Annotated in this window: 193 protein-coding genes, 9 tRNA genes, 4 pseudogenes and 1 riboswitch (2 of these 207 only partly in view); of the genes and pseudogenes, 75 read left to right on the forward strand and 131 right to left on the reverse strand. The window is 59.6% G+C overall.

Annotated elements, in window-relative coordinates; all coding sequences use genetic code 11:
- From C4J88_RS17620 to C4J88_RS17655, 8 genes are all read right to left on the reverse strand, one after another.
- On the reverse strand, positions 1-160 hold the 5' portion of the coding sequence (locus C4J88_RS17620) for an NTP transferase domain-containing protein (protein ID WP_164487725.1). Its footprint begins 608 nt before the window's first position; the window shows 160 of its 768 coding nt (coding positions 1-160); it begins with the start codon at positions 158-160; its stop codon lies beyond the left edge, outside the window.
- Between the two features lie 17 nt (positions 161-177).
- Positions 178-864: an aspartyl/asparaginyl beta-hydroxylase domain-containing protein gene (locus C4J88_RS17625; protein WP_124407691.1), complete on the reverse strand. Its 687-nt coding sequence runs from the start codon at positions 862-864 to the stop codon at positions 178-180.
- A gap of 164 nt (positions 865-1,028) precedes the next feature.
- Entirely contained in the window at positions 1,029-2,126 is a 1,098-nt protein-coding gene (locus tag C4J88_RS17630; RefSeq protein ID WP_124407692.1) for an alanine--glyoxylate aminotransferase family protein, read from the reverse strand.
- Between the two features lie 2 nt (positions 2,127-2,128).
- Positions 2,129-3,217 (reverse strand): 2-aminoethylphosphonate--pyruvate transaminase, encoded by a 1,089-nt coding sequence (locus tag C4J88_RS17635; RefSeq protein WP_124407693.1) that lies wholly within the window; start codon positions 3,215-3,217, stop codon positions 2,129-2,131.
- A gap of 5 nt (positions 3,218-3,222) precedes the next feature.
- On the reverse strand, positions 3,223-4,074 hold the full coding sequence (locus C4J88_RS17640; RefSeq protein WP_124407694.1) for a phytanoyl-CoA dioxygenase family protein: 852 nt from the start codon (positions 4,072-4,074) through the stop codon (positions 3,223-3,225).
- Positions 4,068-5,264 (reverse strand): pyridoxal phosphate-dependent aminotransferase, encoded by a 1,197-nt coding sequence (locus tag C4J88_RS17645; protein WP_124407695.1) that lies wholly within the window; start codon positions 5,262-5,264, stop codon positions 4,068-4,070. The genes C4J88_RS17640 and C4J88_RS17645 overlap by 7 nt, the downstream gene beginning before the upstream one ends.
- Before the next feature lie 13 nt (positions 5,265-5,277).
- Positions 5,278-6,207: a phosphoenolpyruvate mutase gene (gene aepX / locus C4J88_RS17650; protein ID WP_124407696.1), complete on the reverse strand. Its 930-nt coding sequence runs from the start codon at positions 6,205-6,207 to the stop codon at positions 5,278-5,280.
- Between the two features lie 154 nt (positions 6,208-6,361).
- The gene (locus C4J88_RS17655) at positions 6,362-6,847 is read right to left on the reverse strand and encodes a hypothetical protein (RefSeq protein ID WP_124407697.1); all 486 of its coding nucleotides are present in this window, start codon (positions 6,845-6,847) and stop codon (positions 6,362-6,364) included.
- 416 nt (positions 6,848-7,263) lie between these two features.
- Here C4J88_RS17655 and C4J88_RS17660 point away from each other — a divergent pair, with 416 nt between their 5' ends.
- Complete coding sequence (locus C4J88_RS17660) at positions 7,264-8,430, forward strand: histidinol-phosphate transaminase (protein WP_124407698.1); 1,167 nt, start codon at positions 7,264-7,266, stop codon at positions 8,428-8,430.
- A gap of 478 nt (positions 8,431-8,908) precedes the next feature.
- Here C4J88_RS17660 and C4J88_RS27515 read toward each other — a convergent pair whose 3' ends face one another.
- From C4J88_RS27515 to C4J88_RS17675, 3 genes and pseudogenes are all read right to left on the reverse strand, one after another.
- Positions 8,909-9,046 carry a hypothetical protein gene (locus tag C4J88_RS27515; protein WP_177412918.1) on the reverse strand — a complete coding sequence of 46 codons (138 nt, stop codon included), beginning with the start codon at positions 9,044-9,046 and terminating at the stop codon, positions 8,909-8,911.
- Positions 9,015-9,176 (reverse strand): annotated as a pseudogene (locus tag C4J88_RS27815) (group II intron reverse transcriptase/maturase); the annotation flags it as partial. The pseudogene C4J88_RS27815 and the gene C4J88_RS27515, both read right to left, overlap by 32 nt.
- Before the next feature lie 531 nt (positions 9,177-9,707).
- Positions 9,708-9,784, reverse strand: a tRNA-Val gene (locus C4J88_RS17675).
- Between the two features lie 184 nt (positions 9,785-9,968).
- Here C4J88_RS17675 and C4J88_RS17680 point away from each other — a divergent pair.
- Positions 9,969-11,252 (forward strand): FAD-binding oxidoreductase, encoded by a 1,284-nt coding sequence (locus C4J88_RS17680; RefSeq protein WP_124407699.1) that lies wholly within the window; start codon positions 9,969-9,971, stop codon positions 11,250-11,252.
- A 157-nt stretch (positions 11,253-11,409) separates the two neighbouring features.
- Here the strand turns inward: C4J88_RS17680 and C4J88_RS17685 are convergent.
- From C4J88_RS17685 to leuC, 19 genes are all read right to left on the reverse strand, one after another.
- Positions 11,410-11,486 (reverse strand) — tRNA-Asp (locus C4J88_RS17685).
- Positions 11,487-11,592: 106 nt separating this feature from the next.
- Positions 11,593-11,669, reverse strand: a tRNA-Asp gene (locus C4J88_RS17690).
- Between the two features lie 56 nt (positions 11,670-11,725).
- Positions 11,726-11,801: transfer RNA gene (locus tag C4J88_RS17695), tRNA-Val, on the reverse strand.
- 100 nt (positions 11,802-11,901) lie between these two features.
- Entirely contained in the window at positions 11,902-12,666 is a 765-nt protein-coding gene (locus C4J88_RS17700; RefSeq protein WP_124367667.1) for an SDR family oxidoreductase, read from the reverse strand.
- Positions 12,667-12,677: 11 nt separating this feature from the next.
- The gene (locus tag C4J88_RS17705) at positions 12,678-13,889 is read right to left on the reverse strand and encodes an O-succinylhomoserine sulfhydrylase (RefSeq protein WP_124363593.1); all 1,212 of its coding nucleotides are present in this window, start codon (positions 13,887-13,889) and stop codon (positions 12,678-12,680) included.
- A 66-nt stretch (positions 13,890-13,955) separates the two neighbouring features.
- Positions 13,956-15,461 (reverse strand): amidophosphoribosyltransferase, encoded by a 1,506-nt coding sequence (gene purF / locus C4J88_RS17710; protein WP_124363594.1) that lies wholly within the window; start codon positions 15,459-15,461, stop codon positions 13,956-13,958.
- Between the two features lie 40 nt (positions 15,462-15,501).
- Complete coding sequence (locus C4J88_RS17715; RefSeq protein ID WP_003192538.1) at positions 15,502-16,059, reverse strand: CvpA family protein; 558 nt, start codon at positions 16,057-16,059, stop codon at positions 15,502-15,504.
- Between the two features lie 247 nt (positions 16,060-16,306).
- Positions 16,307-16,966, reverse strand: a complete 660-nt coding sequence (locus C4J88_RS17720) for an SPOR domain-containing protein (protein ID WP_124407700.1) — start codon at positions 16,964-16,966, stop codon at positions 16,307-16,309.
- Complete coding sequence (gene folC, locus C4J88_RS17725; protein ID WP_124407701.1) at positions 16,950-18,257, reverse strand: bifunctional tetrahydrofolate synthase/dihydrofolate synthase; 1,308 nt, start codon at positions 18,255-18,257, stop codon at positions 16,950-16,952. The genes C4J88_RS17720 and folC overlap by 17 nt, the downstream gene beginning before the upstream one ends.
- Positions 18,254-19,174 carry an acetyl-CoA carboxylase, carboxyltransferase subunit beta gene (gene accD, locus C4J88_RS17730; protein ID WP_124367671.1) on the reverse strand — a complete coding sequence of 307 codons (921 nt, stop codon included), beginning with the start codon at positions 19,172-19,174 and terminating at the stop codon, positions 18,254-18,256. Before accD ends, folC begins: the two co-directional genes overlap by 4 nt.
- Positions 19,175-19,419: 245 nt before the next feature.
- Positions 19,420-20,052, reverse strand: coding sequence for a phosphoribosylanthranilate isomerase (locus C4J88_RS17735; RefSeq protein WP_124407702.1), 633 nt, complete (start codon positions 20,050-20,052; stop codon positions 19,420-19,422).
- 64 nt (positions 20,053-20,116) lie between these two features.
- On the reverse strand, positions 20,117-20,941 hold the full coding sequence (gene truA / locus C4J88_RS17740; protein ID WP_124368998.1) for a tRNA pseudouridine(38-40) synthase TruA: 825 nt from the start codon (positions 20,939-20,941) through the stop codon (positions 20,117-20,119).
- Between the two features lie 166 nt (positions 20,942-21,107).
- The gene (locus C4J88_RS17745; RefSeq protein WP_124407703.1) at positions 21,108-23,633 is read right to left on the reverse strand and encodes a FimV/HubP family polar landmark protein; all 2,526 of its coding nucleotides are present in this window, start codon (positions 23,631-23,633) and stop codon (positions 21,108-21,110) included.
- Between the two features lie 161 nt (positions 23,634-23,794).
- On the reverse strand, positions 23,795-24,805 hold the full coding sequence (locus C4J88_RS17750; protein WP_124407704.1) for an aspartate-semialdehyde dehydrogenase: 1,011 nt from the start codon (positions 24,803-24,805) through the stop codon (positions 23,795-23,797).
- A gap of 340 nt (positions 24,806-25,145) precedes the next feature.
- On the reverse strand, positions 25,146-26,258 hold the full coding sequence (gene asd, locus C4J88_RS17755) for an aspartate-semialdehyde dehydrogenase (protein WP_124363600.1): 1,113 nt from the start codon (positions 26,256-26,258) through the stop codon (positions 25,146-25,148).
- A 64-nt stretch (positions 26,259-26,322) separates the two neighbouring features.
- Positions 26,323-27,405, reverse strand: coding sequence for a 3-isopropylmalate dehydrogenase (gene leuB, locus C4J88_RS17760; RefSeq protein ID WP_124371256.1), 1,083 nt, complete (start codon positions 27,403-27,405; stop codon positions 26,323-26,325).
- Positions 27,406-27,458: 53 nt separating this feature from the next.
- Positions 27,459-28,223, reverse strand: a complete 765-nt coding sequence (locus tag C4J88_RS17765) for a class I SAM-dependent methyltransferase (RefSeq protein ID WP_124407705.1) — start codon at positions 28,221-28,223, stop codon at positions 27,459-27,461.
- Positions 28,224-28,354: 131 nt separating this feature from the next.
- Positions 28,355-28,996 carry a 3-isopropylmalate dehydratase small subunit gene (gene leuD, locus C4J88_RS17770; RefSeq protein ID WP_124363603.1) on the reverse strand — a complete coding sequence of 214 codons (642 nt, stop codon included), beginning with the start codon at positions 28,994-28,996 and terminating at the stop codon, positions 28,355-28,357.
- Between the two features lie 10 nt (positions 28,997-29,006).
- Positions 29,007-30,425, reverse strand: coding sequence for a 3-isopropylmalate dehydratase large subunit (gene leuC, locus C4J88_RS17775; protein WP_124407706.1), 1,419 nt, complete (start codon positions 30,423-30,425; stop codon positions 29,007-29,009).
- 140 nt (positions 30,426-30,565) lie between these two features.
- Here leuC and C4J88_RS17780 point away from each other — a divergent pair, with 140 nt between their 5' ends.
- A complete protein-coding gene (locus C4J88_RS17780; protein WP_124407707.1) occupies positions 30,566-31,456 on the forward strand; it encodes a LysR family transcriptional regulator in 891 nt (296 codons plus the stop codon).
- Positions 31,457-31,521: 65 nt separating this feature from the next.
- Positions 31,522-34,800: a PAS domain S-box protein gene (locus C4J88_RS17785; RefSeq protein ID WP_124407708.1), complete on the forward strand. Its 3,279-nt coding sequence runs from the start codon at positions 31,522-31,524 to the stop codon at positions 34,798-34,800.
- A 66-nt stretch (positions 34,801-34,866) separates the two neighbouring features.
- Here C4J88_RS17785 and C4J88_RS27820 read toward each other — a convergent pair whose 3' ends face one another.
- The 12 genes from C4J88_RS27820 to uvrB form a co-directional block, all read right to left on the reverse strand.
- Positions 34,867-35,823: a hypothetical protein gene (locus C4J88_RS27820; protein ID WP_256659043.1), complete on the reverse strand. Its 957-nt coding sequence runs from the start codon at positions 35,821-35,823 to the stop codon at positions 34,867-34,869.
- Between the two features lie 84 nt (positions 35,824-35,907).
- Positions 35,908-37,020 carry a hypothetical protein gene (locus C4J88_RS17795; protein WP_124407709.1) on the reverse strand — a complete coding sequence of 371 codons (1,113 nt, stop codon included), beginning with the start codon at positions 37,018-37,020 and terminating at the stop codon, positions 35,908-35,910.
- A gap of 383 nt (positions 37,021-37,403) precedes the next feature.
- The gene (locus C4J88_RS17800) at positions 37,404-38,363 is read right to left on the reverse strand and encodes a tRNA-dihydrouridine synthase (protein WP_124407710.1); all 960 of its coding nucleotides are present in this window, start codon (positions 38,361-38,363) and stop codon (positions 37,404-37,406) included.
- A 55-nt stretch (positions 38,364-38,418) separates the two neighbouring features.
- Complete coding sequence (locus tag C4J88_RS17805) at positions 38,419-38,853, reverse strand: thioesterase family protein (protein ID WP_124367683.1); 435 nt, start codon at positions 38,851-38,853, stop codon at positions 38,419-38,421.
- Between the two features lie 39 nt (positions 38,854-38,892).
- Positions 38,893-39,726: an alpha/beta hydrolase gene (locus tag C4J88_RS17810; protein ID WP_124407711.1), complete on the reverse strand. Its 834-nt coding sequence runs from the start codon at positions 39,724-39,726 to the stop codon at positions 38,893-38,895.
- A gap of 14 nt (positions 39,727-39,740) precedes the next feature.
- Positions 39,741-40,280: a TetR/AcrR family transcriptional regulator gene (locus tag C4J88_RS17815; protein WP_124367685.1), complete on the reverse strand. Its 540-nt coding sequence runs from the start codon at positions 40,278-40,280 to the stop codon at positions 39,741-39,743.
- 181 nt (positions 40,281-40,461) lie between these two features.
- Positions 40,462-40,537: transfer RNA gene (locus C4J88_RS17820), tRNA-Glu, on the reverse strand.
- A 78-nt stretch (positions 40,538-40,615) separates the two neighbouring features.
- A tRNA-Ala gene (locus C4J88_RS17825) sits at positions 40,616-40,691 on the reverse strand.
- 49 nt (positions 40,692-40,740) lie between these two features.
- Positions 40,741-40,816: transfer RNA gene (locus C4J88_RS17830), tRNA-Glu, on the reverse strand.
- Positions 40,817-40,894: 78 nt separating this feature from the next.
- Positions 40,895-40,970, reverse strand: a tRNA-Ala gene (locus C4J88_RS17835).
- A 147-nt stretch (positions 40,971-41,117) separates the two neighbouring features.
- Positions 41,118-42,599, reverse strand: coding sequence for a glutamate--tRNA ligase (gltX, locus tag C4J88_RS17840; protein WP_124367686.1), 1,482 nt, complete (start codon positions 42,597-42,599; stop codon positions 41,118-41,120).
- 184 nt (positions 42,600-42,783) lie between these two features.
- Positions 42,784-44,799 carry an excinuclease ABC subunit UvrB gene (uvrB, locus tag C4J88_RS17845; RefSeq protein ID WP_124363613.1) on the reverse strand — a complete coding sequence of 672 codons (2,016 nt, stop codon included), beginning with the start codon at positions 44,797-44,799 and terminating at the stop codon, positions 42,784-42,786.
- 342 nt (positions 44,800-45,141) lie between these two features.
- On the opposite strand from uvrB, the gene C4J88_RS17850 reads away from it, so the two are divergent.
- Both C4J88_RS17850 and C4J88_RS17855 read left to right on the forward strand, forming a co-directional pair.
- The gene (locus C4J88_RS17850) at positions 45,142-46,338 is read left to right on the forward strand and encodes an amino acid aminotransferase (RefSeq protein WP_124407712.1); all 1,197 of its coding nucleotides are present in this window, start codon (positions 45,142-45,144) and stop codon (positions 46,336-46,338) included.
- Positions 46,339-46,439: 101 nt separating this feature from the next.
- Positions 46,440-46,649: a hypothetical protein gene (locus C4J88_RS17855; protein WP_124363615.1), complete on the forward strand. Its 210-nt coding sequence runs from the start codon at positions 46,440-46,442 to the stop codon at positions 46,647-46,649.
- 185 nt (positions 46,650-46,834) lie between these two features.
- Here C4J88_RS17855 and C4J88_RS17860 read toward each other — a convergent pair whose 3' ends face one another.
- Positions 46,835-47,707 carry a LysR family transcriptional regulator gene (locus tag C4J88_RS17860; RefSeq protein WP_124369000.1) on the reverse strand — a complete coding sequence of 291 codons (873 nt, stop codon included), beginning with the start codon at positions 47,705-47,707 and terminating at the stop codon, positions 46,835-46,837.
- A 105-nt stretch (positions 47,708-47,812) separates the two neighbouring features.
- Between C4J88_RS17860 and C4J88_RS17865 the strand changes: the two genes are divergently transcribed.
- A complete protein-coding gene (locus tag C4J88_RS17865) occupies positions 47,813-49,204 on the forward strand; it encodes an aldehyde dehydrogenase family protein (protein ID WP_124407713.1) in 1,392 nt (463 codons plus the stop codon).
- A gap of 276 nt (positions 49,205-49,480) precedes the next feature.
- Here C4J88_RS17865 and C4J88_RS17870 read toward each other — a convergent pair whose 3' ends face one another.
- A complete protein-coding gene (locus tag C4J88_RS17870; protein ID WP_124371273.1) occupies positions 49,481-49,783 on the reverse strand; it encodes a protealysin inhibitor emfourin in 303 nt (100 codons plus the stop codon).
- Positions 49,784-49,811: 28 nt separating this feature from the next.
- Positions 49,812-50,873, reverse strand: a complete 1,062-nt coding sequence (locus C4J88_RS17875; RefSeq protein WP_124407714.1) for a M4 family metallopeptidase — start codon at positions 50,871-50,873, stop codon at positions 49,812-49,814.
- Between the two features lie 134 nt (positions 50,874-51,007).
- Between C4J88_RS17875 and C4J88_RS17880 the strand changes: the two genes are divergently transcribed.
- From C4J88_RS17880 to C4J88_RS17895, 4 genes are all read left to right on the forward strand, one after another.
- Positions 51,008-51,937, forward strand: coding sequence for a DNA/RNA non-specific endonuclease (locus C4J88_RS17880; protein ID WP_124407715.1), 930 nt, complete (start codon positions 51,008-51,010; stop codon positions 51,935-51,937).
- A 37-nt stretch (positions 51,938-51,974) separates the two neighbouring features.
- Positions 51,975-52,169: riboswitch (cobalamin riboswitch) on the forward strand.
- A 114-nt stretch (positions 52,170-52,283) separates the two neighbouring features.
- Positions 52,284-53,294 (forward strand): ABC transporter substrate-binding protein, encoded by a 1,011-nt coding sequence (locus C4J88_RS17885; RefSeq protein WP_124407716.1) that lies wholly within the window; start codon positions 52,284-52,286, stop codon positions 53,292-53,294.
- Positions 53,291-54,295 (forward strand): iron ABC transporter permease, encoded by a 1,005-nt coding sequence (locus C4J88_RS17890; protein WP_124363622.1) that lies wholly within the window; start codon positions 53,291-53,293, stop codon positions 54,293-54,295. The genes C4J88_RS17885 and C4J88_RS17890 overlap by 4 nt, the downstream gene beginning before the upstream one ends.
- On the forward strand, positions 54,292-55,056 hold the full coding sequence (locus tag C4J88_RS17895; protein WP_124407717.1) for an ABC transporter ATP-binding protein: 765 nt from the start codon (positions 54,292-54,294) through the stop codon (positions 55,054-55,056). The genes C4J88_RS17890 and C4J88_RS17895 overlap by 4 nt, the downstream gene beginning before the upstream one ends.
- On the opposite strand, the gene C4J88_RS17900 is transcribed toward C4J88_RS17895, so the two are convergent.
- The 3 genes from C4J88_RS17900 to C4J88_RS17910 form a co-directional block, all read right to left on the reverse strand.
- On the reverse strand, positions 55,048-58,887 hold the full coding sequence (locus tag C4J88_RS17900; protein WP_256659139.1) for an ATP-binding protein: 3,840 nt from the start codon (positions 58,885-58,887) through the stop codon (positions 55,048-55,050). The genes C4J88_RS17895 and C4J88_RS17900 overlap by 9 nt on opposite strands.
- 93 nt (positions 58,888-58,980) lie before the next feature.
- Positions 58,981-59,946 (reverse strand): alpha/beta hydrolase fold domain-containing protein, encoded by a 966-nt coding sequence (locus C4J88_RS17905; RefSeq protein ID WP_124407719.1) that lies wholly within the window; start codon positions 59,944-59,946, stop codon positions 58,981-58,983.
- The gene (locus C4J88_RS17910) at positions 59,946-60,386 is read right to left on the reverse strand and encodes a TspO/MBR family protein (RefSeq protein WP_124407720.1); all 441 of its coding nucleotides are present in this window, start codon (positions 60,384-60,386) and stop codon (positions 59,946-59,948) included. The genes C4J88_RS17905 and C4J88_RS17910 overlap by 1 nt, the downstream gene beginning before the upstream one ends.
- 190 nt (positions 60,387-60,576) lie before the next feature.
- Here C4J88_RS17910 and chrA point away from each other — a divergent pair, with 190 nt between their 5' ends.
- A complete protein-coding gene (gene chrA, locus C4J88_RS17915; RefSeq protein ID WP_124407721.1) occupies positions 60,577-61,797 on the forward strand; it encodes a chromate efflux transporter in 1,221 nt (406 codons plus the stop codon).
- On the opposite strand, the gene C4J88_RS17920 is transcribed toward chrA, so the two are convergent.
- On the reverse strand, positions 61,786-62,358 hold the full coding sequence (locus C4J88_RS17920; protein WP_124407722.1) for a nucleotidyltransferase family protein: 573 nt from the start codon (positions 62,356-62,358) through the stop codon (positions 61,786-61,788). The genes chrA and C4J88_RS17920 overlap by 12 nt on opposite strands.
- A gap of 418 nt (positions 62,359-62,776) precedes the next feature.
- Between C4J88_RS17920 and C4J88_RS17925 the strand changes: the two genes are divergently transcribed.
- From C4J88_RS17925 to C4J88_RS17940, 4 genes are all read left to right on the forward strand, one after another.
- Complete coding sequence (locus tag C4J88_RS17925; RefSeq protein ID WP_124407723.1) at positions 62,777-63,007, forward strand: DUF6124 family protein; 231 nt, start codon at positions 62,777-62,779, stop codon at positions 63,005-63,007.
- Positions 63,008-63,359: 352 nt separating this feature from the next.
- Positions 63,360-63,602 carry a hypothetical protein gene (locus C4J88_RS17930; RefSeq protein ID WP_124407724.1) on the forward strand — a complete coding sequence of 81 codons (243 nt, stop codon included), beginning with the start codon at positions 63,360-63,362 and terminating at the stop codon, positions 63,600-63,602.
- A gap of 418 nt (positions 63,603-64,020) precedes the next feature.
- The gene (locus C4J88_RS17935; RefSeq protein ID WP_164487726.1) at positions 64,021-64,536 is read left to right on the forward strand and encodes a hypothetical protein; all 516 of its coding nucleotides are present in this window, start codon (positions 64,021-64,023) and stop codon (positions 64,534-64,536) included.
- Positions 64,537-64,846: 310 nt separating this feature from the next.
- The gene (locus tag C4J88_RS17940; protein ID WP_218567104.1) at positions 64,847-65,920 is read left to right on the forward strand and encodes a toll/interleukin-1 receptor domain-containing protein; all 1,074 of its coding nucleotides are present in this window, start codon (positions 64,847-64,849) and stop codon (positions 65,918-65,920) included.
- Between the two features lie 70 nt (positions 65,921-65,990).
- Here C4J88_RS17940 and C4J88_RS27450 read toward each other — a convergent pair whose 3' ends face one another.
- Complete coding sequence (locus C4J88_RS27450; RefSeq protein WP_164487727.1) at positions 65,991-66,149, reverse strand: hypothetical protein; 159 nt, start codon at positions 66,147-66,149, stop codon at positions 65,991-65,993.
- A 243-nt stretch (positions 66,150-66,392) separates the two neighbouring features.
- Between C4J88_RS27450 and C4J88_RS17945 the strand changes: the two genes are divergently transcribed.
- Both C4J88_RS17945 and C4J88_RS17950 read left to right on the forward strand, forming a co-directional pair.
- Positions 66,393-67,163, forward strand: a complete 771-nt coding sequence (locus C4J88_RS17945; protein ID WP_124407725.1) for a hypothetical protein — start codon at positions 66,393-66,395, stop codon at positions 67,161-67,163.
- A gap of 138 nt (positions 67,164-67,301) precedes the next feature.
- Positions 67,302-67,781, forward strand: coding sequence for a hypothetical protein (locus C4J88_RS17950; RefSeq protein ID WP_124407726.1), 480 nt, complete (start codon positions 67,302-67,304; stop codon positions 67,779-67,781).
- Between the two features lie 188 nt (positions 67,782-67,969).
- Here the strand turns inward: C4J88_RS17950 and C4J88_RS17955 are convergent, their stop codons facing one another.
- Positions 67,970-68,482 carry a signal peptidase II gene (locus C4J88_RS17955; RefSeq protein WP_256659045.1) on the reverse strand — a complete coding sequence of 171 codons (513 nt, stop codon included), beginning with the start codon at positions 68,480-68,482 and terminating at the stop codon, positions 67,970-67,972.
- A gap of 330 nt (positions 68,483-68,812) precedes the next feature.
- Between C4J88_RS17955 and C4J88_RS17960 the strand changes: the two genes are divergently transcribed.
- Positions 68,813-69,250, forward strand: coding sequence for a VOC family protein (locus C4J88_RS17960; RefSeq protein ID WP_124407727.1), 438 nt, complete (start codon positions 68,813-68,815; stop codon positions 69,248-69,250).
- 81 nt (positions 69,251-69,331) lie between these two features.
- On the opposite strand, the gene C4J88_RS17965 is transcribed toward C4J88_RS17960, so the two are convergent.
- Positions 69,332-70,246 carry a LysR family transcriptional regulator gene (locus C4J88_RS17965; RefSeq protein WP_124407728.1) on the reverse strand — a complete coding sequence of 305 codons (915 nt, stop codon included), beginning with the start codon at positions 70,244-70,246 and terminating at the stop codon, positions 69,332-69,334.
- Between the two features lie 141 nt (positions 70,247-70,387).
- Between C4J88_RS17965 and C4J88_RS17970 the strand changes: the two genes are divergently transcribed.
- From C4J88_RS17970 to C4J88_RS17990, 5 genes are all read left to right on the forward strand, one after another.
- Positions 70,388-70,783 carry a RidA family protein gene (locus C4J88_RS17970; RefSeq protein ID WP_124407729.1) on the forward strand — a complete coding sequence of 132 codons (396 nt, stop codon included), beginning with the start codon at positions 70,388-70,390 and terminating at the stop codon, positions 70,781-70,783.
- Positions 70,784-71,012: 229 nt separating this feature from the next.
- Positions 71,013-71,936 carry an alpha/beta fold hydrolase gene (locus tag C4J88_RS17975; protein WP_124407730.1) on the forward strand — a complete coding sequence of 308 codons (924 nt, stop codon included), beginning with the start codon at positions 71,013-71,015 and terminating at the stop codon, positions 71,934-71,936.
- A 187-nt stretch (positions 71,937-72,123) separates the two neighbouring features.
- Positions 72,124-72,618 (forward strand): hypothetical protein, encoded by a 495-nt coding sequence (locus C4J88_RS17980; protein WP_256659046.1) that lies wholly within the window; start codon positions 72,124-72,126, stop codon positions 72,616-72,618.
- Positions 72,619-73,083: 465 nt separating this feature from the next.
- Positions 73,084-73,464, forward strand: coding sequence for a hypothetical protein (locus C4J88_RS17985; RefSeq protein ID WP_256659047.1), 381 nt, complete (start codon positions 73,084-73,086; stop codon positions 73,462-73,464).
- 192 nt (positions 73,465-73,656) lie between these two features.
- Positions 73,657-73,917 (forward strand): hypothetical protein, encoded by a 261-nt coding sequence (locus C4J88_RS17990; RefSeq protein ID WP_124407732.1) that lies wholly within the window; start codon positions 73,657-73,659, stop codon positions 73,915-73,917.
- Between the two features lie 387 nt (positions 73,918-74,304).
- Here C4J88_RS17990 and C4J88_RS18000 read toward each other — a convergent pair whose 3' ends face one another.
- From C4J88_RS18000 to C4J88_RS18025, 6 genes are all read right to left on the reverse strand, one after another.
- Complete coding sequence (locus C4J88_RS18000; protein WP_124407733.1) at positions 74,305-75,519, reverse strand: MFS transporter; 1,215 nt, start codon at positions 75,517-75,519, stop codon at positions 74,305-74,307.
- Positions 75,520-75,534: 15 nt separating this feature from the next.
- Positions 75,535-75,759 carry a tautomerase family protein gene (locus tag C4J88_RS28135; RefSeq protein WP_124407734.1) on the reverse strand — a complete coding sequence of 75 codons (225 nt, stop codon included), beginning with the start codon at positions 75,757-75,759 and terminating at the stop codon, positions 75,535-75,537.
- An 11-nt stretch (positions 75,760-75,770) separates the two neighbouring features.
- On the reverse strand, positions 75,771-79,694 hold the full coding sequence (locus C4J88_RS18010; protein ID WP_124407735.1) for an amino acid adenylation domain-containing protein: 3,924 nt from the start codon (positions 79,692-79,694) through the stop codon (positions 75,771-75,773).
- Between the two features lie 180 nt (positions 79,695-79,874).
- Positions 79,875-80,624 carry an arylmalonate decarboxylase gene (locus C4J88_RS18015; protein ID WP_124407736.1) on the reverse strand — a complete coding sequence of 250 codons (750 nt, stop codon included), beginning with the start codon at positions 80,622-80,624 and terminating at the stop codon, positions 79,875-79,877.
- Between the two features lie 71 nt (positions 80,625-80,695).
- On the reverse strand, positions 80,696-81,577 hold the full coding sequence (locus tag C4J88_RS18020) for an NAD(P)-dependent oxidoreductase (RefSeq protein ID WP_124407737.1): 882 nt from the start codon (positions 81,575-81,577) through the stop codon (positions 80,696-80,698).
- 190 nt (positions 81,578-81,767) lie between these two features.
- Entirely contained in the window at positions 81,768-82,349 is a 582-nt protein-coding gene (locus C4J88_RS18025; protein ID WP_124407738.1) for a TetR/AcrR family transcriptional regulator, read from the reverse strand.
- 377 nt (positions 82,350-82,726) lie between these two features.
- On the opposite strand from C4J88_RS18025, the gene C4J88_RS18030 reads away from it, so the two are divergent.
- On the forward strand, positions 82,727-83,158 hold the full coding sequence (locus tag C4J88_RS18030) for a RidA family protein (protein WP_124407739.1): 432 nt from the start codon (positions 82,727-82,729) through the stop codon (positions 83,156-83,158).
- A gap of 473 nt (positions 83,159-83,631) precedes the next feature.
- On the opposite strand, the pseudogene C4J88_RS18035 reads toward C4J88_RS18030, so the two are convergent.
- Positions 83,632-84,815, reverse strand: a pseudogene (locus tag C4J88_RS18035) (transposase).
- A 632-nt stretch (positions 84,816-85,447) separates the two neighbouring features.
- On the opposite strand from C4J88_RS18035, the gene C4J88_RS18045 reads away from it, so the two are divergent.
- On the forward strand, positions 85,448-85,747 hold the full coding sequence (locus C4J88_RS18045; RefSeq protein ID WP_124407741.1) for a hypothetical protein: 300 nt from the start codon (positions 85,448-85,450) through the stop codon (positions 85,745-85,747).
- Here the strand turns inward: C4J88_RS18045 and C4J88_RS18050 are convergent.
- The 3 genes from C4J88_RS18050 to C4J88_RS18060 all read right to left on the reverse strand — a co-directional run bounded on the left by C4J88_RS18050 (position 85,741) and on the right by C4J88_RS18060 (position 87,787).
- Entirely contained in the window at positions 85,741-86,106 is a 366-nt protein-coding gene (locus C4J88_RS18050) for a hypothetical protein (RefSeq protein WP_124407742.1), read from the reverse strand. The genes C4J88_RS18045 and C4J88_RS18050 overlap by 7 nt on opposite strands.
- A gap of 529 nt (positions 86,107-86,635) precedes the next feature.
- On the reverse strand, positions 86,636-87,091 hold the full coding sequence (locus C4J88_RS18055) for a thiol-disulfide oxidoreductase DCC family protein (protein WP_124407743.1): 456 nt from the start codon (positions 87,089-87,091) through the stop codon (positions 86,636-86,638).
- Positions 87,092-87,115: 24 nt separating this feature from the next.
- Positions 87,116-87,787: an aspartate/glutamate racemase family protein gene (locus C4J88_RS18060; protein ID WP_124407744.1), complete on the reverse strand. Its 672-nt coding sequence runs from the start codon at positions 87,785-87,787 to the stop codon at positions 87,116-87,118.
- Between the two features lie 403 nt (positions 87,788-88,190).
- Here C4J88_RS18060 and C4J88_RS18065 point away from each other — a divergent pair, with 403 nt between their 5' ends.
- On the forward strand, positions 88,191-89,000 hold the full coding sequence (locus tag C4J88_RS18065; protein WP_256659048.1) for a hypothetical protein: 810 nt from the start codon (positions 88,191-88,193) through the stop codon (positions 88,998-89,000).
- Between the two features lie 61 nt (positions 89,001-89,061).
- Here the strand turns inward: C4J88_RS18065 and C4J88_RS18070 are convergent, their stop codons facing one another.
- The 6 genes from C4J88_RS18070 to C4J88_RS18095 form a co-directional block, all read right to left on the reverse strand.
- The gene (locus C4J88_RS18070; protein ID WP_124367724.1) at positions 89,062-89,295 is read right to left on the reverse strand and encodes a hypothetical protein; all 234 of its coding nucleotides are present in this window, start codon (positions 89,293-89,295) and stop codon (positions 89,062-89,064) included.
- Positions 89,296-89,411: 116 nt separating this feature from the next.
- Complete coding sequence (locus C4J88_RS18075) at positions 89,412-89,996, reverse strand: hypothetical protein (RefSeq protein ID WP_124407745.1); 585 nt, start codon at positions 89,994-89,996, stop codon at positions 89,412-89,414.
- A 204-nt stretch (positions 89,997-90,200) separates the two neighbouring features.
- The gene (locus tag C4J88_RS18080) at positions 90,201-90,662 is read right to left on the reverse strand and encodes a hypothetical protein (protein ID WP_124407746.1); all 462 of its coding nucleotides are present in this window, start codon (positions 90,660-90,662) and stop codon (positions 90,201-90,203) included.
- 121 nt (positions 90,663-90,783) lie between these two features.
- On the reverse strand, positions 90,784-91,692 hold the full coding sequence (locus C4J88_RS18085) for a hypothetical protein (RefSeq protein ID WP_124407747.1): 909 nt from the start codon (positions 91,690-91,692) through the stop codon (positions 90,784-90,786).
- A gap of 131 nt (positions 91,693-91,823) precedes the next feature.
- Complete coding sequence (locus tag C4J88_RS18090) at positions 91,824-92,552, reverse strand: hypothetical protein (protein ID WP_124407748.1); 729 nt, start codon at positions 92,550-92,552, stop codon at positions 91,824-91,826.
- A gap of 135 nt (positions 92,553-92,687) precedes the next feature.
- Positions 92,688-94,142: an MFS transporter gene (locus C4J88_RS18095; RefSeq protein WP_124407749.1), complete on the reverse strand. Its 1,455-nt coding sequence runs from the start codon at positions 94,140-94,142 to the stop codon at positions 92,688-92,690.
- 133 nt (positions 94,143-94,275) lie between these two features.
- On the opposite strand from C4J88_RS18095, the gene C4J88_RS18100 reads away from it, so the two are divergent.
- Positions 94,276-96,042, forward strand: a complete 1,767-nt coding sequence (locus C4J88_RS18100; RefSeq protein ID WP_124407750.1) for a S8/S53 family peptidase — start codon at positions 94,276-94,278, stop codon at positions 96,040-96,042.
- 79 nt (positions 96,043-96,121) lie between these two features.
- On the opposite strand, the gene C4J88_RS18105 is transcribed toward C4J88_RS18100, so the two are convergent.
- The 8 genes and pseudogenes from C4J88_RS18105 to C4J88_RS18140 all read right to left on the reverse strand — a co-directional run bounded on the left by C4J88_RS18105 (position 96,122) and on the right by C4J88_RS18140 (position 107,142).
- Complete coding sequence (locus C4J88_RS18105; protein WP_124407751.1) at positions 96,122-97,528, reverse strand: amino acid permease; 1,407 nt, start codon at positions 97,526-97,528, stop codon at positions 96,122-96,124.
- Between the two features lie 180 nt (positions 97,529-97,708).
- On the reverse strand, positions 97,709-100,306 hold the full coding sequence (locus tag C4J88_RS18110) for a hypothetical protein (protein WP_124407752.1): 2,598 nt from the start codon (positions 100,304-100,306) through the stop codon (positions 97,709-97,711).
- 44 nt (positions 100,307-100,350) lie between these two features.
- Positions 100,351-100,752 carry a hypothetical protein gene (locus tag C4J88_RS18115; protein WP_124407753.1) on the reverse strand — a complete coding sequence of 134 codons (402 nt, stop codon included), beginning with the start codon at positions 100,750-100,752 and terminating at the stop codon, positions 100,351-100,353.
- A gap of 160 nt (positions 100,753-100,912) precedes the next feature.
- Positions 100,913-102,645 (reverse strand): annotated as a pseudogene (locus tag C4J88_RS18120) (OPT family oligopeptide transporter).
- A gap of 84 nt (positions 102,646-102,729) precedes the next feature.
- A complete protein-coding gene (locus tag C4J88_RS18125) occupies positions 102,730-103,356 on the reverse strand; it encodes a glutathione S-transferase family protein (RefSeq protein WP_124367732.1) in 627 nt (208 codons plus the stop codon).
- A 68-nt stretch (positions 103,357-103,424) separates the two neighbouring features.
- Complete coding sequence (locus C4J88_RS18130; protein ID WP_124407754.1) at positions 103,425-105,482, reverse strand: methyl-accepting chemotaxis protein; 2,058 nt, start codon at positions 105,480-105,482, stop codon at positions 103,425-103,427.
- 240 nt (positions 105,483-105,722) lie between these two features.
- Entirely contained in the window at positions 105,723-106,418 is a 696-nt protein-coding gene (locus C4J88_RS18135; protein WP_124407755.1) for a tRNA (adenine(22)-N(1))-methyltransferase TrmK, read from the reverse strand.
- A 13-nt stretch (positions 106,419-106,431) separates the two neighbouring features.
- The gene (locus C4J88_RS18140; RefSeq protein WP_124407756.1) at positions 106,432-107,142 is read right to left on the reverse strand and encodes a FadR/GntR family transcriptional regulator; all 711 of its coding nucleotides are present in this window, start codon (positions 107,140-107,142) and stop codon (positions 106,432-106,434) included.
- 337 nt (positions 107,143-107,479) lie between these two features.
- Between C4J88_RS18140 and C4J88_RS18145 the strand changes: the two genes are divergently transcribed.
- Together C4J88_RS18145 and gudD are read left to right on the forward strand one after the other, a co-directional pair.
- Entirely contained in the window at positions 107,480-108,841 is a 1,362-nt protein-coding gene (locus tag C4J88_RS18145; protein WP_124407757.1) for an MFS transporter, read from the forward strand.
- Positions 108,842-108,859: 18 nt separating this feature from the next.
- Positions 108,860-110,185: a glucarate dehydratase gene (gudD, locus tag C4J88_RS18150; RefSeq protein WP_124367737.1), complete on the forward strand. Its 1,326-nt coding sequence runs from the start codon at positions 108,860-108,862 to the stop codon at positions 110,183-110,185.
- Positions 110,186-110,475: 290 nt separating this feature from the next.
- Here the strand turns inward: gudD and C4J88_RS18155 are convergent, their stop codons facing one another.
- Positions 110,476-111,609: an IS4 family transposase gene (locus C4J88_RS18155; RefSeq protein ID WP_124370322.1), complete on the reverse strand. Its 1,134-nt coding sequence runs from the start codon at positions 111,607-111,609 to the stop codon at positions 110,476-110,478.
- Positions 111,610-111,838: 229 nt separating this feature from the next.
- On the opposite strand from C4J88_RS18155, the gene C4J88_RS18160 reads away from it, so the two are divergent.
- Positions 111,839-112,867 (forward strand): alpha/beta fold hydrolase, encoded by a 1,029-nt coding sequence (locus C4J88_RS18160; RefSeq protein WP_124407758.1) that lies wholly within the window; start codon positions 111,839-111,841, stop codon positions 112,865-112,867.
- Between the two features lie 130 nt (positions 112,868-112,997).
- The gene (locus tag C4J88_RS18165) at positions 112,998-113,168 is read left to right on the forward strand and encodes a DUF2986 domain-containing protein (protein ID WP_124363663.1); all 171 of its coding nucleotides are present in this window, start codon (positions 112,998-113,000) and stop codon (positions 113,166-113,168) included.
- Here C4J88_RS18165 and C4J88_RS18170 read toward each other — a convergent pair.
- The 3 genes from C4J88_RS18170 to C4J88_RS18180 form a co-directional block, all read right to left on the reverse strand.
- Positions 113,140-114,135 (reverse strand): GlxA family transcriptional regulator, encoded by a 996-nt coding sequence (locus tag C4J88_RS18170; RefSeq protein ID WP_124407759.1) that lies wholly within the window; start codon positions 114,133-114,135, stop codon positions 113,140-113,142. The genes C4J88_RS18165 and C4J88_RS18170 overlap by 29 nt on opposite strands.
- A 4-nt stretch (positions 114,136-114,139) precedes the next feature.
- Positions 114,140-114,682, reverse strand: a complete 543-nt coding sequence (locus C4J88_RS18175; protein ID WP_124367740.1) for a cysteine hydrolase family protein — start codon at positions 114,680-114,682, stop codon at positions 114,140-114,142.
- A gap of 129 nt (positions 114,683-114,811) precedes the next feature.
- Positions 114,812-116,023, reverse strand: coding sequence for a YeeE/YedE family protein (locus C4J88_RS18180; protein ID WP_124367741.1), 1,212 nt, complete (start codon positions 116,021-116,023; stop codon positions 114,812-114,814).
- Positions 116,024-116,200: 177 nt separating this feature from the next.
- Here C4J88_RS18180 and C4J88_RS18185 point away from each other — a divergent pair, with 177 nt between their 5' ends.
- Both C4J88_RS18185 and dmeF read left to right on the forward strand, forming a co-directional pair.
- Positions 116,201-116,476: a metal/formaldehyde-sensitive transcriptional repressor gene (locus C4J88_RS18185; RefSeq protein ID WP_124407760.1), complete on the forward strand. Its 276-nt coding sequence runs from the start codon at positions 116,201-116,203 to the stop codon at positions 116,474-116,476.
- A 20-nt stretch (positions 116,477-116,496) separates the two neighbouring features.
- On the forward strand, positions 116,497-117,423 hold the full coding sequence (dmeF, locus tag C4J88_RS18190) for a CDF family Co(II)/Ni(II) efflux transporter DmeF (RefSeq protein ID WP_164487667.1): 927 nt from the start codon (positions 116,497-116,499) through the stop codon (positions 117,421-117,423).
- 78 nt (positions 117,424-117,501) lie between these two features.
- Here dmeF and C4J88_RS18195 read toward each other — a convergent pair.
- Together C4J88_RS18195 and C4J88_RS18200 are read right to left on the reverse strand one after the other, a co-directional pair.
- Positions 117,502-117,577, reverse strand: a tRNA-Asn gene (locus C4J88_RS18195).
- Positions 117,578-117,631: 54 nt separating this feature from the next.
- The gene (locus tag C4J88_RS18200; RefSeq protein WP_124367755.1) at positions 117,632-118,534 is read right to left on the reverse strand and encodes a LysR family transcriptional regulator; all 903 of its coding nucleotides are present in this window, start codon (positions 118,532-118,534) and stop codon (positions 117,632-117,634) included.
- Between the two features lie 98 nt (positions 118,535-118,632).
- Between C4J88_RS18200 and lldD the strand changes: the two genes are divergently transcribed.
- The gene (lldD, locus tag C4J88_RS18205; RefSeq protein ID WP_124363668.1) at positions 118,633-119,787 is read left to right on the forward strand and encodes an FMN-dependent L-lactate dehydrogenase LldD; all 1,155 of its coding nucleotides are present in this window, start codon (positions 118,633-118,635) and stop codon (positions 119,785-119,787) included.
- A 286-nt stretch (positions 119,788-120,073) separates the two neighbouring features.
- A complete protein-coding gene (locus tag C4J88_RS18210) occupies positions 120,074-121,000 on the forward strand; it encodes a GGDEF domain-containing protein (protein ID WP_124363669.1) in 927 nt (308 codons plus the stop codon).
- Between the two features lie 207 nt (positions 121,001-121,207).
- Here the strand turns inward: C4J88_RS18210 and C4J88_RS18215 are convergent, their stop codons facing one another.
- The 6 genes from C4J88_RS18215 to C4J88_RS18240 all read right to left on the reverse strand — a co-directional run bounded on the left by C4J88_RS18215 (position 121,208) and on the right by C4J88_RS18240 (position 131,044).
- Entirely contained in the window at positions 121,208-121,981 is a 774-nt protein-coding gene (locus C4J88_RS18215; RefSeq protein WP_372238021.1) for a TenA family transcriptional regulator, read from the reverse strand.
- Between the two features lie 76 nt (positions 121,982-122,057).
- Positions 122,058-124,520, reverse strand: coding sequence for an EAL domain-containing protein (locus C4J88_RS18220; protein WP_124367758.1), 2,463 nt, complete (start codon positions 124,518-124,520; stop codon positions 122,058-122,060).
- Positions 124,521-124,591: 71 nt separating this feature from the next.
- Positions 124,592-126,409 carry an ABC transporter ATP-binding protein gene (locus C4J88_RS18225; protein WP_124367759.1) on the reverse strand — a complete coding sequence of 606 codons (1,818 nt, stop codon included), beginning with the start codon at positions 126,407-126,409 and terminating at the stop codon, positions 124,592-124,594.
- Complete coding sequence (locus C4J88_RS18230) at positions 126,402-127,037, reverse strand: DsbA family protein (protein ID WP_124407761.1); 636 nt, start codon at positions 127,035-127,037, stop codon at positions 126,402-126,404. Before C4J88_RS18230 ends, C4J88_RS18225 begins: the two co-directional genes overlap by 8 nt.
- A 3-nt stretch (positions 127,038-127,040) precedes the next feature.
- Positions 127,041-127,982: a rhodanese-related sulfurtransferase gene (locus C4J88_RS18235; RefSeq protein WP_124407762.1), complete on the reverse strand. Its 942-nt coding sequence runs from the start codon at positions 127,980-127,982 to the stop codon at positions 127,041-127,043.
- 155 nt (positions 127,983-128,137) lie between these two features.
- Positions 128,138-131,044: an RHS repeat-associated core domain-containing protein gene (locus C4J88_RS18240; RefSeq protein WP_124407763.1), complete on the reverse strand. Its 2,907-nt coding sequence runs from the start codon at positions 131,042-131,044 to the stop codon at positions 128,138-128,140.
- 193 nt (positions 131,045-131,237) lie between these two features.
- On the opposite strand from C4J88_RS18240, the gene C4J88_RS18245 reads away from it, so the two are divergent.
- From C4J88_RS18245 to C4J88_RS18255, 3 genes are read left to right on the forward strand one after another with little or no spacing between them, the layout of a single operon-like run.
- On the forward strand, positions 131,238-134,060 hold the full coding sequence (locus tag C4J88_RS18245; RefSeq protein ID WP_124407764.1) for a Tc toxin subunit A: 2,823 nt from the start codon (positions 131,238-131,240) through the stop codon (positions 134,058-134,060).
- A gap of 2 nt (positions 134,061-134,062) precedes the next feature.
- A complete protein-coding gene (locus C4J88_RS18250) occupies positions 134,063-138,877 on the forward strand; it encodes a neuraminidase-like domain-containing protein (RefSeq protein WP_124407765.1) in 4,815 nt (1,604 codons plus the stop codon).
- Positions 138,874-143,457: a SpvB/TcaC N-terminal domain-containing protein gene (locus C4J88_RS18255; protein ID WP_124407766.1), complete on the forward strand. Its 4,584-nt coding sequence runs from the start codon at positions 138,874-138,876 to the stop codon at positions 143,455-143,457. Before C4J88_RS18250 ends, C4J88_RS18255 begins: the two co-directional genes overlap by 4 nt.
- 73 nt (positions 143,458-143,530) lie before the next feature.
- On the opposite strand, the gene C4J88_RS18260 is transcribed toward C4J88_RS18255, so the two are convergent.
- The 3 genes from C4J88_RS18260 to C4J88_RS18270 all read right to left on the reverse strand — a co-directional run bounded on the left by C4J88_RS18260 (position 143,531) and on the right by C4J88_RS18270 (position 147,475).
- Entirely contained in the window at positions 143,531-146,518 is a 2,988-nt protein-coding gene (locus C4J88_RS18260; protein ID WP_124407767.1) for an RHS repeat-associated core domain-containing protein, read from the reverse strand.
- 138 nt (positions 146,519-146,656) lie between these two features.
- Positions 146,657-146,950: a BolA family transcriptional regulator gene (locus C4J88_RS18265; RefSeq protein ID WP_124407768.1), complete on the reverse strand. Its 294-nt coding sequence runs from the start codon at positions 146,948-146,950 to the stop codon at positions 146,657-146,659.
- A gap of 6 nt (positions 146,951-146,956) precedes the next feature.
- Complete coding sequence (locus tag C4J88_RS18270; protein WP_003236690.1) at positions 146,957-147,475, reverse strand: DUF2059 domain-containing protein; 519 nt, start codon at positions 147,473-147,475, stop codon at positions 146,957-146,959.
- Positions 147,476-147,667: 192 nt separating this feature from the next.
- Here C4J88_RS18270 and C4J88_RS18275 point away from each other — a divergent pair, with 192 nt between their 5' ends.
- Complete coding sequence (locus C4J88_RS18275; protein WP_124371345.1) at positions 147,668-149,056, forward strand: class II fumarate hydratase; 1,389 nt, start codon at positions 147,668-147,670, stop codon at positions 149,054-149,056.
- A 651-nt stretch (positions 149,057-149,707) separates the two neighbouring features.
- On the opposite strand, the gene C4J88_RS18285 is transcribed toward C4J88_RS18275, so the two are convergent.
- From C4J88_RS18285 to C4J88_RS18340, 12 genes are all read right to left on the reverse strand, one after another.
- Entirely contained in the window at positions 149,708-150,664 is a 957-nt protein-coding gene (locus C4J88_RS18285; protein WP_124407770.1) for a DMT family transporter, read from the reverse strand.
- Between the two features lie 75 nt (positions 150,665-150,739).
- Entirely contained in the window at positions 150,740-151,696 is a 957-nt protein-coding gene (locus C4J88_RS18290) for a fimbrial protein (protein ID WP_124407771.1), read from the reverse strand.
- Positions 151,697-151,840: 144 nt separating this feature from the next.
- The gene (locus C4J88_RS18295; protein ID WP_124407772.1) at positions 151,841-152,809 is read right to left on the reverse strand and encodes a fimbrial protein; all 969 of its coding nucleotides are present in this window, start codon (positions 152,807-152,809) and stop codon (positions 151,841-151,843) included.
- 38 nt (positions 152,810-152,847) lie between these two features.
- Positions 152,848-153,384, reverse strand: a complete 537-nt coding sequence (locus tag C4J88_RS18300) for a fimbrial protein (protein WP_124407773.1) — start codon at positions 153,382-153,384, stop codon at positions 152,848-152,850.
- Between the two features lie 11 nt (positions 153,385-153,395).
- Positions 153,396-153,875, reverse strand: a complete 480-nt coding sequence (locus C4J88_RS18305) for a fimbrial protein (RefSeq protein WP_124367773.1) — start codon at positions 153,873-153,875, stop codon at positions 153,396-153,398.
- 43 nt (positions 153,876-153,918) lie between these two features.
- Positions 153,919-154,401 (reverse strand): fimbrial protein, encoded by a 483-nt coding sequence (locus C4J88_RS18310; protein WP_124367774.1) that lies wholly within the window; start codon positions 154,399-154,401, stop codon positions 153,919-153,921.
- Positions 154,402-154,411: 10 nt separating this feature from the next.
- Positions 154,412-154,993 (reverse strand): fimbrial protein, encoded by a 582-nt coding sequence (locus C4J88_RS18315; protein WP_124407774.1) that lies wholly within the window; start codon positions 154,991-154,993, stop codon positions 154,412-154,414.
- A 17-nt stretch (positions 154,994-155,010) separates the two neighbouring features.
- Positions 155,011-155,772 carry a fimbria/pilus periplasmic chaperone gene (locus tag C4J88_RS18320; RefSeq protein WP_124367776.1) on the reverse strand — a complete coding sequence of 254 codons (762 nt, stop codon included), beginning with the start codon at positions 155,770-155,772 and terminating at the stop codon, positions 155,011-155,013.
- A complete protein-coding gene (locus C4J88_RS18325) occupies positions 155,769-158,372 on the reverse strand; it encodes an outer membrane usher protein (protein WP_164487728.1) in 2,604 nt (867 codons plus the stop codon). Before C4J88_RS18325 ends, C4J88_RS18320 begins: the two co-directional genes overlap by 4 nt.
- Positions 158,373-158,392: 20 nt before the next feature.
- On the reverse strand, positions 158,393-158,953 hold the full coding sequence (locus C4J88_RS18330; RefSeq protein ID WP_124407775.1) for a fimbrial protein: 561 nt from the start codon (positions 158,951-158,953) through the stop codon (positions 158,393-158,395).
- A gap of 51 nt (positions 158,954-159,004) precedes the next feature.
- On the reverse strand, positions 159,005-159,526 hold the full coding sequence (locus C4J88_RS18335; protein ID WP_124367778.1) for a fimbrial protein: 522 nt from the start codon (positions 159,524-159,526) through the stop codon (positions 159,005-159,007).
- A gap of 443 nt (positions 159,527-159,969) precedes the next feature.
- Positions 159,970-160,737: a TSUP family transporter gene (locus C4J88_RS18340; RefSeq protein ID WP_124407776.1), complete on the reverse strand. Its 768-nt coding sequence runs from the start codon at positions 160,735-160,737 to the stop codon at positions 159,970-159,972.
- Positions 160,738-160,848: 111 nt separating this feature from the next.
- Here C4J88_RS18340 and C4J88_RS18345 point away from each other — a divergent pair, with 111 nt between their 5' ends.
- A complete protein-coding gene (locus C4J88_RS18345; RefSeq protein ID WP_124407777.1) occupies positions 160,849-161,718 on the forward strand; it encodes a LysR substrate-binding domain-containing protein in 870 nt (289 codons plus the stop codon).
- A 188-nt stretch (positions 161,719-161,906) separates the two neighbouring features.
- On the opposite strand, the gene C4J88_RS18350 is transcribed toward C4J88_RS18345, so the two are convergent.
- Entirely contained in the window at positions 161,907-163,091 is a 1,185-nt protein-coding gene (locus tag C4J88_RS18350; protein ID WP_124407778.1) for a thiolase family protein, read from the reverse strand.
- A gap of 239 nt (positions 163,092-163,330) precedes the next feature.
- The gene (gene pap, locus C4J88_RS18355) at positions 163,331-164,845 is read right to left on the reverse strand and encodes a polyphosphate:AMP phosphotransferase (RefSeq protein ID WP_124407779.1); all 1,515 of its coding nucleotides are present in this window, start codon (positions 164,843-164,845) and stop codon (positions 163,331-163,333) included.
- A gap of 154 nt (positions 164,846-164,999) precedes the next feature.
- On the opposite strand from pap, the gene mnmC reads away from it, so the two are divergent.
- From mnmC to C4J88_RS18380, 5 genes are all read left to right on the forward strand, one after another.
- Positions 165,000-167,027 (forward strand): bifunctional tRNA (5-methylaminomethyl-2-thiouridine)(34)-methyltransferase MnmD/FAD-dependent 5-carboxymethylaminomethyl-2-thiouridine(34) oxidoreductase MnmC, encoded by a 2,028-nt coding sequence (mnmC, locus tag C4J88_RS18360; RefSeq protein WP_124407780.1) that lies wholly within the window; start codon positions 165,000-165,002, stop codon positions 167,025-167,027.
- Positions 167,028-167,152: 125 nt separating this feature from the next.
- Positions 167,153-168,925, forward strand: coding sequence for an N-acetylglutaminylglutamine amidotransferase (locus C4J88_RS18365; protein WP_124407781.1), 1,773 nt, complete (start codon positions 167,153-167,155; stop codon positions 168,923-168,925).
- Between the two features lie 3 nt (positions 168,926-168,928).
- On the forward strand, positions 168,929-170,674 hold the full coding sequence (ngg, locus tag C4J88_RS18370; protein WP_124407782.1) for an N-acetylglutaminylglutamine synthetase: 1,746 nt from the start codon (positions 168,929-168,931) through the stop codon (positions 170,672-170,674).
- A gap of 136 nt (positions 170,675-170,810) precedes the next feature.
- Entirely contained in the window at positions 170,811-172,010 is a 1,200-nt protein-coding gene (locus C4J88_RS18375; protein WP_124371361.1) for an osmoprotectant NAGGN system M42 family peptidase, read from the forward strand.
- Positions 172,011-172,069: 59 nt separating this feature from the next.
- Positions 172,070-172,297, forward strand: a complete 228-nt coding sequence (locus C4J88_RS18380; protein ID WP_003236706.1) for a YheU family protein — start codon at positions 172,070-172,072, stop codon at positions 172,295-172,297.
- An 8-nt stretch (positions 172,298-172,305) separates the two neighbouring features.
- On the opposite strand, the gene csrA is transcribed toward C4J88_RS18380, so the two are convergent.
- Both csrA and C4J88_RS18390 read right to left on the reverse strand, forming a co-directional pair.
- Positions 172,306-172,509, reverse strand: coding sequence for a carbon storage regulator CsrA (gene csrA, locus C4J88_RS18385; RefSeq protein WP_124367788.1), 204 nt, complete (start codon positions 172,507-172,509; stop codon positions 172,306-172,308).
- Between the two features lie 127 nt (positions 172,510-172,636).
- On the reverse strand, positions 172,637-173,452 hold the full coding sequence (locus C4J88_RS18390; protein ID WP_124407783.1) for an SDR family oxidoreductase: 816 nt from the start codon (positions 173,450-173,452) through the stop codon (positions 172,637-172,639).
- Between the two features lie 329 nt (positions 173,453-173,781).
- Here C4J88_RS18390 and C4J88_RS18395 point away from each other — a divergent pair, with 329 nt between their 5' ends.
- Positions 173,782-173,934 carry a DUF3309 family protein gene (locus C4J88_RS18395; protein WP_003192767.1) on the forward strand — a complete coding sequence of 51 codons (153 nt, stop codon included), beginning with the start codon at positions 173,782-173,784 and terminating at the stop codon, positions 173,932-173,934.
- A gap of 61 nt (positions 173,935-173,995) precedes the next feature.
- On the opposite strand, the gene C4J88_RS18400 is transcribed toward C4J88_RS18395, so the two are convergent.
- The 4 genes from C4J88_RS18400 to C4J88_RS18415 form a co-directional block, all read right to left on the reverse strand.
- Positions 173,996-176,083, reverse strand: a complete 2,088-nt coding sequence (locus tag C4J88_RS18400; protein WP_124367790.1) for an LTA synthase family protein — start codon at positions 176,081-176,083, stop codon at positions 173,996-173,998.
- Positions 176,084-176,549: 466 nt separating this feature from the next.
- Entirely contained in the window at positions 176,550-176,741 is a 192-nt protein-coding gene (locus C4J88_RS18405; protein WP_003172956.1) for a PLDc N-terminal domain-containing protein, read from the reverse strand.
- 67 nt (positions 176,742-176,808) lie between these two features.
- On the reverse strand, positions 176,809-177,339 hold the full coding sequence (locus C4J88_RS18410) for a hypothetical protein (RefSeq protein WP_124407784.1): 531 nt from the start codon (positions 177,337-177,339) through the stop codon (positions 176,809-176,811).
- A gap of 41 nt (positions 177,340-177,380) precedes the next feature.
- Positions 177,381-177,896, reverse strand: a complete 516-nt coding sequence (locus tag C4J88_RS18415; protein ID WP_124407785.1) for an ankyrin repeat domain-containing protein — start codon at positions 177,894-177,896, stop codon at positions 177,381-177,383.
- Positions 177,897-178,326: 430 nt separating this feature from the next.
- Between C4J88_RS18415 and C4J88_RS18420 the strand changes: the two genes are divergently transcribed.
- Positions 178,327-178,605, forward strand: coding sequence for a DUF3509 domain-containing protein (locus tag C4J88_RS18420; RefSeq protein WP_003172952.1), 279 nt, complete (start codon positions 178,327-178,329; stop codon positions 178,603-178,605).
- Between the two features lie 60 nt (positions 178,606-178,665).
- Here C4J88_RS18420 and C4J88_RS18425 read toward each other — a convergent pair whose 3' ends face one another.
- From C4J88_RS18425 to aroC, 4 genes are all read right to left on the reverse strand, one after another.
- Positions 178,666-178,935 (reverse strand): response regulator transcription factor, encoded by a 270-nt coding sequence (locus C4J88_RS18425; RefSeq protein ID WP_124367793.1) that lies wholly within the window; start codon positions 178,933-178,935, stop codon positions 178,666-178,668.
- A gap of 208 nt (positions 178,936-179,143) precedes the next feature.
- A complete protein-coding gene (locus C4J88_RS18430; RefSeq protein WP_124407786.1) occupies positions 179,144-179,674 on the reverse strand; it encodes an acireductone dioxygenase in 531 nt (176 codons plus the stop codon).
- Positions 179,671-180,831, reverse strand: a complete 1,161-nt coding sequence (locus C4J88_RS18435; protein ID WP_124407787.1) for an MFS transporter — start codon at positions 180,829-180,831, stop codon at positions 179,671-179,673. Before C4J88_RS18435 ends, C4J88_RS18430 begins: the two co-directional genes overlap by 4 nt.
- A 10-nt stretch (positions 180,832-180,841) precedes the next feature.
- Entirely contained in the window at positions 180,842-181,933 is a 1,092-nt protein-coding gene (gene aroC / locus C4J88_RS18440; protein WP_124367795.1) for a chorismate synthase, read from the reverse strand.
- Between the two features lie 143 nt (positions 181,934-182,076).
- Here aroC and C4J88_RS18445 point away from each other — a divergent pair, with 143 nt between their 5' ends.
- Positions 182,077-183,039 carry an alpha/beta hydrolase gene (locus C4J88_RS18445; protein ID WP_124407788.1) on the forward strand — a complete coding sequence of 321 codons (963 nt, stop codon included), beginning with the start codon at positions 182,077-182,079 and terminating at the stop codon, positions 183,037-183,039.
- A 99-nt stretch (positions 183,040-183,138) separates the two neighbouring features.
- Entirely contained in the window at positions 183,139-183,942 is an 804-nt protein-coding gene (locus C4J88_RS18450; RefSeq protein WP_124407789.1) for a hypothetical protein, read from the forward strand.
- Positions 183,943-184,069: 127 nt separating this feature from the next.
- Here C4J88_RS18450 and prmB read toward each other — a convergent pair whose 3' ends face one another.
- Positions 184,070-184,978: a 50S ribosomal protein L3 N(5)-glutamine methyltransferase gene (prmB, locus tag C4J88_RS18455; protein ID WP_124407790.1), complete on the reverse strand. Its 909-nt coding sequence runs from the start codon at positions 184,976-184,978 to the stop codon at positions 184,070-184,072.
- 239 nt (positions 184,979-185,217) lie between these two features.
- On the opposite strand from prmB, the gene C4J88_RS18460 reads away from it, so the two are divergent.
- From C4J88_RS18460 to C4J88_RS18480, 5 genes are all read left to right on the forward strand, one after another.
- Positions 185,218-185,808 (forward strand): cysteine hydrolase family protein, encoded by a 591-nt coding sequence (locus tag C4J88_RS18460; RefSeq protein ID WP_124363712.1) that lies wholly within the window; start codon positions 185,218-185,220, stop codon positions 185,806-185,808.
- A 141-nt stretch (positions 185,809-185,949) separates the two neighbouring features.
- Positions 185,950-186,270, forward strand: coding sequence for a hypothetical protein (locus C4J88_RS18465; protein WP_124363713.1), 321 nt, complete (start codon positions 185,950-185,952; stop codon positions 186,268-186,270).
- Between the two features lie 75 nt (positions 186,271-186,345).
- Positions 186,346-186,903: a Smr/MutS family protein gene (locus tag C4J88_RS18470; RefSeq protein WP_003175227.1), complete on the forward strand. Its 558-nt coding sequence runs from the start codon at positions 186,346-186,348 to the stop codon at positions 186,901-186,903.
- Between the two features lie 78 nt (positions 186,904-186,981).
- Complete coding sequence (gene folE / locus C4J88_RS18475) at positions 186,982-187,527, forward strand: GTP cyclohydrolase I FolE (RefSeq protein ID WP_124363714.1); 546 nt, start codon at positions 186,982-186,984, stop codon at positions 187,525-187,527.
- A gap of 101 nt (positions 187,528-187,628) precedes the next feature.
- Positions 187,629-188,000 carry a glutathione S-transferase N-terminal domain-containing protein gene (locus C4J88_RS18480; protein WP_124363715.1) on the forward strand — a complete coding sequence of 124 codons (372 nt, stop codon included), beginning with the start codon at positions 187,629-187,631 and terminating at the stop codon, positions 187,998-188,000.
- 214 nt (positions 188,001-188,214) lie between these two features.
- On the opposite strand, the gene C4J88_RS18485 is transcribed toward C4J88_RS18480, so the two are convergent.
- From C4J88_RS18485 to C4J88_RS18495, 3 genes are read right to left on the reverse strand one after another with little or no spacing between them, the layout of a single operon-like run.
- Positions 188,215-188,535, reverse strand: a complete 321-nt coding sequence (locus C4J88_RS18485; protein WP_124363716.1) for a hypothetical protein — start codon at positions 188,533-188,535, stop codon at positions 188,215-188,217.
- The gene (locus C4J88_RS18490) at positions 188,532-189,857 is read right to left on the reverse strand and encodes an acyclic terpene utilization AtuA family protein (RefSeq protein WP_124407791.1); all 1,326 of its coding nucleotides are present in this window, start codon (positions 189,855-189,857) and stop codon (positions 188,532-188,534) included. The genes C4J88_RS18485 and C4J88_RS18490 overlap by 4 nt, the downstream gene beginning before the upstream one ends.
- Position 189,858: 1 nt before the next feature.
- A complete protein-coding gene (locus tag C4J88_RS18495; RefSeq protein ID WP_124363718.1) occupies positions 189,859-191,151 on the reverse strand; it encodes a CitMHS family transporter in 1,293 nt (430 codons plus the stop codon).
- A gap of 126 nt (positions 191,152-191,277) precedes the next feature.
- Between C4J88_RS18495 and C4J88_RS18500 the strand changes: the two genes are divergently transcribed.
- Entirely contained in the window at positions 191,278-192,174 is an 897-nt protein-coding gene (locus C4J88_RS18500; RefSeq protein ID WP_124407792.1) for a LysR family transcriptional regulator, read from the forward strand.
- A gap of 43 nt (positions 192,175-192,217) precedes the next feature.
- Here C4J88_RS18500 and C4J88_RS18505 read toward each other — a convergent pair whose 3' ends face one another.
- A complete protein-coding gene (locus C4J88_RS18505) occupies positions 192,218-192,820 on the reverse strand; it encodes a glutathione S-transferase family protein (protein ID WP_124363720.1) in 603 nt (200 codons plus the stop codon).
- A 335-nt stretch (positions 192,821-193,155) separates the two neighbouring features.
- Here C4J88_RS18505 and C4J88_RS18510 point away from each other — a divergent pair, with 335 nt between their 5' ends.
- Positions 193,156-194,475 (forward strand): NCS2 family permease, encoded by a 1,320-nt coding sequence (locus C4J88_RS18510; RefSeq protein WP_256659141.1) that lies wholly within the window; start codon positions 193,156-193,158, stop codon positions 194,473-194,475.
- A 64-nt stretch (positions 194,476-194,539) separates the two neighbouring features.
- Complete coding sequence (locus C4J88_RS18515) at positions 194,540-195,181, forward strand: LysE family translocator (RefSeq protein ID WP_124367804.1); 642 nt, start codon at positions 194,540-194,542, stop codon at positions 195,179-195,181.
- Between the two features lie 80 nt (positions 195,182-195,261).
- Here C4J88_RS18515 and uraH read toward each other — a convergent pair whose 3' ends face one another.
- Positions 195,262-195,615 carry a hydroxyisourate hydrolase gene (uraH, locus tag C4J88_RS18520; protein WP_124367805.1) on the reverse strand — a complete coding sequence of 118 codons (354 nt, stop codon included), beginning with the start codon at positions 195,613-195,615 and terminating at the stop codon, positions 195,262-195,264.
- A 47-nt stretch (positions 195,616-195,662) separates the two neighbouring features.
- Complete coding sequence (locus C4J88_RS27455) at positions 195,663-195,977, reverse strand: hypothetical protein (RefSeq protein WP_164485267.1); 315 nt, start codon at positions 195,975-195,977, stop codon at positions 195,663-195,665.
- Between the two features lie 77 nt (positions 195,978-196,054).
- On the opposite strand from C4J88_RS27455, the gene puuE reads away from it, so the two are divergent.
- The 7 genes from puuE (at position 196,055) to C4J88_RS18560 (ending at position 202,988) form a co-directional block, all read left to right on the forward strand.
- A complete protein-coding gene (gene puuE, locus C4J88_RS18530; RefSeq protein WP_124404827.1) occupies positions 196,055-196,981 on the forward strand; it encodes an allantoinase PuuE in 927 nt (308 codons plus the stop codon).
- On the forward strand, positions 196,978-197,493 hold the full coding sequence (gene uraD / locus C4J88_RS18535) for a 2-oxo-4-hydroxy-4-carboxy-5-ureidoimidazoline decarboxylase (RefSeq protein WP_124407794.1): 516 nt from the start codon (positions 196,978-196,980) through the stop codon (positions 197,491-197,493). The genes puuE and uraD overlap by 4 nt, the downstream gene beginning before the upstream one ends.
- Before the next feature lie 41 nt (positions 197,494-197,534).
- On the forward strand, positions 197,535-198,530 hold the full coding sequence (alc, locus tag C4J88_RS18540; RefSeq protein ID WP_124407795.1) for an allantoicase: 996 nt from the start codon (positions 197,535-197,537) through the stop codon (positions 198,528-198,530).
- 83 nt (positions 198,531-198,613) lie between these two features.
- Positions 198,614-199,117, forward strand: a complete 504-nt coding sequence (locus C4J88_RS18545) for an ureidoglycolate lyase (RefSeq protein ID WP_124363727.1) — start codon at positions 198,614-198,616, stop codon at positions 199,115-199,117.
- A gap of 51 nt (positions 199,118-199,168) precedes the next feature.
- On the forward strand, positions 199,169-200,452 hold the full coding sequence (locus tag C4J88_RS18550) for a urate hydroxylase PuuD (protein ID WP_124407796.1): 1,284 nt from the start codon (positions 199,169-199,171) through the stop codon (positions 200,450-200,452).
- 175 nt (positions 200,453-200,627) lie between these two features.
- Positions 200,628-201,974: a nucleobase:cation symporter-2 family protein gene (locus C4J88_RS18555; protein WP_124407797.1), complete on the forward strand. Its 1,347-nt coding sequence runs from the start codon at positions 200,628-200,630 to the stop codon at positions 201,972-201,974.
- 228 nt (positions 201,975-202,202) lie between these two features.
- Positions 202,203-202,988: an outer membrane protein OmpK gene (locus C4J88_RS18560; RefSeq protein ID WP_124363730.1), complete on the forward strand. Its 786-nt coding sequence runs from the start codon at positions 202,203-202,205 to the stop codon at positions 202,986-202,988.
- Between the two features lie 109 nt (positions 202,989-203,097).
- On the opposite strand, the gene C4J88_RS18565 is transcribed toward C4J88_RS18560, so the two are convergent.
- Positions 203,098-204,228, reverse strand: a complete 1,131-nt coding sequence (locus C4J88_RS18565; protein ID WP_124407798.1) for a patatin-like phospholipase family protein — start codon at positions 204,226-204,228, stop codon at positions 203,098-203,100.
- A 29-nt stretch (positions 204,229-204,257) separates the two neighbouring features.
- Complete coding sequence (locus C4J88_RS18570; RefSeq protein WP_124371386.1) at positions 204,258-205,193, reverse strand: lipid A biosynthesis lauroyl acyltransferase; 936 nt, start codon at positions 205,191-205,193, stop codon at positions 204,258-204,260.
- A gap of 119 nt (positions 205,194-205,312) precedes the next feature.
- On the opposite strand from C4J88_RS18570, the gene minC reads away from it, so the two are divergent.
- The 7 genes from minC (at position 205,313) to C4J88_RS18600 (ending at position 212,140) form a co-directional block, all read left to right on the forward strand.
- A complete protein-coding gene (gene minC / locus C4J88_RS18575) occupies positions 205,313-206,050 on the forward strand; it encodes a septum site-determining protein MinC (protein ID WP_124363733.1) in 738 nt (245 codons plus the stop codon).
- Between the two features lie 199 nt (positions 206,051-206,249).
- The gene (gene minD, locus C4J88_RS18580) at positions 206,250-207,062 is read left to right on the forward strand and encodes a septum site-determining protein MinD (RefSeq protein ID WP_124363734.1); all 813 of its coding nucleotides are present in this window, start codon (positions 206,250-206,252) and stop codon (positions 207,060-207,062) included.
- A 3-nt stretch (positions 207,063-207,065) separates the two neighbouring features.
- On the forward strand, positions 207,066-207,320 hold the full coding sequence (gene minE / locus C4J88_RS18585; RefSeq protein ID WP_003175252.1) for a cell division topological specificity factor MinE: 255 nt from the start codon (positions 207,066-207,068) through the stop codon (positions 207,318-207,320).
- 96 nt (positions 207,321-207,416) lie between these two features.
- Entirely contained in the window at positions 207,417-208,052 is a 636-nt protein-coding gene (locus C4J88_RS18590; RefSeq protein ID WP_124367815.1) for an RluA family pseudouridine synthase, read from the forward strand.
- A gap of 171 nt (positions 208,053-208,223) precedes the next feature.
- The gene (locus C4J88_RS18595; RefSeq protein WP_124371387.1) at positions 208,224-209,513 is read left to right on the forward strand and encodes a M18 family aminopeptidase; all 1,290 of its coding nucleotides are present in this window, start codon (positions 208,224-208,226) and stop codon (positions 209,511-209,513) included.
- 218 nt (positions 209,514-209,731) lie between these two features.
- Positions 209,732-209,899, forward strand: coding sequence for a hypothetical protein (locus C4J88_RS27460; RefSeq protein WP_164487701.1), 168 nt, complete (start codon positions 209,732-209,734; stop codon positions 209,897-209,899).
- Positions 209,900-209,971: 72 nt separating this feature from the next.
- Complete coding sequence (locus C4J88_RS18600) at positions 209,972-212,140, forward strand: mechanosensitive ion channel family protein (protein ID WP_124407799.1); 2,169 nt, start codon at positions 209,972-209,974, stop codon at positions 212,138-212,140.
- 125 nt (positions 212,141-212,265) lie between these two features.
- Here C4J88_RS18600 and C4J88_RS18605 read toward each other — a convergent pair whose 3' ends face one another.
- The 5 genes and pseudogenes from C4J88_RS18605 to C4J88_RS18625 all read right to left on the reverse strand — a co-directional run bounded on the left by C4J88_RS18605 (position 212,266) and on the right by C4J88_RS18625 (position 217,104).
- Positions 212,266-212,487, reverse strand: coding sequence for an MbtH family protein (locus C4J88_RS18605; RefSeq protein ID WP_124407800.1), 222 nt, complete (start codon positions 212,485-212,487; stop codon positions 212,266-212,268).
- An 82-nt stretch (positions 212,488-212,569) separates the two neighbouring features.
- Positions 212,570-213,969, reverse strand: a pseudogene (locus tag C4J88_RS18610) (aspartate aminotransferase family protein).
- A gap of 247 nt (positions 213,970-214,216) precedes the next feature.
- On the reverse strand, positions 214,217-214,984 hold the full coding sequence (locus C4J88_RS18615; RefSeq protein ID WP_124407801.1) for an N-acetylmuramoyl-L-alanine amidase: 768 nt from the start codon (positions 214,982-214,984) through the stop codon (positions 214,217-214,219).
- A gap of 120 nt (positions 214,985-215,104) precedes the next feature.
- Positions 215,105-216,424, reverse strand: coding sequence for an ATP-binding protein (locus tag C4J88_RS18620; protein WP_124407802.1), 1,320 nt, complete (start codon positions 216,422-216,424; stop codon positions 215,105-215,107).
- Positions 216,424-217,104: a response regulator gene (locus tag C4J88_RS18625; protein WP_124367822.1), complete on the reverse strand. Its 681-nt coding sequence runs from the start codon at positions 217,102-217,104 to the stop codon at positions 216,424-216,426. The genes C4J88_RS18620 and C4J88_RS18625 overlap by 1 nt, the downstream gene beginning before the upstream one ends.
- 176 nt (positions 217,105-217,280) lie before the next feature.
- Here C4J88_RS18625 and dsbD point away from each other — a divergent pair, with 176 nt between their 5' ends.
- The 3 genes from dsbD to dsbG are packed head-to-tail and all read left to right on the forward strand — an operon-like array spanning position 217,281 to position 220,590.
- Positions 217,281-219,008: a protein-disulfide reductase DsbD gene (gene dsbD, locus C4J88_RS18630; protein ID WP_124407803.1), complete on the forward strand. Its 1,728-nt coding sequence runs from the start codon at positions 217,281-217,283 to the stop codon at positions 219,006-219,008.
- On the forward strand, positions 219,008-219,853 hold the full coding sequence (locus C4J88_RS18635) for a TlpA disulfide reductase family protein (protein WP_124371394.1): 846 nt from the start codon (positions 219,008-219,010) through the stop codon (positions 219,851-219,853). The genes dsbD and C4J88_RS18635 overlap by 1 nt, the downstream gene beginning before the upstream one ends.
- Positions 219,829-220,590: a thiol:disulfide interchange protein DsbG gene (gene dsbG / locus C4J88_RS18640; RefSeq protein WP_124367825.1), complete on the forward strand. Its 762-nt coding sequence runs from the start codon at positions 219,829-219,831 to the stop codon at positions 220,588-220,590. The genes C4J88_RS18635 and dsbG overlap by 25 nt, the downstream gene beginning before the upstream one ends.
- A gap of 69 nt (positions 220,591-220,659) precedes the next feature.
- On the opposite strand, the gene C4J88_RS18645 is transcribed toward dsbG, so the two are convergent.
- Together C4J88_RS18645 and C4J88_RS18650 are read right to left on the reverse strand one after the other, a co-directional pair.
- Complete coding sequence (locus C4J88_RS18645) at positions 220,660-223,377, reverse strand: hypothetical protein (protein WP_124407804.1); 2,718 nt, start codon at positions 223,375-223,377, stop codon at positions 220,660-220,662.
- A gap of 151 nt (positions 223,378-223,528) precedes the next feature.
- A protein-coding gene (locus C4J88_RS18650) for a non-ribosomal peptide synthetase (RefSeq protein WP_124407805.1) crosses the window boundary here: on the reverse strand, positions 223,529-230,686 show its 3' portion. It continues 5,739 nt past the right edge of the window; 7,158 of the gene's 12,897 nt are visible here — the last part of the coding sequence; its start codon lies off the right edge, out of view; it ends in the stop codon at positions 223,529-223,531.

Below are 230,686 nucleotides of genomic sequence, written 5' to 3' on the forward strand. Positions count from 1 at the left end.
CCACAATATGGATGTCATTCAACTCTGCAGACGCCAAGGCGCGAAGTTGGTAATCCAATAGCGTTTGATCGCCATTGATTTCCAATAGAGACTTGTGCACATTATCAGTCAGCCCCCCTAACCGACTGCCAACGCCCGCAGCGAGCAATAGAGTTTTCAAAGCCACCTCCTCATTTTCTAATTTGACTTCTTGATCAAGCGCTTGGCGCGAATCTGCATATATTTCAGGTACATTTTGTTAAGAGCGTCATAAAGCGTGGGCATCGGCCGACTAAAATCAACAATTAATATAACTCTGCGTTCAGACGCGTCATTATAGACTTCATGATCGAACACATCGTCGAGTACGACGCTCTTGCCCACCTGCCAAGTATAATATTGGTCTTTTACGCGAATGTAAGGAGGATTAACGGCGGGAACCTCGATACCCAAATGGTACCTCAATATACCTGCATAGGGACCACTGTGAGCTGCCAGGCGCACACCGGGTTCTAATACAGCAATAGCAATCGAAAGAATATTCGCCTGATCCTTGGTCAGCCTGTAGATAGTTGGGCACAAACGTTTACCTAAATCGTTGTATTCATTCAGCAGCTTTATATAAAATAATTTCCAGTCTTTTGACACCTCGTCTGCCCGCTTCTTATCGATCTCCTCATAACGCGTAAGTTTCTTTCGTAACAAAAGCTCGCTAATTTCAGATCGAATCAACCCAAAATTTTCATCCAGCGTTGCACCGAACGGAAGAACGTTAACAGGATCCATAAATGGTGCGCGTTCCTCCCCGCCGGCAAACGCGACGAACTTTTCGTTTAATGCGTCTCGGATAAAGTGCTTCTCAAGAATACCTTGCTTCTGCGTCATTAATAAAATGCCTCCGATATAAAGATAAACGAAAATTTTATTAGTTCAACGTCATGATGACGAAAAACCAACCTAGTGTACGCTCTCTAGTACGCCTTGCTAACAGAACAAATAATGACCACCGGCAATCATAAAGGCTTAAATATTACGCACGTCAACTTCGATTAACTCTCAGCAGTCACACGTTTTAAAGCAGCATAAACATCTGCAATCTCAAGCTCGTTGACATAACCCATGTGCGCAACGCGTATAATGGATTCTGTACGCGCTCCGTTACCGACACCGACCGTGATTGAGAAATCAGCTAACAGCCGCCGCGCGATATCTGTTGCCCCAATGGAGCCACTGAGGTCCAGTGCCGTGATGGTGTTAGACCTATAGCCCTCTTTCGCAAATAGCGTGAAGCCAATGCTCTCGGCGAGTCGACGTGACTGATCGGCAATCGCACGGTGATGGTCGAAGACTGCCTGAATGCCTTGCTGCGTGATCATATCTAAAGCATTTTCCAACCCCCAAAATGCATGCAGAGAGGGCGTGGTTAGCGTTTGAAGATCCCCCGCCAGAGAGTGCGCTCTTGCGTAATTAAACGCGACGCTCCCATAGTTACTCATTACGTTGGATTCGTTAATAGCTCTGTCACTGGCAAGAATGATCGACATCCCTGGTGGCGACATCAGCCCTTTTTGCGTCACGCCGATCAATACGTCTATCCCAAGCTCATCAAAGGGCAGGTTCACGCAACCCATACTACTAATGGCATCAACAACAATGAACGCGTCACTGTATTGTCTGATGGCCGAAATAACTTCAGGTAACGCATTGACGACGCCGGTTGAACTTTCGTTATGTGTCATAAAAATCGCCTTGAACGTCGACCGTTTCAAATTATCGACCAGGCGTTGAATGTCGATTCCTCCACCATCAGGCAACCTGAGCAACAGGGCATTTTGATGAAGTCGCCTTTCTGCTATTTGATGAAACAGGTCGCCATAAAAACCACAGGATAACGTCAGCGCCCTGTCACCAGGGCCGAGCAGATTATTGACTGCTGACTCCATCGCAGCAGTTCCTGAACTGGTAAACAGCAAAGGAACGGCCGTCGTATCCATAAGCGCTTGTAGCCCGGATTGAACATTGGCAACCGTTTTTTTGAAGCCTTCGCTTCTGTGGCTCGTCATCTGCCGATTGATGCACATCAATGATGAAGGTGGCAACGGCGTGGGGCCCGTAATTCGGCTGTTGATCGCGTCAAAATTAAACATTACTAACCCTTCATAGTAGTGTCGATTTCATTCACTAACGTATCGATATCGGAGGGCCTGATATCACCTGCGGTCCCCACACGAAAACAGCCTTTAAGCTTAGAGGCGTACACCACAATATTGCGCTTGATTAACGAAGCTGAAAGACACGCATAATCCATAGTCGTCGGCAGTGAGTATGTGTTGATGATCGGCGCGCGGACGCCTGCATTGATAATCGGAAATATACCCAACGTGCTAAGTCGGCTCTCCAGGTACTTATGTAAGGCGAAATATTTTTTATATCGCTGAGCACGCCCGCCCTCCTGAACATACTCACGCAGCGCTTGCCTCAGCCCCAAAAGAATTTGTACCGGTGGTGAAAATCTCCACTCTCCGCTTGCAAAAAATGTGGTTGACTGAGCCTTGAGGTCAAACGCCAGCGTCCTTTTTTTACGCTCAAGCATAAGTTCTTTATGTTGAACAAATACGAAAGAAGCCCCTGTCAGTCCTTGAATACATTTATTGGCCGATGAGGCCATAGCCACTAGGTTGGGCCGTTCTGAGTTGATCGGCAATAATCCAAAAGAGCTGACACAATCTACCAGTACCTTTAAACCGTGTTGCCAAGCAATATCGATAATCGGTTGGTACGGATTCACCACGCCCAGCGCGGTCTCATAATGAACAAACAGCAAATGAGAAAACTGTTTGGGGCCAGAGTCTAGAAACGCTTTTAATTTTTGTGGACACACACCCTCACTTTCTTCGAAATTTAGCAACTGGTGTTGAATACCATAAATATTACAAATGTCAGCCATGCGCGAAGAATAGTCCCCGGAGACAAGCACCAGCGCATGGTCATCGTTATCAATCAAAGATGATAACATGGCCTCCACCGCAAACGTGCCACTTCCCTGCAATAACACCGTCGTATAGTCCGCAGACAACTCGGAGACCTTGTGCAATGTATCAACAATCTCAGTCGTGACTTCACGCATCGCTTGGGTCCTTGAACCCATATCCCTCATGGCTGCCGACTTTACTGTGGCACTAGTATTCAACGGGCCAGGGGTAAACAGCAATTGATTATCAACAGTTGAGAATAACATATAGCTTATAGACCTCGATCCGTTGGGGTTGACAGATGAAATGTTGGATTATCGTAGGCCTGTCGCTTGGCTCTGTAATAGTGTCCGTAGTGATCACCAAAACTTTCGGGGGTGAACGTAAAAAAGAAGGCCCTGCGTGATCCATTGCTGGCATTGGTACTTGAACGGTGCGGCACAAATGAATTAAATAACACGATGTCATTGCAGGTAGTGAGTATTTGCTCCCATTCGAACTGTTCCGTGATTTCAGGCAATACATCACCCGAATGGCGGTCCCGCTTAAAAATCAATTTCCCCGGATAGTTGCGATCCAGTGTGGTTACGTCATCGCTGATTGCCTTCCAGTTTTTCGCCATTTCCAGGCAACCATTAGTCAGCGATGGCGAGTCCAAAAAAATTGCCATTGTTAAATGGTAAGGCGCTGGAAAGTCAGCATAGGCCGGATAATCTTGATGGCACCCGAACGCGCCTCCACCGGGATTCTTGACATTACACTTATCTTTAAATAGTTTAAAACCATTGCCGATCATGTTGAATAACAGACTTTGAAAATAGGGGATCAACTCTGCCCTTATCCGTTCCGAGCGGCTCGAAATATACTCAAATCGGCAAATATGGTGACTGGCATTACTTTCAGGCACGACGATTAAATTTTCGTCACTTTCTTTGTAAAATTCAGCTAACGATTTACCTGCCTCAGCGGCTCGGGAAAGAATTTCAAGCGACTCTTGCATAAGCAACGCGTAGCTGTCAGACAACAGTTGCCCGTGTTTTGGCGTTATCGCCTCAGCGAGGGTGCAGTACCCCTGCTCTTGGACGCTCGCCTGTAATAGCGCTAGCGATTCAGGGCTTAGCATGTAGACAACCTTTTCATCGCCAGATCAAACTCATCCCTTGGCGTACACAGCACCAGCCTGATGTAGTTGGCCGAGTTTTCCCCATAGACATTCCCTGGAACGGTGGCGACCCTTTTTTCCATCAGTAAGTAATTTGCAACGGCTTCGCCTTTCGAGTCACCATGCTGCTTGTATTTTCCCGGAAGCCGTTCGTACAGCCCGGATATTTCAGGAAAGAGGAACATTGCACCTAAGGGGGAGCGACACCAATTGAAGCCCAACGCCTCAGTTAACGTCGTCAGCGCAATATTAGCGCGGTCGCGTATTTCCTGGCAGTTATCCAGTAACCATTGACGATTATTGGACTTAAGTACGGCGATGGCAGACTGTTCGTTCAGAATACCAACGCCGAGATACATATAATCGTGGAGCTTGGCCGCTTGATCGATTAATGCCGTAGGTCCTACCATCCAGCCAATTCGCAGTCCCGGTAAGCCAAATTTTTTCGAGAAGCTATTGATCAGGATCGTCTTGGGTCTCAGCTTACCGTTTGTAATCGCTGGGAGGTGGGTACGCTCGAAAGCCATTGAATCATAAACCTCGTCGTGTAGCACCCAAAGTCCATTCGTTTCAGCAAAGTCAGCGACTGCCGACCAGTCTTCCTCGCTGAGGACATAGCCACTGGGGTTTTCCGGAGAGTTAATGATCATCAGATGGGTATCCGTGTACTCACCCGTCATACTGTGTAGCGCATCCTGATATTCATGCACACTGGGTACCCGGCTCAACGACTGAACCGCACGCTCCAATACTGTAATATTTCGCGAATACAACATATAAGACGGGTCACTCACAAGTACCTTGTCGTTGACCGATGTGGTACATAAAACACTCAGCGTAATTGCCTCAACACCGCCGTGGGTTACTAACACTTCGGTTTCAGCACACACTGAAATGCCGTAGTTATCCAAGTACCAGCGGCTGATTTCCTGACGAAGTTCCAGTGAGCCGCGAGGATCCTCATAGCGCTTCAGGGTTTCAATGTAGGCGTCATAGGTCAGGTTTTTGCTGATTTCCGACTTGGCAGATTCCGGCGGTCCAAAATAAGGTTCGCCAAAACTCAGCGCACAAACGTCTCCCATTTCCTTCGCTTTTTTTGAAATGGTTTTTGATGCGTACTCTGCGAGGTCTGTAATTTTCTTATTCAACATGACTCATACACTCTCAAATGGTTCCAGGGATAAACGCAAGCGCCTGTTTGACCGATATACAGTCTCGTTCAATATGTTCTGAGCAACCTTCGCTCAAGATGCTTTTGGCCACAGACTCCATTGAGCTAATCGCTGAGCGCATCATGTGATTAGCATAAATAATAATATTGAAGCCCATATCCTTCAGCTCTTGATAGTGAAGATGGGAATAGCTTGTCGGCACGCACATCAGGGGCACTGTTGGGTGTATGGCTCTAAACCTGGACGCAAACTCCATGATTTCGTCACCACTCCGCTTGCGGCTATGTATCAATACGGCGTCAGCCCCCGCATTAACATAAGCGTCGGCACGAATCAGTGCATCCTCTAAGCCTTTGTCCAATATCAGGCTTTCAATTCTCGCCGCGACCATGAACTCTTGGGTGTTTTGGCTCTTTTTAGCCATTGAAATTTTTTCACAGAAGGACTCAATATCATCCTGTTTTTGCTCAACGTCATTTCCCAACAATGAGTTTTTCTTCAGCCCAGTTTTATCTTCAATCACAATCATTGAAACCCCGGCACGCTCCAGCGCCCTCACATCATGAATCAAATGCTCAATTTTTCCACCGGTGTCAGCGTCATAAATCATCGGCTTGGTGGTGACATCAAAAATATTATGTATATTCTTTAATCTGAAGTTTACGTCCAATATCTCAATATCGGGCTTTGCTTGAAGTAGAGAGTCTGTCAGTGAGCTGCACCAAAAACCGTCGTATGCCAGGCAGTCATCATTAACCATCACGCGCGTCTTTTCAGCGATCATTGCAGAGATAGGACTGTGCGCCTCAATGATCCGCAGACATTGCTTCGACTGTAAAACCTGTCTTAAGGTTTTTCGCCTTTCACAGTTAGTGATCGAAGTCAGTTCTTCCAGATCATCTATACCTTTTAATCTTTGCATAGTACGCTTTCCTTGAATGCTCTAATTTTTGACAGGCGGCAAGAAGCTAACTCTATAAATAGAGAGGTAACGAGAGATCAATTCAATGTGCTACAAGGTGCGGTATATCAAAACTCTCTGGGGTAAAAGGCAACGCTTGAAGGGTGTTTACTCATTACACCCCAACGAATGCTCTTACTGGATTTAAGGCGCAAGTCACGCAACGTTGCTCAGCCTCAACAACGCCCGACAACGCACCCGGTAGGATAGCTGAGTAAACGCAGTACTCAATTGAGTGATGCTTTTTCATCAGTTTGCGCAGGTACGCGTTCATGCAATCACATTGCAGTGCGGCCAAGCAAAACGGTTGCGTGATTTTGGATTCATACTTCTCCAGCGGAGCCTGGAAGTCCAAATCCATATTAATTTTTTGAATGGTTGAGCTTAGCGTCAAGCAACCTGGGAACACACTCAGCAGGAGTTTCACGCACTGTAAAGTGTGGAGCGGATGACGCTTTCGTCCGTCCAGACCCCTAGAACGGAACGTTTTAATACGCCACGATATTCCGCTCAAGATCACAGCCCGATGCATCTGGGCGGGATAGCGCTGATGGCGGATATGCTGGGATTTGCCGATGTATTCGGAGCCGGAAACTCTCATCTGTCTCATCCTTAAGACCGCTTTCGTATTCTTATTCAAATCTGCCAGAATATAAAACATAAAAAAAACTGAACACAACCCTTTTTTTATCTTGGATTGAAACGGTGTCAATTTCTGGATGTCGTGATGTTGTTATTAGTCCGGCAATGCTGCGCCCCGCTACCCACTTGACGACTGTTTGAGATTATTATAGTTTGAAAAATGATAAAGGTCATAAGGCGCCTTAATTAATAAGCACCTAGGGATACACTGTGAACAAATACTCAAACGGTCGTTTTAATAAATAACAACTCGCCCGGCTCCGTACTGAACCGGTTGCTTAGCCCTGACACTTCATCTTTGAACTTACGCGCATATCGCATGAATGAATTGCTGTTAAATCTCTCACTGAAAAAAGCAGTTTGGAGCATTGAGCCATGTCCAGGTTTACATTAAAACAATTAAAGTGCATCCAGCCCTACCTGCCGGCCAGCCAGGAAATATGGTCGACTCCGCACGCGACGACAACCTTGAAATTAGACTGGAATGAATCTTCGCAAGAACCCTCGCCGATGGTCGGGATAGCGCTCATGGAGTTTATTCAATCAGGTCGCTTACGGTATTATCCAAATGTGCGGAACCAAGAACTCATACACACATTAGCCGAATACTCAAAATGCCCACCTGACTCGCTTAATTATTTTTCCGGTTCGGACGCGCTGCACGAGTGCATTATTCGAGCTTTCATAGAGAACGGAGACACGGTTGCCATCTTTGGTCCAACCTATGACAACTTCAGGCTCATCTGCGAAGTGTCGGGGGCGACGGTCATCAACATTGATTTCAACGACATGTTTAAATCAAATGGACAACCTCTATCGCTTGGAAGCGCCAAACTAGCTTACATCTGTAACCCTAACAACCCAACCGGCGAATTTATTCCGCCACAACAACTCGTACACCTAATTACTGCGAACCCTGCTACGTTGTTTGTCGTGGACGAGGCTTATATCGAATTCTGTAAAGAATTGACAATCGCAGAGCACATTAATTATCAAGAAAATCTGATTGTTTGCCGCACGCTCTCCAAAGCGTTTGGATTAGCATCCATCCGATTCGGCTATAGTCTTTGCCACCCTAACCTGAACGAATCATTATCGCTCGTTCGAAACACGAAAAGCGTTTCAATGTTTGCGCAAGTATCAGCTATTGCGGCGTTGAAAGATATGGCTCATATGCAAAACTATGTCAATGAAGTCAATGATATACGTGAAAAAACCATCAACCTTTTATCAACCACCTTCAACATTCAACCTAAATTTTATAATGGTAAGGGTAATTTTTTACTGATTGAATTCCCATCAATTCGAGAAAGGGATCAACTGGTAAAGATGCTAAAAAGCCACAACATTTATATTCGCACATTCGATCAAAACTCCCCCTTCAAACGCTGTGTAAGATTGTCACTGATGAGTGCAGAATCATTCAATTACTTTAGGGATGTGGTTTATTCTAATCTTCAGCTGAGCCAACTGAGCCAACTGAGCGAAGACATTTGTCACCCCATCGAAAATGAGCCGCGTGGGCAATGGAGTGACCGATAAGATAGGAGACCCTTACTGTGTGAAAGCCTGGCAACATGAAAGCCAGTAAGCGCGCTGGACGTTAGCGGCTGAATGAGGGGTCAGAAGAGTGGGACCGTGCAGGAGGCGGATTTGCATCCGCCAAGCTTTTCACTCATAAAAAAGGACTCACCTTCGGTGAGCCCGCCAGCATTCAAAGCGTTGCACTTGCAAGACGTGCAACATTCACTTCAGTTCGGCTATATCCTGTACGTTAAAGGGCTTCAGGTCAGCCAAGCTGCCTGATTTGATCTTCTGCACTCACTGCGCGTCACTCAGCAGTACTCGCCCGACAGTGATAAAGTCGAACTCCTCTTTCTCCAATCGCCGCGCCAAGTTGTCGATAGCCGTCGGTTGGGCGCTTTCGCCGCTGAAAGCCTCGAGGAAGTCACCGGACACCCCACAGAGCCGACACTGATAGTCGCAACGCCCGTCAGCTTTTTGGCCTAGCCGGCAAAATTCAGCCCTGCTCGCCGTCCAGTTTCGGGAACATGGCTTCCCAAAAGCGCCGTTGATAGCAATGCAAACCTTCCAAGCCGGCCTCCACCAGTGACACCAGCCAATCATTGATACGCACGCCGCAGGTTGGCCGGTGCAAGCACCCGCCCCATCAGCGTGTCCTGCTCCGCGCTCGTCCACGTCGCAGACGCCGTCGATGTTTGTGCCCTGCCAGCCGTCATCCCCGGATACCGTCCGGAACTTGGGGTAACAGTCTTCTCTTGGCGAATATTCTGCGTTTCAAGATTCGACGAGACTCTGACGCCTACTGCGGCACAACTTGGTCAAGCCTTCATTCACCCGGTTTCGGTGATTACTACGACTTCAACTGACTTCTACACGTTCACCCCGCCGCCTCTTGACGCTCGGTAACACATTGGTAAACATACAAATCTCCCAGGGTATTCGCGCGACCTTCCTGCTTATGCCTGTCGAATCTACGTCGTAGCGTTCCGTGCAAGTATTGGGCTTTGACGATTTGCGCCGCCTTACCCCACTACGCCGCCTAATCCGCTTCCTGTTCGTCAGGCCAGCATTTGCCTCGGGCCTCCTTCAGATTCGCAGTCACCCACGACACCCTTGCCTCTGGCTAAAACTTCGCCTTGCCGGGTATGTGAGGACTTTCACCTCCAAGCCACCAACAAGGCCACCACAGCGAAGCTGGTTGCGCTTGCGCTAACGCGCCATGCCTGGCACACCAACAAAAAAGGGCCCACCTTTCGGTGAGCCCTTCTAGACCGCCCAGCAGAGCGGATTTTGTTTGGTAGGCGCGATTGGACTCGAACCAACGACCCCCACCATGTCAAGGTGGTGCTCTAACCAACTGAGCTACGTGCCTGCTGTGAGGCGGCATTCTACGGAATTCCGTAGGTGTGTCAACATCTTTTTTGCAGCTAAGCCTATGAATATGCGAATTTTTTATTCGCGGGCGACACGCCCGCGATTTACGGGTGGCTGGCAGGCAATTTTCAACTCAGGTAGGATCGCCGCACTCGTAAAAAATATAAAACAGAGGTTTCAGGATGGCGAACACCCCCTACCCCCAGTCCTATTACGCCGCCTCCGCGAACGCGGTTGCGCCGCGCCCGGTGCTGCAAGGTGAGATCGAAACCGATGTCTGTGTGATCGGCGCCGGTTATACCGGCCTGTCCAGCGCGCTGTTTCTGCTCGAGAACGGCTTTCGCGTGACGGTGCTGGAAGCCGCCAAGGTAGGTTTTGGTGCGTCCGGCCGCAATGGCGGGCAGATCGTCAATAGCTACAGCCGCGACATCGATGTCATCGAACGCAGCGTCGGGCCCAAGCAAGCGCAGTTGCTGGGTGAGATGGCATTCGAGGGCGGCAGGATCATTCGTGAGCGCGTGGCCAAGTATCAAATCCAGTGCGACTTGAAGGACGGCGGTGTGTTCGCCGCCCTCAACAGCAAGCACATGGACCACCTGGAATCGCAGAAGCGCCTGTGGGAGCGCTACGGCCATACGCAACTGGAACTGCTGGACGAGCGCCGTATCCGCGAAGTAGTGGCTTGTGACAACTATGTAGGCGGCCTGCTGGACATGAGCGGCGGGCATATCCACCCGCTCAACCTGGCCTTGGGTGAGGCGGCAGCCGTTGAGTCCCTCGGTGGCACAATCTATGAGCAATCGGCAGCGGTGCGCATTGAGCGTGGCGCCAATCCGGTGGTGCATACCGCCGAAGGTAAAGTCAGGGCCAAGTTCATCATCGTCGCGGGGAATGCCTACCTGGGCAACCTGGTGCCGGAGCTGGCGGCGAAATCAATGCCGTGCGGCACCCAAGTGATCACTACCGCCCCCTTGGGCGATGAATTGGCCAGGACGTTGCTGCCGCAGGACTACTGTGTCGAAGACTGTAACTACCTGCTCGATTATTACCGCCTCACCAGCGACAAGCGCCTGATCTTCGGCGGTGGCGTGGTGTATGGCGCGCGCGACCCGGCGAATATCGAAGCGATCATCCGGCCGAAAATGCTCAAGGCTTTCCCGCAGCTCAAGGACGTAAAGATCGACTACGCCTGGACCGGCAATTTCCTGCTGACCCTGTCGCGCTTGCCTCAGGTTGGCCGCCTCGGCGACAACATCTATTACTCACAGGGCTGCAGCGGCCATGGCGTGACCTACACACACCTGGCGGGCAAGGTATTGGCCGAAGCCCTGAGAGGCCAGGCTGAACGCTTTGATGCGTTTGCCGACCTGCCCCACTATCCGTTCCCGGGTGGCCAGCTCCTGCGCACGCCTTTTGCCGCAATGGGTGCGTGGTATTACGGGCTGCGGGATAAGCTGGGCTTTTGACGTATAACGGGAGCCGGCTCGCCGGCTCCTTGCCTAGAAAGCCAAATCTCAGACACAAAAAACCCCGGTCTTTCGACCAGGGTCTTTGCTATCGGATCAAAGTCAGCCAATGGCTTTCTTTGTGCTTCAAGGCGTTCAGTGGGCCTTGAGGCAGATATGGCGCAGCGGACGGGACTCGAACCCGCGACCCCCGGCGTGACAGGCCGGTATTCTAACCGACTGAACTACCGCTGCGTATCGCTTGGCTGACTGAGACTAAAACCCTCAATCACCTTTAAACATCTGACTGATCAGCTTTTGCTGTTCAATCTCAAGCCCGACACATCGGACCTGGAAAATATGGCGCAGCGGACGGGACTCGAACCCGCGACCCCCGGCGTGACAGGCCGGTATTCTAACCGACTGAACTACCGCTGCGCGTCGGTGCAACCTTTAACGTTGCGTCTTGCCACAAGGGCAAAACTCTCAAGAAGTGGTGGGTGATGACGGGATCGAACCGCCGACCCTCTGCTTGTAAGGCAGATGCTCTCCCAGCTGAGCTAATCACCCTTTGCTTCGTTGAGGCCGCGAAATTTACGCAGGTAGCGGACCTAAGTCAATAGCCCGCTTGAAGTTTTTCTGAAAAAGACAAAAAAGCTTCAAGACCGCCCTACTCGCTGTAAATCATCTTCTTGCTCATGCCACCGTCCACCACGAACTCCTGCCCGGTGACAAACCCGGCCTGGCGCGACAGTAACCACGCCACCATGGCTGCTACGTCCTCCACCGTGCCTACCCGGCCCGCCGGATGCTGAGCGTGATCGGCATCGGTGAGCGGCTCGGCACGCCGCGCAGCAGGATCACGCGCATCGATCCAGCCAGGGCTGACCGCATTGACCCGCACTTCCGGGCCCAAGCTCATCGCCAGCGCGTGTGTCAGCGCCAGCAGGCCACCCTTGCTTGCCGCGTACGCTTCGGTGTCCGGCTCCGATTGGCGGGCCCGTGTCGAGGCCAGGTTGACGATAGCGCCACCGTGAGCGCGCAGGTACGGCGCACAGTGCTTGGCCAGCAGCATCGGCCCACTGAGGTTCACCGCCAGTACGCGGTTCCAGTACGCCAGGTCGAGGCTTTCCAGGGTGATATTGCGCGGATCGGCCACCGCCGCATTGCACACCAACGCATCCAGGCGCCCAAATTGCCCCAATACCTCAGCGACACCTTGGGCCACTTGCTTCTCGTCGGCCACGTCCATGCTGATAAACCAGGCATTCTCGCCCAGCACCTTGGACACCTTGGAACCGCGCTCGCGGTCCAGGTCGGTCAACACCACCTGCCAGCCTTCGCTGATCAGCCACGCCGCGATCCCCAGGCCAATGCCCCGCGCTGCGCCGGTCACCAGCGCCACGCGCCCGTTACTGGCCGTCGCGGCCTCCATGGACCACTCGATCACAAGGCCGCCAGCCCGCGGGCCAGGTCGGCCTGCAAGTCAGCCACATCCTCCAGCCCGACCGCGATGCGAATCAGGCTGTCACGGATGCCTGCCGCTTCACGCTCCTGCGGCGCCAGGCGCCCATGGGAGGTGGTGCTCGGGTGCGTGATGGTGGTTTTGCTGTCACCCAGGTTAGCGGTGATCGAGATCAGGCGCGTGGCATCGATAAAGCGCCAGGCGCCCTCTTTGCCACCCTTCACTTCGAAACTCACTACCGCGCCGAACCCGCGCTGCTGGCGTTGCGCCAATGCGTGCTGCGGGTGGCTCTTGAGGCCGGCGTAATGCACTTTCTCGATTCCGTCCTGCTGCTCCAGCCACTCGGCCAGCGCCTGGGCGTTGGCGCAATGGGCTTTCATGCGCAGGCTGAGGGTTTCCAGGCCCTTGAGGAAAATCCACGCGTTGAACGGGCTCAGGGTCGGCCCGGCGGTGCGCAGGAAGCCCACCACTTCCTTCATCTGCTCGCTGCGACCGGCTACCACACCGCCCATGCAACGGCCCTGGCCGTCGATGAACTTGGTGGCCGAATGCACCACGATGTCCGCGCCCAACTTCAACGGCTGTTGCAGAGCCGGGGTGCAGAAGCAGTTGTCGACAACCAGCATCGCGCCCTTGGCGTGCGCCACTTCGGCCAGCGCGGCGATATCCACCAGTTCAGCCAGCGGGTTGGACGGCGACTCAACGAACAGCAGCTTGGTATTGGCCTTGATCGCCGCCTCCCAACCGGACAGATCCGCCAGGGGCACGTAGTCCACTTCGATACCGAAGCGCTTGAAATACTTCTCGAACAGGCTGATGGTCGAACCGAACACGCTGCGCGATACCAGCACATGGTCGCCAGCACTGCACAGGCTCATCACCACCGCCAGGATCGCGGCCATGCCAGTCGCCGTGGCCACCGCCTGCTCAGCACCTTCCAGGGCGGCGATACGCTCTTCGAACGCACGCACGGTCGGGTTGGTATAGCGCGAGTAGACGTTGCCCGGCACTTCACCGGCAAAACGCGCAGCAGCGTCGGCCGCCGTGCGGAATACATAACTGGAGGTGAAGAACATCGGATCACCGTGCTCCCCTTCCGGGGTACGGTGCTGGCCGGCGCGCACAGCCAGGGTATCGAAAGCTACGCCATCGAGGTCGCTGTCCAAACGACCGGCATCCCATTCCTGACTCATGCTGCGACTCCTTACTCGAATTCTTTATTTAAGATACAAAACCGGCCCCTCAGGGCCGGTGTTCACTCAGTTGTTGTACAGATCGATGATCGCGCTGACCGCCTGGGTCTTGATCTTCGACGAGTCGTTGCGCGCCTGCTCGATCTTGTTCAGGTAGGCCTCATCGACGTCGCCGGTCACGTACTTGCCGTCGAACACGGCGCAGTCGAACTGGTCGATCTTGATCTTGCCGCCGCCGACCGCTTCGATCAGGTCAGGCAGGTCCTGGTAGATCAACCAGTCAGCGCCGATCAGGTCGGCCACGTCCTGGGTCGAACGATTGTGGGCGATCAGTTCGTGGGCGCTCGGCATGTCGATACCGTACACGTTCGGGTAACGCACGGCAGGCGCGGCAGAACAGAAATACACGTTCTTCGCACCGGCTTCACGGGCCATCTGGATGATCTGCTTGCACGTGGTGCCGCGCACGATCGAGTCATCCACCAGCATCACGTTCTTGCCACGAAATTCCAGCTCGATGGCGTTGAGCTTCTGGCGCACCGACTTCTTGCGCGCCGCCTGGCCGGGCATGATGAAGGTACGGCCGATGTAGCGGTTCTTGACGAAGCCTTCGCGGAACTTGACGCCCAGGTGGTTGGCCAGCTCCAGCGCGGCGGTACGGCTGGTGTCCGGGATCGGGATGACCACGTCGATGTCGTGCTCGGGACGCTCGCGCAGGATCTTCTCGGCCAGCTTCTCGCCCATGCGCAGGCGCGCCTTGTACACCGAAACGCCGTCGATGATCGAATCCGGACGCGCCAGGTAGACATGTTCGAATATGCACGGGGTGAGTTTCGGCGCAACGGCGCACTGACGGGTGTGCAGCTTGCCGTCTTCGGTGATGTACACCGCTTCGCCCGGTGCCAGGTCGCGAATCAACGTGAAGCCCAGTACATCCAGGGACACGCTCTCGGAGGCGATCATGTACTCGACGCCTTCGTCGGTATGACGCTGGCCGAACACGATCGGGCGGATGCCGTGCGGATCGCGGAAACCGACGATGCCATAACCGGTGATCATCGCCACCACGGCATAGCCGCCCACGCAACGGTTATGCACGTCGATCACGGCAGCAAACACGTCTTCTTCGGTCGGCTGCAGCTTGCCGCGCTGGGCCAGCTCGTGAGCGAACACGTTGAGCAGCACTTCCGAGTCGGAGCTGGTGTTGACGTGGCGCAGGTCAGATTCGTAAATCTCCTTGGCCAGCTGTTCAACGTTGGTCAGGTTACCGTTGTGCGCCAGGGTAATGCCGTAAGGCGAGTTGACGTAGAACGGCTGAGCTTCGGCCGAGGTCGAGCTACCAGCGGTCGGGTAACGCACATGGCCAATGCCCATGTGACCGACCAGGCGCTGCATGTGACGCTGATGGAACACGTCGCGCACCAGGCCATTGTCCTTGCGCAGGAATAACCGGCCGTCGTGGCTGGTCACAATACCGGCAGCGTCCTGGCCGCGGTGCTGGAGGACGGTTAGCGCGTCATACAGCGCCTGATTGACGTTCGACTTACCGACGATACCGACGATGCCACACATGCGACGCAACCCCTACTTAATGGATCTTGACTGAACACTCTTACTGAGGCGTTTTGGCCGGCAAGAGGTGTTCCTTGAACGGAAGATCAGCGGGTACGCTGATTCCGCTGGCCAGCCACTGACTGCTCCACCCCAATATGAGGTTCTTGGACCAATCTGCAACCAATAGAAATTTTGGCACGAGCACCGACTCCTGCCACCACGAATCCTGCTGTACCGGCCCCAGGCTCAACAGCCCGACCGCCACGACCACCAGCAACGCGCCACGCGCGGCGCCGAAGGCCATGCCGAGAAATCGATCGGTCCCGGAAAGGCCGGTGACACGTATCAACTCGCCAATAAGATAATTGACCATTGCCCCCACCAGCAGCGTGGCGATGAACATGATGGCGCAGCCCGCGATGACGCGAGCCGAGGGTGTCTCTATGTACCCGGCCAGGTAGACCGACAGTGAACCACCGAACATCCAGGCTACGACTCCTGCGATGATCCAGGTCAGCAACGACAGTGCTTCTTTTACGAAGCCGCGGCTCAGACTGATCAAAGCGGAGATGGCGACGATTGCAACGATCGCCCAATCAACCCAGGTAAATGGCACAGTGCAGCCTACGTACGGATAAGGCGGCGCATTTTAGCAGAGCGCCGGGCTATCGGTAAGCGGTGATTGCGGGTGCCTTGCAAATCAATAGATTGGGCAGTGCGAACAGTATTTCAAGACCGCTGAAAACAATGTGGGAGGGGGCTTGCTCCCGATGGCGGTGGTTCAGTGTCAGATGTACTGACTGACCCACCGCTATCGGGGGCAAGCCCCCTCCCACACTCGACTGCATTTTCAAGTTTCGGAATCAGCCGCGCTCAGGCTGGAAGCGGGTTACGAAACCTTTCAGGTTCTGCTGACGGTCCAGTAAATCCCGCAGGCGGTCGGCTTCGGCGCGCTCGATCAGCGGCCCGATAAACACGCGGTTCTTGCCATCGGCGCTACGGATGTAGGCGTTGTAACCCTGAGCGCGCAGCTTTTTCTGCAAAGCGTCGGCACCTTCGCGGTTGCCCAGGCTGGCCACTTGGATCGACCAACTGATCGGCAAGCCATTCGGGTCGATACGGCTCTGGCCTACGTCCGGCTTGCCCGGCGCGGCAGGCTGTGGCGCTACAGGTTTGGGCGCAGGCGCTGGCGTCGCCGGCTTGGCGGCAACAGCCGCAGCGGGTGCCGGCTTGACCACCGGCACGCTTGGCTGCACCGGCATGGACGGCGCCTGTTGAGCGGCGACCTCTTCGTCGCTCGGCACCGGCTCCTCTTCAGGCAACGCCTGCGGCTCAGGCACCACCACCGGCTCGACCTGGACCTGAGGAACCACCGGCGCCTGGGGCGCAGCCGGAGCCTCGACGACCACCTGGCGCTGTTCGTCCTGACGGGAAAACAGCATCGGCAAGAAAATCACCGCCAACGCCACCAACACCAGGGCTCCGACCATTCGCTGCTTGTATGCGCTATCCAGTAATGCCATGTGCAGCTTCCTCCGTGGAGCGCCGGGCCAGCCATTCGAGCGCCTCGGCAACACAATAAAATGATCCGAACAACAGAATCTCGTCCTCGGCCGTCGCTACCGCACACTGCGCCTCGAGGGCCGCGGTGATGCTTGCATACGACGTCACCGACGCACCAAGGTTCTGCAAGGCAGTTTCCAGCTCAACTGCCGGACGGCTACGTGGCGTATCCAGCGGCGCAACGGCCCAGGACTGAACCCCGCTCAGCAACGGCGCAAGCACGCCGTCGAGATCCTTGTCGGCCAGCAGGCCAAACACCGCCAGGCGGCGGCCGGACGGCGGCGTTTGCGCCAAGCGCTGCGCCAGATACTCAGCAGCGTGAGGGTTATGGCCCACATCCAGCAGCAGGTTCAGGCGCTTGCCCTGCCACTCCACGGCACGTCGATCCAGACGCCCTACTATGCGTGTTGCCAGCAGGGTTGCGGCTATTTGCCCGGCATTCCACGGCAGATCCAGTAGCAGATAGGCTTGCAGCGCCAGCGCGGCATTCTCCATCGGCAGGTTCAGCAGCGGCAAATCGCGCAACGCTACCGGCTGGCCCCGCGCATCGCGCCCGGACCATTGCCAATGCTGATCGCCGATCTCCAGATTGAAGTCGCGCCCGCGCAGGAAGAACGGGCAGTCGAGCTCAAGCACCTTGTCCAGCAAGGGTTGCGGAGGGTCAAGATCGCCGCACAATGCAGGCTTGCCCTGGCGAAAGATCCCGGCCTTTTCGTATGCTACGGATTCACGGGTGTCACCCAGGTAATCGACATGGTCGACGCCGATGCTGGTGACCAGCGCCATGTCCGCATCCACCACGTTGACCGTATCCAGACGCCCGCCAAGGCCCACTTCCAAGACGACGACATCGAGTTGCGCACGCTCGAACAGCCACAACGCCGCCAGGGTGCCCATTTCGAAATAGGTCAGGGAAATCTCGCCACGCCCTGCATCGAGGGCGGCGAAGGCTTCGCAGAGCTGCTCGTCGCTCGCTTCGCGGCCATTGAGCTGCACCCGCTCGTTGTAGCGCAGCAGGTGCGGCGAACTGTACACGCCGAGGTTCAGCCCTTGGGCCTGCAGCAGCGCCGCAACAAAGGCACAGGTGGAGCCTTTGCCGTTGGTGCCGGTGACCGTGATCACACGCGGTGCCGGCCGCCCCAACCCAAGGCGGGCCGCTACCTGTTGCGAGCGCTCCAGGCCCATGTCGATGGCGGACGGATGCAACTGCTCAAGGTAGGCGAGCCATTCGCCGAGGGTACGTTGGGTCATAGGTTTGCTGGCACCGGTGGCACGACGATCGGCTCGACCTTGGGCGCGACGTAGACAGGCGTCGGCAGGCCCATCATTTGCGCCAGCAGGTTACCCAGGCGTGGGCGCAGCTCACCGCGCGGGATGATCAGGTCGATGGCACCGTGTTCCAGCAGGAACTCGCTGCGCTGGAAACCTTCCGGCAGTTTTTCACGCACGGTCTGCTCGATGACGCGTGGGCCGGCAAAGCCGATCAGGGCTTTTGGCTCACCGACGATCACATCGCCAAGCATCGCCAGGCTGGCGGAAACACCGCCGTAGACCGGGTCGGTCAGTACCGAGATGAACGGAATGCCTTCTTCGCGCAGACGCGCCAATACCGCCGAGGTCTTGGCCATTTGCATCAGGGAAATCAGCGCTTCCTGCATACGCGCGCCACCGGAGGCGGCGAAGCAGATCATCGGGCAGCGGTTTTCCAGGGCATAGTTGGCGGCGCGCACGAAACGCTCGCCGACGATGGCACCCATGGAGCCGCCCATGAAGGAGAACTCGAACGCCGAAACCACCACCGGCATCCCCAGCAGCTTGCCGCTGATGGAGATCAGCGCGTCTTTCTCGCCGGTCTGCTTCTGCGCACCGACCAGACGGTCCTTGTACTTCTTGCTGTCGCGGAACTTGAGGCGGTCGACCGGCTCCAGGTCAGCGCCCAGCTCGTTGCGGCCGTCGGCGTCGAGGAAGATGTCGATACGGGCGCGTGCGCCAATACGCATGTGGTGGTTGCACTTGGGGCAAACGTCCAAGGTCTTTTCCAGCTCCGGGCGGTACAGCACCGCGTCGCAGGATGGGCACTTGTGCCACAGACCTTCAGGAACCGAGCTTTTCTTCACCTCGGAACGCATGATCGAAGGGATCAGTTTGTCTACTAACCAGTTGCTCATGCTTTCTTTCTCCAGTACCGATGGCTTGAACACAGCCCCGCGTATGCCCTTGAGCTAAATTCATATGTGGCGATGAGGCCGGCGGGACGGGGTCAGAGGTTCGACCAGCCATTTCCCGCCTGCATCCTCAGCCTTCCAGACAACCTGCCAGCGCAGGGTTGCCACTTCGTTTCCGGGCCTCCCGCAGGCGGCGCCGGTGCTGTTTTACACAGTGGTAGTTATGGACGGCGGCAGACTGCCAGCCGTCACATCGCACCGCTGCTGTTGCGCACGGCCTGCAGGAATGCGCGAATCTTGTGGTGATCCTTGATGCCCTTGCCCTGCTCCACCCCGCCACTGACATCCACCGCATACGGCCGGACCTGCTCGATGGCCGCGCCGACATTCATCGGGTTGAGCCCACCGGCGAGGATGACCGGCTTGCTCAAGCCCTCCGGGATCAGCGACCAGTCGAAGGCTTCTCCCGTACCGCCGGGAACACCTTCGACGTAGGTATCCAGCAGAATCCCGCGCGCGCCCGCATAGGCGGCACAGACGGCGGCGATGTCATCGCCGGCCTTGACGCGCAACGCCTTGATATAGGGGCGCTGATAACTTTCGCACTCGTCCGGGTTTTCATCGCCATGAAACTGCAGCATGTCCAGCGGCACGGCATCCACGGTTTCATTGAGTTCACAACGGCTGGCGTTAACGAACAAACCCACGGTGGTCACGAACGGTGGCAGTGCGGCGATGATGGCCCGCGCCTGCAACACATTCACCGCCCGCGGACTCTTGGCATAAAACACCAGGCCAATGGCATCCGCCCCCGCCTCGACCGCCGCCAACGCGTCTTCGATGCGGGTAATCCCGCAAATCTTGCTGCGAACGGCTGACATATCGTAGAAACCTCAGGGATTGAACCGAGAAAGTCCCGGATGGTAACAAAAGCTTTTCCAGGCGTCAGCCGCCAAGTTCACTGAAACCTGTGAGGAAGTGTGGCCCGATAAAACGCTCCGGCAGCTCGAACTCGTCGCGGTACTCCACATCCACCAGATACAAGCCGAACGGATGCGCCGTCACCCCACCGGTACGGCGAATGCGGCTTTGCAGCACTTCCCTGGCCCATTCCACCGGACGCTCGCCGGTGCCAATGGTCATCAGTACGCCCGCAATATTGCGCACCATATGGTGCAGGAACGCCCCGGCACGTATATCCAGCACAATCATCTTGCCATGCCGGGTCACGCGCAGATGGTGGACTTCCTTGATCGGCGACTTGGCCTGGCATTGGCCGGCACGGAACGCGCTGAAATCATGCACACCCACCAGATGCTGCGCAGCCTCGGCCATGCGTTCGGCATCCAGCGGGCGGTGGTTCCAGGTGATTTCCTGATTCAGGTGCGCCGGGCGGATCTGATCGTTGTAGATCACGTAGCGGTAGCGTCGGGCGATGGCCTTGAAGCGCGCGTGAAAATGCGCGGGCATCACCTTGGCCCAGGTGACGCTGACGTCATGGGGCAGATTGATATTGGCGCCCATCACCCACGCTTTCATCGAGCGTTCGGCCTGGGTGTCGAAATGCACCACCTGGCCGCAGGCGTGCACGCCGGCGTCGGTGCGCCCGGCACACATCAGCGAGACCGGCGAGTCAGCGACTTTCGACAGAGCGTTTTCCAGGGTTTCCTGCACCGTCAGCACACCGGAGGCCTGGCGCTGCCAGCCGCGATAGCGCGAGCCTTTGTATTCCACGCCGAGGGCGATGCGGTGAAAGCCTGCGGCCGCCATTTCGGCGGCCGCGTTATCTATATTTGCCAAGAACTGAGAGCCTGATGAGTTGCGCGAAGACGGGGATTATAAAGGCGCCGGCTGCGCGACGGGCGCTTTTGTTGGGGGGCGCCGCGCCAACGGTGGCAGGGAGCAAGCCCTCTGCCCGTTGGGCGCGTATCAGCCTTCAGATTCGGCCGAGCATTTCCTTGGCCTCGCCACGCTGGGTCTCGTTGCCCTCGGTCAGCACTTCGGAAAGGATGTCCTTGGCGCCATCGGCGTCGCCCATGTCGATATACGCCTGGGCCAGGTCCAGCTTGGTGGCGACTTCATCGGAGCCCGACAGGAAATCGAACTCGGGCTCGTCGTCACCGAGCGCTGCATCTTCAGCGGTGAAGGTCGGCTCGATGGAGGGATGCTCCAGGCTCTGGGACAGGCGGTCCAACTCGGCGTTGACGTCGTCCAGTTCCGAAGCGAAGGCATCCGGCTTGGCCGTCGATTCGGGCTCGTCCGCCAGGGAGAGGTCGAAATCTTCCGGCAAATCAAAGTCATCCAGCGCTGCCGGGGTCAAGGTCGGCGGCTCGGCGGCGGGTACGTCCTTCATCTGTTCTTCGAGCCCGGACAGGAAGTCGTCATCGGACTGCGCGGACGCCGGTGCATCCAATTGCAGATCCAGGTCGAAGTCCGACAGGTCATCTGCGCTGGCGTTGGCTGCGGTCTGCTGCTCAAGAAGCGCCTCGAATGACTGATCGCCCTTGACCTCTGCCGGCGATGCCGCCTCCAGGTCGTCCAGGCTCAGGTCAAAATCGGTATCCAGAGACTCTGGCTGCGGCGCAGCCGGCTTGTCTTCCAGCAGGTCCTTGACGTACTGGGCGTCCAGGGCGGCGGCGGCCACTGCGGCGCTCACACCTGCTGCCACCACCGCCATGGCCGGGAAGCGACCTTTGAGCTGCTCGACCTGGGCGTGGTTTTCACCCGTGGCCACCAACTGACGCTCCTGGCTGACAAAACCGTTCTTGTCATTCTGCAGGCCGTAGACTTCCATCAGCTTCAAACGCAGGTCACTGCGCTTGGGCTCCTGCTTGATCGCTTGCTCAAGCACATCAGCCGCCTGGTTCAGGTGGCCCCGGTCGATATGGGACTGGGCTTGGGACAACGCGTCACTGGAGGTCGGGGCGACGGCGGCCGCCAGCGGTGCCAGCACGGAGGCGACGGTAGGCACAACTGGCTCAACCACCGGAACGGGTGCAGGCGCGGGTGCCCGCGTGACGCTCGGCGGCGGTACTTCCAGGCCTTCGAAACTGTCGGGTGGCAGGTCGCGATCGATATTCGACGTGAACTCCGGCTCTTCAGCCAGCGCGCGCGCCATGCGCAGGTGCTTTTCTTCTTCAAGACGGGCGTTGCGATGGCGCACCCACAGCAGCAGGAGCAACAGCGCCAGAATCACGGCCGCGCCACCGAGCACACCGAGCACCACAGGGTTAGTCAGAAGCTCATTGAATTTGCCTTCGGTGGTTGCAGGCGCGGCAACCGGTTTGGTCGGCTCGGGAGCAGGGGTCGCTACCGGGGCTGCCGGGGCTGGCGCCGGTTCACCGGCCAACTGCGCAGGCGCTGCCGCCGCTGCCGCCGCTGCGGGCACAGCCGCATCACCCTTCTCGGCCTGCAGACGGGCCAACTGATCATTCTTCAGTTGAATCAGCTTTTGCAGCTTGTCCAACTGGCTTTGCAGATCTGCCGCGCGGCTTTTGAGCTCTTCATTGTCGCGACGGGTGGTGTCTAGTTGCTCTTGGGTCATCGCCAGCTTGTCGCTCAACGCACGGCTATCACCGGCCTTGCCTGCTGCACCTTTTTTGGCGGACTCGGCCGACACCAGGCTCAAGTTGTCCTTGGCGCTGGTGCTCGACGGTGCATTGCCAGTCTCGGTGCGCTTGGTAGCATCCAGCTGGGCCTTACCCGCCACTTGCTGGGCGGCGGTGCGGCGGCCCTGACGCCAGGCAGCGTTCTGCGCCGTCACTTCGGCGATCGCTTGCGGTTGCCCCAGCGCGGTGCTTTGCACGGTGTCCGGCAGGCGCAGGACCTGGCCGGTTTTCAGGCGGTTGATGTTGCCGTCGATAAACGCATTCGGGTTGAGCGCCTGAATGGCCAGCATCGTCTGCTGCACAGAGCCACCATTGCGGTTTTTCTCGGCAATTTCCCACAAAGTATCGCGAGCAGTGGTGGTATGTTGCGCTGGCTTGCTGACGGCGGTCGCGGTACTGGCCGGCGCACTCAAGCGCGGCGCTGGCGCACTGGCAGCCGGTGTGGATTGGTCGAATTTGGCGGGATCGAGCAGCACGCTGTAGTCACGCATGAGTCGGCCGTTCGGCCACTGCACCTGCAACAGGAAGCGCACATAGGAATCAGGCAACGGTTTGCTGGAGGTGACACGCACCACGCTGCGGCCGTTGGGATTGACCACCGGTGTGAAGGTGAGGTCGTCGAGAAAGGCCTGGCGATCGACACCGGCATCGACGAACGCCTGGGACGAGGCCAGGCTCGGGGTGATCTCGGACGCCGTAAGCCCGCCGACGTCGAGCAACTCGATTTCCACCGACAGCGGCTGGTTCAACTTCGACTTGAGGGTCATCTCCCCGAGTTGCAGCGCCTGCGCCATACCGGAGGACAGCGCCGAGGCGGCCGCTATTGCTAACACCAGTTTGCGAACTTGAACCATAGCCTCATCCTTTGTCTGAACACTCCCCGGCTTTCGAGAAGGTTGGTAACCGCTGCCATAAGGCATGGCGAGCCGATAGGTCACCGACGCGCTTGTGTTCCGCTTTTGGCCAAGCATAGCGCTTGGTGAGAATCAATCTACAAATTGGCGCCAAGTATCTTTTACGCAAGGTCTTTTATCAACAACCGCGCCAGCTGCACGGCATTGAGCGCAGCGCCTTTGCGTACGTTATCTGACGTCAGCCACACATTTAGTTCCGCCGGGTCGTCCACACCTGCGCGCACTCGCCCTACATAAACAACGTCCTGACCCACCGCATCGCCTACTGCCGTTGGGTAGTCGCCCGCCTCGACCAGCTCGATACCCGGCGCCGCATCCAGTACACGGTTCACCTCAGCCAGATCGGCCGGCGCCCCCAACTGCAGCGACACAGTCAGGCTATCGCCAAAAAACACCGGGGCTTGAACGCAGGTTGCGGAAATCTTCAGCAACGGAGTTTCCAGCACGGCCCGCAGTTCATGTACGAGACGTTTCTCCAGGGCTGTATGACCTTGGGCGTCTGGCGTGCCGACTTGTGCCAGCAGGTTGAAGGCTACTTGCCGATCAAAGAAGGTCGGCTCCAATGGGCGTACATTCAACAGCTCGGCTGTCTGGCGGGCCAACTCGCTGACGGCTTCGCGGCCCAGGGCCGACACGGCCAGGTTGGCGGTGACACTCACGCGTTGGATATCCAGCAGACCGCGCAACGGCGCCAGCAGCACCGCCAGGTTGGTTGCGGACGGGCTCGGGCTGGCGATTTGAAAGGGTTTTTTCAAGCCCTTGAGCACATGGGCGTTGGCTTCCGGCACCACGGGCGGCGCCTGTTCGGCAGGCAATGCGCCAGACAAGTCGATCACCGAGCAACCGGCAGCGATGGCACGTGGGGCGAAGCTCAGGGTTACCGCCGGGCCGGCCGCGAAAAAGGCCAACTGCGCCTTGCTGAAGTCGAATTCATCGACTTCCTTGACCCGCACGTTCTTGCCCCGGAACGGTACCGATGCACCGGCGGAGTTGTTGCCGGCCAGCAAATACAGGGTGCCTACCGGGAAGTCCAGCTCTTCGAGAATCTGCACCAGGGTTTCGCCAACGGTACCGGTGGCGCCGATCACGGCGATTTCAAAGGTCTGGGTCATGGGGCTGCCTCGGGCATTGCGGGGGGAGCGGCACTTTACCGGGTGGTTGGGGGTGAGGCAATTAGCCTGGGGGCTTGTGGTGTGGCTGAGGGCCCTATCGGGGGCAAGCCCTAATGCAAGTCAGTTAAGGCTTTTGTAGGAGCGAGCTTGCTCGCGAAAAACGTCAACGATAACGCGTGCTTCCTGAATAAACGCGGTGCCTGTGAGTTTTTCGCGAGCAAGCTCGCTCCTACAGACGGTGGTGTACGCTTAACTGACTGGCATTAGGGCAAGTCCGAAAGCCCAACAAAAAACCCGCGCCTGTCACCAGGCTGCGGGTTTCTCTTATTGCATCAAGCGATCAACGCTCCAGCAGAATCCGCAGCATGCGACGCAACGGCTCAGCCGCGCCCCACAACAGCTGGTCGCCCACGGTGAACGCGCCGAGGAACTGGCTGCCCATGTTCAGCTTGCGCAGGCGGCCCACCGGTACATTCAGGGTGCCGGTGACCTTGGTTGGGCTCAGCTCCTGCATGCTGATCTCACGGTTGTTCGGCACCAGCTTGACCCAGGGATTGTGCTGGCTGATCAGCCCTTCGATATCGGCAATCGGCACATCTTTGTTCAGCTTGATGGTCAACGCCTGGCTATGGCAGCGCATGGCGCCAATGCGTACGCAGATGCCGTCCACCGGGATCGGGTTCTTGAAGCGCCCGAGGATCTTGTTGGTCTCGGCCTGGGCCTTCCACTCTTCGCGGCTCTGGCCGTTCGGCAGTTCCTTGTCGATCCACGGGATCAGGCTACCGGCCAACGGCACGCCGAAGTTCTCGGTCGGATAGGCGTCGCTGCGCATGGCTTCGGCCACGCGGCGGTCGATATCGAGGATCGCACTGGCCGGGTCGGCCAATTGATCAGCCACCGCTGCGTGGGTTGCGCCCATCTGCTTGATCAGCTCACGCATGTTCTGTGCACCGGCGCCGGAGGCCGCCTGGTAGGTCATGGCGCTCATCCACTCGACCAGGCCGGCTTCGAACAAGCCACCCAGGCCCATCAGCATCAGGCTGACGGTGCAATTGCCGCCGACGTAGTTCCGAGTGCCGGCATCCAGTTGCTGGTCGATGACCTTGCGGTTGACCGGGTCGAGGATGATCACTGCATCGTCCTGCATGCGCAGGCTCGACGCGGCGTCGATCCAGTAGCCCTGCCAGCCGGCTTCGCGCAGCTTGGGGAAGACTTCGCTGGTGTAGTCGCCGCCCTGGCACGTCAGGATCACATCGAGGGTCTTCAGCTCTTCAATGCTATAGGCGTCTTTGAGCGGGGCAATATCCTTGCCCACGGACGGCCCTTGGCCACCTACGTTCGAAGTGGTGAAAAACACCGGCTCGATAAGATCGAAATCCTGCTCTTCCAGCATCCGCTGCATGAGCACGGAACCGACCATACCGCGCCAACCGATCAGACCTACACGTTTCATCGCAACTACACCTTGTTAAAAAGTGGGCCGCCTTGCAGCGATAACTGCAAGCGGGCCCGAGAGATTACAGATTCCGCAGCGCGGCGACTACAGCGTCGCCCATTTCTTGCGTGCCTACCCGGGTGCAACCCTGCGACCAGATGTCGCCGGTGCGCAAACCCTGGTCCAGCACCAGGCTCACGGCCTTCTCGATCGCGTCGGCCGCGTCAACCAGGTTGAAGCTGTAACGCAGCATCATCGACACCGACAAAATGGTCGCCAGCGGGTTGGCAATACCTTGGCCGGCAATGTCCGGCGCCGAGCCGTGGCAAGGCTCGTACATGCCCTTGTTGTTGGTATCCAGGGACGCCGACGGCAGCATGCCGATGGAACCGGTGAGCATCGAGGCCTGGTCGGAGAGGATGTCGCCGAACAGGTTGTCGGTGACGATCACGTCGAACTGCTTCGGCGCACGCACCAGTTGCATGGCGGCGTTGTCGACGTACATGTGGCTCAGTTCGACGTCCGGGTAGTCCTTGGCGACTTCTTCAACGATTTCGCGCCACAGTTGGCTGGAAGCCAATACGTTGGCCTTGTCCACCGAGCAGACCTTCTTGCCGCGCACGCGGGCCATGTCGAAACCGACGCGGGCGATACGGCGAATTTCGCTCTCGCTGTACGGCAGGGTGTCATAGGCCTGGCGCTCGCCGTTCGCAAGTTCGCGCACACCGCGTGGCGAGCCGAAATAGATACCGCCGGTCAGCTCACGGACGATCAGGATGTCCAGGCCGGCGACCACTTCCGGCTTGAGGCTCGACGCCTCGGCCAACTGCGGGTAAAGAATCGCCGGACGCAGGTTGCCGAACAGGCCCAGTTGCGCGCGGATTTTCAACAGGCCGCGCTCAGGGCGGATATCACGCTCGATCTTGTCCCACTTCGGCCCACCCACGGCGCCCAGCAGCACGGCGTCGGCGGCGCGGGCGCGCTCCAGGGTCTCGTCGGCCAGGGGCACGCCGTGCTTGTCGATGGCCGCGCCGCCGATCACGTCGTGGCTCAGCTCGAAGCCCAGGCTGTACTTGCTGTTGGCGAGCTCCAGGACCTTGACCGCTTCGGCCATGATTTCCGGACCGATACCGTCGCCAGGGAGAATCAGAATCTGCTTGCTCATGGGTTCCTCATTTCATCGAGCGACCTGCCCATGGGCAGGTCGGGAAAAATCAATCAGCGTTCGGCCCACACCACCAGCACGTCGGTGCTGAAGGTGCCGTCGGCTTGAATTTCGTAATAATCGCGAACTTCCTGGCCCATCGCCTGTTGCAGCTCCAGGATCGCCGCGCGCAAGGCCGGCGGGGTGCGCATGCGCTCGACCCACGAAGTGTATTCCAGGCGCAGGCGTTGGCGGCTGCTGTTGCGTACATGCAAACCGGCTTCGCTGAGCTGGCGCATCCACTCGGCGGCAGAATAATCGCGCACATGGCTGGTGTCGCGCAGCACTTCGACGGTTTGCAGGTAAGTGTCCAGCAACGGGCTGCCCGGTGACAACACATCCACGAACGCTGCTACGCCACCGGGTTTGAGCACCCGACGCACTTCGCGCAGGGCCAGGCCGAGGTCGCTCCAGTGGTGGGCGGAGTAGCGGCTGAACACGAAGTCGAATTCGCCATCGGCAAACGGCAGGCATTCAGCCGCGCCGTTAACCGTGCTGATATTGGTCAAACCGCGATCTTGCGCAGCGGCGGCGACCACATCGAGCATCTGCTGGGACAGGTCGTAGGCCACCACTTCCTTGACCAGCGGGGCAACCTGGAAACTCACATGCCCGGCACCGCAGCCCAAGTCCAGCAGTCGCGCCGCGCCCTGCCCGGCCAGTTCGGCCTGGAGCAGCGCGAATTCGGTGCCCTGGGCGTGCACGGCACTGCTCAGGTAGGCCGAGGCTTGCTCGCCGAATTGTTTTTGCACGACTTGGGTGTGGGCGGTGCTGGTCATGGGGGCTTTCCTTGGGTTTTGTGGTGTTGACACTGGCCTCATCGGGGGCAAGCCCCCTCCCACATTTGAAGGTATTCACAATTCAAAGTGTGGGAGGGGGCTTGCTCCCGATGGCGGCGGTCCTGCCTGCATCAATCGCGAAACAACCAGGGCTGGCTCGCCCGGTGCCTGGTTTCAAACGCTGCAATCGCGTCGCCGTCCTGCAAAGTCAGGCCGATATCGTCCAGGCCATTGATCAGGCAGTGCTTGCGAAAGGCATCCACCTCGAAGTGATACACCTTGCCGTCCGGACGGGTCACGGTCTGCGCGGCCAGGTCGACAGTCAGTTGGTAGCCCACATTGGCTTCCACTTGCTGGAACAGCTCATCCACTTCGGCGTCGCTCAAGATGATCGGCAGCAAGCCGTTCTTGAAGCTGTTATTGAAGAAGATGTCGGCGTAGCTCGGCGCGATGATGCTGCGAAAACCATATTCTTCCAGGGCCCACGGCGCGTGTTCACGGCTGGAGCCGCAACCGAAGTTTTCCCGGGCCAGCAACACGCTGGCGCCCTGGTAACGCTCGGCGTTGAGCACGAAATCTTTGTTCAGCGGGCGCTTGGAGTTGTCCTGGTAGGCGTAACCCACATCCAGGTAGCGCCATTCGTCGAACAGGTTGGGGCCAAACCCGGTGCGCTTGATCGACTTCAAAAACTGCTTGGGGATGATCTGGTCGGTGTCCACGTTGGCACGGTCCAACGGCGCTACCAGACCGGTATGCTGGGTAAAAGCTCTCATCGGGATTTCCTCAGATCAATTCGCGAACGTCGATGAAACGACCGTTGACGGCAGCGGCGGCAGCCATGGCCGGGCTGACCAGGTGAGTACGGCCACCGGCGCCCTGACGCCCTTCGAAGTTACGGTTGGAGGTCGATGCGCAATGCTCGCCGGATTCCAACCGGTCCGGGTTCATCGCCAGGCACATGGAGCAGCCCGGCTCACGCCATTCGAAGCCGGCTTCGAGGAAGATCTTGTCCAGGCCCTCGGCTTCGGCCTGGGCTTTGACCAGCCCCGAGCCGGGAACCACGATGGCTTGCTTGATGGTCGAGGCCACTTTGCGGCCCTTGGCGATCACGGCGGCGGCGCGCAGGTCTTCGATCCGCGAGTTGGTGCAGGAGCCGATGAACACGCGATCCAGCTGGATATCGGTAATCGCCTGGTTGGCCTTCAGGCCCATGTACTTGAGGGCGCGCTCAATGGAGCCGCGCTTGACCAGGTCGGGTTCCTGGGCCGGGTCCGGCACGTTCTGGTCGACGGCCAGCACCATTTCCGGTGATGTGCCCCAGCTGACTTGCGGTTTGATCTGGGTTGCGTCGAGCTCGACCACGGTGTCGAACACCGCATCGGCGTCGGATACCAGGTCTTTCCAGGCGTGCACCGCTGCGTCCCAATCGGCGCCTTTTGGTGCGAATGGGCGACCCTTGACGTATTCGATGGTTTTTTCGTCCGCCGCCACCATGCCCACGCGGGCACCGGCTTCGATGGACATGTTGCAGATGGTCATGCGGCCTTCGATAGACAGGTCGCGAATGGCGCTGCCGGCGAACTCGATGGCATGCCCGTTACCGCCGGCGGTGCCGATCTTGCCGATCACGGCGAGGACGATGTCCTTGGCGGTCACGCCGAATGGCAAGGTGCCTTCGACGCGTACCAGCATGTTCTTCATCTTTTTGGCGACCAGGCACTGGGTGGCGAACACATGTTCCACCTCGGATGTGCCGATACCATGGGCCAATGCGCCGAACGCACCGTGGGTCGACGTGTGCGAGTCACCGCACACCACCGTCATGCCCGGCAAGGTCGCGCCCTGCTCCGGGCCGATCACGTGGACGATGCCTTGACGCACGTCATTCATCTTGAATTCGGTGATGCCATATTCGTCGCAATAGTCGTCGAGGGTCTGCACCTGCAAGCGCGACACAGTATCGACAATGGCGTCGATCCCGCCCTTGCGCTCCGGGGTGGTCGGCACGTTGTGGTCCGGCGTGGCGATGATGGAGTCGACGCGCCATGGCTTGCGCCCGGCCAGCCGCAGGCCTTCGAACGCTTGAGGCGAGGTCACTTCATGGATGATGTGACGGTCGATGTAGATCAGCGACGACCCATCATCGCGCCGTTTCACTTCATGGGAATCCCAAAGCTTGTCGTAAAGCGTTTTGCCGGCCATCAGTCGGTCCTCATCAGCGGTGTTTCTATGCGCCGGGCTTTTCTATAACCCTTTGGCTTGTGAGGCTGATGGTATGGCGCTAGATTAAATAACTCAAATTCATATTTTTCATGCTTTGGATTACCAACTGGAATACCACCATGGACCTGGCCAACCTCAACGCCTTTATCGCTATTGCCGAGACCGGCAGCTTCTCCGGCGCCGGTGAGCGCCTGCACCTGACCCAGCCGGCCATCAGCAAACGCATCGCCGGCCTGGAGCAACAATTGAAGGTGCGCCTGTTCGATCGCCTGGGCCGTGAAGTGGGCTTGACCGAAGCTGGGCGAGCTTTGCTGCCGCGTGCTTATCAGATCCTCAACGTGCTGGACGACACCCGCCGCGCCCTGACCAACCTCACTGGAGAAGTCAGCGGGCGCCTCACGCTGGCGACCAGCCACCATATCGGCCTGCATCGCCTACCGCCGGTCCTGCGTACCTTCACTCGGCAGTACCCGAACGTGGCGCTGGATATTCAATTCCTCGATTCAGAAGTGGCCTACGAAGAAATCCTCCACGGTCGCGCCGAAGTGGCAGTGATCACCCTGGCGCCCGAGCCGCACAACCTGGTGCGCGCGACGCCGGTATGGGACGACCCGCTGGATTTCGTGGTGGCCCCCGAACACAGCCTGATCAGCAACGGCTCCGTCAGCCTGGCCGATATCGCCGGGCACCCTGCGGTGTTTCCCGGAGGGAACACCTTTACCCACCATATTGTCAGCCGTCTATTCGAGGCCCAGGGGCTGACGCCGAACATCGCCATGAGCACCAACTATCTGGAGACGATCAAAATGATGGTGTCCATCGGCCTGGCCTGGAGCGTGTTGCCACGCACCATGCTCGATGCCCAGGTGGCAAGTATCGCTTTGCCGGGCATACAGCTCAGTCGCCAGCTAGGCTATATCGTGCACACCGAAAGGACGCTGTCGAACGCTGCGCGGGCTTTCATGAGCCTATTGGATGCACAGGTCGATCTGCCAGGGCTACCGGCATGACATTGTGCGGCCTCGGGTTTCAGGTAAACCGCGCTGTCTTCCATCGAGCCAAGGCCCTTTGAATAATGCCCAACCCCGTTGATTCCGTGCCACCGCTGCCCCGCATCTACGCCCTGGACCCTCAAGAGGCGGAACAACGCTGGGACAGCGCCCCGCAACTGCTGTCGGCACTCAATGCCGCGCGGCTGGGCGCATGGTGCTGGGAAATCGACACGGGCAAAATCAGCTGGTCGCGAGGCACTCAGGCATTGTTTGGCTACGATCCGCGCCAGCCGCTGCCCAACGACCTCAATTACCTCGACCTGCTGGCACCGGAAGACCGTGCCCGCGTGGTACGGGCGTTTCACGCGGTGCTGGCCGGCGAACCGGTCGAACAGGCCATGCATCACCGCATCCAGTGGCCCGATGGCAGCCTGCACTGGCTGGAAATCAATGGCAGCCTGGTGCCGGACAAAAACGGCAAGCGCCGGATGATCGGGGTGATCCGCGAGATCACTCACCAGCGCGAGCGGGAACAGGCGCTCAGCCACTCTGAAAAGCGCTTCGCCACGCTCTTCCACCTGTGCCCGAACATGGTGCTGCTGACGCGTCAGGCCGACGGCCTGATCAGCGAAGCCAACCAGCATTTCGAAATGCTGTTCGGCTGGCCGGTGGCTCACGCCATCGGCCGCACCACCCTGGAGTTGGGCCTGTGGCGTCATCCGGAGCAGCGCGCGCACCTGGTCAAGGCCACCCAGCGCAAAGGTGAATCCATCACCATGGAAGTGCAGTTCTGCGCCAGCAACGGGCAGATCCACGATGGCACGCTCAGCGCGCAAAAGGTCGAACTGGAGGGCGAGGCCTATCTGATCAGCACCTTCCTCGACACCACCGAGCGCAAAAACGCCGAGCAAGCGCTGAAAGACAGCCAGGAACGCCTGGATCTGGCGCTGGACTCGGCACAACTGGGCACCTGGGACTGGCACATTCCCACCGGCATGCTCTACGGCTCGGCCCGCGCCGCCCAACTCCACGGCCTGCCGTGCGAACCCTTCCACGAATCCTTCGATGCATTTTTTGAAGGCATGTCCGATGAGGACCGCGAGGGCATGCGCCATGCGTACCGCAACCTGCGTGAAGGCCCGGGCGACAATTACCAGCTGACCTATCGCGTGCCGGTCGAGGACGGCAGCTCGCGCTATCTGGAAAGCCGCGCACGCCTGTATCGCGATGAATCCGGCAAGCCCCTGCGCATGGCCGGGACCTTGCTCGACATCACCGACCAAGTGGAGCGCGAGCAACGCCTGAGCGCTTCCGAGGAGAAATTCGCCAGCCTGTTCCAGGCCAGCCCCGATCCAATCTGCGTCACCTGCCTGGACAGCGGCGCGTTTATCGAGATCAACCCGGCGTTCACCCAGACCTTTGGCTGGACCGCCGCCGAAGTGTTCGACAAAAGCGCCGAGCAGATCGGCTTGTGGGATGAGTCGAGCAAGCGCCTGCAACGCATCGAGCGGGTGATTCGCGAGCAGTCATTGAGCAATGTGGCCATCGTGGTGCATGCCAAGAACGGCCAGAGCCTGACCTGCGTGATTTCCAGCCGCTTGGTCAAGGTCAATGAGCAGCCGTGTATCGTCACCACCCTGCGCGACATCACCCAGCAGCAACGCTCGGAGGCGGCGCTCAAGGCCAGTGAGGAGAAGTTCGCCAAGGCCTTCCATTCCAGCCCCGACGCCATATCGATCACCGAGCGCGACACCGGTCGATATGTGGAGGTCAATGACGGGTTTTGCCGCCTGACCGGCTATCGCGCCGAAGAAGCCATCGGCCTCACCCTGTACCAGATTGGCATCTGGGCCGATGAAAACCAGCGTACCGCGCTGCTGGCCGAGCTGCAGATCAAGGGACGCATCCATCATCTGGAAATGCTATGGCACAACAAACTGGGCGACGTGCTGGCGGTGGAGGTGTCGGTCGAACCGATTACCTTGAATGAAACGCCGTGCCTGCTACTGACCGCGCGTGACGTGAGCCTGCTGAAAAACGCCCAGGCCCAGATCCGCCACCTGGCCTATCACGACCCGCTGACCAACCTGCCCAACCGTGCGCTGCTGATGGACCGCCTGAGCCAGCAGATCGCCCTGCTCAAGCGCCACAACCTGCGCGGCGCCTTGCTGTTTCTCGACCTCGACCACTTCAAGCATATCAATGACTCCCTCGGTCACCCGGTGGGCGACACCGTATTGAAAATCGTCACCGCACGCCTGGAAGCCAGTGTGCGCATGGAGGATACGGTGGCGCGCCTGGGCGGTGATGAGTTCGTGGTGCTGCTCAGCGGCTTGGAGGGTTCACGCACGCAAGTCAGCGGCCAGGTGCAGGAACTGGCCGATACCCTGCGCGAATTGCTCTCCGAGCCGATGTTCCTCGACGGCCACCGCCTGCAAGTAACGCCGAGCATCGGCGTGGCGTTGATCCCCGACCATGGCACCACGCCCGCCGATTTGCTCAAGCGCGCCGACATCGCCCTGTACCGCGCCAAAGATTCCGGGCGCAACACCATTCAGATGTTCCACAACAGCATGCAGAAAACCGCCAGCGAGCGCCTGCGCATGGAAACCGACCTGCGCCTGGCCTTGTCCCGCGGCGAATTCAGCGTGCACTACCAGCCCCAGGTGGATGCGCGTGGCAACAAGATTGTCGGCGCCGAGGCCCTGGTGCGCTGGCAGCATCCCCAACTGGGTGCGCAGTCGCCGGCCGAATTTATCAAGGTGCTGGAGGACAGCGGCTTGATCCTGGAAGTGGGCACCTGGATCCTCGACGAAGCGTGCAGCGCATTTGCGCAGTTGATTGCCGACGGCCTGGTGGACCCGCTGAATTTCAGCCTGTGCGTGAATATCAGCCCCCGGCAGTTTCGCCAGAACGACTTTGTGGAACGGGTCGAACGCAGCCTCACGCAGCACCACCTGCCCTACAGCTTGCTGAAGCTTGAAATCACTGAAGGCATCGTGATCCAGAACCTGGACGATACGGTGTTGAAAATGCGCCGCCTGAAAAAACTCGGCATCAGCTTTGCGATGGATGACTTTGGTACGGGCTACTCATCCCTGACCTACCTCAAGCGCCTGCCGGTGGACGCGTTGAAAATCGACCAGTCGTTCGTGCGCGACGCGACGCACGATCCCAATGACGCTGAAATCATCCGCGCCATTGTCGCCATGGCCCGCAGCTTGAATCTTGAGGTGATTGCCGAAGGGGTGGAAACCGCAGAGCAATTGGCATTTTTGCAGAAGCTCGGCTGCCATTTGTATCAGGGGTACCTGCATAGCCGGCCACTGCCGATAGAGGGATTCAGGCAGTTACTGGAATAGATGTGTTTGAAACGCAGCATTGAAACAATATGCAGCCTGGGTTATCCCTGCCCAGGTGCATCAGGGTCAAACCAGTGCTACGGCCTGACCACGTGTGGGGACTCGCCCCTGTTTACCCCACATCTCCTCGCGGCCATTGATGACCGCCACCGAATGCCCGGTCCGGTTGCACATGCCTATCTGCCCGCGTGCAAGCTCACTGACCGACACTGTTTTCATGTGGCTTTTTAACCCAAGGCGCAGAAACCCTTCTCCCGGACCGTTCTCATCCTCTCCATCGTTCAGACTGCGGATCGCGGCCTGAAAACTGCGACCGGCCGTACGATCGTTGTTTTCCATCTGCGCACGCTTGGCGCTGACGGCGAACAGGAACTGCGCATCCTTCAGCATGCCGGTGTCGGGCCCGCTGAACTTGGCGCCCCGGGCGCCCTCCGCCAGCTCGCGGTCGGTCAACGTGAGCCGAAAGCCATCACGCATGAACACCTGATAACCGTCGCTCGTCTTGGCCACCTCCTTGAAAATATCCGTGGGGCTTTGACCGAATCGATACATTGCAGCCTTGATCGCCGACACCGTCACGCAATTGCCATCCGGGCCCTGGCGAAAGCCACTCCAGATATTGTCCGGCTTCGCACCGCCGCGCTTGGTCGACAAACCCGGAATGTTCGCTGCGGCATCAGGCCTGGGTAATACCGGTTGGGGCGTTACTTGCGGAACAATAGGCGGGGGTAAAGGATTAGTGTCAGGAACATGCTTGTCTTTTTTATCAACTACGAGAGCGAGCAGCTGAGAAAAGAGTGAAGCAAATATAGCCACGATTGCACTGATCGATGGCGAGTCGTTCCCGGCACCTGGCAAACTTTGCGATTTATCACCATATGCCATGACAGGCATTGTCCTGACCGACTCGCGACCGACATTGGGTCTGATCGCAGTTTCATTACTGGCAGTGAGTGCATCGATTGACAGGGACGGCCTTACATCAATGACCCGCGCAATATTATTAATTGGAAAAATTGACATAGAGTTCTCCACACAGGCATCTCCTCGAAACGAACTTTCGAAAAGATGCCTGCACTTATAAAAGATTAAACGCGACAGCTATCGTTAGAACCTGGAACTTAGCCGATGATTAAAGCGTCCATGCCTGCCAGCGTCGACAGGACCTGGACTGGTCAGATCCGGGGCGGGAGTGTCGGGCAAAGGCGTCGGTTTTGTATCCGGCAACACCTGGGGTTGAGGCTTGATATCCATCGGCACGTTCGGCCTCGGGATATTGCCCGGAAGCACCGCTGGCTGGGGCTGGGCGTCTGGCAGTATGGGTGGCTGAGGCCGCGTATCCGTGGAAACCCTCGGTGTCGGCAGTCGGTCCGGCGACACCTTTCCATCCGGGCAGTGGCAATGATTTAGGACCACATTCACCTGAACGTTTGTCTTGGGGTCATTGTTCACGCTTATCTCGGGCTTGGGCACCGTTGGCGGAAATGGCGAGGGGCGCGGCTTATTTCCGTCGGGCACGATGACCGAAACATCAGCAGGTTGCGGCAGCACTCGCACCGTGGCGGCGTCCGGTTTTACCAGCTCCTTGCGGCCATCCGGCACCACCGGCAGCGTGCCTGCGTCCGGCTTGACCAGCTCCTTGCGGGCATCCGGCAGCACCGGCAACTTGCCTGCGTCCGGCTTGACCAACTCCTTGCGGGCATCCGGCAGCACCGGCAACTTGCCTGCGTCCGGCTTGACCAACTCCTTGGGGGCATCCGGCAGCACCGGCAACTTGCCTGCGTCCGGCTTGACCAACTCCTTGGAGGCATCCGGCAGCACCGGCAACTTGCCTGCATCCGGCTTGACCAGCTCCTTGGAGGCATCCGGCAGCACCGGCAACTTGCCTGCGTCTGGCTTGACGAGTTCCTTGCGGGTGTCCGGCGCAACCGGTTGTTTGTCCGGATCGGGCTTAATCGTGGTCTTGCCTGAAAATATGTCGCGCATGGTCCTGAAGATGCCTTCCAGCATATCGAACAGTTGCCGCAAAGCAGTCTCGGGGGTCAGCGCCGTATTGCGCAAACCTTGAGTATCGTCAAGACGCAATGACGTCTGAAGCACCGTTGCCCCAGGGGTCTGAGCGCTCGGCTTTACAATAAGCTTATTGTTCGAAACTGCTGGCTGATCAAGGCCAGATGTATCGCCCCTTACCAAAGGCGGAGTGTGAATCGACATAGACATTCGCGAGTTCCTTTATTCCATACAACCTGACCGGTTAATGGCCAGAGGGAGTGATAGTTTTAAGACTGAATAACCACAGCGCTGTTTCGCAGTCCCACCATTCGTGGGGAGTTAGGCTATCGAGTTCCGAAATTCGCAGTTCATATAAGGAAACCAAAGCGCATTATCAGACTTTGCCTCATGGACAATTTACGCCAAGCCTTGATTCATGGCTTATTTGAGGTTCAAGTGTGGTCACACGCGCTAATACTCGGTAGGCAAGTCACTCATCGATAACATTTCTCGCATCTACTCGTCGGTGGTTTGTGTTAACTCGCCGACAAAAAAGGCGCCTGCAGTGGCGCCTTCTTTAGATGGATATAAGCAGTGGTCGTTGATTGGCGTCAGGCAGCCAGTGGATGAGGCATCCCCAACAGGCGACTGACCTGCTCCAGGTCGGTCTCGCGGCGCATCGCCGTAAACAGCTGCACCGCCTCAGGGTAGTTGCGCGTCAGCATCGCCAGCCATTGCTTCAAGCGGCCGGGCGCCTGGCGCTCAGTCAATTGCGCCACCGATTGGGCCCAGAACTCCTGGAGCATCGGCCGCATTTCGGCCCAGGACATTTCCACCACCTCCTGCCCTGCGCGTGCCGCCGCGATCTGCCGCGCCAGGTCAGGGCGCGCCACCAGGCCACGGCCCAGCATGATGTCTTCGGCGCCGCTGACTTCGCGGCAACGCTGCCAATCTTCGACGCTCCAGATGTCACCATTGGCAAACACCGGCACCTTGACCACTTCCTGCACCCGCGGGATCCACTCCCAATGGGCCGGCGGCTTGTAGCCATCGGTTTTAGTACGTGCATGCACCACGATATGCGCGGCGCCGCCTTCGGCCAGCGCCGTGGCGCAGACCAGCGCGCCATCCGGGCTGTCGAAGCCCAGGCGCATTTTAGCAGTGACTGGGATATGGGCCGGCACCGCACGGCGCACATGCTCGACGATCCGGTTGAGCAGCTCCGGCTCCTTGAGCAGCACTGCACCGCCTCGGGACTTGTTGACGGTCTTGGCCGGGCAGCCGAAATTGAGGTCGATCACCTGCGACCCCAACTCGCAGGCCAGGGCGGCGTTTTCCGCCAGGCATACCGGGTCAGACCCGAGCAATTGCACGCGCAGCGGCACGCCCGCCGCAGTCTGGGCGCCGTGCAGCAGTTCCGGGGCGAGCTTGTGGAAATAGGCAGGGGTGAGCAAGCGGTCGTTGACGCGGATGAATTCGGTCACGCACCAGTCGATACCGCCCACGCGGGTCAGCACGTCCCGCAGGATGTTGTCGACCAACCCCTCCATGGGCGCCAAAGCAATTTGCATGGAAAACACTCAACAAAAATCGTGGCGCAGTTTACTGGGTTTCCCGCAACAACCGTTAACCCCCTGTCAGCGCAGGCCCATAGCCCTCGATAAACTCGACGGGCATGCGCTTGGGCCTGCCGCTGGACAGCTCGATGCATACAAAGGTGGTTTGCGCGCGCAGCAAGGTGGCGCCGTCACGCGGGCGTATCAGCTGGAAACGCCGCGTCATCTTCAGACGCTGGTCCCAATCGACGATCCACGTGGCCAGTTGCAGTTCATCGCCTTCGTAGCCGGCCGCCAGGTAGTCGATCTCATGACGCACCACGGCCATGGCACGGTCAAGGCGCCGATACTCGGTAAGGTCCAGCCCCAGGCGCTGGGAATGGCGCCAGGCGCAACGCTCCAGCCAGGACACGTACACCGCGTTATTGGCGTGCCCCAGGCCGTCGATGTCCTCAGGGGCGACCTGCAGATCGATGATAAACGGCGTTGCCAAATCCCAGCCCATGCCTTGCTCCAGTCGATTGATGTCGGCGGGCGCAGTGTATCAGGCGGTTTGGCGCGCCTGTAAATGGCAGCTTGCCAACAGGGCAAGTACGCCTTCGATCACGCGCGGGTCGGCCAGGACCTTCTGATGCCCGCCCTGCTCCAGGCGCAGCAGGCGGCTGTCGAACCAGGCCTCGTGAATGGCTTGAGAGGCCTTGACCGGGACGAATGTATCGTCTTCGGCATGCACGATCAGGCCGGGAAGGTTCATGTGGTAATGGGCGACATCCAAGTGCTTGAGCGGCATGCCGAAAGACAGCTCCACCGCGTGGATAAACGCCGAACACGCGCGCGGCGGCAAACCCACCATTCGCGTGAAGCCGCGCAGCGCATCGAGGAACCGCGATGGTGCAGCGATGCTCACCAACGCCTGCGTGCGCAGCCCCAGTTGCACCGCCAGCATCGCGCTGGCGCCGCCCATCGAGTGGCCGACCACCGCATGCAGCGCAGGCAGCTCAGCCGCCGCCTCGAGCATGGCCCGGGCGAACAACAGCACGTTTGCTTCGCGCCCCGGCGAATGTCCATGGGCCGGGCCGTCCAGCGCAATCACCGAATAGCCGTTCTCTACCAATGCCGTAATCAGGCTGGCGAACTGGGTAGGCCGCCCTTCCCAACCGTGCATCAGCAACACCGCCGGCCCCTGCCCCCAACGTAGCGCCGACAGGCCGAAACGCAAGGTGATGCGCTCAGATTGCGCCAGCAGCGGCAGCTCCCACGCGCGCGGCGGCAGCTCACGGGGCGTCATGAAGGTGCGACGCATCCTGTTGGCCGCCATTTGCGGAGCAAGTCGGCCGACAGTGCCGTTGAAGCCACGAACCCAGGTCAAGTCGCCCATGCGGTGAACCCTCTTCAGCGTACCGCCGACTTGGCGGCCCGCAATACACGATCGGACAGCTCGCCGGGGCCGAGGGCCCGCGCCAGTGTCAGGCCGCCGATCATCAACGCCATGTCGGCCAGCGCCTTGTCGGTGTCTTCCGGGCTGGCCGCCAGTTGAGCTGCCATCAGCTCGCAGTGTTCGCTCAAGGCCTGGCGGAATTCGTCCGGCAAACGGCCCATCTCGCCGACTGTCGCCGGCAGCGGGCACGCCTGGGCGGTGGAGTCGCGGTGTTTGCGCGACAAGTAAAACGCCGCCACCAGGCTTCGGCGCTCTTCGCCGGTGAGTGTTGAGTCGATGTCTTCGATCGCCGCGCGACGCTTGGCCAATAGCTGAGTGAACGCCTCCAGCATCAGCGCGTCCTTGCTTTCAAAGTGCGCATAAAAACCACCGACCGTCAGCCCCGCCGCCCCCATGACTTCGCCGACGCTCGGCTCAGCCGGGCCACGCTGGACCAATGCCGCGCTGGCAGCCTGCAATATGCGTTCGCGAGTTTGCGCTTTCTTGTCGCTCATCAAAGCCTCCGTCTGTCATGGGTTGAATATTATTACCATAATAATATTGCGCAAGCGAGAAGCGTGACCACTGGTCAGAACGCAAAAAGGAAGTAAGGAGAGAGTTGGCCAAACGCCAGACAAACAAAAGGGCCATTCAATAATTGAATGACCCTTAAAAATCCCGCAAAGCGGGTAATCGTGGCGTCCCCTAGGGGACTCGAACCCCTGTTACCGCCGTGAAAGGGCGGTGTCCTAGGCCACTAGACGAAGGGGACACAAACCTTCTGTACAGTGATCGGTGCTTGGACCGATCGATTCAAGGACGGTGTGGCCGCAACCTTGAACCTGTAAATTGGTGGAGCTAAACGGGATCGAACCGTTGACCTCTTGCATGCCATGCAAGCGCTCTCCCAGCTGAGCTATAGCCCCGATTTTTCGCCTGGCGGCGCAGCAGACCTTTCGAACTGCTTGTTGAAACTGGCGTCCCCTAGGGGACTCGAACCCCTGTTACCGCCGTGAAAGGGCGGTGTCCTAGGCCACTAGACGAAGGGGACAAAACCTTCTGTACAACTGATCGGCGCTGAGTGCCGATCGATTCAAGGACGGTGTGGCCAGACCTTGAACCTGTAAATTGGTGGAGCTAAACGGGATCGAACCGTTGACCTCTTGCATGCCATGCAAGCGCTCTCCCAGCTGAGCTATAGCCCCTCATCGGTGAGGACGGGGCGAATCTTAATGGCGGTTTCGAAACGTGTCAAATTTATTTTCAACAATTTTCAAAATTTTTTGCCGGGATAACAATCACTTACCGACGAAACCCCGGAAAACCGGGGTTTCGTGCTTACAGCCACCTGCTTAAGCGATAGCGCCCAGCAGTTTTTCCCACTCTTTGTTTTCTTTCTTTGAAACACCACCAAGCAAATCAAGGGCTTGGCGCAGACGGAAACGCGTGAGGTCCGGACCGAGGATTTCCATCGCGTCGAGCACCGACACCGAACTGGCCTGCCCGGTAATCGCGGCAAACATCAGCGGCATGGCATCGCGCAATTTCAGTTCCAGGGACTCGACCACCGCCTGGATCGTCGCCGTGATCGCATCCTTCTCCCATTGGCGCAGGCTTTCGAGCTTCCACAGGATCAACTGCATCAGCTGGCGTACCTGGTCACCCGAAAGCTTTTTCGATTCGAACAGCTTGACGTCCGGGTTCACGCCACCGGCGAAGAAGAAGCTGGCCAACGGCGCAACCTGGCTGAACGTCTCCACCCTGCCCTGCACCAGCGGCGCGATCTTCATCATGTACTCGGGGTTGAGCGCCCATTGCTGCACGCGGCTGGCAAACTCTTCCACCGGCAGGTCACGCAGCCACTGGCCGTTGAGCCACGACAGCTTCTCGATATCGAAAATCGGCCCGCCCAGGGAGACGCGGGACAGGTCGAAGTTATCGACCATTTCCTGCAGCGAGAACTTCTCGCGCTCATCCGGCATGGACCAGCCCATGCGCCCCAGGTAGTTGAGCATCGCCTCGGGCATGAAGCCCATGCGCTCGTAGAAGGTCACCGACGTCGGGTTCTTGCGCTTGGACAGCTTGCTCTTGTCGGGGTTACGCAGCAGCGGCATGTAGCACAACTGCGGCTGTTCCCAGCCGAAGTATTCGTAAAGCAGGATCAGCTTCGGCGCCGACGGCAGCCATTCTTCGCCGCGCAGCACGTGGGTGATGCCCATCAGGTGATCATCGACCACGTTGGCGAGGAAGTACGTCGGCAGGCCGTCGGTCTTCATCAGCACCTGCATGTCCATGCGATCCCACGGGATCTCGACGTCACCGCGCAGCATGTCCGGCACCACGCATACGCCTTCGCTCGGCACTTTCATGCGGATCACATGGGGCTCGCCGGCGGCCAGGCGCGCGGCCACTTCTTCTTTCGATAGCAGCAATGCACGGCCGTCGTAGCGCGGCGTCTCGCCACGGGCCTGTTGCTCGGCGCGCATCTGGTCGAGTTCTTCGGCGGTGCAGAAGCAGGGGAACGCATGGCCCATGTCCACCAGCTGCTGGGTGTACTTTTTATAGATGTCGCTGCGCTCGCTCTGGCGATACGGGCCGTGAGGGCCGCCGACGTCCGGGCCTTCGGCCCAGGTGATACCCAGCCAGCGCAGCGCATCGAAAATCTGCTGCTCCGACTCGCGGGTGGAGCGCAGTTGATCGGTGTCTTCGATCCGCAGGATGAATTCACCGCCGTGCTGCTTGGCAAAGCAGTAGTTGAACAAGGCGATGTAAGCAGTGCCGACGTGGGGATCCCCAGTAGGCGATGGCGCAATGCGCGTGCGGACGGTGGTCATGGCAGGTCTCGAATGGGCGATATAACTGAAAATTGAAACAAGGGGCGAATGGTAACAGCCCAAAGCGCCTTATTGTAGGAGCGAGCTTGCTCGCGAAGAACGCAAGGACACCACGTTTAGCCAGAAGACCCCGCGTTATCGTTGACGATTTTCGCGAGCAAGCTCGCTCCTACAGTGGGTGGTTTTATACGGTGAGCAAGCGCTCGCGCAACTTGCCAATCTCATCCCGCGTCTGCGCCGCGGCCTCGAACTCAAGATCGCGCGCCAACTGGTACATCTTCTCTTCCAACTGGCGAATCCGCTTGGTGATCTCACTCGGCGAGCGCAGTTCGTTCTCGTACTTGGCGCTTTCTTCGGCGGCCTTGGCCATGCCCTTGCGCTTCTTGCTGCGCGAGCCGGGCACGGTGGCGCCTTCCATGATGTCGGCGACATCCTTGAACACGCCTTTGGGCGTGATGCCATGCTCCAGGTTGAACGCGATCTGCTTCTCGCGACGGCGATCGGTCTCGCCAATCGCCCGCTCCATGGACCCGGTGATGCGGTCCGCATACAGGATCGCCCGGCCATTGAGGTTACGCGCCGCACGGCCGATGGTCTGGATCAGCGAGCGCTCGGAGCGCAGGAAACCTTCCTTGTCCGCATCCAGGATCGCCACCAGCGACACCTCCGGCATGTCCAGGCCTTCGCGCAGCAGGTTGATGCCCACCAGCACATCAAAGGTACCCAGGCGCAGGTCGCGAATGATTTCCACACGCTCCACGGTGTCGATGTCCGAGTGCAGGTAGCGCACGCGCACGCCGTGGTCGGCCAGGTAATCGGTCAAGTCTTCGGACATGCGCTTGGTCAACGTGGTGACCAGCACGCGCTCTTCCAGGGCCACGCGTTTGTTGATTTCCGACAGTAGGTCGTCAACCTGGGTCAGCGCCGGGCGGATTTCGATTTGCGGGTCCACCAGGCCAGTCGGGCGCACCAGCTGCTCGATCACCCGGCCGGCATGTTCGGCCTCATAGTTGCCGGGCGTGGCGGAGACAAAGATGGTCTGCGGGCTGATGGCTTCCCATTCGTCAAAGCGCATCGGCCGGTTATCCAGCGCCGACGGCAGACGGAAGCCGTATTCCACCAGGGTTTCCTTGCGGGAGCGGTCGCCCTTATACATCGCGCCCACTTGCGGCACGCTGACGTGGGACTCGTCGATCACCAGCAAGGCGTCCGGCGGCAGGTAATCATAGAGGGTCGGCGGCGGCGCACCGGACTCGCGGCCCGACAGGTAGCGCGAGTAGTTTTCGATGCCGTTGCAGTAACCCAGCTCCAGGATCATCTCCAGGTCGAAGCGGGTGCGCTGCTCCAGGCGCTGGGCCTCCACCAGCTTGTTGTTGGCGCGCAGGTATTCCAGGCGCTCGGCCAACTCGACCTTGATGCCCTCGATGGCGCCCATCAGGGTTTCACGCGGGGTCACGTAGTGGCTTTTCGGGTAGAAGGTGAAGCGCGGCAGTTTGCGGATCACCTCGCCGGTCAACGGGTCGAAGGCCGACAGGCTTTCGACTTCATCGTCGAACAGCTCGATGCGGATCGCTTCCAGGTCGGATTCTGCCGGGTAGATATCGATCACATCGCCGCGCACGCGGAATGTGGCGCGGGCAAAGTCCATGTCGTTGCGGGTGTACTGCAGGCTCGTCAGGCGCCGTAGCAGTTCGCGCTGGTCGAGTTTGTCGCCGCGGTCGACGTGCAGCACCATTTTCAAATAGGTTTCCGGGCTGCCCAGGCCGTAAATGCACGACACCGTGGTGACGATGATCGCGTCCTTGCGTTCCAGCAGGGCCTTGGTCGCCGACAGCCGCATCTGCTCGATATGGTCGTTGATCGACGCGTCCTTCTCGATAAATGTATCGGAGGACGGCACATACGCTTCCGGCTGATAGTAGTCGTAGTAGGAAACGAAATATTCGACCGCGTTGTTCGGGAAGAACGCCTTGAACTCACCGTACAACTGTGCGGCGAGGGTCTTGTTCGGTGCCAGCACCAGGGTCGGGCGCTGCACCTGCGCGATCACATTGGCGATGCTGAAGGTCTTGCCTGAACCGGTCACCCCGAGCAACGTCTGATGCGCCAGGCCGGCCTCGATACCTTCGACCATCTGGCGAATGGCTTCCGGCTGATCGCCGGCGGGTTCAAAACGGGTGACGAGCTGGAAATCCGACATAACGTACCTCGTGTGGTCACCCCAGACTCAACACCGCCAGGGACGAAATAGCTCAGCAACCCGCGAATAGTCATCGCAGGCTGCAGGAAAAAACCATGATAGCCGTAGTAGTGGTGACGAATGTGACGGGTTTCAAGGTAATCGCCCTACCTTCGTCCGGGATCCATATTGCAATAAGACTAACGGTCGGCAAATAAACCGAAAAACTTGGCCGAAAAGCCATTTCGGCTGTCGCCCTCAGCAGTGATGGCCTCTATACTAGCTCCCCGTTTGTGCACCGCTCTAGTGCATCCGGCTGGAGCGCGACACGTCCCTCCCTTCCCCCATAGAGCTGCCGCAAAAATGAGCCTGTTCTCCGCTGTCGAAATGGCACCACGCGATCCAATCCTGGGCCTCAACGAAGCATTCAACGCTGATACACGAACCGCCAAGGTCAACCTTGGCGTGGGCGTTTACTGCGACGAGGAGGGGAAGATTCCACTCTTGCGTGCCGTTGCCGAAGCGGAAGCCATTCGTGTGGCGCAACACGCTGCCCGTGGCTACTTGCCGATCGACGGGATCGCCGCCTACGACAAGGCCGTGCAAACCCTGCTGTTCGGTGCTGAGTCGCCGCTGCTCGAAGCCAGCCGCGTGGTTACTGTGCAGGCCGTCGGCGGGACCGGCGCGCTGAAAATCGGCGCTGACTTCCTCAAGCAGCTGCTGCCCGACGCCGTCGTCGCCATCAGCGACCCGAGCTGGGAAAACCACCGCGCGCTGTTCGAAACCGCCGGTTTCCCGGTGCAGAACTACCGCTATTACGACGCCGCCACCCACGACGTCAACCGTGCCGGCCTGCTCGACGACCTCAACGCTCTGCCGCCGCAGTCCATCGTGGTGCTGCATGCCTGCTGCCACAACCCCACCGGCGTCGACCTGAGCCCGGCCGACTGGCAGAACGTGCTGGACGTGATCAAGGCCCGCAACCTGGTGCCGTTCCTCGACATGGCCTACCAGGGCTTTGGCGACGGCATCCACGAAGACGCCGCCGCCGTGCGCCTGTTCGCCGAATCGGGCCTGACCTTCTTTGTGTCCAGCTCGTTTTCCAAGTCGTTCTCCCTGTACGGCGAACGCGTGGGCGCCTTGTCCATCGTCAGCGAATCCAAGGAAGAAAGCGCGCGCATCCTGTCCCAGGTCAAGCGTGTGATCCGTACCAACTATTCCAACCCGCCGACCCACGGCGCGGCGATCGTTGCAGCGGTACTGAACAACCCTGAGCTGCGCGCCCAGTGGGAAGCCGAACTTGCCGAAATGCGCCTGCGCATCCGCGGCATGCGCGAGCAGATGGTGGCCGAACTGGCCAAGGCGGCTCCCGGCCACGACTTCAGCTTCGTTGGCCGCCAACGCGGGATGTTTTCCTACTCCGGCCTGAGCGTCGAGCAAGTCACCCGCTTGCGCAGCGAGTTCGGCATCTATGCCCTGGATACCGGGCGTATCTGTGTGGCGGCGTTGAACCAGTCCAACATTGGTGCTGTGACCAACGCGATCGTTCAGGTGCTGTAAACCTGCCAGCGTTATACGAAGGGGGAAGCCAATGGCTTCCCCCTTTTTGCTGGCGAACCCACTAGACTGGACACCAACTGCCCTTCTGCTGCGAGAACCCTATGAGAAACGACGACCTGGACCTGCGCGCCGACCGCGACGAACTGGACCACTTCACCCCACGCGCGCCCCAAGCCAAGCGCCAGAAAAGCCTGGTGCTGCAAGTGGCGCTGGGCGTATTCCTCGGTGGCCTGGCGTTGTGGCTGGTGCAACTGGGCGCCACGGCGATCATGGCCAAGCTGGCCATGGGCACCTTCCAGTTCGGCGGCTGATGAAGGTCAAACTGTGGGAGGGGCGGTGCGACGACTCGACTTGCTCCCGATGTTGTAGGAGCGAGCTTGCTCGCGAAAAACTCACAGCCACCGCGTTTATCCAGGAATTACGCGTTATCGTTGACGTTTTTCGCGAGCAAGCTCGCTCCTACAAGATTAGGGCCTGCCCCCCTCCCACATTGGATTCATGCTGCTACTAACCCGCGTTCCTCCAGCAGTTTTACGAAGCTGTTCAAACTCTGCGACACCGTACCCCTGCGCCAGATCAGCCAGGTGTTCAGCACGCGGTAGCTGTCGGCCAGTGGCCACACGCTCACCGCCGCAAACCCCGGCATGCTTTCCAGCATGCTGCGCGGCATCAACGCCAGCCCTGCCCCGGCACTGACGCACGCCAGCATGCCGTGGTAAGACTCGATCTCGAAGATCTTGCCCGGCATCGCGCCATCCTGTGAGAACCAACGCTCGAAGTGATGCCGGTAGGAGCAGTTCGAGCGGAAGGTGTAGATATTCTCGCCATTCACCTCCCGCCCCCGCGTAATGGGCGCATGGTGCAGCGGTGCGATCACCACCATTTCTTCCTCGAACACCGCGACGCCCTCCAGGGTGGAGTGCAGCACCGGGCCATCGACAAAAGCCGCCGTCAGCCGTCCGGACAGCACGCCTTCGATCATCGTGCCCGAAGGTCCTGTGCTCAGGTCCAGCTCGACCTTGGTGTGTTTCTGGTTATACGCCGCCAGCAACGCGGGAATACGCACCGCCGCCGTACTTTCCAGCGAGCCAAGGGCAAACGCGCCTTGGGGTTCCTCACCCGCCACCGTTGCGCGGGCCTCTTGTACCAGATCGAGAATACGCCGCGCATAGCCGAGGAAATTCCACCCGGCCGGTGACAGGCGCAGGCGGCTTTTCTCGCGGATGAACAACTCCACGCCCAGATCCTGCTCCAGTTGCTTGATGCGGGTGGTCAGGTTTGACGGTACCCGATGGATCAACTGCGCGGCGGCGCTGATGCTGCCTTGCTCGGCAACGGCCTTGAAGATTTCCAACTGCACCAGATCCAAATCATTCTCCAATCGTGAACGTATTGCTTAATATTATTCAGTTTCCAGAAAAGATACAGCCCCGTACGCTGGGCTCCATTCCAATCATCCCAGCAGGACGGTGCCATGAACGCTATTTCTCACCAGACCCACGCCTTGTCGATCAACCCGGCCAACGGCGAAACCGTTGCCAGCTACGCGTACGAAAGCCAATTGCAGTTGGACGCCGCGCTTAACCGTTCCACCGCTGCGTTCCGCACCTGGCGCCGTCAATCCGTCGGCCAGCGCGCTGAATTGCTGCTGGCCCTGGCCAGCGCCCTGCGTGACCAGGCCGAAGCCATGGCACAGATGATCACCCTGGAAATGGGCAAACCGATTGCCCAGGCCCGCGCCGAGATCGAGAAGTGCGCCCAGCTCAGCGAGTGGTATGCGCAGCACGGCCCCGCCATGCTCGCACCGGAGCCAACCCTGGTCGACAACGGTACCGCCCACATCGAATACCGCCCGCTGGGCCCGATCCTTGCCGTGATGCCGTGGAACTTCCCGGTGTGGCAAGTGCTGCGCGGCGCCATCCCGACCATGCTGGCCGGAAACACCTACGTGCTCAAGCATGCGCCGAACGTGATGGGCAGCGCCTACCTGATCCAGCAGGCGTTCCAAAAGGCCGGCTTCGCTGAAGGCCTGTTCGAGGTCATCAACGTCACGACCGAGGGTGTGTCCAGCGCCATCGCCGACCCACGCATTGCCGCCGTGACCCTCACCGGCAGCGTACGCGCCGGTATCGCCATCGGCTCCCAGGCCGGTGCGGCATTGAAGAAATGCGTGCTGGAACTGGGCGGCTCCGACCCGTTCATCGTGCTCAACGACGCCGACCTCGACGCTGCCGTACAGGCCGCGCTGATCGGCCGTTTCCAGAACAGCGGCCAAGTCTGCGCCGCCGCCAAGCGCCTGATCATCGAAGACGGCGTAGTCGACGCCTTTACCGCCAAGTTCCTCGAAGCCAGCCGCAACCTGGTGATGGGCGACCCGACCTCGCCGGCCACCTACATCGGCCCCATGGCGCGCTTCGATTTGCGCGATGAACTGCACGGCCAGGTCCAGGCCACCGTGAAAGAAGGCGCGACCCTGTTGCTCGGCGGCAACAAAGTGGCCGGCGCCGGCAACTATTACGAGCCCACCGTACTGGCTGACGTCACCGACCAGATGACCTCGTTCAAACAGGAACTGTTCGGCCCCGTCGCGTCGATCATCACCGCACGCGACGCCGACCATGCAGTGGCACTGGCCAACGACAGCGAATTCGGCCTGACCGCGAGTATCTTCACCCGCGACTCGGCGAAGGCACGGGACATCGCCAACCAACTGGAAACCGGTGGGATCTTCGTCAACGCGTTCAGCGTCTCCGACCCTCGGGTGGCCTTTGGTGGCGTGAAGAAAAGCGGGTTCGGGCGCGAACTGTCGCACTTTGGCGTGCGCGAATTCTGTAATGCGCAGACGGTGTGGTTCGACCGTAAATAAACAGCCCTGGCTTCAACACACATCAAATGTGGGAGGGGGCTTGCCCTAATGCCAGTCAGTTAAGGCGACACCGAACCTGTGGCGAGGGAGCTTGCTCCCGCTGGACTGCGCAGCGGTCCCATTGTTTGGGGCCGCTTCGCGCCCCAGCGGGAGCAAGCTCCCTCGCCACAAGTTAGTTCTCGCTCCTGCTACGTCTTAACTGACTGGCATTAGGGCAAGCCCCCTCCCACATTTGGATCCAGGCAGCCCTGAAGGGCCGTATCAGACTTTAAGCAATCAGCGAATATGCCGTCGCACGCACTGCACCAACCCGTCCAGCGCCTGCGACTTCACCGGCGCCAATACGCACACCGTGTGTTCACGCTCACCTTCACTTACGGTGAGCGTGTAATGCACCTGCCCCGGGTTGTCGGAGGAGGGTTGGGTGCTTTGCGGCAACTGGAAAAACTCCGATTTCTCGATCAGTTGCCGCAACTCCCGCTGGTCCTGCTCGGGTAACTTGTCCAGCTCGACACTGCGCGGCTGGGCCAGGCCCGGAAAAAACGCCGGGCCGCCGTTTTCCTTGATCGAGATGCGCATAGCTGTTCCTCACCGCCCTGGCGGATTGTCAGACGTTAATGCCCACTGCTTTCCAACCTTCCTTGACGGCCTTCTGCTCATCCTTGCTCGCGCCGTAGAGACGCCCGGCCACATCGTAAGTGATACGTGCAAAACGCAGAAACCCCGAGTTGGGCCGCAACCGCGCGTCGCGCAACGCGTCGTACCAGATGCGCCCGGCACGCTCCCAGGCAAAGCCGCCGATGCGGGTGGCAACCTGATAAAACGCGTGGTTGGGGATGCCGGAGTTGATATGCACGCCGCCGTTGTCGTCGTAGGTGTGCACAAAATCATCCATGTGCCCCGGCTGCGGGTCCTTGCCCAGCAATTTGTCGTCAAACGCGGTGCCGGGGGCCTTCATCGAGCGCAGGGCGGTGCCTTTGATTTTTTTGGTGAACAGGCCCTTGCCGATCAGCCAATCGGCGTCTTCGGCCGTCTGTTGCAGCGCGTATTGCTTGATCAATGAACCGAACACGTCCGACAGCGACTCGTTCAACGCACCGGACTGGTTGAAGTACATCAGTTTGGCTTCATCTTCGGTGACCCCGTGGGCCAATTCATGGCCGATCACGTCGAGTGCCACGGTGAAGCGGTTGAACAGCTGCTGGTCGCCATCGCCAAAGACCATCTGGGTCGAATTCCAGAACGCATTGTTGTAGTCCTGGCCGAAGTGCACGGTGGCATCCAGCGCCATGCCGGCATCGTCGATGGAATTGCGGTCGAAGACCTGCTCGAAAAAGTCGAAGGTCGCGCCCAGGCCATCGTAGGCCTCGTCCACCGCCGCATCACCGCTGGCGGGTTGCCCTTCGCTGCGGATCAACTTGCCCGGCAGGCTGTCGGTGTTGTCGGCGCTGTAGATCGAGCGCTGTTTCTCGGCACCCGCCACCAGCGCCATGCGGGCGGGGCCTCTGGCGGGTACGGCGACCATGCGCAACGAGCGGAACGTGCTGTCCTTGGCGCGCGTGCGCAGCGCCACCTCGCGTTGGGCTTTATCGCCGTGGCGTGCAATCTGGTCGAGCATGTACGGCGGGATCAGGCAGAAAATCGGGTTACGCGATTGGCGAACACACATAAGCTGGCTCCTTTTTGGCGTGTGGTGAACGGCCGGTTAACGACTTCAGGATAGACCGGAGTCTGCCGCCTGGGCCAAATTGTCATGAAATCATGTTGCAGTCGTGTTTATCCGATCCGCATAAGGAATACCCCATGCCCGCACGTAACGTCAAAATCGACCTGGCCTACCGCCCAAGGCTCGCCGACCTTCGCCCCTTGATCACGCCTACGCCCTCCCTGCTGGAAGCCAGGGCCGCAGCGCCACGCGTCACCGCGGCCAAGGACCTGCAAGACCGGCGCGGCTACGCCGAGGATTTTCTCGGCAGCTTCGCGGTGTCCTGGCCCACGCTGGACCCGGCCCAGGCCAGCGACGCCCAGCCCGGGCGCCTGGACTACATGCACTTTTCCATCAGCATGTCGCGTTCCCGACGGTTGGCGCTGTATGTCGGTGTCAACATCGACGGCGCCAAGCACGTGGATATCGTGCGCAGCAACGACACCTGGGCCTACGATGGCCGCCTGCCCCTCGAGGCCCAGGTGGGCGAAGACCTCTACGCCGGCAACGGCCTTGACCGTGGCCACCTGGTGCGGCGCCAGGACCCCAACTGGGGCGACGACGCAAACACCGCCAACGGCGACACCTTCCATTTCAGCAACTGCTCGCCGCAGATGAGCGGCTTCAACCAGAAGACCTGGCTGGAACTGGAGGACTACATTCTCGACAACACCCAGCGCTGGAAAGCCCGCGCCAGCGTATTTACCGGCCCGGTATTCGCCGACGACGACCGCCTGTACCGGGGCGTGAAAATCCCCAAGGCGTTCTGGAAAGTCGTGGCCTACCTTGGCGACGACGGCAAGCCTTCCGCCAGCGCCTATATGATCGACCAGAGCCGCGAGCTGGGCCAACTGGACCTGGTCTTCGGCCCGCTCAGAACCTACCAGCGCAGTGTGATCCAGATCGAGCAGTTGACCGGCATCCGCTTCGGCAACCTGGCCGACTACGACGGTTTCAGCAATGAAGAGCGCGCCACGGGGACGCGGATCGAAGCGCTGATCCGAGGGCCTGGGGACATTCGCCTGTAACCGGCGTCACTTCAACCTCCCTCTCGTGGGCCGAATCAACTACCATAGCGCCGCCGGTTCCCCCACGGGACTAATAGGGAATTCGAAACGCCGCCCGCGACGTCAATCGAAACTGCCCCCGCAACTGTAGGTGCCGAGCCTGCTCCCCACTGCCACTGGACGTTGTCCGGGAAGGCCGGAGCCGGGCGATGACGCATCAGTCAGGAGACCTGCCGGCCCAGTGACTCACTAACCGGCGGGGTGTCCGGGAAGGCCATCCTTGCCCTGCCCGGCCGGCAGCGCTCGTGGGTGTATTTCCGTACCGTACCTGCCCTGCTTCACCGACGGTTCAAACGGAGATTGCCCCATGCTGCCACGCGTTACGGCCCTGATCATCGGCCTGGGTTGCTGTGCCCTGGCCCACGCCGCGCCTACCCACTACCCGCTGACCCTGGAAAACTGCGGCAGCCCCGTCACGTTCCAGCAGGCGCCAGCGCGCAGCGTGACCATCGGCCAGGCCGCCACCGAGATGCTGTATGCGTTGGGCGTGGCCGATAAAGTGGTCGGCACCTCGCTGTGGTTCAACACCGTATTGGCGCAGTACCAGGCGCAGGACGCGCGCATCGAGCGCCTGGCCAATAACGAACCGAGCTTCGAAGCAGTGATCGCCAAGCGCCCGCAACTGGTGGCCGCCGAGCTGGAATGGGTGGTCGGGCCCCAAGGCGTGGTGGGCACCCGCGAGCAGTTTCAGGAACTGAACATCCCGACCTACTTGCTGCCCTCCGACTGCGAAGACAAAGACAACCGGGTGGGCGCCGACGGCACGCGACTGCAGCCGTTTCGCATCGAGACGATCTACAAGAGCCTCAGCCAATTGGCCGAGATCTTCGACGTACAGGCGCGCGGCCAGCAACTGACCGATGAACTCAAGGCGCGCCTGGCCACGTCCATTGCCACCGTGCAGCGCAAAGGCTTGAAGCAAGCCAGCGCGCTGGTGTGGTTCTCCAGCGCCGAAATGGCCAGCGACCCCTACGTGGCCGGCCATAAAGGTGTACCCGAATTCATGCTGCACACCCTCGGCCTGCGCAACGTGGTGCAGTCCGATGAAGAATGGCCCGCCGTCGGCTGGGAAACCCTCGCCAAGGCCAACCCCACCTTCCTGGTGATCGCACGCATGGACCGGCGCCGCTATCCCGCAGACGACCATGAAAAGAAGCTGGCCTTCCTGCGCAGCGACCCCGTGACCCGCAACATGGACGCAGTCAAACACAACCGCATCATCATCCTCGACGCCCTGGCGCTGCAGGCCAGCCTGCGCACATTCGACGGCCTTGACCAACTGGCTGCGGCCATCGACGGCTACGACCTGGCGCAATGATACGGACCCTGCTCGCCCTCACACTGCTGCTGATCGCCCTGCTTGCCGGCGTGGCCATCGGCGAAACGGCCATCTCGCCGCAGGTTGTGCTCCAGGTGCTCGCCAACAAACTCTGGGCAGCCGGCTACGCACTCGACCCCATCGATGAAGGCGTGGTGTGGAACTACCGCCTGACCCGCGCCCTGGTGGCCGGCGCCTGCGGTGCGGGCCTGGCGACGTGCGGGGTGATCCTGCAATCGTTGCTGCGCAACCCGTTGGCCGATCCGTACCTGTTGGGCATCAGCGCCGGGGCTTCGACCGGCGCGGTGCTGATCGCGTTGATCGGGGTGGGCGGCGGATTGGTTTCGTTGTCGGCGGGGGCATTTGTCGGCGCCATGGCCGCGTTCGCGCTGGTGATTCTGCTGGCGCGGGCCAGCGGCTCGTCCAGCGGCACCGGGCAGATCATCCTCGCCGGCATCGCCGGCTCGCAGCTGTTCAATGCGCTCACCGCGTTCCTGATCACCAAATCCGCCAGCTCCGAACAGGCGCGGGGCATCATGTTCTGGCTGCTCGGCAACCTCAGCGGCGTGCGTTGGCCGTCGGTGTGGCTGGCGGTGCCGGTGGCGGTCGTGGGGCTGGTGGTGTGCCTGTGGCACCGTCGCGCACTGGATGCGTTTACCTTCGGCACGGATTCGGCGGCCGCCCTCGGCATCCCGGTGCGGCGCGTGCAGTTCGTGCTGGTGGGCTGCGCGGCGGTGGTGACGGCGGTGATGGTGTCGATTGTCGGCTCCATCGGATTTGTCGGGCTGGTGATCCCCCATGCCATGCGCTTGATGCTGGGTACCGGACACTCCCGTCTGCTGCCCGCCAGCGCCCTGGGCGGCGCGCTGTTCCTGATCGCCGCCGATGTGCTGTCGCGCACCCTGATCAAAGGCCAGGTGATTCCGGTGGGGGTGGTCACCGCGCTGGTCGGCGCGCCGGTGTTTGCGCTGATCCTGATCGGTCGGAGGAATGCGCGATGAGTGTGTTGAGCTGCAGCGGGCTGGGCTTCAAGGTGCGCGAGGCCGAGTTGCTGTGCGACGTCCACCTTGAGGTTGCGGCGGGTGAAACCCTGGGTATCGTCGGGCCGAACGGGTCGGGCAAATCGACCTTGCTCAAGTTGCTCGCGGGGTTGCGTACGCCGGCCAGCGGTGAGGTGCGCCTGGGCGACAAGCGTTTAGGCGACTTGTCGCGCCGCGCCATCGCGCAGCACGTGGCCGTGGTGGAACAACAGGCCGATACCGACGACGCCATCCGCGTGTTCGATGCGGTCGCCCTGGGCCGCACGCCATGGCTGTCGGCGCTGAGCCCGTGGTCGGGCGAGGATGACGCCATCGTGCGCCAGGCCTTGCACGACGTGGACGTCACACACCTGAGCCATCGCGCCTGGCGCAGCCTCTCCGGCGGCGAACGCCAACGCGTGCATATCGCCCGCGCACTGGCGCAGCGCCCGCAGATCCTGCTGCTGGACGAGCCGACCAACCACTTGGACATCCAGCACCAACTGACGATTCTCAAAGGCGTGCAGGCGCTTCCGGTCACCACCTTGATTGCCCTGCACGACCTCAACCAGGCGCTGACCTGTGATCGCTTGGCCGTGCTCGATCGGGGCCGGCTGGTGGCGCTGGGTAAACCGCTGGAGGTACTGACTCCCCAACGGCTGCGGGCCACCTTCGGTGTGCAGGCGCATTACCTGACCGACCCGTTCGACGGCGCGCAGATTCTACGCCTGCGCTCAGCCTGAGCCCGCAGGTGTCGAACAGGCCCTGCGCAGGATCAGCAACAGTTGATGAATGGAATACGGCTTGTGCAGCAGGTCGAAACCGTGGGTGCCTTGTTGCGCCAGCACATGGCTGTAGCCACTGGTGAGCACGATGGGCAAGGCGGGCCACAGCCGTTGGATTTCCTTGGCCAGCTCAAGCCCGTTCATGCCGGGCATCATCACATCGGAAAACACCACGTCGAACGCGTCGGCCTCATCGGACAACAATTTGAGGGCCTGCTCGGCATTCATCGCCCAGGTCGCCTGAAAGCCCAGTTCCTCCAGGGCCTGGGTGGCAAAGGTACCCACTTCGACGTTGTCTTCCACCACCAGGACATGGGTGCCACGGCCCTCGGTCATCGGCGCCGCCTCGAGCTCCACCTCCGGTTCCCGCGGCCGCGCAATGACTTTGGGCAGGTACAACGTAAACGTCGAACCTCGACCGAATTCGGTGCTGACCCGCACTTCGCCGCCCGACTGTTTGGCAAAGCCGAACACCTGGCTAAGGCCAAGCCCGGTGCCCTGCCCGACGTTCTTGGTGGTGAAAAACGGCTCGAATATGCGCTCCAGATGCTCAGGGCGTATGCCGCTGCCGGTGTCGCTCACCGCGATCGCCACAAACGCCCCCGGCACCGCAGGCTGGCCGCGCAGGGCCGGGAGAGTGTCGACGGAGGCTACCGCGACGGTCAGGGTACCCACGCCCTTCATCGCATCACGGGCATTGACCACCACGTTGACCAGCGCCGAATCGAACTGGCTGGAGTCGGCATAGACGAAACAATCGTAGGGCGCAAGCTCAGTGATGACGCGGATATGGGCACCACACAGCGATTCGATCATTTCCACCAGCGAGGTCACGCTGTGGCTGACGTCGAACGCCTGCGGCTTCAATGCCTGGCGACGGGCGAACGCGAGTAACTGCCCGGTGAGACGCGCCGCTCGGTTGACCGTGTCGGAAATCGCCGCCAGGTAACGGCTGCGCCGCGCTTCGGGCAGTTCCGGACGCTCCAGCAGGTCGAGCGAAGAGCGAATCACCGTCAGCAGGTTATTGAAGTCATGGGCCACGCCGCCGGTGAGTTGGCCCAGGGCTTCGAGTTTTTGCGCCTGGCGCAGTTGCTCTTCGGCCTTGCTGCGCTCTTCCATGGCCTCGGTGATGCGTTGTTCGAGGGTTTCATTGAGCGCCTGCATGCCCAGCTCGACCCGTTTCTGGTCGGTGATGTCCTGCACCAAACCGAACATTTTCAGGGTGCGCCCGTGGGCATCGAGTTGCGGCATGCTGCGCACCATGATCCAGCGCACCTGCTGGTCATCTACGCGGCGGATGCGGCACTGGAAATCCCAGCTGCTGCCCTGGGCCACCGCGCGCGTGAACGTCGCCTCGACCGCGTCGCGGTCTGCGGGCAGCACATGTTCCAGGAAGGTCTGCATGCCCCAGTGCGGCACCCGCTCGTGGTAACCGAAAATCTGGTCATGCCGCTCGGCGCGCACCGTGCTGTCGGTGACGATATCCAGTTCCCACTCACCGATCTGCCCGGCGTCGATCGCCAGGCGCAGCCGCGCTTCGCTTTCGCGTAATGTCGCCACGCGGCGGTTGCGGGCGCGCTCCAGATGGGAGGTGACGCGGGAGACCAGCTCACGCGCCGAAAACGGTTTGATCAGGTAATCATCGGCACCGGCGGCCAGGCCCTCGGCGCGGGCTTCTTCACCCGCACGGGCCGACAGCAGAATCACCGGCGTCGCCTGCAAGCGCGGGTCTTCACGCACGGCGCGCAACAGGCCAAAGCCATCGAGCACCGGCATCATCACGTCGGTCAAGATCAGTTGCGGCGGGTTTTCGCGGGCCGCCTGCAACGCGGCCTGCCCATCTGTCACGGTCTCTACGTCCAGGCCGGCGGCGTACAGCAGGCGCGCAACGTAAGCGCGCATATCGGCGTTATCGTCCGCCAGCAGCACGTGGCCCTGGAAGGACTCGGCCTCGGGCTCAGGGTGTGTCTGGGCCACGTCAACCAGCGCTGATGCATCCGGCAACCAGCCAAGCGCCTCCTCCACGTAGGCACTCACATTGGTGGTAGAACCGTACTGCAACGCCTCGGTGTGCAGCGGCTTGGGGACATGCCGATTGCCCAGGGGCAGCCTGATGCTGAACGTCGTGCCTACCCCTACCTCACTGGTCACGTCCAGCGTGCCGCCTTGCAGCCTGACCAGTTCATCCACCAGCGCAAGGCCGATACCCGAGCCTTCAAACGAGCGCCCCGCAGGGTTTTCGATCTGGTGGAAGCGCTCGAACAAACGCGGCAGTTCATGGGCCGCGATGCCGGTGCCGGTGTCACTCACGCGCACCTGGGCAGCGCTGCCATCGGCGCTGGGCGCAACGCTGACGCGGATGTGCCCGGCCAGGGTGAATTTGAAGGCGTTGGAGATCAGGTTCAGCACCACCTTTTCCCACATGTCGCGGTCGACGTAAGCCGCCTCGGGCAAGGGTGTGGTGTCGATGATCAACGCCAGGCCGGCGCGCTCGCAGGCCGATCGGAAGTTGGAGGCCAGGTCAGACGTGAGTGCAGGCAAGTCCACGGGCGCATAGGTCGCCTGGGCGCGGCCGGCCTCAATGCGGGAAAACTCCAGCAGCGAGTTGACCAGTTTGAGCAGGCGCTGGCCGTTGCGGTAAGCCAGCCTGACCCGCTCACGCTCATCCTCGGGCAGCGTATCGCCCAGGGCCAACGACTCTTCCAGCGGCCCGAGCATCAAGGTCAGGGGCGTGCGAAATTCATGGCTGATGTTGGTGAAAAAGGTGGTCTTGGCCTGGTCGATAGCCGCCAGGGCGTCCGCACGCTGGCGCTCATACTCGCGCGCACGTACGGTGGCCAGTGCCGCCGAGAGCGCTGCCCCCAGCAATTCGTAGAGCCCTCGGTAAATGTCGTTCATCGGCAAGCGGGGTGAAGCGCCGGCCACCAGAATCAACGGGGCCTGTGCGTCGTCCGGCACCACCAGCGGCAGCACAAAGGCGGTCTGGGACGGCTCCGGGTAGGGCCCGCAGGCCACGCCGGCAAACAGCGCCTCGATGTTGTCCACCTGCAGCGTGCGCTTTTGCTCGCACGCGGCGCCCAACGGCCAGGGCGTGGTGTCGGCCGCGTCGATCCAGGCCGGTGATGCGGCGGTGTTGGCGGCGATACCGCTGTGTTGTGCCAGGCGGAAACCCTTGCCTTGGGCGTCCCACTCATAAAACAGCAGGAACGGAATATCGAAGTTGAACCCTGCCAGCGTCTGCACCGTCAACGCGATCAGTTTGGGCAAGTCATCGGCAACCGCCAACTGCCCGGTCAGATCGCGCAACGCACGGGTGCGCCGCTCGGCGAGGATGGTCACCGTGGTTTCCGTCACCGGGTGAAACAGCCCGCCGATGCCGCCGGTTTCATCACGAATAGGCGAGATGGAAAAGGTGAAGAAAGTCTCTTCCAGGTAACCATTGCGCGTGAGGAACATGCGCTGGTTTTCCAGAAAACTGGTTTGCCCCTCCAGCGCCTCGGTGAAGGGCCCGCCGATGGCCGGCCACGCACTGGCCCAGGTCACGTGGTACCCCTCGCCCAAGGCGCGTGGATGCGACTCGCCGCACAGCACCTTGTAGCCGTCGTTATAGATCTGGGTGTTCTCGGGGCCCCAGATGATATTGATCGGGAAATTGGACGCCAGGCACAGGCTGACGGTGGTGCGCAGGCTCTGTGGCCAGGCTTCGATCGGCCCCAGCGGGGTTGCCGACCAATCTTTGGACTGGATCAGGGAGGCCAGTTCGCCACCGCCCGACAAGAAGGAATGCATAATCACGGGTTTGGACCACCAACAGATTTAGGCGATTGCAAAGGCATGTATCTGTCACTGTGACCACCGTCGAATAAAAACCTCCCATTGGACTCATTCAGTACCAGGGTCGACGGCGTCGCATGGCGTCGTGAGTTGCGCGGTGTGCAGACGCGCCTTTATCCAGCCACGGCTGTACACCAACACCCTGTCCGCCATCGCCACGGGAAAATGAATGAACCCATGGGCCGACTCCGGCAACAGATACGCCTCCACCTGACTCCAGCGCTCGGCGATCAGCAGCGTGTCGTCCCTGAGCGGGTCCAGTTCGCCCACGAACATCAACGCTGGCGGCATGCCGGCGAAGTCGCCATACAAGGGTGACAAGGGCGGCTGTCGACGCTCGTCATCGGTGATCCCCGGCGTGAGCAAGCGCAGCGCCGTGACCATTCCCGGCCCATCGAGCAACAGCGTTTGCGGCCCGGCGTTGCGCACACTCGGCGTGCCGGTCAAGTCATACACCCCGTAGTACAACACCGCGCCATGGACACGCTGGAGCAACAGCGGCCATTGCTTCAACGCCAGCAACGTCGCCGCCGCCAGGTGCCCGCCGGCCGATTCGCCGACAAAAAACACCGGCAGGCCGGCAAACTCCGCGCAGTCCGCCAACAGCCAGCGCGCAGCGGCCAGGCAGTCTTCCAGCAACCCTTCCACCGGCGTGTTAACCGCCAGCCGATAGTCCACCGATACCACCGCCACGTCGCACGCGCGCACCATGCCGAGGTTGAGGTCGTCATTCATTTGCGCATTGCCAATCACCCAGCCGCCGCCGTGGATATCCAGCACCACGCCCTTGGGCGCACCGGCGGGCCGCAGGATACGCACCGGCACGGCGCCGATGAGCCGGATTTCCACCACAGGCGGTTTCTGGAACCTTTGCCGGGTGCGCAACAGCGCCTGGATCACACGCGGCGTGACGCGGTTGCGGATCTTGAAGCGCGGCAACCACGCAAGCGTGCGATTGAAGCGGCGCATCTGGGCCAGTTCGGGCTCGCTGGCGGGCCAGTGTTGGTAAGCCATCAACGGTTATTTCGCAGGATCGAGAAGTTCAACGCCGCCGCTACGCACAGCCAGGCCAGGTACGGAAACAGGATCAGGCCGGTAATCAGGTCCAGACGCACTGCCAGCACCACCATCGCCGCCACGGTCAGCCACAGCAGCACAATGATCACCATTCCGGCGAGCAAGCGATGCGCGCCGAAGAACACCGGCGTCCACAGCGTATTCAACGCAATCTGCGTGGCCCACAGCGCCAACACCATCTCGCTGCCTGGGATCAGGCTCAAGCGGTAACCGGCCCAGGCCAGCAGCAGGTAGATAATCGTCCACGCCACCGGGAACAACCAGTTGGGCGGAGTGAAGCTGGGCTTGACCAGGGATTCGTACCAGGCGCCGGGTTTGAAAATCACACCGGTACTGGCGGCGGCGGCGCAGGCGAGCAGGAAGATGAAGAAGGTCATGGTCGGTCCTTGAGGTTAAAGGGTTGGAAGGCAAGGCTATGCTTTAAGTGACTCAGCTTTAAATGACTCAAATCGGCGCCGATAAATTCAATGTGCACGGCAAAAATGACAGGCAGGCCGTCTCTTCTGCGCGTCATGAAAAATCGGTAAGGTGCCTAACCAACCCACATCGATTTGCCGGGTTCTGCACATGCCACCAGGGAGCCTCACCTTGCCCGCCACCCATGCCGATCACCGCAGCAGCCTGGGGTCAGTGTTCCTGATCTTCCTGCGCCTGGGCCTGACCTCCTTCGGCGGGCCGATTGCGCACCTGGGTTATTTTCGCGAGGAATTCGTCACCCGCAGACGCTGGCTCAGTGAACACAGCTATGCCGAACTGGTCGCCCTGTGCCAGTTCCTGCCCGGCCCGGCCAGCAGTCAGGTCGGCATCGCGTTGGGCCTGTCACGTGCCGGTTACGCGGGTGCCGCGGCGGCCTGGGCCGGGTTCACCTTGCCGTCGGCCATCGCGCTGATTCTGTTTGCCCTGGGCCTGTCTCACTATGGCGGTGCCCTGCCCGCCGGCGCGTTGCATGGCCTCAAGATTGTCGCCGTGGCGGTGGTGGCCCAAGCCGTGTGGGGCATGGCGCGCACCCTGTGTCGGGGCTGGGCGCGGATAATATTGATGCTGGGCGCCGCCGGTTGGGTACTGCTGCAACCGTCTGCCTGGAGCCCGGTGGCAGTGATCATCGTGGCTGGGGTGGTCGGCCTGCTGCTGTTCAAGCCCGCGCCCCGTGCCGAGCCCGACGCACTGCCCATCGCCATCAGCCGCCGTGCCGCAACGCTGTGGCTGGCGCTGTTCCTGCTGTTGCTGGTGAGCTTGCCGCTGCTTGCCGACTGGACGAGCGACCCCACGCTGGCGCTGGTGGACGCCTTCTACCGCACCGGCTCACTGGTGTTTGGCGGCGGCCACGTAGTGCTGCCGTTATTGCAAGCCCAGGTAGTGCCCAGCCAATGGGTGAGCAACGACGTTTTCCTCGCCGGCTACGGCGCCGCCCAAGCCGTGCCCGGCCCGCTGTTCACCTTCGCGGCCTTTCTCGGCGCCTCGATGACCCACGCCCCTACCGACTGGCTGGGCGGCCTGATCGGCCTGCTGGCGATCTTTGCGCCGTCATTTTTGCTGATCTTCGGCGCGCTGCCCTTCTGGGCCTGCCTGCGCCACAGCCCGCGCACCCAGGCCGCGCTGGCCGGTGTGAACGCAGCGGTGGTGGGTTTGTTACTGGCGGCGTTGTACCGGCCCGTATGGACCAGCGCGATTTTCAGCGTTTACGACCTGGCCCTGGCAATGCTCGCATTGGCGGCATTGATGCTGATGAAATTGCCGCCGTGGCTGGTGGTGATCGGGTGCAGCGTGCTCGGCGGTTTATTCGGCTGACCCCGGCGGCACAATCCTGAGCCAAGGCCAGCGTTCCTGATAACTCCTGGCCTTGTGCAAAAACAGCTCGGGCTCGGCATGCACCGGGTTGATGCGCAGCACGCCCTGTTCCACATCCGCCAAGCCATACGGCGCATACACCTCGCCCGTGGCAATATCCAAGGCAATGCACGTACCCGCCACCAGGTAACGGTCCACCCCTTGCCTGGCCGAGTGCAACTGAGGGTAAGGCCGGCCAAACCGCTGCCCATACCAAAGATGAACCCGCGCCTGGTTCTTCACCTCCACGTTAACCCCCAGGTCCCGGAACAACGACTCGGCCCTGCGGATCACCGCATCCTCAGCCTCGTAGGACACGTCCGGGTCGAAGTAGAAAACGTCATAGTCCTTCACCTCCGCATCAACCGGCCGACTCGCCTGATGATTCCACACCGCCTGGAACAGACAGCCCGCCGTAAGCATGCACTGCTCCAGCCCCAGCGACGGCAAGCGTGCGGTAATCTCAGCGTTGATAGGGTTGGCCATGGCGAGTTTGAGCAAGGTGTCGACGGTCAATGTCATGGGGTCCCTGGGTGGTCAATTCGGTGTGCAGTGACTCTACAACAGCGTGGTGAAGGATTTGGTGGTGGTCTGCTTTTTCTGTGGGTTCGAAGGGGTAAAGCGTTCGCCACCCTGCGGCACCTTGCTCCATTGCCTACGCTTGCGTCAGAATCCGCCGGCTTGTGCGCTGGGGTGGCCGTATTTAAGGTGGCTCGGTCGCTGAATCTCTCGGCGATCGGGTTTAGTAGCCCACGGTTTAACCTAACAAGTGCACACGCTCCCTCCATCAGACTTCCCGTCTGTGCTTGATGGTGGCTGTGCGTAGGGCGCCCTCGGGCGCGCCGGTTTTGTTAGGTTTCACCGGTCTACTAACCTGCGTACAGCTACCGCCTTATTGTTTAGTAGCGATGAGGTCGTGGCCCAAGCAAGGAACTTAACAATGGCTGCTGATTCAACCGCGCTCTTTAGCGTCACCCCCGACGCCAGTAGTGAAACCCTTATCACCAACAGTTTCGAAACCTTCACCAGCGTCAGCACCCTGCTGCTCGACCTGTCCGAAGACCTCCACGGCAAGCACCGCGATGTCGCGCTGGCGATTCATCAATTGAGTGAACTGGGCGTACTGCTCACCGGCAAATTGCTTGACCGTGAGGCGCCGTGTACGGGTTGATTGACAGCATTTAAATCAAAAAGCCTGATTAATCGCTGAGTCGTTGCAGGCCGTATGCAACGGTTTGGCGATTTGCTTTTTGATGAGCCTGGTGGGGGCGTATGCAATACAAAATGAGGTGACACGCTGCAAGGGCAGGCGTTTAGTAAGCATGCCGTTGGTAGCCTAAAGACAGAGGGGCCTAATCAAACAGCTACTATTGGATCGAATGAGTGGGTGGCGGCTTTCGGCCAGAAGCGGACGTCCAGCCCACCACTTTCTTCAGGCAGAAGCTGCCAACAGGAAGGCAATCTTGAAAAGGATATAAACTCGCCTGGCGGTGTCCCAGACGTCAACATACGGAAATAGATTCGTGCAGATTCATATTATCTACACCCGAACAGTCATGTTGCTCTCCAAGCATCCTTACCAATCATGGAGAGAAATTCAAAATCAGTACCCTGACTACATGACTTCGCTAGGCCCTTGGGAAGAAGATACGGTCATCGAATACCTTGCAGATGAATACCCAGAACTTTCCCCGCATCTGCAAGAGCAAGTCAATGCGTTCATAGCGGATACTCAAGAGGCAAGAGTGCTTACTTTTGCCGCATAAATCGTCTTAGCGAGCATTCTCAGAAGCTCGCCCTGGACGTCCGCTTTGGGTCGTTTCCTGCCCCTCGCGACAGGCAACATTCGGCCGATTGTGTTGAAAAAGTCGACCCGGCCTGAGTACCCATGCATTGAGCGGTGAAACGCCTTTTTTGCACGCTGCTACGTCAAATCTGAGCCCTGAACCTTCTGCGCAAAACACAGATTTCAATCTCAGACGCGTACTTTTCTGCCATGGAAACCGAAGCCGACTTTTTCAACAGAATCGGCCAAATGCGGCCATTGCGCCTATCTAGTAAACCAGGGACGATTCACCTTTATTTCAAGCCTGGTCAGACGCTCGTTCTTCTCACTTATTGCTTGACTCATTCTGATTGATCAGGCCTGTTAACGCCGCCTCTTCCGCCATTAATAAGGAAATTATGAAGCCTCTTTACCTGTGTTCAGTTCTGCTGCTTGCAGGCTGCGCCCCAGCGCCGAAATACCTTGTGCCTGCGGGGGCGCCCCAGGCGATGATCCGCAGCGAACTGGTCTCTATGGAAAATTATCGAAACGGCGTGACTCTGGTCCAGGCGCCTGCCATCGGCTGCAAATACGGCAGAACCGTGGCGACTGAGTCGGGGATGGGGAAGCAGTTGGTTTCCGTTTATAAGAATGTCTCGACGCCGGAGGGTTTTTTTCCGATTGAAGCCGGCAAACCGCTGCACTTGGAAATGCGCGGCGTGGCCAATGCCAATCGCTCGTGCAGCGTAGCGTTTGTCAGCGAATTTGCGCCGGGCGCACGCTATGTAATCAAGGGAGGGATTGTCGACGTCCCGGGCTCGCTGAGCCGGTGTTACATCGACATATTCAATGTCGATTCGGGCGTACGCTTGCCCACCGCCGGTGAGCCTAAAATAGAACGTACTTGTGCGTTGGACCGGTTACCGACGCTGTAGCGTAAAAACGGGGTCAGGCTACCATCGTAAAGGCGGGGGTTATATTTGACCTGTGGTCTGATCCCGGTTTTACGTTGTATGCCAATCATTGTATGTCGCGAGAGGCTGCTTTCGGCCAAATGCTGACACCTGCCAAGTGTAGATTCCACTCTAAAGCTGACACTTCAAATTGTCTTCGACAGTAGGGGCGACTCACACTGACAGCCTGCGAAGGCCTCACCTAGGATTTGCTCCGGGCCGGGCGCGAAGGCTGGACATCGTGCGGCTGGGCAACTTAGCTGAGGAGCGTAAGCGCTAGGAGCTGGACCGGTTGGCGGTACTCAAGACCGGCAGACGTACACTGCTGGAAAGCGCTTCGAAGCTATCGCTACACCAGATTGATAGTGGTGGCTATTTTTTAGCGGCGATGCTCATAATCTGGCACAACCAGAACGCGAGAATTGACATGTCGCCCAAAGTATTTGTAAGTCATGCAAGTGAAGACAAAGAACGCTTTGTATTGGATTTCGCGACGCAGTTAAGGGCTAATGGAGTTGATGCGTGGCTTGATAAATGGGAAATGCTACCTGGCGACAGCCTCATAACGAAGATTTTTGAAGAAGGGATTAAGGATGCCCAGGCAGTAATAGTTGTGTTGTCGAAAAATAGCGTTGAAAAACCCTGGGTCAAACATGAGCTTGATGCTGCATGTGTGAAGCGAATCAATACTGGGAGTAAGTTAATTCCTGTTGTTATCGACGATTGCAAAGTTCCTGAAGTTTTGAAAGCGACTCTTTGGGAGAGCATTCACGATACAGCCTCATATCAGCCCAGCCTTGAACGTATCATTGCTTCGATTTTTGGTGCTTCGGACAAGCCGGCTCTGGGCAAACCACCGGCATATGTAGGTGGCTTTGGCTCAAGTGTCGCCGGCCACAATAATGTAGACAGCCTAGTATACAAACTGGCATGCGAGTTCGCGCTGGAAACAGGCTCAAGACATGTAAGCATTTCGGCTTTTTGCAATGATGGTGAATTGATCATCCCAGAACATCAACTAAGAGAATCAGTTGAGGTGCTCGGTGAGCACGGGACATTAGATCTTCAGCATAGTTTGGGAGGAGAACTTCCTTCTATCTCAGTAACTGACGCTGGATTTGAATTGTATGCTCGTGACCATGTGGAGAATTACGACGTGGTGTTTCGCTCAGTAGTCTCCGCCATTGTAAACAATGGTTTTACGAGTCTTTCACAAATAAAAAATGAACTTAATTTCAAGTCATTTTTGATTGAACATGTTTTGAGAGTTCTTGCGAGCGGACAGAAAATTTCTGTTTCTTGGTTTCTCGGTGGGGACTGCTCAATTAACAGCGTCTCCCCATCTTTGCGTCGATCACTATCCTGATCACCTATATTTGCAGTTCTCGTTTTAAATCCAGCAAATACCAATGCTCCGAATAAAAGCACTGGCACCTTCACCATGATGACGATAGCCGTGCAGAAGAGGCGATTCCGGCCCGACTGACCAGTAGCCAGCCGGGCACTGCCTGCCATTGCTTGGGCATCTGGGTCATCATCAGGCCGCAGAGGAAGAGAAGGCCGGTTACCTTGATCCCGAAGTCGATCAACGTCATTCAGTAGCTGCCGTGGTGCTACCGTGAATACCCCCGCTCGGTAGATGAGGCCACCCGGCCTAGAGTGCTTCAGTCCGCTTGTAGCCGGCTTCAGTCGGCCGTCCTAGATAGGCTGATAGATTGTATCCGCTTTCTGCCCCCTCCCATGCTGATCCAAACCTTTCCGGCGGATTGGTGAGTTGACACTTCGAGTTTCCCTGCATACCAGATAGTCTTCAGCGAATACCTTTGCTGAGCGTAGCCATGGTCGACACATATACAGATGATCGCGCCCTTGAGCTATATGCAGCGTTCAGGGGCAATCGGCGAAGTACGCCGCTACTGGAGCTGGCACCCTACCCGAAACTGTTTGGGGGGGAGAGCTTCAACATGGTGGCGATGCCTTTTCATACGGTTGCGCAGGATGCATTGCGTGAGATTGCCAACTCAATTAACGGCTTCGTGAGATACATTCATTTCTTGCACGCTTGGCGTCCGATCTACGAGAAGGCTTCAGAGGAGGATCAATACAATCTGTTGTTGGACCATGTCAAACCGCTGACCACTCTGTGCCTCTCGGCGCCGCAAGCCCTGCGTGGCCGACTAATACATGCAGCAACTGCGACCTCTTATCATGCAATTGCATTCCTGAAATGGCCTGAAAACCCGCCGCACTGGAATGGTGGTCATACAAGTATGAAGCAGGCCAAGACCGTGAGCGAAGCGTGGTCCCGCTGGCCAGTGCTTGCTACCTCATTGAATCGAATGGCAGAACAAACCTTTAATGAGGCGACAAGCGACTTTCGGAATCAGCATGAGCATGGCCATCCTCGCTCAATCGCGTTAGGACACATCAATGTGGTCAGGCGAATCGAAATCAACGGGCGGGTCGGCTGGTCGTTCGGGCAACAGGAGCCAATGCGACTGAGTGAGCTACTACCTATTTTTGAAAAGGAACATGGCTACGCCATGGACGCGTTCATAGCGTATCTGGAGATGGTCAAGGAGCAACATACTGCCTATGGCTTGCTTTAATGCAGATCATGACTGACCGGATCTGGCCGATAGCAGCCTCTCACCGACACTCCGTTTTAGGCGGTTCGACGCCCTTTCCAGTAATCGCTTACCATGGCTCACGGATTTTAATTTTCAATCATTAAATGGTACTGAGTAATGAAAAGGTTTATATCCAACGCCCTCGCATTGACGTTGCTCTGTGCACTTTCAAATGGAGTGTCCGCGGAAACGCCTTCTCATCGGGACGCCAAAATTTTCGTCAATCAGGCACAGATCGGCCGAAACCTTCCCGGTATTGCACTATCGGTGGCAAAGCGGACGGTGACCTATACAATTCTCGCCAGCAGGCTGGGACATGCGGATGCGGCTTCAGCGGTATCGAAAGAGATCGACGCACTACTGCCCAAGTATCAATCCAGGTGGGATGAAAAAATCGCGCAAGCATATGAAAAATCATTCTCTGATGAGGAGTTGTCTTCGCTCGCATCGGAAGGCCGATCATCAAAATACGCGGCGAAAGTCAGAGAGCAACAAGACAAGATCGGTATGGCGATGGAGTCAAGCTCCAAACCGATCCTGAGCGAAATGGTCTCAGAAGCCCTCAATGCTACGTTTTCCAAGCAATCCTTTGAATAAGTGTTCTGTCATTGAAACTATCGACGTGTCTTCCGCTTTCAATTTCAAACGACCGACAACTTCGCCCCCCTTCACGACGGGCAGCAATCGGCCAAAAGCGGACGTTTGACTGACGCCTACTTTGCGTAAATTGCGTCCCTTGAAGCCAACTGCTATCGATGGTGACTCAACAGCAGCATTCCTGTTTTTTACGCTTCACGGTCTTTGCGTAATTCAATACAGAGCAACATGCCAGCCCCTACCATTATGGCAACATCAGCAATATTGAAAACCCCAGTGTGCACAGCCCCCAGGTTGAGCACCATATAGTCGACCACGTGTCCCTCACGAAACACTCGATCAATCAAGTTGGAGGCGCCACCCAATGCGAGAAGGTAGACAGCCGCTGATCTCCGTGGAGAGCTTGTCCAGCGTGCCAAGGACCACCAAGTGGCCCAACACACCACAGCTGCCACGCCGACTATGAAAATCACTTGTTTTACACCTGGCGCCAACCCCGCACCCAAACTAAGGAATGCGCCAGGGTTCAGGCTCAATGCGATATCCAGCCACGCGAAACTACCACCGAGTTTGAAGCTGTCCGATTGCAGTGCCCCTAACGCCTGTACCTTGACCCACTGATCCAGAGCGATAAATCCTAGGCCAATCAACACCGCAAAAAGCCGACTTCTCATCATGAGTTCCATGATCAATCCTTTCATTCATTAATACCGGGTTGGCAGGCATGGCTTGCCATTGGCAGCGGCGGCAAGATAGCGCGGCCTCGATGCTGGGTCTAGTGATGGGGGAGTTAGAACGCGGACGCAGCATTACGACCCAAAGCGGCCTTTCGTGGCGGTTAGCTTCCCGCCGCGAAGGGCAGCTATGGGTCGAAATCCGCCGGTCATGAAGGGCAGCAGTCGGCCAGAAGCAGCCACTCAACGCATCTCGATAATTCCCAGCCGACCGTGCATCATCACGCTCACTTTGATTCCTTCGCGGTGCAGAACATGCCGCCCGCATATATAAGTCTTTGAAATGGAAGTCATCTCATGTTCGAACGCAACCCACTGGTTCCGGAGATTATGGTCACCAACCTGGAAAGCAGCCTCGCTTTCTGGGTTTCTTGCTTGAGCTTCACGGTAGCTTATCAGCGCCCGGAGGACGGATTCGCCTACCTTGATTTGAATGGTGCTCAAGTAATGCTTGAGCAGGTTGATTCGCAGGCAGGCCAATGGCTGACTGCGCCGTTGACCAAGCCGTTTGGAAGAGGAATCAACCTACAGATTGATGTTGATGCCGTCGCCCCCATCTTGCGGAAACTTGATCAGGCTGGATTTCCACTCTTTCGAGAATGCAAGGACACCTGGTATCGGGCTGATGATGTAGAAGTAGGCCAGCGCGAATTCATCGTCCAGGATCCCGACGGTTATCTCATCAGGTTGGTCGAGCGGCTGGGTGAGAGACCGGCTTGCTCAATCTGCGTTTGAATCTGAGCCAAGCCGACCATCAGCGATCAGCTAAATGCGGACGTTTAGAGTGTCTAGCCCTGAAATGGCTTTACACCTGTTTCACCTAACCACCGGCGCATGCTCGGCCATCAACGCTATCACCCAGTCGATAAACACCCGCACCTTGGCGCTGACATGGCGATTCGGCGGGAAGGCCAGGTACATCGGCATGGGCGCCATGTGCCAGTCCTCGAACAGCGGCAGCAGCTCGCCGCTGGCCAGGTGCGGTTTGGCCATGTACTGCGGTAGCCAAAGCATGCCCAGACCCGCCAGGCCGGCGGCCAGGTATGCATTGCCGTCGTCGACCGTCAGTTGCGGGCGCCCCTGGATCTCGATGCGTTCCTCGCTACGCTGCATCGCGTAGGGCAAGGATTTGCCTGTGCGAAACCAGAGGAAGCCAACGGTACTGTGCCTGCCCTCCTCCAGCTCCTGGGGGTGCGCTGGCGTACCGAAGCGCTGCAGATAGCCGGGCGCGGCATAGATACCGATGTGCAGATCGCCCACATGCCTTGCCATCAGCGACTGATCAATGATTTCGCCGCCGCGCACCACACAGTCGACGTTTTCGCCAATGATGTCGACAATCCGGTCGCTCACGCCCAGGGTCAGCTGGATTTCCGGGTAGCGTGCAAAGAACCCCGGCAAGGCGGGTATCAGCAGCATCCGCGCAAACGGGCTGGGCACATCCACCCGCAGCCGCCCGCGCGGTGTCATCGATGCGCTGGACAGGCTGGTCTCGGCGTCGTCCATATCGACCAGTAGCCGGATGACGCGCTCGTAGTAGACCGCGCCATCGGCGGTGACGTTGACCTTGCGTGTGGTGCGGTTGAGCAAGCGCACACGCAGCCTCGCTTCCAGTTGCTGAACGAGCTGCGTCACGGTGGTCTTGCTCATGTGCAGGGTGGCGGCCGCCTTGGTGAAGCTGCCGGTTTCCACCACGCGGGCAAAGGCCTGCATTGCATCGAAACGGTCCATTTCACGCCTCACTGGGGTTCTGGATAGTTTGGATTCTACAAACAGTCATGACCAGCGTTGCGCGTTTATTCGGGTCGCCCGTGTTTTTACACTGGTTCCTTCGTAATCAGCGGGCCACGTCGGCCCCGAAGGAGAGATGCAATGACCAGCAAACGTGATGTGGTTTTCCCGCCTGACCGCCATGCACTGTACGAGCTCCACCGTTACTCACCAGCGATTCGCTCCAACGGTTTTCTGTTCGTATCCGGTCAGGTCGGCAGCCGCAAGGATGGCTCGGCCGAACCGGACCTCGCGACACAGGTTCGCCTGGCCTTCGCCAATCTCAACGCGATCCTGACCGAGGCCGGCAGTAGTTTCGAGGATGTGGTCGACACGACCATCTTCATGGTCGACCCCGCCTCGACATTCGAAACGATCTGGGAAGTAGTGGCCGAGTACTGGGGCGAAGCGCCCTATCCGACGGCGACCGCTATTGGCGTGACCTGGTTGTCCGGTTTTGATTTCGAGATCAAGGTGATTGCCAAACTGTCCCAATGAACTCGGCTCAGTCCTTCTCCGACTGTCGAAGGGGGCCATCTTTTTTTCTGGGGGGATGCTAAGGATTGCAGGCGGCGCTAGTTTTCTAGTGCCTGTGTGCGCCGTATAGTGGAAATATTGCCTCGGTCAAAGGAATGGCTATGATCCCGTTAACCTGCCTGTTTGTCGGTTTAATTGGCACCCATGAAATCGTAAAAATCAGCTCGCATTGCGCGAAAAGGAGAACGCTATGCGTGCAGAAATGATTCTTGCCGGGATCGGCACCACATTGGCGCTGTTGTCTGCATCGCCAGCCCAGCCTGCGCCCCTGCCGCTGGAAACTGTCAACCAGGGTGTTATCTCGGTGCGGGTACAAGGCTCGGGAACAGATATCATCCTGATTCCAGGATTTGCCTCGTCCTGCGACGTATGGGCTGATTTGGCCTCCAGATTACGACAGAGCCATCGGCTCCATCTTGTACAGGTAGCTGGCTTTGCCGGCTCGCCTGCTGTGTCCGACCCAGAAGGGAAAGTAGTTGCGCCGACGGTGGAGGCGATCGCTGAATACATCCGCAGCCAGCGCCTCGAGGCGCCGGTCATCATCGGTCATTCGTTGGGTGGTGAGGCGGCACTGATGCTGGGTGCTCGTCATCCCGATCAAGTGGGACGCCTGATGATTGTCGATGCGATGCCCTTTTATACCTTGCTGTTTGATCCCTTCGCGACCCGTGAAACGGCGACCCCGCAGGCGGCTGCGATGCGCGATGCAATGTTCGCGGCAACGCCTGAGCAGGCGCAAACCATGCAGCATGCCGCTATCGCCCGCCTCGCCAAAACTGAAGCGGTCAGGCCAGCCTTGGTCGCAGCGGGGATAAACTCGGACCGAGAGACTATGGCCAATGCCATGTATGAGCTGATGGTCACTGACCTGCGACCTGAGCTTGGACGCATCAAGGTGCCTGTCGAGGTCGTCTATGCCTATGACCCGCTTTACGGCATAGAGGCGTCCCACGTTGATGCAATGTTCCGTAACGCCTATGTCTCGACCCCAACTATCAGCTTCAGGCGTATTGACGGCAGTTTTCACTTCATCATGCTGGATCAGCCAGAACTTTTCGCCGCTGCTGTCATCGAGTTCCTGAGTCCAGGAACGGCCGCGGGATTGCTAGATTGATGAATTGCCACTAAAGGGTGCAGGGCTCGTTGCCGTACTTGCAGGAAAGCACGCCGAAAAAACGGGTGACCATTTGTTATCACCCTGACTATTATTGAAGTTCATTATTTGCCTACCAAGTAAATCAGCCGAGTCTCCCAGTTGAGAGGGATCGACAGGCTGCGGGCTAATTCGCCAAGGAATTTACGTGTTCAAGATTTTCGCTTTAGCGCTTACCCTTACGTGCCTGTCCGGCTGTGGTCAACAACCCCTTGTCCATGCCGTAAAACCCCTCTCTACCCTTCAGGTACAGGAACACGCCCTGATGATCGGTAAGTGGTACGGCGAAGCGACCACCCTCGACGGTAAACGTACGCAGCAACTGAGTGAACATCGCGCCGATGGCACCTTCAACGTGAAGTTCCGCGTGACCGACAACTCCGGCGAATGGTTTGAGCAAAAGGAATTTGGCCTATGGGGAGTGTCTGGCAAGATCTACTTCACCATCACTACCGGGAGACAAGAGGGGGATCAGATCATTTTTGCCAAACCAGGAAACCCTCACCTTAATGACGCCTATGAAATCATCGAACTAACCGCCACTACTTACCGCAGCAAGGCGCGAGACGGCGGCGACGACTTCACCCAAAAAAGAGTGGACGACGGGTTTCAGTTTCCGGCGATTCCGGTGGTCAAGCCTTGATGATTGCTCCCGCGCTCTGGTTGGATAGGCCGCTCTGGACGCGCCTTGTCGGGCTGTCGCAGAGGCTTTGTCCCATGCAATGGTGACGATCCCGCTGTGTCCGCTTCGGGTTAGATGTATTCATTCATGAGGGGCTGCTGGTGGCCGGAAGCAGCCTTTCGTGGCTGGCAGCTACCGGCCAAATGCGGCCATTGCGCCTATCTAGTAAACCAGGGGCGATTCACCTTTATTTCAAGCCTGGTCAGACGCTCGTTCTTCTCACTTATTGCTTGACTCATTCTGATTGATCAGGCCTGTTAACGCCGCCTCTTCCGCCATTAATAAGGAAATTATGAAGCCTCTTTACCTGTGTTCAGTTCTGCTGCTTGCAGGCTGCGCCCCAGCGCCGAAATATTTTGTGCCTGCGGGGGCGCCCCAGGCGATGATCCGCAGCGAACTGGTCTCTATGGAAAATTATCGAACGGCGTGACTCTGGTCCAGGCGCCTGCCATCGGCTGCAAATACGGAAGAACCGTGGCGACTGAGTCGGGGATGGGGAAGCAGTTGGTTTCCGTTTATAAGAATGTCTCGACGCCGGAGGGTTTTTTTCCGATTGAAGCCGGCAAACCGCTGCACTTGGAAATGCGCGGCGTGGCCAATGCCAATCGCTCGTGCAGCGTAGCGTTTGTCAGCGAATTTGCGCCGGGCGCACGCTATGTGATCAAGGGAGGGATTGTCGACGTCCCGGGCTCGCTGAGCCGGTGTTACATCGACATATTCAATGTCGATTCGGGCGTACGCTTGCCCACCGCCGGTGAGCCGAAAATAGAACGTACTTGTGCGTTGGACCGGTTACCGACGCTGTAGCGTAAAAAAAACGGGGTCAGGCTACCATCGTAAAAGCGGGGGTTATATTTGACTTGTGGTCTGATCCCGGTTTTACGTTGTATGCCAATCATTGTATGTCGCGAGAGACTGCTTTCGGCCAGAAGCAGTCCTTTCGCAAATCTCCAAGCGCGTTTACAAACCAGATACCGGCACAAGTTTAGGCGAGACTTCATGACACTTCCCAAAGGCGACATCATAAAGCTGATCGATGTTGGCCAAGCAAAGGTAGTGCTCTCTGATTGGTTGAACTCCCGGGAGGTGGCTCCTGGAGATATCGCTGAAGTGGAAGATATTTCAATGGGTGAAGCTGGATGTATCGCTCGCTTGCTGTGCGAGTCACATCCAGGATCTCTCGAATGGAGAGCCTCATATATTTTGAGTGGATTGACCTATGAGGCGCTTCGTAGCTATCCCAATGATGTCCCCTCTTGAATGTCTGTTCGGGGCCGACCTCCATCTGTCGCCACAGTCAGCTTAGGGTCGATTTCGGTCGGTCGTGACAGGCAGAAAGCGGCCATGGCGCTGGCTATCTCAGCCGCGTTGGAGCGATATCGCAAACCGGCCGTTCTCCAGTCCTGCACGGCCAGGTTGATTACTAACCAGAATTAGGGGGGTATGAACCCTGTGGGCCTGACCAGAGTCGATGTCCAGCAATTGCTCGAGGTTGCCGTGATCGGCAGTAATCAGACATTTACCCGCTGTCTAAATACGACCGCAAGGTCAAGCAGCACGGTTGGGGCTGCAGCACTCCCGTAACAGGAGTACCACATTAGCTGAACAAAGCCGCCAAACAATACGCAGTCGACCGTTCAAAAAGACTTATGAACGACGACCAGGTTGGAATCCATGACTACTCGCATTCCATACGGCCAGTAGACTCAGAACTGCAAGAACGAATAGAGCCCAAGGGAAAGAGCCAGGACCTGCATACTGAAGTAACACGCCCCCTAGAAGCCCGCCGCCGGCGACCGCGAGATTAAACACGGTGACCAACATTGATTGCGCGACATCTGTCCCTTCACCCGCATTATCCGCGATAGCCGTCTGCAACAGCGTCGGCGCCCCACCAAAGGTCAGCCCCCACAAGGCGATCCCCACAAGAGTGATAATTGAGCTGCCATTGGCGATGCCAATGATTAATGCAGCCACGGCAAACAGTGTAAGACTAAGAATCGTCAGAGTCCTGAGTGAACGATCTACAAACACCCCGGTTATCCAGATTCCCAGAACGGAAGACGCACCAAACAGAAACAACACCACATCAACGTAGTCGGCGAGGCCGACAGACGCCAGATAAGGCGCGATATAGGTGTAGAGAATGTTGTGGGCCAAGATCCAGGCGAAGATCACGAAGAGCACTGACCGGATGCCCGGAGTAAGAAAAATGTCTCGAATGGATTGACGCTTTGAAGACGACTGGCCTGGGAAATCCGGAATACAGGATCTGACCCAAACCAACAGGGCAAATGAGAGCCCTGACATTATCCAAAATACACCCCTCCAATCCGAAAGGCCGCCCAACCAGGTCCCCAATGGAACGCCAATCGACAGAGCAATGGGTTGGCCCACACCGACAATGGCCAACGCTCGCCCCTGAAGATGGTTAGGTACCATACGTCTGGCGTAGCCAGCCAGCAGTCCCCAAATAAGACCCGCGGCCATCCCCGCGATAAAACGCGAGACAAGTATCACGACGAAATTGGAAGAAAGCGCCGTGATCGAGTTGAAAACCAGCAAGCCAAAAATAGCCAGAAGAAACAGTGGTCTCCTCCGCCAGCTGCGAGTGGCCGCAACGATAGGGATCGCCGCTAAAACCGAACCCAAGGCATAAAGGGTTACCAACTGACCGGCAAACGCTTCTGAAACTCCGAGGCTCAACCCAATCTGTGGTAATAGGCCCGCCGGCATGGTTTCAGTCATGATGGCAATGAAACCCGCTAACGTAAACGCCAGTAGTTTCCAAACGGGAATACGCTCGCTATAGTCGATATCGGAAATCGGTCGACTGGAAAAGCTATTGTCCTGAGCTGTCATAATACATTCACCGCTTTAATAATTTGGGGCTTTGCAAAGTAGATGCGCACGCTGGAGGACCTCGGGTTCATAAACCTCCGCGTGCCATCCAAGGGGGTCAATAGGCTCGAGCGCTATTGATATTACATTTGCACTACACGAAAAAATCGACTCCAGTAACTGCGAAACACCTTCGCTGATCTGTCGCTTCTGCTCTTCAGAAATGTCGTTACGAAAATACTTTATATTTACATGAGGCATGACGGCACCCTCTACAAAAAAAACGTAGCTTTAGGTGCCATAGCTTCAAGCTGCAACATCCTTGACACAATCGCATCAACCAGGTTATTTACCCCTGCCTCCTTTAGAATTTCATAGTGATCAAAACCAAGTTCAAACACTTGATGAGTTGCTGTCAGACCGCCTAAAGACGCCTCAAGGAACGAGTAATCATCACCAACCGCCTTGAAAATTGAAATCGGGGCAATGATCGCGTGTTCAGTCAGCTCCTTGAATGTGTATTTAAACTCATAGGTCAACTCAACAATTTTTACGATTCTTTCAATAACACTCGAATCTAAGCTTGGGTATCGAGCGGCCACAAACTCGATGAAGTCTTCATTCGTAGTCACCGACGACAAGCACTGAGCGAGTTCAGGGCCTGAGATAGAACTGGCAAAAACAGAATAGAGAATTGTCAAATAATCCCGATTAAGCCTGTTTGTCGAGTGCACAGATACAGAATTCTCTGATTTCCGTGCTTCAGGTGAACCTGGAGCAATCAAAAACAAATTATCAACAATGTCCCCTGCCTGCTCGAGTTGATACGCAACCTCAAAGGAGACTCGCGCACCAAAAGAGTACCCCCACAGCGTATACGGACCTTGTTTTTGATGTTCCTTGATCAGTTTAATATCTTGCGCCGCCATCGCCTTGATCGTTGAATAGGGAACCTCCCCTTCATTGATACCCAGTGCCTGCACAGCAAAAAATGGCCTGTTCAAACCGTTACTTGTTGCAAGCAAGCGCAAATTCATTGGGTATCCGCCAAGCCCTGGCCAGCAATAAATTGGCACACCGGTTGATTCAATATTCAATTTAATCAAACGAGAAATCTGCTGGGTTTTCCTTTCCTCGAGAAGCATGGCGAGTGCTTCAACCGTTGCAGCTGAGAAAATGGTCTGCAGAGGCAGCGAAGCTTTCAAAGCCTTATTGATCTTGTTGATTAACACAACAGCCAGTAGCGAGTTCCCGCCCATTTCAAAAAAATCATCGGTTATTGACAATGACTCGCAACTCATAACGTCTTGCCATATCCGCGCAACTTCTTTCTCCATGACAGAGCGAGGCAAGATATATGCTCTTTTTACGCGCTGCCCCTCAACGAGAGATTTAAGCAGCTGAACATTAACTTTCCCATTGGAGGACAGAGGTAATTTATCAAGTACAATGATTTTATTGGGAATCATGTACTCAGGCAAAAAACTGATCAAATCCTGCTTTATTATTTCCGCTGGCCCTTTTGAATGCACAGCGTCTTCTTTCATCCCTTCACTACGAATCTGCTCTTCACTGACTCGACCAGCCAGGGCAAAATACGAAGGGCCAGAGCCGAAATCAGCATCTTTCAAGATTGCGTTCAATCTCTTGGCGGTCAGTAAATCATTTCCGGTTTTGCTGCTGTATCCAGAGGACATCAATCCGATATTAATTCCATTTTGTTGTAGTTGTTGAAGTCTTCTGCCGAGGTCAACATAGTTACTCCAACCGTCAAAATCTTTACTGACAATCGAGATACCGAAACTTGCGTTTTCATATGTCTGCTGATTAATTGCAATCACATGCTTTTTCAATATCAAATCAGGGGAAATCTTCAAAAACTCACCCTTTGAATATCGATACTGACCTTCGTTAAGATCCATTACTTTACCAGCATGGGTCTGGACCAGTAACTCTACAGGCCCACCCAAACGTCTATCTACCGAGGGCACAACATCGTAGCTACCGATATAAAAATTATCATTTTCACATTCCAGAAACACCCTGACATTAGGCGTAAATTGTCCAATTCCAATGCCTAATCCATAAGCGGGCAAAACATAGTCGAGCAATCCGAGTATGTGCCCTGCTTCCATATCCAGAACTTCAATTATATTATTTTTGTAGACCGCTTCGATGGCTGATTTTTTACCCATAAAGTGGATGGTTAATCTGTGAGTACGCCCTCCCTCAATTGATTGAATTAAAACGAGTTCATGGTCAATCGGTGAAAAATAGTAGTAACCTGAAACAAGGCCTGCGACATTGTGTATTTCGAGATAAAGCTGCGTCGCATAAAGAGCACCTGGCGACGCATAAGCATATTTCGGCAACAAACGCTCTTGGCTTGTAAAGGGGCCGAGCGTTCGAAGTATTTCTCCGAGCGTGTTAATGGAAACTTCGCTTATACTTGTCGACTCTGTTGCGATGACGCGGTGCTCCAGCAATTCTACAATATCTTTTTTACAGATCGCTTCGCCTTCGAAAAAACGGTATGTTTTCCGAGCAAACGCTTGCTTCCTTTGTTGCTTTGAAGCCATTTTATGAGGAAGAACGATGACCGGTTTCCCTGCATTTTCCGCATCGCTTCGCAACCCAAGGTTGCTCAGTTGTGCCTTGACTTGGACTCGACCTTCCTTCGATTGATGATGAGCACCATGGTTTCCTTGATCCATAAGCGTTGCCTCACGTGGATTCAACTCTAAACACGCGACTAAAGTCTGAACACCCGTGTGTGAATCACTATCAATAATAGCGGCAGCGCTTTTTACCCAATCATGATTCTCAATGGCTACACGAATTTCGTCCAACTCAACACGATAACCCCGTAGTTTTACTTGGTTATCGACGCGGCCAACGAATTGAACACTGCAATCCCTATTCCAGCTTGCGAGGTCGCCAGTTCGATAAAGTCGAATCTTTTGTTTGGCATCGCTCACCGATAACTTTATAAATTTTTCGGCCGTTTGTTCCGGCTTATTCAAATAGCCACGTGCGACCTGCAAACCGCCAATATACAACTCACCGACCCTGCCAACTTCTGTACTCGGAACAACTTCATGACCATCGATAATATAATAACTAGTGTTACTAACTGGAAAACCGATGGAGATTACCTTAGGGCCATCTAAAACCATCTGATTATCGACGGTGACAGCCGAAGCATTGATCGTGCACTCAGTAGGGCCGTAAAGATTTATCAGGCTGCACCCCGGCATAACCTCGAGGCAGCTTTTCGCAAGCTTTCGCGTGAGTGCTTCACCTCCACTGAAAATCTGCGAAAGAGTTGTACACGCTACGAATTCTGGCTCATCAATCAGTGCCTGTAATAATGTAGGAACGCACTGAATAGTACTGACGTTAAATTGCTGTATAGTTTCTATCATCGCGCAGGGATCGCGATAAATACCTGACTTGCCCATCACTATTTTGGAGCCCAGTGCGACAGAGAGAATTTCCCATTGCGCAGCGTCAAAGCTCATAGGTGTTTTACGCAAGATCGTTTTTTTATTATCAATTTTGTATTCTTTATTCAACCACAGCAGCTGGTTAAGAATGCTACGATGCTCAATCTCAACGCCTTTCGGTTTTCCGGTTGTACCCGACGTGTAAATTACATAGGCAAGGCAGCTACCTACCAGTCTTTTAGTCCGCGCATTTGAGGAGTCAACCTCAAAATTTGATTTCAGCTTGACGTCGTTCAGCGTGACAATGATCACGTCAGAAAGAGCCAGTTCCTTCAACTTTTTGACTAAATGAATCTGGGTAAAAATCACTTTGATCTTCGAGTCCTGAATCATATAACGGACTCGTTCATCGGGATATTCTGGAGCCAACGGCAGATAGGCACACCCGGCGCGGAGAATTCCCCATGTACCAATCATCATATCCATTGATGGCTCAGCATAAATGCCGATACATTCATTTACTCGAACACCGAAACTTACAAACTCATCAGAAAGCAACTTGCTCTTTACATCCAGCTCTGAATAGGTCAACGCTCCTTCCTCTCCAATCACGGCTACAACTTCTGGAGACTCCGAGCATTGATGCAGAAACAAATCCACCAGTGTCAAGTCACTGCCATCTGAAAAATTTTTGTACTTTTCTTTATCGCTTTTCTGTTTCCCTACAATGATTGAATCTCCAACCTTCATTTGATTCCTTTCCTTTATTTTAGTATTTGAAAAATCGGCACAGCAAAGCTAGACGTATCATTAACATGATCGCCAAGTCAGATATTTCATTCGAACATTAATCGGCGACTAGCAGTCGTCGCGCCGATTTTCATGACGCAGAGTTCCGAAACGAAAGCTTCAGAGCTGTTTATATATTTATTAGTGATTTTCTAGAAGAGATCCGAATCCGCTGAAAGAGTCTATGAGGCCACTCTGTCTCAGCGCATGCCAATAGAGCACGACATTGTTGGAGATGACTGGTTTGTTTAACCAAGCCTCAGCAATCGCAGCCGCACGAGCCATTGCGACATTTGTACCCACCTGAACGATGGCTTCCACATCAGCGCTATCAACTTCCTTGATAGTCTGAAATATTTTCTCTTGGGAGATGTGCGATATCTGGGCTGGGCTGTAGGCTCCAAGCCCCTGAATTGCAACGACCTCATAACCATTATCCGTAAAGAACTTGCTGACGGTGTTATCGCCCACTGGCAGGTACGGGGTAATTACCGCGATACGCTTGATATTGCCAAAGGCTCTAAATGCCGCTTGATAGGCGTCTGGACTGGTCGTTACGGGTACTCCTCCGGTCATGGTCAAAAATGAATCCATTACACGCTCATGGCTCCCCGGGCCGTCCCAGTAACTCTCGGGTGAAACACCAATAATCACCCTATCTGGCTTGCACGTGAGCAAGCTATGAATAGCATCCCCTGTGGACGTTCGGATATTGTTCAAGACACTATTGAAACCAGCTTGCTTGTCCATCAACTGGTCTTGAATCAGCATCCTGCTTGCATGATTTGTAACTCCCTGCACCCTGAGAGAGTCTGTTTCTGGCTGCATGGAAGTGTTAGTTGAAGGGAGTACAATCCCTACTTTCAGGCGATATCCAAGTGCATCAAACATAATTTATCTCAGAACCGATGGTATTAGCACCGGCCTATATAGTTCGTGGGATCTACACAGTACTGCTGCTATTATTTAGCAAGGTACGAAGCGGCCATGTCCTTGTCGCCATGACCGGCTTGCAGAGCGCGGTTGAAACGATTTAGCCCGGCCGCTACAGCATCTACCTTTACGCCAGCCTCCTTGGCTGCCTCAACGACCAGCTCAGCGTCTTTGACAGCGTTCGCCACTGAGAAGCTAACGGTGTAATCGCCAGACAGAATCGACGCCGCCTTCAGCTGAAAATACATGCTGTCCATAGGACCACCTTTCACGACATCAACCACTAGAGCAGGGTCAACGCCTAGTGCCTCCGCGATAGACAAACTTTCTGCAATGCCGTGAGTGAGGGCGAAAGCCCAGCTATTAAGAGCCAATTTCAACTTGCTGCTAACACCGCTTTGCTCAGAAACCCACAAGGTACGTTTGCCGATCGCATCGAAGATGGGTTGAATCGCTTCACGTTGCGACAGGCTGCCGGATGCAATGATGATCAGTTGCCCTTGTTCGGCAGGTCCACGAGTGCCTTGAACCGGTGCGTCATAGAACTCCAGACCATGTTGCTCGGCAAATGCAGTCAGTTCTTCATTCGCTTTGACACCTACGGTGCTCAACTGAAGCCAAACTGTACCTTTTACAAGGCCTGGCAGCGCGGCTTTCATCGCCTCAAGTACTGCAGGACCGTCTTTCAACACAGTCAGGATAATACTTGCACCACGTACCGCATCTTCTGCTTTTTCAAACACTTCGACGCCCGAAACCGAAAGAGCTGTTGCTTTCTCATAAGTACGATTCCACGCATTTACGTTGAATGCATTTTTCTGGAGGTTACGCGCTACCGCAGCCCCGATAATGCCAGTCCCAAGTACCGCAACCGTTTTGGATTGAGCGGATGCTTGCGAAAAGTTAGTCATTTTATATCCCTATCGATCGTTAGTTTAAGTTTATCAATCAGTACAGCAAAGACGCTTTAGCAATAGATGTGCTCAGCGCCCGTTTACATCCAATTAACACATTTGTCTAAAACAGACAGCATTATGGAACGATCAGTACAATACTAGGCAAAAAAAATCTACTCACCTAGTCACTGCCAAATCGTTGCTCTCAAAGAGCGCTTATTGCGACATTAACAATATCTTCCAGTCTTTCCGCGCGTTCTTCTTGTTCACTTCCTTTGCCGAGCACCCTAATACCCTGAATGGTATTGACAAAAAATCTGGCGAGGGCGCCCGGTTTTTTTTCTGCTGATATTTCACCGCTCTCCTGGCCTCGTTTTATCAACTCCTTGAGGGCACGCTCCATACGGGTAAAGTTTTGGGCGACCAAATTTGCTATGTCTTGGTCATGCCTTGCCAACTCCAACGAGGCATTGGCGACCATGCATCCCAGACTCTCTTTATCATTGAGTTCTTCCGAAACAATCTTCATCAGCAGTTTGCGTACGATATCTCGTACCAACCCTTCCTCGGATAAAATCGAGATGTTTGGCGCAGTGAGTTGGTAATAACGACGTAGCGCAAACTCATAGAGACCTAGTTTGCTACCAAACGCATTGTAGAGACTTCCTCGTCCAAGCCCTGTTCCTTCTACAAGATGCTGAATGCTTGCCCCGCTATACCCTCGCAACCAAAAAACACGCATAGCCGCTTCGGCTATGGCATCTGAATCAAACTCCTTTGGTCTCATAGGGTTGCGCGCTCTGGAATGATCGTTCCAAATAATCTAAAGCTTCTATCTCAGATAGTCAACACCCATTCCTGCCTTGAAATCCGGGCTCCTGGCGTCACCCCAGACAACGCAATCGTTCAAGGAACAATCTTCACAGCAAAAAAACTCAGTGAATCCGCAAATTTTTTTCATCTCTGGGGGATTGTTTCGAAATATCTTGCAACAAGGTTTGAAATCGTGCAGCGTAAAAAAGCTCACACCTTGGGTGAATTCTGTTCACTTGATTTTAACTAAAGCTCATTCAACTCTCACACTTACCCCGTACAGTCGCGTCCTCGATACTGTAAATCGAGCGGCTAGCTGACGTTAAAAACCTATCAGCAAAGGATTTATATATGAATATGGACATCGTGCGCACCGGCCTTGAAACTGCGGCGTATTCAGAGACTGTGACTATCCCGGCCACATCCTCTCTTACATACGTCAGCGGTATTCTGGCGGATTTGTTTGATATTGAAGCACCTCCAGGCACAATATCATCCTACGGCGACACAAAAACACAGACCCTTTCGGTGTTCAATAAAATCAATAAAATCCTGCAAGGGTGCAATTTATCCATGGCTGATATTATTCAAATTCGAGTCTTTCTTGTGGGAACCGTAGAGTTGGACGGGAAACTCGATTTCTCAGGCTTCCAGCAGAGTTACAATATGTTTTTCGGGTCTTCAGATCAGCCAAACAAGCCAACTCGAACCGCTGTTCAGGTTGTCGCCCTGCCGCTACCAGGTACATTGGTAGAGGTTGATGTTATTGCGGTTGGCCGTTGAGGACCAAGAGAGCATCTTGAAACTTTTTGGTGTTGTTATACGTTGCCGATTCACCCCTTTGTATATCGACGCTCCGGCCACACCCAAGACGACATGCAGTTGTATCTAGGGTGCAGTTTTAGAAAAATTTTACTCGCCAGCTTGTGAGGCCATCGCGTCACCGGCTCGCTGAATATTGCTCTAGATATTATTTGCCCCGACCTGGATATCGACCGGATCGTCGGCGCCTCCGTTGGCTGGCTGGCGCTCGCGACGCTGCTCTTTATGGCCCACGCGTTCTGTCAATTGCTGCCTTTTGTAATAGGCGGCTATCGACCCAGAGTGTGTAAAAACGCGCTTTTGCACTGTCGGCGCTTAGCGCCGACGGCTGTTAGCTGAGTAATTGCTCACAATAAGCCCTGCGGATCATCACTTGGGCCTAGGAGCCCTCAGCGTCGCTTCTATCTTGCTGGGTGGCCAAAATAAAGACCTCTTCAGGCCGACAGCGCCTTCATTAAAACGCTAGTACCAAGAATTTTCATGACCCGCTTAAGGTTGTAGACGAGCACGTTCAAGCTCATCTCGGCGCTCACCCCGTTGAGCTTTTCGGGGTCAGGAAGTGCGTCGCGCCCATCCATTGCTTGAGCGCGCCGAAGGGATGCTAACTGTCCGTTTTCGGATCCGCATCATCTCTGGGGCGTTACTCAGCCTGTTCTGCATTTCCTCCAATACGGCCTCATGCTCCCATCGCCGAACTCGCCGTTGCTTGCTCGGTGTGCACTTCGGTTTCAATGCGCATCCCTGGCAGTTGGAACTCCATTAACGGTGTAACTTCAGGCCTTTTTCAACGCTGGAAAAGCGCCAGTTCAACGCCTCTCCAGCCGGACAAATGTATTCGTTTTTCGCTGTGTCATAGATGAAAACATCGTTATTGATACGCCCGTCAGCCTTGACTCCCGAAGTCATCGGCGTGGGCACATAGGCGGTGGTGCCTGCATCGTGACAAGCCAGGATTTGTTCGCTTTTGAAGTAACCTCTGTCAGCCACTACTGAAAACGTATCTGACGCCATCGCCTCGCGGGCCAGGTTGGCCATCGAGCTGAGTTGATCGCAGTCGGAACCGACGTAGGTCACCTCGTGCGCAATGATCAAATGGTGCTGCGTATCGACCGCTGTTTGCGCGTTGTAGCCCACGATTCCCGTGCCGCGCGTCATCATGGAACGGCTGTCTGGGTCGGTCAGTAAGACTTGTTTATCCGGCGATTCATTGAGCTGTATTTCGATTGCCTGAAGCCCTTTCATTTGAGAGTTGAGCTTGGCGATTTTCTATTCCAGCCGCGCGGTACTGGGCTCGGAAGCTGTTGGTTCTTGCCGATCGGCAGCATCCAGTGCCGTCAGGTAACGGTTGATGCACGATTCAATTTCTTCCATTCGCCGCTTTAGTTTGGCGCTGGTGAAATTGCGGTCGCGGTTGTTGACGGCTTTGAATTTACTGCAGGATCGCAGGGTGATAACCAAGTCGGCCTGTCTCGGCAGGAATAGCGCTATCAAACCCCAAATTGACCAAGTCGAGTTCGTCGACTACCCGAACCGGATTGGTATCACCGACGTAGTCGTCAAGGCTTTCGGGAAGCAGAGTGCTTTGTCCGCGATGGTCACCTTGGATGAAACGTTTCATAGGCAATCCTGCGTTATCACTTTGGGCAATCGTGACAACGTTGGACGACCCTTGATGTACTCTGATGCAAGAAAGAAATGCTAGTAAATCCTGGAGTTTAAGGACTTGCCCATGGATGTGATTTCAGCGCACCTATTTTTCACAAATCATCGTACGCAAATTAATGCAAGCGATCACTGTGGCTGTTTTCACTGCGTGGGTGTGTTTTCGCCCTCAGAAATCACTGAGTGGATTGATCTAGGTAGCACCGCTCTGTGTCCGAAGTGCGGGATCGACTCGGTCATCGGTTCAGCATCCAGTCTGCCGATTACGCCTGAATTTCTTTCGAAAATGCACGAACACTGGTTCTAGAAGATCCCGCCATTCGACGGCATCCCTTCGGTTTGAGATCTACAGACTAGCTTTACCTCAGTGCCGCACGTTCCTGCTAAGTATTTACACACTCTGGGCCGTTAGCTGTCAGGCGCTCCTAGTCCCCACACCACCGCGAACCATACCGCAACCGCTGATCGCCCCACCCTTGCTCCGGCGCATGGCTCACCACCACTGATGCAGTTGCACTCCCAAAACTGGGAACAACCCACTGCGCCGATAAGTCTACCCGTCTCTACCCATCGTTAAGGTACAGCGCAATGGACAAGACAATCACCCTGGATCAACTGGCTACCACTGACCTTCGATCGATCAACGAGATATGGCTCGGCGGGGCTCATACCCCGCTATGTCTATGGCGGGGTGAGCAAGTCTTCACCCATGAAATGCTCAGCGAGGGCACCCACGATCAGAATGTCCGGCGTCTGTGCTTGCAGTTGGTCAACGCTGACGATCAAGGTGAAGTCGCCAGCGTTGAGTCGATCGCGCGCCAACGGCTGGAAAAAATGGGGAAGAACGGCGAGTTCTATCCGGCTGAGGATGTGGACACTCATCAATAGTTGCCCCGCTTGGCCAGCCTCAGACGCCAATTCCCACCATGTTCGAGACGGCATTCCTCCTCGCAATCGAATCCTACGCAGCGGTGCAGTAACGGCAGATCCACACCGGCATCGCTCAGCGCGGTGCCTGTCAGTTCACGCATTCGCTGGTCTTCTCCCTTGGCCAGGGCTTGCTCCTTGCTTGTTCGGGTATCGAATACCCAGATCACTCGCAGGCTTTGGGGGAAAGCGGCGTAGTTCACTTCGTGGGTCAGCCATTCAAAGCCAGAGATTTCAGCCTTGGCGGTTTCACAGGCTTCGGTCAGGGCGGCAACCAGACGACGTTCGATACCTGCGCTGTCGCGTTTGGTGGAGGGCATTGCGGGCTCCGGTGGGAAAGCGAAAGATGAACCAATAATAAATATCACAGAGTGGCTTTATGCGATCTAGTCTCTATCAGGCAAAACAGCAGCTCATAGGGACAGTAAACAGTACCCATCGCTTAACTAATCGAGGGATCGAACATGTTGAAGTCACTCAATATCATGGCAACTGCATTGGTGTTGGCCGGAATAATCTCCACCAGTACTTACGCAGCCGACACACCAAAAGCTGAAGCGGCGGCGCGCGGTCAGAGTATCGGCACCGCAACAGTTGCAGCGAATGCTCCAATGCCATGCCCACCTGCAAACCGAGGGGCCAGCGCGACGGGAACCGCGCCTGGCACCGATCATGCCGCCTGCACAACTGCCAAGAATAATGCGAGGGAGGCATTGCGCGCCCAAGTGCCTCAAACCTGCGCGGCTTACATTTCGTCAACCAAACCCTGCAAGGTCGTTAACTAGCGCACCCTGGGTTCAACTTGAAAAGTCCGCCGCAGAAACTGCGGCGGCCACCAAAACTGTAGGTTTAGCAGGCGCTCCCCTTCAAAAAACGTTGTTCATGATCGGGGTCGGGCAACAGGCAGGTGTCATATTTTCCGAAGAGTCGATAGCGGTTTAAAGCAATGCGATCGTAGGCCCAATCCCGAATTGGACGTGGGATGCCACGCAACAGCCCCAGTGGGCGCCAGCCGGCAGGCAGTTGGGCAATGATTTCGAAAACCGCATCTGAGCGCACCCAGTAATGCCGGTCACGAATTACCGCCATGGTATCGAACTGATCCAACGGCAGCCCCGCCCAGGCGAGCAGCGCCTGGCCCTCTGGCGACTGTACAGCCGCCAATCGCACGCGCCGTTGACGATCATGACGAATCAGGAACCGAGCCCAGCCATTGCACAGCTTGCACACGCCATCGAAGAGCACCACGGTCTCGCCTGGTTTGAGGAAAGGCGCGGTTGAGGGGCGAGTTCGGGAGGCGGGCATAAGCATGGGTCCAATCGGGCCGGGTTATCCCGGATCATACCCGCGTCTGGCACTATTCAGTACCGCGTCCAGTGCAGCTTGTAGCCCCTTTACTGCAGGGGTCAGTGGCGCTGGGCCCGCTGTCACCAACGAAGCTGCGCCGCTCATGGATGCTTGCCCCAACGCCACAATCGATGCGCCTGCCGCATAGGCGCGGTCAGCAGCCTGCGCGATGGTGGCTAGGTAACCGTCGATGTCGCCAGCCTTGAACATCGCCCAGGCACCAGGCACCCACTGCACCTCGACCGATGCCGTGGTGTGCTGCGCAGCTTGGGAAAACAGACGGGAGGTGGGGTCGAGGGTGGTGTTGACTGCGCACAACACCACAACCTTCCCGCCGCCATGAACGGCCGCCAATGCCAGGGCTTCGTCCGCTCTCAAAATCGGCACCTGGGCGTGTGCACTGAAAGTTTCAATCGCTGGGCCGAGCGTCGAACACGTGAGCACAACGGCGTCGCAGTGCTGGGCAAGTGAAGCAAGCGCCAGGCTCGTTTCATGGGCTATGTCAGCGGTCAGTTTGCCAGCGTGTTCGGCCGCCGCCAGCAGGTCGGCCCGGACTTCGTGGTGCAGAACATCCGGGCCGATACCCAGTGTTTTCGCGGCAGCGTCAAACACCGCAATATTGCTCTGGGCGGTATGAAGGCAGGTAATCCGCATGGCTCAGGCTCTCGGTAACACAAAAGGTCAGTGGTTCTCACGGGTATTGTCCAAGAAATCCTACAATTTCTTGGGCCGCGATAGCGTGAGTGAGCGACATCACTTGAATTCCGTAAAACGAAGGTTGAGGGCATCACGAGTGTACGCCCGCGTCACAATCGCACAACTGGAGCACGTCTCACCTGAGTTCAAGCATTGGTGGGGCAGCAGGATATCCATGCGCCGCTGTCAGGCCGCCATCGGGGGCAAGTCGAATCGTCGCACCGCCCCTCCCACACTTAGGTCGCGGGGTATCAGTTAGAGAGGCTTCGGCTCCTGGGCCGTAACAGGTTCAGGGCCACGCCGAAGTTGTGTAGATACCTATGCTAGCTTGGGCGCAGCATACGGCTGGATCGGAATCCCCATGGACCGCCACCCAATCAACACCGCCTCGCCCAGACTGGGAAATGGGCGTTTTATTATGATTTTTACTGAGATCTTAGAGCAGCCAATGACCGCCGAAATCGAAAAGTACCTGCAGATCAACGCCGAGATCGAGCGAACCTATAAACAAACAGTGCGCAGCAACCGCAAGCAAAGTCAGGCTGGCAAGGACGCTCGGCTCGACAGAGGTTACTTCTGGTTCGCCCTGGTCGGTCCGTCGATTCTGTCGATACCGCTGACCATCATTGGCAAGTGGACTCAAGCCTACTGGCTGTACAACGTAAGTTGGGGGTTGATCGCGATATCTTACCTGGCGATGTTTTTCTACCCACTGCTGGGGGTTTTGCTCTACCGCCACTCGCTGATAAAGATCTTCACCGCGCCGTTCGCCAATCTGCTGGAGTGGAACGTCAAAACCCTTATGCAAGTGGAGGCACGTTACTTACCGGAACTGGCAGCCCTCTCGCGCGAGACGCTGAAGCTCGGTGCGCTGGAACTTAAAAGCGAACGCGACAGCCTGGAAAGACGCACGCACATGGTGACGGGCGCGCTGGAGAAGGTCGGTATTCTCCCGGGTTTGCTGGCGCTCGCCGTAGCCCTTTCAAGCCTAGACACTATGCTGGCCAGCGTCGGCATTACTGCGCATACGGAATGGTTATTGGCGATAGCAGCGACAAATACTTTTTTCTTCGTATTGTGCTGCTATGTGCAATTCATGATCGTGCGCTACGAGCGCATGATCGCCCTCACCGAGCTGGCCGTGGACTGTAAGGATTGGCAAGCAAAGTGAGCGTTGCCTTGAACCGGGCCCTGCTGGCGAAAACACAACTGGCATCAGGACCGACTTACCCTCAGCCCTTCAACTCACTGGCCCGATTGCTCGCCGCATCATCGTAAGCCACATACAGCGACTCGGCGATTTGGCTCTTGATAGCCTTGCTAGACTCCAGGCCCAACACAAAACCCTCGGCTTTGCCGCCGGCGCGGTTGAGTTCTTCGTGGGTGGCAGCGCCAGTGATGGCGTCGAGGAGTTTGGCAGCAACGGGGCCGACGCCTTTGGGCAGGGAGATTTGGTCGATGGACATGGCGGTACCTTAAAGGATGAGGTCGGTAGCGCGTGTAACCACTGCCGGAGGGGAGCATGGTAAACCGGTTGGCGAAGAAAGGCGCTGCCTTTGGCCCTTAATGCGCTAACGAAGCGTCACGGCTGGCACTCACTTCGAAAATTCTCAAGCATCATCTCGGCCGCAGGATTTCCATTTGAATCATGAATTTCTTTTTCAAGCAGGTACATTTTGATACCTTCCCCAATCAACTTATCGACAACGCTGGCGTATTGCATCGCATTGGCCATGGAGCTGTTCAAGTAGAGCGCATGATACTTAAACTGATCACGAATAGTTTCACACCAGCCACGCTGCTCCTTTAATTCATCAACCTCTAGAACCTCCTCCGCCGAGAAAATCAAATAAGCCACATAGTTTTCGTACTGTTCAAGATCTCCGCCGGCCTTGAAACTATTAAATTTAGGGGCATTAAACGGATAAGAGGCAGCCGAAAAGTCTGGATGGGACAACGCAGTACTCAAATACTCCCTGTATATTGACTTCGCAGCTGCAACCCTTGATTCGTTCAGCTGATTATAGGCGACACCTGCCGCCGCCACGGCAACCAAAAAAGTCAATAACGTTGAAATCGTTGACACATGATCATATTTCTCAGCGCATAGCTTACGCACTACAAAAACACCAAAAACAACGACTACGATGCAAATTACACTTACCATGAACATACCTTAAGTCAACTTTAGAAAATCGCAACCATTCATAGTCGTCCCGCTTAAATCAGTACATCGCCTCTGCCCCACAGACTATTCAAACGAGTCTCACACAGCGCTCAGCGGTCATTGCAATTTAAATTCAGCTAAACCCCTTGACGCGCCGCTCTTTTCTACTTATTAAAACAACAACAATCAGCGTTATTATCGAAATCATACGACATTGGTGCCGCTTCTGAAAATAGCAGCTGCCACGGTCGCTCCCGCTATGATGATTGCAACGACGATTGGCACAACAGCAAGCCATCTTTCCGACCGTATCTTTTGTCGGTCATGAATTTCTATTGCAACCTCAATCAGTTTATTGACTATAGACACATCCAAAGGAGCCCGGATTTTTTTACCGTTCTCAGTAATATGAGGCGAAACGTAGCGGGACACCAAAGAAACGCGGCTTGTTTTACCAAGCTCCTCACGCACGCGAAAAAGTTCTGGATGACTTTTACCCAGTTCGATCCAAGACGCAGATGACTCGGGCTTCGCTTTGAGCTCAACTCTGAGTCCCTCTTCGCTTCGACTCGTATTTCGATCATAGGCAAGGACCTGGATCAATGCGATAACCTCACCCAACCGTGCATCAGCAAGATAAGATGAGCTTTCACGAGTGTCAGTCATGCTTACTTCATTCCTAAACTGATTAGGTAAATATTCCAGCTTCACGTAGCGATAGTTTTAACGTCAATCTGGCTTCCTACCGACCCTACACCAAGGCGACTAGTAACGCGCGAACCATCCATTAACTGATATGATAAGCATTGAGATGCCCTTTACTGTATTCATATAAACTCACCTCGGTTTTAAATGGAAGCTTCAGTCGCCCCTTAACCAGCTCGAGAACAGACTGGTTTTTTATTGGACTGTCATTGGGACCGCACATCATCGCCAAATGATAAACAAATCTCGCCTTGTCGATTTCGCCTAACGTGTTCCAAAAGATATTCGCCTGGGTCAGGCTAAGCTCTATTTCATTAATAAAATCAGACCGATTTTCTTTAAACTCAACAAATCCGACTACAGAAATTCTTGAGGGCGTCTCAATAACCGCATCAAACGTTATATTAGGAAGCTGCTTAGAAACAACCTTCTCCTTGAACTCCCCATTCAGTGAATGGGCTAACTGCCGCACGACTCGTTGTTTAGCAAGAATACGAACCATCTTACTGTCGAGCGTCTCATCCATTTTTGGGTAAATCGCTATCTCGTCAGGGTGTGGCTCGACGGGCGTCATCTCTTCTGATGCTATGACGTCCGCTTCGACTTTTTCATCGCCAACTTTAACGTCACATCGCAACTCATTAGTCATTTCGCTTTTTCTACACATCGCTGAACAAAGATCAGCCGTGGCCGTAGAGTCCACTGGAAGTTCTATATAAGAGAGTTGCTTCCCGCCTCTAAAATGAGCGGTCATAAAGCTCTCATCCTCCTTAAAGTCGGATGGTGCATATAGCACATGATGACGCCACCATAGCGTCATGAAAAACAAAAAAACCAAGAAGCATGGAAACCCCATCAAAAACCAAACATAGGTTTCCTGCACGGATTCTTTAACCATTGGCAAAACGACGGCACCACTTACCTCTGCAATTGCCGCGAACACCGCAATTACCGTAAGAGGGTTTTTAATGTGTCCTACTTTTTCAATCATTTACTGTCCGAGACGTTGCATCGTGAGAGGTATACCACATCGACACTATCGTAAAATCACATCATAAAATCTATTACCTTTGAAACCGCAGTGTTCTGCTAACGCTTTCAATATCTAGAATAGAAACGAGCTTAGGCGTCAATATTCAACCCTTGCCCCGCACGCCGCGCATACATCGCCCGCTCCGTCTCTGCCGTGGCCCGCTCACCTTTGTAGGTCAGTTGAATGATAAAAAACCGTTCCCTGCCACCCTTCACATCCGAGGGGTCATAGGTTCTGAACAACGGCGCCAGATCAATGGTCTTGGCGAAATTTTCGTTGGTCAGGCTGTAGTAGCCCATGCCGCTGCCGGACCAGGGCGAGCCGGCGTCTGTCATGTCGATGGCGGCGTTGCGGAAGGTCACGGCGGCCGCTTTCAAATCAACGGAGCCATTGAGCAGTTCGGTGAGCCGCTTGATATTCGCGTCGCTCAGTTGACCGGCCTTGTCGATGACTTTCAGGCGGCCATCGGCTTCGACGGTAAAACCATAATCGGTTCTGGCCAGGTCGGGGGCGGTGCTCTTTAGGGTGGATGCGAACGCGGTGAAGGCGCCTTTGAGCACCGCCTGGGCACTATGGAAGCGGTCGACGAAGCGAGGAAACTCCGGCGATTCGGAGCGCCCGACCCACACGTCGGTCACCTGCGGTGGCTCGCTCGCGGTTTGGGCGGCTTCGCTGGGATGATAGACCGCAGCCGGCCCGGCATCTGCCAAAGGTTGCTTGGCCGCCTCCGGCAGTGCCTGGGGCGTCAGTTTCTGCTCGGAAGGCGCAAGTCGGATATTGGCAGGGGCTATAGGGGCAGCGCTGACGGAGAGTGTCATTTCAATCGGTCCATGATCGGCGGGTTCATGGAGGTTATCGACGTGAAAGGCTTGATCTTTAGGCCCGCTGGGGACGTAAACAACCGTCGTTGAACCTCGAGCACCAACGGCCTGGGCGCGCCCACCTGCCTGCCTTCAATCAGCCGCCTGCGACAACGGTCGCGCCACCTGCTCCAACGCCTTGCGCTCCGCCGCCACACCCCAAACTGCCTGCACCAGGGCAGCCGCACACATCAACGCTGCCCCGATCAAATACCCCACAAACAAACTCCCGCGCTGTTGCGTCTGTATCAATTGCCCAAACAAGGTCGGCCCGATGATCCCGCCCAGCCCGGTGCCGAACGCATAGAACACCGCAATCGCCAGCGCGCGTATTTCCAGCGGAAAGGTCTCGGCCACGGTCAGGTACGCCGAACTCGCCGCTGCCGAGGCGAAGAAGAAGATCACCATCCACGCAACGGCTTGCTGGGTCACGTCGAACCAGCCTTGCTGGAACGCGTAGCCACTGAGCGCCAGCAACACGCCGGAGGTGGCGTAGGTGAAGCTGATCATCACGCGCCGGCCGACCACGTCAAACAACCGCCCCAGCAGCAGCGGCCCGCAGAAGTTGCCGAGGGCGAGCGGCAAGACGTACCAGCCGACGCGCTCGGCGGGCACGTCGTAGAAGTCGGTGAGCACCAGCGCGTAGGTGAAGAAGATCGCGTTGTAGAAGAAGGCCTGGGCGGTGAGCAGTGTCATGCCGACCAGGGCGCGACGGCGAAAGCTGACGAACAGGGTGTGGAAAATCTCCGCCAGCGGTGTGTGGTCGCGCGCGTGCAGCCGCAACGCTGGGCCGCTCACCGGCGCCAGTGCGTGGCCTTGTTCGCGCAGGCGCGCTTCGATGCCTTCGACGATGCGCCGCGCTTCGTCGTGCTGGCCGTGAATCAGCAACCAGCGCGGGCTTTCCGGCAGCCACAGGCGCATCACCAGGATGATCAGGCCCAGCGCGGCACCGATGCCGAAGCACAGGCGCCAGCCGAGGTCGCCACCCACAACCTGCGGGTCGAGCAACACGATGGCGCCACCGGCCCCCAGGGCTGCGCCCAGCCAGAAGGTGCCGTTGATGGTCAGGTCGACCCAGCCGCGATAGCGCGCCGGGGTGAATTCCTGGATGGTCGAGTTGATTGCGGTGTATTCACCGCCGATGCCCATGCCGGTCAGGAAGCGGAACAGCAGGAAGGTTTCCAGGTTGAAGGAGAACGCCGTGGCTGCGGTGGCGCCCACGTAGAGCCACAGGGTGATGAAGAACAGTTTGCGTCGCCCCAGACGGTCGGTGAGCCAGCCGAACAGCAGCGCACCCAGCACGGCACCGGCGATGTAGACGCCACCGGCAAGGCCAATGTCGAGGTTGCTGAAGTTCAGGCCGGTGCTGCTTTTCAGCGCGCCGGACACCGAGCCGGCCAAGGTCACTTCCAGGCCGTCGAGCAACCAGGTGATCCCGAGGGCGAACACCAGCAAGGTGTGGAAACGGCCCCAGGGCAAGCGGTCCAGGCGCGCGGGCAGGTCGGTCTCGAACAGCGTGCCAGGGGTGTTTGAGTGTGGCTGGGTCATTGTCACATCCGTCCATGTGCACTGCCTCGTCCAGTTAGGAGTGAGGCTGTGGCGAGGGAGTTCAACGTGGTCGCGCTGAACGAACGGCGGGTGGGTGGAGTCGCAGTATCAGGCCCCGGCAAGGAACCCACTGATGCCTCTGAATAATGCTGCCCTCGCGATGCTGCTCACCCTGGCCGCCAGCACGGCGGCCATGGCCCAGGAGCCGCTGCGACTGGAAAACCTGAAACGCTGCGGCGACCTGCTGCAAAGCCGGGAGCAGGATTGGTGCCTGAGTGCGCACGGGCTGGGTGAAGCAACGCCGCAGGTGAAACTGGCGGGCAAGGCGCTGCCGGCGCAAGCCCTCCAACGTGACGGCGACCAGTTGCGCCTGCGCCTGGACAGCACGCACTACCAGAGCGGCCCGCTGTGGCTCGAAGACGGCCCGCGCGCCAGCAACGCGGCCTGGCTGACCCTGCGCAATAGCCATGTCGCCGCCGCCGGGCCCAGCGAAGTGGCGAAGAACATGGACGGCCTGACCACCTATGTCGACCTGGTCAGCGTGCTGATCGAGGAAGACCATGATGGCCGCCAGGAAGCCGAGCGCCTCGCCCGCAAATACGGCGCGAGCGTGGTCGGCAGCATCGCGCCACTGAACCTCTTTCAACTGCGCCTGCCGGCCACCGACCTGCTGCAGCGCGACGCCTTGGTACTGCGCCTGGGCAGCGAGACCAGCGTGGATGCGGTGGTGATCGAAGAATCCGCCGCCGAAGAAACCGAGCACGCCGCCACGCGCCACGAAAAACCGAAGAAGCCGTCGCCCGACTCCGATGAATGGGCCGCCAACCGCTTTCTCGATGCGGTGGCCTATTATCAGCGGCGCATCCCGGGCCAACACACACCTATCACGCCGCAACTGGTGCGCATCGGCCTGATCGAGCGCGGCGTGGATTTCGACACCGCAGATTTCGCTGACTACCTCGGCGCCTGCGCCCCCAGGCGCACCTGCGTCTACGCCCGCGATACGGGTGCGGCGAGCGGCCATGGCACCACCGTCGCCGGTATTCTCGCGGCAGGCTGGGACAACGGCGGCAACACCGGTTTTTTACGTGGGCTGGACAAGGCCAGCGGTGGCTTTGACGTGATTGTCGAACGCAACTCCGATGCCGGCATCACGGCCAACATCGCCGCCTCGGTCAACCTCGTGGAGGACGGGGTGCGCGTGCTCAACTGGAGCTGGGGCATTCATCGGGTCGGAACCAAGGACGTCAATGGCAATGACGTCGACTCGCTGGTGCGCTCGGGAATTGCCATGAGTGGCTACGAAGAGCTGCTCGAAGAGTTCTTCCTGTGGCTGCGCAAGGAACACCCCGATGTAATCGTGGTGAACTCCGCCGGTAACGGTTCGGCATTCTCTGGCAGCGACGAGTACCGCCTGCCCTCCTCCTTCATCACCGAGCAGTTGCTGGTGGTGGGCGGACACCAGCGTAACGTGCGTGGCGGCGTCGCCGTCGATGACCCAGCCTATGCCCTTACACGCAGCTCCTCGAACGTGGACATGCGCGTCGACATCACTGCTGCCGCCTGCGCCCACGCGTCCACGCCCGACGCCGGCCAGGAAGGCGCCGTGCATTGCGGCACCTCCTACGCCACGCCGATGGTCGCGGGCTTGCTGGCGGCGATGCTGTCGATCAACCCGCAGCTGCAACCCGAACAGCTGCGCATGCTGTTGCGCCGCAGCGCCATGGCGATCGGCGAGAACCACGACTTCGAACGCAGCGACGCCCAGGACCTCACCGCGCCGATCCTTCCGTCGGAGCGCAACTACCAGCTCAACGACAAGGACGTCGGGCGCTCGGCTCGGTTGGATATGCAGAAGGCGCTGGACCTGGCGGTGCAAAGTCGGACGCGGGTGCGCTGAACCGCACCTGATCGTTCCCACGCTCTGCGTGGGAATGCCTCCTGGGACGCTCCGCGTCCCACCTACTGCGCACAGATGATCAGGAATGCTCCAGCGCCACCGGTTTGACCGCCTGTCCCTGCTGACGCGAAGTGACCAGGCCGATAAAGGAGATCACCAGGGCCAGGCCAATCGTCGAGGACACTTCGGTGCGGTGTTCCGGCGTCACCATCATCACGGCCAGCGCCGCGCAGATGAACACGATGACCAGATAAGTCAGCCAGGGAAACAGCCACATGCGAAAGGTCAGCTCGACGTTCTGCTTGAGCAGCAGCCGACGCATGCGCAGTTGCGAGATGGCGATGACCAGATACACCAGCAACGCGATGGCACCGGAACTGGCCAGCAGAAACTGGAACAGGCCAGCGGGCATGAAGTAACTCAGCAGCGTCACCCCCGCACCCAGGATGGTGCTGGCAATCACCGCCGCCCTGGGCACGCCCGCCGCTGAAGTGCGTTTGAGGGCGCGTGGCGCATCGCCGCGTTTACCCAGGGAGAACAGCATGCGCGAGGAGATGTAGATCGAGGAGTTCATGCAACTGGCCACGGCGATCAATACCACCAGGTCGACCATGAACTTGGCGTTGGGGATGTTCATCAGTTCCAGCGCGCGCTGGTAAGAGCCCACGGATGCCAGCAGGGGATCGTTCCAGGGCACCACGGAAATAACGATCGAGATCGACAACAGGTAAAACACGCCGATGCGCCAGATCACCGAGCGGGTCGCCTTGGCGATGTTTTGCGCCGGGTTGTTCGATTCGGCAGCGGCGATGGTCACCGCCTCGGTACCGATGAAACTGAACATGATGGTGATGAACGCCCCTACCACGGCCGACAGGCCATTGGGTGCAAAGCCGCCGTGCTCTTGCATCAAGCGGCTCAAGCCGCTGGCTTCACGATCCGGAATCCAGCCCATCAGCACGCTGAACCCCAGGCCGATGAAACCGACGATGGCGATGATCTTGGCCATCGCGAACCAGAACTCGAACTCGCCATATTTGGCAACGCTGAACAGGTTGGTGATCACCAGCAAAATGATCGACAACAACGCAAACAACCATGCATCGACCTGAGGAAACCACTGATTGAGCACATGCCCGGCAGCCAGCGCCTCGATCGGAATCACCAACACCCAGAACCACCAATACAACCAGCCAATGGTGAAGCCTGCCCAACGGCCAATGGCCTGGTCGGCATAGGTGGAAAACGAGCCGGTGTCGGGGCGCGCCACCGCCATCTCCCCGAGCATGCGCATCACCAGCACCACCAGCAGGCCGGAGCACAGATAAGCCAGCAACACCGCTGGCCCCGCCGCCGCGATGGCATGCCCGGAACCGACAAACAACCCCGCGCCGATGATGCCTGCGATGGACAACATGGTGACGTGGCGCGGCTTGAAACCCTGCGCCAGCTGAGCGTTGGAATCGTTGGAGTTGAGACTATTCATTGTTTTTGTGGTTCTCGGGCGACCAATACCCCTCACCTTAAGTGCGCAGGACAACGCCAAAGTAGCCTGAGCGCGGCATCATCGTGTCTGATCTCGACATCGGCCAATCGACTGCAACGTTTGAGGGCATAGCATGCGCACCGGGCAATCAATGGGGACGCATGATTGCCCGACAGCCCATCACGCTGCTGTACCGGACTTGAATAGCTCGCTCATGAGGTCAGTTGCCGCCCCATGCCCGAAGACATCAGCGGAATCACGCTGGGAAGGATCCAGTGTGCCTTCGGCTCTGATGCTTTGCCCGGTATAAACCAATGTTCCTTCCAGCACTTCGACCGCGCTGTGATAACCCAAGCCGACCAAAAATGCACCCGCCCCTGCCGCACGCGCATAGCGCTGGTCCTGCTCGGCCGGCGCCAAGACCGACATAGGCATGATGGTTCCACCGTCTTGAGCGCGCGGACCATCGGGCAGCGCACCCACGTATTGATCGTGTGCGCTTACGCCGCGCAGCATGTCCCAAGCCTGTAAAATCTCGGCCGGCGACGCTGACATATGCCCGACAAGCGGCTCGGTCGTTTCTTTGACGCGGGCCGTCCCAATGTCAAAAACCGCCCAGCGATTGTCAGGAATACGTTCAGATGCGGGGACATTGAGTGCCTTATCCGCGTCCAGCCCGCTGTTATGTACGCCTGCTCGAAAAGGCATGTCGGCCGGCGAATTGAACGAACGGACCTTTCGTTCAGCGCGTTTATCCGGGCCGACAACCGCAGAGCCGCCTTGCTCACGCATGCGCTGGATGGCGACAGTATCCGGCACCTCCAGCCCCTGGGCTTTGAGCAGATGGTTGAGGGCTGTCATCAGCCCCTCGTCTGCATTGCCGGGCGTGGTGTAAAACCCGCCGATATCGCCCATCAGTGCGATAACCACCGCTCTATCGGTGGCGCTCGCAGCCACGCTGCCCGTCGCCGCCTGCGCGCCTGCGGCTCGCGCCAATGCTGCAAGCAAGTCATCCGTCGTTTTTCCAGCCAGCAGCCGTCCTTCCCCCAACAAATGAGCACCCATCATTTTCTGATGTTCTGCGCTCAGGTTCGAGACCACGCGATGCAACACCTTGGCTGCCGCCGCAAGCTCTCCGGTCAAAATGTCACTGGGCTTGTAAAGCACGTTTCTCGCCGCGACGGTCTGTGCGAAGGCCAACTCTTTGGTGGTCGCCCGGGAAGCCTGCCGCGCAGGGTCGCCATGGGTGATTTGCAGGTGAGCGGCGTCCTTGGCCTTAAGCACATCATTAAAGGCAGCGGCGTCTTTCGCGGCATTTTCCAGGGCGTGATAATTCATGAAAAGCTTATCGCCAATATGCTCGAACCCGGGTCTACCCGAAAAATCCTCAAGCAATTTATTCTGGACCTTCGGATGCGTCAGCGCGTATGAAATTTCATCCATCGAGTGCCCGCCATCCACGTAAATGAACAGCAAGGCCTGGATGGCCAAATAGGTTTCAAGGTCGTCAGGGTGTGTATCGGCATGCACCGCTTTGCAAGCACGTACCGCCCCCTGTTCAATCACGATTGAACCCGACGGCCCGTTGACGTAAGTCCCTGTGCCTTTTTCAAAAAGCGTCTTCATATAAGAACCGGGTTGAGATGCATCAGGATGTTCAGGATCCTGCATCTCAAGCCTGTCGGGGCAACGGGTGCTGGCGCTGGCTAACAACTGGTTCTTGTAGTCATTTTCATACGTAATATTAAAAGGTTCGTTCAGGCGCAAATCCCTGGGCGCCGCGTCGATGTTTCGCAAAATACCGACGTTGTAACTGTCTGCCTGCCTGAACAGGTTGCCTTCTCGGGCATTGAGTTCTATACGGCCTTTGCCCGGTGCCCTGATGGGATCAAACACACCGTCCCAATGACCTGCCGGGAGTTTTGCCTCGGCATCCGGTTCATTTTTCAGCGCGTAGCTCAAATATCGGTGTTTGTAGATATCAAACAAGGCCGCTCTGGCCTCGGGTGAAATACTCAAGGTTTCCAAGGTTTTCTCGGCACGCGTGTAGAAACCCTGAAGCTGATCCAAACCGACGATGCGGGTGTCGAAACTTTGATTTTTCCAAGCGGCCTCATATTTCTCGAACAACGGTGCGCTGACATAGTTGTCCTTGATGTAATTCACTTGGTTGTTTGAGATAGCGCAGAAGGCTTTATAAATGTCCGGCGAGCGGAAGTAATCCTGCAACGCATGTTTGGCATAGTAGCTTTCGAATGCACGCCGTACCGGGTCGTTGACCATTTTCAGCTTCATCGCACCGTCAGCAGCTTGCGCTGAGCCGTTGGCGACCAGCTTGACCAGCTCTGCTTTACGCTGATCAGGATCGTGGATACCGCGCAGTCGAGTGAGAATTTTCTGAGTTTGGGTTTCAGTCGGCCCCGCCATCCTGAACCTGTTCAACCCCAGGCTCAGCGCACCATCCTTGATTAACGCCTTGCCCGGCAAGATACGGTCCTGAGAGTATTTTTCAACGATATCACTGGTGATAACGGCGTTATAAATGGCGCCATTTCTGATTTGCGCGGGCTGCGCGTCGCCGTAGAGAAAACTGACCGGGCGCGCCTGCCCCTCAGCGTTGAGCGTGACTGTGGGCACTGCGTTCGACTGCAATTCAATTGGCTTGTTTTTCAGGTAATCAAAGTTCTTCACAAACTCGACATTCTTCAAGTTCCTGCTGTCAGGGTCAGACGCTAGCTCGGCCGACGCTCTTAAAACGGTAGTATTGTTAATCGGCACAGTGTTCACTCCCATTGGATAAGATGACTAACGTCGGACGATGCTTACTTGAACATGCCGTGCAGCGATATCATCAGCCTGAAAAACCCATCCAACGCCCCCTGCAGATGTGTGGCTGAACTACTACACATATCATCCAGCAAAGCCTTGACTTCGTAACCACGTAGACCTTTCCCCAACACGGCCTGGCCCGTAACTACCGATGGCAATGGGTATTGCAGTGCAAGCAGCAGTTTTTCCGCATGAGTATTCAGCGTGGCGCCGTTCAAGGTATTTAACTCACTCCACATCCACACCCTGTGATGATCAGCAGTCAGCATGATCGGGCTGATAGTTTTAAAGTTAAGTACGATCGACGAGTGACGATCAAAGTGCCCTATTTGTTCTTGGGGCACGCCAAAACCCAATAAAGTCTTGCGTAGTGTTTTCGATATATCAGAATTCACAGCCTATGCCCTCAAGCGTCAGCCACTGTGCCTCAAGCGGTTACAACCGACCTTCCTGAATTATCCAGATGCCCCCTTTCAATGCATGTAAGAGGGGCGGACTATGAGTGGCGAACTTCCACAAACAGTTCCACCTGGCAACTCACGCACCGTTCGTGCGTTAACCCGCCTGCATCATCATCTGCCACAAGGAAGCCCCCACGCCGGTGATGCTCTCGCCGGCGATAAGCCCGGCCGCTGCGGTAATCGCAAAACGCTCGGTAAGGCTTGGCCAACGGCAGCTGATCACCCAGGTCACCACCGCCCCCAACGCCATCATCAGCGACACGGAGGCCGGCAATACAAACGCCAGTCCCAATGCCGCCGCGCTGGGCAGATAGCGGGCACGATCGACAGGCAACATGCTGTCGAGCACACCCAGCACTGCACCGATCAAGGCCGCGATGGCAATCGCCCAGCGAATGCTCGGCGACAGTGAGTCCAGCCCGTGGGTCAGGGTTTGCGCCACGGCTTTCCAGGTGGCCACGGCCGGGGCCGGCCATTGCTCGGTGAGCAGCATGCTCTGGGGGTCGGGGATCAGTGCCAGGTAGGCGAATACGCCGACGATGCTGCCGACGAAAATCCCCAGGATTTGCGCGATAACCTGCTTGTGTGGCGTGGCGCCAATCGCCTTGCCCACCTTGAAGTCGTTCATCAAGTCCGTGCATTGCCCGGCAGAACCGCCGGCCGTGTTGGCGCTCATCAGGTTGATCGGCACCTGCCCCGGCGCGGCGATGCCGAAGCTCAGTTGGGACAGCTGCCCGATTGCGCCAATCGGCGGTATACCAGTGGCCCCCACCACCCGCGCCGCCACGGCAGCCAGGCAGATTGCCAGGGGAATGGTCAACAGCGCCATCCACAGGTTGATACCGAACAACAGCGCCTGCAGGCTCACCACCAAGCCGATCGCCAGGATGAAGCCGGCGGCGGGGCCCGGCTTGGGCAGCGTCCACGGCGTGCCGCCGCCCGCCCGGGTGGAGCGATGCAGCGCCCACAACCGAATCGCCAACGACGCCAGGGTGGAACACACCATCAGGCTCACCCCTGGCCACAGCAGCCATTCCACCAGCGCGGCAAATTGTGGGCCGCTGCTACCCGCCGCAATGTTCACCAGTCCTTGCGCCAACAGCCATGGCCCCAGCCCGCCCCAGGCCAGCACGGCGCCGAGCAGCAAGGTCAGGCCGACGCGAATGCCGATGATGCCGCCGAACCCCAGTAACAGCAGCGAAGGGTCTGCGCTAAACGTCAGGCGCTCAAGCTGTGCGGTCGGCGACCAGCGCGGCAGCGCCCACAGGAAGGTATCCACCCCTTGACCAGCCCCGACAACACGGCGGCGCTGAGCAGCACTTTCAAGCGTGTCGCGGCTTCGCGCCCGTGGTTGTAGATGTGCAGCAAGGTCTCCAGGGTGGCCATGCCTTCGGGAAACTTCAGCGCCTTGTCATTGAGCAATGAGGGCCGCAGGTACCACGCGATCCAGATCCCCAGGAAGCTCACCGAAAACACCCAGGCGATCATCGGGATTGCCTCCAGCTGGTTGCCCGTGAGCAAGGTGTAAGCCGGGATGGGCGCCACCAGCCCGCCGGAAATGATCGACGCGGCGGCCGAAGCGACGGTCTGGTTGATATTGCTTTCGTGCAGCGTCCACGGCACCGTCGCAGCAGAGCGTTTGGCCAGGCCCTGCCAGACCGCATAGCCAATCAGCAACGCGATGATCGACATGTTGAACGACCAGCCAATCTTCAGTCCCGCGTACACATTGGACGGGGTCAGCAGGATACCGAGCAGGATCCCGGTGATGACTGCCCGCAGGCTGAGTTCGCGTTCTACGGGGTGGGTTGACGAGATGGGATGCATGCAGATTCCTTTCGACCAGAAGACAGCGCCACTGGTTAAGTGAGCGCTGCCTGGCGCAAAGGTTCAGCGGTCCTTCATGCGCCTCTATTTGGCGAACGCATACTCACCGCCCTGCTCCACCGCCTTGCGATAAGCCGGTCGTTGCTGGAGCTTGTCTACCCATGCCGCCAGGTTCGGGTACGCCTGCAACTTGCCCTGCGCCTTGGCAATCTCGCCGATAAAGCTCATCTGGATGTCCGCACCGGTCAGCTCGTCACCCACCAGATACGGGGTTTGCCCGAGCACGTCATTCAGGTAGCCGAGGTAGTTGGCCAGCTCTGATTCAATGCGCGGATGCAGCGGTGCGCCGGCTTCACCCAGGCGCCCGACGTAGAGGTTGAGCATCAACGGCAGCATGGCCGAGCCCTCGGCGAAATGCAGCCACTGCACGTATTGGTCGTAGCTGGCGCTGGCCGGATCGGGTTGAAATTGACCGTTGCCGTGGCGGCGGATCAGGTAGTCGATGATCGCGGCCGATTCAATCAGTACCCGGGAACCGTCCTCGATCACCGGGGATTTGCCCAGCGGGTGAATGGCCTTGAGCTCGGGAGGCGCGAGGTTGGTTTTCGGGTCGCGCTGGTAGCGCTTGATCTCGTAGGGCAGGCCCAGCTCTTCGAGCAACCAGAGGATGCGCTGGGAGCGCGAATTGTTGAGGTGGTGAACAGTAATCATAGGGGGGCAGCTCCGTTAGGGTTAAGGAGAAGACTACACGACGGCGGCAGAGTGCCCTGAATGGGCGCTCAGTCCAATCGAAACCGCGCCGTGTTAGCACTCAACGCCCGGCTGCCCTTGCTCAGGCTGTCGGCGGCCTGATTGACTGCCCGTGCGCCGTCGAGCAAGCGCCCGGCCGCCTGGTCCACCTGCTGGATATTGCCGCTCACCTCGTCGGCCGTCGTTGCCTGTTCTTCCACGGCGGCGGCGATTTGCGCCAGGGTATCGGTGACGTTCTGTACGGCACCGGCGATTTCGCCGAGGCGCGTGCCCAGGCCGGTGACGGATTCGGCGTCACTGAGCGCCTGGTTGCAGGCGGCGCCCATCAGGCTGACGGCCTGGCTGACCGTGGCGCGCAAGCTGTCCACGGTGCTGGCGATCTGCGCGGTGGACGCCTGGGTGCGTTGCGACAGGCTGCGCACCTCATCGGCGACCACGGCGAATCCGCGGCCTTGCTCGCCGGCGCGGGCGGCTTCGATGGCGGCATTGAGGGCCAGCAGGTTGGTCTGCTCGGCGATCCCGCGAATGGTGTCGACCACCGATTGAATCTGCTGGCCCTGCTGGCTGACTTGTTCCAAGGCATTGGCGGTGTCGGTCAGACGCTGATTGAGTTGCTGGATGCTGGCCGTGGTGCGCTGGCTGTCGCGGCTGCTGTCCTCGGCAATACGCCGAGTCTGCTGGGCGCTGTCGGCAGCCTGCTCGCAGCTTTTGGCGACCCCCAGGGAGGTGGCGGCCAACTGGGTGGCGGCCGCAGCGATCTGGCTGATCTGGTGTTGCTGGTCTTCGACTTCGGTGAGGGTGCTGCCCGATTGCGCGTTGAGAGTGAGCACGGTGGCGCCCAGCTGCTGGGTTTCATGATTGACCCCGAGCAGGCTGGCGCGCAGTTGCACCACGGCGACGTTGAGCGCCGTGCTGATGGCGGCCAGTTCGTCGCGCCCCTCCACCGCCACTTCGACGCGCAGGTTGCCGTCACGCAAGGACTCGGCCAGCGTCGTGATGCCGCTGGCGCTGCGGCGGATCGACGCTTGCAGGCAGACGAACAGGTACAACGCCGCCAGCGCCAGCAGGCTGAACGTGGCCGCCACGGGGATGAAGTGCTGCAGCGAGCGCTCACGGTAGTAACTCAAGCGCGCGTCGAGCGAATGCAGCGACTGGCTGCGCAACGCGCCCAAGGCCGCGAGCATGGCGTCAACGCTTTGGTCGAACGCGGCGGTGTCGAGCTTGATGGTGCCGCCGAAGACGCCGTCGTCCAGGGTCTTCAGCTCGCTGTCCAGGCGTTGCAGGCTGGTTTCGTATTGCACCGTCCAAGGCTCCAGGCCTGGGTATTGCCGGGCTTTGAGCGCGCCGGCCGCCTTGACCAACTGGTCGCGCGCATCACCGATGCGGCCGCGCAGGTCGCGCATCTGCAAGCGGCTTTGCAGGGTGAACTGGCCCGAGGCAATCGAGGATTGGCCGACGCTGGCCGTGCGCCCGATGCGCTCGATCAGGTCCGGGGTGTGCTGGCTGGAAATCTGCATCAGCAGGTAGGTTTCCAGCCACGGATCGAGAATCAGGCCGGCGTCCAGGGTGATCTGTTCGCGCAGCGATTGCATCGCAGTCAGGGCGGCGGTGAAGCGGTCATAGCCATCCGGCCACCAGCCGACGGTGCGCAGGGCCTGGGTGTCCATGCCCTTGACCGCGGCCTGCAAGGTGTCGAAGCGCGCCAGGGTATCGGCGCTGGCGTTATGGGTTCTGAGCGCGTCGCCCAGGGTTTGCAGGCCTTTTTGGATCACTGGGCTGCCAGCGTCGACCTTGTCCATCGCGGCCTGGGCGGCAGGGGTTGGCGTATGCAGAATATCCAGGGCTTTCCAGCGGGCGGCCAGGTTGCGTTGGGCGGTCAGTTGCACATCGAGCGAGTCCAGCGCCAACAGTTGGCGCACACCGGACTGTTCGCTGGAGATCACCGCGAGTTTGTCGCGGTAATCCTGGCCGATCATCCACAGGCTCCCGGCCAGCGGCAGCATGAACAGGAAGAACAGCACCTGGAACTTGCGCGCGAAACCGAACCGCCCAAGCAGGCGGATACCCGGTGATAAAAGTCTTTGCATGCCCTGCAACTCCCCTGAACAAACTCAAGCTTCACAGCGTGTGAAATAACTAACGGCAAAATGCCATGTCATTGATTAGCAAGATATGGGCCGCAGGTTGAAACCTTGGCGATAGGCGTGATGGCACCGCGAAACCGGCCGGCGGTGCGCGAAAATGGGGCAAAAGCACTCAGTGGCGGGCACGCTCTGTAACCGCCGGGGACAAAAGTTTCGGGGGCGCTACGCTGTACGCGGCGGCATTCAGCCCAGCACATGGGTAATCCATTGGATTTGCTGGGCAATTTCTTGCCGTTTTGCTTGCGGCACCGACTGCCTGGCCTTCTCGAAACCGCCAAGCGTCTTGTGCTTCTCGCGCAGCAGGCGCTGCCATTTCGCCACGAACATCGGGGTGCGCGCCTGCAGGTGCAGCGGTCCGAAGTACAGCTGCTCATCGGTGTAGCTCACCGGCCCGCTACGTTCGGCGATGATGATTTCGTAGTAGAAGCGGTTCTCCTGCAGCAGCTCCTCGTGCAGGATTCGGTAGCCGTTGTCCATCAACCAGTGGCGCAACGGTTGCTCGCCGCCGTTGGGTTGCAGGATCAGACGTTCCTGGCCGCTCAACCGCGCTTTACCGCTGTCGAGGATGTCGCGGATCGTCTCGCCGCCCATGCCGCACAGGCTGACGGCGGTGATGGCGTCGTCCGGCTCGATGGCTGCCAGACCATCGGCCCGGCGTACGCGGATGCATTGCTCCAGGTCGTTGGCGCGCACGGTGCGCTGGGCCGCGTGAAAGGGCGTGGCCGCGACCTCTCCCGCCACGGCCCCGGCAATCACACCACGACGCATCAGCGCCACCGGCAGGTAAGCATGGTCCGAGCCGATATCAGCCAGGCGCGCGCCAACCGGCACCCATGCCGCCACGCGCTCCAGGCGCATGGACAATGTGTGTTCGTTCAACAGGGATTCCTTGTTATTCGCCGGAAAATCGATCCCGGCTATTGGTCAAATGCAGCACCATCGCCGCCCGCGCGGCATCCGGATCCTGGCGCTTGAGCGCATTGAAGATCGCCTCATGCTCCAGGTTCGCTAGTTGCCCCAGCTTGGCAAAATCCGCGCCGCCGCGCTCGGCGCCCAGCACCAGGGTGCGGGGGATCATCGCAGTGCCCAGGTGCTGCATGATTTCGCTGAAAAACGTGTTGCCGGTGGCCTCGGCGATCAGTTGGTGAAAGCGCTTGTCTTCTTCCACGCAGCTGTCGTTGTTGGCGAGCGAAGCCTGGTAGTCGTCCAGCGCCTGACGCATGTGCGCCAGTTGCTCGTCGGTACGGCGCAGCGCGGCCAGCGCCACGGCTTGCACTTCCAGGCCCAGGCGCAGCTCCAGCATGTTGCGCACGCTGGCGACCGTGTCCACATGCAGGCGCAAGCCTTGCTGGGGCTGTTGCGCCAGTACGAAGGTGCCGATGCCATGGCGCGTCTCCACCAGGCCAGAGGCTTGCAGCTTGGAGATGGCTTCGCGCACCACCGTACGGCTGACCCCGTGCTCAAGCACGATGGTGGATTCGGACGGCAGTTTTTCACCGGGTTTGAGCTGCCCGAGCAGGATGCGCTGGGTCAGTGCGTCGACCACGCCCTGGGCCAGGTTGGTGGAGCGTTTGCGCACAGCGGGGGCGTTTTCAATGGGCATTGCGAGGGTCCACAGGGTTGGGCTGGTGGGAGCTTAACACTGGGTTCAGGCGCGGCGTTGGGTTGATTCGTGAAATGATTAACTTGTATGACAACCAACCTGAAACACTTCAGTACCATTTCTGTATCGGGGATTTTTTGCCGGGGGTACCGGCGGCTACAAGGCTTCTAAAACCCATTAAAAACCTGATAAATAACCAAAAGAAAGCTCGCTCTCCGCTCTTATAAGAATAAATACAGATCCCGATGCATTGCGATTTTCAAAAAACAACTTGTATGATGTCTGGTAACAAGACACGCAAACCCGCATAAAAACAAATCAGGGGGAGTTTTGAATTGTGAACAATTCAAGCCATGCATCTGCCACACCAGAAACTGATTCGGTGCTCGCTCGCGCCGTGAGCAAAGTGAAGGGCCATGTGCTCCCACTGTTCGTGATCATGTTCATTCTCAACTACATCGACCGGGTCAATATCGGCTTCGTGCGCACGCACATGGAGCACGACCTGGGCATCGGCGCGGCGGCCTATGGCTTCGGTGCCGGGCTGTTCTTCATCGGCTACGCGATCTTCGAAGTGCCGTCGAACATGCTGCTGCAAAAAGTCGGCGCGCGCATCTGGCTGACCCGCATCATGTTCACCTGGGGCATCGTCGCCACGATGATGGCGTTCATCCAGAACGAAACCCACTTCTACATCCTGCGCTTTTTGCTGGGCGTGGCTGAAGCGGGCTTCTTCCCCGGCGTGATCTACTACTTCACCCGCTGGTTGCCAGGCGTGGAGCGCGGTAAAGCCATTGCGATTTTCCTCAGTGGTTCGGCGGTTGCTTCACTGATCTCCGGTCCGCTGTCGGGTGCGCTGTTGCAGATCGAAGGCTTGGGCTTTCACGGCTGGCAATGGATGTTCGCCATCGAAGGCCTGGCCTCGGTGGCACTGGGCTTCTTCGTCTGGTTCTGGCTGGACTCCAAGCCCCATGACGCCAAGTGGCTGAGCCGCGAAGAACAGGACGCACTGGTGGGCGCCATCGATCAGGAACAGCGCGATCGCGAAGCCCTGACCACGGTCAAACCGACCATCGGCAAACTGCTCAAGGACCGCCAGATCATGCTGTTCTGCGCCTTGTATTTCTGCATCCAACTGACGATCTATGCGGCGACGTTCTGGCTGCCGAGCATCATCAAGAAAATGGGTGACCTGAGCGATGTGCAGGTCGGGTTCTTCAACTCGATTCCCTGGCTGATCTCGATCATCGCCATGTACGCCTTCGCATCGCTGTCGGGCAAATTCAAATTCCAGCAGGCCTGGGTCGCGGCAGCCTTGTTGATCGCGGCAGCCGGGATGTTCATGTCCACCACGGGCGGGCCGATCTTCGCCTTCGTGGCCATCTGCTTTGCGGCCATCGGTTTCAAATCCGCTTCTTCGCTGTTCTGGCCGATCCCACAGGGCTACCTCGACGTGCGCATCGCCGCCGCGGTGATCGCGCTGATCAACTCCATCGGCAACCTGGGTGGCTTTGTCGCACCGACCACCTTCGGCTTCCTGGAACAAACCACCGGCTCGATCCAGGGCGGGCTTTACGGCCTGGCTGGCACCTCTGTGCTCGCGGCCATCCTGGTGTTTTTCGCCAAGACGTCACCGTCTGCCGGCTTGATGTCGCCCAGCGTTGCGCCCACCGGTGCCGCCGTCAGCAAATCTATTTGAGCGTATAAGGACTTTGCCATGAACACGCCTGTTGTCACCCATTTCCAAGTCATCCCGGTCGCCGGCCACGACAGCATGCTGCTGAACCTCAGCGGCGCCCACGGCCCTTATTTCACCCGCAATATCGTCATTCTCAAGGACAGTGGCGGCAACACCGGCGTAGGCGAAGTGCCCGGTGGCGAGCGCATCCGCGAAACCCTGGAAGACGCGCGCGGCCTGGTGATCGGCCAGCCCATCGGGCAGTACCAGCGCATCCTCAATCAAATGCGCACCACCTTTGCCTCACGGGACGCGGCCGGTCGTGGGCTGCAAACCTTTGATCTGCGTATCACCATTCACGCCGTTACCGCGATGGAGGCCGCCCTGCTCGACTTGCTCGGGCAATTCCTCGAAGTACCGGTAGCGGCCCTGCTCGGAGAGGGCCAGCAACGCGATGCGGTGAAAATGCTCGGTTATCTGTTCTACGTCGGTGACCGCAGCGCAACGGACCTGGCCTATCGCAACGAGGCCGACGCCGACGACGACTGGTTCCGCCTGCGCCACGAGAAAGCCCTGACCGCCGATGCCGTGGTACGCCTGGCCGAAGCCGCCAAAGCCAAATACGGCTTCAACGACTTCAAGCTCAAGGGCGGCGTGCTGAGTGGCGATGCGGAAATCGAAGCCGTTACGGCCCTGGCCGAACGCTTCCCCGATGCGCGCATCACCCTCGACCCGAACGGCGCCTGGTCACTCAAGGAAGCGATCCGCCTGTGCCGTGACCAGCATCACGTACTCGCCTATGCCGAAGACCCCTGCGGTGCGGAAAACGGTTACTCGGGCCGCGAAGTCATGGCCGAATTCCGCCGCGCCACGGGCCTGAAAACCGCCACCAACATGATCGCCACCGACTGGCGTGAAATGGGCCATGCGATCCAGCTGCAATCGGTGGACATTCCCCTCGCCGACCCGCACTTCTGGACGATGCAGGGCTCGGTGCGGGTAGCACAACTGTGCAACGAGTGGGGCCTGACCTGGGGCTCGCACTCCAACAACCATTTCGATATTTCCCTGGCCATGTTCACCCAGGTGGCCGCCGCCGCACCCGGCGAGATCACTGCCATCGACACCCACTGGATCTGGCAGGACGGCCAGCGCCTGACCAAGGCGCCCCTGCAGATTGAAGGCGGCTACGTAAAAGTGCCGGCCAAGGCAGGCCTCGGGGTGGATATCGACATGGATGCCGTGGCCAAGGCCCATGAGTTATACAAAGGCATGGGGCTGGGCGCGCGGGACGACAGCGTGGCGATGCAGTACCTGATTCCAGGTTGGAGCTTCAACAACAAGCGACCTTGCCTGATGCGGTGAGGCGTGGAGCCCTGATCTTTAGCTGATACAGCACAAATCCAATGTGGGAGGGGGCTTGCCCCCGATAGCGGTCTATCAGTTAAAAAATGGCTGACTGGCACATCGCAATCGGGGGCAAGCCCCATATGCGCTAACCAAACCTCCCTCCCCACAACTCGTCCTGCTGGCGTCCTCGTTTTCGCGGGGATTCACGCAGTGCCTGGCTGATATCTCCCCACTTCTCGATACACGTAAACAACGACAAGTGGGGATTGATCGCGCTGCAAAGTAGCCAGTAAATAAAGGCCATCTCACGCCAGTGACAACGGAGTGGCGGCACTTCCTTTTTCTGTCTCGTCTCCCTCGATAGGGGAAAAATGCTCGCCCGCTGCGATTAACCGCTCAATCAGGCAAGCCACTAATAATTTCCCTTGCAACCATGCTTTTGCGCCTTCCGGATTTTTCTTTCTGAGGTGGGATAACCCCAGCAATGACTTCATCCGCTTGAACGCCAACTCCACCTGCCAACGGTGCCGATAGAGAGCCAAAACCTCCTGCGTATCCAGGCAGTCCAAGGTTGTTACCAGCACCACGTAACCGGCCGCTTCCATCGTTTCAGGTTTCAATTGCTTCTGCTTTTTTTGCCCGACTCTCTTGAGCTTGCACTCGCTTTGCGATCGCTGCTCGTCGGTTTTTCGATAGGCGCACACACGTACTGCAATATCCCCCTTTGAACCTTTCATCACAGCTGCCCACTCGCCCGTTTGCCCTGGCTGCAAGGTCCGTAGTCGCGCCAGTTGCTCAAAAGGCGACCCTTGCTCATCGCTAAGCGGCAGGCTGCTCAGGTTCATTCGTACCAGGATGTCACCGCCTGCATTGAGTACATGATTGACTCCACGCCGGTTGGCAAACCCTCGATCCGCGATGAAAACATCGCCCTGCTGCACCGAAAACCGAGTCAACGATTCGCCTGTTTTGGACGGTGTCACTTGCACTTCACAGCAACGCAACGTGCTGATATCCATCGTGTAATGCAGCCGCCATGTTGAGGTGACCGCGCCAGGCTCCATTACGACACTGCCATCAGCAGCCAGTATCCGTCTCCCCAGCAGCGCCGGGCATTGCATGGCCGCGACCGGCGATTGTTGGATCAACTGCTCTGTGATCCAACCTAGCCAGGCCCCCGATTTGTTGACCCTCTTGAGAAGGCCCACGTCTGATAACTCCAGCAATTTCCCTGTACGCGCTCGCTCTACCGTTTCGACCATCGAGCAATCGGCGCTCATGTACATCAATAACGTGCGCAATAGACTCTCTGGCCCGCTGAATCGGCGACCGAACTTCAGGGCCCCCAGCTCTTTTGCCTTGGCTTCCCATCCAGGCGGTAGTAGTGCCAGGAGCTTGGGCCAGTCTTCATTCAGTTTTTGTGTTGGGTCTATTGTCACTGCTCTCGCATCCTAAAGAGTCAGACTTGATTATATCTTTTGGGGTTTGGTTAGCGCATATGGGGGCAAGCCCCCTCCCACATTTGGATCAGCGCAGCGTCGCTCCCGGCGCGCTATTGCTACCCAACAGGATGATCCGTAAAGCGTTCGGCGGTAAAAGGTCTGCGCGCCTACCAAAACTGCCTGTTCCAGTTCATGCTGCGCCCTCACTTCAAGGACGATAAAAACAGTGAAAACCGCCCTCGCCGCCCTGTTCCTGATTTGCCTGACCGGCCACGCATTCGCCAACGACTACCCTGTCGGCTTCAAAACCGCCACGCTGTCCGATGCACACAACCTGCGCCCGCTGGAATTAGTGGTCTGGTATCCCGCGATAACCGAAGCCACGCCACGGCTGATCCGAGACGACATGGTTTTCTACGGCACCCTTGCCGTACCCGACGCACCGCCGGCCAACGGCGAACATCCGCTGGTGGTGCTTTCTCACGGCTATCGTGGCAATTGGGGCAATCAGGCGTGGTTGGGCAGTGCGTTGGCCCGTCAGGGTTATATCGTGGCGGCGGTCAACCATCCGGGCAGCACTACCAAAGATCGCAGCCCCGCCGCCGCCGCACGATTGTGGCAGCGGCCCGAAGACCTGAGTCGTGCCATTGACTCGGTGCTTGCACAGCCCAAGCAGTTCGGCGCCGTGGCGCAAAGCCGCATTGCACTGGTAGGTCACTCCCTCGGCGCCTGGACCGTGCTGGAAAGCGCCGGTGCGCGTTTTGATCACGCGCGCTTTGCCAAGGATTGCGGCGTCCATCCACAACTGAGCAGTTGCAGCGTTTACCAGCAAATGAACCCCGCCGGTACACCGGCTGGCGAGGCTCAATTGGCTGCTGACTTGAGCGACAAGCGCGTCACTGCGGTGGTGTCCCTGGACATTGGCCTGTCGCGCGGTTTTACCGACGCAAGCCTGGCCGCGCTGCCCGTGCCGGTACTGGTAATCGCCGCTGGCGTGCCGTCCATGGAATTGCCGTCGCAACTGGAGTCCGCCGACCTGGCCAAGCGGCTCCCCAAGGCGTCAACGCAATACGTGGAAATCAGCGATGCGAGCCACTTCAGCTTTATGGCGCAATGCAAACCCGGCGCAGCGGCAATGCTCGACGAGGATGCGCCCGGCGACGGCATCATTTGCCAGGATGGCGCGGGCGGGCGGCCTCGGGCGGCGATCCAGCAGCAGGTGGTCACGCTGATCAGCAAGTTCCTCGCACATTAATCTGTGGCGAAGGCGCTTGCTCCATCGCCGCAGGTACAGCGCTTCCTTGACGGGTGCCTTTCAATCCAGGACCACGGCCACAGTTTTCAAACTGGTATCATCCGCGCCCTCCCCCATCAGGCCAACGCACATGAACCGCCAGAAAAAACTCAAGCAGCTCTTCAAGGCCAAGGCCAAAAAGGCCAGTGCCAAACTGGCGCCGAAGAGCAAAGATACATACGTCAGCAAGGCGGACCGTTTAAAGCTGGCGGCCGAGACCGGCCAGGAGTCGGTTACGCCCCCTGAGACGCTGGCTGAATAAGGCGCATCGCTGAAGGCGTGCCCGTTTCATATTTGCCCCAGATACGCCGCAGGTGGCGCGCCGAACCAAAGCCTGCGCGCTCGGCGACGGTTTCGATGTCCAGGCTCGACTCCACCAGCAGCTCGCGAGCCACGGCCAGGCGCAGACGGTGCAGGTAATCCAGCGGGCTGATGCCGACATGCTCGTGGAACAGGCGCGCCAGATGGCGGCTGCCGGTGCAGGCCAGGTCCGCCATGCGGGTGACGGTCCAGGCGTCGCAGGGGGCGGCAGCAACGGCGTCTTGTACGCGATGGACGGCCGGGTGCAGGTGATTACGACCGGCTATCCACGGCGATAACTGCGGGTCAGCGCCGCTGCGACGCAGGTACACCACCATGTCCCGCGCGACGGCGCACGCCAGCCTTGGCCCGGCACGCTCGGCGATCAAGTGCAGCATCATATCGATACCGGCGGTGATCCCGGCGCTGCAACTGACCCGACCATCGGTGACGTACAGCCGGTTTTCCAGGACCCGGGCCTTGGGCGCAAGGGCCTGGAGGGTGGCGCACAGCGTGTGGTGCGTGGTGCATTGGCGCCCGTCGAGCAGCCCGGCGCGGGCGGCCGTCAGCGCACCGGCGCACACGCATATCAAGCGCTCGGCAGAGGGTGCAAACACCGTCTGCAGCCACTGCACCAGGCTGTCGCTGGCGGATTCGAAGGCCTGCTGGCGTGCTTTGTCCACCTTCATGCTGGAGCCGACCAACACCACCAGGCTGCCCGGCGCCAAGCGGGTCGGCAAGGGCGCCAGGCCGGTCAACGGCAAACCGATGGAGCTGTGCAGGGATTCCACCGGGCTGACGTACTGCAGCTCGAAATCCACCGCCGCCGGGTCGTCGGCCTGCGCAGCCAGGCGCAGCACTTCGGCAGGCCCCGCCAGGTCGAGCATCAGCACATTGGGCAACAGCACGAACAGCACCGGCACGTTCATGGATTCACCCCGCCAAGGCCTGGGCGACGGTGACGATGCGCGCAAACCGATCCTCCAGCACCAGTTCCGTACGCTCGCGAATCTGCGCCGAGGTGTACACCCGGCCGCTGCGTGCGTGGGTCATCGGGAAGGTCAGCGTAGCCTCACTGACGAAGTCAACGTTAAACCCGCTGTCCGAGGCCTGCCGCGTGGTGGTTTCACAGCACTGTTCGGTACGAATGCCGCTGATGATCAAGGTAGTGACGCCCATCTGCGTGAGGCGCGCGGCCAGCGATGTACCGGCAAAGGCGCTGTGGTAGTGCTTATGAATGACCAGCTGCGGATCGATCGATAACTCGCTCAATGTCTTGACGTTACCCGATGCCATCGAAAAGTGCCCTTGGTCTTCCACATGAAAGACTTGTACCACCGGGATGCCCTGCTGAACACAGCCGTCGATGAGGGCCTGCTGGTTTGCCAGGTAATTCGGCAGGTCGTTTTCGGACCAGTAGGGTGAATGACGGAAAGAATGCTGGGCATCAATCACGATCAGGGCTTTGCGGTTCATGGCGGGTCCTTTTGGCTTATGTATGGAGGCAGTGCTGCAAGCCATGGTAAAGACCCTGCCGGATGCACAACAGGCGCAAGGCGGACCGGTTCAGGACGGATTCGGACATGCCAGTGGATACCCTGCCATTCAGCAACCACTCAAGGCGACCTGAGGCCGTTCGCCGGCGAAGAAAAACGGTCGCAGGCGTACGCCCACGCTATTGCCGATAAACGCGGCCACCAGCCACAGCCAACCATGCAGGCTGCCCGAGGCAATGCCGCTGAAGTAGGCGCCAATGTTGCAGCCATACGCCAGACGCGAACCATACCCGAGCAGCAAGCCGCCGATGACCGCAGCGATCAACGAGCGCGCCGGGATCTTCAAGCTCGGCGCGAAACGCCCGGCCAGGCCTGCGGCCAGCAGCGCGCCAAGAATAATGCCGATGTCCATGACGCTGGTGATGTCTTCCCAAACCGGTGCGGCCAAGGCCTTGGCATTGCCCGGCACCTGCCAGAACGCCCAACTGGCCACGTCCACCCCCAGCCCGCTCGCCACCTTGGCGCCCCACAGCGCGAACGCTGAAGTAATGCCCCATGGCCGCCCGGCCAAAGCCAGCGTGGCGTAGTTGAGCAAGGCCAAGCCAATCGCCCCCCACACCAACGGCCACGGCCCGCGCAGGAAACGGCGCAGCCCCTGATATTCGCTGGTCACGCCGGCTTCAAGTTGGCCGTGGCGGCGCTTCTCCAGGCGCACGGTCACCCACGCAATGAGCGCGAACACAGCCAGGCTCAGGAGCAACGCCGGCAATACGCCGAAACTTTTGACGATTGAAACAGGCGGGAACGACGGCAAGGCAAACCACCAGTCGACGTGGTGCGTGGCGATCAACGATCCGCAGATAAAAAACAGCAGAGTCACCAGCATGCGCGCATTACCGCCACCCACGGTGAACAGGGTGCCCGACGCGCAACCACCGCCCAGTTGCATGCCGATGCCGAAGATAAACGCGCCGAATACCACCGACACCCCGGCCGGCGCCACCAACCCGACCACCGGCTGACCGAACAAGCTGCCCGCGCCCAGCGCCGGGAAGAACAACAACACCGCCACCGCCAGCATCACCATCTGCGCGCGCAAGCCGGCGCCGCGTCGATCATTGATAAACACGCGCCAGGCCGAGGTAAAACCAAAGGCGGCGTGGTACAGCGTCAAGCCCAATGCGGCGCCGACGACCAGCAACAATACCTGGCGCACACCCACTGTGTTTTGCAGGAATACGGCGCCCGCCATCAGGACGATAAAGGCCACCAATGGCGCGAACGGCTTGCGCGCCGGGGTCAGGGAAAGGGAAGTGCTCATGGGGACCTCAATGTGTTTGAAGCTGGCCAGTATAAACCCAGAGTGATTGCAGGTAGGCGGCGCATTGCTGGCATGCCTACTGCGCGACCCAACGCTTTCGCAACCCTGCTTAAGCACCGCTGTCTTGCATAGGGGGGGCGGGTATGCAATTCTTGGCATAGGTAAGGGGGGTATACTATGGGCCATCTGGCATCGAACAAAGACGATCTGCTCAAGCGCGTGAAGCGCATTGCAGGCCAGATCCAAGCGGTAGAACGGGCGCTGGAGTCAGATCATGACTGTGCCAAAACGCTCCACCTTGTAGCCGCCACGCGCGGGGCCATCAACGGCCTGATGGACGAAATCATCGAAAATCACGCCAGGGAGCATGTTGCTGATCCGGTGCTGAGCGACGAAGAGCGCGCCAAAGGCGTCGAAGAGCTTCTGGTAGCCATTCGACGTTATTCCAAATGACGAACGCAGGCGCAAATTTCATGAACGGCAACACTGGCTTCACGCACGAGCACGTATATCTCGGCGCGGCACATGATGAGAATGCAAAGCGCACCCTCTGGGTGGTGCTACTGACGGTTGTGATGATGGTCGGTGAGATTGCTGCTGGGTACATCACGGGGTCCATGGCGCTGCTGGCCGACGGGTTTCATATGGCGACCCATGCGGGAGCGCTGGGGATCGCAGCGGTGGCCTATGCATATGCCAAGCGTAATGCCTCCAGCACTCGATTCAGTTTTGGCACCGGCAAAGTTGGTGATCTGGGTGGCTTTGCGTCAGCGCTTATTCTGGGCTTGGTCGCCCTGGGAATTGGCGTTGAATCGGTCATCCGCCTGCTCCAGCCTACCGACGTCCAGTTCGGAACGGCGACGCTGATTGCCGTCGTTGGCCTGATGGTCAACATAGTGAGCGCGCTCTTGCTCGGCCACGGTCACAGCCATGACCATGCCCATGACCATCACGACCATAGTCATCACGCAGGTGATAACAACCTCAGGTCAGCGTACGTCCATGTGATCGCGGATGCCCTGACGTCTGTTCTTGCCATCGCTGCCCTGCTCGCTGGCCGCTACCTCGGATGGGTCTGGCTCGATCCGGCCATGGGTATCGTTGGCGCGATAGTCATCGCACGGTGGGCCTGGAGCCTGATGGGCGCATCTGCGGGTGTTCTACTTGATCAAACCGACGAGCATGTTGCAGAGGAAATTCGCGAGCTGGTTGAACAACCTGGCGACGCCAAAATTACCGACCTGCACGTGTGGCGTGTCGGTCCGCAAGCCCACGCTGCAATTGTCAGTGTTCTCGGTGACGCTACAACCAATGCAGATAACATTCGGGAACGGCTGAAGCCTGTTCATGAAGTCAGTCACCTGACGGTTGAGTTTCGAGCAGCGCTTCCTGCAGCGTAGTGCTCGTTAATACCGCGCTGTTGCCGGGTCAAATCCCGGGCAAAAAAAAGCCTGCATCGCTGCAGGCTTTTCTCTATCTGGCTCCACGACCTGGACTCGAACCAGGGACCCAATGATTAACAGTCATTTGCTCTACCAACTGAGCTATCGCGGAATGCGCCGTATGTTACTGATTAAAAAGAAGAAGTCAAGCCTCCTCTGACGTGTGTCACGACGAGGCAGGATGACCGGCCGAAACCGCCTGCTCCCTGGCCAGTTCCAGCCAGGCGCGCGCGGCGGGTGGCAAGTGGGCACTGGCGCGCCAGGCCAGGGCGATATGCCAGTCGGTGTGGGGCTCGTCCAAGGGGATCAATGCGATGCCGGCGTGTTGGTGTGTGTGCGCCAGCATCCGTGGCAGGAAGGCGACGCCCAGGCCGGCGGTGACCAGGTCGACGATAAAGTCGATCTGCCCACTACGAGCCGTCACCTTTGGCACTACGCCCTTGCGTTCGCAGGCGGCGAGGATTTTCGCGTTGAGGGCGAAACCGGCTTCGAACAGGATGAACGGCGAGTCTGCCAGGTCGGTGAAGTCGATGCGTTCGCGGCGCGCCAATGGGTGGCTGACAGGTAATACGGCGATCAACGGTTCGTTGCGTACAGGCTGGTAGTCGAAGCCTTCATCCACCGGCAGCAGCAGGGCCGCCAGGTCAACCTCCCCGGCTTCCAGGCATTCGCGCAGTTTTTTGCTGCCGTATTCGGTGAGTTCGATGTCGATGTCGGGGTAGCGCGTTCGGTAGGTGGCGAACATTGTCGCAAACAGTACGCCGCAACCTACCGGTGGCAGACCGATGCGCAGCACGCCGCGCTTGAGACCGCGCAGGTCGTTGATCTCCACCACCAGATCATTGTGTTCGGCAAGCAGCACCAGGGCGCGACGGTAGGTAATTTCGCCGGCGGCGGTGAGTTCGTTCTTGTGGCCAAGACGATTGAGCAGCGGTGTGCCCAACTCCTCTTCGAGGGTCTTGACCGCCTTGCTGACCGTGGACTGGGTCAGGGATACCACCTCGGCCGCCTGGGAAAAACCGCCCTGGCGCACCACTTCCACAAACGCTCGCAGGGTTCGCAGGTTCATCAGTATTCCTTTTGCGACTGGATTGCAGCGATAAAAGTTGTTTTTATCATGCCAGAACTTTGCTTATCGTGGGCACTTTGCCGAGTGGAGCCCATGCCATGATTATTTCGTCCGCCTCCGATTACCGTGCTGCCGCCAAGCGCAAGTTACCGCGTTTTCTGTTCGACTATATCGATGGCGGCGCCTACGCCGAACACACCCTGCGCGCCAATAGTTCGGACTTGGCAGAGATCAGCCTGCGCCAGCGCATCTTGCGCAATGTCGACAACCTGAGTTTGAAGACCTCGCTATTTGGCCAGGAGCTGGCCATGCCGGTCATCCTCAGCCCGGTCGGCTTGACGGGCATGTATGCGCGGCGTGGTGAAGTGCAAGCGGCCAAGGCGGCGGCGAACGCCGGTGTGCCCTTCTGCCTGTCGACGGTGTCGGTGTGCCCGATCGAGGAAGTCGCCTCGCAAAGCCCGCAGTCGATCTGGTTCCAGCTGTATGTGCTCAAGGATCGCGGCTTCATGCGCAACGCCCTGGAGCGAGCGCAGGCAGCAGGTGTGACGACGCTGGTGTTCACCGTGGATATGCCGACCCCTGGCGCGCGTTACCGTGATGCGCACTCGGGCATGTCCGGGCCGTATGCGGCGCAACGGCGGATATTGCAGGCCGTGACCAAGCCGCAATGGGCGTTCGATGTGGGCTTGATGGGCCGCCCCCACGACCTCGGCAACATTTCCAGGTACCTGGGCAAACCCACGCACCTGGAAGACTACATCGGCTGGCTGGCCACCAACTTCGACCCGTCGATCAGTTGGAAAGACCTGGAGTGGATCCGCGACTTCTGGAAGGGCCCGATGATCATCAAAGGCATCCTGGACCCGCAGGATGCCAAGGATGCCGTAAGTTTCGGCGCCGACGGCATCGTGGTCTCCAACCATGGCGGCCGCCAGCTCGATGGCGTGCTGTCGACCGCCAAGGCGTTGCCGCCGATTGCCGAGGCCGTTGGCGATGACCTCACCGTGCTGGTGGATTCCGGCATTCGTTCCGGGCTCGACGTGGTGCGCATGCTCGCGCTCGGCGCCAAGGCCTGCCTGCTGGGGCGCTCTGCAGTGTATGCGCTGGCCGCCGATGGCCAGCACGGCGTGGAAAACCTGCTGGAGATTTTCGCCAAGGAAATGCGCGTCGCCATGACGCTGACAGGGGTCACTTCCATCGCGCAGATTGACCGCTCTACGTTGGTAACCCCCTCTTCAAACATTCAATATTAGTCAGAGAAATGACGCGACTGTTTGTCGACGGTTTTCATGAAAAATCAGTTCATTGATTTATATAGGTATTTATTAATTCAAACGATTGGCACGAATCTGGCTCTAACCCACTCACGCAGGTCAAGCGATGACAAGACGTGTGGCAGTGCCCTGGGCTTATAACCCGGCGTAAAGCGGTCTAAACTGTTTCCAATGTTTTACGGAACTGAAGGAACAGTAAGACGCTTGGCACTTGCCACTCTCATCCCGCCTGTAAGACAGTCATGTGCTTAGAGGCCGCCTACGTATGAAAACACCGACCCAGACCAACGCAATTGACTTTGACAGTGCCAAATTGCAACGCCTGGGGTTTGGTCAGCCGTCCCTTCGTCCCCATCGCCCCGCCACCCTCGGTCAACTTCGCCAGCAGCTGAACCAGCAATTGCAGACCAGCCTGGAACCGGAACGCATCCTCGGCTTGTTCTTCCGTGAAGTGCAACGCCTGGTGCCGCTGGACGCCCTGCAATACCGCTACGCCATCAGCGACCTGCGCCTGGAGTTCGGCCATCGCGGCCATCATTCGGTGAGCTACACCTTGAGCCATGAGGGCGAACACTTGGGCGAACTGGTGTTCCGTCGCAACCAACGCTTCCTCGAAGAGGAACTGGGCCAGCTCGAGTCCCTGCTCGCAACGTTGCTTTACCCAATGCGCAACGCCCTGCTCTACCGCGCCGCCACCCGCAGTGCCCTGCGCGATCCTTTGACCGAAACCGGCAACCGTGTGGCCATGGACCAGACCCTGCAACGGGAAATTGACATGGCTCGGCGCCATATGCACCCGCTGTCCCTGTTGATGCTGGACATCGATCATTTCAAGAAGATCAATGACACCCATGGTCATGCCGCCGGCGACAGCGTATTGCGCGCCGTGGCCGCAGCGATCAAAAGCCAGTTGCGCAACGTGGACATGGTGTTTCGGTTCGGCGGGGAAGAATTTCTGATCCTGCTCTCCAACACCGGGCGCGATGCGGCGCGGATGGTCGGCGAGCGCCTGCGCCAGGCGGCACAAGCCCATGATTACTGGGTGGAGGGTACGCGGGTCGACTTGACGGTAAGCCTTGGCTGTTCGACGTTACTGGCGGCCGAGTCGGCGGAAAGCCTGCTGCGCCGGGCCGACAATGCCTTGTACGTGGCCAAGCGCGAAGGCCGCAACCGCTTGGCAATGGCGGGGTAAAACCCCGCCATCACAGCGCCAGTCAGTTAACAGATGGCGCAGGTTATCGGTAACTTGTGGCGAGGGAGCTTGCTCCCGCTGGACTGCGTAGCAGTCCCTTCTTTTTGAACAAACAACAGGGCCGCTGCGCGCCCCAGCGGGAGCAAGCTCCCTCGCCACAGTACCGCGATCCTTCTTAAGTGAGTGGCATCAGCCATCACAGGTGCATCACGCCTCGCTGGCGACGCGCGCCTGGCGCTCACGAACGAGTACGGGCGCCTTTTCTTTCTCTTGCTCCAGGCGCATGCAGCTTTCCAGGAACAGGTACATATAGTCGTAGCTCTTGCACACCGCCTGGCGCAACTCCACCTGCAGAGCCGCGCTCGGGTTCGTGCCGGCCAGGGTGCAGATGATTTCCAGGGCTTCCCAAGGGTGCGCGTCATCATACTGGGCGTGCATCTTCAGCCACTTCATCGCGCGCTTGCGTTCTTCCTCCGGAAAGGCGGCAGCATACACGCCGGTGGAACAGACCACGGCAGACCACTCCCCAGTGGCGCCCTCGATGGCATAGTTGGTGGCGGCAATCGCAACGATCAACGAATCCGCCGAACTGGTGTGCCAGCACCAATGACTCAATGCGTGCAACTCCGGTGGCACGTCCTGTGCCTGCAGCTCTTCGAGACTGACGCCGTGGGCACGCGCCCAATGCACCCAATAATCGGCGTGGTTCAATTCCACGCGGATATTGCGCATCAGCCAGCGTCGCGCCATGTCCTCCCCCGGATGGCGGGCAAACTTGGTCTTGGTGAGGTTCTGTGCCATGTACAAGGCGAACTGCTCCACCACGGGCCAGCCACCGATCAGGTAGTGGCGCATGGTCTTGGCGCTGAGCGTGTTATCGCGCATGCGTTGGTACAGTTCGTGTTCGACAACCCGACGCTTGCTCTCGCTACAGTCCAGGATCAATTGCTGCGCCCAGGCGGGGTAACTCGAGGCTTCCATAAGCGGGCCGGTTCTGTTGAAGGTGTCGATCACTGTAGGGCTCCTTTTTAAGTGTGATGTACAGACCAGCAAAGTTTCAGCGGAATGTGCCGGGCGCCTTGAATAACAGGGGCTGCGGCCGCGCAGGTCGGCATTGCAGGCTATCGAAGGTAAACAATTGCGGACGTTCGATCAGATAGCCCTGAGCGTAGTCCACGCCTATCTCAAGTAATGCCTGTTCGATCTGCGACGTTTCAACAAACTCGGCGATAGTGCGCTTACCCATCACATGGCCGATATGATTGATCACTTCGACCATGGCGCGGTTAATCGGGTCGTCCAGCATATCCTTTACGAAACTTCCATCGATCTTCAGGAAGTCTACAGGTAAATGTTTGAGATAGGCGAACGAGGACATTCCGGCACAAAAGTCATCCAGGGAAAAGTGGCAACCTAACGCTTTGAGTTCATTAATAAAACGAATGGCACTGCCTAAATTGGCGATAGCGCTTGTCTCGGTTATTTCAAAACAAATCATTTCCGGAGGGATGTTGTAAGTGCCGAATTTCTCACGTAAAAAACCAAGAAAATCGTCATCGCCAATGGTTATTCCTGACAGATTAATCGCACACATAGCCATAGGTCGGCCCGGACGCTCGTGCATGCAACGCGCGATGATCTTGAAGACGTTCTCCACCACCCACCGGTCCAGTGAAGTCATCAAGCCGTAACGCTCGGCCGCCGGAATAAAACTGTCGGGCAGAATGATTCGCCCCGCCTCGTCGTGCAGCCGCAGGAGAATTTCGATGTGCCCATTGCCCGCTTCGGTATGGCCCAGAGGCGAGATTTCCTGGGAATACAGGCAAAAACGATTCTCTTCCAACGCCATGTGCAAGCGCTGTACCCAGGCCATTTCACCAAAGCGCAGGGACAGCTCCGAGTCATCGGCGTGATACACCTGCACCCGGTTACGCCCCTTTTCCTTCGCCATGTAGCACGCCATATCGGCGGCGCGCAGGGACGTTTCCAGGGTGGTCGGGGTGTGTGAGATATGCACCAGGCCGATGCTGACGGTGGTCATGAACGGCCGGCCCTTCCACACGAAATGCAGGTTCTGCACGGTGTGGCGCAGGCTCTCGGCGATCTTCTCGGCCACCGGCGCCGGGCAATTCTCCAGGAGGATGCCGAACTCATCGCCGCCCAGCCGCGCCAGGGTATCGCCTTCGCGCAAGTCCGATTGCAGCAGCGCGCAAATGTGCCGCAGCAACTCGTCACCCGCAGCGTGGCCGCAGGTGTCATTGACCAGTTTGAACTGGTCCAGGTCGAGAAACATCAAGGCATGGCGGCCGTTTTGCTGGCGTGTCACCTGCTGCAGTACCTGCTCCAGGCGGTATTCGAATTCACGCCGGTTGGCCAGGCCGGTCAAGGCATCGTGGGTCGCCTGCCAAGAAAGATTGGCGATGTACTGGCGCTCCTGGGTCATGTCATGCAGCACCAGCACCGCGCCACTGACCTTGCCGGCGCTGCGAATCGGCGCGCCCACCAGGGTCACGGAAACGGTGCTGCCGTCCAGGCGCTGGATCAACTTGGAATGTTCACTGCCGCCACTGAGTTCGCCCTTGATGATGTGCTCGATCAGGGTGAAGCCGTCCGGCTCCGCGTTCTCATCCAGCAACTTGAACAACGCCGCCAGCGGCAGGCCTTGGGCCTGGGCCGACTGCCAGTGGGTCAGCGCTTCGGCGGCGGGGTTCATGTAGGCAATCGCACCGTCCACGTCGGTGGTGATGACACCGTCGCCAATCGACTCCAGGGTAATCTGCGCCCGCTCCTTCTCCGCCTGCAGGGCATCGGCAAACGCGTGACGCTGGGCCAGCAACTTGTGCGTGCGCAGCAGCGCCAGCACGATCAGCCCCAGGGCCGTGGCCAAATTGGTGATCAACAACAGGCGCAGGATCATCCGCGACCCTTCACCCAGGGCATCACTGAATGCCTTGGCCGCCGGTGTCACACCTTCGTTGATGGCCGTGATGCGCGCCTTCCACAGGCGCACATCATCAGCATTGACCCGATCGGCAGTAACGGCGCCATGCATTGCCTGGGCGAGATCGTCCAGCTGCAACAAGTAGCCGTCGCCCACCGTCCAGAGCTCGATGGCTTTTTCCAGGTAACTGAAATGGCGGAAGTTGAGGTACAGCCAGATCAGGCTGGAGACGTCGTCCGGGTGGTTGCCACCCTTGATGATGCCCTGGCGTGCGGCGGGGATATCCGGGGTGGGACGGTCCAGCGCAACGCGCAATTCATGCCCGCCCTGGGGCACGGCAATCGCTTGCTGATATTTGAGGTAAGTGGTGGCTTCGCGGTTATCGGCGTAAAGGGTCAGGTAGTAGATGGCGTCCTTCTGGCCCTTGGACCACAGACTTTCGCCAGCCACATAGCCACGCACCGCCGAGAGCACGTAGAGACTGACGCAGCCTAACAATGCCTGGAACAGCACAACGGCAATGAAGGGCCAGACAATGCCCAGCAACCGTGGCGTTCCGAGAGTCCGCTTTTGCTTCATGAAGTCCCTTGCACATGCACAGCTCAATACGCACGCGAAAATCCGCTCCCGATCGCACAACCTAAGCCAAATCACCGCACCTGTTGCAAGTGTCCATACAATTTGGCGTACAGCCCCCCGTCGGCAATCAATTGCTGATGGTCGCCATCCTCGGCGATACGCCCGCCATCGAACACCAACACCCGATCCGCCTGTTTCACCGCTGAAAGGCGGTGGGCGATGATCAGTGTAGTACGCCCGCTGAGAAACCGCGCCAGTGCCTGGTGCAGGTTGTACTCGGTGGCCGCGTCCAGCGCCGAGGTGGCTTCATCCAGGATCACCACCTTGGGCTCGGCCAGCACCATGCGCGCGATGGCCAGGCGTTGCCGCTGGCCGCCGGAAAAGCGCACGCCAGAGCGACCCACTATGCTGTCCAGGCCCAACGGCAATGCCTTGACGGTCGCCTCCAACTGGGCGATTTCCAGTGCCTGCCAGCACGCCTGATCCGTACGCTCGCGGCCCATTGTCAGGTTGGCGCGCACGGTATCGTTGAACAGTGCCGGGTGTTGCAGCACCACCGCGACGTTTTCGCGAATGGTCGCCAGGCCGATGTCCTGCTGGGTCGCGCCGCCAAAACGGATGCTGCCGGCCTGGGGTGTGTAGAGGCCCAGCAACAGTTGCACCAGGGTGCTTTTGCCGCCGCCGCTGGCGCCGACAATCGCCACCTTCTCCCCCGGTGCGATGGCCAGGTTCAATTGATCGAGCACCAGGTCATCGCCGTAGCCGAAGTCCAGGCCGCGCACGTCGATGCCAACGGTTGCACGCCCGGTGAACGGATCGCTACCCCCGGCGTACTGCGGCTCGTCGGCGCGGGCCAGCAGCTCGTTGATGCGCGTCAACGCGCCGCCTGCCGCGTAGTAGGCATATTGCAGGTTCAGCAATTGCTCCACCGGGCCGATCATGAACCACAGGTAGCTGAACACCGCCAGCATCTGGCCGATGGACAGGTCGGAAAACAGCACGGTGAGCATCGCCGCTGCGCGAAAAATGTCGATACCGAACTGGAACAGCAAGCCACTGGCACGGCTGGACGCGTCGGTTTTCCATTGCGAGTGAATGGCGTAGTCGCGCACTTCCTGGGCACGCTGGCCCAGGCGCCCGAGGAAAAAGCCCTGGCGGTTACCGGCGCGCACTTCCTGGATGGCGTCCAGGGTTTCGGTCAGCGCCTGGGTGAAGCGCGAGGTGCTGTCGTTTTCCAGTTTCTTCAAGTGTTTGACGCGCTTGCCCAACTGCACCGTGGCGTAGATCACCAGCGGGTTGAACAGCAGGATCAACAGCGCCAGTTGCCAGTGCATCCACACCAGGATGGCCGAGGTGCCAACCAGGGTCAGCATCGCCACCAGAAAGCGGCTGAGGGTTTCGCCGACGAATTTGTCCAGTGTGTCCAGGTCGGTGACCAAGTGGGTGGTCACCGTGCCGCTGCCCAGGCTTTCGTATTCGCCGAGGGAGATGCGCTTGAGCCGCTCGATCAGCCGCACGCGGATGCGGTAGACGATGTCCTTGGCCAGTCGCGCAAACAGCCGCGCCTGCACCACGTTGAACACCAGTGCGCCGCAGCGCAGTACCAGGGTCACCCCCAGCATCAGGCCGATATAGCCGGCGGCCTGCTGCCAGCCCAGCGGCAAGGCGTGGTTCATCACCTTGAGCGCGGCATCGCCACGGCCCAACAGCACTTCGTCGACCAACAGCGGTAACAGCAACGGGATGGGTACGCTGCACAAGGTCGCGAGCACGGCCACGCTGTTGGCGATCCACAGGGATTTCCTGTGGCGCAGGGCCAGGCGGCGAATTTCCGCCCAGGTCAGGCGGTCGGTGCGCTTGGGTTCAGGCGTGTCGGGCTGATCATGCACAGGTGGCGCGCTCCAGCCAGCGCCCCAGCAATGGCGACAATTCGGACAAGGGCTGGTAGCCATTGGTCAGCAGCGCCAACTGGCCATTGCGCTCGGCCAGCAAGGTCGGGAAGCCCGCGATGCCCAGGTCCTGTACCCAGGTGAAATCGGCGGCCGTGGCGGCGTGCTGTTCGGCGCGGTCGAACTCGCCGGCAAACTCGATACGCGGAATACCGGCCTGCTCGGCCAGTTCCACCAGCACATGGGCAGAGGTGACGTCACGGCCTTCTACATAGAACGCGTGCTGGATCAGCCCAAGCAGCTTCCAGGCGCAATCGGGCGCCAGGCTGCGCGCCGTGACGATGGCGCGGCACGCAGGCTCGGTGTCATAGACAAACCCATCGGGCAGCGCGCCTTCGCGCTTGAACAGCTGGCCGGTGGCGTCAGTCACCGCCTGCCAGTGTTCGAGGATATAACGCCGGGTGTTCGGCTCCAGCGCCGCGCCGTTGCCGGTGCGCAAGCCGCCCACCACCAGGTGCAACTCCACACCGCCCGCCCGGGCCTGCTCAACCAGCGCCTGCGCCACCGGGGCAAAGCCCCAGCACCAGGAACACATCGGGTCCATCACATAGAGCAGGCGCGCGGGCATGGTTCAAGCCTCGGAAGGGGTTTGCTTGTAGTTGAAGCCAATCGGGTGCGGCATATTGCGGGCCTTGGCCAGTTCGATCTGCTTTTGCCGGTCGATGGCGCTGCGACGGGTTTTCTCCGGCAGCTTATCCCAGCAATGCGGGCAACTGATGCCGGCCACGTAGTGCTCGGACGCGCGGTCTTCGACGCTGACCGGTGTGCGGCAGGCATGACATTGATCGTAGTCGCCTTCGCTCAAGTCGTGGCGCACCGTCACGCGATTGTCGAAAACAAAGCAGTCGCCCTGCCACTTGGTCTCTTCCTGCGGCACCTCTTCGAGGTATTTGAGGATGCCGCCCTTGAGATGATAGACCTCGTCAAAGCCCTCACTGAGCATATAGCTCGAGGCTTTCTCGCAGCGAATGCCACCGGTGCAGAACATGGCGACTTTCTTGTGCCTGGCCGGGTCGAAGTTGGCTTTGATGTAGTCGGGGAATTCGCGAAAACTGGTGGTTTTCGGGTCGATCGCGCCTTCAAAGGTGCCAATCGACACTTCGTAGTCGTTGCGGGTGTCGATCAACAGCACTTCGGGGTCGCTGATCAGCGCGTTCCAGTCCTTTGGGTCGACGTAGGTGCCGACCTGTTTGTTCGGGTCGACGCCGTCGACGCCCAAGGTCACGATTTCTTTCTTGAGCTTGACCTTGGTGCGGTAGAACGGCTGCTCGTCGCAGTACGACTCTTTGTGGTCGATGTCGTCCATGCGTGGGTCGTTCTTCAGCCAGGCCATCAGGCCATCGATGCCTTCGCGGCTGCCGGAAACGGTGCCGTTGATGCCTTCTTCGGCGATCAGCAACGTGCCCTTGATGCCGTTGTCGACCATCGCCTGCAACAGTGGCTCGCGCAGGGCGACGTAATCTTCAAGGGTGACGAACTTGTACAGTGCCGCCACGACGATAGGGTGGGTCATGGGTGTTCTCTCCAGGTGGCTACCCTCGTAAGGGGTGAACCGGATAAATAAACGCGCCGGCCAGGCGGCGCGGCGCGCATTCTAGCAAAACCACGCCGCCGCCGCATCGACACACAGCCGCTGATATTGCCTCAACATCCTGGCGGCGATCGACTTCAGCGGTGTGGGTTGCGTACGCCCTCCACTCGGTACTGCTGGCCGCCGAGGTGTTTGAACATCAAACGATAGGCACTGCGACCACGAGAAGCGGCGTAACCGTGCAAGTCAGCAGACCACAGTTGATCTCTGTGGAGATGCCAATGAACCGCGCCAAAACGCCCTTCCTGCAAATGACTGAGGGTAAGGGCGATACTGCGGTCCTCGCGGCTCGACGAACTGATATCTCCAAGCACCTCGGTATTGATCTGCATCCGTGGAGCAGCGCCTCTTATCGCCCTCGGCACCCTCATTGGCAGTTGGGCCTGCGCTTGCCGACCACCGCGTGCGCGACTGGAACCGGCAACCTGTGTCGTCGCCCCCACCTCGAACGTGCTCGCCCCCGCCTGCTGACCGCTCGCGGCAGCGGACTCACGCCCAGGTCTTCGCAGCAGTACCGCGCCATAGCCCATGCGTTTCAACTCAGGCATCGGGTTACGACTGTCCATCAGTACGCCCTCGACGCCCCCCGATTCACCCACAGGCCCCGCATAGCCATAGATGGCCCCTTCCGATGCATGGAGGTAAAGGGACATGCCTCCCTCGGCAGGGCGGCGTGCATAGGCAAAATTCACCAGCCGCTCCGTTTCTTCGTGACTCAACCGCGCCTGCTGCGCCAACTTGATCGCCAGCTCCGAAATATCCCTGGCGAATTGTTCTTCCACTTGTTCGGCGGCCCTTGCCACGGCCTGCGGTTGCATTTGCAGATAGGCATTCAGGCGACTGGTACCAAACAGTACACCGCCCACCAGAGCCCCGATGGAAGCCCCCAACGTCGCATTCCCAAGCAACGCCCCCACGCCCAGGCCCAGCAAGACCAAAAGCAGGAGGATTACAGTACCGCCCTGTATTTGGGTATTTTCCACATCGGCCGGCAGCAGCCCCATTGAATCAACGAATGTGATCGGGTTGTTGAACGCCATGAGATAGGGATTCAACTCTGCCCCGTCCCCTAGGGGGTCGGGGCTTATCCAGCGCTGTAACCAAGGGGCGTAGTAGCGGAAACCGTAGTAATACAAGCCGCTGCTGTCACGCTCTTTGCCTGAATATCGGCGCGTCTTGTAGCGACCCTCCACCTCGCTGCGCGATGCCCACCACGCCGTCCCTCCATAGGGAAAATAACTCTCCTGGCTCAATAACTCTGCCTGTTCGCCCAACTCCAGCCCATGACTCGATTGCTGATCCGTCAGGCAAAAGCGCAGGGTTGCATCGGCTGCTCCCTCATCGAGCCCCAGCTCCCATTGCAAGACCTCAACCGTGCACCGCGCCACTTCAAGACGCACAACATTCAGCCGGCGCAACGGTCGATGGCGAATTTCCAGGCCTGGCAGGTAATACACACGCGCCGTCTGCCGGCTGCCGGCGACCTGCCGGTGCGTGAGCTTGAGCGCGCGCTGGCCGTCGCCTGCGTACACATAGGCCTCCTCATCCGGGTCCCCCTCCTCTCGCAGAATCGTCGTGACCCTGGTCAACTGATTACGCACGTTCCACGCCATCGGCAGGCCACGCCCCAGCTGTTGCTGATTGCCATTGGCATCAAAACCCTGCGCCCACTCGTCAACCGGATGCTCGCTCGACAACGCACGATTACTGCCAGTTGCGACCTGCATGTCGCGGGTATAGCCGACACCACTGGACGGCACATGGCGCAGCCGGGTCAGGTTGCCCCCCTCGTCATAGGCATAGTGCTGGGTATAGTTGCGCCACAAACCGGCGTCGGTCGAACCGAACGAAATACGCGCGGGCAGTGCCGGGCCGATGGCGGCGGCAGTACTTTCCCGGCCTGTGGCCTGGGTCAGTTGGTACAGCGAGTTGTACTCATAGCGACAGGAGGCATCTACTTGCGTGTTGTGGCTCCACCTGGTCGGTTGTGCCTGATCCTGCAGGCTTGAAACATTTCCCACGGGATCATAGTCGTAGCTCAAATCCTGTAGCGGCGCCGCCCGCTCGTTTTTGCGGTACGCCATCAGCCGGCGCATACGGCCATCCTCGGCCCGGTAGGCGGCCAGGCTACTCACGCCATTGCCCAGCAGGGCCGTCTCCACCTGGCCGGCGGCAGTGTAGACGTAGCCCTCTACCACGGTCTTGCGCGTACCACTCTTCAAGGTGAGGTGAATATTTTTCGCCTGCCCGTCCAGCCCATAGGCGAACTGTCGGGCATTGCCCTTGGCGTCGAGCTGTTCCACCGTGGCGCCCAGGGCGTCGAACGCCCAGCGTGTGGTGTAAAGCTCAGGTTGCAGTTGCTGGTCCTGATCGGCCGGGGCAAGCGGCCAGTCAACAGTGCCCGGGGCCTCGCGAAACCGCCGGGTTTGGCGCAGCACCTGCCCGGTCATTCCATAGGCGTCGAACACCTGCGTGCCCGCCGGGTCGGCATGGCGTACCAGGCGGCCACTGCGGTTAAGTGCGCGGTGCTCAGGCGTCGGCGCGGCATACACCAGGCGTTCGACACACCGGAGTCGCGCTTCGTCGGCAGTTTGTTCGAACACCGCCACCGGACGCTGCAAGGTGTCGTAGTCGTGGCGCTGATAGGCACCGCGGCCGTCCCAGGCATGCAACAGCTGTCCCGAGGGCGCCGCCAGCATCAGCCGCATGCCGGCGTCCACATCGTTGCTGCGGATCAAGGTACCAGACAGGCTGTACACCGAGGCCTGATTCGCCGCGGTCAACGGTTCGCGCGATTTAAGGGTAGAAAGGCGCGGGTCCCACTGCTCAAGCAAAAGGCCGCTGGCCCCATAGACTTGACGCCTGACACGGGCCGTCGGCGCAGCCTGGGTGGCAGCGCACAGATAAGCGACGCTGCGCACGGTCAATCCACGGGGGTCGAAGGCCGCAAGCGAGGGCGTGTTTCGATGAAGTGAAGCAGACATGATCACATGACCTCAATTGCACAATGGTCAGCAAAGCCTAGGGTTCATGCCTGCACAGAGGTGGTATCGGTGTATGGATGCCTCAACCGGCAGGGGCCGACGATGCCTGTAGATAGCTATGCCTGGCCCCGTTAACCTGCGTGATAGCGTTTTTCATTGCCCGCCGGACCCATCGGCGGGCGTGAAGGAACGTATGAATATGCAAGCCGACAGCAGCTCCTTGCTCGCCCAACTGATTGATCACGCACACCCTCCCGCCCCCGGTCGGGACGATTTCAACACCGCGCTGCAGCGCCTCGACATTCATTCGGTATTCGACATCGTGCGCCTCAGCGAAAAGGCCTTCGCAGAGCAACTGGCCACCTGCAACGATGACGATGCCCACGCGGTATACCGCAAGGCCAAGAGCGCGGCAGCGCAACTGGAAAGGTTGTTTCGCGAACAGCAGGTCTCGTCGCAGCGCCCTACCCTGCGCGCTAAACGCGATGTCGCCGCCGATACCGATGCCACCTACCAGGCCTTGTTCAACGAAAATCGCGAACAGTTCTGCGCCAACGCGTCCATTGCCGCGGTCGATTCGCCGGCTGCCTACCTGCGCGCGCTTTATCTGTTCGCCCTGCAACTGGAACAGAATGCCAAGGGGGCCGACGTGCTCAAGCTGTCCGCCCGGCGTGCAGACCTCAAGGACCTGTTGATCGACCAACACAGCGTTACGGGCCAGGTGCCCATGTTGTCGATCATCAATCAGACCTTGCTCAGCAATATCGCCGACGCCGACGACGCCTACTCGCTGCTGAGCAACACCTGGTACCCGTTTTCACTGCCGTATCATTTCCACCACCAGCAATGCCGGCTGGGCTTGTCGGGCGACAAGCCGATGTTGGGTGAGTTGAACTATCGCATCAGTCGCCAGTTGCCCCTGGCGGGAGCAACCAGCACTTACGGGCAAGTCGTTACCCGCAACAATGAGGTGCAATGCCTGTTATCCGGGCTGAGCCCTGAACAACAGGCCCTGCTGAAAAGAGACTGGGTAACGGCGCAGGGCGCGCCAACCTTCTATCGCACGTACTTCAACTGGACGGCTGAAAAGGGGCCGGAAGACGTCACTGATTTCCTGCAGCATACGCAACTGGATGCCGAACAACTTCAAGCGCTGCTGGCACAGCAGACACAAGCACCGCGCCAATCGCCAAACTGCAAACAGCCCATCGGCCTCACTTACGGTGCCTGTTACATCAACGGCGCGCTTGCATCTGCCCCCACACTCGCGATCAGCCTGAACAAAGACGCCCCCGCCAAGCTGGTCAACGTGAGCCTTGAACGCTTCGACAGGCTGCAACGGATGATTCGCCTGCAGCGCTGGCTCGGCCTGCCTTTCGCGCAACTGGACACGTTGCTGGTCAGCGCGATGCGCTGCGAAGGCGCCAGCAACCGCGCGCTGCTGATCACCCATAACACCCTTCGGGCGCTGGGGGTCTTTTGCTATCTGAGCAAGCGCTACAGCCTGCAAGCCGAAGAGTTTGCCGCCTGGCTCCATCAGTTGCCCGTTCACGGTTCGGGTGAGCGCGTGTCGTTGTTCGATCAGGTGTTCAACCGCGCGGGTTCGGCCCTGCCTGCGCTGTGTCTGGACGAGCAGGCATTCGACGCAACCACCCGGCAACAACTCTGCGCCGCGCTGGGCCTGCAAGACACCCAGGACTCGCTGCAACTGCTGATCGCCGATGAGCCCGAAACCCGCACGGTCGAGACCGTCAGCGCACTCTATCGGCAAGCGCGAATCGCTCGGCTGTTCGGCTTGTCGGTCATGGAATGCCAGCAACTGCTGCAGTTGCCCGGCACGACGCCCTTTCTTACGCAACTGCGTCACCCAACGCTGAGACGCAAGCCGAAAGGCGTGGCTGACTTTCTCGATATGCTCATGCACCTGGAATGGGCCAGCCGTTGGCTCAAGGAGAATGGCAACAGCCTGTCACTGTTGAGGCACCAGCTATTGCTCGATCAGCAGGTCCAGGACCCGGCCATCAACCTGCTGTTGAAAGAGTTCGCGGCCTATGATCAGGCTTCTCTCTCCAAACAGCTGAACCTGCTTGAACTTCCCCAGCAACCCGCTGATGAAGCAGTTCGCTTGCCCGCCGTGGACTGGGAAGCCCTGGCCCAGCAAGTACTGCAACGGATGCGCTCAAACACGAGCATTGAGATGGCGGTCGAGCAAGCGCTGTCCGCCATTGCCATCAGCACGGACGCTAATCGCACAACCTACTATATCGAGAGAGCCAAACCCAAGCTTCGTACCCTGATGGAGACGGTGCGTAATGAGTTCTGGGCGCTGTATCTACGCCTCAAAGAGATCATCCGCGCCGTACCCCAGCTGCCAGGCGATGCCAACGGTCATCAAAAATATGACAACCATTTCCTGCGCTTGCACGCGCCTGCAGCCCCACCCCTGCAAACCCTCGGCTATCTGATATTGCTGCTCCCCCACGCCGTCGATGTTCTGCAATTGCCGCTCAGCCGCCAGGCGCTTGATCAGTTTCTGATAAACCCACACTGGCTGGACAGTGGCTATCAAGCGTCTTCGGTCCTTGAACTGACCCCGCACACCCTCTACCTCATTCAGCAGTTCAACCAATGCATTGAGCGTTTTGGCCTGACGGAAGGACAAATTCTCGATTACTTCGAACAGGCCAACGCGCAGCCCAATCGCGCGGCACAACACAACACTGAAGAAACCAGCGAGCATCTCGCCCGACTTTTTGGCTGGAGTGCCAGCGAAATAACCGTCTTCAGCAGCCAACTGAACCCTCCACGCATTACCTCCATGGATCGCCTGGACTGGCTGCTGCGCTGCCGCCAAGCCAGCACTGCAACCGGCCTGTCGGCCAACCTGCTGATTGCAGCCAGCCAACTTGAAACCAACTCGACGTTCGCTCAATGGAAGGCCGTCGGTGAGGCGCTCACGAGTGCCCATGCCTCTCCCGTCAACACGCCTTTTCCTACCGACCTGCTCAAGGACTGATCATGTCTCACTCGCTTGACCAACAGCTTAATGAAAGCCTGCGCGACGCCATGCTCGCGTACTACCTCACCCATAAAGTGCCTGATGCGCTCAAGGCAACCATCGGCAATGCCGATGACCTTTATGCGTATTGGCTACTCGACGTACAAGTCAGCCAAGCCGTGCCGACCAGCCCGGTAGCCTGTGCCATTTCCAGCCTGCAGCAATACATCAGCCGTATTGAACTGGGCCTGGAGCCGGGCTATGCCCATCAGGGCATGACCGCGCAACAAAACAAGATCTGGCGCGAACAGTTGCACACCTACCCGCTGTGGAGTGCCAGTCAGCAATTGCACTACCACCCGGCCAACTATCTGGACCCGACGTTACGACGGAACAGGACCGACAATTTTCACCAGTTGCAAAACGACCTCAGCCAATACCGAATTCAAGCGGACACCGTCACCACGGCGGTTCAGCAGTATCTGGCCAGGTTCGAGGAAACCGCCAACATACGCACACTCAACGGCTATATAGACGCCGACTTGAACAACCTGCACAGCGGCACCTATTACTTCGTCGGTAAATCCACCTCCGAGAACACCTATTACTGGCGCTCGCTGGACCTGTCCAGGCGCTCCGGCGCGGTGCTCTTGCAGGACGCCTGGTCAGACTGGAAAAAAATCAACCTGTCGGTCTCCGACGCCACCGCCGAGCAAAGTATCCGGCCGGTGTACTTCAATAGCCGGCTATTTTTCATCTGGGCCGAGTGCATCAAACCCACCCCGTCCAGTTCGTTCAAGCCGGCGCGATCGGATTCGGAGGAAAAGGAAGATCTGGCCGATTGGATCAACACCCACTACGTCAAATTCCGGCTCAATTTTTCGTATAAGAAGCATGACGGCAGTTGGAGCGTGCCTCAGGCGTGCATTGAGCAATATTGCGCCACCGAAGACGTTAACGCATCCAGTTCGGAGCTGCTCAAAGGCATTACGCAAACGGTGGCAATCGTCGACAGCAAGAGCACGCCCGTGCTTTTTTTAAGTGTGCTCGCTACCAGCCGTAAAGATCCCAAACAGCAGGATAATTTCATTGGCAGGTTTTTCCAGGCCGTCCATATCGACCAGTCCTTCACTATCACCACCGTCGCCGATGGCGGCAGCCCCGGACGCTATAGCGTGCTGCCCGGCTCAGCGCTGGCCGAAGAAATAAACCGGCTGATGGAACCCTTCGACCCGTCCCAGAAGACCGAAGTACAGGCCATACTCAAGGGCGAGCTGCAGAGCACTAACGGGTATTACAGCGAATTGCTGCCTGACAGCGCCCGGCAGTTTCTCACGCTCTTCGCTCACAAGAACCAGGGCAACTTGCAGTTTAAAATAGCGCCCAAAGCCGACTACGAAATTACTATCGCGTCGCAAATGATTTTCGAAGAAAACGATCATTGGAATTTTGAAAAAAAACAGACAAACATAAAAAACACCGATACCACTGACGTTTCTTTCGATTCAAACACTCAGGAACTTGTGTTCTCTTCTACTCTCAGTGGCCGTTTCCAGCACCAGTACGCCGTCATCTTGGATAAACAGCAGGATGTCACTATCAAGCTGATGACCCATGATGCGCTGGATGACCCCAAAGCCACTCAACTTAAACTGAGCAAGGGCTCTATGATCAGCGGTGCCTCCACAAAGCAGAGAACTGAGTACTGCGCACTGTATTTAAAAAATTCGACCACCCATGAGGAATTCCCTAACGCTGTAAGTGATGCTGACGGCGCACTGTTTACCCATCGAATAGATGCGCAAAACAACCTTTTGCTGGACGGTAACTATGTCGACAAAAACGCTTTCGTAAATTTATACACACACAAACAGTTCCATATCAACCTCGACCGTTATCACGTCTATACCAGTCCAGAGGATAATAAAAACAAGCTGCATTCGGAAAACACACTGATAGTTCGAAAGGCAAACGTGACCACGCCCAACTTACGCGCCTATAAACACGTCATCATGAGTGCGAACTTCAAAGACTACCCATTCACCGAAAACATCACTGCCAACTCTCATCGCATCATCAGTTTCCAGGACACCGCTCACGAAAGCCTCACCGGGTCCAGTCCCGAATTGCCTGACGGGCATCGGGTCACGACGCGCATTCCGGTGACGCAGGCGCAGATGAAGTCCGGTTTCACCCTGCTACATGGGGTGGTAACGCTTGAGCCTGGCGAAGGCGGCGCGAAAATCCTCGGCTATGCGTTGAATACGACAACCCTGACGCTGACCACACCTGTTTCTGACCCCACGCTCAACCCGCAACTGGCGCCGACGATCAAAAGACTCGAATCGGGCGAACTCGGCACCGCTGAATTCATCGACTTTTCCAACAATTCGGCAAGCCTGCCTGCCGGCATGCCCGCCACCCTGCGCATGAATACCTGTATTGCCGCCAAGCTGGTCCAGGCGGCCAATGTCAGCCTTGACCATTTGTTCTCGTTAACGCCAGAAACCTGGAAAGAGCCGCCACTCACACCTAGCGGCACAGCAGAAGGCATCGACTTCACGGGTGCTAACGGCAAGTATTTCTGGGAGCTGTTCCTGTACGCGCCCTGGCTGATAGCCCATCGCCTGAATCAGGAGCAACGCTATGCCGAAGCGCAAGCCTGGCTCGGCTATCTGTTCGACCCTGGGCGTGCCGCCGAGGCGTCCAGCAAACGGCCTGCCTTTTGGGGTTTGCGCGAACTGGCCCGTGAAGAACGGTTGCCCGGCTACACCAGCCACGATCCCCACGAACTGGCGATACGCTCACCCGTGCATTTTCGCAAGGCGATCTACCTGTTTTACCTGGACATCCTGCTCAATCGCGGCGATGCAGACTATCGCCAGCTCACCCCGGACAGCCTGACCCAAGCCAAACTCTGGTACACCCGAACCCAGCATTTCCTTGGCTCACGCCCCAGGGTCAGCATCACTGAACCGTGGGCGCAAATCACCCTTGGCGCGCTGGCCACGCAGGGATCTGAGGCCCTGGCCAAACTTGAGCAAACCAACTCGACCATCGACGTCAACCTGGCGGTCGAAAGCGATGCACTGCCTTGGCTCACGGACACCGATAATCTGCGCCTGCCTTTCAACGCCGAACTGGTGGCGCGCTGGGACAAGCTCGAAAGCCGTCTGCATAATCTGCGGCACAATCTGGACATCACCGGTAAACCCTTGCACCTGCCGCTCTACGGGGCGCCGCTGTCGCCTCTCAAACTGCTGGCCGCCCAAGGCCAAGGGGCTTTCGGCGAAAGTGGTGCCGCGCCGTTCGTCGACGCGCACGTCGGCCACTATCGCTTCCAGGTCATGTCGGGCCACGCGCTCACGGCCGCCGAAGCGGTGATTCAATTCGGCAGTACGGTGCTGACCCTGATTGAACGCAAGGAACAGGCGGAATATCTGGAGTTACAGCAACAACAGGCGTGGGACCTGGCCAATATCGTCGTGACCCAGCAAACCCAGGCGTTGCAGATCGACGCAAGGAACCGCCAGGCGCTCGACGCCAGCCGACGCATGATCGAGTCGCGGATGCACTACTACGCACACCAGCTCACCGAAGGCATCAGCCCCGGCGAATCCCAGGCAGGCTTGCTCTACCTGATCAGCACCGGGTTCGACACCGCCGCTTGCGCCGCCGCCGCAGCGGCCGGCGTCGCGATGGTGGCACCCAATATCTTCGGTACCAGTGTCGGCGGCTCGCGTTGGGAAGGCCCGTTCTATGCCGCCCAAGCCATCGCCCAAGGCGTTGCCACGGCGCTGCGCGGCACCGCCGCAGACTTGGATCGTTCCGAGCAATTCAACCGCCGGGCGCAAGAGTGGGCCCATGCCCAGGAGCAGGCCCGACTCGAACTGGCCCAGGTCGATGCCCAATTACAGGCCTATGCCGAGCAGGAAAAAGCCACGCGCCTGCAATTGCGCCTGGCCCAGACCTCCCTGGCCCAAGCCTGGTCGAACTATCAATTGTTGGCCAAGCGCTTTTCCAAGGCACAGCTGTATGACTGGCTCAACGCTCAGTTGAGCATGTTCTATTACCAAGTCTATGACCTTAGCCTTTCCCTGTGCCGCAGCGCCCAGGCGTGCTGGCAGTACGAGATAGCGGACTATGCGCGCACGTTTATCCAGCCGGGCGCCTGGAACAACAACTACCGAGGCTATCTGGCGGGTGAAGCCCTGAAGCTGTCGCTGTTGAACATGAACGCGGCCTATTTGAACCATAACGTGCGGGATCTGGAGATCGTCAAGACCATTTCCCTGCGCCACCGCCTGCACGAGTGCGAGCTCTCCCCCCCCGCAACCGACACCTCCCAGACGCCGCCTCCCACGACTGAAGAGAAGTGGACTGCTCATAAACGACAACTGGTCACTAAAGGCACGCTGTGCTTCAAATTACCTGCGGCACTGTTCGAAGAGGATTACCCCGGGCACATCCTGCGACGGATCAAGGGCATCAGCGTATCGTTGCCCGCGACCCTGGGCCCCTATGAAGACATCAAGGCGATACTGACCCAGACTCGCAACCAAATCGAACTGCCCACCGGCGAGCAGCGCACGGACCGGCGTGCCCATCAGCAAATCGCACTGTCCACCGGGCTGGATGACAACGGCCTGTTCACCCTCACGTTCGACAGCAACGAGCGTTACTTGCCGTTCGAATACACGGGGGCCATCTCCGACTGGACCCTGCAATTCCCCAACCCGAGCGGGCAAAAAGCCGTCCTGGAATCCATCAACGATATTGTCATTCACCTGCGCTACACCGCCAGGGCAGCCGCTGCCAGTGGGGGTCAGGCATGAGCGACGACACTTCCATGCTACAGGTCAATACCCCGGCGCTGCCCAAAGGCGGTGCGGCCATCCAGGGCACCGGCAAGGGCTGGGGCGATATCGGCTCCAGCGGTACGGCAAGCTTTGAAATTGCCTTGCCGATTTCGCCCGGCCGTGGCTACGCGCCGGCCATGTCGCTGACCTACCACAGCGGCGCCGGTAACGGCCCCTTCGGCCTGGGCTGGGGGGTGCCCCAGCCTGCCGTCAGCCGGCGCACCTCCCATGGCGTGCCTGGCTACACGATGCACGATGTGCTGGTGGGCCCCGACGCGCAAATCTGGCTACCGGAACGCGACGCCGAGGGCGCGATCATCAGCAGCAGCCACGCGGCATTCAATGGTTTGCCACTGCCCATCGCGTATACGGTCACCCGCCACTTCCCCAGGGTCGAGGGCCGCTTCGACCGTATCGAACACTGGCAATCGGCAACCGACACGGCCGGCTTCTGGTTGATACAGGGTGCCGATGGCAGCCAGCACCTTTACGGAAAAACCGCGCTGGCCCGGATTGCCGATCCAGACCAGCCGCACCATGTGGCGCAGTGGTTGTTGCAGGAAAGCCTGAACGCCCACGGCGAGCACATTTATTATCACTACACGAAAGAAACCGACACCGCGCGCTACCCCAGGGACTGCCGCGCCCGGCATTACCTGCAAAGCGTCTGCTACGGCAACTTCACCGCCAGGGAGCAGGAGCAGCTTTACCTCTGGCAGACCGACGATAAACCGGACATGGGCTGGCACTTTCAATTGCTCTTCGATTATGGCGAACGCGCCCTCGAACTGGATAAGCGCCCGACGTATCTGAAAATCCAGGACTGGCCGACACGGCCCGACCCTTGCTCGGATTTTGCCTTCGGCTTCGAGTTACGCACCCTGCGCCGCTGCGGCCAGATCCTGATGTTTCACCACTTCCCCAAAGAAACGCAAATGGGCGTCGACCCGGTGCTGGTCCAGCGCCTGCTGCTGGAATACCGCATCTCCTCGCAAGTCAGCCTGTTGAGCGCGGTGCATGAGCAAGCCTTCGACAGCGCGGGCAATAGCGTGAGCCGCCCGCCGCTGGAGTGCCTTTATGAGTCGAGCCAGCTCAAGGTTGACCCTGGCCGCTACCAGGCATTCGCTGCATTGCCCAAGCCGCATGGCGGCGCTCGTTATCAACTGGTGGATCTGTATGGCGAAGGCCTGCCCGGTGTGTTGTACCGCGCAGACAAATGTTGGTATTACCATGAACCGCTCAGGCCGCAACACCCGCGCACCAGCAACGAGGTGACCTACGGCGCGGCCGTGGAGCTGACGCGGCTGCCGGTGGCCGACAGCACCCGGCCCATCCACCAGGCGCTGGCCGATGTGACCGGCGACGGGCGTTTGGACTGGCTGGTGGCGGGGCCCGGGATGAACGGTTTTTTCAGCCTTGACGAACAGCGCAACTGGTCAGCCTATACGCCGTTCGATGCATTCCCGTCGGAATTCTTCCACCCGCAGGGCACGCTCGCTGACTTGATGGGGGCAGGCCGTCATGATTTTGCGATGATCGGCCCGCGTAGCGTGCGCCTGTATGAACATCGCCGGGCATCCGGCTTCGCACCCGCCACCGAGGTGCCGCATGGGCCCGACGATGGCTTGCCGGTCATTTCCTCCTCGCCCAACGAACTGGTGGCGTTCAGCGATGTGCTCGCCACCGGCCAACAGCATCTGGTGCGTATCCGGCATAACGAAGTGAAATGTTGGCCGAACCTGGGTCGCGGCCGTTTTGGCCAGGGGTTCGTATTGGCCACGCTGCCGTTGCGTTATCATACGTTCAACGCGGCGCATGTACTGCTCGTCGACCTCAATGGCGGTGGCGCGGCAGACCTGCTGTATTTGAGCGCCGCTCACCTGAGTATTTTCCTCAACAAAGGCGGCAACGGCTTCGAGACACAAGCGATCAACGTACCGTGGCCAGAGGGCGTGCAGTATGACGACCACTGCCAGGTCAGCGTTATCGACGTGCTCGGCCAGGGCTGTCCGAGCCTGATCCTGACCGCTGCCCACCAGAGCTCCATCCACTGGCGCTATGACTTTTTCAGCCACAAGCCCTGGCTCCTCAGGCGCACCGATAACAACATGGGCGCCCAGGCATTGATCAACTATCGCAGCAGTGCCCAGGAGTGGCTGGACGAAAAACGCGAGCTGCATGCCACGGGCCAGCCTGCGATCAGCCGGTTACCCTTTGCGCTGCTGCTGGTCAGCCAACAAAACCAACGGGACGAGATCACCGGCAACCAACTGACCCAGCGCCTGAGCTATCGCCAGGCGTATTACGACCGCCTGGATCGCGAGTTCCGTGGCTTCGGGCTGGTGCTGCAAACCGACACCGAACGCCGCAAGGACGCACGCAACCCGCCAGGTTCCAGCGCAGCCTTGCGCAGCAAAACCTGGTTTCATACCGGTCGCTCCCTTGACATGCCCACCCTCGACCAAAGCCCTCACGACCCGCAAGCCAAGACCCTCGGGCGCACGCTGGTAAGCCGCTACAGGGCGACCGCCCAGGCAGGGCCGCTGGATCATCACGACGACTTGATCAGCGATCCTGCGCCGGCGCTGGCACGCGAAGTGGCCCGTGCACTGAGTGGCAGTGTGCTGCGGGTCGAGGTGATGGCGGCGGACCCGGCGCACGACGCCGTGCCCTACTCGGTCAAACACCAGCGGTATCTGGTCCGCGAACTGGCGCCGGCCAGTGCCCATACGCCCTACGCCCGGTTGCTGCCATTAGCCCTGGAGTCGATCAGCTATCAATATGAAGGCGTGGCAGACGATCCCCTCTGCCAGCACCAGATCAACCTGCGCTGGGACGCCTATGGTTGCCTGGTGCATGGCGTGACCCTGCATTATGCCCGCCGTACCACCGCCAGCGACCCGCCACCCGCCGTGCTGGTGAATGAGCACCAACAGCGCTGGTGGCGCGATACCCATGACAGCGCGCAACAGTCCTATTACCTGAGCGAAACGCTGGCACAGCCGATTCACCTGGACGGCGCACAGCAGTGGCGCCTGGCCTTGCCCTACCGCCAACGAGACAACGCCCTGGTGCTCGGCAAAGCGCCGGCGCCTGGCGGGCTGGCCCCCGCGCGCATCACCTATGAACGGTTCATCGACACTCGCGACGGACCATTGGCCGCAGGGGCTTTACGCACACTGAGCGGCTTGTCGGTACAGCGCTACCGGCAGGCCGGTGGCTTGGGTAAAACCCTGGACCCCGGCGTCGCCACAGCCCAGGCATTGACCGATTACCTGGAAACCGCCGAGCTGGATGACCAGGCCTTGAAGGTTTACAACGACATCCCGGCCATGCCCAACCAACCCACGGTGGACCTGGTGCAAACGCTCACCGAGAGTGGCTATCGCACCATGGCGATGTTTTTTCTGTTCGACGGCGAGGCGCCGCCCGCGCAAAACCGCCTGTGGTCGATTTGCCGCCACTTTCCCCGTTATGACAAGCCCAGCCGGTTTTGTCGGTTGAGGGCCCTGCAGGCCACCAAGGCCCACGGCGAAACGACCCTTCAATACGACGCCTACACGCTGCAAACCCTGCGGGTGAAAGCCCCCGACGATTGCGTGACCGTAGCCGAATACGACTATCGATTGCTGCTGCCGACAAAAATCGTCGACCCAAACGGCACGGTTCAAGAGGCGCTTTATGACGGTTTTGGACAGTTGCTTGCCAGCAGCTTTCACGGCCATGAACAAAGCCTCAGGGTGGGCTTCGCCGCGCTGGACAGCTACCGTCCGCTCGAGCATGTAACGCCTGGGTCTGCCATCGAACAGGCGCAAAGCGTGTTGCAAGACATGGCCAGCGCGCACTGCTACGCCCCGTTCAGTTGGATGGGCAGCATCGACCCGGCCCAGGTCAAGCCCGAGTGGATTACCAAAGGCTACCTGCTCCCCGGCGGGCATATCCGCATGAGCGCGCGATTGCGCCTGAGTGACGGTCGTCAAACGCTCAGCGACAGCGAAGTACAACTCAAGGCGCTGATCGATGCGGCCAGCCGGACGCCGGTACATGGGCTCGTGCTGCAAGCCGACCGCTACCCCGGCGATGCCGAACGACAGGTGCGCATGACCTTGACCTGCTGGGATGGCTTCGGCCGTTCATTGCAGACCAAGCAGAAGACCGAACCAGGCCCGGCCCATGCAGTCGACGAGAAGGGCGACCTGTTGGTCGACAAGCTGGCGGATGCATCCGGCATCTTAAAGCAGCAGCTGCGCCAAGTGCACGCCGCCCCCCGCTGGCGCGTCAGCGAGCGTGTCGAATACAACAACAAGGGCTTGGTCATACGCCTCTATCGCGCCTACTTCGCCAACAGCCACGCCTACGTCAACGATCACTCCATGCGCGAGCTGGGCCACAGCGACCGGCAATTGTATGACCCTCTCGGGCGCCCGACACAGACACTCACCGCAGGAGGATTCATGCGGCGCACCACCTATTGGGCCTGGTACACCGTCAATGAGGACGAAAACGACACCTACGACGAGCTGCACCCCGCCCAGGTACTGACTGACAACCCCTGAGGGCTGTCGATAGGTAAACAACTTTTGGTAACACGCAAACATGGGCCGCCGCGACGGCCCATCCTTGTGCTTGTCAGGATCGCCGGGCTGCGCTCCAGTTCGAGGCAAGGGTTGTGTACCCGCGCCTGGCATACACTACGAAAAAGCCGCGCCATTCGGTCAGTGCTGCAATCAGGCCGCGGGCCACCCTCACTATCGTGCGAGTGCTCCCGCTTTGCGCAGCCTGGGGCAGGCCCGTGAGCGCAACGGCCAACGCCTCAATCCCGGTCGCGGCCCAGTACGTCCACACCTGATTGAACATTCTGCTTAGCCCGCCGTGCATCAGCGCTGCAGGGTCCGGCGTCTGCACGGTCAGGCCATGGGCATCGTGGGCGGCCGTGGAGTGACCGCTACGAATCATCGCTCCCATCGCCCCATCGTAGGCTTCAACTGCGGGGGACACATTGGGTTGCATCAGCGCAGGCACTTCGCCGCCGTACACCGCGTTGGCGACGGTGGCGACCGCGTACGCTGCCGTCGCGCCGGCGGTGCGGCCGAGCCTGGCCCGCAGGGGCGTGCTGCCCCAGGATGACCCGCTGCCGTGACCACGCATGATCTGCTGCATCAGTTCCCTGGAGAGCGAGCGAACATGCCCGCTCAACCGTTGCACCGCTATGGGGTCCCACTGTTCCTCGGTTTGAACGCTCAGCGTGTCAACCTGGACGGCATATGCAGCGCCCACAAGGCTTGCCGAAATAGCACCGATCTGTGGCGCCATGCGGGTCCAGTTACCGGCGATACCGGTGCTCATATGGAACGTGGCCAGGGCATCCAGCGCGACGACGCTATAGCGCAAGGCCTGATTGCGTTCCGGCGTGGGCTGGAGAGTGCTGAATACCGCCAGCTCGACACCCGTCGCGACGGCATTGGCGATATAGGTAGATAAACCATCGCGAATCGCGGCCGACGAGGCCGCTTGTATCCTCGAGCGCATAATCCACCCTATATTCGCCAGCCTGCGGCTGATGGAAAGCCTGCGTATTTGTTTGTCCCGGGGCGCCTCCAAAGCCGGGGTTGCGGCCAGCCCTTGCGCATCGTCCCTGGTGACCGGGTTACCGCCAACCATCGCGTACAGGTTCAAGCCATCGGCATCGCCGGTCGGGTCCGGGCTGATCCAGCGGCATAACCACGGTGCGTAGTACCTGTAGCCGTAGTAAGACAGCCCGCTGGCATCGCGCTCCTTGCCTGAATAACGGATGAACCGGTAACTCGCCTCGCTGGCGTTTTTTGCCGCCCACCACGCGGTCCCACCATAGGGGTAATAACTTTCCTGGCTGAGCAGTTGCGCCTGCTCGCCCAGTTCCAGGCTGCTGCTGCCCAAGTGGTCCGACAAGCCGTAACGGATCTGCGCGTCCTGGCGCCCTCTCGAAGGGTGGCGATCCCAAAGCAGGACACGGACGGTGGTGGTTCCGGCATCGAGGTTGAGGACATTCAGTTGCTCCCCCGTTGCGCTGTCATGGCGAATTTCCAGTCCCGGCAAGTAGCGCACCTCGGCGGTGTGCATCACGCCCCGGGCCTGGGCGACCCGGCGTTTGAGGATGCGCTGGCCGGTGGCATCGTAGGCGTAGCGTTCTTCATCGTCGTTGCCGCCCGCGCGTCGTACCTGCGTGAGGCGCACCAGTTGATTGCGCACATCCCAGCCCATCGGGTGGTCGCCTGCCAGCGCTTGCAGGTTGCCGTTGCGGTCAAAGCCCTGGCCCAACCCCGGCGCGGTGGTGCCATCGGCCTGGGGCAGAAAATGATTGCTGCCTGCGGCCACGCTCATCTGCCGCGTGAAGCCCGTGCCGCTGCTGGGCACATGTTGCAACGTGAGCACGTTGCCGGCGGCGTCATAGCTGAACCGCTGGGTGTAGCGACGCCATACGCTGTCGTCAGTCGAGCCAAACGCTACCCTGGCCGGTAACGCCGGGCCTCCCGGGTTGCCGGCGGTTTCGCGGCCGGTGGCCTTGGTCAGTTGCGACAACGTGTCGTACTCATAAAGGCTGGCCGAACCGACTTGGGTGTTGCTGGACCATTGCGTCGGCTGGGCAAGGTCGTCGACCCGCACGACGTTGCCAACGCCGTCATAGGCGTAGCGCAGGTCTTGCAGCGCCGCACCCGGTTGTGCGGGCAGATGGGCAGTCATTCGCCGCAAGCGACCATCGAACTCACGGTAGTGCATGGCCCGCACAACGCCATTGCCGGCGCGCTCGCCAAGCACCTGGCCGGCTGCATTGTAGCGGCGCTCGCCCAGCACCTGCGTACGCACGCCGCCTCTGGGCGTCACAGCGATACTCGCCGGTTGGCCGTCAATGCCGTAGGCGTAGTCGAAGCGATTGCCCTTGGCGTCCGTGTGATGCAACCGCTCACCCAGGGCGTTAAACCCCACGGATGTCTGGAACGTCTCGGCCTCCAGGCGCTGCTCGCGTTGTGCATCGGGCTGCGGCCAATCCAGCGCGGCACCCGCCAGCCGGAAGCGTCGGGTTTGCTGCGCAACCTGCGCGTGCAGCCCATACGCCTCGTGGAACAATGAGCCGCCGCCGTCATCGTGGCGAATCACCCGGCCACAGCGGTTGCGTGCGACCTCTTCAGCCGAGGATAAAGCATAGGCAAGACGCTCGACGCACCGCGCTTGCTCGTCACTGACCGCTTGCTCGAACACGGCGACCAGACGCAGATACTGATCGTAGCGATGAGCCTGGTGCGCGCCCCGCCCATCCCATTCTTCCAGTAAATGCCCGGCCTCCCCCATCAGCGTCAGCCGCCAGCCGGCATCCACACTGTCGGTGCGCAACGCTTGTCCGCCAAGGCTATAGACCGTGCGTTGATTGGGCGCAGCGTCCGGCTGTGCGCGGGCCAACTGCAACAAACGCGGGTCCCATTGTTCAATCATCAAGCCCGTACTGCCAAACACTTGACGATGAACGCGCACCTGCGGTTCAACCTCTGGACTTGCGCGGTGGTAGTTGATGTTACGAACAATTAACCCACGCGGGTCGACTGCGGCCAGGGACGGCGTGTTTCGATGGATGGAATCAGGCATGACCTCAAGACCTTATTGCTCAATAAGTAGTCCTGAAAGCCTAGGGATGCGGGGGTGGAGCAAGGTGGTGCTGGAGGATGTTTTGTGTATCCGGGTACTGGCATCGCCCCGACCCGCTCGCGCGGGTCGAGGCTGCGCTCAATGCCCGCCGGCGCAGGTCGGCGAAGCCGGCGCTGCGTCGATGTTCGCCCATTCTTCAGGCGTGTAGGTATGCAGCGCCAGCGCATGAAACTCGTTCATCAGGTCACCCAGGCTGGCATAGACCTTCTGGTGGCGCTTGACGCGGTTGAGCCCCTCGAATTGCTGGCTGACCAGCACGGCCTTGAAGTGGGTCTGCAACCCACGGCTGTGCATGTGGCTCTCATCCAGCACGCTCAAGTGTTGCGGGCCCAGGGCGGCGAGTGCCGTTTCGATACGCTGTTGCATGGTCATTCCTGCTTACTTCTTCTTGGCCGGTGCGGCGGCTTTGGGCGTCAGCTCGTTGGTCATGTCTTCCAACAGCTTGTTCACCACCGGCACGGCGCTTTCCAGCTTGGCCTGGGTCATCTGGGCCGACTGCTGGGTCAGTTGCGGCATTTTTTCCAGGACTTTCTTGCCCAGTGGCGACTGGTAGAAGGCAACCAGGTCCTTGAGCTCCGATTCGCTGAAGTTGGTGGTGTAGAGCTTGACCATGTCCGGCTTCAGCTTCGGCCAGCCGATAGCCTGGTCCAAGGCGGCATTGGCCTTGGCCTGGTAGCTGTCGAGAACCGACTGCTTGGCGGCAGGCGCCTTGGTCTGTTCGAAACGCTGGGCGAACATTTGTTGCACTTGCATGTATACCGGGGTACCCAGCTTGTCAGCGTGGGCCAGGGTAAGGAAGGCTTCGGCACTGGCGTTGTGGCTGGCGGTATCGGCAAAAACCTGGCCGCTGGCGCAAACCAGAGCAACCGCGGTACAGATGGCACGAAGACGAGTCATCGAGTTTCCTTTCTAGCAGGCGAGGTAAAACCCCAAGGGCGACCATTCTGCGCCTAAAAAACCTCGCGGCTCAACCCCAGGCCTTGTCGGGCCTGGTTTTGCGGGGGGCAAATCCGATGAAGCGTGTTTTTTGGAACCCCCTGGGCCGATCACAGCCTAAACTGCGCAAACGAACCTGAAGGAGTGTGCCCGATGAGCCGTATCGAAACTGACAGCCTGGGAGACGTCCACGTCCCGGATGACGCTTACTGGGGCGCCCAGACCCAACGTTCGCTGGTGAACTTCGCCATCGGCGAACAGCGCATGCCGCTCGCGGTGCTGCATGCCCTGGCCCTGATCAAGAAGGCGGCTGCACGGGTCAACGACCGTAACGGCGACTTGCCCGCCGACATCGCCCGCCTGATCGAACAGGCCGCCGACGAAGTGCTGGACGGCCAGCATGACGACCAGTTCCCGCTGGTAGTGTGGCAGACCGGCAGCGGCACCCAGAGCAACATGAACGCCAACGAAGTGATCGCCGGCCGCGCCAATGAACTGGCCGGCAACAACCGCGGCGGCAAAAGCCCGGTGCACCCCAACGACCATGTGAACCGCTCGCAGAGCTCCAATGACTGCTTCCCCACGGCCATGAGCATTGCCACCGTCAAGGCGGTTCACGAGCAGTTGCTGCCGGCCATCACGGTGTTGTCCGGTGGGCTGGCGGAATTGGCGGCGCGGCATATGAAGCTGGTCAAGACCGGCCGCACCCACATGATGGACGCAACACCGATCACCTTCGGCCAGGAAGTCTCGGCGTTTATCGCGCAGCTGGACTATGCCGAACGCGCCATCCGCAGCGCCCTGCCCGCCGTGTGCGAGCTGGCCCAGGGCGGCACCGCCGTCGGCACCGGGCTCAATTCGCCCCACGGCTTTGGCGAGGCGATTGCCGCCGAGCTGGCGGCGTTGTCGGGCTTGCCGTTCGTCACAGCACCGAACAAATTCGCCGCCCTCTCCGGCCATGAGCCGCTGGTGACCTTGCACGGCGCGCTGAAAACCCTCGCCGTGGCGCTGATGAAACTGGCCAACGACCTGCGCCTGCTGGGCTCCGGCCCTCGCGCCGGGCTGGCCGAAGTCAAATTGCCAGCCAACGAACCGGGCAGCTCGATCATGCCCGGCAAGGTCAACCCCACCCAGTGCGAAGCGCTGTCGATGCTGGCCTGCCAGGTGCTGGGAAACGACGTGACCATTGGCATCGCCGCAAGCCAAGGGCACCTGCAGTTGAACGTGTACAAACCGGTGATCATCCACAACCTGCTGGAATCGATCCGCCTGCTGGCCGATGGCTGCAACAACTTCCAGGAACACTGCATCGCCGGCCTCGAACCGGACGCCGAACAGATGGCCGAACACCTGGAACGCGGGCTGATGCTGGTGACCGCGCTGAACCCGCATATCGGCTATGACAAATCCGCGCAGATCGCCAAGAAGGCCTATGCCGAAGGGCTGACACTGCGCGAAGCGGCGCTGGCGCTGGGCTATCTGACCGATGAGCAGTTCGACCAGTGGGTACGCCCGGAGAATATGCTGGAAGCCGGGCACTAAGCGCCAAAGGCAAATGTGGGAGGGGCGGTGCGACGATTCGACTTGCCCCCGATGGCGGCCTGACAGCCGGCCATTATGTTGGATCAGAGCGAGTACATATCCTTTGCTGCGGTAACGGCGGCTTAGGGTTCCGCCCTTACGGCGTCTCACTTTTGAAAAGCGCAAAAGTAAGCAAAACGCTCTTGCCCCACCACTCGGCACCTCGCCTAGGCTCGGTGTGCCCGGAATCCGACAGTGATTTGGGGGGCCGCCGCCACGCGCCATCCATGGCGCGGGGCGGCTAAACCGGCATCCCTGCCGGTTTACCCCCCAAATCACTATCGGATTCCGGCCAGCGTGGTTTAACGGGGCGCTTAAGATCAAGAGCAAGATCAAGAGCGACTCGCTTCGCATCGTGGTTACTTAGGCTGCTACAAAGTTGTGTAGATACCTATGGCTATCGGGGGCTCGCCTTAATGCCAGTCAGTTAAGAAGTAGAAAGGGTAAAAAGTAACCTGTGGCGAGGGAGCTTGCTCCCGCTGGACTGCGCAGCAGTCCCATTTTTGGGGCCGCTTCGCGGCCCAGCGGGAGCAAGCTCCCTCGCCACAGGTACAGTGTTCGTCCTTAACTGACTGGCATTAGGGCAAGCCCCCTCCCACATTTGGAGCAAAATCATGAAGCCATGCGCAATCGCCGGGCCCTGAGCCCGGCCATCAATGAAGGCGCCAATGCCACCATCGCCGAGCCGATCACTACCACCAGCGCGCCGAAATACCCCAAGGCATTGATCGCTTCGGCCTGCACAAACTCCGGCCACAGCCACGCCGCCAACGCTACCGCCACGAAGGTCACCAGCGGCGTCAGCGCCAGGGTCGCACTCACCCGTGAGGCCTCCCAGTGGGCCAGCGCCTCGGCAAACGCGCCGTACGCCACCAGGGTGTTCATGCAGCACGCCAGCAGCAGCCAACCCTGCAGCGGGCTCAGTTGCAGCGCCTCCAGCGGGTGCGCCCAGGGTGTCAGCAACACGGCGCACGACAGGTAGATCACCATCATCACCTGCAGCGAATTCCACACGGTCAACAACTGTTTCTGGCCCAGGGCGTAAAACACCCAGATGCTGGTCGCCAGCAGGACGGTCAGTACCCCGGCGGTGTAGCTGCCCATCGAGGTGAGCAGTTCCAGCAGGCGCTGGTTGAAGAACAGCCCGAAGCCAACGATCAATATCACCAGCCCCGCGCCCTGCCCCAGGCTGAAACGCTCCTTGAATACAAACACACTGGCAACCATCAAAAAAATCGGCCCCATCTGCACCACCAGTTGCGCGGTGCCGGGGCTGAGCATTTTCAGGCCGACCAGATACAACACGTAGTTGCCGACCAGCCCACACACCGCCATCGCCACCAGCCAGCCGCCCTTGGGGCCGAGCACCTTGCGACTGGGCAAACGCCTGGTCGCCGCGAGGTAAACAAACAAGCAACTGCCGGCCACCATCAGGCGAAACCAGGTGACGGTGATCGGGTCCATCACCTGCAAGACCTGTTTGAGCTTGATCGGCAGAATGCCCCAGAGCAGCGCGGTCAACAGGGTCAGGAAGAAACCGTAGACCCAGCGGCCGGAAGAAATGTGCATGAGTGCCCCAGATGCCAGAGGAAGTGGAACCGGCATTCTAGGGGCATGCGATGCGCTTTGGGTATCATGCTGTGTTCATGGCACGCCCATCACCAGTACCCCGCTGCCGCTGATGGGGCCGGCGGCCGGCAACGAGCCCGCTCGACGTACCAGGGAAAACGCCACGTCGTCGGCACCCGTGCTGTTAGTGATGCGGGTCAGGAACGAACCGTTCACAGCCACCGCTGCGCCGCCGCGAACAAGCGCTGTGCCCACATCCCCATTGGTCATCATCAGCAGGCGTGAATCGAACGAAGAGCGGGTGCCCTTGTAAGTAATGGTGATGGGTGTATTGATCCCGCCATCCGGGCACGAATAGGTCAGCCTGCGGTTGCTGACGATGGCGGATGTCAGCGGGTCGGTGCCGATGGCCCGCTGGTGCACGTTGCCGAAGTTGATCTCGATGGGGTAGTTGTTATTGATCGTGCAGGTAGACGGGGAAACGGTGAAATTGTTGGCAGCGGTATACCTGACGGTGAGCTGCGGCCGCGTGCCGTCGTAGTTGTTCGAACTGGTGAGACGCAACAGACCGAGGTCGTCGCCAATTCGCACATCGAACGGGTTGGAGGGATAGTTACGTAGCAGAATATAGGGGGTGACATTGATCAGATGAACACTCCCGTTGTTGGGGATGGTGACGATGCCGATACCCGACGGCACCGGCGTGTTGAGGAAAGCGCCATTGATGCGTAACCCGGTTCTTTCGCTTGCGAATTTCGGGCCGGGCGTCCAGGCGGTGCCTACCGTACTCCCGGTTGTCCAATAGTCCGCATGCCAGGCAGGGCCGCCGCTGTAGGTGAATCGACATTCCAGCCGTGCGCCTTCCAGCATAATCCTGCTGCGGTCGGCACTCAGAGTGACGGTAACGGGGACCTGCAGGTTCGGGTTGCCATTTTGCCAGGGGCCGCCATTGACACGGCAATCGACAGCGTGCGCGGTCGTGGTTATACCCGTCAGAACGAGAAGCACCAAGGCTCCAGATAGTCGTTGCATCTTGAACTCCATCAAACATCTGAAATGAGAGCACGTCCCTGTAAGAGCGGGCTTGCTCGCGAATGCGGTGGGTCAATCAGGTGGTTATCAACTGACACACCGTATTCGCGAACAAGCCCGCGCCGGCATGTGGAGCTGCACGCATCAGGGCACGCCCATGACAAGTACACCGCTCCCGCTTATGGGCCCTGAGGCCGGTAGCGACCCATTGCGTCGAACCAGAGAAAACGTCACATCATCCCCCCCTACGCTATTGGTGATCTGGGTCCGGAACGAACCGTTCACAGGCACCGCTGAGCCCGCGCGAATCAGCGCCGTGCCCACGTCTGGATTGGTCATCCGCAGCAGCCGTGGGTCGAACGAAGACGGGCTGCCTTTGTAGGTGATGGTGATGGGTGTATTGATCCCGCCATCGGGGCATGAATAGGTGAGCCTGCGGTTGCTGACGATGGAGGACGTCAGCGGGTCCGTGCCGATGGCCCGCTGATGCACGTTGCCGAAATCGATCTCGATGGGCGCGTTGTTGTTGATCGTGCAGGTTGAGGGGGACACGGAAAAGTTATTCGCCGCAAGGTACGTGAGCGCAAGCACCGTGCTGGTGCCGTTGTAGTTGTTTGTCTGACGCAGGCGCAGCACGCCCAGGTTATCCCCTATCCGCACGTCGACAGGGTTCGTCGGGTTGTTGCGTATCAGGATGTAGGGCGTGACGTCGATGGGGACGCCCACACCGTTGTTGGGCATGACCGCCAACTGGATGTCATACGGCACCGGGGTATTGAGGTAAGCACCGTTGATGCGCAAGCCGGTGCCCAGCTGAGTGAATTTGGCGCCGGGCGTCCACGGAGGCCCGGCCTGTGTGGCGGTCCGCCACAAGTCCACGAACGTGGGGAAAGGCTGCCCCGGGGTGAATCGGCATTCCAACCGGGCTCCTTCGAGGTAGATACGCGAGTTATCCGAACCCGGTTGCACCATGACGGGCACCTGCAAGTTCAGCGTACCGCCTGCACCCACATTCACCCACCTGCCACCATTCACACGGCAATCGGCGGCTGTCACAGCGGTACTCACACCGGTCGATACCAGAAGCACCGTGGCGCCAAATAATCGTTTCATCTTGAGCTCTCATTCCTCTGCCCTACCCAGGCCCAGCGCTATGGATAGTCCAACGTGAACGTTGAGGTCACCGTGTATGCACCGTGCCCGATGGTCTGATCCGCGATGGCTGTCGGCTCGCCCTGCACATAGGCCTTGAGCTCGATGGCATTGCTGCCGTCGCTCAACAGCTGCTTGTCGCTGACGGCATTCAGGGGCAAGGGTTTATCGCTTAAGGTCTCGATGCCGACGCCAATGCCAGAGGCGCCGCTGCCACCGTCCAGCGCGAGCAGACCGGGAAGTTCTGTGTTTTCCCTACCGCCGAAGGTGATGGTCACCGAATTGCCGATCGTGGTGTCGCAGTCTTCCAGGTGCAGCTTGAAACGCTTACCCACCGAGCGCGTGTTGATATAGAGGTGTTTGCTGGTCAGGTCCCAGAGTTCCAGCGTAATTGCCTCGTCGCCGGGGCGCAGGGTGCACGCTTCTTCGACCAGGTTGCCTTTGAAACGCAGATTGTCCGCCGCGTGCCCCATGGGGATCAGGCCGCAGATGAGCAGGAGTGCCAGGCCGTGCTTGTGAACCCTTTGATATCGCATCGATTCAGCTCCTACTGGTATTCGGCCAACAACGTGGCCACCGCCGTGAAACTGGCGGGAGGCAGCGTTGCGCCGGGCTGTTGCACCGGCACCACCTCCAATGTCGGCGGTGACGACAGGGTGATATCCAGCGGTGTATTGAGTGAAAATGGCAGGTCATTCTGAAAAACCCGAATGCCCAGCGCAGGCACGCTGGTCTGCACCGCTGCACCGTCAAACGCCGTGGGGGTGCCGTTGACGCTCAGTTTCAGCGCCCACGGCAGCGTGTCGGTGCCGCAGTTGATCGCGTAGCCGACGCCCCTGCGATACCTCACACCGTCGACGCGTTTTACCCCGACATCGCCAAAGTCGACTTCAATGGTGTTGCCCGTATCGATGGTGCAGGGCGGCGGCTCATTCAACGTGCCGCTGAACGTCACGTTGGCGGACGCGCCACTGCACAGGCCGATGGCCCACAGGGCGAGCAACGCTCGCGGCTGCCAAGCTGTCATGGGTCGTTCCTCTTGTTATCCGTAGCCGTTTTATCGGTAGCCATCATTGGTAATCGACCACCAGGGTCGCGGCGGCATCGAAGGCCCCGCCGGTCAGCGTGCTGCCCGCACGCTTGACCGGCACCGCCTGTACCACGGGGAAATTGGGGTAGGTAAAATTCACTGCCGTATTCAGCGGCCAGTCCGCGCCATTCACAAACAGCCTGACCCCAAGATCGGCCTTGCGGGTCGAGAGCACACGACTGTCAAACGACGCCACCGTGCCCTTGAGTTCCAGGGTCAGCGCATTGCTGAACGGCGAATCACAGGTGACGGTATACGGCACATCGCGACGGTAGTTGACCCCGTCGACCCGTGACGTCTGCAGATCATTGCCAAACGGCACGTCAAGCGTGCTACCACCGTTGATGACGCACGGCGGAGGCGCAATGATCACCGCGCGAATGGTCAAGCTGGTCTCGGCCTGCACGCCCTGGCAGACCGCCAGCAACACGCCGCCGGCGATCAAACCGATTGATTTAGCCATCGCTGCACCCTTATTCATAATTGAGCCTGACTTCCACGACGGCCCTGAATGCTCCACTGGTCAACGGCGCAGCGGTGCGCGTGGGCCGCACATTCCAGGTCTGGGTATTGCGGCCCACGGGCAAAAACAGCGGCTGACCGCGTGTGCCCAGTTGCACGTCCCGGCCGAGGGCGTCGGTCAACTGCAGGCCCATGCCGGTGACGCCCTGCACTTTGACCAGCCGTGGATCGTCGGCATCGGCCGGCGCCTCGAACAGCACCGACAGCACCGGTTGGTAGGCGCTCCAGGTCAGGTTCCCCGTACGCTCATTGCGTATGCGGCCGGCGGTGCGCAGACAATCGGTGAACCGCAGCTGAAAGGCCTTGGCGGTCGCCTGGTCACCGGGGCGTTGCAACTGGCTGGTCGATACCGCGTCCAGATCGACGGTCTGGTGCAGGGAGCTCATTTCCAGGCTGCAAGGCGACTCATGCATGGAGCCGAGCACATTGAGCATGCCGCTCATGCCTTCGATATCCTCTTCATCCGCCGCCTGTGCCCCCATCGCCATGACCCAGAACAGGCCGCCCAGGACCTTCACTTTTTGCGAATTCATGACGTTCTCCAGCAGCATTACTCGTTCGCCGGCGCGGCCTGGGGGTTCACCTTGCAAGTGTCGCCCGTGCAACTGAAGGCCAGCACCGGGCGCCCGCCGTAATCGTTTACATAGGCCAGATAAGGGCTTGTCCCCAGCGCCTTGGCCGTGGCGCCCAGGGTCAACGCACCCTTGGGTGGCACCATCAGTGGCGTGAAGCCCTGCACGGTTTTGCCATCCTTGCTGCTGCGCGCATCCACCAGGGTCACGTAATACGGCGTCGGGTTGTTCACCCGGTATTGATCGCCTTCACGGGTCAGGGTCAGCTTCTCCTGCCAGGGGTTGGACAGGTCCTGCTGGCTCGGCGCAATGGCTTGCGGCCGGTAGAACAACTTGATGCGGGTTTGCAGGGCAATCTGCAGGGTGTTGGACTTATCACTGCGCGGCGGGATCTCCCGCAGGTTGAAGTAGTACACCGTCTCCCGGTCCTGCGGCAGCGCCTTGGCCGCCGGCAATGCCTGGACTTTCACCTGGCTCTGTTTGCCCGGCTCCAAGCGTTGCACCGGTGGCAGCACGATCAACGGCGTGGTGATTTTCTGACCGGCTTCATCCTCGATCCAGCCCTGGGCCAGGTACGGCAGCTGGGTATTGTTGTTGGTGATGTTCACGCTGGTGGCGTCTTTGCCACCGTCGAAAATCACCCGGGTACGGTCCAGGCCCACCGCCGCGTTGGCGCTCTGGCTCAAGCCCAGGGCCAACAGCGCAAAGGCCGGGAATGTGGAACGTGTGGTCGGTCTCATGAGGCTGTGTTCTCCGTATCGGTAGGCTTGCCGGTCAGCCCGTCGGGCTCGGGCAAGAAGGGGTCAGCGGCTACCACTTGGCAGCGCAATTGCAGGGCGTCGGTCAAACCATCGGCGGGCAAGGTGGCGGGCAGCGTGAGCAGGCAGCGCTCGTCGCCGCCCCAACTGACGGACATCTGCTCGCCGGCCTGGATGCCGCTCAGGTAGACGTGGCCGCCGTCATTCACAATGCCGGTGTCTTGTTGCTTGAGGTTCTTCACCGTCGCGCCGAAGGGCGGCGAACTGCCATCCGCCAGGCGCAGCACCGCCATGGCTTTTTCGCCGGCGATCACGTCCAGCGAGCGATAACCGATCGCCCCTTCGGTGAGCGTCAGTTGCGTGACCGACTGAGTGGCTTCGACGTTGCTCGGCAGGCGCTCCAGATCGACACTGGCGGCGGTACGCTGATAACTGCTGATATCCGAGATCACGGCCTTGCCGAAGGCATTGCTGCGCGTCGGCGCGCCATAACCGCGTACGGGCACATCGGGCACTCCGGTGGTGTCGACCATCAGGCGGGTGCCGCCGGTACTGGTGGTGCGATGGAGCGCGGCACCGTAGGCCGTGACCGTGGCCCCGCCGCGCGCAGAGACACTGAGGCTGCCGGAACCGCCCTGCTGCCTGCCGGCGCTCACATCGATGTCGGCGTGGTCGCCCATATGGCTCAGGTAACCGCTGGCGGAGGTGTCGCTCGCGCTGAGCTGATAGCTGTTGCGCTCATCGAGGCGGTCGCTGTAGCGCGTGGCAACATTGTTGTTGCCGGCGGCTCGGCTGGCGTCCAGCGAGAGCGTGCCGGTACGCCCCAACGGCAGGCTGACCGTCAGCGCCATGCCGTTATCCTGATAGTTGTATTCCTGGGTGCGGTACATGTTCAGGGACAGGCTCATGTTCTTGACCGTGCCCACATTGAAGTAGCGCGACAGCGACAGGTTCCAGCGCTGCGTGTCCGGCCGGTCCCAGTAGGTTTGCTTGTTGTAACTGGCGTAGACGGTGGCGCCCAGGTCACGAAACTGCTTGTTGACCGTCACCGTATACAGCGCCTTGCTGCCGCCGATCGGCTTCCACCCCTCATTGGGGTCCCGATAATCCCCTCGCCCGCCGAGTTCGCCGTTCAGCCCGTAATACCGGGCGTCCAGGTATTCACTCATGCTCAGGAAGTTCTTCTCGGAAAAGCGGTAGCCGGCGAACGTCACCTGGCTGTCGTACTGTTCGAAATTCTTGGAATATTGAAGGCGGTAGGATTTACCCGAGAGCGTCTCGTTCCACACGCTGGCATGGGACTGCGTGACATCCAGCGAGACGGCGCCGAACGCCAGCAAGTCGCGGCCCGCGCCCACGGATAACGCCCGATAGTTGTTATCGGTGATCCCCCCACCGAACAACGACCAGCCATTGCTCACGCCCCAGGAAAACTCTCCGGTGCCGAAGACGTTGCCATCGGAGCCGTTCTGCAGATTGGACGGTCGCCCGCTCGCCAGCTTGTAGCGGACCTGGCCTGGGCGCGTCAGGTAAGGCACACCGGCGGTGTTGAGCTGGAAGGTCTGCACCGAACCGTCCTGTTCTTCCACGCGCACATCCAGCTTGCCGGTCACCGCATCATTGAGGTCCTGAATGCGAAAAGGACCGGCCGCGACCAGCGTCTCGTAGAGCACACGCCCCTGCTGGCTGATGATGACTTTTGCATTGGTCTTGGCCACCCCGACCACTTCCGGCGCGTAACCCCGCAAGTTGGGGGGCAGCTGGCTCTGATCCGAGTTGAGCGAAGCGCCGGTGAAGCGGAAGCTGTCGAACAGGTCCGAATACAGGTAGCTCTCACCCACCACCAGGCGCGCCTGCAGCGCAGGAATGGCGCGATACGCGTAGTAGCGGCTCCACTCCAGCTTTTGCGGCCCCGCCGCTTCCTGCCGGCCGCTCTCCACGCGCCCTTGCCAATCGGCCCTGAGGCGCCAGGCGCCGGCATTGGCCCCGACGGTGCCGTTGCCACTGAGGTTTTTGCGCTGGCCGTCATTGCGCTGATAGTTGGACTGCGCCGTCAGGCTGTAGTCCAGCAGCAGCCCCGGCACGCCCTCGTCCCATCGGGAAGGCGGATCCCAATGGAGGGCGTTGTACTCGAGGTAAGCCTGGGGCAGGTTGATGCTCAGGCTCGAGGTGGCCAGATCGCCCATCACCTCCATGCCCGGCAAGCTGGTGATATCCAGGCACTCGCCGTCCTTCCACCAGGTCAGTTTGCCGGCTTCGGAGGCTTTCAGGCCCAGTTGCTCGACCAGACTGTGCGACAAACAGGCCTGGCTGCCCTTGGGATCGTTATCGGGGGGATAGAACGCCACCGATTGTTCAGGAATAGGCTGGGCGTTCAGTTGCACAGCCATTGTGTAAGTGCCTGGCAGAATGAAGCCGCTGCGCGCAAATCGAGACAAGTCGATATTAGTGCGATCACCCAAATCGAGAACGTCGGTATTGAACTCGATATCGCCAGCGCCCATTGCAGTGCCCGCCAGTGACATCAACCCGCCCAACAGTCCGGGACGGAGCGTATTTTTGATTTTCGACGTATTCAACATGCAAGCCTGTCCATCACTGTTCAAAAGTATTCCAACTTGAACCGCACCGCGGCACTGTGAGCCCCGACTGCCAATGGCAAGCCGTTGCCGACCAGGAAAAACCGGTAGTTGAGTGTCATGTCGCCCTCCGCCAGCGGCACCGGCGCCATGCGTTGCCCCGGAAGACTTTCCTCGCCGGCAGCGTCCACGATGTGCAGGGCAACCCCCTGCGACTCGCCAAAGACCGCGAAGGAAAGCCCTGCCCTGTCGGTGGGGCCCTCGAACGTCACGCGCATGTGCTCCCAGTCCGGCAGGGTTTCACCTGGGCGCAACGGGTCGGGGCGGGTCAACGAGCAATTGACCAGACGCAACTGGAAGGGATGGTCTTCGCCCCGTGTGTTGCGCAGGAGTCGGCCAACCGGTTCGGGCGGCATCTCGATGGTTTGATCGATACTGGCCAATTCCAGCCCGCAGGCGGAATCAACCACTTCCCCTCCCAGCTGCACGACCCCATCGCCTTGCGCAGACGCCTGGGCGACCACGCAAGGGCTGATGAACGTCGTCAGTGAAGAGGCGATAGCCAGACGTAGGAATGTGTTCACCTGGATCTCCCGTCAGCGTTCCCCCGCCACACCGGGTGGCGGGGGCACAACTTACTGATAAGCCAAGGTGAAATTGGTGACCGCGCTGAAGTCGCCGGGCACGATCGGGGCGGTGGCGGCGCCTTGTACATAGGCGCCGAATTCCAGGGTGTTATCCCCAGCGGCGATGATTTGCGGGGCGGTAGGTACGCCCAACTCAACCGGGGCGCCGCCATGGGTCATCATGATGCCCACGCCGCCAGCACCGCCGACCGTACCGATCGCGCCCGGTACAGCACCGGATGGCGCACCGGTGAAGGTGGTGGTGACGGTGTTGTCAGTGAGGCCCGTCAGGTCGCACCCTTCCAGTTCGATCAGCACGCGCCGGGCCTCCGACTTGCCCCCCGATTGCAACTGATGCTTGGCAATTGCCCCCAGGCGAACAGTTTGATCAACGGAGTCAGGCTTGATAGAGCAAGCGCCCGAATGGACCGACCCCAAAAACGTAACCGTTCCATCTGCCGCGTGCGCCATAGACACCGAACCCGCCAGCAGACCGACAGACAACAGCACAGCTTTCATTTTGGTTTTCATCTACAGATTCCCACTTAACAAGTGTCATTAAGAAGCCCTGTCACCGTTAGGCGCAGGGCTGGTTAAAAAGGCGGTTTCACCCATGCATTGAGGGGGATGTTCCTGAGCTGCTTTCCAACTTTTTGTATTGCATTTCAGGACCACACTCAACGCCGGGCAAGTGTCCGCTTCACACTTGAAGAAGTAAGCCAGCTGTTTCTTTTAACGATGTAGCCTTTGATATCAAGGCTTGCAGGAAAATTATGGCACTTTGCCAAAACTTTGAAATTTACTGAAGGAATGGGACTACACGCGAGTTAATGCGAATAATTTAGCGCAGGACATAGCCGTAAGAATAGGGCTACACGCACTAAACAAACAACAAACTTTATTGGGGGTTTGCAACCGAAGAATTTAGCTGCGGGGCGAGGGGTGTGTCTGAACGGACAGGTAATGGCAACAGGCTACGAACCGAGCGCCAGCCCCATTCTTCCTATTAAAAATATCAGCAGAATCAAAAAGAACACCCTGATAAACCTGCTGCCATATCTTAGCGCCAGGAAAACCCCGGTCAGGGAACCTGCAATATTACACAGGGCTACCACTCCACCTATTGCCCATAATACGTTGCCGGATGGCACAAAAAATATAAGGGCCGCGCTGAAAGTCCCTAAGTTAACCAGCTTTGCAGAAGCGGAGGCGTTTAGAAAATCAAAACCGAAATATTTAACGAACACAAAGAGCAATAGACTGCCACTGCCGGGCCCGAACACGCCATCATAAAAGCCAATTACGCCACCGAAGAAAATGCCCAACAAAACTTGCTTGGTGCCGCAGTGCTTGTGTGAGCTCGCCAATCCTAAATCTTTCTTGATAAACGTATAGCCTGCCATGGCTATCAAGAGAAAGAACACAACGTACTCCATCAGCCTCTTAGGGATAATAGAGACGGACATGGCCCCAACAAACGCAAAAATAAAAGCCGAGACCATGGTGGGAAGCATTAACTTCCATATGATCCTTATTCTTTTCAGGTAGCTGAATATAGAGGAACAATTCCCTGCCAATACGGCAAGTTTATTTGTTCCAAACACCGTGGCGAGACTGTACTGAGGTAAGGCGTGCAGCAGCGCCGGCAATTGTACAAGCCCGCCGCCGCCAACAGCAGCGTCTATTAACCCGCCGCAAAAAGCAAAAAAACCTAATGCAATCACAGCCTGTTCAACATCCATATAAAAGTTCCGGCCAGCATTCAGATTCAGGGGCCAATAACATAATTTATTGATTAGCTTGCAACAAGTAACTTATACTGAGCCGATCATTCACTTTTAGTGAGCAATGCAATGGAACTCTCACAGCTGACTATGTTCAAGGTGGTTGCCGATCAGGGCAGTATCATTCGGGCCTCCGAACTGTTGCATTGCGTTCCGTCAAACATAACAAACAGAATAAAAGCGTTAGAGAAGGAGCTTGGCGCTTCCTTATTTATACGAAAGGGCCGAGGGCTTGTTATCAGCCCTTCCGGACGATTGTTTCTTGAATACACAAATAAAATTTTGTCACTGTGCCAGGAATCTCGACGAGCGCTTGACCCTGCATCAGTGGCTTGCGGGGTATTGAAGATTGGTGCAATTGAGTCTTCTGCGACAGGAAGACTGCCCAAGCTGCTGTCCACTTATCATCAACACTACCCCGCCGTGCAAATGGAATTCAGTACGGGGCCCTGGCCACAGTTGGTTGATGATGTGGTTGACTTCAAGTTGGATGGCGCATTTATTGCTGTGAGCCCTGAGCACGCAGATATTGAATGTGTGGAAATCTATCAGGAAGAGCTCGTATTAATTGCGTCGGCGTCTGCAGGGACAATCCGAGGACCTCAGGATCTTGGTGGGAAAAACATATTCATGTGGCCCGAAGGATGTCCTTACAGGAAGTCGCTGGAAAACTGGCTGGCTGATTGCGGCGTAGCGAGCGCCATAACAAGCATTGCCAGTTATGGCACCATCCTGGGGTGCGTCAGTTCTGGGGCGGGCGTATCGTTAGTGCCTAAGGGCATGTATGAGCAGTTTCGGAAAATGGGTGGAATCAGCGGCTATGAATTCAGTGAATTACTACCTATAACAAACTATTTCATCTGGAATAAAAACGTTAAGGTTCATCCTGCAAAAGACAAGTTTGCAGCTTTGTTAATGGAACAGTTTAAACACCTTTGAGCTTTTCGATGCAGGATGGCTTGCGCAAGCTTGCTCATTCCTGATCCAACATTCTGGTCGGCTGTCAGGCCGCCATCGGGGGCAAGTCGAATCGTCGCACCGCCCCTCCCACATTTGGATCGCGGGGCATCAGTTCAGGCAGTCGTCGGCTGCCGAGCCGTCAGACTCCTGCCTTCAGTGGCCGCGCACTAGCGCACGGCTTCAAACAACCCGGTTGCGCCCATCCCGCCACCTACGCACATGGTGACGATGCCATAGCGCAAATCACGTCGTTGCAGCTCCCGCACCAGGTGCCCTACTTGCCGCGAGCCGGTCATGCCGAATGGATGGCCGATGGAGATGGAGCCGCCGTTGACGTTGTAGCGGGCATTGTCGATTTCCAGGCGATTGCGGGCGTACAGGCACTGTGAGGCAAACGCTTCATTGAGTTCCCACAGGTCGATATCCGCCACCTGCAAGCCTTTGGCCTTGAGTAGTTTTGGCACCGAGAACACCGGGCCGATGCCCATTTCGTCCGGTTCGCAGCCGGCCACGGTAAACCCGCGAAAGAACGCCTTGGGCTTGAGCCCCAGCGCCAGGGCTTTTTCCAGGCTCATCACCAGGGTCATCGAGGCGCCGTCGGACAGCTGCGACGAGTTACCCGCCGTCACCGAACCGTCTTCGGCAAACACCGGCTTCAGGCCACTGAGACTGGCCAGTGTGGTGTCGGGGCGATTGCAGTCGTCGCGGTCGACCACGCCATCGAGTACCTGCACCTGGCCGGTGTGCTTGTCTTCGACGCTGTACTTGACCGCCATCGGCACGATTTCATCGTCGAACAGACCATCAGCCTGGGCCTGCGCCGTGCGCTGCTGGCTTTGCAGGGCGTACAGGTCCTGGTCCTCGCGGCTGACCTGGTAGCGCCGCGCAACGATTTCGGCGGTCTGGCCCATGGGCAAGTAGATACCGGGCACCTGCTCTTTGAGCAGCGGGTTGATCAGGTGGTCGGTGTTGACGCTCTTCATGGTCAGGCTGATGGATTCCACGCCGCCGGCGACGATGATGTCGCTGCAACCCGAGGCAATCTGGTTGGCCGCGATCGCAATCGCCTGCAAGCCCGACGAACAGAAACGGTTGAGCGTCATGCCCGCCGTGCCGGTGCCCAGCTGTGACAGCACCGCCACGTTACGCCCGATGTTGTAGCCCTGGGCGCCTTCGTTGGAGCCGGCGCCGACGATGCAATCCTCCACCGTCGCCGGATCGATGCCATTGCGGCTCAACAGCGCGTTGACGCAATGGGCCGCCATGTCATCAGGGCGAGTCTGGTTGAACTTGCCGCGAAAAGACTTGGCCAGGCCGGTTCGCACGCTGTCGACGATCACTACTTCACGCATGGGGCTACCTCGATCTTGTGGTTGTGGATCGAGGATAGAGCCGGGCCCTGGGCAGGCGCGATGATCATTCACTGCATGGATGCAAAAGCATGAGGCCGGGATGCGGTCCACCTGATGTGTGGAGATCAAATGTGGGAGGGGGCTTGCCCCCGATGGCGGTGTATCAGTCAGCAAATTTGCAGCTGACCCACCGCTATCGGGAGCAAGCCCCCTCCCACATTATTGAGCTAGGCAGACCGTTATTTCTTTTTCTTCTTATCGTGCTTATCGCTCTTGGCAAACGCGTCTTCCAGCGCGCGGTTGAGGGTGCGCAGCACCTTGATCCGCGCCCAGCGTTTGTCGTTGGCTTCCACCAGGGTCCAGGGTGCGATTTCGGTGCTGGTGCGGTCGACCATGTCGCCCACCGCCGCACGGTAGTCGTCCCACTTGTCACGGTTGCGCCAGTCATCTTCGGTGATCTTGAAGCGCTTGAAGGGAATCTCTTCGCGGGCCTGGAAACGCTCCAGCTGGGTGTCCTTGTCGATGGCCAGCCAGAACTTGACCACGATCACACCGGCATTGCGCAACTGCTCTTCGAAATCATTGATCTCGCCATAGGCGCGCATCCAATCGGTCGGGGTGCAGAAGCCTTCGATGCGTTCCACCAACACCCGGCCATACCAGGAGCGGTCGAACACGGTGAACATGCCCCGCGCCGGGATCTTCTGCCAGAACCGCCACAGGTAGGGCTGGGCGCGCTCGTCTTCACTGGGCGCGGCAATCGGCACGATGTGGTACTGGCGCGGGTCCAGCGCGGCCGCTACACGGCGGATTGCCCCACCCTTGCCGGCCGCATCATTGCCCTCGAACACACTCACCAGCGCGTGCTTGCGCATGCGTTTGTCGCGCATCAGGCCGGAGAAGCGCGCCTGTTCGGTAATCAGCTGTTCTTCGTAATCGTCCTTGTCCAGGCGCAGGCTCAGGTCGAGGCTGTCGAGCAGGCTTTTCTGGTCCACCGACGCGATCAACGGCGCCGGGTTCATGCCGCTGGCCTTGCCCTTGGGCAGTTTCAAGGCATTTTGCAGGCCCTCGAGCAGAATCTTGCCCACGGTGAGCCCACGGTAATTGGGGTCGACCCCTTCGATCACATGCCACGGCGCATAGTCGCGGCTGGTACGGCGCAGCACGCGTTCGCCGAAATGCACGAATTTGTCGTAGGTCTCGGACTGCTGCCAATCCAGCGGGCTGATGCGCCAACTGTGCAGCGGGTCATCGGCCAGCGCCTTGAGCCGCGCCTTCATCTGTTTCTTGGACAGGTGGAACCAGAACTTGAAGATCAGCGCACCTTCATCGCAGAGCATCTTCTCCAGGCGCTCGGCCCCGGCGATGGCCTGGTCGAGACGGGCGTCCTTGATCTGGTCGTGAACGCGGCTTTGCAGCATCTGGCTGTACCAGTTGCCGAAGAAAATCCCCATGCGCCCCTTGGCCGGCAATTGCCGCCAGTAGCGCCAGGCCGGTGGGCGCGCCAGTTCCTCGTCGGTCTGCTGGTCGAAGGTGCGCACTTCGATCAGGCGCGGGTCCATCCACTCGTTGAGCAACTTGACCGTCTCGCCCTTGCCCGCGCCCTCGATACCGTTGATCAGGATGATCACCGGGAAGCGCTTCTGCTGTTGCAGCTCGTACTGCACTTCCAGCAGGGCTTCGCGCAGGGCCGGCACTGCGGCCTCAAAGGTGTCTTTGTCGATGGCGTGACCGATTTCGGCGGATTCGAACATGGGCAGCTCCGTTTCAAGATGGCTCAAGACTAGCGGATTGGGCAGCGGCACGCGGCAGGAAATTCCACCGAGGCTTGCCATGGCTCAATTCATGGCGTGTCGATCGGCTAGAATGGCCGCCTGTGTTTGCCCGCTGTCTATTTATGAGCCGCCCATGACCCCCATCGCCCACGCCCAGCTCGACTGGGACGACCACGGCCGCCCGCATTCGCGGATGTTCGACGACGTGTATTTCTCCACTCAGTCAGGCCTTGAAGAAACCCGCTATGTGTTCCTGGAACAGAACCGTTTGCAGCAGCGCTTCGCCGCCTTGGCGGCAGGCGCGCGGCTGGTCATCGGCGAGACCGGCTTCGGCACGGGCTTGAATTTCTTGTGCGCCTGGCAGCTGTTCGCCCAACACGCGGTGGCCGGGGCCCGCCTGCATTTTGTCAGCGTGGAGAAATACCCGCTGAGCCACGCCGACCTGCGGCGCGCCCTGGGTCTGTGGCCGGAGCTGGCACCTTATGCCGAGCAATTACTGGCGCAGTACATCGCCATCCATCCAGGCTTCCAGCAGTTGGTGCTGGACCACGGCCGCGTGACCCTGACGCTGTTGATCGGCGATGCCCTGGAGCAATTGCCGCAACTGGATGCGCAGGTCGATGCCTGGTTTCTCGACGGCTTCGCCCCGGCGAAAAATCCTGACATGTGGACCGCCGAGCTGTTCGCCGAACTGGCGCGCCTGGCGGCACCGGGCTCGACCATCAGCACCTTCACCAGCACCGGTTGGGTACGGCGGCTGATCAACGCCGCCGGGTTCAAGATGAAACGCACGCCGGGAATCGGCCATAAGTGGGAGATTTTGCGCGGGAAGTTTCTCGGTTGGCCCGAACACACACCGCGTCCCGTCACCAGCGCGCCGTGGTTCGCCCGGCCGGCGCCGGAGCCGGGCGAACGCCGGGCCTTGGTGATTGGCGGCGGGCTGGCCGGTTGCTGCACCGCAGCCAGTCTGGCCGCGCGCGGCTGGCAGGTGTGCCTGCTGGAACGTCATGCGGCCCTGGCCCAGGAAGCCTCGGGCAATCCGCAGGGCGTGCTGTACCTGAAACTGTCGGCCCATGGCACGGCGCTGTCACAGTTGATTGTCAGCGGCTTCGGCTACACCCGTCGGCTGCTGGAGCATTTGCAGCGCGGGGTGGACTGGGACGCCTGCGGTGTATTGCAACTGGCGTTCAATCCCAAGGAAGCCGAACGCCAGGCTCAACTGGCCGAGGCCTTCGCGCCGGACCTGCTGCACCGCGTGGATGCGGCCCAGGCCCAAGCCCACGCGGGTATACCGCTGGAGATGGGCGGGCTGTTTTTCCCCGAAGGCGGCTGGGTCAATCCGCCCGCCCTGTGCGCGTGGCAGGCGCGGCATCCCGGCGTAGACGTGCGCTTGCATCAGGAGGCGCTCACCTTGCAGCGCGTCGACGGCCAATGGCAGGCCCGCAACGGTGACACCCTAGTCGCCAGCGCGCCCGTGGTGGTGCTTGCCGGCGCCGCCGAGATCAAGCGCTTTCCCTTCAGCGCCGCGCTGCCGCTCAAGCGGATTCGCGGGCAAATCACGAGCCTTGCGCAAACCGTCGAAAGCCGAGCGTTGAGCACGGTGGTGTGCGGGCAAGGTTATGTTGCGCCGGCACGTTTGGGCGAACACACCCTGGGCGCCAGTTTCGATTTCAAAAGCGAGGACCTCACGCCTACCCTCGCCGAACACGCCGATAACCTGACGCTGCTGCGGGAAATTTCCCCGGCCCTGCTGCAGGCCTTGCACGCCGACACCCAGTCGCTTGAAACCCTGGAGGGCCGAGCGGCCTTCCGCTGCACCAGCCCCGACTATCTGCCCATTGTCGGCCCGCTGGCCGATGCAAGCGCGTTTGCCGAAGCGTATGGCGTATTGGCCAAGGACGCCCGCCAGGTACCCGATACGCCGTGCCCGTGGCTGGACGGTGTGTACATCAACAGCGGCCATGGTTCTCGCGGCCTGATCACCGCGCCTTTATCGGCGCAACTGCTGGCGGCGTGGCTGGATAACGAACCGCTGCCGTTGCCCGTCAGCGTTGCCCAGGCCTGTCATCCCAATCGGTTTGCCCTGCGCGAATTGATTCGCGGCAAAGCGCGACCAGCGCCCGGAGCGCGAACCGGCGAAAGCGACGGCGCCATTAGCTAAAGTCCACTTATAACTTATCGTTCTAAAACTCCCGGGTTGTGCCTGGGGTCAGTTTCTGGGTAAGCGCCCTTTTGGTGCGTATTGAGTATTGACCCCTCCCCAACGGAAAAACCGGTAAGGAACTTATGTGTGGATTAGCTGGCGAGTTACGCTTTGATCATCAACCTGCCGACCTGGCAGCCGTGGAACGCATCACGCATCACCTCGCCCCTCGTGGCCCCGACGCCTGGGGTTTTCATGCCCAAGGGCCGATTGCCCTGGGCCATCGCCGCCTGAAAATCATGGACCTGTCGGACGGCTCCGCCCAACCGATGGTCGACGCCCAACTGGGCCTGTCCCTGGCGTTCAACGGCGCGATTTACAACTTCCCGGAACTGCGCCAAGAGCTGGAAGCCTTGGGCTATGCCTTCTACTCCGGCGGCGACACCGAAGTGCTGCTCAAGGGCTATCACGCCTGGGGCGAAGCGCTGCTGCCCAAGCTCAACGGCATGTTTGCCTTTGCCATCTGGGAGCGCGATGCCCAGCGTCTGTTCATCGCCCGCGACCGCCTCGGCGTAAAGCCCCTGTACCTGTCGCGCACCGGCCAGCGCCTGCGCTTTGCCTCGGCGTTGCCGGCGCTGCTCAAGGGCGGCGATATCAACCCGATTCTCGACCCGGTCGCGCTCAACCATTACCTCAATTTTCACGCCGTGGTGCCCGCGCCGCGCACGCTGCTGGCGGGCATTGAAAAGCTGCCGCCAGCGAGCTGGATGCGCATCGATGCGAACGGCAAGACCGAACAGCAAACCTGGTGGACCCTGCCCTATGGTCCCCGTGATGACGAAAAAAACCTGAGCCTGGAAGACTGGACCGACCGCGTGCTCGACAGCACCCGCGAAGCCGTGGCCATCCGTCAACGCGCGGCGGTCGACGTCGGCGTGCTGCTCTCCGGTGGCGTCGACTCGAGCATGCTGGTCGGCCTGCTGCGCGAAGTGGGCGTCGAAGACTTGTCGACCTTCTCCATCGGTTTTGAAGACGCCGGCGGCGAGCGCGGCGACGAGTTCCAGTATTCGGATTTGATCGCCAAGCACTACGGCACCCGCCACCACCAGCTGCGCATCGCCGAAAGCGAGATTATCGAGCAGTTGCCAGCGGCCTTCCGCGCCATGAGCGAGCCGATGGTCAGCCATGACTGCATCGCCTTCTACCTGCTGTCGCGGGAAGTGGCCAAGCATTGCAAGGTTGTGCAGAGCGGCCAGGGCGCCGACGAACTGTTCGCCGGTTACCACTGGTACCCGCAGGTGGACGGCGCCAGCGACCCGTATGTGGCGTACCGCGCGGCATTTTTCGACCGCAGCTACGACGACTATGCCGCCACCGTCGCGCCGAAATGGCTGACCGCCAACGATGCCGCCGGGGACTTCGTGCGCGAACACTTCGCGATGCCGGGCGCGGACGCTGCGGTGGACAAAGCCCTGCGCCTGGACAGCACGGTGATGCTGGTGGACGACCCGGTCAAACGCGTCGACAACATGACCATGGCCTGGGGCCTGGAGGCGCGCACGCCGTTTCTCGACTATCGCCTGGTAGAGCTCTCGGCCCGCGTGCCGGGCAAGTTCAAGCTGCCCGACGGCGGCAAGCAGGTGCTCAAGGAGGCCGCGCGCCGCGTGATCCCCAGCGAAGTCATCGACCGCAAGAAAGGCTACTTCCCGGTGCCAGGCCTCAAGCATTTACAGGGCGATACCCTCAACTGGGTACGCGAGCTGTTGCTGGACCCGAGCCAGGACCGTGGCCTGTTCAACCCCGCCATGCTTGACCGCTTGCTGACGGACCCACAGGGCCAGTTGACCCCATTGCGCGGCTCCAAGCTGTGGCAACTGGCGGCGCTGAACCTGTGGCTCAGCGAACAAGGAATCTGATCGATGAAACCTAACGCTGCGGCGTACAGCCAACGCTTACTCAAGGGCCAGGCGCCGACCTACGAGCGCCTGCAGGCCCGGCTTGCCGAAGACGGCAGCGCCCAAGGCCCCGACCCGATTGCCGTGCACTGCGGCTGGGGCCGCTTGCTGATCGGGCATACCTTTCCCGACCCCGCCAGCCTCGCCCAGGAGCTGCTCAACGAGCAACCCGGCGAGCGTGACATTGCGCTGTATGTGGCCGCGCCCCAGCAAATCCTGGGGATCGATCCGCAGCAGCTGTTCCTCGACCCTTCCGACACCCTGCGCCTGTGGTTCAGCGATTACCGCCCGGCCACGCGGGTGTTTCGCGGCTTTCGTATCCGTCGGGTGCAGAGCGAAGCGGATTGGCAGGCGGTGAACCTGCTGTACCAGGGACGCGGCATGTTGCCCATCGACCCCGAACGCCTGACCCCGCGCCATCAAGGTGGCCCGGTGTACTGGCTGGCAGAAGACGAAGACAGCGGCGCGATCATCGGCAGCGTGATGGGCCTGAACCACCAGAAGGCCTTTCACGACCCGGAAAACGGTTGCAGCCTGTGGTGCCTGGCGGTAGACCCGCAATGCACGCGCCCCGGTGTGGGCGAAGTGCTGGTGCGCCACTTGGTGGAACACTTTATGAGCCGTGGCTTGAGCTACCTGGACCTGTCGGTGCTGCACGATAACCGCCAGGCCAAGAGCCTCTACGCCAAGCTCGGTTTCCGCGCGCTGACCACCTTTGCGATCAAGCACAAGAACGGCATCAACCAGCCGCTGTTTCTCGGCCCTGGGCCACAGGCGGGGTTCAATCCTTATGCGCGCATCATCGTCGAAGAAGCCCATCGACGCGGTATCGATGTGCACGTGGACGATGCCGATGCTGGCCTATTCACCCTCAGCCACGGCGGGCGCCGCGTGCGTTGCCGAGAGTCGTTGAGCGACCTGACCAGCGCCATCAGCATGACCCTGTGCCAGGACAAGAGCCTGACCCACAAGGTGCTCAAGGCCGCCGGTTTGCAGCTGCCTTCGCAACAGCTGGCCGGCAGCGCCGATGACAACCTGGAATTTCTCGACGAGCACCAACGCATCGTGGTCAAGCCACTGGATGGCGAGCAGGGCCAGGGCGTGGCGGTGGACTTGCGGACTATCGAGGAAGTACAAGCGGCGATTGACGCGGCGCGCCAGTTCGACAGCCGGGTGCTGCTCGAAAGCTTCCACGAAGGCCTGGACCTGCGCATCCTGGTGATCGGTTTTGAAGTGGTCGCCGCCGCGATTCGTCGCCCGGCCGAAGTGATAGGCGATGGTCAGCATTCGATCCGCGCCTTGATCGAAGCCCAGAGCCGGCGGCGCCAGGCCGCTACCGACGGCGAAAGCAAGATCCCGCTGGACGCGGAAACCGAGCGCACCCTGAAAGCCGCCGGGTATGACTACCAGAGCATCCTGCCACGCGGCGTGCAATTGGCCGTGCGTCGCACCGCCAACCTGCACACCGGCGGGTGCCTGGAAGACGTCACGGCGATCCTGCACCCGACCCTGGTGGACGCCGCCGTGCGCGCCGCCCGCGCCCTGGATATTCCCATGGTCGGCCTGGACCTGCTGGTGCCCGCCGCCGACCAACCCGAGTACGTGTTCATTGAAGCCAATGAACGGGCCGGATTGGCCAATCATGAACCGCAACCTACCGCTGAGAAGTTTGTGGATTTGTTGTTTCCACATAGTCAGCCGGCCACCTGACCTCTGATCGTTCCCACGCTCCGCGTGGGAATGCCTCAAGGGACGCTCCGCGTCCGTTGTTGTGACGCGCAGCGTCACGGGCTGCATTCCCACGCCGAGCGTGGGAACGATCGCCCTCAACCCATCAGGAGTTTCCATGACCCGAACCATTCCCGAACCGGATCTCGCCTACCTGCAGAAAGTCCTGCTGGAAATGCTCGCCATTCCCAGCCCCACCGGATTTACCGACACCATCGTGCGCTACGTCGCCGAACGCCTGGAAGAACTCGGCATCCCGTTTGAAATGACCCGGCGCGGCACGATTCGCGCCACCCTCAAGGGCCAGAAGAACAGCCCTGACCGCGCCGTCTCCGCGCACCTGGACACCATCGGCGCCGCCGTACGGGCGATCAAGGACAACGGCCGCCTGACGCTGGCGCCGGTCGGCTGCTGGTCGAGCCGTTTTGCCGAAGGCAGCCGCGTCAGCCTGTTCACCGACAACGGGGTGATTCGCGGCAGCGTGTTGCCGTTGATGGCCTCCGGGCATGCGTTCAACACCGCCGTGGATGAAATGCCGGTGAGCTGGGACCACGTCGAATTGCGTCTGGACGCCTACTGCGCGACCCGCGCCGACTGCGATTCCTTGGGGATCAGCATCGGTGACTACGTGGCGTTCGACCCACTGCCGGAGTTCACTGAAAGCGGTCACATCAGCGCGCGTCACCTGGACGACAAAGCCGGCGTTGCTGCCCTGCTCGCCGCGCTCAAGGCAATCATCGACAGCGGCGAACCCTTGCTCATCGATTGCCACCCGCTGTTCACCATCACCGAGGAAACCGGCAGCGGCGCGGCCGCCGCCCTGCCCTGGGATGTCAGTGAGTTCGTCGGTATCGATATCGCCCCGGTCGCCCCCGGCCAGCACTCCAGCGAACACGCGGTGAGCGTGGCGATGCAGGATTCCGGTGGGCCGTATGACTATCACCTGTCACGGCACTTGCTGCGCCTGGCGGCGGATAACGATCTGCCGGTGCGCCGTGACCTGTTCCGCTATTACTTCAGCGATGCGCATTCGGCAGTGACCGCCGGGCATGACATCCGCACCGCGCTGCTGGCATTCGGTTGCGATGCCACCCACGGTTACGAGCGCACCCATATCGACAGCCTGGCGGCCCTCAGTCGGCTGCTCGGCGCCTACATCCTCAGCCCACCGGTCTTTGCCAGCGATGCGCAACCGGCCCAAGGCTCCCTGGACCGCTTCAGCCATCAGATCGAGCATGAGACGCACATGGAGAGCGATACCCGCGTGCCGTCAGTGGACAGCCTGGTCGGCCAGAAGTCCGACGCCGACAACAGCTGATACTGGCAACAAAAGTCCCGGCGCAGTAGCATCGCCGGGACCTGACACCTGAGGCTTGTATGCTGATTCCCTACGACGCGCTTGAAGTCGACACCCTTACCCGCCTCATCGAGGATTTCGTTACCCGCGATGGCACCGACAATGGCGACGACACACCGCTGGAAACCCGCGTATTGCGCGTACGCCAGGCACTGACCAAGGGCCAGGCGTTGATCGTGTTCGATCCGGACAGCGAACAATGCCAGTTGATGCTCAAGCACGACGTGCCCAAGCACCTGTTTGACTGACGGCGAGGCTAAGGGATAGGTACCGGCACCGGATGAGTGGCGCTGGCCTGGCGTTCGAGGATTTTGCGGTAGACCTCAGCGCGATGCACGCTGATCCCTACGGGCGCTTCGATGCCAAATTTCACCTGGCGCCCGTTGATTTCGAGAATGTGCAAGACGATGTCATCGCCGATGGCGATGGTTTCGCCTACAACACGGCTTAAGACCAGCATGGCGGGTGTCCTTTTCGAGTGTCTGGCCCCCGACCTTGCTCGCTTGAAGCGTAACCAGCAATGGCACGCGGCCAAATCAGGCGTCACCTACATGGAGAGGTAATTTACCTGACAGACCGCATCCAGATCAGGCTTTGGTAGCCTGCGCCTTGGCGCGCATTTTATCGGCCATCAGCGTCATCTCGTCATACAGCAACTGCGGGTTTTTCTGCTTGAGCGTCCACGCCATCCGCCCCTGCTCGTGGGGCAGAATCATGAACTCACCGGCAGCCACGCGCTGATAAATGTAGTCGGCGATCTGCGTCGCCGAGATCGGTGAACTCTCGAGCAACTTGCCCACCTGCGCCTTCATCGCCGGGGTCGGCCCACGGAATGAATCGAGCAGATTGGTCTGGAAAAACGACGGGCATACCACATGCACGCCGATTTCCTGCTGCTTGAGTTCCACCAGCAGACTTTCCGACAGCGCCACTACACCGGCCTTGGCCACGTTGTAGTTGCTCATGGCCGGCCCCTGCATCAGCGCGGCCATCGAGGCGATGTTGATGATGCGCCCCTTGCTCTTTTCCAGCAGCGGCAGGAACGCCTTGCAGCCCTTGACCACGCCCATCAGGTTGATTGCGATCTGCCAGTCCCAATCCTCGAGAGACAACTCGGCAAAGAACCCACCGGACGCCACGCCGGCGTTATTGACGATCACATCGATGCCGCCGAGCTTTACCTCGCAGGCCTGGGCGAACGCGGTGAGCTGGCTGTAGTCACGCACATCGCAGCGCTGGGTGAAACCATCGCCACCGGCTTCGCGCACCAGCCTGAGGGTTTCCAGCAGGCCGGGCTCGCTGACATCCGACAAGGCCAGTTGCCAACCCTCGTGGGCCCAGCGCAGAGCGATTTCACGACCCAGGCCGGACCCGGCGCCAGTGATCATCATGCGGTTTTGCATAGGAAGTAGCCTTGTGGTTTACCAGTGGAGTGACCGGCAGTGTAGCGAAGGTTTTTGCCGCGCCCACGCACCATCAGAGTGATGAATGCTCCAGGCAAACCGTGGGCTCGGTCGGATGCGCGCGCATAGCCTAAGTTCAATATTTTTCAACTAAGTTGATGTATTTGCGCAGGTGTTAAAAGAAATAAGCGAGCAACCAAATTGCTTTAAAAAAATACGGAATTTTCTGTGAAGTGACAGAGTCGGAGTTGTTAAGCCGTCCATAATCAAGTGGACGAGACTCCCGCTGAATAACCGGTCTTTACGCAAGGCCTATAAGGAATAAAACCATGAGCCTGATCCTGATCATTATCCTGATTCTACTGTTGGTCGGCGGCCTGCCAGTGTTCCCGCACTCGCGTAACTGGGGTTATGGCCCGTCGGGTATCCTGGGCGTAGTGCTGGTCGTTCTGCTGGTGCTGTTGTTACTCGGCAAAATATAAACACCGTTTCAACGCACAAAAAAAGAGGCCTCAATGAGGCCTCTTTTTTATTGCCGATCCGTTAATCCGGCTTACCGTCTACCACGCCTGCGGTGTTATCCAGCAGGCTCTTGGTGGCGGTTTGCAGGAACGACTCGAGTTTCTGCTTCAGCGCCGCTTCGTCGGGCGATTCGGCGATTACTTTGCCGGTCGGGTTGGCGCCCAGTTCGTATTGCCACAGTTTGGGTGGCATTTCCTTGGGCAAGACCAGCACGCGGTCAGCCGTGAGCAGGGCGACGGTCTGGTCGCTGCCCGACGGTTTGATCACGCCGAAGCCTTTGTCGCCTTCCGGCAGGTTGAGCAGGTCGCGGCCCCAGCACTGGTGCAGGGTGTCACCGCCCAGGCGGCCCATGATGGTCGGGACAATATCGATCTGTGTGCCCACGGTGTGGTCACGCTCGCCGAACTTTTCCTGCATGCCCGGCGCGATCATCAGCATCGGTACATTGAAACGGCCCAGGTCCATCTCGGTGATCTGCTGCTCGTTACCGAAGCCGTGGTCACCCACCACCACGAACAGGGTTTCCTTGAAGTACGGCTCCTTGCGGGCCTTCTCGAAGAACTGGCCCAACGCCCAATCGGAGTAACGCATGGCGGTCAAATGCTCGTTGAGGCTGCCACGGTCAGTGACTTTCTCGACCGGCAATGGCGTCGGCAATGCGTACGGGGTGTGGTTGGACAAGGTTTGCAGCAGCGCGTAGAACGGCTTGCCGCCTTCGCGGGCTTTCAGTTCTTCCAGGCCACGGTTGAACATGTCCTGGTCGGAAACGCCCCAGGTCGGGTCGGAAAACACCGGGTTGACGAAGTCATTGCGGCCAATGAAGTTGGTCATGCCCTGGTTGCTGAAAAAGCCCGACTGGTTGTCCCAGGCGAAGTCGCCGTTGTAGACATACACATCGTCGAAATCCCGCGCGCTGAGCAACTGCGGCAGGCCCGACAGCTTGTGGCTGCCTTCGGGGGTCTGCATCAGGTATTCGAAGCCCGGCAGGTTCGGGAAGCAGGCCATGGTGGCGAACATACCCTGGTGGGTGTGGGTACCGTTGGAGAAGAAGCGATCGAACAGCAGGCCTTCCTTGGACAACTTGTCGAAGTACGGCGTGATGTTGCCTGGACGGCCCAGGGCGCCCACCGAGTGACCGGCGAAGCTTTCCATCAGGATCACTACCACGTTCTTGATCGGCAGGGTCTTCTCGGCCGGTGGCGTGAAATCACGGCGCACGGCAGCGGTGTCGGTATCCACCAGTTTTTCGCTCGGCAGCACCAGCATGTCCCGCACGGTCTGGGTGGCCAGCGGTTGCTCCAGGGTGGCCTTCCAGATGTTGGAACGCTCTTCGGAGAAGCGCGACTTGGCCGCAGCGATCAGCGACAGCGTGCCATTGAGGCCAAGCTGGTTGGCGAAGTTCGAATCAGTGGTGTAGACATCGCCCCAACGCAGCGGCGGACCCTGGCGCAGGGTGCCGCGGATGGCGACCACCGCGACCAGCAGGCACACCACGAACACCGCGATGCGGCTGTACCACGGCGCCACCGGGCGCGTGCCGATGCTGCCGCCACTGAACGGGCCACGCGGGCGCGTTGCGCGGTCGGCGCCCTTGAAGGCCATGCTCAGGATCAGCGTGCCCACGGCCCAGGCCAACAGGTAACGCACCACCGGGAACCCGTACCAGAGCATGCTCATCACGGTTTTCGGGTCTTCCTTCACATACTGGAAGACCAGGCCGTTGAGGCGCTGGTGGAACTCACGGTAGAAGTCCATCTCCATCAGGCCCAGGAACAGCGCAATGCTGGACGCGACGGTCAACCACAAGCGGAAGAACCCACGCGCCGCCATCGCCCGTACGCTAAACAACGCCAGCAGCAGCGGGATCAGCAGGTACATCACCAGGCGAATATCCAGGCGCAGGCCATTGGCGAACGCTTCCAGGAAGGTCGAGGCCGGTGTGTCGAGGATCATCTCGCGGTTGTAGACCAGCAACGCCAGGCGCAGCAGGGAGAACATCACCATCATGACCAGTGCGCAAAGCAGCGTGTACGCCAGATGGGATTTGACGGTCGGTTGCAGCAGGCGATTTGAAGCGCGCGGCTGATTCAGGGCGTCCGGGTTTGCCATGTCGTTTTAGGACCCATTGGAAGTTGAAGTTGCGAAATAATGCAGTGGCGTCCGTCCCTCGCCCAGGCTGGCCGGGGTGGGCGGTTAACGCGGTGGGGCAAATGGTGCCCGATCAACGGCATCAACGCTATAAATTACTGAACGAGCGCCGTCGGCCTGCCTTTATAGGAACTAGGGGATAGAGCCGTGGCAGCGGAATAAAGCGGGCGAATTGTCTTGGATGGGATGTGAAAATTTCGTGCAGCGAATATTTCGACACACAAATCTCCCAGGCATACCGAAAACAACTGTGGGAGGGGGCTTGCTCCTTGTAGGAGCGAGCTTGCTCGCGAAAAACGTCCAGGCAACGCGTTCATTCTGAATAAACGCGGGGGCCCTGAGTGCTTCGCGAGCAAGCTCGCTCCTACATGGAGCAAACCCCCTCCCACATTATTGTGCTCACTCTGGATTTGAAGTGAGCGAGCGATCAGATGCGCACGTTACCGCGCGGCCCGGCGATCGCCCAGATGATCAGGCCCAGTACCGGTAGCAGCAGGATCAGCAAAATCCACAGCACCTTGGCGCCCGTGCTCGCGCCGCTTTTGAACACGTTGATGATCGCCCAGATATCCAGCGCGAGGATGATCAGGCCAATCAGGCCGTTGAAAGTGGAACCCATGGTGTCGCTCCTAAGTGAGGGCATGCCCTTGTAGGATAGTCAGCCCTGACCGGGGTTCCGTTTTATTTCAGACGTGAACGGTAATCTTCAGGGCTTCCAGCGACGGTTCGGCCTGGATGCCGACCTCGGCGCACAGCTCCAGCACGCGCGGCAGGTCATTGCCGAACACCAGCACGGCCTGGATTTCGTCATCGAGCAACTGGCTGAAGTTGAGCAGCACATAGCCGCCGTCTTCCGGGCTCAGAGCGCTCATTTGGATCTGGATGCGGTTGAGGGCCGTCAGGTCTTCGGTCTTCGCCAGTTGCTTGGGCTTGAGGTTGAACGCCACGCCCGGACCAAACGAGGCGACGATCTGGGCAAACAGGTCGGCGTAGCTGTCAGCCTGGAACAGCACAGTGTCCGGCAGGCTGCCGATTACCACCCACTCCCCCAGCGGAATCGGGAAGGTATCGTCGTAGTTGATATCCGGATTGGCCGCCAGAAAAGCCGCAGGGTCCGCGTAGGCCTGAGCCGCTTCGTCGGCAATACGCGCCACCTCGTCCTCGGCCATGACGCCGGCGCTGATTTTGCTGATGAGTTCGACGAGAGCGGTTTTCATGGGATGGTCCTGTGACGGGCGGGTTTTCGAGGGCGCGTAGCCTACACCAGTTTTTGCAACAACGCCGCCGTATCCACGGCCCCCATGGTCTGCGCCGCGGCCAGCGCCGTCGCGCCCTGGGCATCGGTAGCCTTGGGATTGGCCCCTTGGCCGAGCAGGTATTCGAGCATTTCGACGCGGTTGAACATGGCCGCCATCATCAATGCCGTGCGCCCATCCGAAGAAGCCGCTTCAACCGGGGTTCCGCCTTCGATCAGTGCCTTGACCACGGCCAGGTTGCCCTTGAAGGCCGCACCGGCAATCGGCAGTTGGTTCTTATCGTTGGCAATCAACGGATCGGCCTTGAACTCCAGCAGCACTTTTACTGCCTCGGCATGGCCGTGGTAGGCCGCGAGCATCAGCAGCGTGTCGCCATTGTGATTCCGAAAGTTGGCCGGCAAGCCTTTGGTCAATAGCGCTGCGAGCATGGCGGCGTCGCCTTTGCGAGCGACGTCGAAGACTTGCTCGGCGAATTCGGCGGCTTCGTCTTCGGTCATCTGTTTGGGCTGAGTCGACATGTGGGGCTCCTGTGTGATGCTGTATATGGCGCCCAGTGTCGCGATGGAGTTCCCTGCTGTCATGGCTTTTTTGTCAAAAATGCCGATAGGCACAATCAATAGCGAACGTGGTGCCAGCCCTTCTTTAGCTGTACACGCGGGATTTAAACTGAGTCGTCTCCCGATTAGCGCCTGCGGCCTGAATGGAATTTATCCGCGAAACCCACGGTCATAATCGGTAGGGAAAGCGCATTGCGCGTAAAAAGTAACCAGTTGGATAACGCAAAATGCAGGATGCACGATAGCCCTTCATGCAAATTGCACGAAAACGAAAATCCTGAAAAATTATAAGTTATTGATTTACAAGGATTTTTTAAGAGGCTCAATACTGGCACAATCACTGCACCTATCACTCCATGCTTGCCCACTTGAGCCAATGGAGCTGATAGACATGAGCCTGATCCAAGATAAATTCGCTTCGGTATTTTCCAACTACGACGTCACCACCCAGCCACGTCCGGACGGCGGCATCCTGTTGACCCTGCGCAACAGCGAAGGCAAGCAGGTGAAACGCTCGATCTCGTATCAGCAGTTGCACACCGCCGACCAACTCACTTGGGTGATCAGCGCGATCCGCCGCGACCTGGCCGAACAAGCCAGTGAACTGCCGCAAATTTCGATGCTGCAAAGCCAGAACCGCTTTGCCTTGCCGACCTACCACTCGGCATAAGCTTCACCCAGCTACAAAGGGCTGCGACGCCGTTGAGCGTCGCGGCCCTTTTTTATGCCGTCAGCACAGGCCCTGGCGCGCCGCCTCATTCATCGCCTGCACGCGGTTATTCACATCGAGCTTGCCGTAGATATTGCGCAGATGGAATTTGACCGTGGCCTCCGAGGTGCAGCGAATCCTGCTCATCTCCCAAATGGTCTTACCTTCGGAGGCCCACCGCAGGATCTGCAGCTCCGTCTTGGTCAGGGGCTTGCCGAGCAAACTCAAGCGTCTTCTGATAACCGTCGGCAAAACGTCCAACGGCTGAGATAACTCCTCGGGGCGATTCATTACTTTCTCCTTTTTTATATGCTGATGCGCTGTCACCCTTCGGATTCTTCCTATAGACAGCGACATAAACATTGAACGAGGAGAGAGTTACATAACTGGCGAAATGAGAGAGCAAGGCCGAGGATAAACAGCCAAGCCCTACATGTATTTAGGCTTCTTCCCACAGGACATTCCAACGTGCCGGGGTTGAACATTTAAAAGTCTTGTATTAGTCGTCCAGCTTGGCAAAGTCACGGGCGATGTCATTACCGGTCAAGGTCGGCACCGAACCCTCTGCGGTGTTGAACATATGCAGCGCGACAAAGTGCGGGTTCTCGCCCATGTCGAACCAATGGGGCATGCCGGCGGGCACGATCAGCAGGTCGTTCTTCTCACACCGCACGCTGTAGACATAATCGCCAATGCGCAACGAGAACAATCCCTGGCCAGCGATAAAGCCGTGCGCTTGATCTTCACGGCAGGTGTGCTCGCTCAGGCGTTCGGCCGGCAACGCGTCGTTCTGCGGATGAGCACCGGTCATGCTGATCACCTTGACGTGGGCGTAGCCAAGCGCCTCGATCTGCGACTGATACGCCGCAATCATCTGCGCCTCGCTGGCACCCTTTTCCAGCGCGCCGGGCTGCCAGCGCTCAAAGCGCACGCCTTTTTCGGCCAGGGTCGACTGAATGTCGTCGAAGTGGGTCAGCACTTTGTTCGGGGTGTCGGGTGTAGTGAGGGGGTAGACAGCGACGTAGCTCATTGCACGGCTCCTTGGTTCGGCTCTTGCAATCGAAGGCCAATGATAACGGCGGCAGCCAGGGCCGCGATGCTGGCGATACTGAAGGTGAGGGTCGGGCCCAGCAGGTTCCAGCTATAACCGGCATACAGCGCACCCAGCGCACCGCCGGTGCCGGCCAGCGCGGCGTAAAGCGCCTGGCCCTGGCCTTGCTGGCGATCGCCGAAACTGCGCTGCACGAAGGCAATGGCCGCCGCGTGGAAACTGCCGAATGTGGCGGCATGCAGCACCTGCGCCAGCAGCAGCACCCAGAAAAATTCGGCAAACGCACCGAGCAGCAACCAGCGCAGCGCCGCCAGCAGGAAACTGGCCAGCAGCACCCGGCGCACGGAAAAGCGCGTCAGGATGCGACTCATGGCCAGGAACATCAACACCTCCGCCACCACCCCGAGCGACCACAGCAGGCCGATCACGCCACGGCTGTAGCCCAGGTGCTCCAGGTGCAGCGTGAGGAAGGTGTAATACGGGCCATGACTCATCTGCATCAGCGCCACGCAGGCATAGAAGGCCAGCACGCCGGGACTGCGCAATTGGCGGATAAACCCGTCACCGGCCAGGCGCTTGCCGTGGCTGGCGGGCTGCGCGTTCGGCACCCACAGGCTGGCGCCGATGATACCGGCCATGATCACCACGACCACCACCGGGTAGATATCCACGCTCAGCCAGTCGAACAGGCGGCCCATGATCACGACGGTGAGGATAAAGCCGATGGAGCCCCACAAGCGTATCTGGCTATAGCGCGAGGTTTGCTGTTGCAGGTGAGCGAGGGTGATCACTTCGAACTGCGGCAGTACCGCGTGCCAGAAGAACGCGTGCAAGGCCATGACCAGGGCCAGCCAGGCGTAGCTCTTGCTGACGAAAATCAGCGAAAAACTCAACAGCGTGCACACCGCGCCAAAGCGCACGATGGCCAGGCGTCGCCCAGTGTAATCGCCCAGCCAGCCCCAGAGATTGGGCGCCACGCAGCGCATCAGCATGGGGATGGCCACCAGCTCGCCGATACGCGCGCTGGAAAAGCCCAGGTGATCGAAGTACAACGCCAGGAATGGCGCCGTCGCCCCGAGCAGGGCGAAGTAGAACAGGTAAAAGCTGGAGAGGCGCCAATAAGGGAGGGCTGTCACCTTCAGCCCTTCACAGCTGGCCCAGGACCGGCGTACTCACCTGCACATCAGCGTTTTGCCCGCGGTTGCGCAGCAGGTGGTCCATCAACACGATGGCCATCATGGCTTCGGCAATCGGCGTGGCGCGGATGCCGACGCATGGGTCGTGGCGGCCTTTGGTGATCACGTCCACCGGGTTGCCATGCACATCGATCGAGCGGCCCGGCGTGGTGATGCTCGACGTGGCCTTGAGCGCCAGGTGCGCCACGATCGGCTGGCCCGAGGAGATACCGCCGAGGATGCCGCCGGCGTTGTTGCTGAGGAAACCCTGCGGGGTCATCTCATCGCGATGCTCGGTGCCGCGTTGGGCCACACAGGCGAAACCGGCGCCGATTTCCACGCCCTTGACCGCATTGATGCTCATCAGCGCGTGGGCCAGTTCGGCGTCGAGACGGTCGAAGATCGGCTCGCCCAGGCCCGGCTTCACGCCCTCGGCCACCACGGTGATCTTGGCACCGACCGAATCCTGATCGCGGCGCAATTGGTCCATGTAGGCTTCCAGTTCCGCCACCTTGTCCGGGTCGGGGCAGAAGAAGGCGTTGTCTTCGACGCTGTCCCAGGTCTTGAACGGGATTTCAATCGGGCCGAGCTGACTCATATAGCCACGGATGACGATGCCCTGGGTCGCCAGGTATTTCTTGGCGATGGCACCGGCCGCCACGCGCATCGCGGTTTCGCGCGCCGAGCTGCGGCCGCCGCCACGGTAGTCGCGTTCGCCGTATTTGTGATGGTAGGTGTAGTCGGCGTGGGCCGGGCGGAACAGGTCCTTGATCGCCGAGTAGTCCTTTGACTTCTGGTCGGTATTGCGGATCAGCAGGCCGATGGCGCAGCCGGTGGTGCGGCCTTCGAACACACCGGAGAGGATCTCGACTTCATCGGGTTCCTGGCGCTGGGTGGTGTGACGGCTGGTGCCGGGCTTGCGGCGGTCCAGGTCACGTTGCAAGTCTTGCAGAGACAGCTCGAGGCCGGGCGGGCAGCCGTCGACAATGGCGACCAACGCCGGGCCATGGCTTTCGCCCGCGGTGGTGACAGTGAACAGCTTGCCGAAGGTATTGCCGGACATGCAGGGCGCTCCGTGAAGTCAGTTGAAACAAGTCAACCGTAATAACTTAAGGCGGCCAGTATACGCAGGCTAACCGACTAGTTCATCCTCGAAACCTTACCGGTAGACGTTGGTCCAACCGGCACCTCTCCAATGATGGCGCGATGATGCTGCGAGTTTTGCTGTTCACCCTCACCTTGTTTACCGTCGCGGCCCAGGCCGCCTCCCCTGTCGTACTGCAACGGCCGATCAGCCTGGACACCGGCAGCGGTGAGCTGTTTGGCTCGCTGCTACTGCCGCAGTCCGAGCAACCCGTGCCGGTGGTGCTGATCATCGCCGGCTCAGGCCCCACCGACCGCAACGGCAACAGCGCCGATGGCGCGCGCAATGACAGCCTCAAGCGCCTGGCCTGGGTGCTGGCCCGGCACAATATCGCCAGCGTGCGCTATGACAAACGCGGCGTGGCCGCCAGCCTTGCCGCGACCCCTGACGAGCGCAACCTGACCCTCGACGCCTACGTGTCCGACGCCGTGGCCTGGGGCAAGTTGCTCAAGGCCGACAAGCGCATGGGCCCGCTGATCGTGCTGGGCCACAGTGAGGGCGCGCTGGTCGCCGCCCTCGCCGCGCCGCAATTGAGTCCGGCCGGGGTGATTTCCCTGTCCGGCAGCGCCCGCCCGGTCGACCAGGTGATTCGCCAGCAACTGGCCGATCATCTGCCCCCGGCCCTGCTGCTGCGCAGCAACGAAATTCTCGACCACCTCAAGGCCGGCCAAGTGGACGCCGATGTGCCGCGCCCACTGGAAGGTATTTTCCGACCCAGCGTGCAGCCTTATCTGATCAGCCTGTTCCGCGCCGATCCGTCGGCGGCCTTTGCACGGCTGACCATGCCCGCCCTGATCATTCAGGGCACCAACGACATCCAGGTCGGCGTCGGCGATGCCCAGCAACTGAAAAAAGCCAAGCCGGACGCGCAGTTGACGGTGATCGAAGGCATGAACCATGTCATGCGCATCGTGCCCAACAACGTCAAGCAGCAACTGGCGTCCTACAACGACCCGAAATTACCCCTCGCCGCCGAACTGGGCGAGCGGATAGTGCGTTTTATCAACGGTCTTGCACCCCGTTAAGCGGCTATTGGCCTCCAGTCCTGGAGAAAGCGGCCGATAAGCCCAGGATCGACAGTAAAAAGACTGTCGGCTCGCAGGGCTTGGACAGGATCGCGCCGCATGACAACCACAGAAGCAACCCCAGAATCCACAGCCGACATCCCGGCTGAAACCGAGGCCGCCGCAGCAGCGGCGCTGCCCTGGGCGGACGTGCACGCCGAACATTTCAAGATGCTGCGCCTCGCCCCGCTGGCCACCGACCGTGCGACCGGCGCGCGGCCATTGCGCTTTGTGCAGTTCGGTTATGCCGAGCGCCATGACTCGCATCACAGCCTGTTGCGCATGGTCATCCAATTGCCCGGCCAGCGCGTACGCCGCGAGCAGAACCAGCTGGATATCTGGGTAGATCACGATAAACATCGCGTGCACTTCGGCCCGGGTAACAGCCTGGAAATCGAACCGGTCAACCGCGGTCTTGGCCGTTTCCTGGTCGCCCAGGCCGCTGCATGGGCCAAGAAGAAGTGGTCACACTACCGCGTTGACGGCGTGGACCTGGCCAACAAGGACGCGCTCAACGAAGCCACGCGCCTGCGCCGCGATCACTTCCTGCGCATCCAGGGTTTTGACGTGGCCTACGCCGACGTGCAACACCTCAAGGGTAACGTGCAGCCGGGCAAGGTCAGCGAGGTGCTGGACAGTTGGAACACCGAGAAGGTGCAATTCGTCGAAATCCTCGAAGCCGCACAGATGCTGCAACAGGCCGAGCACAACCTGGCCGAGCACGAAGTGAGACTGCGCAAGGAAGAGGAAAAGGTCACCAAGTTCAAGCGTGAGGACAGCGGGTTGCGCTTTACCATCACCTGCCTGGTGGCGTTTACCGTGTTTCAGGCGGGACTGTTGATCTGGATCGCCACGCACCGCTAGCAGGGTGAAATGCGATCACTTGTGGGAGGGGGCTTGCTCCCGATAGCGGTGTGTCAGCTAGCAATGCATTTACTGACACTGCCTCATCGGGGGCAAGCCCCCTCCCACATTGACCGTGTTTCTTCAGTTAGATCCTATCGGTGAAGATTGCTTGATGCGCCCGGCACTGCTCAGCCGTGAGCATGAACACCCCATGCCCGCCGCGCTGGAAGTCCAGCCAGGCAAAGTCCACTTCCGGGTACAGCGCCTCGACGTGTACCTGGCTGTTGCCCACTTCGACAATCAGCAAGCCCTTCTCGGTCAGGTGGTCCGCCGCTTCGGCCAGCATGCGCCGTACCAGATTCAAGCCATCATCGCCGCAGGCCAGGCCCAGCTCGGGTTCGTGCTGGTATTCATCCGGCATGTCGGCGAAATCTTCGGCATCCACGTAAGGCGGGTTCGACACGATCAGATCGAAGCGCTGCCCCGGCAGGCCCTCGAAGCCGTCGCCCTGCACGGTATACACGCGCTCATCGACGCCATGCCGCTCGATGTTCTGGTTGGTCACTTCCAGGGCTTCGAAGGACAAGTCGCCCAGTACCACCTCGGCGTCCGGGAACTCGTAGGCACAGGCGATGCCGATGCAACCGGAGCCGGTGCACAGGTCCAGAATGCGCGCCGGCGGCTGGGCCAGCCAGGGTTCAAAGCGGTTTTCGATCAGCTCGCCAATCGGCGAACGCGGAATCAGCACGCGTTCATCGACAATGAACGACATGCCGCAGAACCAGGCTTCTTTCAGCAAGTAGGCGGTGGGAATACGCTCATGGATGCGACGATGCAGTAAACGCTGCACATGGGAGATCTCCTCTTCTTCCAGATTGCAGTCCAAGTAGCTGTCGGCAATTTCCCACGGCAGATGCAGGGCGCCGAGCACCAGTTGCCGGGCTTCGTCCCAGGCATTGTCGGTGCCATGGCCAAAAAACAGGTCTTCCCCATGGAAACGGCTGACAGCCCAACGGATATGGTCGCGCAAGGTGCGCAGGCGGGAAGTGATCACGGGGGCAGACTCCTGGAAAAAACGACTGGCGATTCTAACAGCGTTCACCTGTACCGACGATGTACGAAACGCCTTTGCCATACGTCGGATTTCATCCAAATTGCCACCATTGGGTTAAACAACTCACCCACTTGACAGGGCTGCACGTCAACAACGGCGTACCTTACGATGGTAGCGATTCACAGAACCGCTCAGCCAGTGGACAATGTCACAAAAGCCCCCCTGACAGGAGCCCCAGAATGTCCGTTCCAAAGACGATGTTTCAACTCAGCGGTCGTGGTTACGCAGCTGCCAACCTTGCCCATGCGACGCTCGTGATCATCGACGCCCAGAAGGAGTACCTCAGCGGCCCACTCGCCCTCTCGGGCATGGACGCGGCGGTCGGCAACATCAAGCAACTGGTGGCCGCTGCGCGCAACGCCGGGCGGCCGATCGTGCATGTGCGTCACCTGGGTACCGTGGGCGGCCTGTTCGATCCCCAAGGCGAGCGCGGCGAATTCATCCCCGGCCTGGAACCTGAAGGCGACGAAACCATCATCGGCAAGCTGCTACCCAGCGCCTTCCACGGCACCGGCCTGGAAAAACACCTGCAGGACCTGGGTTCGCTGGACCTGATCGTCTGCGGTTTCATGAGCCACTCCAGCGTCAGCACCACGGTGCGCGCCGCCAAGAACCTCGGCTTTCGCTGCACCCTGGTGGAAGATGCCTGCGCCACCCGCGATTTGCCCTACAAAGGCGGCGTGCTCAGTGCCGAGCATGTGCAGCAAACCGAAATGGCCATCATGGCTGACAACTTCGCCACCCTCGCGTTGACCAAAGATCTGATCTGATCGTCTCTGGGATGAGCGGTGCGCCCTGTTGACTGCCCCGCTCATCCGCAAAACGTGTTCATTTCGCGCATTTACCCCGGGCACAGGAACAACCTGTGTATCTTCCGGTCGAAGGGCCGATACCCTGGAGGAAAGGTCGGAATGAAGATATCCGATGGTTTTGATGCTCGTCGCTTGCGCCCCAAGGGCCCGAGCAACTGGCGTCTGCGCCTGGTGGCGGGCATTGCCGCGCTGCTGGCGATTGTAGGTGTGGCGCTGGCGGGCGCAGGTGGCGCCGGCCTGTTTGGGCATTCGCCAGCACTGGGCGAGCTGAATGCCAGCCCTGGCGGCTCGGCGATCCTGCTGGGCATCGGCCTGCTGGTGGTGTGGCTGGGCGTGTGGTTGTGGCGCCGCAGCCGGCGCAGAATGCGCCAGCCGCTGTCGTTGAACATCGCTTCGCACCTGATGAAAAAACACGACTGATGGCGCTTGGATAGCATTTGCTGCGCCCTGTCCGCCGCGATTTAGGTAAACTGCCCGCCCTTCGCGGAGGCTGACATGCAAGACGACGATTTTTCCCTGTTCAAGAACGAGCTGCGCGGCGTCAAGCCGATCAAGCACGACCGCGCCGACACCGGCAAACCCAAGGCTGATCGGGCGCAGATCGCCAAGCTGCGCCAGGCCGCGACCGTGCGCACCGATGCCACCACCGTGGATGGCTTGTCGGACCAGTTCGTGATCGACGTAGGCCCCGAAGACGAGCTGATGTGGGCGCGTGATGGGGTACAGGAAAGCCAGATGCGCAAGCTCAAGGCCGGCCAGATCCCGTTCGAAGGCAGCCTCGACCTGCATGGCATGACCGTGGAAAAAGCCCGCGAAACACTGTGGGCCTTCCTTGCCGAAGCCACCAAGTTCGAAATCCGCTGCGTGCGCGTCACCCATGGCAAGGCCGTGCGACTGGACGGCAAGCGGCCGATGATCAAGAGCCACGTCAACACCTGGCTGCGCCAGCACGCCCAGGTCCTTGGCTTTACCTCGTGCCAGGCCCGCCACGGTGGCGCCGGCGCGGTGTATGTAATGCTCAAGCGCACCATGATGGAAGGCCGCGACGAGTAACAAGTGCCATCGTCAGGCTTGCAGCGATGTGTCCGCCCCCGTAACCTTGCGCTTTGCGAAAATCCCACAGGTAGTTTCATGTCCCTGGAACAGAATTACACAGAGATTCTCGGCCAACTCGGCGAGGACATCTCCCGTGAGGGCCTGCTCGACACGCCAAAGCGTGCCGCCAAGGCGATGCAGTACCTCTGCCGCGGTTACGAACAAACGTTGGAAGAAGTCACCAACGGTGCCTTGTTCAGCTCCGACAACAGCGAAATGGTGCTGGTCAAGGACATCGAGTTGTACTCGCTGTGCGAACACCACCTGCTGCCGTTTATCGGCAAGGCTCACGTTGCCTACATCCCGAGCGGCAAAGTGCTGGGGCTGTCGAAGGTCGCGCGGATCGTCGACATGTATGCGCGTCGCCTGCAGATCCAGGAAAACCTCAGCCGCCAGATCGCTGACGCGGTGCTGCAAGTGACCGGCGCCCTGGGCGTGGCGGTGGTGATTGAAGCCAAGCACATGTGCATGATGATGCGCGGTGTGGAAAAACAGAACTCGTCGATGATCACGTCGGTGATGCTCGGTGAGTTCCGCGAAAACGCGGCCACCCGCAGCGAATTTCTCAGCCTGATCAAGTAAGTGGCTATATAGGAAAAGCCGGCGTTCATCGCCGGTTTTTTTTCGCCTGCAGAATTCAGGTAAGCTGCGACCCCTTCTTCATGGGCAAGAGGCTTTCAGCCATGTTCGTCAAAGCACTTCGAGTGGGCCTCGGCCAGATCATCATCGCCGGCGACTTCCTGACCCGTCCGCGCAAAAAGCAGCGCCCGGCCGAACAACAGGCCAAGGTCAACGCAGCCGCCAAGGACCTGACCCTGTATCAGTTCCACGCCTGCCCTTTCTGCGTGAAAACCCGCCGCACCCTGCATCGCCTGAATGTGCCGGTCGCACTCAAGGACGCCAAGAACAACGAGCACGACCGCCAAACCCTGCTGGAGCAAGGCGGCAAGATCAAAGTGCCGTGCCTGCGCATCGAGGAAAACGGCCAGACCACCTGGATGTATGACTCCAAGGTCATCATCGACTACCTGGACAAGCGCTTCGCCGCGATCTGAATGTTCTGTGGGAGGGGCAAGCCCTATTGCCCGTCAGTTAAGGCTTTTTGTAGGAACGAGGCGGGCGGCTAGCCCTTGCTCGCGAAAAACTCACAGGCACCGCGTTCATTCAGAAAGCACGCGTTATCGTTGACGTTTTTCGCGAGCAAGCTCGCTCCTACAGACGGCGGTGTACGCTTAACTGACTCGCATTAGGGCTTGCCCCCTCCCACATTTAGTTTGGTGCTGACATATCCAGGTCCAGCAGCGCCGAGCCCAGGCACTTGCCGTGGGCATCCAGTGCCAGCGAACGCGTGACGCCGCCGCGCAGGATGCCCGGCAGCACGAAGTTCAGCGCCTGTACGTTGGGCAATGCGTAACGTTGCACCGGCGCCGCGCCAGGCTCCAGTAGGTCTGCGAAAAACGCGGCGACGCGCTCGGCGGTCAGCTGTTCACACAGCAACGGGTAATCCTCGGCGCGATAAGCAATGATCGAGATGTTCGACGTATCGCCCTTATCCCCGGTGCGGGAGTGGGCCAGTGAATGCAACTTCATGCTTCTATCCTCGGTTTGACCCTGTCACGAGGCAGCAGCAACGACGCCACCGCCACCACCTGGCGCACGCTCTTGCTCGCTCCGCCACCGCCAGCGGGGCCATTGGTGTAGAGGGTTTCCACTTCATTGCCGATGCGCACGGCGTCGCTGCGTTCTTCACACCGGGCGGCGACCCGCAGGCGCACTTCCCAAGGCTCGGCATTGCTGCGCGGGCCATGCAAGGCATCCATGCCGATCAACTCGGCGCGCACTTCCTGCATCTTCACACCGGTCAGTTCCAGACGCTTGAGCACCACCTCGCGCGCCAGTTGCGCCCGTGCGACAGCGCCCGGGCCGCCGTAGGACATCTGCCCCTCACCGATCCAACCGTCAAGATAACCGACGCTGACTTTCAGCTGTTCGGGCCGCGCCCGCCCTTTGGCGCCGTGGGCACGCACCCGATCAACGCCCTCCTCGACAAACCCCACCTGTGAAAAATCGGCCGTGACGTCCGGGGTCAAATACGCTTGCGGGTCGTGCACTTCGTAGATCAGTTGTTCGCTGCAGGTGGCGCGGTTGACCTGCCCTCCAGAGCCCGCGACCTTGGTGATCAAGGCAGTGCCGTCGGCGGCGATCTCGGCCAACGGAAAGCCCAGGCGCGCCAAGTCATCCACATCCTTGAGGCCTGGGTCCGCAAAATAACCGCCGCTGACCTGCCCGGCACATTCGAGCAAATGCCCGACCAGGGTGCCCTTGCCCAGGCGCTGCCAATCGTCGGCGGCCCAGCCGAATTCGAACATCTGCGGCGCGAGAAACAATGACGGGTCGGCCACACGCCCGGTAATCACCACATCGGCGTCGGCGCGCAGGGCTTCAATAATGCCGTCCACGCCCAGGTAGGCATTCGCCGAAATCAGCCGCTCACCCAGCGCACCCAGGGTCTGGCCGTTGTCCAGCAACTGCTCGGGCTGCAATGCCGCCAGCACGTCATCGCCGACCACGGCCACCACCTTGAGGTTCGCCCCCAGTTCACGGGCGATGCGCCGCACCTCGACGGCGGCCGACACTGGGTTGGCCGCGCCCATATTAGTGATCACGCGCAGACGGCGGCGGCCTTCGCGCGCCCCGACAAAGGGCAGCACCCGGCGCATGCGCTCACTCAACAAAGGGTCATAGCCGCCTGCCGGATCGCTGATGCGCGCCTGTTGGGCCAGGGCGATGGTGCGTTCGGCCAGGCATTCGAACACCAGGTAATCCAGGTCGCCCTGTTCGGCCAGTTCCACGGCGGGTTCGATACGGTCACCGGAGTAGCCGGCACCGGCACCGATGCGCAAGGTTTTCATCTCAGATAACTCCCAGGAGCAGCGCGGTCAGGGTCATCAACACCGACGCGGCGAACAGAAAAGGAATGGTGAAGCGCTGGTGATCGGCCAGCTCGATCTTGCACAGGCCCACCAACAAGAAAGTCGCGGGGGTCAACGGGCTGACCGGAAAGCCCGTGGTGTGCACGCCCAGTAACGAGGCCTGGGCCACTTGCAGCGGGTCGACACCCAGCGCCTTGCCAACTTCGGCAATCACCGGCATCACGCCGAAATAGTAGGAATCGGGGTCGAACAGCATGCTCAACGGCATGGAAATGAAGCCCACCACCGCAGGGATCAACTTGCCATGACCCGCGGGAATCTGCGCCACCGCCACTTCGGCAATCGCCTTGAGCATGCCGGTGCCTTGCATGATGCCGGTGAACACGCCGGCGGCAAGCAGGATGCTGGCCATGGTCAGGGCGGTTTTCGCATGGGCGTCGATACGGGCGCGCTGGGCGTCGACGTTGGGGTAGTTGATACACAGCGCCACCACGGTGCCGAGCATGAACATCACCACCGGGTCGACCCAGCCGGCGATCATCACCACCATCACCAGCACAGTGAGGATCAGGTTGACCCAGAACAACCGTGGCCGACGCAGCTGGATATCGGCGTCACTGAGCACCCGTTGCGGCACCGCGTCCACGCTGGAGCCGGCCCCCAGGCCCAGGCGTTTTTCTTCACGGTGGCCCAGCCACCAGGCGCAGGCGAACACAAAGATCAGCCCGACGATCTGCACTGGAATCAACGGTTGGAACAGGTCTGCCACCGGCACATGCAACGCTGCCGACGAGCGCAGCACCGGGCCGGTCCACGGCAGGAAATTGACCCCGGCCGCCATGGCACAGACACACGCCAGAATGCGTTTGTCGATGCCCAGCCGCGTATACAGCGGCAGCATCGCCGGCACCGTCACCAGGAAGGTCACCGCGCCGGACCCGTCCAGGTGCACCAGCAGCGCCAGGGTCGCAGTACCGACGACAATTCGCGTAGGACGCGTCCCTACCGTGCGCAGAATCCGCTCGATGATCGGGTCGAGCATGCCGGCATCGGTCATGATCCCGAAAAACAGAATGGCGAACACAAACATGCCTACCACGGGGGCGACGTTCTTGATGCCGGTGATGATGAAGGCGCTGGTTTGCAGACCGAAGCCACCGAGCAACGCGGCGATGATCGGCAGGGCGATCAGCGCCACCAGCGGCGAGAGGCGCTTGCTCATGACGGCAGCAAGCAGACACAGAATGGTAATGACGCCCAGGGTAGCGAGCATGGGTTACTCCAGAGCGGCCTTGATGGGCCGGTTATTGTTTTCCCTGGAGTATTGGAATCAGGTTAGGCTTTGTAAATTGGAATATTCAGACACCAGTATTCGAAAAAACAAAATGAAGCCGCCCGTATGAAAAACAGCATCCAACACATCCAGGCGTTCCTCGCCGTTGCTCGCACCGGCAGCTTTACCAAGGCCGCCAGCGAGCTGAACCTGTCCCCCTCGGCGCTGACCGTGCAGGTGCAACAATTGGAAGAGTGGCTGGGCGTCGCCCTGCTCGACCGCAGCCCGCGCCATGTGGCTATCACCGCCGCCGGCCACGACGCGCGTGGCCCCATGGAAAAACTGCTGCTGGACCTGGACAACATCGTCACCGGCTCGCGCGATCTCGCAGCCCTGCGCCGTGGCGTCGTGACCATCGCCGCCCTGCCCTCGGTGTGCGCCGGCAGCCTGCCGCCGGTGTTGCGCCTGTTTCGCGAACGCTTCGCCGGGATCGAAGTGCGCCTGCATGACCTGGTAGCCCACCGCATCCAGGCCCAGGTGCGTTCCGGCGAGGTGGACTTCGGTATCGGCGTGCGCGCGCGCCTGAGCCACGGCCTGGACTTCGTGCCGGTCCTCAATGACCGGCTCTGCGCGTTCGTGCCGCTGGGTCACGCCCTCGCCCACCATGGGCAGCTGACCCTGGCACAACTGGCGGATCAGCCGATCATCCTCACCGGCCGCGACAGCAGCGTGCGCGAACAGGTGGATGCGTTGTTCGATGAAACGCGGCTGACGCTCAATGCGGGCATGGAGGCGAACTACATGTCCACGGTGCTGGCGCTGGTGCGCCAGGGGTTGGGGATCAGCGTACTGCCGGAGTCGGCAGCGGACAGCCTGGAGGGGTTGAAGCGGATCAACATCGACCATCCCGGGGTGAACAGGGAGATCGGCTTGATCAGTCGCAGCGGAATGGCATTGAGCCCGGCGGCGCAGCGCTGCTTTGAACTGCTCACTGAAGAATTATCTGACGCACCATCCGGCTAAATGTGGGAGGGAGCTTGCCCCCCTCCCACATTCGAATGGTGGCTCAGCCCAGCATCGCCACATGGTTTGGATGACTGGCCACGCGCTGCAACCATGCCTGCACCGCCGGATAAGGCGCCAGGTCAAAGCCGCCTTCATGGGCCACATGGGTGTAGGCATACAACGCGATATCGGCAATCGAATACTGCTCGCCCACCAGGTAGGGCGTGGCTTGCAACTGACGTTCCATGACCTTCAGTGCTTTGTAACCGCCCTTGTGGCTGGTCTTGTATTCTTCGAGGCGATCCTGCGGCATGTTCAGGTAAAACTGAATGAACCGCGCCACCGCAATATACGGCTCGTGGCTGTACTGCTCGAAGAACTGCCACTGCAACACCTGGGTGCGCAAGCGCGGCTCACTGGGTAAAAACTCGCTGCCATCGGCGAGGAAGTTGAGGATCGCGTTGGACTCCCACAGGCAGGTACCGTCTTCCAGTTCCAGCACCGGGATCTTGCCGTTGGGGTTCTTGGCAAGAAATTCAGGGGTTTGGGTGTCACCCTTGAGAATATCGATATCGATCCACTGGTACGGGATGCCCAACAGGCTGAGCATCAATTTGACCTTGTAGCAATTGCCCGATCTGTAATCGCCATAAACCTTGTACATGGGCTCCCCTTATGCCGCTTCGCGCGCTCTGAGCGAACGCTTGCGCCATCAAAGTGCGGGTATCGAGGGATTGTTTCAAGGCGTGCGGCAGAATAAATCTGGCCGCACGCGCTGGAAGCAGCCTTTCATCCCTTTCCGCCAAGATAATCGAAAACATTATTTGCTTTATTTGTATACAAAAGCATAATTCGCTTCGTGCGAGTTCCTGACCTAACAGTCAACAAAACCCGCCAGTACCTCAAAGCGCTGTTGCCCACTCATGTGACCGGCGCTGGAAATAACAATAAAACGATTGAGGAGTACTCGCTGTGGATAGCCGCAAAACCGAAGCCCCTATGTTGGATCTCGCCGCGCACCAAGGCGGCTGGCTGGAACGCCTGTTCAAACTGCGTTTGCATGGCACCACAGTGAAGACCGAGCTGATCGCCGGCCTCACGACGTTCATCACCATGGCCTACATCATCTTCGTCAACCCCAACATCATGGCCGACGCCGGCATCGATCACGGCGCGGCCTTCGTCGCCACCTGCATCGCCGCCGCGCTGGGTTGCCTGTTGATGGGCCTGTACGCCAACTGGCCGGTGGGCCTGGCACCGGGCATGGGCTTGAACGCGTTTTTCACCTACACCGTGGTCGGCACCATGGGCTACCACTGGGAAACCGCGCTGGGTGCGGTGTTTATCTCTGGCGTGCTGTTCATGGGCCTCACCTTGTCCCGCGTGCGCGAATGGCTGCTCAACAGCATTCCGGTGAGCCTGCGCCACGCCATGGGCGCGGGTGTCGGCTTGTTTCTCGGGGTGATCGGCCTGAAGACCGCCGGCATCATCGTCGACAGCCCCGCCACGCTGATCAAGCTCGGCTCGCTGCACGAGCCCGCGCCCCTGCTGGCGGCGGTGTGCTTCCTGCTGATTGCGATCCTCAGCTACCACCGCGTGTTCGGCGCGATCCTCATCAGCATTATCGCCGTGACCCTGGCCGGCTGGGGCCTGGGCCTGGTGCACTACAACGGCATTCTCTCCACCCCGCCCAGCCTGGCGCCGACCTGGATGGCCATGGACGTCAAGGGTGTGTTCAATGTCAGCATGATCAGCGTGGTATTTGCCTTTCTTTTTGTACACATGTTCGACACTGCCGGTACACTGATGGGCGTCGCGCAACGGGCCGGGCTGGTCAATGCGGACGGCAAGATCGATAACCTGTCCCGTGCATTGAAAGCCGACAGCGCCTCCAGCGTGTTCGGGGCCATGGTCGGCGTGCCGCCCGTGACCAGCTACGTGGAAAGCGCCGCCGGGGTGGCTGCCGGCGGGCGCACCGGGCTGACGGCGGTGACGGTGAGTATTTTGTTCGTGGCGGCGATGTTTTTTGCGCCGCTGGCGGGCATGATTCCAGCCTATGCCACGGCGGGCGCCTTGATTTACGTGGCGATGCTGATGATGGCGAGCATGGCGCATATCAATTGGGACGAGGCCACCGACAGCATTCCGGCCATCGTCACGGCGATCATGATGCCGCTGACCTTCTCGGTGGCCGACGGCATCGCGCTGGGCTTCATCACCTATGTCGCGCTGAAGGCCGGCACCGGTAAGCACAAGGAAATTTCCGTCAGCCTGTGGGTGCTGTGCGTGATTTTTATCGCCAAGTTCGCCTTCCTGTAAGGCCCCACGGCTGCACCGCGCCTCACCCCGTCGGGTGGGGCTTTTGTACGATTGGAGGACTGCAATGAACCTGGAAACCTGGCTGCTGTTCAGCGGCGCGGCGCTGGTGGTGATCCTGATCCCTGGCCCTCTTTCCCTGCTGATGATCAGCAACAGCTTGAACTACGGCCTGCGCCGTTCGTACCCGGCGTTCCTGGGCGGGGTATTTGCCTCGATCTGCCTGCTGAGCGCCTCGGCCTTGGGCCTGGGCGCGTTGTTGCTGGCGTCCGAGCAAGTGTTCAGCGCGCTGAAAATCGTCGGCGCGATGTACTTGTTTTACCTGGCTTGGCAGAGCTGGCAGCAATCACGCCGTCCGGCCGAGGGTGCTGATGTGCCACAAGTGGCGTCGACCCCACGTTTTCGCGTGCTGTTCGGTCGCGCCTTTGTGCTGGGCGCCAGCAACCCCAAGGACATTCTTTTCTTTGCCGCCTTCTTGCCGCAATTTCTCAGCGCGGATCAGGCATTCCTGCCGCAACTGTTGACCATGATCGCCACCTGGACCGTGCTCGACCTGCTGTGCAAGCTTGGTTACGGCCTGGGTGCGCAGAGCGCCGCGCGGTATTTGCGTAGCGGCTCGGGCCAGAGCTGGTTCAACCGCATCAGCGCAGCCTTGTTCGGCTGCGCCGGCGTGGCCTCGCTGATCAAGGCTCGAGCGCCACTGGGTTGAATGCGCAGCCGAAAAAAAGCCCGCAGTGTGGGCGGGCAAAAAACCAACGAAGAGCTTGGGGGTATGAAGCGAGGTGACGCTCAGCTACCGCGATAGGTCGAATAGCTGTAAGGCGAAATCAGTAACGGGACATGGTAGTGATCCTGCTCGGCGCTGATGCCGAACCGCAGCACTACCACATCGAGGAAAGCCGGCTCCGGCAACTGCACGCCACGGGCGCGGTAATAGTCGCCGGCGCTGAACTGCAATTGATAGACACCGCTGCGGTAGTCGTCGCCCTGCAGCAACGGTGCGTCGCAGCGACCGTCGTCGTTGGTCACGGCGGTGGCGACCAGCGTTAGTTGCGCGCCGTCGACGCGGTACAGCTCAACCTTGATTGTGCTGCCGGGGCAGCCGTGCGCGGCATCCAAAACGTGTGTGGTCAAACGTCCCATGGCGTTTATGCGCCTCCCGAAGTCAGTCATAAAGAACCCGCACTCTTTCAGGGCATCGAAAAAGCCGGTGAGAGCTGATTAAGACATTTTTCAAAAAAATTGTACACAATAAATTCAACAGACTCTAAACCTCTGTAGGAGCGAGCTTGCTCGCGAAAAAGCTCAACGCCAACGCGAAGTTCCAGGTAGAAAAGTGGCGCACTCAGGCTTTTCGCGAGCAAGCTCGCTCCTACAGTGAATTTTTTTGTGGTTAGCTGACCGGTTAGGCAAGTTTCTTGCAGCGGCCCTGCAAAGATACCTGCAGAAAAAATGCAGAAATGCAGGCTTACAAAGTGAGCAATAAGTTGTATACAATCACTCATCGCTGTGACGCCACCCAGTCTTTCCGCTGCCCGGCCGCCACACACACTTGCTACCACGAACAAGAAGGAAGACTGCAGTGAGCGCTGACTACCCACGCGACCTGATCGGTTACGGCAGTAACCCTCCTCACCCCCACTGGCCGGGCAATGCACGTATCGCGCTGTCGTTCGTACTCAATTACGAAGAAGGCGGCGAGCGCAATATCCTGCATGGCGATAAAGAGTCCGAAGCCTTCCTCTCGGAAATGGTCTCGGCGCAACCGCTGCAGGGCGCGCGCAACATGAGCATGGAGTCGCTGTACGAATACGGAAGCCGTGCCGGGGTGTGGCGCATCCTCAAGCTGTTCAAGGAATTCGACATCCCGCTGACCATCTTCGCCGTGGCCATGGCCGCCCAGCGCCATCCGGACGTGATCCGCGCCATGGTTGCCGCCGGCCACGAGATCTGCAGCCACGGTTACCGCTGGATCGACTACCAGTACATGGACGAGGCCCAGGAACGCGAGCATATGCTCGAAGCGATCCGCATCCTCACCGAGCTGACCGGTGAACGCCCGCTGGGCTGGTACACCGGCCGCACCGGCCCCAACACGCGGCGCCTGGTGATGGAGGAAGGCGGCTTCCTGTATGACTGCGACACCTACGACGACGACCTGCCCTACTGGGAACCCAACACGCCCACCGGCAAGCCGCACCTGGTCATCCCTTACACCCTGGATACCAACGACATGCGCTTCACCCAGGTGCAGGGTTTCAACAAGGGCGACGACTTTTTCGAGTACCTCAAAGACGCCTTCGACGTGCTCTATGCCGAAGGGGCCGAGGCGCCGAAGATGCTTTCCATCGGCCTGCATTGCCGCCTGATTGGCCGGCCGGCGCGCCTGGCTTCGTTGAAGCGCTTTATCGAGTACGCCAAAAGCCATGAACAGGTGTGGTTCACCCGCCGCGTCGACATCGCCCGGCACTGGCAGCACACCCACCCCTGCACGGGAGCGGCGAAATGACTGCGTTCCAAACCCTTGAACCGTCGAGCCTGAGCCGCGATGAATTTGTCGCCTCCTTCGCCGATATCTACGAACACTCGCCATGGGTGGCCGAAAAGGCCTTCGACCTGGGCCAGGATGCGTCGATCGACCAGATCGAAAGCCTGCACCAGCGCATGAGCGATATCCTGTTGAGCGCCGATCACGCCAGCCAGTTGGCCCTGATCAACGCTCACCCGGACCTGGCCGGCAAAGCCGCCGTCCAGGGCCAGCTGACCCAAGCCAGCACCGATGAACAAGCGGGCGCGGGTATTCACCAATGCACGGCCGAAGAGTTCTCGCGCTTCACCGAGCTGAACGAGGCCTACAAGGCCAAGTTCAAGTTTCCCTTCATCATGGCGGTAAAAGGCAGCAACCGGCACCAGATCCTGGCCGCGTTCGAAACGCGCATTCACAACTCGGTTGAAACCGAGTTCAACTGCGCGCTGGCTGAGATCAACAAGATCGCGTTGTTCCGATTACTGACCCTCTAAACGACCATCCCCAGCCACTCTATTCAAGGCAGACAAGAAGAATGAAAGCGCAACCCGTACCTTTCGAGAAGTTCGTCAACCTCGCCGACGCCCGCCTGGGCACCAAGATCATCGAAGTCACCGATGACTGGTTCGCCGACGCCAACCGCCTGTTCCAGCCGACCCCGGCCGTGTGGAAGGAGGGCGTTTTCGATGACAACGGCAAGTGGATGGACGGCTGGGAGTCACGCCGCAAGCGCTTCGAAGGCTACGACAGCGCGGTGATCCGCCTGGGCGTGCCGGGCTCGATCAAGGGCGTGGACATCGACACCTCATTCTTCACCGGCAACTACCCGCCGTCGGCCTCCCTGGAAGCCTGCTTCGTCGCCTCGGGCGAGCCGGATGCCAACACCCAGTGGGTGGAAGTGCTGTCGGCGGTCGAGCTGCAAGGCAACAGCCACCATTACCACGAGATCCACAACGCGCAGGCGTTCAGCCACCTGCGGTTCAACATCTACCCGGATGGCGGCGTGGCCCGTCTGCGCGTGTACGGTGTGCCGTTCCGCGACTGGTCTGCGGTGGGCGACAACGAACAGGTCGACCTGGCCGCCGCGCTTAATGGCGGGCGTGCCCTGGCCTGCTCCGATGAACACTTCGGGCGCATGAGCAACATCCTCAACCCAGGCCGTGGCATCAACATGGGCGATGGTTGGGAAACCGCACGTCGCCGTACGCCGGGCAATGACTGGGTGATCGTCGCGCTGGGCCACCCTGGCGAAATCGAGAAAATCATCGTCGACACCCTGCACTTCAAGGGCAACTACCCGGACACCTGCTCGATCCAGGGCGCGTTCGTCAAGGGCGGCACCGACAGTCAGATCGAAACCCAATCACTGTTCTGGCGTGAACTGCTGCCGGCACAGAAACTGGAAATGCACGCCGAACACACCTTCGCCGAGCAGATCAAGGCGCTGGGGCCGATTACCCACATCCGCTTGAACGTGTTCCCGGATGGGGGCGTGAGTCGCCTGCGGGTGTTGGGCAAGGTAGCCAAATAAGCGAACCAAGAGCGGACGCAGAGCGTCCAGGGCAGCGTTCCCACGCAGAGCGTGGGAACGATCCAACTGAAAAGAAGACAGCCATGCGCACACTGACGATCGAACCCCTGACCAAAGAAGCCTTCGCCCCCTTCGGAGACGTTATCGAAACCGATGGCAGCGATCACTTCATGATCAACAACGGGTCGACCATGCGCTTTCACAAACTGGCGACGGTCGAAACAGCACAGCCTGAAGACCACGCCATCATCAGCATCTTCCGCGCCGACGCGCAGGACATGCCGCTGACCGTGTGCATGCTGGAGCGACACCCGTTGGGCAGCCAGGCCTTCATTCCGCTGCTCGGCAACCCCTTTCTGATCGTGGTCGCGCCACTTGGCGATGCACCTGTATCAGGCTTGGTCCGCGCCTTCGTCACCAACGGCAGGCAGGGCATCAATTACCATCGCGGCGTCTGGCACCACCCGGTGCTGACGATCGAAAAGCGGGATGACTTCCTGGTGGTTGATCGCAGTGGCACAGGCAATAACTGCGATGAGCATTTTTTCAAAGAGGATGAGCGGTTGATCCTCGCCCCCCACCAATAAGAGAAGGTCTGATCACCCGACAACAAGGGCGACAGGCGAGAGGTAAAGACTGTGGAAGCACATTTGATGGAATGGCTGAACCTGAGCGTGCGCTGGGTTCACATGATCACCGGCGTCGCCTGGATCGGCGCTTCTTTCTACTTCGTCTGGCTGGAAAACAACCTCAATCGCGTCAACCCCAAGAGCGGCCTGGCCGGTGACTTGTGGGCGATCCACGGTGGCGGCATCTACCACCTGGAAAAATACAAACTGGCCCCGCCGACCATGCCGGACAACCTGCACTGGTTCAAATGGGAAGCCTATTTCACCTGGATGTCGGGCATTGCGCTGCTGTGCGTGGTGTTCTACTGGAATCCGACCTTGTACCTGCTCGCCCCCGGCAGCAGCCTGAGCGGCACCGAAGGCGTCTTGCTGGGCATTGGCTCACTGTTCGTCGGCTGGTTCGTCTACTCGTTTCTTTGCGACTCGGCCCTGGGCAAGCGCCCTGCCCTGCTCGGCTTGATCCTGTTCGTGCTGTTGATTGCAGCGGCCTACGGCTTCAGCAAGGTGTTCAGCGGCCGTGGCGCCTACCTGCATGTGGGTGCGGTGATCGGCACGATCATGGTCGGCAACGTGTTCCGCACCATCATGCCCGCCCAGCGCGCGCTGGTGGCGGCCATCGCCGAGAACCGCACACCCGACCCGGCGCTGCCGGCCAAGGGTTTGCTGCGCTCACGGCACAACAACTACTTCACCTTGCCGGTGCTGTTCATCATGATCAGCAACCACTTCCCGAGCACCTATGGCAGCCACTACAACTGGCTGATCCTGGCCGGGATCGCGGTGGCGGCAGTGTTGGTGCGCCACTACTTCAACACCCGGCATAACAGCCAGAAGTATGCGTGGACCTTGCCGGTGGGTGCGCTGGCGATGATCAGCCTGGCCTACGTGACCGGGCCCACGCCGGCGCCGGAAGTGGCCAAGGCACCGACGGCGATCGAGTACCAGCCGTTGCCGGAAACTGCCCTGGGCGGCGGCGTGAAACCGGCTGCGCCTGCAGCCCCGGCAGCTGAACCGGCACCTGCCCAAGCCAGCACCGACTTTGGCCAGGTGCACCATGTGATCGAGCAGCGTTGCACCGTCTGCCATTCGGCCAAGCCCACCAGCCCGCTGTTCAGCACCGCACCGGCCGGGGTGATGTTCGACACGCCGGCGCAGATCCAGCAACAGGCGGCGCGCATTCAGGCGCAGGCCGTGGCCAGCCAGATCATGCCGCTGGGCAACATCACCCAGATGACCCAGCAGGAGCGGGATTTGATTGGCACCTGGATCAACCAGGGGGCGCGTACCAACTGATTGATTCACAGAGATCCAATGTGGGAGGGGGCTTGCTCCCGATGGCGGTGGCTCAGTCACAGATACTTTGAATGACACACCGCTATCGGGAGCAAGCCCCCTCCCACAGGTGGACTGCCGTGTTTTGAAGATCGCGTTCCACACAACACAAAAATAAAAAGATCCGAGGTGTTGCATGTCCCAGTTAGAAACGCAGAACCCTGCCGCACCCGCCATGGTGCGGCTGCCCCTCTTGCAACTGATTCTGGTAGGCCTGCAACACGTCTTGCTGATGTACGGCGGTGCTGTCGCCGTGCCCCTGATCATTGGCCAGGCCGCAGGCTTGAGCCGTGAAGAAATCGCCTTCCTGATCAACGCCGACCTGTTGGTCGCCGGTATCGCCACGATGGTGCAGTCGTTCGGCATCGGCCCGGTGGGTATTCGCATGCCGGTGATGATGGGCGCCAGTTTCGCTGCCGTCGGCAGCATGGTCGCCATGGCCGGCATGCCCGGTATCGGCTTGCAGGGGATCTTCGGTGCGACCATCGCCGCCGGGTTCTTCGGCATGCTCATCGCGCCGTTCATGTCCAAAGTCGTACGTTTTTTCCCGCCGCTGGTGACCGGTACCGTGATAACCGCCATCGGCCTTTCGCTGTTTCCCGTGGCCGTGAACTGGGCCGGTGGCGGCAGCGCCGCCGCGACGTTCGGCTCGCCGGTGTACCTGGCGGTCGCTGCCCTGGTGCTGGTCACCATTCTGTTGATCAACCGTTTCATGCGCGGTTTCTGGGTGAACATCTCGGTACTGATCGGCATGGCGCTGGGCTACGCCTTGTGCGGCACGCTCGGCATGGTCGACCTCAGCGGCCTGGCCCAGGCGCCTTGGGTGCAAGTGGTGACGCCGCTGCACTTCGGCATGCCCAGGTTCGAGTTGGCGCCGATCCTGTCGATGTGCCTGGTGGTGGTGATCATCTTTGTCGAATCCACCGGCATGTTCCTCGCCCTGGGCAAGATCACCGGCCAGGACGTCACGCCGAAGATGCTGCGTCGCGGTTTGCTGTGTGATGCCGGCGCGTCATTCTTTGCCGGGTTCTTCAACACCTTCACCCACTCCTCGTTCGCGCAGAATATCGGCCTGGTGCAGATGACCGGCGTGCGTTGCCGCTCGGTCACGATCATGGCCGGGGCGTTTCTGATTGTGCTGAGCCTGCTGCCCAAGGCCGCCTACCTGGTGGCGTCGATTCCACCGGCGGTGCTGGGCGGCGCGGCGATCGCCATGTTCGGCATGGTCGCGGCGACCGGCATCAAGATCCTGCAGGAAGCCGATATCGCCGACCGGCGCAACCAGTTGCTGGTGGCGGTGAGCATCGGCATGGGCTTGATCCCGGTAGTGCGTCCGGAGTTCTTCGCGCAATTGCCAATGTGGATGAGCCCGATAACCCACAGTGGCATCGCCATGGCCACCCTGAGCGCGTTGTCGTTGAACATACTGTTCAACATTCTCGGCGGTGCCGGACGCCCCGCCGTCGAGCACGCCCACCCCTGACGCACGCCCCATCGTCGCCCTGTGCGCGCTGTAACGGCGCACTTGAGCCCAGACGTTGGAGCCAGTATTCTCCGCGCCCGCTTGAACCGACGGTTTTTTTACCGCCTTGGCGCGGCTTTTGCTACAGCCATAAAGTTGACCAATCAGACGAGTTCTTCAGCAGATCCAAAGGCGCCACACCAGAGCGCCAGATTAGAAAAACATAAAACTTTAACTCGGGAGCACCGAATGAAACCTATGTTCAAAGGCCTGATGCTGGCGGGATCCCTGCTGGCCGGTGGCCAAGCCGTGGCCGGTGATTTGCTGCAGTGGCAGAACAACAGCCTGACGTATCTGTGGGGCAAGAGCTTTACCGTCAACCCGCAGATCCAGCAAACCGTCACGTTCGAACATGCCGACGCGTGGAAGTACGGCGACAACTTCTTCTTCCTCGACCGCATCTTTTACAACGGCAAGGAAGACGGCAACGTCGGTCCGAATACTTACTACGGCGAGTTCAGTCCACGTTTGTCGTTCGGCAAGATTCTGGATAAGGACCTGTCATTCGGCCCGATCAAAGATGTATTGCTGGCCTTCACTTACGAGTTCGGCGAAGGCGATAACGAGTCGTACCTGCTGGGCCCGGCGATTGACTTTAATATTCCGGGTTTCGACTACTTCCAGTTGAACTTCTACCAGCGCCAGACCGAAGGCAATCGCCCCGGCGACGGCGTGTGGCAGATCACGCCGGTATGGTCATACACCCTTCCCGTGGGCAACTCCGATGTGCTGATCGACGGTTTCATGGACTGGGTGGTGGATAACGACAAGAACGCCCGTGGCACCTATCACGCCAACCTGCACTTCAACCCGCAGGTCAAATACGACCTGGGCAAGGCGCTGCATTGGGGCGACAAACAGTTGTATGTGGGGTTTGAATACGACTACTGGAAGAACAAGTACGGGATCGAGGACAGCGGCGCCTTCAAGACGACTCAGGACACGGCGAGCTTCCTGGTCAAGTACCACTTCTGATTGAACGGCGCATAACCAATGTGGGAGGGGGCTTGCTCCCGATAGCAGTGTGTCAGTCAACCTATCAGTGACTGAACCACCGCTATCGGGAGCAAGCCCCCTCCCACATTCAGTTCAGCGTCAGGCCAAGGAATCGAGACAATTCCTCGCGCTTTGCCAGTGCATCTTTCCTGCCCAACTCGATCAACTCACTGCAATACCCCGCCTCGAACAGCAAGTAACTCAACACCCCTGCCCCACTGGTCTTGGTCGCCCCAGGCCCGCGCAAAAACAAGCGCAATGCCGCCGGTAATTCCTGCCGATGCCGGGCCGCGATTTCGTCGATCGGCTGGCTGGGTGCAATCACCAGCACCTCCACGGCCGCCACCCCCGGCGAGACATGGCTGAATTGATTCAAGCGTTCCAGCAATTCGATATCGCTTTCCAGGCTGTCAATGAACGTGCTGTTGAGCATGTGCCCGCCGATCTGCGCCAGCGTCGGTTCCTGGCCGGTGTAGGTGCGTTGCATCGAGGGTTCATTGCCGCGCGGGTTACCGCTGACGCCCACCACCAGCACGCGACTCGCGCCCAGGTGCAGAGCCGGGCTGATCGGGGCCGACTGGCGAACGGCGCCGTCACCGAAGTATTCCTGATCGAGCTTCACCGGGGCGAACAGCAAGGGAATCGCCGAACTGGCCAGCAAGTGTTCCACCGTGAGTGGCGTCGGCACACCAATGCGCCGATGGCGCAGCCAGGGTTCGATGGTGCCGCCGCCTTGATAGAAGGTCACCGCCTGCCCGGATTCATAGCCGAACGCGGTGACCGCCACGGCGTGCAGATGCCGGTGCCGGATGGCGTCGTCAATGCCGGCCAGATGCAGCTTGTCCTGCAGCAGATCGCGCAGCGGTGAACTGTCGAGCAACGCCACCGGGAGCTGCCTGCCCAGGCCCAACAGGCTATGAATCAGGAAGCGACTGGCCTGGCGGACCACGCCCGGCCAGTCGCTGCGCAGCACCAGGTGGCTGCGAAAGCCTTGCCAGAATGCGGTGAGGCGCTGCACAGCGGCAGTGAAGTCCGTCGCGCCACTGGCCAGGGTGACCGCATTGATCGCCCCGGCCGACGTGCCGACGATCACCGGAAACGGGTTCGGCGCCCCCGGCGGCAGCAATTCGGCGATCGCCGCCAACACTCCAACCTGATACGCCGCTCGCGCCCCGCCGCCGGAAAGAATCAAGCCTGTGACCGGTTCAGCTGGGCGCATTGCGTCACTCCATATGGGAAAGGTAAGTCTTACCGACGGCGTTTTTCGTACAGCTTGGGTTCGCCCGGTGGCCGGCTCTTGAAGCGGCGGTGGGTCCACAGGTATTGCTCGGGGCAGTCGCGCACCGAGGCTTCGACCCACTGGTTGATGCGCAGGCAGTCGATTTCGTCAGTCTCGCCGGGGAAATCCGTCAAGGGTGCATGAATCACCAGTCGGTAGCCGCTGCCATCGGCCAGGCGTTCCTGGGTGAAAGGCACCACCAGGGCTTTGCCCAGGCGCGCGAACTTGCTGGTGGCCGTGACAGTGGCGGCCTGGATGCCGAACAGCGGCACGAAGATACTCTGCTTGGCGCCGTAGTCCTGGTCCGGTGCGTACCAGATCGCCCGGCCGGCGCGCAGCAGCTTGAGCATGCCGCGCACGTCGTCGCGCTCCACCGCCAGGGAATCAAGGTTGTGGCGCTCGCGGCCACGGCGCTGGATAAAGTCGAACAGCGGGTTGCCGTGCTCGCGGTACATGCCGTCGATGGTGTGCTTTTGCCCGAGCAGGGCAGCGCCGATTTCCAGGGTGGTGAAGTGCAAAGCCATCAGGATCACGCCCTTGCCGTCCAATTGCGCCTGCTTGAGATGCTCCAACCCTTGCACATGGGCCAGCCGCGCCAGGCGCGGCTTGGGCCACCACCAACTCATGGCCATCTCGAAGAAGGCGATACCGGTGGAGGCGAAATTTTCCTTGAGCAGGCGTTTGCGCTCCTTGGCGGATTTTTCCGGGAAGCACAACTCCAGGTTGCGCGCGGCGATGCGGCGTCGCTCACCGGCCACGCGGTACATGCCCGCGCCCAGCAGGCGACCAATGGTCAGCAGCACACGGTACGGCAGTTGGGTGACCAGCCACAGCAGGCCCAGCCCCAGCCATAATGGCCAAAAACGCGGGTGAAGAAATACAGCTCGAAAACGCGGGCGATCCATTACAGATTCCGGTAAAGACAAGGGCCGCGCATTCTACAACGGTTCGACTCGGCTTGCGGCGGGTGAGTGTTCTCGTTATAAGTCTCGACACTTTTCGTGACAAGCCGCTTTTGCCGACCATGAGCCAAACCGAACCGCTAGACCAAGATCCCGTGTTCCAGCTGAAAGGCAGCATGCTCGCCATTACCGTGCTGGAACTGGCCCGCAATGACCTCGACGCCCTGGACCGCCAACTGGCCGCCAAGGTCGCCCTGGCGCCGAATTTCTTCAACAATGCCCCGCTGGTACTGGCCCTGGACAAGCTGCCGGCCGGCCAAGGCGTCATCGACCTGCCCGGGCTGATGCGCGTGTGCCGCTCCCACGGCCTGCGGACCCTGGCGATTCGCGCCAGCCGTATCGAAGACATTGCCGCGGCCATCGCCATTGAACTGCCAGTACTGCCGCCGTCCGGCGCACGCGAGCGTCCGCTCGAACCATTGGTCGGTGAACAGAAGAAAAAACCGGAAAAACCCCCGGAACCCACGATCCGGCCGACCAAGATCATTACCTCGCCCGTGCGCGGCGGGCAGCAGATTTACGCCCAGGGCGGCGACCTTGTGGTGGTGTCCTCGGTCAGCCCCGGCGCGGAACTTCTCGCCGATGGCAATATCCATGTATACGGCCCGATGCGCGGACGTGCCCTGGCCGGCATCAAGGGTGATACCAAGGCGCGTATTTTCTGCCAGCAGTTGACCGCTGAGCTGGTTTCCATCGCGGGTCAGTACAAGGTGTCCGAAGACTTGCGCCGTGATCCGCTGTGGGGGGCTTCGGTACAGGTCAACCTGTCGGGCGATGTGTTGAACATCATCCGTCTTTAACGGATACTGCCGCATTTTCCAAGCATCTCTAGGCTCTGATAGCAAAGCGAAACCGGCAATACTTGCGTAGGACTAGTTGAAGTTGGTGTTTTCCCCGGAAAAAACCTGGCTTCTTCCTACAAAGGCTGTCCGCCTGCAGCGAGTTTCAAGAGATGTTTTTCAGGGACCAAAAGTCCTTTTTCCTTAGGGGTGAAACACCTTGGCCAAGATTCTCGTGGTTACATCCGGCAAGGGTGGTGTGGGTAAGACCACCACCAGCGCCGCTATCGGTACCGGCCTCGCTCTGCGCGGCCACAAGACAGTCATCGTCGACTTCGACGTGGGTTTGCGTAACCTCGACCTGATCATGGGCTGCGAACGCCGCGTGGTATACGACTTCGTCAACGTGGTGAACGGCGAAGCCAACCTGCAACAGGCCCTGATCAAGGACAAGCGCCTTGAGAACCTGTATGTGCTGGCCGCCAGCCAGACCCGTGACAAAGACGCGCTGACCAAGGAAGGCGTAGGCAAAGTCCTCGCCGAACTGAAAGAAACCTTCGAATACGTGGTATGCGATTCCCCGGCCGGTATCGAAACCGGTGCTCACCTGGCGATGTACTTCGCCGATGAAGCCATCGTGGTGACCAACCCGGAAGTGTCCTCGGTACGTGACTCGGACCGTATGCTCGGCCTGCTGGCCAGCAAGTCCCAGCGCGCCGAAAAAGGCGAAGAGCCGATCAAGGAACACCTGCTGCTGACCCGCTACAACCCTGAGCGCGTCAGCAACGGCGAAATGCTCGGCGTTGAAGACGTCAAGGACATCCTCGCGGTGACCCTGCTCGGTGTGATCCCGGAATCCCAGGCCGTGCTGAAAGCGTCCAACCAGGGCGTGCCGGTGATTCTCGACGACCAGAGCGACGCCGGCCAGGCGTACAGCGATGCTGTGGATCGCCTGCTGGGCAAGACCGTGGAACACCGCTTCCTCGATGTCAAGAAGAAGGGATTCTTCGAGCGTATCTTTGGAGGCAATTGAACAATGAAATTTCTCGACTTCTTTCGCGCCAACAAAAAGCCAAGTACCGCGTCGGTCGCGAAAGAGCGTCTACAGATCATCGTGGCGCACGAACGCGGCCAACGCAGCACCCCGGATTACCTGCCAGCCTTGCAGAAGGAACTGGTCGAGGTGATCCGCAAGTACGTCAATATCGGCAACGATGACGTGCATGTCGCCCTGGAAAATGACGGCAGCTGCTCGATTCTGGAACTCAATATCACCCTGCCTGATCGTTGATCGAACAGGCGGCCGCCACGGCGGCTCGATCACCTTGATCCCTTTTCGGGAACCGGGTGGGCGAGCCGCCGTTGGCGTTTGTTACGAGGCTGTTTAATGCCGTTGTCCAACATCCATATCCTGCATCAGGACGACGCTGTCCTGGTGGTGAACAAGCCGACCCTGCTGCTCTCGGTGCCCGGCCGCGCCGACGACAACAAGGACTGCCTGATCACCCGCCTGCAGGAAAACGGCTACCCCGAAGCCCGCATCGTCCATCGCCTTGACTGGGAAACCTCGGGCATCATCCTGCTGGCGCGGGACGCTGATACCCACCGCGAACTGTCCCGCCAGTTTCACGACCGCGAAACAGAAAAGGCCTACACCGCCTTGGCTTGGGGCCAGCCGGAACTGGACAGCGGCAGCATCGACCTGCCCTTGCGCTATGACCCGCCGACCAAGCCGCGCCATGTGGTCGACCATGAGTTCGGCAAGCACGCGCTGACTTTCTGGAAGGTGCTGGAACGTTGCGGCGACTGGTGCCGCGTCGAACTGACGCCGATCACCGGGCGCTCGCACCAGTTGCGCGTGCACATGTTGTCCATCGGCCACCCGCTGCTCGGCGATGGTCTGTATGCCCACGAACAGGCCCTCGCCGCCTGGCCGCGCCTGTGCCTGCACGCGAGCATGCTGAGCTTCACTCACCCACAAAGCCACGAGCGCTTGCGCTTCGAGTGCCCGGCGCCTTTTTAGATTGTGAATACGGTCAAATGTGGGAGGGGGCTTGCCCCCGATAGCGGAGTGTCAGTCACTGAATCTGTTGACTGACCCACTGCCATCGGGGGCAAGCCCCCTCCCACATTTGTTCTGTGCACTTCTTGCCCTCGGACGGTAAACTCCGCGCATTGCTGTCTGGAGCTATTTATGCGCGATGCGTTGAATCAAGGCCTGATCGACTTCCTCAAGGCCTCCCCTACTCCTTTTCATGCCACTGCCGCCCTCGCCCAGCGCCTGGAAGCGGCCGGTTACCAGCGTCTCGACGAGCGTGACACCTGGGCCACCGAAGCCAACGGTCGCTATTACGTGACCCGTAACGATTCCTCGATCATCGCGTTCAAACTGGGCCGCCATTCGCCGCTGCAAGACGGCATCCGTATGGTCGGCGCCCACACCGACAGCCCGTGTCTGCGGGTCAAGCCCCAGCCCGAGCTGCAACGCCAGGGTTTCTGGCAGTTGGGCGTGGAAGTCTACGGCGGCGCCTTGCTGGCCCCGTGGTTCGACCGCGACTTGTCCCTGGCCGGCCGCGTCACGTTCCGCCGCGATGGCAAGGTCGAAAGCCAGCTGATCGACTTCAAGCTGCCGATCGCCATCATTCCCAACCTGGCCATCCACCTGAACCGTGAGGCCAACCAGGGCTGGGCGATCAATGCCCAGACCGAACTGCCGCCGATCCTCGCGCAGTTTGCCGGTGACGAGCGCGTGGACTTTCGCGCCGTGCTCACCGAACAATTGGCTCGCGAGCATGGGCTGAACGCCGACGTGGTACTCGATTACGAGTTGAGCTTCTACGACACTCAAGGCGCTGCGGTGATTGGCCTCAATGGCGACTTCATTGCCGGTGCGCGCCTGGACAACCTGCTGTCGTGCTACGCCGGGTTGCAAGCCCTGCTCACCAGCGACACCGATGAAACCTGCGTGCTGGTGTGCAACGACCATGAAGAAGTCGGCTCCTGCTCGGCTTGCGGCGCCGATGGCCCGATGCTCGAACAGACCCTGCGTCGCCTGCTGCCAGAAGGTGAAGAATTCGTACGCACCATTCAGAAATCCCTGTTGGTGTCTGCAGACAACGCCCATGGCGTGCACCCGAACTACGCTGAAAAACACGACGCCAACCACGGTCCCAAGCTCAACGCCGGCCCGGTGATCAAGGTCAACAGCAACCAGCGCTACGCGACCAACAGCGAAACCGCCGGGTTCTTCCGCCACCTGTGCATGGCCCAGGAAGTGCCGGTGCAGAGCTTTGTGGTGCGCAGCGATATGGGCTGCGGTTCGACGATCGGGCCGATCACCGCCAGCCACCTGGGTGTGCGCACCGTGGACATCGGCCTGCCGACGTTTGCCATGCATTCCATCCGCGAGCTGTGTGGTAGCCATGACCTGGCGCATCTGGTGAAGGTATTGGGCGCGTTCTACGCCAGCCGCGACCTGCCCTGAATTCAGGACTGAATGCAGTCAGAAAATGTGGGAGGGGGCTTGCCCCCGATGGCAGAGTGTCAGTCAAAGTATCTGTTGACTGTTCCACCGCTATCGGGGGCAAGCCCCCTCCCACATTGGTTATGTATTCACCTGATCCATATCACCTGCATTTCCCATAATCCGACCTAAACTTGTCAGAACTCCCACTCCGACAAGGCCGTCGCCTGATGATCTCCATGTCTTCTTTCCACGCCATGCTTATCCCGATCCTGATCGGCATGCTCCTGCTCGCCGTAGGCTTCAACTTTCGCGACAAACCCCTTGGCGTGTTCGGCATGTGGGTCGGCATGCTGCTGATCCTGGGCACCGTGGTATACAAGATCCTCGCCAAACTGGCGGAATAACAAATGCGCTCGCATCTGGCATAGCGGCCTCGTACACTCGGCCAATTCGTCGTTTTCAAGGTTGACTGCCTCGTGCTTTCCCGTCTGTTTGCCCTGCCCTGCTACCTGCTCATCGCCCTGCTCACGCTGCTGCCTATCACCTGCGCCCAAGCCGTGGGTTTGCCCGGAATGCTGGGCAGCTCCAACAAAGCCCAACCCCAGGCCGAGGTGCCTTTGGGGCAGTCGCTGGACGAGGTGATCAAGACCCTGGAGAACGATCAGCAGCGCACCCAGTTGCTGAGCGACTTGAAGAAACTGCGCGCCGCCACGCAAAAAGCCCAACCGGCGGCCGAACTCGGTGTGCTCGGCCTGATCGGCAGCACGCTGTCGGGCTTTGAACAGCAGTTCTCCGGCGCCGACAGCCCACTGGGCCGCTGGTCCAATGAAGTCGACCTGGCCAAGGAGGAACTCAGTGCGCTGATGCTGCCGGCCACTGAATGGCTGCCGATCATCTTTGGTTTTGCGGTAATCCTGGCGGTATGGAGCCTGCTGGCCGCCGCGCTGATCTGGCTCAGCCACCGCGTGCGCGAACGCTTCGGCCTGCCTGAAGAGCTTCCGCAACACCCACGCACCTGGGACATGCTGCGCTTCGCCCTGCGCAAACTCGGCCCGTGGTTGATCGCCCTGGTGATCACGGTTTACCTGAGCTACGCCCTGCCCTCGTCCCTGGGCAAATCCCTGGCGATGGTGCTGGCTTACGCCCTGGTCGTCGGCACCTGTTTCTCGGCGATCTGCGTGATTGCGTTTTCCCTGCTGGACGGCCCGCACCGCCATCGCGCCCTGTATATCCTGCGCCATCAGGCCTTTCGCCCGCTGTGGTGGATCGGCAGTTTCGCCGCCTTTGGCGAAGCCTTGAGCGACCCGCGGCTGGTCACGGCGCTCGGCCAGCACCTGGCTCATACGGCCGCAACCGTGGCCAATGTGATGGCGGCGCTGTCCACTGGCGTGTTCATCCTGCGCTTCCGTCGGCCGATCGCTCACCTGATCCGTAACCAGCCACTGTCGCGTCGCCTGACGCGTCGCGCCCTCACCGATACCCTGTCGATCATCGGCACTTTCTGGTACTTGCCGGCATTGTTGCTGGTGGGTATTTCGCTGTTCGCCACCTTCCTGTCCGCCGGCGACACCAGTACCGCCCTGCGCCAGTCGCTGCTGTGCACCGTGTTGCTGGTGTTGTGCATGGTGATCAACGGGCTGGTGCGGCGCCACGCCCTTAAGCCGCAACGCGGGCACAAGCGCCATGCGCTGTACTCCGACCGCCTGAAAAGCTTCGTCTACACCCTGGCGCACCTGCTGGTGTGGCTGGTGTTCATCGAACTGGGCCTGCGGGTGTGGGGCCTGTCACTGATTCGCTTCACCGAAGGCGACGGCCATGAAATCAGCGTCAAACTGTTCAGCCTCGGTGGGACTTTACTGTTTGCCTGGCTGATCTGGATTCTCAGCGACACCGCGATCCATCATGCCCTGACCCGCTCGCGTAAAGGCCTGGCCAACGCGCGTGCGCAAACCATGATGCCGTTGATCCGCAACGTGCTGTTCGTGACTATTTTTATCATCGCCGCCATCGTCGCCCTGGCGAACATGGGCATGAACGTCACGCCACTGCTGGCCGGTGCCGGTGTGATCGGCCTGGCGATCGGTTTCGGTGCGCAGTCGCTGGTAGCCGACCTGATCACCGGCCTGTTCATCATCATCGAAGACTCCCTGGCCATCGATGACTACGTGGACGTCGGCGGCCACCTCGGCACCGTCGAAGGGCTGACCATTCGCACCGTGCGCCTGCGCGATATCGACGGCATCGTGCACACCATTCCCTTCAGCGAGATCAAGAGCATCAAGAACTACTCGCGGGAATTCGGCTACGCGATCTTCCGCGTGGCGATCCCCTACAACATGGAAATCGACGACGCGATCAAGCTGATGCGCGATGTCGGCCACGCCATGCGCAATGACCCACTGCAACGCCGCAATATCTGGTCGCCGCTGGAGATTCAGGGCGTGGAGAGTTTTGAATCGGGCAGCGCGATCCTGCGCGCACGGTTCAAGACGGCGCCGATCAAGCAGTGGGAAGTGTCGCGGGCGTTCAACCTGTCACTCAAGCGGCATCTGGATGAAGCCGGGCTTGACCTGGCGACACCGCGCTTGAGTGTGCAGGTGGTGACGGGAGCATCAGGCGCATTGGAGAAAGAGAAGAGCCTCTAGAAGGCGACACTGTCTAAATGTGGGAGGGGGCTTGCCCCCGATGGCGGTGGGTCAGCTGAAAAATAAGCTGACTGACAGACCGCTATCGGGAGCAAGCCCCCTCCCACATTTTTGATCAGTGGCGTTCAGGCGAGTGCAGCGCCATCCATCTTCTGGCGCAAGCTTAGCGGACGCATATCCGTCCAGTTCTCTTCGATATAGGCCAGGCACTCTTTCTTCACGCCGCTCTTGCCCACGGTTCGCCAGCCTTCCGGCACGGCCTTGTAGTCGGGCCAGATCGAATACTGTTCTTCGTGGTTGACCACTACCTGAAACAGGATGTCGTCGCGGTCAAATACTGAGGTCATTGCGGTTCTCCGTCGCTCAAAGGCTGGCTGCGCACCATGCGCAGCGCTGATATCTCTAGAAACGTTTCAGGGACCGGGAAAATTAGAGGCTGGCGAGCGCCGCTGCCAAGGCGCGCCCGAAGATCTCGGCGACCCGGTCGATCTCGGCGGCAGTGATCACCAGCGGCGGCAGGAAACGCACCACGCCGCCATGCCGCCCGCCCAGCTCCAGGATCAGGCCGCGCTTGAGGCATTCACGTTGTACCAACGGCGCGAGCTGGCGATGCACCGGTGGGTGGCCCTGGATGTCGCGCGTGCCATCCGGGTCAACCAGCTCCACGCCGAGCATCAGCCCACGCCCGCGAATATCTCCCAGGTGCGGGAAGTCGCGCTGCAGCAGGCGCAGATGTGCACCCAGGCGCTCGCCCATCGCCGCCGCATGCGTGGCCAGGTCGTGCTCCTTGAGGTAGCGCATCACTGCCGAACCCGCCGCCATTGCCATCTGATTGCCACGGAAGGTCCCGGCATGGGCGCCCGGCAACCAGGTGTCGAGCCAGTCGCGGTACACCACCACTGCCAGCGGCAGGCTGCCACCAATGGCTTTGGACATCACCACCACGTCCGGGATGATCCCCGCGTGCTCGAAGGCGAACATTTTGCCTGTACGGCCAAAGCCACTCTGGATTTCATCGACGATCAGCGCGACGCCCGCCTGTTCGGTGATACGCCGCAGCCCGCGCAGCCAGTCGAGATCGGCCGGGACCACGCCGCCCTCCCCTGCACCACTTCGACAATTACCGCAGCCGGCGGCAACACGCCGGCTTCGGGGTCGTTGAGCAGGTTTTCCAGGTAATGCAGGTTGACCCGCACGCCCTGCGCGCCACCCAGGCCGAACGGGCAGCGGTAGTCGTAGGGGAACGGCAGGAATTGCACGCCGTTGCCAAGCAATGCGCCCAGCGGCTTCTTCGGCCCGAGGCTGCCCATCAGGCTCAACGCGCCCTGGCTCATGCCGTGATAACCGCCCTGGAACGACAACACCGTACTGCGCCCGGTGGCAGTGCGTACCAGCTTCAAGGCCGCTTCCACCGCATCGGTGCCGGTGGGGCCGCAGAACTGGATTTTCGCCTCGCGCGCCAGTTCCGACGGCAGCAGGCCGAACAAATCCTGCACGAACTGATCCTTGACCGGCGTGGTCAGGTCCAGGGTGTGCAACGGCAACTCATCGCTCAACACTTGTTGAATGGCCTGGATCACCACCGGGTGGTTATGGCCGAGCGCCAGGGTGCCCGCGCCGGCCAGGCAGTCAATGAAACTGCGGCCTTCCACATCTTCGACATAGATACCCTTGGCCCGCTTGAGCGCCAGGGGAATGCGCCGCGGGTAGCTGCGGGCATTGGATTCCTGCTGGCGCTGGCGGGCCAGCAACGGGCTGTCGTCGAACTGGTAGAGCGTTTCGCTGACGTGCACAGGCGCGGCTTCGATGGGGCTGGTGGCGACTGACATCTCTCGATCCCTCAATACGCGGGTGATGGTGGTCATCCGTGGGGGGCGGGGAATGCGCACGGACTTCATGTTCTGAAGACGCATCAGGTGCGGGGGGATTTAGGGACCTGGTCAGATTTACAGACGTGTGCAAATCAAATGTGGGAGGGGGCTTGCTCCCGATGGCGGTGTATCAGGCAGCCAATGGTTAGCTGACACTCCGCTATCGGGAGCAAGCCCCCCTCCCACATTTGAATGGCGTTTGGTTTCAAAGCCCGCGGTATTTGTCGTTGAGCGCGTACAGGATCGCGCAAGTCTCGGCATCCAGAAGCCCACCGTAATCCCGCGCCCGAAAGTGCATTTGAAACGCCCGGGTCCGCTGTTCAAAGGCTTGGCGGTTCCACGCTGGTTTGTACCCATACCGCTGAAAGGCCCGCTCTACCTCCACCTCCGGCGGTAACCCCAGGCAAAACCGGCGTTGGTACATCGCTCGGGTTGCCTCGTCAAACCAGGCGCCTACTCCGGCCTCATACAGGCAGCGCCAAGGCAGCTCGGGCCCCGGGTCGCTTTTGCGCCAGTACGCCACATCCGAATGCCCGAGAATATCCACCGGTCCGATCTGCGGATAACGCTCCAGAATATCGCGCACCAGCGTAATCAAAACCTCTACCTGTTGCTCGCGATACGCCGGGAAGGTGAACACGCCTTTGTCATCGCGCGCCAGGTTGACGATTTCAATGCCAATCGCGCGACTGTTGAGGTTATCCCGCCCATCCCAATGGCTCGCCCCGGCATGCCAGGCGCGCTTGTCCTCGGGCACCAGGCGAAACACGCGCAGTTCTTCATAACCGGCGGCGCGGTAGACCGGTTCGTCAGGATCGGGCAGCAGATAGTGAGCGCTGACCCCGTTCTGGGTCAGGGTGCGCAAGGACGAGACAAAGGGCGCCGCGGTGTAATGCAAGAGTATTTGCCCCACCGGCTCGCCGTTACGTTCGTTGAAGTCCCTGGCAGGGAAACTGGTATCGATGACCAACATAAGATCCGTCCTTTTCAGTACGGGCCGAATCATTCGGCCCTTTCAAGCGCAAAAAAATTACCGCCATCCTGAAGGCGTGAGCTTCAAGCGGGCGGTAACTATTTGGCACTTGCAGAAAAGTCAGCGTCGCAGCGGCATGCCCAATTCAACCCGCAGGCCATCCGCCTGGCTGTCGAATGTCAACGAGCAAGCGCAGCGCTGGACGATCGCTTGAACGATCGCCAGGCCCAGGCCACAGCCTTCGCTGCTGCCGTTGCGCCAGAAGCGCTGGGTGAGGTATTGCAGGTCTTCGCTGGATATCTGCGGGCCATGGTCACGCACGCGGAATATCACCTTGTCAGCGCTGGACGACACCTTCAGCTCCACCCGGGTATCGGCCGGGGTGTGACGCAAGGCGTTGTCCAGCAGGTTACGCAAGGCCGCGACGGCCAGGCCCACGGGCATGTCCACCGGTGTGGCGGCAAGGCTGTCCGCCAGGACCAGGTCGATGCGCGAGTTGTCCCCGGCGTTGGCGTCCTGGATCGCCAGCCTGGCAACGTCCTCGGCGCTGGACTGCAGACCGTCATCGAACGACAAGCTGCCCTCTACGCGCGCCAGCAGCAACAGTTGCTCCAGAGTGCGATGCAAGCGGTCGGCGCCTTCCTCGGCGTGGGCCAGGGACTGGTCACGGGCCGCGCCTTCGGTCATACGGGCCACTTGCAGGTGGGTCTTGATCGCGGTCAACGGGCTGCGCAGTTCATGGGCGGCGTCGCCGGTCAGGCGGCGTTCGCGCTCGATGGTCTTGGCGATGCGTTGCAACAGTTGGTTCTGGGTGTCGAGCAACGGCTTGAGTTCACTGGGCAGCGGGTGGATCTGCAGCGATTCGAGCGAGTCGGCGCTGCGGCGCATCAAGGCGTCCCGCATGCGATTGAGCGGCACCAGACTCTGGCCGATGCCCAGCCACAGCAAGCACAGGCACCCCAACAAGGCCACGCCGACCGGCACTGAGGCCGCCAGCAGGATCGACAGGTTCAGCGCCTCACGCTCCACCTGACGGTCGGCCGTGGTGATCAGCAGGTCGCCACGGGACAGGGTGAAACTGCGCCAGCCCACGCCATCGATCATCTGGTCGCGAAAACCGCTCTTGCGCGACTCCAGCCCCTCATCCGGCGTGGTATGGCTGCGCGCCAGGATTTCGCCATGCAGGGAACTGACCTGGCAGGCCATGCCCCCCGGTACATTGAGTTGTTCGGTGCGCAAATGGGTGCCGACGCCGACGCTGGCCAGGCCCGGCATCTGTTCGGTCAGCCCGGCCACCATACGCGCCGAGGCGACCAGGCGCTGGTCGAGGGAAAACATCATCTGGTTGCGCAGGTCGTTGAGCATCCAGGCCGCCGCCAGGGCCCAGATCAACACAAACGCGGCGCCGAGCTTGAACGTCAGGCGCAGGCGCAGGCTCATCACGGAGCATCCTCTCCCGTATCGGCCGGGCCCAGGCGATAGCCGAGGCCGCGCACGGTCTCGACGATGCCATTGCCCAATTTGCGCCGCAGGTGGTGGATGTGCACATTGAGCGCGTTGCTTTCCAGTTCGTCGTTGAACCCGTAGACGCTGTCCTTGAGCTGCTCGCTGGAGAGCACACGGCCCTTGTTGTGCAGCAGGGCCTGCAACAGCGCTTGTTCACGGCGCGACAGGTCCACCGGCTGGCCGCCCAGGAAAGTCTCGCGGCTGCTGGGGTCGTACGCCAGGCGGCCATGTTCGATCAGGTTGACACTGCGCCCCGCCACGCGGCGCAGCAGGGTTTGCAGGCGGGCGGCGAGTTCGCGCAGGTCGAAGGGCTTGAGCAGGTAGTCATCGGCACCCGCCTGCAGGCCATCGACGCGGTTGGTCACCGAGTCACGCGCGGTGAGGATCAGCACCGGAATTTCCAGGCCCTGGCTGCGCTGTTGTTGCAGCAGTTTCAGGCCGTCTTCGTCGGGCAGGCCAAGGTCGAGCACCATGATGTCGAAGGTCGCCGCCCTGAGCATCGCCCTGGCCGCCGCCGCTGTGCCCACGCGTTCGACCGTGAAACCCTGGGCGGTGAGGCCGGCCACGATGCCGCTGGCGATCAGTTCGTCGTCTTCACAGACCAGTACGTGCATGCTGAACCCTTCATGAAAGATGCGGGTGATTAGAAAAGGCACGGATTAAGCGCGCATTATGCCGCGAACTTCGCAACACCATAGAATCTCTACACTCTAGAATAGCGCCCGGTTAATCATCGGTTAATCAACGCCACACATTGTGTGCCTCACTTGTATCGAACTAAGGCTGGACCATGCGGCATCTATTGACCTTTCTGCTGGTGTTGTTCGCGGGGCTGGCCCAGGCCGCGCCGGGCAACCCTTTCGAGACCAAACCTGATTTCCTGCCGGTGGGCAAAGCGTTCACCTTTACCTCCGAACGTCTTGAAAGCGGCGAGACCCAGCTGTACTGGCAGATTGCCGACGGTTACTACCTGTACCAGCAGCGCATGAAATTCGACGGCCTGGCCGACAAGCCTGTGTTGCCCCAGGGCGAAGCCCATAGCGACGAGTTCTTCGGCGAACAGCAAGTGTATCGCCAGGGCCTGGAAGTGAAGATCCCGGCCGGCGCCACCGGCCAGGTCAAACTGGGCTGGCAGGGCTGCGCCGATGCCGGCCTGTGCTATCCGCCGCAATCGATCACCGTGGATCTGGGCGGCAACCCGGCAGTCGCCGCCACCGCCGAGGCCCAGGACCAGAGCCTGGCCAGCGGCCTGCAACAGCGCAGCCTGGGCTGGAGCCTGTTGATCTTTTTCGGCCTGGGCCTGTTGTTGGCGTTTGCGCCCTGCTCGCTGCCGATGCTGCCGATCCTCGCCGGGCTGGTGGTGGGCAGCGGTGCCAGCCCGCGTCGCGGCTTTGCCTTGGCCAGCAGCTACGTGGTGTGCATGGCCCTGGTGTATGCCGCGCTGGGCGTGATGGCCGCGTTGCTCGGCGGCAACCTTGCCGCACTGCTGCAAACCCCGTGGATCCTCGGCAGTTTCGCCGCGTTGTTCGTGCTCCTTGCCCTGCCGATGTTCGGCTTCTTTGAACTGCAACTGCCGGCCTTCCTGCGCGATCGCCTGGACCATGTCAGCCGCAAGCAAAGCGGTGGCAGCCTGGTCGGTGCCGGCATTCTCGGCGCGTTGTCCGGCCTGCTGGTGGGCCCGTGCATGACCGCGCCCCTGGCCGGCGCCTTGCTGTATATCGCCCAGAGCGGCAATGCGCTGCACGGTGGCCTGATCCTGTTTGCCATGGGCATCGGCATCGGTATCCCGCTGTTGCTGCTGGTCACCGTGGGCAACCGGTTCCTGCCCAAGCCGGGCACCTGGATGAACGTGCTCAAGGGCATCTTCGGCTACCTGTTTCTCGGCACCGCCGTACTGATGATCCGCCCGGTGGTCGACGAAAGCCTGTGGATCGGCCTGTGGGGCGCACTGGCGCTGGTCATGGCCTATTGTGGCTGGGCCCTGGCCCGTGAATACGGCCTGGCCGCCAAGGTGTGTGGCGCCGGTTCCCTGCTGCTGGGACTGTGGGGCGCGATATTGGTAGTGGGCGCGGCGGGTGGCAGCGATGAGCTGTGGCAACCGCTGAAGGTCTACAGCGGCGCGCAGGTCTCGGCCACCGCCAGCGCGCACGATGCGTTCGTGACCATCAACGACCCCGCCGCCCTGCAAAGCCAGCTCGACAGCGCCAAGGCCCAGGGCCAATGGGTGCTGGTGGATTACTACGCCGACTGGTGCGTGTCGTGCAAGATCATGGAAAAACAGGTGTTCGGTAGACCTGAAGTGATGGATGCCTTGAAAGACGTGCGCCTGCTGCGCCTGGACGTTACCGCCGACAACGCCGCCAGCCGCGAGCTGCTTGGCCGTTACAAAGTCCCCGGGCCACCGAGCTTCGTATGGATCGGCCCGGACGGCGAAGAACGCCGCGCCCAGCGCATCACTGGCGAAGTGGATGCCGCCGCCTTCCTGCAACGCTGGACGCAAACCCGAGACGCGCGCTGATGCTGACCCTCACCATCGGCACCTTCGCCATCGCCCTGAATCATATCCTGCTGATCAGCGCGCTGATTCTCGCCACCCTGGTGGGCTGGCGCGTGGCCAAACGTGGCGGTGAAAACCCCGAATCGGTGCTGTTCAGCCTGTTCCTTCTCGGCATGCTGACCGCGCGCGTCAGCTTTGTACTGATGTACTGGAGCGATTACCGCAACGACTGGCTGCAGATGGTCGACCTGCGCGACGGCGGCTTTCTCGCCTGGCCCGGCGTTATCGCCTTGGTGCTGGGAGCGCTGGCCTACGGCTGGCGGCGCCCGGCCCTGCGCAAGCCACTGAGTGCCGGGGTAATCAGCGGCCTGGTGTTCTGGGGCATGGCCAGCCTGTCCCTGCACCTTTACGACAAGGGCTCGCAACTGCCGGACATCACCTTGCGCGATGCCAATGGCAATGTAGTGCAACTGGCCGATTACAAAGGCGGCCCGCTGGTGATCAACCTCTGGGCCACCTGGTGCCCGCCGTGCCGTCGGGAAATGCCGGTGCTGGAACGCGCGCAGCACCAACGCCCGGACGTCACCTTCCTGTTCGTCAACCAGGCCGAGAGCATGCAAAGCGTCAGCACGTACCTGGCCACTCAGGGCCTGAATCTGGATAACGTGCTGTTCGACGCCAGCGGTCGCCTCGGCCAGGCCGTGGGTTCCATGGCCCTGCCCACCACCCTGTTCTACACAGCCGACGGGCGCCTGATCAACAGTCACCTGGGTGAACTGTCCCAAGCCAGCCTGGCCCGTGCCATGGAACCCTTCGACACCGCCCCACAAAGGAAACCCACATGCCTCGCCTCCGCCACCTGCTGACCCTGCTGCCTTTGACGCTCGCCGCCACCCTGGCCCAGGCCGAAGACTGGCCGGCCCCGATCAAACAGATCGAAGCCAAGGGCGCTAAAATCCTCGGCAAATTCGACGCCCCCAGCGGCCTCACCGGCTACGCCGCGCAGTACCAGAACCGCGGCATGGCGCTGTACCTGACCGCCGACGGCAAAAGCGTGATCGCCGGCAACCTGTACGACGCCCAGGGCAACGACCTGAGCAGCGCGCCCCTGGAAAAACTGGTGTACGCGCCGATGTCCAAGGAAGTCTGGGCCAAGATGGAAAAGAGCAGCTGGATCCAGGACGGCGACGTCAATGCACCGCGCACCGTCTACCTGTTCAGCGACCCCAACTGCCCGTACTGCAACATGTTCTGGGAACAAGCCCGCCCTTGGGTAAAAGCCGGCAAGGTGCAGTTGCGCCACATCATGGTCGGCATCATCCGCGAAGACAGCCCAGGCAAATCCGCAGCGCTGTTAGCCGCCAAAGACCCGCAAAAAGCCCTGGAAGAACACGAAGGCGCCGGCAAGGGCAGCAAGTTGCAGGCACTGGCCAAAATCCCGGCGGATATCGAGGCCAAGCTCGATGCCAATATGAAGTTGATGGAGGAACTGGAGTTGTCGGCGACGCCGGCGATTTTCTATCTGGATGACAAGGGGGGCTTGCAGCAACAGCAAGGGGCGCCGTCGCCGGAGAAGTTGGTGAAGATACTGGGGCCCAAATAAGCAACGCGCATACGTTATGGATAAGGCCTCCGAACATCGAAGGCCTTATGCTTGATCCACCTCAGTTAACTATTGCTGGACTTCGTTGAGCTTGAGCATAGTGACTCCAAAATCGTTACCACGGACCGCACCCATTTGGTGATTATTAACGCTAAGCCTTGCGGTCCTTGAAGTAGCTACGAATACGCCCTCAAGTGTCTGCCAGGTTGTCGGAGGCTGTATCACAGCGGTTATATCTTTTCTATCAACGGCTAACGCCATGAGGGGGGAGGCGCCTTGACCACTACTATTACAGACCAAGGCTGAGAAATGATATGAGCGCCCCGGTTCCAGATCGGTGAAAATCTTAAACATTTTCTCGCTCTCAGTAGCAGGGTTGGATGTATCTGTATAACTGTAGTCACGCAACCAGTAACCAATCCAGCCGCCCCACGGATCATCTCTCAACTCCAGATCGTTGGGGTCTAATGCACCTAAGCCTCTCTGCCAACCATTCCAGCCTTTGCCGGATGGGTCAAAATCAGTGAGGTCGTAAAGCGCTGTGATGAAGTTCAACGTCAACGGCTGAAACTTGATCTCGACGCTTTTAACCGGATCTGGGCCTATGAAATGCGAAAAGTTAATGGTGATCTGCGTATTACTTGCTAACTTCTCCAAATCCGAGCGTGGGATCAAGCACGACAATTCGTACCTATCACTGCTTTCGAGGCGCCTCGCCATGATCGGTACGGTGGTCGAAGAGCCATCTTTTGCAGTTCCTTCAAGCGTCATAACCCCGAAATGCCCCTCCATGAAAAACCACCACGCCAAATCGACGTCGACATCGGAGCTCTTGACGATGACCTCTGCATCCTTCCCTGGGAAGGTACGCAGATCCAGGATGTTGCCAGTCGCCTGCCTCACCACGGGACGAGGACGCCGCGCCATGATGGGCTCACCAACCTGCAACTCCAGTGTCTCGGACACCATCTGCTTGCAGGCATTGATCACGGTATAAGAAATCAGTGCCGTCTTGCGCAAGCTGTTGATCACTTGTTCGCGGGAGGCAAGGAAAGTGACCGGGTCGGACGTGCCCTGCTGCAAAGGCAGTGACCAGCAACTGTCCTCCCCTTTCAAGCACCATTGGGCAGTATGCTGGTGGCTCGGTTGATAGCCATCGTAAACCGCCTCGACATGCCCCCCTTCACGACCGTTCCACGCCACCAAAACACCGCCCTGTGCCTCCCTGACTGTGGGTGCCCGTGGCGTCAGGGGCTGCTGGTAAATTGTGAATGTCGCGGGTGGGAATTCGAGGGCGTCCTTCAGTTCGCTCGCCTCGCAAAAGCTGGCCTTGACGCGCAGTTCGAACTTGGAGCAATCGCCGATCTTCTCCAACGCAACCCTTGGAATATCAGCCCTGACGCCGTCGCTTTTCCAAGCGTCCGTGACAACTTCACCGTCCAGAATATCCAAGCGGTAAGCGCTGCCGTCTGCATGTTTAGCATCGATCCACATCCAGCAATGGCTCGCGCACTGACCATATGCCCCCAAGGGCGCTATCACGTTTGCATCCCCTGAAAAGTTATCAAGGCACAACAACCGATCCGGGTTCGCTTCTTCAATCAACGGGCGCTCAAATTCGGCGGTTAAAACGTTGATCACCCTTACTGGGGACGGCTGTACCGTGCCACTGACGGCGAGGTCATAGCTCAACGTCATCTGCTTGTTGAAGAAACATGCCACCACACAGGCCGGCAGTTTGACGACAGGCATCTCGCCGTCCTGTTCAACCGTGTAATCCCCCAACGGCTTTTTCGCATAACCGGGCCCGCTTACACTAAACCGCACCTCGTCACCTTTGTAAGTGTCCAGCCCCTGGATAACGATCTCCCCTCCCTCCTGGGTGTTTTCAGGATTGAGGCACCACTCACCGTTGTAATGCGCGGACTCGCGCAAGTGCGGCGGTTTCAGATCCAGCGCAGGGTCGACCCGTAGCAATGAGGTAGTGCGCAGGTGGAAATCCTCGGCGTTCACTGGGAGTGGATTCTCCAGAAGCGGATCGCCAGGCGCAGGGTATACCGGGGCGGTGGTGTCCCAAATCACGCCCAGGTGAGCGGTGATCGCCGAATAGTCGTCCAGCCTGGACAGCCAGCCTCGCGAAAGCGTAAAGCGGAAAACATGGTCTGGATGGGCTTCGTGCTCCTGCACCACATGATCCCTGGCCACCCAGGCGAAGCGATAGGGCGCGACATGCTGGTTACCCGCAACAACGGCAAACAACCGCTGCCCGGGTTGAATCATCGGCCAAGCCTTGATCGCGACAATTTCATCCCCCGTAAACTCCTGCATGCGCAGGTACCAGGTACTCCACTGCTCCTTGGCATGGGTAAACACCGGCCTTGAGACGACGAGATGCTCCTCCCTGATCTGTTGGATTTCCAACTCCAGCGTCAGGGATTCCAGTGCTCGCCCCCCTGCATTGGCCGTGTACTTGATCAATACCGTGTGCCCGATGCAGTAGCTGATCCACCGTGCCGGAATGTCGACGACATTGATGCCATTTTCCACAGAGATCGGCTCGAAGCTTGGCTCGTCCTGATCCTTGACCGCCATATAGAACATGACGTTGGTGGCATTCGCCGGCAGCGTCAGCGTGGCCGTCGTGCCATTGATTGCATCGATGGGATACAGCAGGCTGTTGTTCGCAGCGTGCTCGATAATCGCATAGGGCAGTTCCGCTTCAACGGCTGGCAGCGAATTAGCTGTCTGAATGGAACCGGTTTTTTTTGCAGGTATTTTGCTCGCCACGATAAGACTCCTGTCCAGCGTTAGATCACCGTCGGGCCCGGCCGGATGGGCCGGAAACTGCGGTTATCTAACACGTGGATCAGAAATCCTGCCTACTGTCAGAATTGACAGTTCTGCTGGAAAAACCCGATCTTCCAGACCAACGGCCGCCTCACAACCCCTCCAACTCCGCCATCAAATCACTCAACCGATCCACCTTCTCGGCACTGATCTCATTCCCCGCCAACCCCTCGATATACTCGGTCAGCTCCGCCACCGTGCTGCATTCGAACATCGCCCGCAGCGGCACATCCCGCTGCAGCGTCTTCTGCACCCGCGACGCAATCTGCGTGGCCAGCAGCGAGTGCCCGCCCAGTTCGAAGAAGTTGTCCTGCACCCCTACCCGTTCGACCTTGAGCACCTCGGCCCAAATGTCGGCCAGGGTAGCTTCCAGCGCGTTGCGCGGTGCCAGGTAGTCCTGGCTGTGCAACTGGCCGATCTCCAAGGCCGGCAGGGCCTTGCGGTCGAGTTTGCCGTTGGCGTTGAGCGGCAGGCGTTCGAGCCAGAGCCAGTGCAGCGGCACCATGTATTCCGGCAGTTCGGCGCGCAGGCGTTGCTTGATACGGTCCAGGCGTTCGCCAGGGTTCAACGCCTCATCCGCAGCCACCAAATAGCCAACCAGGTGCTTGCCGTTGACGCCCTCCTGGACACCGACCGCCGCATCACGCACCTCGGGTTGTTCGTGCAGGCGCGCTTCAATTTCACCCAGTTCGATGCGGTAGCCGCGAATCTTCACCTGGTGGTCAACCCGCCCGACATACTCCAACACGCCGTCACTGCGCCGCCGTGCCAGGTCGCCGGTGCGGTACAGCCGCTCGCCCGGTGCGCCGAACGGGTTCGGCACGAACACCGGTGCGGTGCGCAACGGGTCGCTGACGTAACCACGACCGACCCCGATACCGGCCACGCACAGTTCGCCGACAGCGCCTTGGGGCACCAATTCCAGTGCGCCGTCCAACAGGTACAAGCGGTTGTTGTCGGTGGGCATGCCAATCGGCAAATAGGTGCCCCGCGTCGAGGCCAGGTCGACACGGTAGAACGCCACATCGTCCGAGCATTCCGCCGGGCCGTATGCGTTGACCAGGCCGATGTGCGGGTAGCGCAACAGCCACTGGTGCGCCAGCTCCGGCGGCATCGCTTCCCCGGTCGGCAGCATCCAGCGCAGGCCGTCGAGGCGGATAGCGTCCTGGGCGAGCATGCCCTGGATCAGTGACGGCACGCTTTCCAGCACAGTAATGCCCTGTGTCTGGACATGGGCCAGCAAGCCCTGGGGATCATGGGCAAGGGTGTTGGGCACGATGTCTACCCGCGCGCCGAACAGCGGCGCGGCGAGGAATTGCCACACGGAAATATCGAAGCTTTGCGAAGCCGTCTGCGCGATTACATCCGTCTCGCTCAGTTGCAGGTAGGGCACCTTGCTCAACTGGTTATTGAGCATGCCGCGCTGTTCGACCATCACGCCTTTGGGCAAGCCGGTGGAACCCGAGGTATAGATCACATAGGCGAGGTTGTCCGGAGCGCTATAGACACCGGGATTCTCGCCACGAGCCGGTACTTCCTCCCACACCAGCAACTGGCAGTCGAAGCCTTCGAGCAGTTCGATGGCCTGTTCCCGGCAGGCTTCGCTGCACACCAGCAACGGCGTGCGGCTCAGGTCGATGATGCGGCGCAGGCGCGGGCTCGGCAGCCCAGGATCCAGCGGCAAGTAGCCGGCACCGGCCTTGAAGCTGCCGATGATCATGCCCAGCAGCTCCAGATTACGCTCGGCCAGCAACGCCACCGGCTGGTCCGGGCCGACACCCGCCGCCATCAGCGCATGCCCCAGGCCGTTACTGCGCCGGTTCAACTCGTCATAGCTCCATTGCCGGTCGAGACAACTGGCGGCGATACGCTGTGGATGCTGCGCCACCTGTTCCTCGAACAGCTCGATATAGCTGCGCTGCAGCGGATAGTCGTGTTCGCTCTGGTTGCAGCCGTGCACCAGGAATTCACGTTCCTGCTCGCCAATCAGCGCCAGCTCGGCCATGTCGCCATGGAAGCCCTGCACCAGCGCCAGCAGCAGGCGCTTGAACTCGCCGAGCATGCCTTGCACGGTGCTTTCATCGAAGTAGCGCTTGTCATAGGACAAGTGCAGGCCAAGATCATCGCCGGGGTAGCACACGGCGGTCAGCGGGAAGTTGGTGTGGGTGCGGCCGGAGTCCGAGGTGGCCTTCAGGCTTTGCGCGTGGCTCAGCACCGAGGTTTCCACCGGGGCGTTTTCGAACACGAACAGGCTGTCGAACAGCGGCTGGCCCTTGGGCAGTTCGCTGAGTTCCTGAATCGTTACCAGGGGCAGGTATTCGTACTCGCGCAATTGCATATTGCTGTCGAGCAGGCCGCTCAGCCAGTCGCGCACGCTGCAACGCTGGTCGTCTGCCGGCAGTTTTACCCGCAGGGCGATGCTGTTGATGAACAGGCCGACGGTGCGTTGCATCTCGGGCATTTGCACCGGACGCCCGGCCACGGTGACGCCGAACAGCACGTCACGCTCGCCGCTCAAGCGCCGCAGTACCAACGCCCAGGCCGCCTGGGCGAGGGTGTTGACCGTCAATTGGTGGGCCTGGGCCAGCTCGCGCAATTGCGCACCATCACGGGCATCCAGGCGGGTGTAACAATCGCCGACCACCATGCCGCCGCTATGGCCTGCGTGTTCGCGCAGGAAGGGCCGGTCGCTCGGGATCGGCGTGGTGCGTTCGAACCCTTGCAAGTTGTGCTGCCACCACTGGCGCGCTTCGTCCAGGTCCTGGCGTTGCAGCCAGGCGATGTAGTCGCGGTAACGCGGCGGCGTCGCCAGTTGCGCATCGCGACCTTCGCCCAGGGCCCTGTAGATTTCGAAAAAATCATTCATCAAAAGCGAACGGCACCAGGCATCGATGAGGATGTGATGATTGCTCATCATGAACCAGTAGCGCGCCTCGCCCACACGGATCAGGCGCAGGTGGAACGGTGCCTGGTTGAGCAGATCGAAACCGGCTTCGCGTTCGGCCTTGAGCAAGGCTTGCAGACGCGGTTCGTGCTCGTGCTCGGGATCGGCGCTCCAGTCCAGGTATTCGATCGGCGTGCTGCCCGGCTTGTGGATCACTTGCAGCATGTCTTCGCCGACGTTCCAGCAGAACGAGGCGCGCAAGGCTTCGTGGCGGGCGATCACCCGTTGCCAGGCCTCGGCGAAACGCTCGGGGTCCAGCGCGCTGTCGATGCGGTAGCGGTCCTGCATGTAATACAGGCCGGTGCCCGGTTCCAGCAGGGTGTGCAGCAGCAGGCCCTCTTGCATCGGGGTCAGCGGGTAGACGTCTTCGATGGCGTTGGCAGGTACTGGCAAGCTGTCCAGTTGCGCCTGGGTCAGTTGGGCCAGCGGGAAGTCGGACGGCGTGAAGCCGCCGGCATCGTTTTCGAGACAATGGGCGATCAGGCTGTGCAGTTCGGCCAGATACGCCTCGGCCAGTGCGCGGATAGTGTGTTGATCGTGGCGTTCGCGGCTGAAGGTCCAGCGCAGCACCAGTTCGCCGCCGTACACCTGGCTGTCGACGCTCAGCTCGTTGGGCAGCGGTGCGTCCGGATCGTGAGCGAGCCCGGCGGATTCATCCAGCGGATGGAACAGTGCATCAGCGCCGAAGCTCTGGTCGAACTGGCCGAGGTAATTGAAGGTGATCGCGGCGCTCGGCAGCGCCGCCAGGGTGCGTTTGCACAGGTCGTCCGCCAAATAGCGCAGCACGCCGTAGCCCAGGCCTTTATGCGGTACGCCGCGCAGTTGCTCCTTGATGGCCTTGATCGAATCGCCCGGTTGCGCCTGGGGGGTCAGGCGCAGCGGATAGGCACTGGTGAACCAGCCGACGCTGCGAGTCAGGTCGATGTCATCGAACAGGCTTTCACGGCCGTGGCCTTCCAGTTGAATCAACGCCGAATCGTGGCCGCTCCAGCGGCACAGCACGCGGGCCAGGGCGGCCAGCAGCAGGTCGTTGACCTGGGTGCGGTAGGCGCTCGGCGCGTGTTGCAGCAATTGCCGGGTGCGTTCGGCATCCAGGCGCACGCTGACCGTCTGCGCGTCACGGTTGCGCCGTGCACCTTGTGGGCGAGCCACCGGCAACGCCAGCGCCGGGCCCGCCAACTGCGCTTGCCACAGGCTCAGTTCTTCGCGCAGGGATTCGCTGTGGGCATACGCCTGCAAACGCGCCGCCCACTCGCGCAACGCGCTGGTCTTGGCCGGCAGGCTGACGGACTGGCCATCGCTCAGTTGGCGATAAACATTTTGCAGGTCCTCGAGCAACACGCGCCATGACACGCCGTCCACCACCAGGTGATGAATGACGATCAGCAGGCGCTGCTGGCCTTGGGGGCCGTCCACCAGCAAGGCACGCAGCAGCGGGCCGTGTTCCAGGTCGAGGCTGCGCTGGGTGTCGGTGCACAGCGCGGTGCAGTCGGCCATGTCGCGCACCCATGCCTGCATCAGTACGCCGCCTTGCGGCACGGCCAGGTGTTCGGCGTGCCATTGGGCGTCGCGGCGGGTGAAGCTCAGGCGCAGCGCATCGTGATGCTCCAGCACCGCCAGCAGGGCCTGCTCCAGGCGGCGCGGGTCGAGCAGTTGCAGCGGCTTGAGCAGCAGCGCCTGGTTCCAGTGCTGGCGCGCAGGGATGTCGGTATCGAAGAACCACTGCTGGATCGGCGTAAGGCCCGAGCGGCCGGTGAGCACGCCTTGCTCGGCGGTAACCTGTTCGGCGCGCGTGGCAACGGCGGCCAGGCTTTGCACGGTCTGGTGCTGGAACAGGTCACGCGGACTGAAATGAATGCCCGCCTGCCGCGCCCGGCTGACCACCTGGATCGACAGGATGGAATCGCCGCCCAGCTCAAAGAAGTTATCGTCCAGGCCGACTTGCTGCAGGTTCAACACCGCGCACCAGATCGCTGCCAGGCTGTGTTCCAGCGCGTTGCGTGGCGCCACATACTGTTGGCGATTCGCCTCGGGGTCCGGCTCGGGCAAGGCACGCCGGTCGAGCTTGCCGTTGGCGGTCAGCGGCATGCTGTCGAGCACCATCACATGAGCGGGCACCATGTAGTCCGGCAGTTGCGCCTTGAGCCGGGCCTTCACCGCGTCACGCAACGCGCCGTGCTCAGCGTCGCTGACCAGATACGCCACCAGCTGTTTGCCACTCGGCGAATCCAGCGCCAGCACCACCGCTTCGCGCACGGCATCATGTTCCAACAGGCGGGTTTCGATCTCGCCCAACTCAATGCGGAACCCGCGAATCTTCACTTGATGGTCGATACGCCCCAAGTATTCCACCAGCCCATCGGCACGTTGGCGCACCAGGTCACCGGTGCGGTACAGACGCCCGCCATTCGCGGCGAACGGGTCGGCGACAAAGCGCTCCGCCGTCATCCCCGCACGCTGGTGATACCCCTGGGCCAGGCCTGCCCCGCCGACATACAACTCACCGCTTGCGCCTTGCGGCACCAGGGCCAGGTCGGCGTCGAGAATGTAAGCCACGCGTGCGCCGATGATGCTGCCAATCGGCACGCTGGCGGCGCCCTCTTCCAGTTGCTCCGGCGCCAGGCAGGCCAGCGGCATCACCACGGTTTCGGTCGGGCCATAGGCGTTGAAGAACAGTGCAGGCTGGAAAGCGCTGCGGATGCGCTGCAGGTGTTCGCCGGTCAAGGCTTCACCGCCGGTGATACACATGCGCACCGGCAGGGTCTGCTGTTGCGTGGCCAGCCACTGCGCCAGTTGGCTGCCGTAGCTAGGCGTAAACCCGAGGATGCTGATGCGGTGGGTGCGGATCAGCGTGCAGATTTCCTCGGCATCCCACTGGCCCTGGGCGCGCACGACCACCTGGGCACCGCTGAGCAACGGCACCAGCAAGCGCTCGGTGGCGGCGTCAAAGTTGATCGAATAAAAATGCAGTTCGCAGTCGTCCGGGCGCATGCCGAAACGCTCGATCACCGCCTGGCAATGCATGGCGATTTCGCCATGGCACACCACCACGCCTTTGGGCTTGCCGGTGGAACCGGAGGTGTAGATCAGGTACGCCGGGTGTTGCGCCAGGCTGATCATCGGCAGCTCGCTGGCCGGGTAGTTGCTCAGCAGCGGCAGGTCGTGTTCCAGGCACCAGGTCGCGACGTTCGCCGGCAACGGGCCAAGGGCATCGAACATCGGCGCATCGCTGAGCAGCAGGCCGATGCCGCTGTCTTCGATCATGTAATGCAGGCGGTCCAGCGGGTATTCCGGGTCCAGCGGCACGTAGGCGCCGCCGGCCTTGAGGATCGCCAGCAGGCCGATGACCATTTCCAGCGAACGCGGCAGCGCCAGGCCGACGCGCACCTGCGGGCCGACGCCGCGCTCGCGCAGCATCCAAGCCAGGCGATTGGCGCGGGCGTCGAGTTCGGCGTAAGTGAGCGTCACCCCGGCAAAGGTCAGCGCCGGCGCATCGGCACGCTTGCGCGCCTGCTCGCTGAACAGTGGGTGAATGCACTGGTCGAGCCGATGCTCACCGGCCTCCACCCCGAGGCTGTCCTGCACGGCGCACTGCTCGGTGGCGCTGAGCAGGGGCAATTCGCTGAGGCGTTGCTGCGGGTTGTCGATCAGCGCTTCCAGCAGGTTGCGCCAATGCTCAGCCATGCGGGCAATGCGCGGCTCGTCGAACAAATCGGTGCTGTAGGTCAGGCAGCAGCCCAGGCGATGATCGAGGTCAGTGACTTCCAGGTTGAGGTCGAACTTGGTGGCGCGGGCATCGTTGGCCAGGTACTCGACAGTCATGCCGGCCAGTTGGCGGCTCTGCTGGAACTCCCAGCGCTGCACGTTGCACATCACCTGGAACAGCGGGTTATATGCGGCGCTGCGCGGCGGTTGCAGCGCCTCCACCAGATGGTCGAACGGCAGGTCCTGATGGGACTGGCCTTCGATCACGGTGTGACGCACCTGCTCGAACAGCTGCGCGACATTCATCTGCCCATCGAGTTGGCAACGCACTACCTGGGTATTGAGGAACGCACCGATCAGCCCTTCGCTTTCCGGACGGATCCGATTGGCTACCGGCGCGCCAATGCGCAGGTCGGTCTGGCCGCTGTAGCGGTAGAGCAACACGGCCAGGGTGGCGGTCATGGTCATGAACAGAGTCAGGCCATGCTCGGCGTTGAACGCGCGAACACGGGTGGCCAATGCGTCGCTCAGGTCGAAGCGGTACAGCTCGCCCCGGTGACTTTGCACCGCCGGGCGCGGGCGGTCACCAGGCAGCTCCAG

The sequence above is a fragment of the Pseudomonas sp. R4-39-08 genome, assembly GCF_003852275.1.
GTDB lineage: Bacteria > Pseudomonadota > Gammaproteobacteria > Pseudomonadales > Pseudomonadaceae > Aquipseudomonas.

Coding starts and splice junctions, on each gene's coding strand:
- csrA (WP_124367788.1), bottom strand. CDS start 172,509: ATGCTGGTCTTAAGCCGTGTTGTAGGCGAAACCATCGCCATCGGCGAT.
- uraD (WP_124407794.1), top strand. CDS start 196,978: ATGACTGCGTTCCAAACCCTTGAACCGTCGAGCCTGAGCCGCGATGAA.
- C4J88_RS17895 (WP_124407717.1), top strand. CDS start 54,292: ATGAGTGTGTTGAGCTGCAGCGGGCTGGGCTTCAAGGTGCGCGAGGCC.
- C4J88_RS27455 (WP_164485267.1), bottom strand. CDS start 195,977: ATGAGTGATTGTATACAACTTATTGCTCACTTTGTAAGCCTGCATTTC.
- aroC (WP_124367795.1), bottom strand. CDS start 181,933: ATGTCCGGCAATACCTTCGGCAAGCTGTTCACTGTCACCACCGCGGGC.
- dsbD (WP_124407803.1), top strand. CDS start 217,281: ATGCGGCATCTATTGACCTTTCTGCTGGTGTTGTTCGCGGGGCTGGCC.
- C4J88_RS18020 (WP_124407737.1), bottom strand. CDS start 81,577: ATGACTAACTTTTCGCAAGCATCCGCTCAATCCAAAACGGTTGCGGTA.
- leuC (WP_124407706.1), bottom strand. CDS start 30,425: ATGGCCGGCAAAACGCTTTACGACAAGCTTTGGGATTCCCATGAAGTG.
- C4J88_RS18270 (WP_003236690.1), bottom strand. CDS start 147,475: ATGACTCGTCTTCGTGCCATCTGTACCGCGGTTGCTCTGGTTTGCGCC.
- C4J88_RS17765 (WP_124407705.1), bottom strand. CDS start 28,223: ATGACCAGCACCGCCCACACCCAAGTCGTGCAAAAACAATTCGGCGAG.
- C4J88_RS18405 (WP_003172956.1), bottom strand. CDS start 176,741: ATGGGTTCCACTTTCAACGGCCTGATTGGCCTGATCATCCTCGCGCTG.
- minC (WP_124363733.1), top strand. CDS start 205,313: ATGAGCCAAACCGAACCGCTAGACCAAGATCCCGTGTTCCAGCTGAAA.
- C4J88_RS18510 (WP_256659141.1), top strand. CDS start 193,156: ATGTTGGATCTCGCCGCGCACCAAGGCGGCTGGCTGGAACGCCTGTTC.
- C4J88_RS18215 (WP_372238021.1), bottom strand. CDS start 121,981: ATGGAAGCCTCGAGTTACCCCGCCTGGGCGCAGCAATTGATCCTGGAC.
- C4J88_RS18075 (WP_124407745.1), bottom strand. CDS start 89,996: ATGGTAAGTGTAATTTGCATCGTAGTCGTTGTTTTTGGTGTTTTTGTA.
- C4J88_RS17640 (WP_124407694.1), bottom strand. CDS start 4,074: ATGCTAAGCCCTGAATCGCTAGCGCTATTACAGGCGAGCGTCCAAGAG.
- C4J88_RS17810 (WP_124407711.1), bottom strand. CDS start 39,726: ATGGGCGACTTGACCTGGGTTCGTGGCTTCAACGGCACTGTCGGCCGA.
- C4J88_RS18275 (WP_124371345.1), top strand. CDS start 147,668: ATGAGCCGTATCGAAACTGACAGCCTGGGAGACGTCCACGTCCCGGAT.
- C4J88_RS18185 (WP_124407760.1), top strand. CDS start 116,201: ATGGGCCATCTGGCATCGAACAAAGACGATCTGCTCAAGCGCGTGAAG.
- C4J88_RS17890 (WP_124363622.1), top strand. CDS start 53,291: ATGATACGGACCCTGCTCGCCCTCACACTGCTGCTGATCGCCCTGCTT.
- chrA (WP_124407721.1), top strand. CDS start 60,577: ATGCCACCAGGGAGCCTCACCTTGCCCGCCACCCATGCCGATCACCGC.
- C4J88_RS18555 (WP_124407797.1), top strand. CDS start 200,628: ATGTCCCAGTTAGAAACGCAGAACCCTGCCGCACCCGCCATGGTGCGG.
- C4J88_RS18060 (WP_124407744.1), bottom strand. CDS start 87,787: ATGCGGATTACCTGCCTTCATACCGCCCAGAGCAATATTGCGGTGTTT.
- pap (WP_124407779.1), bottom strand. CDS start 164,845: ATGTTCGAATCCGCCGAAATCGGTCACGCCATCGACAAAGACACCTTT.
- C4J88_RS17970 (WP_124407729.1), top strand. CDS start 70,388: ATGACCAGCAAACGTGATGTGGTTTTCCCGCCTGACCGCCATGCACTG.
- C4J88_RS18420 (WP_003172952.1), top strand. CDS start 178,327: ATGAGCCTGATCCAAGATAAATTCGCTTCGGTATTTTCCAACTACGAC.
- C4J88_RS17635 (WP_124407693.1), bottom strand. CDS start 3,217: ATGTTATTCTCAACTGTTGATAATCAATTGCTGTTTACCCCTGGCCCG.
- C4J88_RS17990 (WP_124407732.1), top strand. CDS start 73,657: ATGACACTTCCCAAAGGCGACATCATAAAGCTGATCGATGTTGGCCAA.
- C4J88_RS18295 (WP_124407772.1), bottom strand. CDS start 152,809: ATGAAACGATTATTTGGCGCCACGGTGCTTCTGGTATCGACCGGTGTG.
- C4J88_RS18050 (WP_124407742.1), bottom strand. CDS start 86,106: ATGCCCTCCACCAAACGCGACAGCGCAGGTATCGAACGTCGTCTGGTT.
- dmeF (WP_164487667.1), top strand. CDS start 116,497: ATGAACGGCAACACTGGCTTCACGCACGAGCACGTATATCTCGGCGCG.
- C4J88_RS17700 (WP_124367667.1), bottom strand. CDS start 12,666: ATGGAGGCCGCGACGGCCAGTAACGGGCGCGTGGCGCTGGTGACCGGC.
- leuB (WP_124371256.1), bottom strand. CDS start 27,405: ATGAGCAAGCAGATTCTGATTCTCCCTGGCGACGGTATCGGTCCGGAA.
- accD (WP_124367671.1), bottom strand. CDS start 19,174: ATGAGCAACTGGTTAGTAGACAAACTGATCCCTTCGATCATGCGTTCC.
- C4J88_RS18605 (WP_124407800.1), bottom strand. CDS start 212,487: ATGACCTCAGTATTTGACCGCGACGACATCCTGTTTCAGGTAGTGGTC.
- uvrB (WP_124363613.1), bottom strand. CDS start 44,799: ATGTCGGATTTCCAGCTCGTCACCCGTTTTGAACCCGCCGGCGATCAG.
- C4J88_RS18175 (WP_124367740.1), bottom strand. CDS start 114,682: ATGAACCGCAAAGCCCTGATCGTGATTGATGCCCAGCATTCTTTCCGT.
- C4J88_RS17705 (WP_124363593.1), bottom strand. CDS start 13,889: ATGAGTCAGGAATGGGATGCCGGTCGTTTGGACAGCGACCTCGATGGC.
- C4J88_RS18335 (WP_124367778.1), bottom strand. CDS start 159,526: ATGAAAACCAAAATGAAAGCTGTGCTGTTGTCTGTCGGTCTGCTGGCG.
- C4J88_RS18410 (WP_124407784.1), bottom strand. CDS start 177,339: ATGAAAACCGCTCTCGTCGAACTCATCAGCAAAATCAGCGCCGGCGTC.
- C4J88_RS18085 (WP_124407747.1), bottom strand. CDS start 91,692: ATGATTGAAAAAGTAGGACACATTAAAAACCCTCTTACGGTAATTGCG.
- C4J88_RS17925 (WP_124407723.1), top strand. CDS start 62,777: ATGGCTGCTGATTCAACCGCGCTCTTTAGCGTCACCCCCGACGCCAGT.
- C4J88_RS17955 (WP_256659045.1), bottom strand. CDS start 68,482: ATGAAAGGATTGATCATGGAACTCATGATGAGAAGTCGGCTTTTTGCG.
- C4J88_RS18625 (WP_124367822.1), bottom strand. CDS start 217,104: ATGCACGTACTGGTCTGTGAAGACGACGAACTGATCGCCAGCGGCATC.
- C4J88_RS17630 (WP_124407692.1), bottom strand. CDS start 2,126: ATGTTTAATTTTGACGCGATCAACAGCCGAATTACGGGCCCCACGCCG.
- C4J88_RS18515 (WP_124367804.1), top strand. CDS start 194,540: ATGAACCTGGAAACCTGGCTGCTGTTCAGCGGCGCGGCGCTGGTGGTG.
- purF (WP_124363594.1), bottom strand. CDS start 15,461: ATGTGTGGCATCGTCGGTATCGTCGGTAAGTCGAACGTCAATCAGGCG.
- C4J88_RS18095 (WP_124407749.1), bottom strand. CDS start 94,142: ATGACCCAGCCACACTCAAACACCCCTGGCACGCTGTTCGAGACCGAC.
- C4J88_RS18165 (WP_124363663.1), top strand. CDS start 112,998: ATGAACCGCCAGAAAAAACTCAAGCAGCTCTTCAAGGCCAAGGCCAAA.
- C4J88_RS18315 (WP_124407774.1), bottom strand. CDS start 154,993: ATGAATTCGCAAAAAGTGAAGGTCCTGGGCGGCCTGTTCTGGGTCATG.
- C4J88_RS18400 (WP_124367790.1), bottom strand. CDS start 176,083: ATGGCAAACCCGGACGCCCTGAATCAGCCGCGCGCTTCAAATCGCCTG.
- dsbG (WP_124367825.1), top strand. CDS start 219,829: ATGCCTCGCCTCCGCCACCTGCTGACCCTGCTGCCTTTGACGCTCGCC.
- C4J88_RS18305 (WP_124367773.1), bottom strand. CDS start 153,875: ATGACAGCTTGGCAGCCGCGAGCGTTGCTCGCCCTGTGGGCCATCGGC.
- C4J88_RS18030 (WP_124407739.1), top strand. CDS start 82,727: ATGAATATGGACATCGTGCGCACCGGCCTTGAAACTGCGGCGTATTCA.
- gltX (WP_124367686.1), bottom strand. CDS start 42,599: ATGACCACCGTCCGCACGCGCATTGCGCCATCGCCTACTGGGGATCCC.
- C4J88_RS18080 (WP_124407746.1), bottom strand. CDS start 90,662: ATGACTGACACTCGTGAAAGCTCATCTTATCTTGCTGATGCACGGTTG.
- C4J88_RS18090 (WP_124407748.1), bottom strand. CDS start 92,552: ATGACACTCTCCGTCAGCGCTGCCCCTATAGCCCCTGCCAATATCCGA.
- C4J88_RS17815 (WP_124367685.1), bottom strand. CDS start 40,280: ATGAGCGACAAGAAAGCGCAAACTCGCGAACGCATATTGCAGGCTGCC.
- C4J88_RS27450 (WP_164487727.1), bottom strand. CDS start 66,149: ATGACGTTGATCGACTTCGGGATCAAGGTAACCGGCCTTCTCTTCCTC.
- C4J88_RS27820 (WP_256659043.1), bottom strand. CDS start 35,823: ATGTCAATTTTTCCAATTAATAATATTGCGCGGGTCATTGATGTAAGG.
- C4J88_RS18300 (WP_124407773.1), bottom strand. CDS start 153,384: ATGCGATATCAAAGGGTTCACAAGCACGGCCTGGCACTCCTGCTCATC.
- folE (WP_124363714.1), top strand. CDS start 186,982: ATGTCCCTGGAACAGAATTACACAGAGATTCTCGGCCAACTCGGCGAG.
- C4J88_RS18265 (WP_124407768.1), bottom strand. CDS start 146,950: ATGACCATGCAACAGCGTATCGAAACGGCACTCGCCGCCCTGGGCCCG.
- asd (WP_124363600.1), bottom strand. CDS start 26,258: ATGAAACGTGTAGGTCTGATCGGTTGGCGCGGTATGGTCGGTTCCGTG.
- C4J88_RS18055 (WP_124407743.1), bottom strand. CDS start 87,091: ATGCCCGCCTCCCGAACTCGCCCCTCAACCGCGCCTTTCCTCAAACCA.
- C4J88_RS18395 (WP_003192767.1), top strand. CDS start 173,782: ATGAGCCTGATCCTGATCATTATCCTGATTCTACTGTTGGTCGGCGGC.
- C4J88_RS17920 (WP_124407722.1), bottom strand. CDS start 62,358: ATGACATTGACCGTCGACACCTTGCTCAAACTCGCCATGGCCAACCCT.
- C4J88_RS17935 (WP_164487726.1), top strand. CDS start 64,021: ATGAAGCCTCTTTACCTGTGTTCAGTTCTGCTGCTTGCAGGCTGCGCC.
- C4J88_RS18210 (WP_124363669.1), top strand. CDS start 120,074: ATGAAAACACCGACCCAGACCAACGCAATTGACTTTGACAGTGCCAAA.
- C4J88_RS17800 (WP_124407710.1), bottom strand. CDS start 38,363: ATGCAAATTGCTTTGGCGCCCATGGAGGGGTTGGTCGACAACATCCTG.
- C4J88_RS18230 (WP_124407761.1), bottom strand. CDS start 127,037: ATGCCCGCGCGCCTGCTCTATGTGATGGACCCGATGTGTTCCTGGTGC.
- minE (WP_003175252.1), top strand. CDS start 207,066: ATGAAATTTCTCGACTTCTTTCGCGCCAACAAAAAGCCAAGTACCGCG.
- C4J88_RS18100 (WP_124407750.1), top strand. CDS start 94,276: ATGCCTCTGAATAATGCTGCCCTCGCGATGCTGCTCACCCTGGCCGCC.
- C4J88_RS17660 (WP_124407698.1), top strand. CDS start 7,264: ATGTCCAGGTTTACATTAAAACAATTAAAGTGCATCCAGCCCTACCTG.
- C4J88_RS17780 (WP_124407707.1), top strand. CDS start 30,566: ATGGACCTGGCCAACCTCAACGCCTTTATCGCTATTGCCGAGACCGGC.
- C4J88_RS17720 (WP_124407700.1), bottom strand. CDS start 16,966: ATGGCATTACTGGATAGCGCATACAAGCAGCGAATGGTCGGAGCCCTG.
- C4J88_RS18460 (WP_124363712.1), top strand. CDS start 185,218: ATGTCCGTTCCAAAGACGATGTTTCAACTCAGCGGTCGTGGTTACGCA.
- C4J88_RS18200 (WP_124367755.1), bottom strand. CDS start 118,534: ATGAACCTGCGAACCCTGCGAGCGTTTGTGGAAGTGGTGCGCCAGGGC.
- C4J88_RS18450 (WP_124407789.1), top strand. CDS start 183,139: ATGACAACCACAGAAGCAACCCCAGAATCCACAGCCGACATCCCGGCT.
- C4J88_RS18235 (WP_124407762.1), bottom strand. CDS start 127,982: ATGACCCACCCTATCGTCGTGGCGGCACTGTACAAGTTCGTCACCCTT.
- C4J88_RS28135 (WP_124407734.1), bottom strand. CDS start 75,759: ATGCCTCATGTAAATATAAAGTATTTTCGTAACGACATTTCTGAAGAG.
- C4J88_RS18430 (WP_124407786.1), bottom strand. CDS start 179,674: ATGAGCTACGTCGCTGTCTACCCCCTCACTACACCCGACACCCCGAAC.
- C4J88_RS18365 (WP_124407781.1), top strand. CDS start 167,153: ATGTGTGGATTAGCTGGCGAGTTACGCTTTGATCATCAACCTGCCGAC.
- C4J88_RS18490 (WP_124407791.1), bottom strand. CDS start 189,857: ATGAAAACCTTGCGCATCGGTGCCGGTGCCGGCTACTCCGGTGACCGT.
- C4J88_RS18425 (WP_124367793.1), bottom strand. CDS start 178,935: ATGAATCGCCCCGAGGAGTTATCTCAGCCGTTGGACGTTTTGCCGACG.
- C4J88_RS18255 (WP_124407766.1), top strand. CDS start 138,874: ATGAGCGACGACACTTCCATGCTACAGGTCAATACCCCGGCGCTGCCC.
- leuD (WP_124363603.1), bottom strand. CDS start 28,996: ATGAGAGCTTTTACCCAGCATACCGGTCTGGTAGCGCCGTTGGACCGT.
- C4J88_RS17965 (WP_124407728.1), bottom strand. CDS start 70,246: ATGGACCGTTTCGATGCAATGCAGGCCTTTGCCCGCGTGGTGGAAACC.
- C4J88_RS17880 (WP_124407715.1), top strand. CDS start 51,008: ATGCCCGCACGTAACGTCAAAATCGACCTGGCCTACCGCCCAAGGCTC.
- C4J88_RS18065 (WP_256659048.1), top strand. CDS start 88,191: ATGGACCGCCACCCAATCAACACCGCCTCGCCCAGACTGGGAAATGGG.
- C4J88_RS18345 (WP_124407777.1), top strand. CDS start 160,849: ATGGAACTCTCACAGCTGACTATGTTCAAGGTGGTTGCCGATCAGGGC.
- C4J88_RS18245 (WP_124407764.1), top strand. CDS start 131,238: ATGAATATGCAAGCCGACAGCAGCTCCTTGCTCGCCCAACTGATTGAT.
- C4J88_RS18495 (WP_124363718.1), bottom strand. CDS start 191,151: ATGCTCGCTACCCTGGGCGTCATTACCATTCTGTGTCTGCTTGCTGCC.
- C4J88_RS18000 (WP_124407733.1), bottom strand. CDS start 75,519: ATGACAGCTCAGGACAATAGCTTTTCCAGTCGACCGATTTCCGATATC.
- C4J88_RS18620 (WP_124407802.1), bottom strand. CDS start 216,424: ATGAGCCTGCGCCTGCGCCTGACGTTCAAGCTCGGCGCCGCGTTTGTG.
- aepX (WP_124407696.1), bottom strand. CDS start 6,207: ATGCAAAGATTAAAAGGTATAGATGATCTGGAAGAACTGACTTCGATC.
- C4J88_RS17850 (WP_124407712.1), top strand. CDS start 45,142: ATGAGCCTGTTCTCCGCTGTCGAAATGGCACCACGCGATCCAATCCTG.
- C4J88_RS18105 (WP_124407751.1), bottom strand. CDS start 97,528: ATGAATAGTCTCAACTCCAACGATTCCAACGCTCAGCTGGCGCAGGGT.
- C4J88_RS18140 (WP_124407756.1), bottom strand. CDS start 107,142: ATGCCCATTGAAAACGCCCCCGCTGTGCGCAAACGCTCCACCAACCTG.
- C4J88_RS18130 (WP_124407754.1), bottom strand. CDS start 105,482: ATGCAAAGACTTTTATCACCGGGTATCCGCCTGCTTGGGCGGTTCGGT.
- folC (WP_124407701.1), bottom strand. CDS start 18,257: ATGACCCAACGTACCCTCGGCGAATGGCTCGCCTACCTTGAGCAGTTG.
- C4J88_RS17900 (WP_256659139.1), bottom strand. CDS start 58,887: ATGCATTCCTTCTTGTCGGGCGGTGGCGAACTGGCCTCCCTGATCCAG.
- C4J88_RS17645 (WP_124407695.1), bottom strand. CDS start 5,264: ATGTTGAATAAGAAAATTACAGACCTCGCAGAGTACGCATCAAAAACC.
- alc (WP_124407795.1), top strand. CDS start 197,535: ATGAAAGCGCAACCCGTACCTTTCGAGAAGTTCGTCAACCTCGCCGAC.
- C4J88_RS17625 (WP_124407691.1), bottom strand. CDS start 864: ATGACGCAGAAGCAAGGTATTCTTGAGAAGCACTTTATCCGAGACGCA.
- C4J88_RS18615 (WP_124407801.1), bottom strand. CDS start 214,984: ATGTTGGTCATCGATACCAGTTTCCCTGCCAGGGACTTCAACGAACGT.
- C4J88_RS18070 (WP_124367724.1), bottom strand. CDS start 89,295: ATGTCCATCGACCAAATCTCCCTGCCCAAAGGCGTCGGCCCCGTTGCT.
- C4J88_RS18480 (WP_124363715.1), top strand. CDS start 187,629: ATGTTCGTCAAAGCACTTCGAGTGGGCCTCGGCCAGATCATCATCGCC.
- C4J88_RS18465 (WP_124363713.1), top strand. CDS start 185,950: ATGAAGATATCCGATGGTTTTGATGCTCGTCGCTTGCGCCCCAAGGGC.
- lldD (WP_124363668.1), top strand. CDS start 118,633: ATGATTATTTCGTCCGCCTCCGATTACCGTGCTGCCGCCAAGCGCAAG.
- C4J88_RS17855 (WP_124363615.1), top strand. CDS start 46,440: ATGAGAAACGACGACCTGGACCTGCGCGCCGACCGCGACGAACTGGAC.
- C4J88_RS17735 (WP_124407702.1), bottom strand. CDS start 20,052: ATGTCAGCCGTTCGCAGCAAGATTTGCGGGATTACCCGCATCGAAGAC.
- C4J88_RS17870 (WP_124371273.1), bottom strand. CDS start 49,783: ATGCGCATCTCGATCAAGGAAAACGGCGGCCCGGCGTTTTTTCCGGGC.
- C4J88_RS18570 (WP_124371386.1), bottom strand. CDS start 205,193: ATGGATCGCCCGCGTTTTCGAGCTGTATTTCTTCACCCGCGTTTTTGG.
- C4J88_RS17680 (WP_124407699.1), top strand. CDS start 9,969: ATGGCGAACACCCCCTACCCCCAGTCCTATTACGCCGCCTCCGCGAAC.
- C4J88_RS17960 (WP_124407727.1), top strand. CDS start 68,813: ATGTTCGAACGCAACCCACTGGTTCCGGAGATTATGGTCACCAACCTG.
- C4J88_RS27460 (WP_164487701.1), top strand. CDS start 209,732: ATGTCTTCTTTCCACGCCATGCTTATCCCGATCCTGATCGGCATGCTC.
- C4J88_RS18285 (WP_124407770.1), bottom strand. CDS start 150,664: ATGCACATTTCTTCCGGCCGCTGGGTCTACGGTTTCTTCCTGACCCTG.
- C4J88_RS17655 (WP_124407697.1), bottom strand. CDS start 6,847: ATGAGAGTTTCCGGCTCCGAATACATCGGCAAATCCCAGCATATCCGC.
- C4J88_RS18010 (WP_124407735.1), bottom strand. CDS start 79,694: ATGAAGGTTGGAGATTCAATCATTGTAGGGAAACAGAAAAGCGATAAA.
- C4J88_RS17865 (WP_124407713.1), top strand. CDS start 47,813: ATGAACGCTATTTCTCACCAGACCCACGCCTTGTCGATCAACCCGGCC.
- C4J88_RS17875 (WP_124407714.1), bottom strand. CDS start 50,873: ATGTGTGTTCGCCAATCGCGTAACCCGATTTTCTGCCTGATCCCGCCG.
- mnmC (WP_124407780.1), top strand. CDS start 165,000: ATGACCCCCATCGCCCACGCCCAGCTCGACTGGGACGACCACGGCCGC.
- C4J88_RS18380 (WP_003236706.1), top strand. CDS start 172,070: ATGCTGATTCCCTACGACGCGCTTGAAGTCGACACCCTTACCCGCCTC.
- truA (WP_124368998.1), bottom strand. CDS start 20,941: ATGGCGGCCGCAGGCTTTCACCGCATCGCCCTCGGCGTGGAATACAAA.
- C4J88_RS18125 (WP_124367732.1), bottom strand. CDS start 103,356: ATGATTACTGTTCACCACCTCAACAATTCGCGCTCCCAGCGCATCCTC.
- C4J88_RS18375 (WP_124371361.1), top strand. CDS start 170,811: ATGACCCGAACCATTCCCGAACCGGATCTCGCCTACCTGCAGAAAGTC.
- C4J88_RS18560 (WP_124363730.1), top strand. CDS start 202,203: ATGAAACCTATGTTCAAAGGCCTGATGCTGGCGGGATCCCTGCTGGCC.
- C4J88_RS18635 (WP_124371394.1), top strand. CDS start 219,008: ATGCTGACCCTCACCATCGGCACCTTCGCCATCGCCCTGAATCATATC.
- C4J88_RS18340 (WP_124407776.1), bottom strand. CDS start 160,737: ATGGATGTTGAACAGGCTGTGATTGCATTAGGTTTTTTTGCTTTTTGC.
- C4J88_RS18390 (WP_124407783.1), bottom strand. CDS start 173,452: ATGCAAAACCGCATGATGATCACTGGCGCCGGGTCCGGCCTGGGTCGT.
- C4J88_RS18240 (WP_124407763.1), bottom strand. CDS start 131,044: ATGTCTGCTTCACTTCATCGAAACACGCCCTCGCTTGCGGCCTTCGAC.
- uraH (WP_124367805.1), bottom strand. CDS start 195,615: ATGGGACGTTTGACCACACACGTTTTGGATGCCGCGCACGGCTGCCCC.
- C4J88_RS17750 (WP_124407704.1), bottom strand. CDS start 24,805: ATGACCCAGACCTTTGAAATCGCCGTGATCGGCGCCACCGGTACCGTT.
- gudD (WP_124367737.1), top strand. CDS start 108,860: ATGAACACGCCTGTTGTCACCCATTTCCAAGTCATCCCGGTCGCCGGC.
- C4J88_RS17785 (WP_124407708.1), top strand. CDS start 31,522: ATGCCCAACCCCGTTGATTCCGTGCCACCGCTGCCCCGCATCTACGCC.
- C4J88_RS17745 (WP_124407703.1), bottom strand. CDS start 23,633: ATGGTTCAAGTTCGCAAACTGGTGTTAGCAATAGCGGCCGCCTCGGCG.
- C4J88_RS18445 (WP_124407788.1), top strand. CDS start 182,077: ATGATGCTGCGAGTTTTGCTGTTCACCCTCACCTTGTTTACCGTCGCG.
- C4J88_RS17795 (WP_124407709.1), bottom strand. CDS start 37,020: ATGTCTATGTCGATTCACACTCCGCCTTTGGTAAGGGGCGATACATCT.
- C4J88_RS18180 (WP_124367741.1), bottom strand. CDS start 116,023: ATGAGCACTTCCCTTTCCCTGACCCCGGCGCGCAAGCCGTTCGCGCCA.
- C4J88_RS18595 (WP_124371387.1), top strand. CDS start 208,224: ATGCGCGATGCGTTGAATCAAGGCCTGATCGACTTCCTCAAGGCCTCC.
- C4J88_RS18250 (WP_124407765.1), top strand. CDS start 134,063: ATGTCTCACTCGCTTGACCAACAGCTTAATGAAAGCCTGCGCGACGCC.
- C4J88_RS18320 (WP_124367776.1), bottom strand. CDS start 155,772: ATGAGACCGACCACACGTTCCACATTCCCGGCCTTTGCGCTGTTGGCC.
- C4J88_RS18350 (WP_124407778.1), bottom strand. CDS start 163,091: ATGCGTGAAGTAGTGATCGTCGACAGCGTGCGAACCGGCCTGGCCAAG.
- C4J88_RS18045 (WP_124407741.1), top strand. CDS start 85,448: ATGGACAAGACAATCACCCTGGATCAACTGGCTACCACTGACCTTCGA.
- C4J88_RS18220 (WP_124367758.1), bottom strand. CDS start 124,520: ATGAAGCAAAAGCGGACTCTCGGAACGCCACGGTTGCTGGGCATTGTC.
- C4J88_RS17945 (WP_124407725.1), top strand. CDS start 66,393: ATGGTCGACACATATACAGATGATCGCGCCCTTGAGCTATATGCAGCG.
- C4J88_RS17950 (WP_124407726.1), top strand. CDS start 67,302: ATGAAAAGGTTTATATCCAACGCCCTCGCATTGACGTTGCTCTGTGCA.
- C4J88_RS18500 (WP_124407792.1), top strand. CDS start 191,278: ATGAAAAACAGCATCCAACACATCCAGGCGTTCCTCGCCGTTGCTCGC.
- C4J88_RS17805 (WP_124367683.1), bottom strand. CDS start 38,853: ATGGGCTGGGATTTGGCAACGCCGTTTATCATCGATCTGCAGGTCGCC.
- C4J88_RS18415 (WP_124407785.1), bottom strand. CDS start 177,896: ATGTCGACTCAGCCCAAACAGATGACCGAAGACGAAGCCGCCGAATTC.
- C4J88_RS18565 (WP_124407798.1), bottom strand. CDS start 204,228: ATGCGCCCAGCTGAACCGGTCACAGGCTTGATTCTTTCCGGCGGCGGG.
- ngg (WP_124407782.1), top strand. CDS start 168,929: ATGAAACCTAACGCTGCGGCGTACAGCCAACGCTTACTCAAGGGCCAG.
- C4J88_RS17905 (WP_124407719.1), bottom strand. CDS start 59,946: ATGGCTTACCAACACTGGCCCGCCAGCGAGCCCGAACTGGCCCAGATG.
- C4J88_RS18015 (WP_124407736.1), bottom strand. CDS start 80,624: ATGTTTGATGCACTTGGATATCGCCTGAAAGTAGGGATTGTACTCCCT.
- C4J88_RS17910 (WP_124407720.1), bottom strand. CDS start 60,386: ATGACCTTCTTCATCTTCCTGCTCGCCTGCGCCGCCGCCGCCAGTACC.
- C4J88_RS18170 (WP_124407759.1), bottom strand. CDS start 114,135: ATGAACGTGCCGGTGCTGTTCGTGCTGTTGCCCAATGTGCTGATGCTC.
- C4J88_RS18310 (WP_124367774.1), bottom strand. CDS start 154,401: ATGGCTAAATCAATCGGTTTGATCGCCGGCGGCGTGTTGCTGGCGGTC.
- C4J88_RS18260 (WP_124407767.1), bottom strand. CDS start 146,518: ATGCCTGATTCCATCCATCGAAACACGCCGTCCCTGGCCGCAGTCGAC.
- C4J88_RS18470 (WP_003175227.1), top strand. CDS start 186,346: ATGCAAGACGACGATTTTTCCCTGTTCAAGAACGAGCTGCGCGGCGTC.
- C4J88_RS18025 (WP_124407738.1), bottom strand. CDS start 82,349: ATGAGACCAAAGGAGTTTGATTCAGATGCCATAGCCGAAGCGGCTATG.
- C4J88_RS18505 (WP_124363720.1), bottom strand. CDS start 192,820: ATGTACAAGGTTTATGGCGATTACAGATCGGGCAATTGCTACAAGGTC.
- C4J88_RS17885 (WP_124407716.1), top strand. CDS start 52,284: ATGCTGCCACGCGTTACGGCCCTGATCATCGGCCTGGGTTGCTGTGCC.
- C4J88_RS18325 (WP_164487728.1), bottom strand. CDS start 158,372: ATGTTGAATACGTCGAAAATCAAAAATACGCTCCGTCCCGGACTGTTG.
- C4J88_RS18590 (WP_124367815.1), top strand. CDS start 207,417: ATGCCGTTGTCCAACATCCATATCCTGCATCAGGACGACGCTGTCCTG.
- C4J88_RS17975 (WP_124407730.1), top strand. CDS start 71,013: ATGCGTGCAGAAATGATTCTTGCCGGGATCGGCACCACATTGGCGCTG.
- C4J88_RS18485 (WP_124363716.1), bottom strand. CDS start 188,535: ATGAAGTTGCATTCACTGGCCCACTCCCGCACCGGGGATAAGGGCGAT.
- C4J88_RS18545 (WP_124363727.1), top strand. CDS start 198,614: ATGCGCACACTGACGATCGAACCCCTGACCAAAGAAGCCTTCGCCCCC.
- C4J88_RS18290 (WP_124407771.1), bottom strand. CDS start 151,696: ATGCAACGACTATCTGGAGCCTTGGTGCTTCTCGTTCTGACGGGTATA.